The 224531-nt window shown below is 63.4% G+C and carries 218 protein-coding genes, 2 tRNA genes, 1 other RNA gene, 2 pseudogenes and 1 riboswitch (2 of these 224 only partly in view); of the genes and pseudogenes, 111 read left to right on the top strand and 112 right to left on the bottom strand.

What is annotated here, in order from left to right; all coding sequences use genetic code 11:
- Both BTN82_RS24855 and BTN82_RS24850 read left to right on the top strand, forming a co-directional pair.
- Positions 1 to 512 carry the 3' portion of a hypothetical protein gene (locus BTN82_RS24855; protein ID WP_261793019.1) on the top strand. Its footprint begins 10 nt before the window's first position, so 512 of the gene's 522 nt are visible here — the last part of the coding sequence; its start codon lies off the left edge, out of view; it ends in the stop codon at positions 510 to 512.
- A 116-nt stretch (positions 513 to 628) separates the two neighbouring features.
- Positions 629 to 1534, top strand: a complete 906-nt coding sequence (locus BTN82_RS24850; RefSeq protein ID WP_075121719.1) for a cation diffusion facilitator family transporter — start codon at positions 629 to 631, stop codon at positions 1532 to 1534.
- Between the two features lie 368 nt (positions 1535 to 1902).
- On the opposite strand, the gene BTN82_RS24845 is transcribed toward BTN82_RS24850, so the two are convergent.
- Positions 1903 to 2577, bottom strand: coding sequence for a heavy metal response regulator transcription factor (locus BTN82_RS24845; protein ID WP_075121718.1), 675 nt, complete (start codon positions 2575 to 2577; stop codon positions 1903 to 1905).
- A gap of 387 nt (positions 2578 to 2964) precedes the next feature.
- On the opposite strand from BTN82_RS24845, the gene BTN82_RS24840 reads away from it, so the two are divergent.
- From BTN82_RS24840 to BTN82_RS24830, 4 genes are read left to right on the top strand one after another with little or no spacing between them, the layout of a single operon-like run.
- Positions 2965 to 4230, top strand: a complete 1266-nt coding sequence (locus BTN82_RS24840) for a TolC family protein (RefSeq protein ID WP_075121717.1) — start codon at positions 2965 to 2967, stop codon at positions 4228 to 4230.
- Complete coding sequence (locus BTN82_RS31410) at positions 4227 to 4379, top strand: hypothetical protein (RefSeq protein WP_186828443.1); 153 nt, start codon at positions 4227 to 4229, stop codon at positions 4377 to 4379. Before BTN82_RS24840 ends, BTN82_RS31410 begins: the two co-directional genes overlap by 4 nt.
- Before the next feature lie 51 nt (positions 4380 to 4430).
- On the top strand, positions 4431 to 5669 hold the full coding sequence (locus BTN82_RS24835) for an efflux RND transporter periplasmic adaptor subunit (protein WP_075121716.1): 1239 nt from the start codon (positions 4431 to 4433) through the stop codon (positions 5667 to 5669).
- A 41-nt stretch (positions 5670 to 5710) separates the two neighbouring features.
- The gene (locus BTN82_RS24830) at positions 5711 to 8875 is read left to right on the top strand and encodes an efflux RND transporter permease subunit (RefSeq protein WP_075121715.1); all 3165 of its coding nucleotides are present in this window, start codon (positions 5711 to 5713) and stop codon (positions 8873 to 8875) included.
- A 287-nt stretch (positions 8876 to 9162) separates the two neighbouring features.
- Here the strand turns inward: BTN82_RS24830 and BTN82_RS24825 are convergent, their stop codons facing one another.
- Positions 9163 to 9360 carry a hypothetical protein gene (locus BTN82_RS24825; protein ID WP_075121714.1) on the bottom strand — a complete coding sequence of 66 codons (198 nt, stop codon included), beginning with the start codon at positions 9358 to 9360 and terminating at the stop codon, positions 9163 to 9165.
- A 177-nt stretch (positions 9361 to 9537) separates the two neighbouring features.
- On the bottom strand, positions 9538 to 10866 hold the full coding sequence (locus BTN82_RS24820; protein WP_075121713.1) for an OprD family porin: 1329 nt from the start codon (positions 10864 to 10866) through the stop codon (positions 9538 to 9540).
- 333 nt (positions 10867 to 11199) lie between these two features.
- Between BTN82_RS24820 and BTN82_RS24815 the strand changes: the two genes are divergently transcribed.
- The 6 genes and pseudogenes from BTN82_RS24815 to BTN82_RS24795 all read left to right on the top strand — a co-directional run bounded on the left by BTN82_RS24815 (position 11200) and on the right by BTN82_RS24795 (position 17192).
- Positions 11200 to 11532: a DUF2790 domain-containing protein gene (locus tag BTN82_RS24815; protein ID WP_075121712.1), complete on the top strand. Its 333-nt coding sequence runs from the start codon at positions 11200 to 11202 to the stop codon at positions 11530 to 11532.
- A 32-nt stretch (positions 11533 to 11564) separates the two neighbouring features.
- Entirely contained in the window at positions 11565 to 12467 is a 903-nt protein-coding gene (locus tag BTN82_RS24810; protein ID WP_186828442.1) for a LysR family transcriptional regulator, read from the top strand.
- A gap of 318 nt (positions 12468 to 12785) precedes the next feature.
- Positions 12786 to 14108 carry an OprO/OprP family phosphate-selective porin gene (locus BTN82_RS24805; RefSeq protein ID WP_075121710.1) on the top strand — a complete coding sequence of 441 codons (1323 nt, stop codon included), beginning with the start codon at positions 12786 to 12788 and terminating at the stop codon, positions 14106 to 14108.
- 213 nt (positions 14109 to 14321) lie between these two features.
- Positions 14322 to 15098: pseudogene (locus BTN82_RS31955) on the top strand (PAS domain-containing protein); the annotation flags it as partial.
- Positions 15099 to 15206: 108 nt separating this feature from the next.
- Positions 15207 to 15638 (top strand): methyl-accepting chemotaxis protein, encoded by a 432-nt coding sequence (locus tag BTN82_RS31950; protein ID WP_410002844.1) that lies wholly within the window; start codon positions 15207 to 15209, stop codon positions 15636 to 15638.
- A 237-nt stretch (positions 15639 to 15875) separates the two neighbouring features.
- Positions 15876 to 17192 (top strand): methyl-accepting chemotaxis protein, encoded by a 1317-nt coding sequence (locus BTN82_RS24795; protein WP_075121709.1) that lies wholly within the window; start codon positions 15876 to 15878, stop codon positions 17190 to 17192.
- A gap of 15 nt (positions 17193 to 17207) precedes the next feature.
- On the opposite strand, the gene BTN82_RS24790 is transcribed toward BTN82_RS24795, so the two are convergent.
- On the bottom strand, positions 17208 to 18125 hold the full coding sequence (locus BTN82_RS24790; RefSeq protein WP_075121708.1) for a LysR family transcriptional regulator: 918 nt from the start codon (positions 18123 to 18125) through the stop codon (positions 17208 to 17210).
- A 191-nt stretch (positions 18126 to 18316) separates the two neighbouring features.
- Positions 18317 to 19090 (bottom strand): SDR family oxidoreductase, encoded by a 774-nt coding sequence (locus tag BTN82_RS24785; protein WP_075121707.1) that lies wholly within the window; start codon positions 19088 to 19090, stop codon positions 18317 to 18319.
- A gap of 167 nt (positions 19091 to 19257) precedes the next feature.
- Between BTN82_RS24785 and BTN82_RS24780 the strand changes: the two genes are divergently transcribed.
- On the top strand, positions 19258 to 19857 hold the full coding sequence (locus tag BTN82_RS24780; RefSeq protein ID WP_075121706.1) for a flavin reductase family protein: 600 nt from the start codon (positions 19258 to 19260) through the stop codon (positions 19855 to 19857).
- Positions 19858 to 20044: 187 nt separating this feature from the next.
- On the opposite strand, the gene BTN82_RS24775 is transcribed toward BTN82_RS24780, so the two are convergent.
- Entirely contained in the window at positions 20045 to 20929 is an 885-nt protein-coding gene (locus BTN82_RS24775; protein WP_075121705.1) for a LysR family transcriptional regulator, read from the bottom strand.
- A 97-nt stretch (positions 20930 to 21026) separates the two neighbouring features.
- On the opposite strand from BTN82_RS24775, the gene BTN82_RS24770 reads away from it, so the two are divergent.
- Positions 21027 to 22436, top strand: a complete 1410-nt coding sequence (locus BTN82_RS24770) for an MFS transporter (protein WP_075121704.1) — start codon at positions 21027 to 21029, stop codon at positions 22434 to 22436.
- Between the two features lie 142 nt (positions 22437 to 22578).
- Here the strand turns inward: BTN82_RS24770 and BTN82_RS24765 are convergent, their stop codons facing one another.
- Both BTN82_RS24765 and BTN82_RS24760 read right to left on the bottom strand, forming a co-directional pair.
- Positions 22579 to 22968 carry a cupin domain-containing protein gene (locus BTN82_RS24765; RefSeq protein WP_075121703.1) on the bottom strand — a complete coding sequence of 130 codons (390 nt, stop codon included), beginning with the start codon at positions 22966 to 22968 and terminating at the stop codon, positions 22579 to 22581.
- 88 nt (positions 22969 to 23056) lie between these two features.
- On the bottom strand, positions 23057 to 23866 hold the full coding sequence (locus tag BTN82_RS24760; RefSeq protein ID WP_075121702.1) for an AraC family transcriptional regulator: 810 nt from the start codon (positions 23864 to 23866) through the stop codon (positions 23057 to 23059).
- 175 nt (positions 23867 to 24041) lie between these two features.
- Between BTN82_RS24760 and BTN82_RS24755 the strand changes: the two genes are divergently transcribed.
- Both BTN82_RS24755 and ddlA read left to right on the top strand, forming a co-directional pair.
- Entirely contained in the window at positions 24042 to 24683 is a 642-nt protein-coding gene (locus tag BTN82_RS24755; protein WP_075121701.1) for a LysE family translocator, read from the top strand.
- 142 nt (positions 24684 to 24825) lie between these two features.
- Complete coding sequence (gene ddlA, locus BTN82_RS24750) at positions 24826 to 25920, top strand: D-alanine--D-alanine ligase (RefSeq protein ID WP_075121700.1); 1095 nt, start codon at positions 24826 to 24828, stop codon at positions 25918 to 25920.
- A 25-nt stretch (positions 25921 to 25945) separates the two neighbouring features.
- Here ddlA and BTN82_RS24745 read toward each other — a convergent pair whose 3' ends face one another.
- The 4 genes from BTN82_RS24745 to BTN82_RS24730 all read right to left on the bottom strand — a co-directional run bounded on the left by BTN82_RS24745 (position 25946) and on the right by BTN82_RS24730 (position 29334).
- Positions 25946 to 26521 carry a hypothetical protein gene (locus BTN82_RS24745; RefSeq protein WP_075121699.1) on the bottom strand — a complete coding sequence of 192 codons (576 nt, stop codon included), beginning with the start codon at positions 26519 to 26521 and terminating at the stop codon, positions 25946 to 25948.
- A gap of 85 nt (positions 26522 to 26606) precedes the next feature.
- The gene (locus BTN82_RS24740; protein ID WP_075121698.1) at positions 26607 to 27323 is read right to left on the bottom strand and encodes a polyphenol oxidase family protein; all 717 of its coding nucleotides are present in this window, start codon (positions 27321 to 27323) and stop codon (positions 26607 to 26609) included.
- A gap of 109 nt (positions 27324 to 27432) precedes the next feature.
- The gene (locus BTN82_RS24735; protein ID WP_075121697.1) at positions 27433 to 28245 is read right to left on the bottom strand and encodes a MerR family transcriptional regulator; all 813 of its coding nucleotides are present in this window, start codon (positions 28243 to 28245) and stop codon (positions 27433 to 27435) included.
- An 84-nt stretch (positions 28246 to 28329) separates the two neighbouring features.
- On the bottom strand, positions 28330 to 29334 hold the full coding sequence (locus BTN82_RS24730; RefSeq protein ID WP_075121696.1) for a zinc-dependent alcohol dehydrogenase family protein: 1005 nt from the start codon (positions 29332 to 29334) through the stop codon (positions 28330 to 28332).
- 118 nt (positions 29335 to 29452) lie between these two features.
- On the opposite strand from BTN82_RS24730, the gene BTN82_RS24725 reads away from it, so the two are divergent.
- Complete coding sequence (locus BTN82_RS24725; RefSeq protein ID WP_075121695.1) at positions 29453 to 29866, top strand: winged helix-turn-helix transcriptional regulator; 414 nt, start codon at positions 29453 to 29455, stop codon at positions 29864 to 29866.
- A gap of 6 nt (positions 29867 to 29872) precedes the next feature.
- Here the strand turns inward: BTN82_RS24725 and BTN82_RS24720 are convergent, their stop codons facing one another.
- The 12 genes from BTN82_RS24720 to BTN82_RS24665 all read right to left on the bottom strand — a co-directional run bounded on the left by BTN82_RS24720 (position 29873) and on the right by BTN82_RS24665 (position 41747).
- Positions 29873 to 30244 (bottom strand): type II toxin-antitoxin system HigA family antitoxin, encoded by a 372-nt coding sequence (locus BTN82_RS24720; RefSeq protein ID WP_075121694.1) that lies wholly within the window; start codon positions 30242 to 30244, stop codon positions 29873 to 29875.
- A gap of 5 nt (positions 30245 to 30249) precedes the next feature.
- Positions 30250 to 30552, bottom strand: coding sequence for a type II toxin-antitoxin system HigB family toxin (locus BTN82_RS24715; protein ID WP_075121693.1), 303 nt, complete (start codon positions 30550 to 30552; stop codon positions 30250 to 30252).
- A 97-nt stretch (positions 30553 to 30649) separates the two neighbouring features.
- The gene (locus BTN82_RS24710; protein ID WP_075121692.1) at positions 30650 to 30937 is read right to left on the bottom strand and encodes a DUF3077 domain-containing protein; all 288 of its coding nucleotides are present in this window, start codon (positions 30935 to 30937) and stop codon (positions 30650 to 30652) included.
- Positions 30938 to 31426: 489 nt separating this feature from the next.
- Entirely contained in the window at positions 31427 to 33265 is a 1839-nt protein-coding gene (locus tag BTN82_RS24705; RefSeq protein WP_075121691.1) for a gamma-glutamyltransferase family protein, read from the bottom strand.
- A 310-nt stretch (positions 33266 to 33575) separates the two neighbouring features.
- Positions 33576 to 35408, bottom strand: coding sequence for an asparagine synthase (glutamine-hydrolyzing) (gene asnB / locus BTN82_RS24700; RefSeq protein WP_075121690.1), 1833 nt, complete (start codon positions 35406 to 35408; stop codon positions 33576 to 33578).
- A 50-nt stretch (positions 35409 to 35458) separates the two neighbouring features.
- The gene (gene phzG / locus BTN82_RS24695; protein ID WP_075121689.1) at positions 35459 to 36127 is read right to left on the bottom strand and encodes a phenazine biosynthesis FMN-dependent oxidase PhzG; all 669 of its coding nucleotides are present in this window, start codon (positions 36125 to 36127) and stop codon (positions 35459 to 35461) included.
- Complete coding sequence (locus BTN82_RS24690) at positions 36124 to 36960, bottom strand: PhzF family phenazine biosynthesis protein (protein ID WP_075121688.1); 837 nt, start codon at positions 36958 to 36960, stop codon at positions 36124 to 36126. Before BTN82_RS24690 ends, phzG begins: the two co-directional genes overlap by 4 nt.
- A 2-nt stretch (positions 36961 to 36962) precedes the next feature.
- Positions 36963 to 38852: an anthranilate synthase family protein gene (locus BTN82_RS24685; protein ID WP_410002843.1), complete on the bottom strand. Its 1890-nt coding sequence runs from the start codon at positions 38850 to 38852 to the stop codon at positions 36963 to 36965.
- 20 nt (positions 38853 to 38872) lie between these two features.
- Positions 38873 to 39496, bottom strand: coding sequence for an isochorismatase family protein (locus tag BTN82_RS24680; protein ID WP_075121686.1), 624 nt, complete (start codon positions 39494 to 39496; stop codon positions 38873 to 38875).
- 15 nt (positions 39497 to 39511) lie between these two features.
- Positions 39512 to 40714 (bottom strand): 3-deoxy-7-phosphoheptulonate synthase, encoded by a 1203-nt coding sequence (locus BTN82_RS24675; protein WP_075121685.1) that lies wholly within the window; start codon positions 40712 to 40714, stop codon positions 39512 to 39514.
- Positions 40715 to 40737: 23 nt separating this feature from the next.
- On the bottom strand, positions 40738 to 41229 hold the full coding sequence (locus tag BTN82_RS24670; protein ID WP_075121684.1) for a PhzA/PhzB family protein: 492 nt from the start codon (positions 41227 to 41229) through the stop codon (positions 40738 to 40740).
- Positions 41230 to 41255: 26 nt separating this feature from the next.
- Positions 41256 to 41747, bottom strand: a complete 492-nt coding sequence (locus tag BTN82_RS24665) for a PhzA/PhzB family protein (protein WP_075121683.1) — start codon at positions 41745 to 41747, stop codon at positions 41256 to 41258.
- Positions 41748 to 42232: 485 nt separating this feature from the next.
- Here BTN82_RS24665 and BTN82_RS24660 point away from each other — a divergent pair, with 485 nt between their 5' ends.
- Complete coding sequence (locus BTN82_RS24660) at positions 42233 to 42898, top strand: autoinducer binding domain-containing protein (protein WP_186828441.1); 666 nt, start codon at positions 42233 to 42235, stop codon at positions 42896 to 42898.
- A gap of 48 nt (positions 42899 to 42946) precedes the next feature.
- Here the strand turns inward: BTN82_RS24660 and BTN82_RS24655 are convergent, their stop codons facing one another.
- From BTN82_RS24655 to BTN82_RS24625, 7 genes are all read right to left on the bottom strand, one after another.
- Positions 42947 to 43534, bottom strand: coding sequence for an acyl-homoserine-lactone synthase (locus tag BTN82_RS24655; RefSeq protein ID WP_075121681.1), 588 nt, complete (start codon positions 43532 to 43534; stop codon positions 42947 to 42949).
- A 201-nt stretch (positions 43535 to 43735) separates the two neighbouring features.
- Positions 43736 to 43812 (bottom strand) — tRNA-Met (locus BTN82_RS24650).
- 78 nt (positions 43813 to 43890) lie between these two features.
- Positions 43891 to 45354 (bottom strand): amidase, encoded by a 1464-nt coding sequence (locus BTN82_RS24645; protein ID WP_075121680.1) that lies wholly within the window; start codon positions 45352 to 45354, stop codon positions 43891 to 43893.
- A 61-nt stretch (positions 45355 to 45415) separates the two neighbouring features.
- The gene (locus BTN82_RS24640) at positions 45416 to 46450 is read right to left on the bottom strand and encodes an extracellular solute-binding protein (protein WP_075121679.1); all 1035 of its coding nucleotides are present in this window, start codon (positions 46448 to 46450) and stop codon (positions 45416 to 45418) included.
- A 27-nt stretch (positions 46451 to 46477) separates the two neighbouring features.
- A complete protein-coding gene (locus tag BTN82_RS24635; RefSeq protein ID WP_186828440.1) occupies positions 46478 to 47287 on the bottom strand; it encodes an ABC transporter permease in 810 nt (269 codons plus the stop codon).
- Positions 47284 to 48204 carry an ABC transporter permease gene (locus BTN82_RS24630; protein ID WP_075121677.1) on the bottom strand — a complete coding sequence of 307 codons (921 nt, stop codon included), beginning with the start codon at positions 48202 to 48204 and terminating at the stop codon, positions 47284 to 47286. Before BTN82_RS24630 ends, BTN82_RS24635 begins: the two co-directional genes overlap by 4 nt.
- 15 nt (positions 48205 to 48219) lie before the next feature.
- Positions 48220 to 49338, bottom strand: coding sequence for an ABC transporter ATP-binding protein (locus BTN82_RS24625; RefSeq protein WP_075121676.1), 1119 nt, complete (start codon positions 49336 to 49338; stop codon positions 48220 to 48222).
- A 237-nt stretch (positions 49339 to 49575) separates the two neighbouring features.
- Here BTN82_RS24625 and BTN82_RS24620 point away from each other — a divergent pair, with 237 nt between their 5' ends.
- Positions 49576 to 50481, top strand: a complete 906-nt coding sequence (locus BTN82_RS24620; protein ID WP_075121675.1) for a LysR substrate-binding domain-containing protein — start codon at positions 49576 to 49578, stop codon at positions 50479 to 50481.
- A 181-nt stretch (positions 50482 to 50662) separates the two neighbouring features.
- Positions 50663 to 51880, top strand: coding sequence for an MFS transporter (locus BTN82_RS24615; RefSeq protein WP_075121674.1), 1218 nt, complete (start codon positions 50663 to 50665; stop codon positions 51878 to 51880).
- Positions 51881 to 51956: 76 nt separating this feature from the next.
- Here the strand turns inward: BTN82_RS24615 and BTN82_RS24610 are convergent, their stop codons facing one another.
- From BTN82_RS24610 to BTN82_RS24600, 3 genes are all read right to left on the bottom strand, one after another.
- The gene (locus BTN82_RS24610) at positions 51957 to 52235 is read right to left on the bottom strand and encodes a Rho-binding antiterminator (protein WP_075121673.1); all 279 of its coding nucleotides are present in this window, start codon (positions 52233 to 52235) and stop codon (positions 51957 to 51959) included.
- Between the two features lie 3 nt (positions 52236 to 52238).
- Positions 52239 to 52511 carry a DUF2024 family protein gene (locus BTN82_RS24605; protein WP_075121672.1) on the bottom strand — a complete coding sequence of 91 codons (273 nt, stop codon included), beginning with the start codon at positions 52509 to 52511 and terminating at the stop codon, positions 52239 to 52241.
- 72 nt (positions 52512 to 52583) lie between these two features.
- Positions 52584 to 52814: a thioredoxin family protein gene (locus BTN82_RS24600; RefSeq protein ID WP_075121671.1), complete on the bottom strand. Its 231-nt coding sequence runs from the start codon at positions 52812 to 52814 to the stop codon at positions 52584 to 52586.
- A 126-nt stretch (positions 52815 to 52940) separates the two neighbouring features.
- Between BTN82_RS24600 and BTN82_RS24595 the strand changes: the two genes are divergently transcribed.
- Positions 52941 to 53501 (top strand): MarR family winged helix-turn-helix transcriptional regulator, encoded by a 561-nt coding sequence (locus BTN82_RS24595; RefSeq protein ID WP_075121670.1) that lies wholly within the window; start codon positions 52941 to 52943, stop codon positions 53499 to 53501.
- Positions 53502 to 53505: 4 nt separating this feature from the next.
- Positions 53506 to 54222 carry an MOSC domain-containing protein gene (locus tag BTN82_RS24590; RefSeq protein ID WP_075121669.1) on the top strand — a complete coding sequence of 239 codons (717 nt, stop codon included), beginning with the start codon at positions 53506 to 53508 and terminating at the stop codon, positions 54220 to 54222.
- On the opposite strand, the gene gspM is transcribed toward BTN82_RS24590, so the two are convergent.
- From gspM to BTN82_RS24475, 23 genes are all read right to left on the bottom strand, one after another.
- Positions 54223 to 54693, bottom strand: a complete 471-nt coding sequence (gene gspM, locus BTN82_RS24585; RefSeq protein ID WP_075121668.1) for a type II secretion system protein GspM — start codon at positions 54691 to 54693, stop codon at positions 54223 to 54225.
- A gap of 3 nt (positions 54694 to 54696) precedes the next feature.
- Positions 54697 to 55779 carry a type II secretion system protein GspL gene (gene gspL / locus BTN82_RS24580; protein ID WP_075121667.1) on the bottom strand — a complete coding sequence of 361 codons (1083 nt, stop codon included), beginning with the start codon at positions 55777 to 55779 and terminating at the stop codon, positions 54697 to 54699.
- Between the two features lie 4 nt (positions 55780 to 55783).
- Complete coding sequence (locus BTN82_RS24575) at positions 55784 to 56656, bottom strand: type II secretion system protein GspK (protein WP_075121666.1); 873 nt, start codon at positions 56654 to 56656, stop codon at positions 55784 to 55786.
- On the bottom strand, positions 56649 to 57251 hold the full coding sequence (gspJ, locus tag BTN82_RS24570) for a type II secretion system minor pseudopilin GspJ (protein ID WP_075121665.1): 603 nt from the start codon (positions 57249 to 57251) through the stop codon (positions 56649 to 56651). Before gspJ ends, BTN82_RS24575 begins: the two co-directional genes overlap by 8 nt.
- A complete protein-coding gene (gene gspI, locus BTN82_RS24565) occupies positions 57248 to 57622 on the bottom strand; it encodes a type II secretion system minor pseudopilin GspI (protein WP_075122012.1) in 375 nt (124 codons plus the stop codon). The genes gspJ and gspI overlap by 4 nt, the downstream gene beginning before the upstream one ends.
- On the bottom strand, positions 57606 to 58070 hold the full coding sequence (gene gspH, locus BTN82_RS24560; protein ID WP_081375513.1) for a type II secretion system minor pseudopilin GspH: 465 nt from the start codon (positions 58068 to 58070) through the stop codon (positions 57606 to 57608). The genes gspI and gspH overlap by 17 nt, the downstream gene beginning before the upstream one ends.
- 2 nt (positions 58071 to 58072) lie before the next feature.
- A complete protein-coding gene (gene gspG / locus BTN82_RS24555) occupies positions 58073 to 58507 on the bottom strand; it encodes a type II secretion system major pseudopilin GspG (protein WP_075122011.1) in 435 nt (144 codons plus the stop codon).
- A gap of 15 nt (positions 58508 to 58522) precedes the next feature.
- Entirely contained in the window at positions 58523 to 59737 is a 1215-nt protein-coding gene (gspF, locus tag BTN82_RS24550; RefSeq protein ID WP_075121663.1) for a type II secretion system inner membrane protein GspF, read from the bottom strand.
- Between the two features lie 2 nt (positions 59738 to 59739).
- Positions 59740 to 61224, bottom strand: a complete 1485-nt coding sequence (gene gspE / locus BTN82_RS24545) for a type II secretion system ATPase GspE (protein ID WP_075121662.1) — start codon at positions 61222 to 61224, stop codon at positions 59740 to 59742.
- Entirely contained in the window at positions 61221 to 63122 is a 1902-nt protein-coding gene (gspD, locus tag BTN82_RS24540) for a type II secretion system secretin GspD (protein ID WP_075121661.1), read from the bottom strand. Before gspD ends, gspE begins: the two co-directional genes overlap by 4 nt.
- Complete coding sequence (locus tag BTN82_RS24535) at positions 63119 to 63670, bottom strand: type II secretion system protein N (RefSeq protein ID WP_075121660.1); 552 nt, start codon at positions 63668 to 63670, stop codon at positions 63119 to 63121. The genes gspD and BTN82_RS24535 overlap by 4 nt, the downstream gene beginning before the upstream one ends.
- A complete protein-coding gene (locus BTN82_RS24530; RefSeq protein ID WP_075121659.1) occupies positions 63667 to 64188 on the bottom strand; it encodes a cytochrome b in 522 nt (173 codons plus the stop codon). The genes BTN82_RS24535 and BTN82_RS24530 overlap by 4 nt, the downstream gene beginning before the upstream one ends.
- 63 nt (positions 64189 to 64251) lie before the next feature.
- Positions 64252 to 65748 (bottom strand): N-acetylglucosamine-binding protein GbpA, encoded by a 1497-nt coding sequence (gene gbpA, locus BTN82_RS24525; RefSeq protein WP_075121658.1) that lies wholly within the window; start codon positions 65746 to 65748, stop codon positions 64252 to 64254.
- A 223-nt stretch (positions 65749 to 65971) separates the two neighbouring features.
- Complete coding sequence (locus tag BTN82_RS24520; RefSeq protein ID WP_075121657.1) at positions 65972 to 69520, bottom strand: ATP-binding protein; 3549 nt, start codon at positions 69518 to 69520, stop codon at positions 65972 to 65974.
- Between the two features lie 15 nt (positions 69521 to 69535).
- Positions 69536 to 70162 (bottom strand): response regulator, encoded by a 627-nt coding sequence (locus tag BTN82_RS24515; RefSeq protein ID WP_075121656.1) that lies wholly within the window; start codon positions 70160 to 70162, stop codon positions 69536 to 69538.
- A gap of 325 nt (positions 70163 to 70487) precedes the next feature.
- Positions 70488 to 71588, bottom strand: coding sequence for a redox-regulated ATPase YchF (gene ychF, locus BTN82_RS24510; RefSeq protein WP_075121655.1), 1101 nt, complete (start codon positions 71586 to 71588; stop codon positions 70488 to 70490).
- 22 nt (positions 71589 to 71610) lie between these two features.
- The gene (gene pth / locus BTN82_RS24505) at positions 71611 to 72195 is read right to left on the bottom strand and encodes an aminoacyl-tRNA hydrolase (protein ID WP_075121654.1); all 585 of its coding nucleotides are present in this window, start codon (positions 72193 to 72195) and stop codon (positions 71611 to 71613) included.
- A 168-nt stretch (positions 72196 to 72363) separates the two neighbouring features.
- Positions 72364 to 72960, bottom strand: coding sequence for a 50S ribosomal protein L25/general stress protein Ctc (locus BTN82_RS24500; RefSeq protein ID WP_075121653.1), 597 nt, complete (start codon positions 72958 to 72960; stop codon positions 72364 to 72366).
- A 141-nt stretch (positions 72961 to 73101) separates the two neighbouring features.
- Positions 73102 to 74043: a ribose-phosphate pyrophosphokinase gene (locus BTN82_RS24495; RefSeq protein WP_003171603.1), complete on the bottom strand. Its 942-nt coding sequence runs from the start codon at positions 74041 to 74043 to the stop codon at positions 73102 to 73104.
- Between the two features lie 47 nt (positions 74044 to 74090).
- Positions 74091 to 74165, bottom strand: a tRNA-Gln gene (locus BTN82_RS24490).
- Between the two features lie 36 nt (positions 74166 to 74201).
- Positions 74202 to 75053, bottom strand: a complete 852-nt coding sequence (gene ispE, locus BTN82_RS24485; RefSeq protein ID WP_075122010.1) for a 4-(cytidine 5'-diphospho)-2-C-methyl-D-erythritol kinase — start codon at positions 75051 to 75053, stop codon at positions 74202 to 74204.
- Between the two features lie 2 nt (positions 75054 to 75055).
- On the bottom strand, positions 75056 to 75673 hold the full coding sequence (gene lolB, locus BTN82_RS24480) for a lipoprotein insertase outer membrane protein LolB (RefSeq protein ID WP_075121652.1): 618 nt from the start codon (positions 75671 to 75673) through the stop codon (positions 75056 to 75058).
- Positions 75674 to 75677: 4 nt separating this feature from the next.
- The gene (locus BTN82_RS24475) at positions 75678 to 77402 is read right to left on the bottom strand and encodes a tetratricopeptide repeat protein (protein ID WP_075121651.1); all 1725 of its coding nucleotides are present in this window, start codon (positions 77400 to 77402) and stop codon (positions 75678 to 75680) included.
- A gap of 271 nt (positions 77403 to 77673) precedes the next feature.
- Between BTN82_RS24475 and hemA the strand changes: the two genes are divergently transcribed.
- The 6 genes from hemA to BTN82_RS24445 all read left to right on the top strand — a co-directional run bounded on the left by hemA (position 77674) and on the right by BTN82_RS24445 (position 83041).
- Entirely contained in the window at positions 77674 to 78960 is a 1287-nt protein-coding gene (hemA, locus tag BTN82_RS24470) for a glutamyl-tRNA reductase (protein ID WP_075121650.1), read from the top strand.
- Positions 78957 to 80039: a peptide chain release factor 1 gene (gene prfA / locus BTN82_RS24465; RefSeq protein ID WP_075121649.1), complete on the top strand. Its 1083-nt coding sequence runs from the start codon at positions 78957 to 78959 to the stop codon at positions 80037 to 80039. Before hemA ends, prfA begins: the two co-directional genes overlap by 4 nt.
- 16 nt (positions 80040 to 80055) lie before the next feature.
- The gene (prmC, locus tag BTN82_RS24460; protein WP_075121648.1) at positions 80056 to 80886 is read left to right on the top strand and encodes a peptide chain release factor N(5)-glutamine methyltransferase; all 831 of its coding nucleotides are present in this window, start codon (positions 80056 to 80058) and stop codon (positions 80884 to 80886) included.
- Positions 80880 to 81635 carry a molybdopterin-synthase adenylyltransferase MoeB gene (locus BTN82_RS24455; protein ID WP_075121647.1) on the top strand — a complete coding sequence of 252 codons (756 nt, stop codon included), beginning with the start codon at positions 80880 to 80882 and terminating at the stop codon, positions 81633 to 81635. The genes prmC and BTN82_RS24455 overlap by 7 nt, the downstream gene beginning before the upstream one ends.
- On the top strand, positions 81628 to 82419 hold the full coding sequence (murI, locus tag BTN82_RS24450; RefSeq protein WP_075121646.1) for a glutamate racemase: 792 nt from the start codon (positions 81628 to 81630) through the stop codon (positions 82417 to 82419). The genes BTN82_RS24455 and murI overlap by 8 nt, the downstream gene beginning before the upstream one ends.
- Positions 82420 to 82522: 103 nt before the next feature.
- The gene (locus BTN82_RS24445; protein ID WP_075121645.1) at positions 82523 to 83041 is read left to right on the top strand and encodes an acyloxyacyl hydrolase; all 519 of its coding nucleotides are present in this window, start codon (positions 82523 to 82525) and stop codon (positions 83039 to 83041) included.
- Between the two features lie 7 nt (positions 83042 to 83048).
- Here BTN82_RS24445 and BTN82_RS24440 read toward each other — a convergent pair whose 3' ends face one another.
- From BTN82_RS24440 to BTN82_RS24425, 4 genes are all read right to left on the bottom strand, one after another.
- Positions 83049 to 83354 carry a YkgJ family cysteine cluster protein gene (locus tag BTN82_RS24440; RefSeq protein WP_075121644.1) on the bottom strand — a complete coding sequence of 102 codons (306 nt, stop codon included), beginning with the start codon at positions 83352 to 83354 and terminating at the stop codon, positions 83049 to 83051.
- Positions 83355 to 83419: 65 nt separating this feature from the next.
- Positions 83420 to 84865 (bottom strand): deoxyribodipyrimidine photo-lyase, encoded by a 1446-nt coding sequence (gene phrB / locus BTN82_RS24435; RefSeq protein ID WP_075121643.1) that lies wholly within the window; start codon positions 84863 to 84865, stop codon positions 83420 to 83422.
- Positions 84866 to 84910: 45 nt separating this feature from the next.
- Positions 84911 to 85879, bottom strand: a complete 969-nt coding sequence (locus BTN82_RS24430) for a YbgA family protein (protein WP_075121642.1) — start codon at positions 85877 to 85879, stop codon at positions 84911 to 84913.
- Positions 85880 to 86128: 249 nt separating this feature from the next.
- The gene (locus tag BTN82_RS24425) at positions 86129 to 87112 is read right to left on the bottom strand and encodes an NAD(P)/FAD-dependent oxidoreductase (protein WP_075121641.1); all 984 of its coding nucleotides are present in this window, start codon (positions 87110 to 87112) and stop codon (positions 86129 to 86131) included.
- Positions 87113 to 87310: 198 nt separating this feature from the next.
- On the opposite strand from BTN82_RS24425, the gene BTN82_RS24420 reads away from it, so the two are divergent.
- Both BTN82_RS24420 and hemH read left to right on the top strand, forming a co-directional pair.
- Positions 87311 to 88213, top strand: a complete 903-nt coding sequence (locus BTN82_RS24420) for a TIGR01777 family oxidoreductase (protein ID WP_075121640.1) — start codon at positions 87311 to 87313, stop codon at positions 88211 to 88213.
- Positions 88214 to 88226: 13 nt separating this feature from the next.
- Entirely contained in the window at positions 88227 to 89243 is a 1017-nt protein-coding gene (hemH, locus tag BTN82_RS24415; protein ID WP_075121639.1) for a ferrochelatase, read from the top strand.
- Between the two features lie 91 nt (positions 89244 to 89334).
- On the opposite strand, the gene BTN82_RS24410 is transcribed toward hemH, so the two are convergent.
- Entirely contained in the window at positions 89335 to 90609 is a 1275-nt protein-coding gene (locus BTN82_RS24410) for a uracil-xanthine permease family protein (protein ID WP_041984212.1), read from the bottom strand.
- 2 nt (positions 90610 to 90611) lie between these two features.
- The gene (gene upp, locus BTN82_RS24405) at positions 90612 to 91250 is read right to left on the bottom strand and encodes a uracil phosphoribosyltransferase (RefSeq protein WP_075121638.1); all 639 of its coding nucleotides are present in this window, start codon (positions 91248 to 91250) and stop codon (positions 90612 to 90614) included.
- A gap of 163 nt (positions 91251 to 91413) precedes the next feature.
- Between upp and BTN82_RS24400 the strand changes: the two genes are divergently transcribed.
- The 4 genes from BTN82_RS24400 to BTN82_RS24385 all read left to right on the top strand — a co-directional run bounded on the left by BTN82_RS24400 (position 91414) and on the right by BTN82_RS24385 (position 93450).
- Positions 91414 to 91971, top strand: a complete 558-nt coding sequence (locus BTN82_RS24400) for a hypoxanthine-guanine phosphoribosyltransferase (protein ID WP_075121637.1) — start codon at positions 91414 to 91416, stop codon at positions 91969 to 91971.
- A gap of 3 nt (positions 91972 to 91974) precedes the next feature.
- Positions 91975 to 92448, top strand: coding sequence for a WbuC family cupin fold metalloprotein (locus tag BTN82_RS24395; RefSeq protein WP_075121636.1), 474 nt, complete (start codon positions 91975 to 91977; stop codon positions 92446 to 92448).
- 165 nt (positions 92449 to 92613) lie between these two features.
- Positions 92614 to 93099, top strand: coding sequence for a hypothetical protein (locus BTN82_RS24390; protein ID WP_075121635.1), 486 nt, complete (start codon positions 92614 to 92616; stop codon positions 93097 to 93099).
- 63 nt (positions 93100 to 93162) lie between these two features.
- On the top strand, positions 93163 to 93450 hold the full coding sequence (locus tag BTN82_RS24385) for a PA4642 family protein (protein ID WP_075121634.1): 288 nt from the start codon (positions 93163 to 93165) through the stop codon (positions 93448 to 93450).
- 152 nt (positions 93451 to 93602) lie between these two features.
- Here BTN82_RS24385 and mqo read toward each other — a convergent pair whose 3' ends face one another.
- Together mqo and BTN82_RS24375 are read right to left on the bottom strand one after the other, a co-directional pair.
- Complete coding sequence (gene mqo / locus BTN82_RS24380) at positions 93603 to 95114, bottom strand: malate dehydrogenase (quinone) (protein WP_075121633.1); 1512 nt, start codon at positions 95112 to 95114, stop codon at positions 93603 to 93605.
- Between the two features lie 733 nt (positions 95115 to 95847).
- Entirely contained in the window at positions 95848 to 96081 is a 234-nt protein-coding gene (locus BTN82_RS24375; RefSeq protein WP_075121632.1) for a hypothetical protein, read from the bottom strand.
- Between the two features lie 206 nt (positions 96082 to 96287).
- Here BTN82_RS24375 and BTN82_RS24370 point away from each other — a divergent pair, with 206 nt between their 5' ends.
- Positions 96288 to 96872, top strand: a complete 585-nt coding sequence (locus BTN82_RS24370) for a YajG family lipoprotein (protein WP_075121631.1) — start codon at positions 96288 to 96290, stop codon at positions 96870 to 96872.
- Positions 96873 to 97015: 143 nt separating this feature from the next.
- Here the strand turns inward: BTN82_RS24370 and BTN82_RS24365 are convergent, their stop codons facing one another.
- Positions 97016 to 97222 (bottom strand): hypothetical protein, encoded by a 207-nt coding sequence (locus BTN82_RS24365; protein ID WP_075121630.1) that lies wholly within the window; start codon positions 97220 to 97222, stop codon positions 97016 to 97018.
- Between the two features lie 187 nt (positions 97223 to 97409).
- Between BTN82_RS24365 and BTN82_RS24360 the strand changes: the two genes are divergently transcribed.
- Entirely contained in the window at positions 97410 to 97697 is a 288-nt protein-coding gene (locus tag BTN82_RS24360) for a hypothetical protein (RefSeq protein WP_075121629.1), read from the top strand.
- A gap of 125 nt (positions 97698 to 97822) precedes the next feature.
- On the opposite strand, the gene BTN82_RS24355 is transcribed toward BTN82_RS24360, so the two are convergent.
- Positions 97823 to 98992 carry a 1-acyl-sn-glycerol-3-phosphate acyltransferase gene (locus tag BTN82_RS24355; protein WP_075121628.1) on the bottom strand — a complete coding sequence of 390 codons (1170 nt, stop codon included), beginning with the start codon at positions 98990 to 98992 and terminating at the stop codon, positions 97823 to 97825.
- A 140-nt stretch (positions 98993 to 99132) separates the two neighbouring features.
- On the opposite strand from BTN82_RS24355, the gene BTN82_RS24350 reads away from it, so the two are divergent.
- Genes BTN82_RS24350 through BTN82_RS24340 form a run of 3 tightly spaced genes read left to right on the top strand, consistent with a single transcriptional unit; the run spans position 99133 to position 100241 of the window.
- Complete coding sequence (locus BTN82_RS24350; protein WP_075121627.1) at positions 99133 to 99315, top strand: CPXCG motif-containing cysteine-rich protein; 183 nt, start codon at positions 99133 to 99135, stop codon at positions 99313 to 99315.
- Between the two features lie 10 nt (positions 99316 to 99325).
- A complete protein-coding gene (locus BTN82_RS24345) occupies positions 99326 to 99586 on the top strand; it encodes a putative signal transducing protein (RefSeq protein ID WP_075121626.1) in 261 nt (86 codons plus the stop codon).
- A gap of 34 nt (positions 99587 to 99620) precedes the next feature.
- Entirely contained in the window at positions 99621 to 100241 is a 621-nt protein-coding gene (locus BTN82_RS24340) for an SOS response-associated peptidase (protein ID WP_075121625.1), read from the top strand.
- Positions 100242 to 100369: 128 nt separating this feature from the next.
- Here BTN82_RS24340 and BTN82_RS31945 read toward each other — a convergent pair whose 3' ends face one another.
- Entirely contained in the window at positions 100370 to 101113 is a 744-nt protein-coding gene (locus BTN82_RS31945; RefSeq protein ID WP_410002841.1) for a methyl-accepting chemotaxis protein, read from the bottom strand.
- A 111-nt stretch (positions 101114 to 101224) separates the two neighbouring features.
- Positions 101225 to 101422, bottom strand: a pseudogene (locus BTN82_RS31940) (HAMP domain-containing protein); the annotation flags it as partial.
- A gap of 1354 nt (positions 101423 to 102776) precedes the next feature.
- Between BTN82_RS31940 and BTN82_RS24330 the strand changes: the two are divergent.
- Entirely contained in the window at positions 102777 to 103592 is an 816-nt protein-coding gene (locus tag BTN82_RS24330) for a M48 family metallopeptidase (RefSeq protein WP_075121623.1), read from the top strand.
- A 91-nt stretch (positions 103593 to 103683) separates the two neighbouring features.
- Here the strand turns inward: BTN82_RS24330 and BTN82_RS24325 are convergent, their stop codons facing one another.
- From BTN82_RS24325 to BTN82_RS24315, 3 genes are all read right to left on the bottom strand, one after another.
- A complete protein-coding gene (locus BTN82_RS24325) occupies positions 103684 to 104268 on the bottom strand; it encodes a TMEM165/GDT1 family protein (protein WP_075121622.1) in 585 nt (194 codons plus the stop codon).
- An 89-nt stretch (positions 104269 to 104357) separates the two neighbouring features.
- Positions 104358 to 104479: riboswitch (yybP-ykoY riboswitch) on the bottom strand.
- Positions 104480 to 104530: 51 nt separating this feature from the next.
- Positions 104531 to 105529: a class I SAM-dependent methyltransferase gene (locus BTN82_RS24320; protein ID WP_075121621.1), complete on the bottom strand. Its 999-nt coding sequence runs from the start codon at positions 105527 to 105529 to the stop codon at positions 104531 to 104533.
- A gap of 33 nt (positions 105530 to 105562) precedes the next feature.
- Positions 105563 to 106528 (bottom strand): 2-hydroxyacid dehydrogenase, encoded by a 966-nt coding sequence (locus tag BTN82_RS24315; protein WP_075121620.1) that lies wholly within the window; start codon positions 106526 to 106528, stop codon positions 105563 to 105565.
- Positions 106529 to 106611: 83 nt separating this feature from the next.
- On the opposite strand from BTN82_RS24315, the gene BTN82_RS24310 reads away from it, so the two are divergent.
- A complete protein-coding gene (locus BTN82_RS24310) occupies positions 106612 to 107241 on the top strand; it encodes a LysE family translocator (RefSeq protein ID WP_075121619.1) in 630 nt (209 codons plus the stop codon).
- Between the two features lie 135 nt (positions 107242 to 107376).
- Positions 107377 to 108477, top strand: coding sequence for a hypothetical protein (locus tag BTN82_RS24305; protein ID WP_075121618.1), 1101 nt, complete (start codon positions 107377 to 107379; stop codon positions 108475 to 108477).
- On the opposite strand, the gene BTN82_RS24300 is transcribed toward BTN82_RS24305, so the two are convergent.
- The gene (locus BTN82_RS24300) at positions 108470 to 109243 is read right to left on the bottom strand and encodes an AraC family transcriptional regulator (RefSeq protein WP_075121617.1); all 774 of its coding nucleotides are present in this window, start codon (positions 109241 to 109243) and stop codon (positions 108470 to 108472) included. The genes BTN82_RS24305 and BTN82_RS24300 overlap by 8 nt on opposite strands.
- A gap of 86 nt (positions 109244 to 109329) precedes the next feature.
- Here BTN82_RS24300 and BTN82_RS24295 point away from each other — a divergent pair, with 86 nt between their 5' ends.
- From BTN82_RS24295 to BTN82_RS24275, 5 genes are all read left to right on the top strand, one after another.
- Positions 109330 to 110514, top strand: coding sequence for an MFS transporter (locus BTN82_RS24295; RefSeq protein ID WP_075122009.1), 1185 nt, complete (start codon positions 109330 to 109332; stop codon positions 110512 to 110514).
- 190 nt (positions 110515 to 110704) lie between these two features.
- Positions 110705 to 112387: a fatty acid--CoA ligase gene (locus tag BTN82_RS24290; protein ID WP_075121616.1), complete on the top strand. Its 1683-nt coding sequence runs from the start codon at positions 110705 to 110707 to the stop codon at positions 112385 to 112387.
- A gap of 338 nt (positions 112388 to 112725) precedes the next feature.
- Positions 112726 to 114615, top strand: a complete 1890-nt coding sequence (locus BTN82_RS24285; RefSeq protein ID WP_075121615.1) for a DUF1302 domain-containing protein — start codon at positions 112726 to 112728, stop codon at positions 114613 to 114615.
- A 28-nt stretch (positions 114616 to 114643) separates the two neighbouring features.
- A complete protein-coding gene (locus tag BTN82_RS24280; protein WP_075121614.1) occupies positions 114644 to 116008 on the top strand; it encodes a DUF1329 domain-containing protein in 1365 nt (454 codons plus the stop codon).
- A 330-nt stretch (positions 116009 to 116338) separates the two neighbouring features.
- Positions 116339 to 119074, top strand: a complete 2736-nt coding sequence (locus BTN82_RS24275; protein ID WP_075121613.1) for a LuxR C-terminal-related transcriptional regulator — start codon at positions 116339 to 116341, stop codon at positions 119072 to 119074.
- Positions 119075 to 119109: 35 nt separating this feature from the next.
- Here BTN82_RS24275 and BTN82_RS24270 read toward each other — a convergent pair whose 3' ends face one another.
- Both BTN82_RS24270 and BTN82_RS24265 read right to left on the bottom strand, forming a co-directional pair.
- The gene (locus BTN82_RS24270; protein WP_075121612.1) at positions 119110 to 120393 is read right to left on the bottom strand and encodes a sensor histidine kinase; all 1284 of its coding nucleotides are present in this window, start codon (positions 120391 to 120393) and stop codon (positions 119110 to 119112) included.
- Positions 120386 to 121060, bottom strand: a complete 675-nt coding sequence (locus BTN82_RS24265) for a response regulator transcription factor (RefSeq protein WP_075121611.1) — start codon at positions 121058 to 121060, stop codon at positions 120386 to 120388. Before BTN82_RS24265 ends, BTN82_RS24270 begins: the two co-directional genes overlap by 8 nt.
- Positions 121061 to 121198: 138 nt before the next feature.
- Here BTN82_RS24265 and BTN82_RS24260 point away from each other — a divergent pair, with 138 nt between their 5' ends.
- The 5 genes from BTN82_RS24260 to BTN82_RS24240 all read left to right on the top strand — a co-directional run bounded on the left by BTN82_RS24260 (position 121199) and on the right by BTN82_RS24240 (position 123875).
- Positions 121199 to 121381, top strand: coding sequence for a hypothetical protein (locus BTN82_RS24260; RefSeq protein WP_075121610.1), 183 nt, complete (start codon positions 121199 to 121201; stop codon positions 121379 to 121381).
- Positions 121371 to 121616 (top strand): hypothetical protein, encoded by a 246-nt coding sequence (locus BTN82_RS24255; RefSeq protein ID WP_261793017.1) that lies wholly within the window; start codon positions 121371 to 121373, stop codon positions 121614 to 121616. Before BTN82_RS24260 ends, BTN82_RS24255 begins: the two co-directional genes overlap by 11 nt.
- A 165-nt stretch (positions 121617 to 121781) precedes the next feature.
- Positions 121782 to 122282 (top strand): methylated-DNA--[protein]-cysteine S-methyltransferase, encoded by a 501-nt coding sequence (locus BTN82_RS24250; protein ID WP_075121608.1) that lies wholly within the window; start codon positions 121782 to 121784, stop codon positions 122280 to 122282.
- 108 nt (positions 122283 to 122390) lie between these two features.
- Positions 122391 to 123035 (top strand): MBL fold metallo-hydrolase, encoded by a 645-nt coding sequence (locus tag BTN82_RS24245; protein ID WP_075121607.1) that lies wholly within the window; start codon positions 122391 to 122393, stop codon positions 123033 to 123035.
- A 114-nt stretch (positions 123036 to 123149) separates the two neighbouring features.
- Positions 123150 to 123875 carry an OmpA family protein gene (locus tag BTN82_RS24240; protein WP_075121606.1) on the top strand — a complete coding sequence of 242 codons (726 nt, stop codon included), beginning with the start codon at positions 123150 to 123152 and terminating at the stop codon, positions 123873 to 123875.
- An 81-nt stretch (positions 123876 to 123956) separates the two neighbouring features.
- Here BTN82_RS24240 and BTN82_RS24235 read toward each other — a convergent pair whose 3' ends face one another.
- A complete protein-coding gene (locus tag BTN82_RS24235; protein ID WP_075121605.1) occupies positions 123957 to 124391 on the bottom strand; it encodes a YhcB family protein in 435 nt (144 codons plus the stop codon).
- A gap of 144 nt (positions 124392 to 124535) precedes the next feature.
- Here BTN82_RS24235 and BTN82_RS24230 point away from each other — a divergent pair, with 144 nt between their 5' ends.
- From BTN82_RS24230 to zapE, 3 genes are all read left to right on the top strand, one after another.
- On the top strand, positions 124536 to 125165 hold the full coding sequence (locus tag BTN82_RS24230) for an alpha/beta hydrolase (RefSeq protein ID WP_075121604.1): 630 nt from the start codon (positions 124536 to 124538) through the stop codon (positions 125163 to 125165).
- Positions 125166 to 125189: 24 nt separating this feature from the next.
- Complete coding sequence (locus BTN82_RS24225) at positions 125190 to 126545, top strand: tryptophan--tRNA ligase (protein WP_075121603.1); 1356 nt, start codon at positions 125190 to 125192, stop codon at positions 126543 to 126545.
- Positions 126546 to 126632: 87 nt separating this feature from the next.
- The gene (gene zapE, locus BTN82_RS24220) at positions 126633 to 127727 is read left to right on the top strand and encodes a cell division protein ZapE (protein ID WP_075121602.1); all 1095 of its coding nucleotides are present in this window, start codon (positions 126633 to 126635) and stop codon (positions 127725 to 127727) included.
- Positions 127728 to 127775: 48 nt separating this feature from the next.
- On the opposite strand, the gene BTN82_RS24215 is transcribed toward zapE, so the two are convergent.
- Positions 127776 to 128675 carry a GlxA family transcriptional regulator gene (locus BTN82_RS24215; protein WP_186828455.1) on the bottom strand — a complete coding sequence of 300 codons (900 nt, stop codon included), beginning with the start codon at positions 128673 to 128675 and terminating at the stop codon, positions 127776 to 127778.
- A 244-nt stretch (positions 128676 to 128919) separates the two neighbouring features.
- Between BTN82_RS24215 and BTN82_RS24210 the strand changes: the two genes are divergently transcribed.
- Positions 128920 to 130056 carry an acyl-CoA dehydrogenase family protein gene (locus tag BTN82_RS24210; RefSeq protein WP_075121600.1) on the top strand — a complete coding sequence of 379 codons (1137 nt, stop codon included), beginning with the start codon at positions 128920 to 128922 and terminating at the stop codon, positions 130054 to 130056.
- 93 nt (positions 130057 to 130149) lie between these two features.
- Here the strand turns inward: BTN82_RS24210 and BTN82_RS24205 are convergent, their stop codons facing one another.
- The gene (locus BTN82_RS24205; RefSeq protein ID WP_075121599.1) at positions 130150 to 131187 is read right to left on the bottom strand and encodes an NADP(H)-dependent aldo-keto reductase; all 1038 of its coding nucleotides are present in this window, start codon (positions 131185 to 131187) and stop codon (positions 130150 to 130152) included.
- 245 nt (positions 131188 to 131432) lie between these two features.
- On the opposite strand from BTN82_RS24205, the gene rplM reads away from it, so the two are divergent.
- The 7 genes from rplM to BTN82_RS24170 all read left to right on the top strand — a co-directional run bounded on the left by rplM (position 131433) and on the right by BTN82_RS24170 (position 136314).
- A complete protein-coding gene (gene rplM / locus BTN82_RS24200; protein WP_007928449.1) occupies positions 131433 to 131861 on the top strand; it encodes a 50S ribosomal protein L13 in 429 nt (142 codons plus the stop codon).
- A 14-nt stretch (positions 131862 to 131875) separates the two neighbouring features.
- Positions 131876 to 132268, top strand: coding sequence for a 30S ribosomal protein S9 (gene rpsI, locus BTN82_RS24195; protein ID WP_003228056.1), 393 nt, complete (start codon positions 131876 to 131878; stop codon positions 132266 to 132268).
- 257 nt (positions 132269 to 132525) lie between these two features.
- On the top strand, positions 132526 to 133119 hold the full coding sequence (petA, locus tag BTN82_RS24190) for a ubiquinol-cytochrome c reductase iron-sulfur subunit (RefSeq protein ID WP_007928454.1): 594 nt from the start codon (positions 132526 to 132528) through the stop codon (positions 133117 to 133119).
- Positions 133119 to 134330 (top strand): cytochrome b, encoded by a 1212-nt coding sequence (locus BTN82_RS24185; RefSeq protein WP_038635006.1) that lies wholly within the window; start codon positions 133119 to 133121, stop codon positions 134328 to 134330. The genes petA and BTN82_RS24185 overlap by 1 nt, the downstream gene beginning before the upstream one ends.
- Entirely contained in the window at positions 134330 to 135112 is a 783-nt protein-coding gene (locus tag BTN82_RS24180) for a cytochrome c1 (RefSeq protein WP_075121598.1), read from the top strand. Before BTN82_RS24185 ends, BTN82_RS24180 begins: the two co-directional genes overlap by 1 nt.
- 151 nt (positions 135113 to 135263) lie before the next feature.
- A complete protein-coding gene (locus BTN82_RS24175; RefSeq protein ID WP_075121597.1) occupies positions 135264 to 135881 on the top strand; it encodes a glutathione S-transferase N-terminal domain-containing protein in 618 nt (205 codons plus the stop codon).
- A 16-nt stretch (positions 135882 to 135897) separates the two neighbouring features.
- Positions 135898 to 136314 carry a ClpXP protease specificity-enhancing factor gene (locus BTN82_RS24170; protein ID WP_075121596.1) on the top strand — a complete coding sequence of 139 codons (417 nt, stop codon included), beginning with the start codon at positions 135898 to 135900 and terminating at the stop codon, positions 136312 to 136314.
- A 54-nt stretch (positions 136315 to 136368) separates the two neighbouring features.
- Here the strand turns inward: BTN82_RS24170 and BTN82_RS24165 are convergent, their stop codons facing one another.
- The 4 genes from BTN82_RS24165 to BTN82_RS24150 form a co-directional block, all read right to left on the bottom strand.
- On the bottom strand, positions 136369 to 136950 hold the full coding sequence (locus BTN82_RS24165; protein ID WP_075121595.1) for a BON domain-containing protein: 582 nt from the start codon (positions 136948 to 136950) through the stop codon (positions 136369 to 136371).
- On the bottom strand, positions 136947 to 137540 hold the full coding sequence (locus BTN82_RS24160) for a phosphoheptose isomerase (protein ID WP_075121594.1): 594 nt from the start codon (positions 137538 to 137540) through the stop codon (positions 136947 to 136949). The genes BTN82_RS24165 and BTN82_RS24160 overlap by 4 nt, the downstream gene beginning before the upstream one ends.
- 107 nt (positions 137541 to 137647) lie before the next feature.
- Positions 137648 to 138019: a YraN family protein gene (locus BTN82_RS24155; RefSeq protein ID WP_075121593.1), complete on the bottom strand. Its 372-nt coding sequence runs from the start codon at positions 138017 to 138019 to the stop codon at positions 137648 to 137650.
- Positions 138019 to 139830: a penicillin-binding protein activator gene (locus BTN82_RS24150; protein ID WP_075121592.1), complete on the bottom strand. Its 1812-nt coding sequence runs from the start codon at positions 139828 to 139830 to the stop codon at positions 138019 to 138021. Before BTN82_RS24150 ends, BTN82_RS24155 begins: the two co-directional genes overlap by 1 nt.
- Before the next feature lie 237 nt (positions 139831 to 140067).
- On the opposite strand from BTN82_RS24150, the gene rsmI reads away from it, so the two are divergent.
- The 19 genes from rsmI (at position 140068) to BTN82_RS24055 (ending at position 160023) form a co-directional block, all read left to right on the top strand.
- Positions 140068 to 140922 carry a 16S rRNA (cytidine(1402)-2'-O)-methyltransferase gene (gene rsmI / locus BTN82_RS24145; protein WP_186828454.1) on the top strand — a complete coding sequence of 285 codons (855 nt, stop codon included), beginning with the start codon at positions 140068 to 140070 and terminating at the stop codon, positions 140920 to 140922.
- Positions 140923 to 140995: 73 nt separating this feature from the next.
- Positions 140996 to 141349, top strand: an RNA gene (rnpB, locus tag BTN82_RS24140) — RNase P RNA component class A.
- A 308-nt stretch (positions 141350 to 141657) separates the two neighbouring features.
- Positions 141658 to 142113, top strand: a complete 456-nt coding sequence (gene mraZ / locus BTN82_RS24135; protein WP_007917012.1) for a division/cell wall cluster transcriptional repressor MraZ — start codon at positions 141658 to 141660, stop codon at positions 142111 to 142113.
- The gene (rsmH, locus tag BTN82_RS24130; protein ID WP_075121590.1) at positions 142110 to 143057 is read left to right on the top strand and encodes a 16S rRNA (cytosine(1402)-N(4))-methyltransferase RsmH; all 948 of its coding nucleotides are present in this window, start codon (positions 142110 to 142112) and stop codon (positions 143055 to 143057) included. The genes mraZ and rsmH overlap by 4 nt, the downstream gene beginning before the upstream one ends.
- Positions 143054 to 143347, top strand: coding sequence for a cell division protein FtsL (ftsL, locus tag BTN82_RS24125; RefSeq protein ID WP_058437383.1), 294 nt, complete (start codon positions 143054 to 143056; stop codon positions 143345 to 143347). Before rsmH ends, ftsL begins: the two co-directional genes overlap by 4 nt.
- Complete coding sequence (locus tag BTN82_RS24120; RefSeq protein ID WP_186828453.1) at positions 143347 to 145071, top strand: peptidoglycan D,D-transpeptidase FtsI family protein; 1725 nt, start codon at positions 143347 to 143349, stop codon at positions 145069 to 145071. The genes ftsL and BTN82_RS24120 overlap by 1 nt, the downstream gene beginning before the upstream one ends.
- Positions 145071 to 146534: a UDP-N-acetylmuramoyl-L-alanyl-D-glutamate--2,6-diaminopimelate ligase gene (locus BTN82_RS24115; protein WP_075121588.1), complete on the top strand. Its 1464-nt coding sequence runs from the start codon at positions 145071 to 145073 to the stop codon at positions 146532 to 146534. Before BTN82_RS24120 ends, BTN82_RS24115 begins: the two co-directional genes overlap by 1 nt.
- On the top strand, positions 146527 to 147909 hold the full coding sequence (gene murF, locus BTN82_RS24110) for a UDP-N-acetylmuramoyl-tripeptide--D-alanyl-D-alanine ligase (protein ID WP_075121587.1): 1383 nt from the start codon (positions 146527 to 146529) through the stop codon (positions 147907 to 147909). Before BTN82_RS24115 ends, murF begins: the two co-directional genes overlap by 8 nt.
- The gene (gene mraY / locus BTN82_RS24105; RefSeq protein WP_075121586.1) at positions 147909 to 148991 is read left to right on the top strand and encodes a phospho-N-acetylmuramoyl-pentapeptide-transferase; all 1083 of its coding nucleotides are present in this window, start codon (positions 147909 to 147911) and stop codon (positions 148989 to 148991) included. The genes murF and mraY overlap by 1 nt, the downstream gene beginning before the upstream one ends.
- A 5-nt stretch (positions 148992 to 148996) precedes the next feature.
- Entirely contained in the window at positions 148997 to 150343 is a 1347-nt protein-coding gene (gene murD, locus BTN82_RS24100; RefSeq protein WP_075121585.1) for a UDP-N-acetylmuramoyl-L-alanine--D-glutamate ligase, read from the top strand.
- On the top strand, positions 150340 to 151557 hold the full coding sequence (gene ftsW / locus BTN82_RS24095; protein WP_075121584.1) for a putative lipid II flippase FtsW: 1218 nt from the start codon (positions 150340 to 150342) through the stop codon (positions 151555 to 151557). Before murD ends, ftsW begins: the two co-directional genes overlap by 4 nt.
- Positions 151547 to 152617, top strand: coding sequence for an undecaprenyldiphospho-muramoylpentapeptide beta-N-acetylglucosaminyltransferase (gene murG / locus BTN82_RS24090; protein ID WP_075121583.1), 1071 nt, complete (start codon positions 151547 to 151549; stop codon positions 152615 to 152617). Before ftsW ends, murG begins: the two co-directional genes overlap by 11 nt.
- Entirely contained in the window at positions 152610 to 154067 is a 1458-nt protein-coding gene (murC, locus tag BTN82_RS24085) for a UDP-N-acetylmuramate--L-alanine ligase (protein WP_075121582.1), read from the top strand. Before murG ends, murC begins: the two co-directional genes overlap by 8 nt.
- Complete coding sequence (locus tag BTN82_RS24080; protein WP_075121581.1) at positions 154064 to 155032, top strand: D-alanine--D-alanine ligase; 969 nt, start codon at positions 154064 to 154066, stop codon at positions 155030 to 155032. Before murC ends, BTN82_RS24080 begins: the two co-directional genes overlap by 4 nt.
- Positions 155033 to 155036: 4 nt before the next feature.
- On the top strand, positions 155037 to 155903 hold the full coding sequence (locus tag BTN82_RS24075) for a cell division protein FtsQ/DivIB (protein WP_075121580.1): 867 nt from the start codon (positions 155037 to 155039) through the stop codon (positions 155901 to 155903).
- Positions 155904 to 155918: 15 nt separating this feature from the next.
- On the top strand, positions 155919 to 157178 hold the full coding sequence (gene ftsA / locus BTN82_RS24070) for a cell division protein FtsA (protein WP_075121579.1): 1260 nt from the start codon (positions 155919 to 155921) through the stop codon (positions 157176 to 157178).
- 73 nt (positions 157179 to 157251) lie between these two features.
- Positions 157252 to 158448, top strand: a complete 1197-nt coding sequence (ftsZ, locus tag BTN82_RS24065; RefSeq protein ID WP_075121578.1) for a cell division protein FtsZ — start codon at positions 157252 to 157254, stop codon at positions 158446 to 158448.
- Positions 158449 to 158560: 112 nt separating this feature from the next.
- Complete coding sequence (lpxC, locus tag BTN82_RS24060; protein ID WP_009045509.1) at positions 158561 to 159472, top strand: UDP-3-O-acyl-N-acetylglucosamine deacetylase; 912 nt, start codon at positions 158561 to 158563, stop codon at positions 159470 to 159472.
- Between the two features lie 203 nt (positions 159473 to 159675).
- Positions 159676 to 160023 (top strand): MliC family protein, encoded by a 348-nt coding sequence (locus BTN82_RS24055; RefSeq protein WP_075121577.1) that lies wholly within the window; start codon positions 159676 to 159678, stop codon positions 160021 to 160023.
- A 67-nt stretch (positions 160024 to 160090) separates the two neighbouring features.
- On the opposite strand, the gene BTN82_RS24050 is transcribed toward BTN82_RS24055, so the two are convergent.
- The 7 genes from BTN82_RS24050 to BTN82_RS24020 form a co-directional block, all read right to left on the bottom strand.
- Entirely contained in the window at positions 160091 to 161581 is a 1491-nt protein-coding gene (locus tag BTN82_RS24050) for a sensor domain-containing diguanylate cyclase (RefSeq protein ID WP_075121576.1), read from the bottom strand.
- 150 nt (positions 161582 to 161731) lie between these two features.
- On the bottom strand, positions 161732 to 163012 hold the full coding sequence (locus tag BTN82_RS24045) for an OprD family porin (protein WP_075121575.1): 1281 nt from the start codon (positions 163010 to 163012) through the stop codon (positions 161732 to 161734).
- A 229-nt stretch (positions 163013 to 163241) separates the two neighbouring features.
- Positions 163242 to 163466 carry a hypothetical protein gene (locus BTN82_RS24040; RefSeq protein ID WP_075121574.1) on the bottom strand — a complete coding sequence of 75 codons (225 nt, stop codon included), beginning with the start codon at positions 163464 to 163466 and terminating at the stop codon, positions 163242 to 163244.
- Positions 163467 to 163605: 139 nt separating this feature from the next.
- Positions 163606 to 164970, bottom strand: coding sequence for a heavy metal sensor histidine kinase (locus BTN82_RS24035; RefSeq protein WP_075121573.1), 1365 nt, complete (start codon positions 164968 to 164970; stop codon positions 163606 to 163608).
- Positions 164960 to 165637 carry a heavy metal response regulator transcription factor gene (locus BTN82_RS24030; protein WP_075121572.1) on the bottom strand — a complete coding sequence of 226 codons (678 nt, stop codon included), beginning with the start codon at positions 165635 to 165637 and terminating at the stop codon, positions 164960 to 164962. Before BTN82_RS24030 ends, BTN82_RS24035 begins: the two co-directional genes overlap by 11 nt.
- 9 nt (positions 165638 to 165646) lie before the next feature.
- Complete coding sequence (locus tag BTN82_RS24025) at positions 165647 to 168742, bottom strand: multidrug efflux RND transporter permease subunit (RefSeq protein WP_075121571.1); 3096 nt, start codon at positions 168740 to 168742, stop codon at positions 165647 to 165649.
- Entirely contained in the window at positions 168739 to 169908 is a 1170-nt protein-coding gene (locus BTN82_RS24020; protein ID WP_075121570.1) for an efflux RND transporter periplasmic adaptor subunit, read from the bottom strand. The genes BTN82_RS24025 and BTN82_RS24020 overlap by 4 nt, the downstream gene beginning before the upstream one ends.
- Before the next feature lie 221 nt (positions 169909 to 170129).
- Between BTN82_RS24020 and BTN82_RS24015 the strand changes: the two genes are divergently transcribed.
- Complete coding sequence (locus tag BTN82_RS24015) at positions 170130 to 170372, top strand: hypothetical protein (RefSeq protein WP_075121569.1); 243 nt, start codon at positions 170130 to 170132, stop codon at positions 170370 to 170372.
- 116 nt (positions 170373 to 170488) lie between these two features.
- On the opposite strand, the gene BTN82_RS24010 is transcribed toward BTN82_RS24015, so the two are convergent.
- The 5 genes from BTN82_RS24010 to norR form a co-directional block, all read right to left on the bottom strand.
- On the bottom strand, positions 170489 to 171238 hold the full coding sequence (locus BTN82_RS24010) for a YkgJ family cysteine cluster protein (RefSeq protein WP_075122008.1): 750 nt from the start codon (positions 171236 to 171238) through the stop codon (positions 170489 to 170491).
- A gap of 92 nt (positions 171239 to 171330) precedes the next feature.
- On the bottom strand, positions 171331 to 171663 hold the full coding sequence (locus BTN82_RS24005; protein ID WP_075121568.1) for a hypothetical protein: 333 nt from the start codon (positions 171661 to 171663) through the stop codon (positions 171331 to 171333).
- 165 nt (positions 171664 to 171828) lie between these two features.
- Positions 171829 to 172326 carry a GNAT family N-acetyltransferase gene (locus BTN82_RS24000; protein WP_075121567.1) on the bottom strand — a complete coding sequence of 166 codons (498 nt, stop codon included), beginning with the start codon at positions 172324 to 172326 and terminating at the stop codon, positions 171829 to 171831.
- A 3-nt stretch (positions 172327 to 172329) separates the two neighbouring features.
- Positions 172330 to 173232 carry a chemotaxis protein CheV gene (locus BTN82_RS23995; protein ID WP_075121566.1) on the bottom strand — a complete coding sequence of 301 codons (903 nt, stop codon included), beginning with the start codon at positions 173230 to 173232 and terminating at the stop codon, positions 172330 to 172332.
- A 185-nt stretch (positions 173233 to 173417) separates the two neighbouring features.
- Positions 173418 to 174971, bottom strand: a complete 1554-nt coding sequence (gene norR / locus BTN82_RS23990) for a nitric oxide reductase transcriptional regulator NorR (RefSeq protein ID WP_075121565.1) — start codon at positions 174969 to 174971, stop codon at positions 173418 to 173420.
- A gap of 156 nt (positions 174972 to 175127) precedes the next feature.
- Here norR and hmpA point away from each other — a divergent pair, with 156 nt between their 5' ends.
- The 8 genes from hmpA (at position 175128) to cyoE (ending at position 183150) form a co-directional block, all read left to right on the top strand.
- A complete protein-coding gene (gene hmpA, locus BTN82_RS23985; RefSeq protein WP_075121564.1) occupies positions 175128 to 176309 on the top strand; it encodes an NO-inducible flavohemoprotein in 1182 nt (393 codons plus the stop codon).
- Positions 176310 to 176450: 141 nt separating this feature from the next.
- Complete coding sequence (locus BTN82_RS23980; protein WP_075121563.1) at positions 176451 to 176990, top strand: ester cyclase; 540 nt, start codon at positions 176451 to 176453, stop codon at positions 176988 to 176990.
- 25 nt (positions 176991 to 177015) lie between these two features.
- Positions 177016 to 177525: a disulfide bond formation protein B gene (locus tag BTN82_RS23975; protein WP_075121562.1), complete on the top strand. Its 510-nt coding sequence runs from the start codon at positions 177016 to 177018 to the stop codon at positions 177523 to 177525.
- 797 nt (positions 177526 to 178322) lie between these two features.
- Positions 178323 to 179264, top strand: coding sequence for a ubiquinol oxidase subunit II (gene cyoA, locus BTN82_RS23965; protein WP_075121561.1), 942 nt, complete (start codon positions 178323 to 178325; stop codon positions 179262 to 179264).
- A gap of 3 nt (positions 179265 to 179267) precedes the next feature.
- A complete protein-coding gene (gene cyoB, locus BTN82_RS23960; protein ID WP_075121560.1) occupies positions 179268 to 181286 on the top strand; it encodes a cytochrome o ubiquinol oxidase subunit I in 2019 nt (672 codons plus the stop codon).
- A 3-nt stretch (positions 181287 to 181289) separates the two neighbouring features.
- The gene (locus tag BTN82_RS23955; RefSeq protein WP_075121559.1) at positions 181290 to 181916 is read left to right on the top strand and encodes a cytochrome o ubiquinol oxidase subunit III; all 627 of its coding nucleotides are present in this window, start codon (positions 181290 to 181292) and stop codon (positions 181914 to 181916) included.
- Entirely contained in the window at positions 181916 to 182251 is a 336-nt protein-coding gene (gene cyoD / locus BTN82_RS23950; protein ID WP_075121558.1) for a cytochrome o ubiquinol oxidase subunit IV, read from the top strand. The genes BTN82_RS23955 and cyoD overlap by 1 nt, the downstream gene beginning before the upstream one ends.
- Before the next feature lie 11 nt (positions 182252 to 182262).
- On the top strand, positions 182263 to 183150 hold the full coding sequence (cyoE, locus tag BTN82_RS23945) for a heme o synthase (RefSeq protein WP_075121557.1): 888 nt from the start codon (positions 182263 to 182265) through the stop codon (positions 183148 to 183150).
- A 190-nt stretch (positions 183151 to 183340) separates the two neighbouring features.
- On the opposite strand, the gene BTN82_RS23940 is transcribed toward cyoE, so the two are convergent.
- The 3 genes from BTN82_RS23940 to BTN82_RS23930 form a co-directional block, all read right to left on the bottom strand.
- Complete coding sequence (locus BTN82_RS23940) at positions 183341 to 184042, bottom strand: hypothetical protein (RefSeq protein WP_075121556.1); 702 nt, start codon at positions 184040 to 184042, stop codon at positions 183341 to 183343.
- Between the two features lie 213 nt (positions 184043 to 184255).
- Complete coding sequence (locus tag BTN82_RS23935) at positions 184256 to 185389, bottom strand: fatty acid desaturase family protein (protein WP_075121555.1); 1134 nt, start codon at positions 185387 to 185389, stop codon at positions 184256 to 184258.
- 12 nt (positions 185390 to 185401) lie between these two features.
- Positions 185402 to 186871 carry an amidase gene (locus tag BTN82_RS23930; RefSeq protein WP_075121554.1) on the bottom strand — a complete coding sequence of 490 codons (1470 nt, stop codon included), beginning with the start codon at positions 186869 to 186871 and terminating at the stop codon, positions 185402 to 185404.
- A 350-nt stretch (positions 186872 to 187221) separates the two neighbouring features.
- On the opposite strand from BTN82_RS23930, the gene BTN82_RS23925 reads away from it, so the two are divergent.
- The 3 genes from BTN82_RS23925 (at position 187222) to BTN82_RS23915 (ending at position 191510) form a co-directional block, all read left to right on the top strand.
- Positions 187222 to 189063, top strand: coding sequence for a fatty acyl-AMP ligase (locus tag BTN82_RS23925; protein ID WP_075121553.1), 1842 nt, complete (start codon positions 187222 to 187224; stop codon positions 189061 to 189063).
- Positions 189060 to 189929: a LuxR C-terminal-related transcriptional regulator gene (locus BTN82_RS23920; RefSeq protein ID WP_075121552.1), complete on the top strand. Its 870-nt coding sequence runs from the start codon at positions 189060 to 189062 to the stop codon at positions 189927 to 189929. Before BTN82_RS23925 ends, BTN82_RS23920 begins: the two co-directional genes overlap by 4 nt.
- 1188 nt (positions 189930 to 191117) lie before the next feature.
- Positions 191118 to 191510: a DUF6124 family protein gene (locus BTN82_RS23915; RefSeq protein WP_075121551.1), complete on the top strand. Its 393-nt coding sequence runs from the start codon at positions 191118 to 191120 to the stop codon at positions 191508 to 191510.
- Between the two features lie 161 nt (positions 191511 to 191671).
- Here the strand turns inward: BTN82_RS23915 and BTN82_RS23910 are convergent, their stop codons facing one another.
- On the bottom strand, positions 191672 to 191938 hold the full coding sequence (locus BTN82_RS23910) for a bacteriocin immunity protein (RefSeq protein WP_075121550.1): 267 nt from the start codon (positions 191936 to 191938) through the stop codon (positions 191672 to 191674).
- Positions 191939 to 192410: 472 nt separating this feature from the next.
- Between BTN82_RS23910 and BTN82_RS23905 the strand changes: the two genes are divergently transcribed.
- The 12 genes from BTN82_RS23905 (at position 192411) to BTN82_RS23850 (ending at position 205526) form a co-directional block, all read left to right on the top strand.
- Complete coding sequence (locus tag BTN82_RS23905) at positions 192411 to 192686, top strand: acyl carrier protein (RefSeq protein WP_075121549.1); 276 nt, start codon at positions 192411 to 192413, stop codon at positions 192684 to 192686.
- Positions 192679 to 195291, top strand: a complete 2613-nt coding sequence (locus BTN82_RS23900; protein ID WP_075121548.1) for an aminotransferase class III-fold pyridoxal phosphate-dependent enzyme — start codon at positions 192679 to 192681, stop codon at positions 195289 to 195291. The genes BTN82_RS23905 and BTN82_RS23900 overlap by 8 nt, the downstream gene beginning before the upstream one ends.
- Before the next feature lie 28 nt (positions 195292 to 195319).
- Positions 195320 to 196456 carry an acyl-CoA dehydrogenase family protein gene (locus BTN82_RS23895; protein ID WP_075121547.1) on the top strand — a complete coding sequence of 379 codons (1137 nt, stop codon included), beginning with the start codon at positions 195320 to 195322 and terminating at the stop codon, positions 196454 to 196456.
- Between the two features lie 76 nt (positions 196457 to 196532).
- Positions 196533 to 197837, top strand: coding sequence for a fatty acid desaturase (locus tag BTN82_RS23890; RefSeq protein ID WP_075121546.1), 1305 nt, complete (start codon positions 196533 to 196535; stop codon positions 197835 to 197837).
- On the top strand, positions 197834 to 198865 hold the full coding sequence (locus BTN82_RS23885) for a ferredoxin--NADP reductase (RefSeq protein ID WP_075121545.1): 1032 nt from the start codon (positions 197834 to 197836) through the stop codon (positions 198863 to 198865). The genes BTN82_RS23890 and BTN82_RS23885 overlap by 4 nt, the downstream gene beginning before the upstream one ends.
- Positions 198866 to 198891: 26 nt before the next feature.
- Positions 198892 to 199848, top strand: a complete 957-nt coding sequence (locus BTN82_RS23880; protein ID WP_075121544.1) for a fatty acid desaturase family protein — start codon at positions 198892 to 198894, stop codon at positions 199846 to 199848.
- A 48-nt stretch (positions 199849 to 199896) separates the two neighbouring features.
- Positions 199897 to 200394: an HIT family protein gene (locus BTN82_RS23875; protein WP_075121543.1), complete on the top strand. Its 498-nt coding sequence runs from the start codon at positions 199897 to 199899 to the stop codon at positions 200392 to 200394.
- Positions 200395 to 200506: 112 nt separating this feature from the next.
- Entirely contained in the window at positions 200507 to 202021 is a 1515-nt protein-coding gene (locus BTN82_RS23870; RefSeq protein ID WP_075121542.1) for a flavin-containing monooxygenase, read from the top strand.
- Positions 202018 to 202398, top strand: a complete 381-nt coding sequence (locus BTN82_RS23865) for a hypothetical protein (protein ID WP_075121541.1) — start codon at positions 202018 to 202020, stop codon at positions 202396 to 202398. The genes BTN82_RS23870 and BTN82_RS23865 overlap by 4 nt, the downstream gene beginning before the upstream one ends.
- Before the next feature lie 166 nt (positions 202399 to 202564).
- Positions 202565 to 203380 (top strand): carbon-nitrogen hydrolase family protein, encoded by an 816-nt coding sequence (locus BTN82_RS23860; RefSeq protein ID WP_075121540.1) that lies wholly within the window; start codon positions 202565 to 202567, stop codon positions 203378 to 203380.
- A 128-nt stretch (positions 203381 to 203508) separates the two neighbouring features.
- Positions 203509 to 204603, top strand: a complete 1095-nt coding sequence (locus tag BTN82_RS23855) for a polyamine ABC transporter substrate-binding protein (RefSeq protein ID WP_075121539.1) — start codon at positions 203509 to 203511, stop codon at positions 204601 to 204603.
- 101 nt (positions 204604 to 204704) lie between these two features.
- Positions 204705 to 205526: an amidohydrolase family protein gene (locus tag BTN82_RS23850; protein ID WP_075121538.1), complete on the top strand. Its 822-nt coding sequence runs from the start codon at positions 204705 to 204707 to the stop codon at positions 205524 to 205526.
- Between the two features lie 4 nt (positions 205527 to 205530).
- Here the strand turns inward: BTN82_RS23850 and BTN82_RS23845 are convergent, their stop codons facing one another.
- From BTN82_RS23845 to BTN82_RS23830, 4 genes are all read right to left on the bottom strand, one after another.
- A complete protein-coding gene (locus BTN82_RS23845; RefSeq protein WP_075121537.1) occupies positions 205531 to 205770 on the bottom strand; it encodes a hypothetical protein in 240 nt (79 codons plus the stop codon).
- Between the two features lie 147 nt (positions 205771 to 205917).
- On the bottom strand, positions 205918 to 207168 hold the full coding sequence (locus BTN82_RS23840) for an aspartate aminotransferase family protein (protein WP_075121536.1): 1251 nt from the start codon (positions 207166 to 207168) through the stop codon (positions 205918 to 205920).
- 124 nt (positions 207169 to 207292) lie between these two features.
- Entirely contained in the window at positions 207293 to 209233 is a 1941-nt protein-coding gene (locus BTN82_RS23835) for an alkaline phosphatase D family protein (RefSeq protein WP_075121535.1), read from the bottom strand.
- A gap of 107 nt (positions 209234 to 209340) precedes the next feature.
- Positions 209341 to 209895: a hypothetical protein gene (locus BTN82_RS23830; RefSeq protein WP_075121534.1), complete on the bottom strand. Its 555-nt coding sequence runs from the start codon at positions 209893 to 209895 to the stop codon at positions 209341 to 209343.
- 197 nt (positions 209896 to 210092) lie between these two features.
- Here BTN82_RS23830 and BTN82_RS23825 point away from each other — a divergent pair, with 197 nt between their 5' ends.
- From BTN82_RS23825 to BTN82_RS31225, 3 genes are all read left to right on the top strand, one after another.
- Positions 210093 to 210920, top strand: coding sequence for an NYN domain-containing protein (locus BTN82_RS23825; protein WP_075121533.1), 828 nt, complete (start codon positions 210093 to 210095; stop codon positions 210918 to 210920).
- Between the two features lie 46 nt (positions 210921 to 210966).
- Positions 210967 to 211521 carry a hypothetical protein gene (locus tag BTN82_RS23820; RefSeq protein WP_075121532.1) on the top strand — a complete coding sequence of 185 codons (555 nt, stop codon included), beginning with the start codon at positions 210967 to 210969 and terminating at the stop codon, positions 211519 to 211521.
- Positions 211522 to 211629: 108 nt separating this feature from the next.
- Positions 211630 to 212208 carry a hypothetical protein gene (locus tag BTN82_RS31225; protein ID WP_186828439.1) on the top strand — a complete coding sequence of 193 codons (579 nt, stop codon included), beginning with the start codon at positions 211630 to 211632 and terminating at the stop codon, positions 212206 to 212208.
- A gap of 183 nt (positions 212209 to 212391) precedes the next feature.
- On the opposite strand, the gene BTN82_RS23815 is transcribed toward BTN82_RS31225, so the two are convergent.
- The 4 genes from BTN82_RS23815 to BTN82_RS23800 all read right to left on the bottom strand — a co-directional run bounded on the left by BTN82_RS23815 (position 212392) and on the right by BTN82_RS23800 (position 215412).
- Positions 212392 to 212787 (bottom strand): hypothetical protein, encoded by a 396-nt coding sequence (locus BTN82_RS23815; protein WP_075121531.1) that lies wholly within the window; start codon positions 212785 to 212787, stop codon positions 212392 to 212394.
- Positions 212784 to 214250: a PAAR domain-containing protein gene (locus BTN82_RS23810; RefSeq protein ID WP_075121530.1), complete on the bottom strand. Its 1467-nt coding sequence runs from the start codon at positions 214248 to 214250 to the stop codon at positions 212784 to 212786. The genes BTN82_RS23815 and BTN82_RS23810 overlap by 4 nt, the downstream gene beginning before the upstream one ends.
- Before the next feature lie 111 nt (positions 214251 to 214361).
- Entirely contained in the window at positions 214362 to 214637 is a 276-nt protein-coding gene (locus BTN82_RS23805; RefSeq protein ID WP_075121529.1) for a hypothetical protein, read from the bottom strand.
- A complete protein-coding gene (locus BTN82_RS23800; protein WP_075121528.1) occupies positions 214624 to 215412 on the bottom strand; it encodes a VacJ family lipoprotein in 789 nt (262 codons plus the stop codon). Before BTN82_RS23800 ends, BTN82_RS23805 begins: the two co-directional genes overlap by 14 nt.
- Positions 215413 to 215579: 167 nt before the next feature.
- Here BTN82_RS23800 and BTN82_RS23795 point away from each other — a divergent pair, with 167 nt between their 5' ends.
- Together BTN82_RS23795 and BTN82_RS23790 are read left to right on the top strand one after the other, a co-directional pair.
- The gene (locus tag BTN82_RS23795; protein ID WP_075121527.1) at positions 215580 to 216290 is read left to right on the top strand and encodes a response regulator; all 711 of its coding nucleotides are present in this window, start codon (positions 215580 to 215582) and stop codon (positions 216288 to 216290) included.
- A complete protein-coding gene (locus tag BTN82_RS23790) occupies positions 216287 to 217627 on the top strand; it encodes a sensor histidine kinase (RefSeq protein ID WP_075121526.1) in 1341 nt (446 codons plus the stop codon). The genes BTN82_RS23795 and BTN82_RS23790 overlap by 4 nt, the downstream gene beginning before the upstream one ends.
- A gap of 97 nt (positions 217628 to 217724) precedes the next feature.
- Here BTN82_RS23790 and ppk2 read toward each other — a convergent pair whose 3' ends face one another.
- The 6 genes from ppk2 to BTN82_RS23760 all read right to left on the bottom strand — a co-directional run.
- A complete protein-coding gene (gene ppk2 / locus BTN82_RS23785) occupies positions 217725 to 218591 on the bottom strand; it encodes a polyphosphate kinase 2 (RefSeq protein WP_186828451.1) in 867 nt (288 codons plus the stop codon).
- A gap of 427 nt (positions 218592 to 219018) precedes the next feature.
- Positions 219019 to 221010 carry an aconitase family protein gene (locus tag BTN82_RS23780; protein WP_075121524.1) on the bottom strand — a complete coding sequence of 664 codons (1992 nt, stop codon included), beginning with the start codon at positions 221008 to 221010 and terminating at the stop codon, positions 219019 to 219021.
- Positions 221011 to 221040: 30 nt separating this feature from the next.
- The gene (locus tag BTN82_RS23775) at positions 221041 to 221460 is read right to left on the bottom strand and encodes a cupin domain-containing protein (RefSeq protein WP_075121523.1); all 420 of its coding nucleotides are present in this window, start codon (positions 221458 to 221460) and stop codon (positions 221041 to 221043) included.
- A gap of 13 nt (positions 221461 to 221473) precedes the next feature.
- Positions 221474 to 222064, bottom strand: a complete 591-nt coding sequence (locus BTN82_RS23770; RefSeq protein ID WP_075121522.1) for a cysteine hydrolase family protein — start codon at positions 222062 to 222064, stop codon at positions 221474 to 221476.
- Between the two features lie 27 nt (positions 222065 to 222091).
- Positions 222092 to 223996, bottom strand: coding sequence for an FAD/NAD(P)-binding protein (locus BTN82_RS23765; RefSeq protein WP_075121521.1), 1905 nt, complete (start codon positions 223994 to 223996; stop codon positions 222092 to 222094).
- A 47-nt stretch (positions 223997 to 224043) separates the two neighbouring features.
- Positions 224044 to 224531, bottom strand: partial view of a pyridoxal phosphate-dependent aminotransferase gene (locus BTN82_RS23760; RefSeq protein ID WP_186828438.1) — the 3' end only. It continues 619 nt past the right edge of the window; only the last 488 of its 1107 coding nucleotides appear in the window; its start codon lies beyond the right edge, outside the window — the gene reads right to left on this strand; it ends in the stop codon at positions 224044 to 224046.

Below are 224531 nucleotides of genomic sequence, written 5' to 3'. Positions count from 1 at the left end.
CCGTCCTGTGTTCCCTGCGCGATTTCACCACGCTGGCGCCGCTGTTGCAGGCCGCGTGGTTGTCCGCCGCCCTTGGCCTGATGTTCGTCCTGCTGTACCTGTGGACCTTCAACCTTGTCGACTATGAGCTGGAAGGCGCCAGTGTCGAGTCCCTCACCGGCACAGTGCGCTATGTCGATAGCGGCGGGATGCTGGTGCAGGATGATGACAGCGGCGAATACACCCGGCTCCGGATGATTCGCGGCATCAGCTATTTCAAGAGCGACAAGGGGCGGCTCCAGGGCCGGACCCTCGAGTTCACTCGTTTGCGCGACGCGATACTGACCTGCGCCCTGGACGGCCAGGAACTGTGCGTGGCGCAATGTTCCAGTGCCGCGCAGTGCCTGGAGCGGCGCCGTGAGCGCGAGGCGCCGCTGGGCCTGCCGCTTGCGGCATTCGGCATCAGCCTGGTCTGCCTGGGCCTGCACCGGGGGCGCCGACGCCCATCCGCGTCGGGGGCGGACAGCCTTTGAGTCGTCCTGAATAACCGTTGGCTGTCGGTTGCATGACCATTACGTCATTTTATCGGGGGCGCGTGTGCGCTCCGGCTATCATCAGCCACGATGATTTCCACAGGCAGGGGGCTTTCATGGGCGCAGGACACAGTCACGGACAGGTTCGGGCCGGACACGAACGCAAGTTATGGATGGCCTTGGGGCTGACGGGCAGTTTCATGATCGCCGAGGTCATCGGCGCCTTTGTCACCGGCAGCCTGGCGCTGCTGTCCGACGCCGCGCACATGATGACCGACGCGCTGGCGCTGGCGATTTCCCTGGTGGCGATCCAGATCGGCAAGCGCGCCGCGGACCGCAAGCGCACCTTCGGTTATGCGCGTTTCGAGATTCTTGCCGCGGCGTTCAACGCCATCCTGTTGTTCGTGGTGGCCTTCTACATTCTGTTCGAGGCGTACCAGCGGCTGTCCGCGCCGGCGGAAATCCAGTCGACGGGGATGTTGGTGATCGCCGTGCTGGGGCTGATCGTCAACCTGATCTCCATGCGTCTTTTGGCCTCGGCGAGCGCCGAGAGCCTCAACGTCAAGGGCGCTTACCTTGAGGTGTGGAGCGACATGCTTGGCTCCGTCGGTGTGATCATCGCGGCGCTGGTGATCATGTTCACCGGCTGGGGCTGGGTCGACTCGGTGGTGGCGGCGGCCATCGGTTTCTGGGTCCTGCCGCGCACCTGGACGCTGCTCAAGGAGAGCATGAACGTACTGCTGCAAGGCGTGCCGGACGGCATCGATATCGACCAGGTCGAGCAGGGCATCCGCGCCATCGACGGGGTGACGGACGTCCACGACCTGCACCTGTGGGCGCTGACCAGCGGCAAGAACGTGATGAGCGCACACCTGGTGGCCGACCTGGGACGGCGCAGCGAGCAGCAGATCCTCGCCGACGTCACCGAGTTGATGCACGAGCGGTTCGACATCTCCCATGTGACGGTCCAGGTCGAACAGGCCGGCTTCCACGAACAGGGCCACGAAGAACACGTGCATTGACCTCGCGACCTCGGCAACGATTCGGCTACACCCGATTTCCCTGTAGCCGCTGCCGAGCCCGCGAGGCTGCGTACGACTGCGCAGCAGGCGCCGCTCTTGAGATCGCCAGAGGTCCTGCGGACCTTGCGCAGCCTGCGGCAGCGGCTACACCGCCGGCGTATCGCCAAACGCCCTGTAGCCGCTGCCGAGCAACGCGAGGCTGCGTACGACCGCGCAGCGGGCGCCGCTCTTGAGATCGCCAGAGGTCCTGCGGACCTTGCGCAGCCTGCGGCAGCGGCTACACCGGCGGCGTATCGCCAGACTCCCTGTAGCCGCTGCCGAGCAACGCGAGGCTGTGTACGGCTGCGCAGCAGGCGCCGCTCTTGTGTTCAATCGCGCTCTTCGAGCACGTAGCCGACGCCACGCAGGGTGTGGATCAGCTTGCTCTCGAACGGGTCGTCGATCTTGGCCCGCAGGCGGCGGATCGAGACTTCGACCACATTGGTGTCGCAGTCGAAATTCATGTCCCACACGAACGAGATGATCTGGGTGCGCGACAGTACCACGCCGCTCTGGCGCATCAGCAGGTGCAACAGGGCGAATTCCTTGGTGGTCAGGTCGATGCGCTGCTTGCCGCGAAATGCCCGGTGGCGGCCCTGGTCCAGCTCCAGGTCGGCCACCCGCAACACATCCGGGGTCGGCGACTGCTCGCTGCGGCGCAACAGGCTGCGCACCCGCGCCAGCAGTTCGGGGAACTCGAACGGCTTGACCAGGTAGTCGTCGGCGCCCAGGTCCAGGCCCTTGATCCGGTCGACCAGCCGCCCCTGGGCGGTGAGCATCATGATCCGCGTATTGCTGTCCTGGCGAATGCGCTGCAGCACGCCCCAGCCATCCAGTTCCGGCAGGTTGACGTCGAGAATCACCAGGTCGTAGGCGTGCTGGCGGGTCAGGTGCAGGCCGTCGGCGCCGTTGCTGGCGCAATCGACGACATAGCCGCTTTCGCTCAGTCCCTGATGCAAGTAGTCGGCGGTTTTCGGTTCGTCCTCGATCACCAGAATACGCATGCTGAATTAGCCTCGGTGTTTAGTACGGTGGCGAAGTTGAATAACCCGTTTAGAAGTAACGGGCGCGATCATTCAACTTTCAAAGTTTCGGAGTGCGTTGTTTCGAGAAGTTGTGTCTCTATATTTCGAGTTGTTGATTTATTGCGGTTGCACTTTGCTCGATTGCCCGGATGTTAATACGAAAGCCCGTGGCAGAGCGCTTGCTAACGGATTTGTAATCTTTGCGCCACCCTGTCGATAAGTACCGAACGCTACATTTGGCCAGCACTAAATACTCACCTGTTAGTTGTTTTATGGGTGGAGTGTGGATGCGTCGTGTCGGTCCAATTGCCTCGCGTCGTTCAGCCTCCGCCGTCACTCTGCACCGGTAAGGGGCCAGAACGCGTTATGCCAACCACCATTAAAAAACTTGCCTGGGTCGTCGGCGCCTTGTCCGGTGTCCTGTTGTTGGCCAGTGCCTCGTTGCAAGAGGCCGCCGCGGCCGAGCCCCGGACGCTGAGCCTCGACAACGCCCTGGCGGACGCCTTCGCCAACAACCCCGATCTTGCGGCCGCGCGCTGGGAAATCGACATCGCCCAGGGCGGTCGGCAGCAGGCCGGGCTGATTCCCAATCCGGTGTTGTCCTGGGATGCCGAGGACACCCGCCGCAGTTCGCGCACCACCACGGTCAAGCTCAGCCAGACCCTGGAACTGGGCGGCAAGCGCGGGGCGCGCATCGACGTCGCCGGCCGTGCCCAGGACGCCGCGGCCCTGGAACTCGAACGCCAGCGCAACCAGTTGCGCGCCGATGTGATCGCGGCCTTTTACGGCGCCTTGCGCGCCCAGGAACGCAGCCTCCTGGCCGGCCGTTCCCTGGCCCTGGCCGAGCGTGGCCTGACCGTGTCCAAGGGCCGAGTCAGCGCCGGCAAGGCTTCGCCGGTGGAGGCCACCCGCGCCCAGGTCCAGCTTTCGGAAGTGCGCCTGGAACTGAGCCGCGCCGAGATGGACCAGGCCAACGCCTATCGGCAACTGGCGACCGTGACCGGGGCCGCCACCACCGATTTCGCCGCCGTCGCGGAGCCGGCCAGCGCCTTGCCTGTGCTGCCGCCTCCGGCGCAGTTGTTGGCGCGGCTGCAAGAGACCACCGAGCTGCGCCTGGCCGAGATGCAGATCGTGCAGCGCGAAGCTGCCCTGGGGCTGGAAAAGACCCAGCGCATTCCCGACCTCGATATCAGCGTCGGCAGCCAGTACGACGCCAGCGTGCGCGAGCGGGTCAACCTGGTCGGTGTGTCGATGCCGTTGCCGCTGTTCAACCGCAACCAGGGCAACGTGTTGTCGGCCGCACGTCGCGCCGACCAGGCCCGTGATTTGCGCAATGCCACGGAGTTGCGCCTGCGCACCGAAACCCGCCAGGCCCTGGACCAATGGAGCACCGCCCGCAGCGAAGTGCAGTCGTTCAACCAAGTGATCCTGCCGGCCGCGCAAAACGCCGTGGACACCGCCACCCGCGGTTTCGAGATGGGCAAATTCAACTTCATCGAGGTGCTCGACGCCCAGCGCACGCTGATCAGCGCCCGTACCCAGTACATCGCCGCCGTGGCCCAGTCCACCGATGCCTGGGTACGCATTGAGCGGATCTACGGCGACCTCGCCGGCGCCGACCGCGCCCTGTGAAGACGGCGTGGTTCGTCCTGCTGTGCCTGGGCGCGTTGCTGGTCACCGATTGCAGCGTGCCGGCCCAGGTCGAGGAGACCTCGGCCCATTGGTGCCTGCATGACTTGCATCGGGCGCTCGGTGATTTCTTTTTTCCACAGACCTCATGACACGGCGGTCTTGCCGGAAGGCGTGTCGAGTCGATTTTTTCAGGAGCATGCATGGACAAGAAACGAAGCATTGCCGTGGCGTTGACCGTGACGGTCGCGCTCGGCGCAGCCGGGTTGATGTGGCAGGACCTGTTCCAGGGGGCGCCGGAGGCCGGGCAGACGCAGGCGGCGGACAAGGCGCAAGCGGCCGATACGCATAAGGACGGCGAGACGCATCAGGAAGGCGAACAGGCGCCGGCGGGCGAGGCCCATGCCGAGGAAGAGGGCAAGGTCGAACTCAGCGACGAGCAGATCAAGGCCGCCAACATCCAACTGGCCGAAGCCCAGCCGCGGGACCTCAGCAGCCTGCTGACGTTGCCGGGGGAAGTGCGTTTCGACGAGGACCGCACCTCGCACATCGTGCCGCGCGCGGCCGGGGTGGTGGAGTCGGTGGCGGTCAATCTCGGCCAGGCGGTGAAGAAGGGCGAGCTGCTGGCGGTGATCGCCAGCCAGCAGATATCCGACCTGCGCAGCGAACTGGCCGCCGCCGAGCGCCGGGTCGAGCTGGCGCGCACCACCTTCCAGCGCGAGCGCCAGTTGTGGGTCGACCAGATCTCCGCCGAGCAGGATTACTTGCTGGCCCGGCAGGTCCAGCAAGAGGCCGAGATCGCCCTGAACAACGCCCGGCAGAAAATGAATGCCCTGAGCGGCAGCGCGGTGCTGGCGGGCGGCAACCGCTACGAGATGCGTGCGCCGTTCGACGGCGTGGTGGTGGAAAAACACCTGAGCGTCGGCGAAGTGGTGGGCGAGACCAGCGCCGCCTTCACCCTGTCCGACCTGTCGCGGGTCTGGGTCACGTTCGGCGTGTTTCCCAAGGACCTGAACAAGGTCCGGGTGGGCAAGCCGGTGCGGGTGCAATCCACGGAGCTGGGCAGCCAGGTGCAGGGCACGGTGGCCTACGTCGGCAGCCTGCTGGGCGAGCAGACCCGGACCGCCACGGTGCGGGTCACGGTGCCCAACCCGGACGATACCTGGCGGCCCGGTTTGTTCGTCTCGGTGCAAGTGGCGACCGACACCTACCAGGCCGGCGTGACCGTACCGCAAAGCGCGATCCAGACCGTGGAGGACAAGCCTTCGGTGTTCGTGCGTATCGCCGACGGCTTCCAGGCCACGCCGGTGGTGCTGGGCGGCAGCGAAGACGGTTTCGTCGAAATCCGCGAAGGCCTGCCGGTCGGGGCGCAGGTGGCCACCGCCGGCAGCTTCATCCTCAAGTCCGAACTGGGCAAAGGCTCGGCCGAGCACGGCCATTGATCCGCCTTATCGGCGCGTGTTTTCCTGGAGAGTGACTTCCCATGTTTGAACGCATCATTCAATTCGCCATCGAGCAGCGCATCATCGTGCTGCTGGCGGTGCTGCTGATGGCCGCGGTGGGCGTCGGCAGTTACCAGAAGCTGCCGATCGACGCGGTGCCCGACATCACCAACGTCCAGGTCCAGGTCAACGCCAGCATGCCCGGCTATTCGCCGCTGGAAACCGAGCAGCGCATCACCTATCCGGTGGAAGTGGCCATGGCCGGCCTGCCGGGCCTGGAGCAGACCCGCTCGACCTCGCGCTCGGGCCTGTCCCAGGTGACGGTGATCTTCAAGGAAGGCACCGATTTGTACTTCGCCCGCCAACTGGTCAACGAGCGCCTGCAAGTGGCCCGCGAACAACTGCCCGAAGGCGTGGAGGCGAGCATGGGGCCGATCTCCACCGGCCTCGGCGAGATCTTCTTCTGGACCGTGGAAGCCGAACCGGACGCGCGCAAGGAAGACGGCACGGCCTACACCCCGACCGACCTGCGGGTGATCCAGGACTGGGTCATCGCCCCGCAGTTGCGCAACGTGCCGGGGGTGGCCGAGATCAACACCATCGGCGGCTTCGCCAAGCTCTATCAGATCGCCCCGGACCCCAAGCGCCTGGCGGCCTACAACCTGACCCTGGGCGACCTGATGACCGCCCTGGACCGTAACAACGCCAACGTCGGCGCCGGCTACATCGAGCGCAACGGCCAGCAGTTGCTGATCCGCGCGCCGGGCCAGGTGAAGTCCATCGAGGACATCGCCAACATCGTGATCAATACCGTGGACGGCACGCCGATCCGCATCAGCAACGTGGCCACCGTGGACATCGGCCGCGAACTGCGCACCGGCGCGGCCACCGAGAACGGTCGCGAAGTGGTGCTCGGCACAGTGTTCATGCTGGTGGGGGAAAACAGCCGCACGGTATCGCGGGTGGTGGCGGAGAAACTCGCCGAGATCAACCGTTCGCTACCCAAGGGGGTGACGGCGGTCACGGTCTACGACCGCACCAACCTGGTGGACAAGGCCGTGGCCACGGTGAAGAAAAACCTCATCGAAGGCGCGCTGCTGGTCATCGCCATCCTGTTCCTGTTCCTGGGCAATATCCGCGCCGCGCTGATCACCGCCATGGTGATCCCGCTGGCCATGCTGTTCACTTTCACCGGCATGTTCACCAACAAGGTCAGCGCCAACCTGATGAGCCTCGGCGCGCTGGACTTCGGCATCATCGTCGACGGCGCGGTGGTGATCGTCGAGAACGCCATCCGCCGCCTGGCCCACGCCCAGCAGCACCATGGGCGCATGCTGACCCGCTCGGAACGCCTGCACGAAGTCTTCGCCGCGGCCAAGGAAGCGCGACGGGCGCTGATCTACGGGCAGCTGATCATCATGGTGGTGTACCTGCCGATCTTCGCCCTGTCCGGGGTGGCCGGGAAGATGTTCCACCCGATGGCCTTCACCGTGGTGATTGCCCTGCTGGGGGCGATGATCCTGTCGGTGACCTTCGTGCCGGCGGCGATCGCGCTGTTCGTCACCGGCAAGGTCAAGGAAGAGGAAAACTTCGTCATGCGCGGTGCCCGCCGGGGTTACGAGCCGGTGTTGCGCTGGGTCATGAGCCATCGTTCGCTGGCCTTCGCCCTGGCGTTTCTCAGCGTGCTGCTTTCGGGCCTGGTGGCCAGCCGCATGGGCAGCGAATTCATCCCCAGCCTGAGCGAAGGCGACTTCGCCCAGCAGGCGATGCGCGTGCCCGACGCCAGCCTGACCCAGTCGGTGGAGATGCAGAAGGCCCTGGAGAAAACCCTGCTGGCCCAGATACCGGAAATCGAGCGGGTGTTCGCCCGTACCGGCACCGCCGAGATTGCCTCGGACGTGATGCCGCCGAACATTTCCGACGCTTACCTGATGCTCAAGCCCAAGGATCAATGGCCGGACCCGAAAAAGTCGCGCGAGGCGATCATTGCCGACATCGAGCGGGTCAGCAACAGCCTGCCGGGCAACGTCTACGAGTTGTCGCAACCGATCCAGCTGCGCTTCAACGAGCTGATTTCCGGGGTGCGCAGCGATGTCGCGGTGAAGGTCTTCGGCGACGACATGGACGTGCTGAACAAGACCGCGGAAGAGATCTCGCAGACCTTGCAGAAGATCGACGGCGCCGCCGAAGTGAAGGTGCAGCAGACCACCGGCCTGCCGGTGCTGACGGTGAATGTCGACCGCGACAAGGCCGCGCGTTTCGGCCTCAACGTCGGCGACGTGCAAGACGCCGTGGCGATCGCGGTGGGCGGGCGCAAGGCGGGCATCCTGTATGAGGGCGACCGGCGCTTCGACATGCTGGTGCGTATGTCCGACAACCTGCGCACCGATATCGACGGCCTGTCGCGGCTGCTGATTCCGGTGGCGGCCACCGCGAGCAGCGTCAACGGGCAACTGGGGTTCATCGCGCTGTCGGAAGTGGCCAGCGTCGACCTGGTGCTCGGCCCGGCGCAGGTCAGCCGCGAGAACGGCAAGCGCCTGGTGATCGTCAGCGCCAACGTGCGGGGGCGCGACATGGGCTCCTTCGTCGAAGAGGCGACGGCGGCGATTGGCAAGCAGGTGAAGATCCCGACCGGTTACTGGATCACCTGGGGCGGCCAGTTCGAGCAGTTGCAGGAAGCCTCCAAGCGCCTGGAAATCGTGGTGCCGGTGGCACTGCTGCTGGTGTTCGGCTTGCTGTTCATGATGTTCAACAACCTCAAGGACGGGCTGCTGGTTTTCACCGGGATTCCCTTCGCCCTGACCGGCGGGATCATGGCCCTGTGGCTGCGCGACATACCGTTGTCGATCTCGGCGGGGGTGGGTTTCATCGCGCTGTCGGGGGTGGCAGTGCTCAACGGCCTGGTGATGATCGCCTTCATCCGCAACCTGCGCGAAGAAGGACGGATGCTCGCGGCGGCCGTCAACGAAGGCGCGCTGACCCGCCTGCGGCCGGTGCTGATGACCGCCCTGGTGGCGTCGCTGGGGTTCATCCCCATGGCCCTGGCCACCGGCACCGGCGCCGAGGTGCAGCGCCCGCTGGCCACCGTGGTCATCGGCGGCATCATCTCTTCCACCGCCCTGACCCTGCTGGTACTGCCGGCGCTGTACCACTGGGCGCACCGCAAGGAGGAAGAACAGGAACTGCAAGACCTGCGCAACGACTGACTGTTTGAGTATCCCCTCTCAGACCCGTCTCCACCCGGAGGCGGGTTTTTTCATTCCCGATATCGCCGGAGGTCCTGCGGACCTTGCGCAGCCTTCGGTAGCGGCTACACCGACGGTGCCAATACATGACTCATGCGTCCACCTGTAGCCGTTGCTGCTGGCGCGGTTTTCGGGTGGGGGAAATAGCGGGCAAAAAAAAGCGCCCCGACTGGGGCGCTAAAAATTCATCTCTTTCCAAAGGAGCATTCAAAAAACGCTTCAAGAGATGAATGTGCTCGTGGCCGGCGTCAAAGGGCCTGGGTGGACGCTCGTGGCCGGTGGGTGGCGCTCTGCTCGGAGCTGGCCGCGGTGTCGTGGCGCTCGGCATCCGGGTTGCCTGGCTGGTTGAGCCAGAACTGTTGCAGCGCATGCCTGAAACGTTCGCTGTCGGCGACGGCCCGGGTCGCGCTGGACGGGGCTGGCGAGAACGCAGGGGAAGGCTTCAATACAGGGTCTCCCGGCAGGTGGTGAGGCAGCGTCGTGACGGGCGGCCTCAGGATGGGCCTGAGTATACGAAGGCCAACCTGACGGGAAGGTGAGGCCGATATTACAGTTCTGAAAGGCACGGGTCTGTGAAGAAGTTTTAACGTCGAGCGGACCTCCAGTCCGCTCGACGCGCGGACTTAGAGAATGGCCAGCGGGTATTCGACGATCAGGCGGAATTCGTCCAGGTCGGACTCGAAGCTGCTGGAGCGCACGGTCGCCTGGCGGATGCGCAGCGACAAGTCCTTGAGGGTGCCGCCCTGGAACACGTACTTGGCCTCGATATCGCGTTCCCAGCGGCGCTGGTCGGTCAGCGGATTGCCGTCCGCATCGCGGCGCATGTAGACCGAGTTGGCGTTGCTGTAGTCGGCGTCGCTGCCTTTGCCGTAGCGGGTCATGAACGACAGGCCGGGAATGCCGAAGGTCTCCATGTCGAGGTCGTAGCGGACCATCCACGAGCGTTCTTTCGGCGAGTTGAAGTCGCTGTACTGGATCGAGTTGTCGAGGAAGATCGAGTCGGACTGGCGCAGGTAGTCGAAGTCGTCGTCGCCGTTGTTGCGCTGGTGCGACAGGGAGACGGTGTGGGCGCCATAGGTGGCGCCAACCTTGGCGCTCCAGATGTTGTTGTCGAACTCGCCGAGCAGTTTCTTGCCTTCGTCCACGGCCTTGTAATAGTTGAACCCGGCGAACAGCGAGAAACCCTCCGCGACCGGCCAAGTGGCGGCGGTGCCGAAGTAGTACTGGTCCCAGGCGTCCTTCAGGCGGCTGCTGTAGAGGCTGAAGCTGAGGTTCTTGTCCAGGTTGTAGTCGCCGCCGAAATAGGCGATCCAGGGCGAATCGACCTTGCCCGCGTAAAAGGTCGCGAAGCCGTCGCGCATGCCGCTGCTGTCGGGCTGGCTCATGGCGTGCAGGCGGCCGCCTTGCAGGCTCAGGCCGTCGATGCTGGTGTTCTCCACGGTCACCCCGCGAAAGCTTTCCGGCAGCAGGCGCGAGTCGCCGTATTGCACCACCGGGGTTTTCGGGAAGACGTCGCCGACCTTGACCACGGTATCGAGCAGGCGCAGCTTGGCCGCGCCGCCGAACTTGCCGTAGTCGTCGGCCGGTCGGTTGTCGCTGTCCACCGGCAACATGCCGAACGATCCGCCACCGCCGCTGCGGCCGGTCCCGGAGTCGAGCTTGAGGGCGTACATGGCGAAGGCATCGAGGCCGAAACCGACGGTGCCCTGGGTGAAGCCGGACTCGAACCTGGCCATCAGGCCCTGGGCCCAGGCTTCCGAATAGCCGTTACCGGTGGGGCTGGACTGGCCCTTGCGGTCGTCGCGATTGAAATAGAAGTTGCGGGCGAGCACGTTGAGGCTGCTGCCTTCGATAAAACCTTCGGGTTTGTCTTGCGCCGCGTTCGCGGCCAAAGGGCTCAGCCCCAGTACCGCGTAAAACACGGACAGGGACAGGCGGGTTTGGGTACGCATGTTGTTTGCTCCTGGGTAAGGGCAGCTATCAGCTGTTATGTCGCCTGTGGCGTTCTTGTTAGTTGTACTCGCGAACCGTTTGGTTAACGGCTGGAGTCAAGGTCGATAGTTGCAAACAACAGATAACGCAGAGGTGACCCGGCTATTACAATTCTGCAAGGTTTAAAGTTTCAGGTTGTTTTGGGGGAAGACCGGGAGCCTTGGTTTATATGGGTTTTTAATGAAGTTGGAGGAGGGCTTGAAGAACATTACATATAAGTAATATAGGCGTGATCTTCCTGACAGGGTCGACTGGTTATTCTCGTCACAACTAAACCAAGCGAGGAAACAGTCATGAAACTATTTAAATTGAGTATGGGCGCCCTGGTACTTTCCCTGTCGTCGCTGGCCATGGCCGAAGGTGGCGGCGACCGCACCTTCGACCGGGCCATGCAGGCGAACGAGCGGGCCATGGCGGCCTACGCGGCCAAGCAGGGCAAGGAGGCGCCGGTCGTCGAGAACTACACCTACGAGACCCAGCTGGATATCAAGAAGGTGGTCAACGTCACTCCGCCGGTCAAGTCCTGCGACATCGTGCCGTCGCGCATGACCTATGAGGATTCGGCGGGCAAGCTCAACACCATCGAATACCAGGTCATGGGCCAGTGCCGTACCAACGGCAGCTGAATGGGCGGCCTATGTGCGATGAATCGCGAGCATTGGACCCTGGGGCGATCGAGCGAGAGGTCGCCGAGTATTTTCTGACCAGTGCTCGCTGCGCGTGCTTCAAACAGGCTGCGCGCAGCCTGAATACCCGAGTGGCGGTGTTGCGCAAGCAACTGCGGCTCTTGGAGGAACGCCTCGGTGGCCCGCTGTTTGTCTACCGGCAAAATATCTTGCGCCTGACCCTCAAGGGGCAGCGATTGCAGGCGCTGTTATCGGCGAACCTGCACACTCCCGTGTTACCCAAAACCGACCGCGCGGCGGCGCCCGTGGTGCGCCTGATGGCGGCCGACGCCCTGCTGCACGATCTTGTCTTGCGCGATCTGCTGGCCTTTGTGCGGCGCAATGCTGCGGTGCGCCTGGATCTGCAGGTCTCTTGCGAACCTCATGCCGGGCAGCGTCCGGCGGACATCATGCTCTGGCTCGCCGAACCGGGCAGCCCGCGGCCCGACCCCGGGTTCGCGACCACCACGCCCGTCGCCCTGGCGCGAATCGGCTATCAGGCCTGCGTCGCCAAGCGTTATTCGCGAGAGGCGGCATTGCCCAGCCAGGCCAGGCACCTGGATGACTACATGCTGGTGCAGGTGCACGAGTACCTGCAGGTGGCGGCGCTCGAACCCTGGAACCAGTTGGTCCGCCAGCGCCCCACCGGCGTGACGCAGGTGCACAGCCATGAGCTGGCGCTGGAGCTGATCAGGCGCGGCGCCTGCGTCGGCGTGTTGCCGGCCTACATTCCCACCCTGGACAACAACCTGGTGGCGCTGCCTGGACTGTTCCCGCAGAAGATGGAGCGCAACGCCTGGCTGAGCACCCATGCGCTGGCGGCTGGGCGCCCGGAGGTGCAGGCGCTGGTGGCGCTGATTCGCCAGGCATTCGACGAGCGCCAGGACTGGTTTTGACGTGCCTGGCCAGGGCGTTTTCCGGGCGCGAGTTCCAGTGTCCGGCTGCGGTGTTTATCCCCACTTTCCAATAACTGAAATGTTTCTGACATATCGCGAGCGACTTGCGTAAACCCCGGCTTTTTAGTCGAAGCCTGTGTTTTCAATGGGGGCGGCCAGAGCAAGGCGAGGGTCGGCTTGGTTGTCATTGAAATGTCTTTTAAATAAACCAGAAGTGTCATGTCGGATTCCCAGGATCGCCCACGGTCAACCTGATCCAGTCATTGGATGTCCTTGTCGCAGGTGGCCGCCACACTAAAAGTCAAATGGGAGTCTGGAATGTTGATCAAGAAACTCTATATAGGGTTGGGGAACGGTATTGCCTTGGGTTTGCTCGGTGCGTCGCTGTCGGCAACGGCGCAGGCCGGCACGGTGACCACTGATGGCGCCGACATCGTGGTCAAGACCAAGGGTGGCCTGGAGGTGGCAACGGTCGACAAGGAGTTCAGTTTCAAGTTGGGCGGTCGGGTGCAGGCGGACTATGGCCGCTTTGATAATTACTACACGAAGAACGGCAACTCCGCCGACGCGGCCTACTTTCGCCGGGCTTACCTGGAGTTTGGCGGCACCCTGTACCGGGATTGGAAATACCAGATCAACTACGACCTGTCGCGCAACGTGGGCAACGACAGCACCGGCTATTTCGACGAAGGCAGCCTGACCTATACCGGCTTCAACCCGCTGAACCTGAAAGTCGGGCGCTTCTATACCGACTTCGGCCTGGAAAAGGCCACCAGTTCCAAGTGGGTGACGGCGCTGGAGCGCAACCTGTCCTACGACGTGGCGGAGTGGATCAACGACAACAGCGGCATGGGTGTGCAAGCCAATGGCGTGGTAGGCGGCATGGCCTATCTGTCCGGCAGTGTGTTCAGCGAAAACAACAACGACACCGATGGCGACAGCGTCAAGCGCTACAACCTGAGGGGCGTGTTCGCCCCGCTGCACGAGTCCGGCAATGTGCTGCACATCGGTGCTCAGTACGCCTATCGCGATCTCAAGGACGCTGCCGTCGATACGCGCATCCGTTCGCGCATGGGCATGCGCGGGGTGGAGACCAACGGCGGCAACAGCGCCGGCAGCAACGGCAATCGCGCGGTGTTTGGCGGCAGCACGGCGCAGCAGGGGTTGTGGACGGATGACTCGGTCTGGGGCGTCGAAGGGGCTTGGGCCATGGACGCGTTTTCCCTCCAGGCCGAATACTTGCGCCGGACCCTCAAGGCCGATGCCGCACAAAGCGACATAAAGGCCTCGGGTTATTATGCGCAATTAGCCTATACCCTGACCGGCGAGCCGCGGATCTACAAACTCGACGGCGCCAAGTTCGACACCATCAAGCCGCAGAACAAGCAGTGGGGCGCCTGGGAGCTGTTCTACCGCTACGACTCCATCAGCGTCGAGGACGACAACGTGGTGGTCAGCACCGCCACGCGCCAGGTCGGCGACACCGAGGGCAAGACCCACACCCTCGGGGTCAACTGGTACGCCAACGAGGCAGTGAAAATCAGCGCCAATTACATCAAGGCCAGCACCGATAACGTCAGCAACGCAGTGGGCGACGACACCGGCAGCGGCATGGTGATGCGCCTGCAATACCAGTTCTAGAGCCTTTGCCTGAAAACCTTCGCTCAAGGGCAACGTCTTTGCGGGAGTATTCGCCAGGACGTTGCCCCAAGCGGCCCGGCCCCGTTGGTTTTTGCGGGCCGGTCCGGCGCCGAAAATATTTTTACTGGCGCAGACCGGTGGGCCTCCAGAAAAATTCGCCAATGCCGATGGAGAAGCTAAGTTGTTCTTATATCCCCCTCGGCGGTGCATTCCATGTTCAATAAAAGCTTGAAGCAGGAGCTGGCGGCTCTGCGTGAAGAACTCTCGAGCCTTCAACAAGTCAAGGACAGTCTCGACAGTGAGATGATGGTGCTGAGCCTCGATCCCGATGGACGCATCCTCGCGACCAATGACAACTTCAACCAGGAAATGCTCTACCGGAGCAGCGATCTGGTTGGCCGCCACATCGAAGATATCGTGCCGGCCCACGTCAAGGCCGACGAGTTCCACCACCGTTTCAAGGCCGCGTTGCACCGTGGCGAGCACTTTTCCGGCGCGGTGCGCCTGCTGCGCGGCAACGGCGCGGAAGCCTGGCTGCGTTCGATCTCCCAGCCGATCCTCGACTCCCAGGGCAAGGTCAAGCATTTCGCCATCTACTCCAGCGACCTGACCCGCACCATCGAGGCGTCCCGCGAGCACGAAAACCTGATCGGCGCGCTGGTTCGTTCCACCGCGGTGATCGAGTTCGACCTGAGCGGCAATGTGCTGTCGGCCAACGACCGTTTTCTCCACGGCATGGGCTACAGCCTGGCGCAGATCCAGGGCAAGCATCACCGTACCTTCTGCGAACCCGAGGAATACAACAGCGCGGAGTATCAAGCGTTCTGGAAGCGCCTGAACGCTGGCGAATTCGTGGCCGGCCGCTTCAAGCGCATCGACAGCCACGGGCGCGTGGTCTGGCTCGAGGCGTCCTATAACCCGGTGGTCGACGCCAACGACCGGCTCTACAAGGTGGTGAAGTTCGCCACCGTGATCACCGATCAGGTGAACCAGGAGCAGGCGGTCGCCGAGGCGGCGAACATCGCCTACAGCACCTCCCTGCAAACCGACAACAGCGCCCAGCGCGGCACCACCGTGGTGACCGAGGCGGTGAACGTGATGCGCGACCTGGCCAAGCACATGCAGCAGGCCGGCGAAGGGATCGAGGCGCTGAACGAGCAGTCGCTGGTGATCGGCACCATCGTCAAGACCATCAGCGGCATCGCCGAGCAGACCAACCTGCTGGCGCTCAACGCGGCCATCGAAGCCGCGCGGGCCGGCGAGCAGGGGCGAGGTTTTGCCGTGGTGGCCGACGAAGTCCGGCAACTGGCCTCGCGCACCAGCAAGGCCACCGACGAAATCGTCGGCGTGGTGCGGCAGAACCAGGACATGGCGCGCGAAGCCGTGTCGCTGATGACCGATGGCAAGGCGCAGGCCGAGCAGGGCCTGGCCCTGGCCGCCGAAGCCGGTACGGTGATCGTCGAGATCCAGGACGGCGCGCAGAAGGTGGTGGACGCCGTCGGCCAGTTCGCCAGCCAGTTGTCGAACTGACCCCGCCCCGACCCGGCGCCAGGATCGTTCAGGTCCTGACGCCGGGTATCGATTCGCTCGGCGGCACATGCCGCCGGCTTCCCTCGCAGTAGTGCCCGATAGCTTTTGTGCTTTTTTGGGATCTTTCCTATCTGTGCCCAGGAGAAATCCTAAAGCGCCTCACGTGCGTCAAGAATGTTTTTGCAACGCCGATGGGGAGGCTTCAGCAGTCTCCACTCACAGGCTATCGGTGTCCCCATGTTCAATAAACGTCTGAATCAGAAGCTCCTGGCGTTGAGCGAAGCGTTTCGCGCGCTGGAGCAGGTCAAGGAAGGTTTCGAGCGCACGCTGCTCAGCGTCGAGCTCGATCCGCAGCGCCGGGTGCTGACGGCGAACCGCAACTTCGCCCAGTGCATGCACTATTCCGCCGAGGCGCTGCTGGGGGGGCTTATCGACACGCTGCTGCCGGACGATGCCCGCCTCGAAGAGACGCACACCAGCTTCATGGGCGCGCTCGAACGTGGCGAGCCTTTCGCCGACACCCTGCGCCTGCGCCGCGGCAATGGCCACGACGCCTGGCTGCAGGTGATCTTGCAGCCGATCTTCGACGCCGAGCGGCAGCTCCAGTCGTTCTCGATGATCGGCACCGACCTGACCGAAACCGTGGAAACCGCGTGCGAGCACGACAACCTGATCGCGGCCCTGCTGCGTTCGACCGCGGTCATCGAGTTCGACCTCAAGGGCCGGGTGCTGACCGCCAACCCGCGCTTCCTGAGCTGCATGGGCTACAGCCTGGAACAGATCCAGGGGCAGAGCCACAGCCTGTTCTGCGAGCCGCAGGAGTACAACGGCCCGGCTTATCAAACCTTCTGGCAACGCCTGAATGCCGGCGAGTACATCGCCGACCGCTTCAAGCGCATCGACAGCCACGGCCATGTGGTCTGGCTCGATGCCTCGTACAACCCGGTGGTCGATGCCAACGGCAAACTCTACAAGGTGGTGAAATTCGCCACGGTGATCACCGAGCAGGTCAAGCAGGAACAGTCCGTCGCCGAGGCGGCCGACATCGCCTACACCATCTCGCAGCAGACCGACACCAGTGCCCAGCGCGGTTCCGCGGTGGTGACCGAAGCGGTCGGGGTGATGCGCGACCTGGCCACTCACATGCAGCAGGCCAGCGACGGCATCGAGGCGCTGAACGAGCAGTCGCGGGTGATCGGCAGCATCGTCAAGACCATCAGCGACATTGCCGAGCAGACCAACCTGTTGGCGCTCAACGCGGCCATCGAGGCGGCTCGCGCGGGCGACCAGGGGCGCGGTTTCGCGGTGGTGGCGGATGAGGTGCGGCAACTGGCTTCGCGCACCAGCAAGGCCACCGACGAGATCGTCGGCGTGGTCCGGCGCAACCAGGACATGGCCCGCGATGCGGTGGTGCTGATGGCCGACAGCAAGACCCAGGCCGAGCAGGGCCTGGCCCTGGCCGCCGAAGCCGGCACGGTGATCGTCGAGATCCAGGACGGCGCGCAGAAAGTGGTGAGCGCGGTGGGCCAGTTCGCCCATCAGTTGTCCAACTGACGCCAGGGCGGGGAATCAGTCCTGCCCGGAGTCTTCGAGGTGCGGGGCGATCAGGGCGGCGAACCATTCGATAAAGGCGTTCAGCCGGCGCGAGCGATGGTGTCGGTTGGGGTAGAGCGCGGAGATCGTCATGGACGCGGGGCGAAAGCCGGGCAGGACCTCCACCAGCTCGCCGCGCTCGAGCAGGTACTGCACGTCGAAGCGCGGTATCTGGATCAGGCCCAGCCCGGCCCGGCAGCTGGCGATGTAGTTTTCGGCGTTGTTGACGATCACCCGGCTGGGCAGGTTCAGCTCCTGCTCCCGGCCCTCGGCCAGGTATTCCCAGGGTTGTTCGCGGCCGGTGGTGGGCGAGGCATAGCCGACCATCCAGTGGCCGTCGTTCAGGTCGGCCGGGGCTTGCGGTCGGCCGTGTGTGGCCAGGTACTCGGGGCTGGCGCAGTTGATCAGCGCCAGCTGGCCCAGGCGCCGGACGATCAGGCTGCTGTCGCGCAGGATGCCGACGCGGATCGCGCAGTCCACGCCTTCCTGCACCAGGTCGATGGAGCGGTCGGTTGAGCCCAGCGCCAGTTTCAGGCCGGGGTGGCTGGCGAAGAGTTGGGGCAGGGCGGGGGCGATCAGGCGCCGGGCGATCCGGCTGGGTACGTCGACATTGAGCCGGCCGCAGACATCCAGCAGGCGGGTGTGAAACAGCTGCTCCAGCTCCACCGCGTCGCTCAGTAGCAGGCGCGCGCGTTCCAGCAGGATCGCGCCGTCGGCGGTCAGTTGCACCTGGCGCGTGGTGCGGTGCAGCAGGCGTGTGGCGAGGGCGGTTTCCAGTTGTTGCACCGCGGCCGACACCGTAGCCCGCGGCAGTTCGAGGGCGTGCGCGGCCTTGATGAAGCTGCCCATCTCGGCCACCTGGATAAACACACGGTATTGCTCGAGTTTGTCCATGGAGAGGGCGGGGTTCCGAAGCGTGCGGTATGTGTTTTGTAGGAGCGAGGCTTGCCCGCGATAGCGGTGTGTCAGGCAGGACCCCATCGCGGGCAAGCCTCGCTCCTACAGCGATTGGGGCACTCCGCAATTTACCGCGCCAACGGGCGGATTACCCGCGCCGATGGCAACCGTCGATCAGGACGCGTGCCTCACTTGGTGGTGTAGCCGCCGTTGATCAGCAGGGTCTGGCCGGTGATCCACCAGCCGTCGGTGACCAGGTGGCGGATGAAAGGCACCACGTCTTCGATGTCGGTCAGGCCGGTCTTGCTGACGCCGGACAAGGCCGCGGCCGTCTTGTGATAGGCCACCGCGTCGGCGCCTTCGGCCGGGTAGAAGAACGGCGTGTCCATCGGGCCCGGGCCCACGGCGGTCACCGAGATGCCCCGGGCGCCGAACTCCTTGGAGGCGGCGCGGGTGAAGTGTTCCACCGGTGCCTTGGCACCGCCGTAGGCGGCATAGAACGGCGTGTAGGCGCCGAGCAGCGAGGTCACCAGCGTCACCAGCTTGCCGTGGTCTTCCAGGTGTTTGCCGGCTTCCTTGATAAAGAAGAAGGCGCTCTTGGCGTTGACCGCGAACATGTCGTCGTACTCGGCTTCGCTGATCTCGACGATGGGCTTTTTCAGGACCTTGCCCACGGTGTTGATGGCGATGTCGATCTTGCCGAAACGCGCCTTGGCCTCGCGGAAGAGTTTTTCTACCGCGCCGGCGGTGGTCAGGTCGGCCTGCCAGGCGTGGGCGTCGACGCCGAGGTTCTTGATCGCCGCCACGGTGCGCTCGGCGTCGGCTTTGCTGGCATCGCTGTTGTAATGCACGGCGATGGCCTGGGCGCCATGGGCGGCCAGGTCGCGGGCGATCAGGCCGCCCAGGTTCTTGGCGCCGCCGGCGATCAGCGCGACTTTATTTTTCAGGGAATGGTCTGCCATGGAAAAACTCCTTCAGCCTGTGAGGTGAAGGCCCAGTCTAAGCAGGTTCGACCTGTGGAAAAGCCCGGTCAATCTGGATGGATTGTCCAGGAAAACCGCCCAATCCCCGTTGCCGCCGAGGTCCCGGATCTCGCTACAATCGGCTCCTTTTCCCTGGAGCCTTATCCATGAGCGCATCCCATCGTCGTCCGGTTCCCCTGGCCAAGGCCTATCGCCTGCTCAACCACGGGCCGACCGTATTGGTCAGCGCCGCCCATGGCGGCCAGCGCAACATCATGGCCGCGGCCTGGGCCATGCCGCTGGATTTCGAGCCGCCGAAAATCGCCGTGGTGCTCGACAAGGCCACCTGGACCCGCCAACTGCTGGAGGCCTCCGGTACTTTCGTGCTCAACGTGCCCTGCGCCGCCCAGGTCGATATCGTGCAGACCGTCGGTTCCACCTCCGGCCTGGAGCTGAGCCAGGAAAAGGGCCGCGACAAATTCGAACTGTACGGCCTGCCGACCTTCGCCGGGCAGTCGATCGACGCGCCGCTGCTCGACGGTTGCGTGGCCTGGCTGGAGTGCCGCCTGCTGCCGGAACCGCACAACCATGAGCGTTACGACCTGTTCCTCGGCGAGGTCATCGCCGCCCAGGCTGACGACCGGGTGTTCAGCGACGGCCGTTGGCACTTCGCCGGGCACGATGCCTTGCGTACCTTGCACCATGTGGCGGGCGGGCATTTCCTGACGATTGGCGAGGCGCTGGACGGCAAGCCTCTGGCGTTGTGACGCGCCTCAGGGGATCAGTCGCCGCTCGCGCAGGTTTGCAACTGCTCGAGGATGCGTACGGGGTGGGTGGCATTGCGACACAGTCCCCGTCAAACCTGGCCATCGGGGTTGTCTGAGACACCGCATTAGCCGATTTGCGGCCGCTATGCGCCCGTACGCAGCCTCGCAGGCTCGGCAGCGGCTACAGCTACCAACTGACGGTGCTCAGGGCGTCGGCGAAGACCTTGAGTTTGGGCGAGTACTGGCGCGATGGCGGGTAGACCAGCGACAGCGCCCGACTGCGTCCGGAAGAGGCTTGCAGGATCGGCACCAGGCGCCCGTCGGCGAGGGCGTCGTCGACGGCGAAGTTCATCAGTTGGGCGATGCCGAAACCGCCGAGCACGCCGTCCACCAGCGCGTCGCCGATGTCGAAGATCAACCGGCTGGGCACGCTGACATCGCGGACCTTGCCGTCGAGCATGAACTGCCAGTCCACCAGGCGTCCGCTGCGCAGGTTGCGCACGGTCAGGCAGTTGTGCCGTTGCAAATCCTCCACGGTCTGCGGCGTGCCATGGCGCGCCAGGTAGGCCGGCGATGCCACGGTGACCCAGCGCAGCGGCGCCAGCGGCCGGGCGATCAGGCGCTGGTCCTGGATCTCGCCGGTACGCAGGATGGCGTCGAAGCCCTCGTCGACGATGTCCACCAGGCGATCGGTCATCACCGCTTCGATGCTCAGGTCCGGGTATTGCTCGGTCAGGCGACCGATCAGCGGCATCACCACCTTGCGCCCGAACAGCGACGGCGTGCTGATCTTCAACAGCCCGGTGGGCGAGTCGCGGCGGTCCAGCAGCAGGCTTTCGGTCTGCGCCAGTTCGGCCAGCAAGGGCGCGGCGCGATCCACCAGCAGTTTGCCGTCCGGGGTCAGGCTGACGCTGCGGGTGTTGCGTTGCAGCAGGCGCACGCCGAGCTGTTGTTCCAGGCGCGAAATGGCCCGCGACAGGCCCGACTGGGTCAGCCGCAGGTCGCCGGCGGCTCGGGTGAAACTGCGGGTCTCGGCGACCCGGACGAGCAAACGAACGGCATTCAGATCCATGATTAAAGTCATCACTGAAAGAGCAATGACCGTATTTATCATCTAATCGGCATCAAAGAAACTGTGGGCTCTTTAATTCCCGCAAGGATTCGTACCGATGCCCGCCACCTCCTCGGCCAGTCCCTCGGGCTGGATGCTGCTTCTGCTGGCCAGCGCACAACTGATCATCGCCCTGGACGCGACCATTGTGTTCGTCGCCTTGCCGGAGATCGGCAGCCACCTGGGTTTTTCCGCGCAGCAGCTGCAATGGGTGGTCAGTGCCTACAGCGTGGCCTTCGGCGGTTTTCTGCTGCTGGGCGGGCGCGCCGCTGACCTTTTGGGCAAGCGCCGTTTCTACATCGTCGGGCAGAGCCTGTACGCCCTGGCGTCGCTGGCCGGGGGGCTGGGCGGCAGCGCCTTGCTGCTGGTGCTGGCGCGGGCGGTGCAGGGTGTCGGCGGGGCGATGTTGTTCCCGGCGACGCTGGCGCTGATCAACAGCCATTACCACGAAGGGCCGGCGCGCAACCGGGCGTTCGCGGTGTGGAGCGCGGCGTCGGCGGCGGGCCTGGCCCTGGGCGCGCTGCTGGGCGGGTTGCTGACCCAATGGTGGGGCTGGGAAGCGGTGTTCCTGGTCAACGTCCCCCTGGCTGGGGCCTGCGCCTTGCTGGCCCGGCGCTGGATTCCGGCCGACGGCCAGCGTGAGCGCGGCCGGCGTTTCGACCTTGGCGGCGCCTTGACCGTGACGGTGGGCGGCACGCTGCTGGTGTTCACCATCGTCCAGGGCCCGGAATGGGGCTGGGGCGCACCGGCGACCCTGGGCTGCGGCGCGCTGGCGCTGTTGCTGCTCGGGGTGTTCGCCTGGATCGAGCAGCGCGGCCGCGACCCGCTGATGCCGCTGCGCCTGCTGGCCCATCGCGAGCTGCGCCTGGCGATGTTTCTCACCGCTTTGTTCATGAGCAGCTTCGGCGTGCAGTACTACTTCCTGGCCTTGTACTTCCAGCAGGTCTACGGCTACAGCGTGTTGCAAAGCGGCGTGGCGTTTTTGCCGGCGACCCTGCTGTGCACCGTGGGCATCTGGCTGGCCGAGCGTTCGTTGCTGCGCCTGGGGCTGCGCGCGACCCTGGTCGGCGGCCTGCTGCTGGGGGCGCTGGGCATCGCCGCGGTGTATGTGGCGTTGCCCGGCGGGGTGGGGTTCTGGACGTTAGTGCCGGGCATCGTGGTACTGAGTATCGGCCAGGGCATGACCTGGACCGCCATGTGGATTTCGGCCGGCCAGGGCATCGCCCCGGGCGAGCAAGGCGTGGCGGCGGGCATCGCCTCCACCAGCCAGCAGATCGGCGGCGCGCTGGGGCTGGCCTTGCTGGTGTCCCTGGCCAACGCCGGGCTCGGCGGCTCGACGGCGGCGGGGATCGAGCAGGCGGTGGGCGCCAGTGCCTTGCTGGCCCTGCTGGGGGCGCTGCTGGCCTTGCGCTTGCGCGTGCCGGTGCCCGGTACGCCAAGCCTGGCGGCTCGCTGTCCGGACCTGTAGCCGCTGCCTGGTAGAGGCAGACCAATGGACTCCTTCAGGCCGATCGCGTGGGCAGGTTTGGCGGCGACTGCGTCGGAATGCCGCCCACCCCGGGCGCAGCCTCGCAAGCTCGACAGCGGCTACATCGGGCCAGTCAGCAAGGTCAGATCCAGACGTCGTTGGCGGCGGTACGTTCGCCGTCTTCATCGCCGGTGTTGCGTACGCCCTTGGGTTCGATCAGCAGCAACTTGACCTCTTGATCGGCGTACGGCTTGTGTTTCACGCCTTTGGGCACGACAAACATTTCGCCCTGGTTGATCGTCACCTGGCCGTCGGCAAAGTCGATGCGCAACTGGCCTTCGAGGACGATAAAGGTCTCGTCGGTGTGCTGGTGGTCGTGCCAGATGAAGTCGCCTTGCAGCTTCACCAGCTTGAACTGGTAGTCGTTCATTTCGGCAATGACACGGGCTTGCCAGTGGTCGTCGAACAGGCCGAGCTTATAGGCGAAATTCAGGCTCTGGTAGGTGCGGGGCTGGGTGTTGGCTTGGTTCATGGCGCGGCTCCGTAAAGAAGAGGATCGGGCCTTTACGGTAGGCATTGCGGCGGGCTGATTCTTGAACGATTGTGCGTGCCGGGCGCGCTCAGCGGCCGTGCATTTTCAGCCAGCGCGCCGGCGGCAGGCCGTAGGTCTTGCCGAACTGGCGGGTCATGTGGCTCTGGTCGGTGAAGCCGGCCAGCAGCGCCGCACTGACCAGCGGCTGGCCTTGCAACAGCAGGGCGCGGACCAGGTCTAGGCGGCGCATGGTCAGGTAGCGATAGGGGCTGGTGCCGAACAGCAGGCGAAAGTCCCGCGACAGGCTCCAGCGGTCGCGCCCGCTGTGGGCCGCCAGTTCGTCGAGGGTGATGCTCCGGTCCAGGGCGCTGTGCAGGTATTCGCGCGCACGCTCGGCGGCCTGGTAGTCGAAACGTTGCGTTGGCCGGGAAACCCCCGACACCGCATTCAGCGCGTGGGCCAGGTCGAACAGCGCGTCTTCCTGCTCCAGAGGGTCCAAGGGGCCTTGCAGGGTGCGCAACAAGGCACCCGTGGCGGCGAACAGCCGCGGATCGGTGGACAGCCCGTCCTGGATGAAGGGCAGCGGCTGGCCGCCGAGAATCTGCTGGATCAGCGCCGGTTCGATGTACAGCATGCGGTAGTGGAAACCGGCCTGGGTGCCGGCTTCGCCGTCGTGGACCTCATCTGGGTGCAGCACCATGGTCCCGCCCGGCAGGTTGTGGCGCCAGCCGCCGCGGTACTGGAAGCTCTGCACGCCGGCCAGGGTATGGCCGATGGCGTAGGTGTCGTGGCGATGCAGGTCGTAGCCATGCCCGGCGAAAAACGCCTCGATCCGCTCCAGCCCCCGGGCCGGCGGCGCGCGATGAACCCAGTCGGTGCGGGCTGCGGGCTTGCTCATGGAATTGTCCTCGTCAACGCCAGGCCAGCACGGTAACCCAGGTCGCCGCGGCTGTCTTCAGCGAGTGATTCGGCCTGCCCGGCCCCGGGTAAATGTTCCTCCGCGAGCGGTTGCTCCACGAGCCCGAGGTGGAGTAGCGTCATCTTCCCCGAATGCGCCAAAGGCGGTCTGTATCATGGAGCTTTCCCATCTGTCGTATGCCGGCCCCTTGCTGTCGCTGGCGTTGCTCTGGACCGTGGCGGTGGTGACGCCGGGCCCGAATTTCTTTACCACCGCGCAACTGGCGGCCAGCTGTTCGCGTCGCCATGGCCTGGCGGCCGCGCTGGGCGTGGCCACCGGCACGGTGCTCTGGGGGCTGGCCGGCGGCCTGGGGATCAAGTCGTTGTTCAGCGCGGCCCCGACGCTGTACCTGGTGTTCAAGATCGCCGGCGGCTGTTACCTGATCTACCTGGGCCTGAAACAATTCCGGCGCAAACCGGCGCTTTCCGACACCGGTGATCAACTGCCCGGCGAGCCGGGCCGCAGCCTGTTCTCGGCTTATCGCCTGGGCTTTCTTGGCAACATGACCAACCCCAAGTCGGCGCTGTTCGTCGCCACCGTCTTCGCCACCTCGATGCCGGCTTCGCCGCCGCCGTTGCTGCTGGCCCTGGCCGTGCTGACCATGGCCACGCTGTCGTTCAGTTGGTACTGCTGCGTCGCGCTGTTTTTCGCCAGCCGCCGGATGGCCGCGTTCTACGCTCGTTCGCGTCGCTGGCTGGAGCGTTTTGCCGGCAGCTGCTACCTGCTGTTCGGCGTCCACCTGGTGGCCAGCCGCTGAAGCGGGGGCCCGCCCTGCAAGCGCGGGATGGGCGAACGCAGGACTGGAGACTCTGCACAGAGGGTTTCTGATCCGCCCGTAACATCAGCCGGCTTGAGCGGTCGGATAACACCCTGAACTACTTTTCCAACGGGAACACAGCATGAGCAAGTTGCGGGTCGGGATTATTTTTGGCGGCCGTTCGGCCGAACACGAAGTGTCGCTGCAGTCGGCGCGCAGTATCGTCGACGCCCTGGATCGCGAGCGCTTCGAGCCGGTGCTGATCGGCATCGACAAAAGCGGCCATTGGCACCTCAACGACACCTCGGACTTTTTGCTCAACCAGGAGAACCCGGCGCTGATCGCCCTCAACCAGTCCAACCGCGAACTGGCGGTGGTGCCGGGCAAGGCCAGCCAGCAACTGGTGGAAACTTCCAGCCAGGAACTGCTGGGCCATGTCGATGTGATTTTCCCCATCGTCCACGGCACCCTCGGTGAAGACGGCTGCCTGCAAGGCCTGCTGCGCATGGCCGACCTGCCGTTCGTGGGCTCCGACGTGCTGGGTTCGGCGGTGTGCATGGACAAGGACATCAGCAAGCGCCTGCTGCGCGACGCCGGCCTGGCGGTGACACCCTTCATCACCCTGAACCGTGCCACTGCGGCGCGCACCGACTTTGCCCAGGCACAGAGCAAGCTGGGCCTGCCGATGTTCGTCAAGCCGGCGAACCAGGGCTCCTCCGTGGGCGTGAGCAAGGTCACCAGCGAGGCGGAATATCGCGCGGCCGTGGAGCTGGCGCTGGGCTTCGACGAGAAGGTGTTGGTGGAGTCGGCGGTCAGCGGGCGTGAGATCGAGTGCGCGGTGCTGGGCAACGACCAGCCGATCGCCAGCGGCTGCGGGGAGATCGTGGTCGGCAGCGGTTTCTATTCCTACGACAGCAAATACATCGACGAGCAGGCGGCCCGGGTGGTGGTGCCGGCGGACCTGGCCGAAGACGTCAGCGAGCGCATTCGCGCCCTGGCCGTCGAGGCGTTCCAGGTGTTGGGCTGCTCGGGGCTGGCGCGGGTCGATGTGTTCCTGACCCAGGGCGGCGAAGTGCTGATCAACGAGATCAATTCGTTGCCCGGCTTCACCCGCATCAGCATGTACCCGAAGCTGTGGCAGGCGGCGGGCATGACCTACAGCGAACTGGTCAGCCGCCTGATCGAGCTGGCGCTGGAGCGCCATGCCGCGCGCCAGGGGTTGAAGATCAGCCGCTGAGTCGGCGAGCGGCTGAGGCGCGGGGTCAGATCAGCGTCGTGGCCATGTGGTACAGCATCGTGCACCAGAGCGTTGCACCGATGGCCATGAACCCATAGTTGATCGGGGTAAACCGGGCGTTGCTGTCGCCCTGCGGGTCGCCGGCGGCTTCGTTGAGGCCGCGCTGGCCCTTGAAAGTCACCAGCGCCTGGATCAGCAACAGGACCAGGCTGAGGATATCCAGCAGCACGCTGTCGGGATTTCTTTTCGACATGCCATCCAGGCCGTAGCTGACCAGCAGTATCACCACGAACTGCGAGGCCACATCCCAGGGCAGCCACGGGTAGCGACGGCCGCTTTTCTTGATCTGGGCATCGGCCGCGCGGTACAGCGCGTGGGTGTAGAACAGCATGAATATTGCCCGGGCGATGGGCCACAGGGGCTGTCCGCTGGCCTGCTTGAACTGCTGCCAGTTCTTGTAGGCCCAGTACCACAGGTAGAGGCCGAAGGTCAGCATGAACAAGGTCATGAACTTGGTCTTGGACACGACGTAGAAAGGGCGCCGCACATCGCTGGCGGTGTTCAGCGCGGCCTGGGGCGAGGCCTGGAGGTTGTCAGACACGATCATTCCTTTGGGGTCTACAGGGCGCGCAAGGTTAACGCGCGCGCCCCCAAAGGCCTATGGCGATAAATCTGAAGATGCTGTTTCAGGCCCGGCCGATCCAGGAATACTGAAAGGATTTCTCTTCGCCCCGGTGGCCGCGGCGGCGATAGCTGGCCAGGGTCGGGCTCGAACAGTAGGTGCAGTGTTCGCAGTGTTCGATCTGCTCGTCGTCGATTCCCGCCGCGTGCAACAGGTGCAGGGCATGGCGGCTGAGGTCGAACCACAGCGAGTCCGGGCGGGTCGGGCTTGGCGGGGCGATCTCCGGTGGTCGTTGCGGGGTGGGGCGTTCCTGGCTCCAGGGCGTTTGCGCCTGTGGCCACAGGTGGCCTTGGGTGGCCGCCAGGGTGTCGACGAACTCTGGGCTGACTTCATAGCAGCAAGGCTTGATCGATGGGCCGAACGCCACGTGCAACTGATGCGCGGCAATGCCCTTGGTGGCGAAGTGCTGCAGCACATTGTCGATGATGCCGCCGTGCAGGCCTTTCCAACCGGCGTGGACCGCGGCGATCCAGGACGCGTCGTCGCTGCTGATCAGCAGCGGCAGGCAATCGGCGGTAATCACCGCGATCGGGCGGCCAGTGCGGGTAAACACCGCGTCGCCACGAATGATGCCGCTCGGCAGGGTGGTGCTGGCCTCGACCACCTCGCCGGTATGGGCCTGGGAGCAGAAGAACAGGTTGGCGGGCGGCGCTGCCCCGATCCGCGAAAACTCGTGGCGGATGCCCGGTATCTGCTTCAACACTGGCGCCTGGAAACTCATTGGACCTTCGCTCCGTTGCCATGGGTTAACTACAAGAGCATAGCGGCATCGTGCGACCTTTTGCTGACAGAGAGCTGTCAGCCCGTCGTTTGCAGGGGCGCGCGAGGCCTCAGTCTTTCAACGGAATATAGAGTTCGACCACGCTGTCCGGGTGCATCGGCCCGAAAAAACGTTCGCCGGTGTACTCGAATTCCACCCCTTCGGCGGCCTGCATCCCGGCGGCCGGCAACCATTCGCTGTAGGCGGCACGGAAAGTTTCCGGCAGGGTCTGCACCGTGCCTCGATGCTCGACCCGGGCGTACTGGCGCGCGGGAATCTCCACTTCCACCATGCCCGACACCAGCGTTGCCTCGGCGCTGACCGGCAGCCCGGCCACGTAACGCCACTGGCCGTCGCTCAACGGCTGGCAAATACCGTAGGTGCCCATCGGTTCCGCCAGGCGCTGGATCTCCTGCTCGCGCGGCTCGAAACGCTGCCACAGTTCGGCGATCGAACCCTCGTCGTCCTGCTGCCAGGCCATGCCAATGATGCGCTGCGCCGCCAGCGTCACCCGCACCGGTGTTTGCGGCACCGGCAGGCTGCGCTCGGGTTGCGCCAGGTAACGCTGCAACTGGCCGAGCAGGTTCTGGCCGCGGGCGATCTGCGCCTCCAGTTCACCGGCATGGGCCCACAATGCCTGGCGCAGGCTCAACACATCGTGCAGCGCGCCACTGTCCGCCAACCCGCGAATCTCCTCCAGGCCCAGGCCCAGTTGCCGCAACCAGACGATGCGCCCCAGGGTGCCAATCTGTTCCGGGGTGTAATAGCGATAACCGTTGTCGCGCCCGGTCAGCGCCGGAACGAACAGGCCGATGCTGTCGTAGTGGCGCAGGGTCTTGGTGGTGAGGCCATGGCAGCGGGCCATTTGTCCGATGGTGAGCATGCAAACGTCCTTTTTTGTGGTGAGGGTCGAGCGGCACTTTAGGGGTTTACCTAAGGGCAAGCTCAAGCCCTGCCATGCTGTCTTTCAGGCGATATCGATCACCACCTTGCCCACGGCGGTACCCTGCTGCACCGCATCGTGCGCGGCGTGAGCTTCGGCCAGGGTATAGCGTCGGGCATCCAGCAGCGGTTTGAAGGTGCCTTGTTCGACCATCCGGCTGGCGGCCTTGAGGATTTCGCCATGGTGGGCGCGGCCGTTGCCGCTGAGCATCGGCAGCAGCACGAAGACCCCGGACAGGGTCATGCAGCGCAGCGAACCGACGGCCAGGCTGTGCTGGCCGAAGGCGGCGCAGCTGGCGATATGGCCGTAGTGGCGGATGGCGGCGAAGGAGGCCTCCAGGCTGGCGCCGCCGACGGTGTCGTAGATCACATCGAAGCCTTCGCCGCCGGTGTGGGCGCCGACGTAGTCCTCGACGCTGAGGGTGCGGTAGTCGATAGGCGTGGCGCCGTAGCCTTCGACGATGGCCTGCTTGCCGGCCGAGACCGTGGCGAATACCTGGGCGCCGAACGAGCGGGCGATCTGCACCGCGGCATGGCCGACGCCGCCGGCGCCGCCGTGGACCAGCACCTTCTGCCCGGCGCCGACCTTGGCTCGATCCACCAGGCCTTCCCAGGCGGTGAGGAACACCAACGGCATCGCCGCCGCTTCGCGCAGGTTGATGTTGTGCGGTTTGAGGGCCAGCAGATTGGCGTCGACCGCGGCGTATTCGGCCAGCGAGCCCTGCAGGCCACGCACGCCGCCGGTCAGGCCGTAGACCTCGTCGCCCACGGCGAACTGCGTTACCCCGGGGCCGATGGCCTCGACCACGCCCGCCAGGTCGGTGCCGATGATCGCCGGCAGCTCGGGCATGGCGTAAGGCGCCTTGCCGGTACGGATCTTGTGGTCGATCGGGTTGACCCCGCTGGCGACGATCCGCACCAGCACTTCGCCGGCGCCGGCCTGGGGAACCGGAACCTGGCGTTCGCTGAACAGACCGGTGGCGTAATCGTTCAGCACCAGGGCACGCATGGTGGTGGGCACAGACATCATCAAACCTCGAAGCATTGACGGGGCGGTGATCGCCGCCGTGGATGGGTAGAATTATTCGCAGCCCACCCGGGCCTGTAAATCAGGCACCTTTTTGTTCCCTAGGCACTTGGACGTCACCATGAGCGATTCACTACCCCTGCCATCGGCCGGCCCGCTGGTCATCGAGGAAACCTGCCCGCCCCGGCGCATCCACTCGTTGCTCTCGACCAAATGGACCTCGATGGTGCTCTACGTCCTGAGCTTCGGCGCCGCCCGCACCGGGCAGATGCTGCGTTGCATGCCGGGGATTTCCCAGAAGATGCTCACCCAGACCTTGCGCGAGTTGGAACGCGACGGCTTGCTCGAACGCACGGTGCTGCAGGTCATGCCGCCGATGGTGGAGTACGCCCTGACACCGCTGGGCTGGCGTTTCGTCGAACCGCTGCGGGCGCTGTACGCCTGGGCCGATGAGAACGCGGATGCGCTGGATGAGCTGGTGGGGAACCGGCGGCGGGCCGAGCCGTTAACGGCAACGAGCCCGGGCCGAGGGTAGCGCCGCTCAGTTCGACTTGAGCGGCTTGATCAGGCTTTCGGCGGGAATGCCGAACAACCGGTGCAGTTTCCAGATCATCGGCAGGGTCAGGGCGCGTTTGCCGTTGAGCACTTCGTAGACCCGGTTGGTGCGGCCGATGGCCGGTGCCAGGTCGGCGGCCGAGAGGCCCGATTGCTCCATGCGGAACTTGATGGCTTCGATCGGGTTGGGCAGGTCGAGCGGAAACTGCCTGGCCTCATAGGCTTCGATCAGGGTGACCATCACGTCGAAGTAGTCGCCTTCCGGGGTGCCGGGTTCGGGCTCGTTGTCGAACAGCACGGACACTTGCTTGAGCGCCGCGCGGTAATCCTGGTCAGTGTGAAGGGGACGAATGTGCATGCTCGTTACTCCATTTCAACGCTGTCGGCGTCGATGGCATCGTATTGCTGGTGAGTGCCAACGAACTTGATGTAGAGGGCGCCAAAGCGATAAGCCACGGCCACGACCAAGCGGTAGTCATTGCCTTTGATGTTGAACACCACACGCCGGCTCTTGAGAATGCTGGCGCTGCGAAACTGTTCCTTGAGCTGTGTCGGGTTGGACCAGTTGGCATTGCGCGCTTCATCGAGCCAGGCCAGAAACGGTTGCTCGGCATCCGGGTGCTGCTTCCAGAACGTCTTCAAATGGCTGACGGCGATAATCCTCATGTCCCGATCCTAGTCCCGCGCTGGGACTTAAACAATAAGGCGAGGGAGGAAGACGATGAACGGACAGCACTCCTGGCTGCCCGTCCTGGCGTTCTCGCTAAACGCCGGCCGTCATCGCGGTGTGCACGTCATCCATCACCGCTTTACCCATCTCGCCCAGGTAATGTGCCGCCCAAGCATAGCGGTCCGCCTGGGGTTCCATGGCCGCGTCCAGGCTCAACTGTTTTGCCAGATGTAGCAGCAGCGAGGCGTGTTCCAGGGCATCGGCCAGGGGCACGTCGGCGTTGACCCGCAGCAGCGGGTGTTGGCCTTCGCCACAATGGGCAAAGGTTATTTCGCCGAGGGTGTGCAGGGATGCAGGGGATGGATCGAGGGTGTGTTTCATGGTGAACCTCCTTGATTCGAGGAACCATCACCGTCTGCCGCCAAACAGGGTGACGGGTTACGCAGGATTGGCGGACCGGGAATCAAGGCAACCGGCGAACCCGAAGGTTCTCCCACGCAACCCGTCATGACACAGGGATGCGGGCGCAAAAAAGCGCCCGCAAGGGTGGGGGGCGCTTTTGCGCCTCGATTCTATCAGGCCGCCAAGCCTGGTCGCCGATTTGCAGCGACGCCCGAACCATAGAGGGGAGGAAGGAGAGCCGCAACGACATTGCTGCGACATTGTGTGACCGCAGGTTCGAGCCGATCACCGTCCCCTGTAGCCGCTGCCGCAGGCTGCGTACGACCGGAACGGTCGCGGCGATCTCGCTGACGCTGAAGGTCCTGCGGCCCTTTACGCAGCCTTCGGCAGCGGCTACAGGGTTTGGCGGTGTTTCCAGAAAAAAGGGCCTGCCGCGCGGCAAGCCCTTTTTGCTGTGTTGCGTTGGCCTCAATCCCCCAGCGCCGCCCCTTCACGCCGCGGGTCGGCGCCGCCGGCCCACGAGGTTTTGCCCTGGGCATTGCGCACCCGGACGATGGCCTGGGTGCCGCTGGTCATGTCGATATCGGTCACCTCATGCCCCTTGGCTTGCAACGCCGCTTTCAAGCCCGGGGTGAACTGGCCTTGCTCCAGTTCGGTGGGGCCGTTGCGGCTGCCGAAGTTCGGCAGGCTGATGGCGGCCTGCGGGTCGAGGTTCCAGTCGAGCATGCCGATCACCGACTTGGCCACGTACTCGATGATCTGCGAGCCGCCGGGCGAGCCGACGCTGGCCAGCAATTCGCCGCTGGCTCGGTCGAAGATCAGGGTCGGCGCCATGGACGAACGCGGACGCTTGCCCGGCTGCACGCGGTTGGCCACCGGCTGGCCGTTCTCTTCGGGAGTGAAGGAGAAATCGGTCATCTGGTTGTTGAGCATGAAGCCCTGGACCATCAGGTGCGAACCGAAGGCTGCCTCCACCGTGGTGGTCATCGACACGGCGCCGCCCAGGTCATCCACCGCCACCACTTGCGAGGTGGAGATGCGCATCGGCGAGCGGTCCGGGGCGTAGGCCACCTGGATGCCTTGTGGTTTGCCCGGCTCGGCTTTGCCCATGCTGCGTTCGCCGATCAGCGCGGCGCGCTGAGCCAGGTATTTGGGCGCCACCAGGCCGGCAGTCGGCACCGGGGTGAAGTCCGAGTCCGCCACGTACAAAGCACGGTCGGCGTAGGCCAGGCGTTCGGCTTCGGCGATCAGGTGTACGGCTTCAGGGGCAGGCTCCAGGCCGGCGGGCAGATTGGTTTTTGCCGGTTTCAAGGGTGGCAGCGCATAACGCGGGTCGCGGGCTTCCAGCGCCTGCAAGGTGCCGAGGATCTGCGCCACGGCGATACCGCCCGACGACGGTGGCGGCATACCGCAGACCTGCCAGCGCTTGTAGTCGGTGCACAGTGGCTCGCGCTCCTTGGCGCGGTAGCCTTGCAGGTCGTTGAGCGACAGGCTGCCCGGGTTGGCGTGGCCCTGGACCTTGGCCACGATCTCGACGGCGACCGGGCCTTTGTACAGCGCGTCCGGACCTTCCTTGGCGATGCGTCGCAGCACGGCGGCCAGCGGTGGATTCTTCAGCAGGGTGCCGACCGCTTTCGGCGTACCGTCGGCATTCAGAAAATACGCGGCCATGTCCGGCGACTTGGCCATGTACGGGTCGGCGACGATCATGCCGTGCAGGCGCGGCGAAATCGCAAAGCCTTGTTCGGCCAGGCGAATCGCCGGCTCGAACAACTGGGCCCACGGCAGGCGTCCGTGTTGTTTATGGGCCATCTCCAGGGCGCGCAGCACCCCCGGCGTGCCCACCGAGCGCCCACCGATCTGCGCCTGGGGGAAGGGCATCGGTTTGCCGTCCGGTTGCAGGAACAGTTTCTCGGTCGCTGCGGCCGGCGCGGTTTCACGCCCGTCATAGGTGCGCACGGCCTTGCCGTCCCACAGCACGATCATCGCGCCGCCACCGATGCCGGAAGACTGCGGCTCCACCAGGGTCAACACGGCCTGCATGGCAATCGCCGCATCGATGGCCGAACCGCCTTTGCGCAACATTTCGCGCCCGGCTTCGGCGGCCAACGGGTTGGCCGCGGCCGCCATATGCTTGTCGGCGTGCTGCACTTGCAGGTCGGTGCGGTAACCCGAAGCGGCTTCGGGCGGCGGGGGCAGGGCGGTCTGGGAAGGGGCGGAAGCGTTGCAGGCGGCGAGGCTGAGGGCGACGGCTATCAGCGAGAAACTGGCAAGCCGGCGATGACGCGGATGGAGAGTCGAGAACACGCGTTGAACTCCGTTCACTGGGTAAATGATGTGTCGTTCGTGGGGAGGAATGTACAGCAGTGAGCGAGGTAGGGGGACCTGTTCGGTCGCGGGGTGACTGGCCAGCCGCCAAGAAGACGAGCTGAAGAGGGCTATGTTTGTGGCGCTTCGCTATGGGGTTGCATCGGGTAACGGCATTGGGCCGTGGGGCGGCTCCATGCCCTTGCCCCTACATTTGGCGGTGTCGTCCGGTGGTGCAAACGGGTATGCCGTTGCAGGTCTGCCAGCGTCAGCGGCATGGCAGACCTGCTGTGGCTGCCTCAGTCCCGGATCAGACCGAGATCCCGTGCAAGCGCAGCCAGGCATCCAGCGCCAGCGCCGTTTCCAGGTTGTGTCGGCTTATCTGCGTGTTGAAGCTGCCCTCGGGCCGGCGCAGTTCCTCGGCCACATGGGCGTGGGAGACGATGCCGAACACCGGGTTCGCCGTGTCCTGCAGAAGCTGGCGCGCGCTCTGGCGAAGGAAGCGTTCGTAGCCCAGGTCGGCCGAGGTCGGATAGGGGCTCTTCCGGCGCTTGAGCACCGCCTCCGGGACAAAGTCGGCGCAGGCCTGCTTGAGCAGCCACTTCTCTTCGCCATCCTTGCTCTTGATCGACCAGGGCACGTTATAGACGTACTCGACCAATTCGTGATCGGTGAACGGCACCCGTACCTCGAGGCTGTTGCACATGCTCAGGCGGTCCTTGCGATCGAGCAGCATCACCATCCAGCGCTTCAGGTGCAGGTGGCACAGCTCGCGCATCCGGCGCTCGTTCGGGCTGTCGTGCGGCAGGTGTTCGACTTGTCGCAGCGCATCGTCGTAGCTCGCCTGTTGGTACTGGGCGAGATCGCATTGGCGGTTGAAGTCGGCATTGATGAAACCGGGCGCCAACTTCACCCGCGACGACCAGGGAAAACTTGCGCTGGCCACGACCTGAGGGTCACGGAACCAGCCGTAGCCACCGAAGACCTCATCGGCGCCTTCCCCCGAAATGGCCACCGTGGAGTGCTTGCGAATTTCCCTGAACAGCAGGTTCAACGAGGTGTCCATGTCACCGAAGGTGAACGGCTGTTCCCTGGCGCGGAACACCTCTTCGCGCGCCAGATCGGAGATCAGTTCCTCGTTGTCGATGAGCACAGTCTGGTGCCGGCTGCCGATGAACTGCGCGGCCAGCAGGGCAAAGGGCTGGTCCTGGTCGGGACGCAGGTCGTCGCTCTTGAACTGCTCGGACTGGCCGGTGAAGTCCACCGAAAAAGAGTTGATATCCCCGCCGGTCTCGGCCTTGACGATGCGCTGCGCGATCGCGGTGAGGGTGGTGGAGTCGAGCCCGCCGGACAGCAGCGAGCACACGGGAACGTCGGCATGCAACTGCGAACCCAGGGCGTGAGTGACCCGCTCGCGGGTCTGTTGCACGGTCGTCTGCAGGTCGTGCGGGTGTTCCTGGCGGCGTACTTTCCAGTAGGCCTGGATCTTCATCGCCCCGTTGGGGCGCCAGGACAGGAAGTGGCCGGGGAGCAGCTCCATCAGGTTCCGGAACGGCGTCTGGGCGGTGCCCTTCGACAGCGTGAGCACGTCGACCAGGCCCGTCACATCCAGCCCCGTGGTGAACTCCGGGTGCGCCAGGATGGCCTTGATCTCCGAGCCGAAGAGCAGCCCTTCACGATGCCGGGCGTAGAACAGCGGCTTGATCCCAAGGCGATCGCGGACCAGCAGCAGGTGGCCATCGCGCCCGTCGAACAGGGCGAAGGCGAACATGCCGGTCAGGTGCTCGCAGCAGCGCTCGCCCCACTCCAGGTAGGCATGCAGCACGACCTCGGTATCGCTGCGCGTCTGGAACTCATGCCCCGCTTGCCGCAGCTGGTCGCGCAATGCGTCGTGGTTGTAGACCTCCCCGGTGTAGACCAGCGAGACTTCCTGGCCGTCCGAAAAGCGATAGACCATCGGCTGGGCACCGCCGCTCAGGTCGATGACCGCCAGCCGCCGATGCCCCAGAAGGGCGTGGCGATGTTTCCATATGCCCTGGGCATCGGGCCCGCGAAGGGCCAGCGTATCGGTCATGGCGGCAATCGCGGGGATTTCCCCCTCGAGCCTGCGCGTATAGTCGACCCATCCTGTGAGACCGCACATTGAGTAACTCCTGTAATTAATCGTTGAATCGCGCCAGGTCGGAAACTTTTTCAGGGCTGCAAGCGCCGCACCCGCCAGCCGCTATCGCTGCGGTCGTAGCGCAGGCGTTCATGCAGACGCTCCTGGCCGTTACCCCAGAACTCCAGCGATTCAAGGCGCAACTCGAACACGCAGTAACCCTCGGGACGCGGCAGCGGGCCCTGCACCTCGGCCAGTTCCCTGGCGGCGGCGCGCATGGCCTGGATATCCTCGAGCTCTTCGCTCTGGCGAGACACCGATGACATCGGGTGCGTGGCGTAAGGACGCTTCAGCCACGCCTCCTCGGCCTTGGCATCCGGCAAGCGCACGGCCTGACCGTTGAGGACGATCTGCTGACTGCTTTCGCGCCAATACAGCACCCCCGAGGCCCAGGGGTTGTGCGCCAGTTCGCGGCCTTTCTGGCTGCCGGCATGGGTGCTGAACAACACCCCGCGGTCGCTGAACTCGCTGATCACCACGATGCGCGTCGAAGGCCGGCCCTGATCGTCGACCGTGGCCAGCGCCAGCGCCCTGGGTTCGCGGATGCCCACGCGGCGTGCGCGCTCCAGCCAGTTGTGCAGCACGTCCATGGGGTTGGCGGGCGGCGCCTGGTACTCGGGGAACGGCGCCTCCAGGGTGCCAGTGAGGGATTCCGACATGCCTTTGCCCAGCAGCGGCTGGCCTTGCACTGAACTGTTCATAGCACGATGGTCCCCCTGCCGAACGTGGCGCCATGGCCCGAGACTTCGACCCGCGTCAGTTGCTCGGCCCGGCCCTCGGCCCTGGCGAACATCAGCGAAGGGCGACCGATTTCCACGCCTTGAAGAATCTCGATCTGCTGGCCGAACTCGATCTGGCCGTGCCGCGCCAGATGAATCGCCAGGGGCCCGGCAGCCGAGCCTGTGGCCGCGTCCTCGACCACCCCGTAGGCCGGCGAGAACATCCGGCTGCGCCAGCGCCGTCCCGCGCCGGCAAAACAGTTGATGGCCATGTCGTGGAAGCTGGACAGGGCACGGTGGTCGGGGTGCAGGGCCGACAACGCGGCGATGCTTGGCAGGCCGACGAACACATGGCGCGGGCCGTTGTGATAGATCTCGATGGGAAAGGTCGAGTCGCTGATGCCCAGGGCCTTGAGCAGTTCGACGTCGCGCCCCAGGGCCGTCCAGGTCGGTATCGGTTGGTCCATGCTGGCGGCGATGACGCTGCCGTTCTGGCGCTCCAGTTCAAAGGCGATGGTGCCCATCTGGGTTTCCAGATACAGCCGGTGGTTGTCGGTGTGCGCCCCCAGGGCGATGGCCGTGCCCAGCAACGGGTGCCCGGCGAAGGGCAGTTCGTTGACCGGGGTGAAGATCCGGATCAGTGCGTCGCCGCTGTTGCGTGGCTTGAGCACGAAGGTGGTTTCCGACAAGTTCATTTCCCGGGCGATGCGTTGCATTTGCGTGGCGGGCAGGTCGTCGGCGTCAAAGAACACCGCGACCGGGTTGCCTTCCAGCGGGACGCCGGCGAAGGCGTCGATGATCACGTATTGGTGCATGGTTATCTCCCGGCGGCCGAAGCGTTGTTCTCGGCGGGCGTGTGGACGAGGGCGTGCCGCAGCAGGTCGGCGATGATGCGCGGACCTTCCTGGGTCAGCAGCGACTCGGCATGGAACTGCATGGAGGCAAACGACGGTCCGCGCAGGGCATGCACCTCGCCGGTCTCGCTGTCGCGGCTGATTTCGACGGTGCCGATGCCGTTGATGTCCAGGCGGTCGCTCGCGCTCTGGGCGGCGAAGGTGTTGTAGAAACCCACCCGTTCGGCGTTGCCGAACAGGTCGATCTGTTTTTGCACGCCCTGGTTGGGAATGGCTTTGCGCTGCAGTTCCAGGCCCAGGCACAAGCTCAGCACCTGATGGCTCAGGCACACCGCGAGGAACGGCCGCTGCTGGCTGAGCAAGGAGCGGATGGCCACGTGCAGGTGATCGATCTTCGGCAGTTGGACGTCGCTCGGGTTGCCGGGGCCGGGGCCCATGATGACCAGGTCGTAGCCGTCGAAGCTGTATTCGTCGTTGAAACTGCGCACCGTCACCACCAGGCCCAGGGCCCGCAGTTGCTTGGCGATCATCGAGGTGAAGGTGTCTTCGGCGTCGACGATCAGCACTTGGCGTCCGCTGAAGTCGGCCTGGGTCTGCTGGCGCTGCTGGCTGTCCATCAACCAGAAGTCCGAGACGTAGGCATTGCGGCTGGCCAGGGCGGCGCGCACTTGCAGGTGGCTGCCGAAGCGCGAGGGCGCCTGGTCTTTCAACGCGGCAATCAGGCCCGCGGCCTTGGCCCGGCTTTCGGCGGCCTCGGCCAGCGGTTCGGAATGGCGCACGATGGTCGAGCCCACGCTGATCCGCACCTGGCCGCTGTCGTCGATGTCGGCGGTGCGAATCAGGATCGCCGAGTCCAGGGAACGTCCGCCCTTGCCGTCGCTGCCGATCAGCGCGGCCATGCCGCTGTAGTAGGCGCGGCCTTGCGGTTCATAGCGCTGGATGACCCGGCAGGCGCTTTCCAGCGGGCTGCCGGTGACCGTCGGTGCGAACAGGGTTTCGCGCAGGATTTCCCGCACGTCGCGACGGGTCCGGCCTTCGATGAAGTACTCGGTATGGGCCAGGTGCGCCATTTCCTTGAGGTAAGGGCCGAGGACGTGGCCGCCGTCTTCGCAAATGCGCGCCATCATTTTCAGCTCTTCGTCCACCACCATGTACAGCTCGTCGGCCTCCTTGCGATCCGCCAGGAAGTCCATGACTTCCGTCAGGTTGGGGCCGGCGGGCGGATAGCGGTACGTGCCGCTGATGGGGTTCATCACCGCGAGCCCGTCCTTGACGCTGATGTGGCGCTCGGGGGACGCACCGACGAAGGTGCGGCTGCCGGTGTGGATGATGAACGTCCAGTAGGCGCCTTTCTCTCGCTCCAGCAGATGGCGGAAAAACGACAGCGCGCTGTCCGTGCCGTACTCGCTGATCTCGGCCAGGAAGGTGCGCTTGATGACGAAGTTGGCGCCTTCCCCGGAGCCGATTTCGTTGGCGATCACCTGGCTGACGATCTCGGCGTAGCTCGCGTCGCTGAGGTCGAAGCGTTCGCTGTTCAACTGGATCGGCACGTTGGGCAGCAACCCCAGCACGCGTTCGATGCTGATGGAGTGTTGCTCGGTGATGTTCATCGCCAGCAGCGGCGACTGGTCGTCCACCGCCTCGAAGCCGCGCTCGGCGATCTGCCGGTAGGGGATCAGCGCGAGGACATCCAGGCGCGGCGCGCCGATCGAGGTGGCCGGCAAGTCGATATCGGCCAGGACCTGCGGTTCCGACATGTCGCCGATCAGTACATCCAATAGGCCGGGGCCGGTGGATTCCGGGCGGTACAACAGGGCGAAGGGACCGGGAGCCGGTTGCAGGATGCGCTCCATGAGGCGGGCGGCGGCTTGGTTCATAGCACCACCTCGTCGGTCGTGACGACCATGGCGCACCGGCTGGCGGCGTATTCGATGGCCATCCGGTGGTGCTCCTCGCTGAAGTCGGCGATAGCGTCGGCCACGAGGAAGGGCTGGATATCGTTGGAGTAGGCATCCACGGTGGAAATCAGTACCCCGACATGGGCGTACACCCCGCACAGGATCAACTGATCGCGGCCGTTGGCGCGCATGCGCTCCAGCAGGTCGGAGTTGAAGAAGGCGCTGTAGCGCCATTTGGTCAGCAGCCAGTCGTCGGGCATGGGCGCCAGGGCGTCGACCACTTCGCGGTCGGCGGGGCTGGCCTTCATGCCCGGGCCCCAGAAGTCCTTGAGCAGCCCGCGTTGCTCCTCGCTCATGCTGCCCGGCTGGGCGGTGTAGGCCACCGGAATGCCGCGGTCGGCAGCCCACTGGCGAACACGCGCGGCATTGCTCACGACTGCTTCGCGCAGGGCATCGGGCAAGGGCCGCAGGAAGTAGCGCTGCATGTCATGCACCAGCAGCACGGCGCGCTCGGGGTCGATGCTCCATTGCGCGAGGTTGACGGGCAGGTCGCGGGAAGTGGGCAGGGCGTAAGGGACGATCGATGGAATGCCGGTCATGGCGACAAACTCCAGTCAAAGGGAGGCAAGGGTTGAGGTGGGCAGGTTTTTCCAGGCCATCACCGCGGTAATGGCTTGCCAGGGGTTCAGGCGCGGGTCGCACAGGCTTTTGTAGTGGCTGGCGACCTGATTCAGGCCGGCGGCATCGGACGCGCACTCGCTGACCTCGTCGGGAGTGGTTTCCAGGTGCAGGCCGGCGGCCACGCCACCGGCCGAGGTCACGGCGAGCTTGAAGGCGGCGATTTCCTCAGCGATGGTCTGCACCATGCGGGTCTTGTTGCCGCAAGGCGCGACGATGGTGTTGCCGTGCATCGGGTCGCTCAGCCAGATGATCTTGTGCCCAGCCTGGCGCACCGCTTCAACCAGCGGCGGCAGGCGCTCGGCGACCTTGTGGGCGCCCATGCGGGCAATCAGGGTCAGCCGGCCGGGTTCGCGCTTGGGGTCCAGCCGTTCGCACAGGCTCAGCAACTGGTCCCGGGTGATGTCCGGGCCGACCTTGCACGCCACCGGGTTGAGCACTTCGCTGAGCAGCGCCACGTGAGCGCCCGTCAGTTGACGGGTGCGCTCGCCGATCCACGGCCAGTGGGTCGAGCCGAGAAAGACCCGGCCCTGTTGGTCCTCGCGCAGTTGTGGCAGTTCGTAGTCGAGTACCAGCATCTCGTGGCTGGTCCAGGCCGGCGAACCGCTGAGGGGCTCCTGGCCTGCCGAGGCTTTCCAGCCCAGGTGCTGCAGGATGTCCTGCGCCGCGCTGTAGCCGCGAATCAGGCGTTGCGCATCGTGCCGGCGATGGTCGCAGACGGCCTCGCGGCCGTTGACCATGTCGCCGCGATACACGGGCAGCTCGATGTCGCCAATGCGTTCGTTGTTGTTGGAGCGGGGCTTGGCGAACTGCCCGGCAATCCGCCCCACCCGGACCACCGGTTGTTGGGTCACCAGGCGGAACGCACCGGCCAGAAGGTCCAGCACCGCGGCTTTGCGGGCCACATGGCTGGGCGTGCTTTCATCCATGTCCTCGGCGCAGTCGCCAGACTGGATGATCATCGCTTCGCCGGCCGCTACCCGCGCCAGGGTGGCGCGCAGCACCAGGATGTCCTCGACTCGAACCAACGACGCGCTGTCCCTGAGGTAGGCCTGCGCGTCATGCAATTGTGAGGGCTCGCTCCATTGAGGCTGCTGGAACGCTTCACAACTCAGAACCCGTTTCAGTAAGTCTTCCATGATGCGATCACTCCCTCGAGGGATTAAGTAGGAATGCCTTCGCGCTTGATGTGCGGTACGGGAATACCCAGGGCGCGCAGTTGTTGAAAGACGTTCATGAACTCGCGGTTGCGTTTTACTTTGCCGTCTTGCAACTCGAAGGAGTGCAGGAAGTGGTTCTCGTAATAACCTTCCGGGTAACCGGGAAAGAGGATCTTGCCGTGGCCGTCGCACTCGACCCAGATATGGTTGGGGTCATCGGTTTCAAATACCTTGACGTTGTACCACTCCCAATCCGGGAAACACTTGAGCGACCAGACGGCATGTTCGGCCAACTTGGCTTTGCCGCTGATTACAATTGGCGCGCCGGTGTCGGTGGTCCACAGACCGCCTGAGCCATCTTCGGTAAAGAGTTCATGGCGGCGCAGGCGGTCCTGGCCTTTGGTCCGCATATATTGCTCGACCGTGGCGCGGTTCTTGCGGCGAAGTTCGGTTGTGTCATCAGCGGTTAGTTGTCGCGCTGCGCTATTAGGCATGTTCAATCTCCAATGAATGAGAGGACTTATGAGGCGGGGATACCTTCGCGCTTGATGCTGGGGACGGGGATGCCCAAGGCGCGAAGTTGTTGAAAGGGGTTCATGAACTCGCGGTTCTGGGTGATCTTGCCGTTGTCCAGTTCGAAAGAATGGATGTAATGGTTTTCGCAGTAACCTTCGGGGTAACCGGGGACCAGGGTCTTGCCGCGCCCGTCGCTTTCCACCCAGAAGTGGTTGGGGTTATCGGTTTCGAAGACCCGGACGTTGTGCCATTGCCAGTCTGGAAAGCACTTCTCCAGCCATACGCCGAGGGCGGCCAGCTTGGTGTGGCCTTTGAACGCCAGGGGCTCGCCGGTTTCGGTGTTCCAGGAGCCGCCGCTGCCATCCGGTGTGAACAGTTCATGACGACGCAGGCGATCTTTACCGTTAGTACGCATGTACTGTTCGACGGTGGCCCGATTCTTTTGGCGAAGTTCAAGATGGTCATTGAAGCTGCTAGGGGAAAGCGAAGCAGGCATGGGTGGCATCCTCCTTAGTTGGATGGGCGTTTTGAAAGCAAAGTAAATGTTTAGTTAATAGGGGCGGATGGGTATTTACAGTTTTTAACTATTGTCCGTTCGCGATGCTGCCGAATGGGTGTCGTTTATACACCCGCGTTTCTACGGCGTGGAACTACCAGATCTTGTAGTGATTAGGGCGTGAGCGGGTTGGCTGGATGAACTGTTGCAATAGTGTGAAGAGGCAGGTTCATTCGTCGGCTGACAGGCGCTAATGGCCAACTAATGTCGTCGTTTTGTAATGCCCTATGGCCATTTGTTTGAGTTAGACACAAGAAATAAAGTGCTAGTGCGAAGTAATCTATGGCATTGGTCGTGTTGCGTGTTGACAGGGTTTAGAGTTGGTCTACTCTCACGGCCTATTTTCAACTTTAGTGGTGTTCAAAATGGAACTAGGGCAGCCGTTTGGATGGGATGCGTATTTTTACAGTATCTTTGCGCGAACCATGAATATGCAGGAGTTTACGGCTGTCGGGTTAAGGGTCTTGAGCGAGTTGCGGTTCGATTTTTTTGCCTACGGCATGTGCAGCGCGACCCCGTTCATGCGCCCCAGGACTTATATGTACAGCAATTACCCCGAGGAGTGGGTACAGCGCTACCAGGCGGCCAACTACGCGGCGATCGATCCTACGGTCAAGCACAGCAAAATCTCGCCGGCCCCCATTTTGTGGAGCAATGAGTTGTTCCGGGGGTGCCCGGACCTGTGGTCCGAAGCCAATGATTCGAATTTATGCCACGGTCTGGCCCAACCCTCGTTCAACACCCAGGGGAGAGTCGGGGTGCTGAGCCTGGCGCGCAAGGACAAGCCCATCAGTCTCGAGGAGTTCGAGGCGTTGAAGCCGGTGACCAAAGCGTTTGCCGCCGCGGCCCACGAAAAAATTTCCGAGCTGGAGAGCGACGTGCGCGTCTTCAATACGGATGTGGCGTTCAGCGGCAGGGAATGCGATGTGCTGCGCTGGACGGCCGATGGCAAGACCTCGGAGGAAATCGGCGTGATCATGGGAGTGTGCACCGACACGGTGAATTACCATCACCGCAACATCCAGCGCAAAATCGGCGCCAGTAACCGCGTGCAGGCCGTGTCTTACGCCGTCGCGCTGGGCTACATCTGAAGGGCATTGGTCATCGGCGAGTCGACCGCCAGGACGACTCGGCGTGTATCAAGCGGTCTCTTTGAAAAATGTGCCGGACATCAGGGCGGACGGCGCGGCGCTGCGGTGGTGCTCGCGGTGGGCCGAGAGTTGGATGGCGAGGATTTTTTCATTCTGGTGCACCGTGACCGGGCCCAGTCGCTCGTAGCGCACGCCGTTGATTTTGTAATAGCGCTCCATGGTGCTGTTGACGATCCCGGCGATGGCGTCCGCGCCCGCCAGGCTGGCTGTCTTGAGGCTTCTCCAGAACAAGGGCATCGCCAACTGCGGTTCGCGGGTAGTGAAACGGGTCATTTCCCAGATGGCGGGATGCTTGGGCGGCGCCCCGGCGCAGGTATGGCTGAACACCCCTTCGAGCAGGTTGGGGCGGGTGGTGGGAATCAGCCGGGCGCAGCCCACGATGGTGCCGTTTTCGTTGAACGCCAGCAGGTAACGCGCGTGCTCGGTGTCGTATTGATCCCATTCACAACCTGCCGGGCCCGGATAGGCCGGCAGCCGCCACCCGAGTTTCTCGACGAATTGTTCGTAGCGAAAGCGGCCTAGCATGAGCTTCAGGTCGTCGCTCATGTCGTTCAGCGTATGCTCTTCCATGTGCATGGCTGGGGTTTCCTTGGGGATAGACGAAGTGCAGTTTTTTATAGAGGACTTGTACCGGCTTGGCACCTACAAGATCTGGTAGGGGGCGGGGCAGCGCGAGCCGTTGATCCCGCTGCGCGATCGCTTAGCGGCACGGGCGAGGGAGGCATAGAGAGAGAAGAAACAACAAAGCCCGCACAAGGCGGGCTTTGTTGAGGTACTTGGTGGCTACACAGGGACTTGAACCCCGGACCCCAGCATTATGAATGCTATGCTCTAACCAACTGAGCTATGTAGCCAAGTGGCGCGCATTATTCGCGTAGAACGGTAAGGCGTCAAGCGCTTTTTATAAAAAAATTATCTACGCTATCAACCGTTTATCCAATTCCCTCCTGTAGCAGCGGCGCAGGGCAGCGCTGGAACCAGCGGCTGGCCTGTTCGTAGGCGTGGGCCAGTTGCAGGACGGCGAAGTCGGCCTGGTGCTTGCCGATGATCTGCACGCCCATGGGCAGGCCGTTTTCATTGAAGCCGGCCTGGACGCTGGCCACCGGGCAGCCGGACAGGGTGCCGGGGATCACCACTTCCATCCAGCGGTGATAGGTGTCCATGGCCACGCCGTCGATGCTCCGGGGCCAGGCCAGGGTCTTGTCGAAAGGGAAGACCTGGGCGCTGGGCAGCAGCAGGTAGTCGAAATCCTCGAACAACCGGGAGATGGCCCGGTACCAGTCGCTGCGCAACACCGAGGCGGCGAACACCTCGGCGGCCGACAGCTTCAGGCCGTTTTCCACTTCCCAGCAGGCTTCCGGTTTCAACAGCGCGCGCTTGTGCGGATCGGCGTAGGCCGCGCCCAGGGAGCCAGCGACCATCCAGTGGCGCAGGGTGCGCCAACAGTTCCACAACTGCGGCATGGCGAAGTCGGGCTGCGCCGGCTCGACGCGACAGCCGAGGTTTTCGAAGTCGGCAAAGGTGCGTTCGCACAACGCGAGCACGCCCGGCTCCATGGGCAGGTAGCCGTTGAAGTCCCCCAGCCAGCCGATACGGGTGCCGTTGAAGTCACGCTCCAGGGGGGCGGCGAAGGCGGTGCCGGATTCGGTGATCGACAACGGCGCCCGCGCATCGGCGCCGGCTTGCACCGACAGCAGCAGCGCGGCGTCGCGCACGCTGCGGCCCATGGGGCCTTCGTAGCCCAGTTGGTCGAAGAACAGGTCGCTGCTGTCGTCGAAGGGCACGCGGCCCTGGGACGGGCGCAGGCCGATGATGTTGTTGAACGCCGCCGGATTGCGCAGCGAGCCCATCATGTCGCTGCCGTCGGCCACCGGCACCAGGTGCAAGGCCAGGGCCGCGGCGGCGCCACCGCTGCTGCCGCCGGCGGTCTTGCCGGCATCGAAGGCGCAGGCGGTGGCGCCGAACAGCGGGTTGTAGCTTTGCGAGCCGAGGCCGAATTCCGGGGTGTTGGTCTTGCCGATGAGGATCGCGCCGGCGGCCTTGATCCGCTCCACCATGATGCCGTCGCGGGCGGGCACGAAGTCCTGGTACAGCGGCGAGCCGAGGGTGGTGCGGATGCCCTGGGTCAGGGACAGGTCCTTGATCGCATGGGGCAGGCCGTGCATCCAGCCGCGGTAGTGCCCGCGGGCCAGTTCGGCGTCGCGGACGTCGGCCTGGGCCAGCAGTTGCTCGGCCGGTTGCAGGCTGATCAGGGCGTTGACCCTGGGGTTGAAGCGCTCGATATGCTCAAGATAGGTCCGCATCACCTCCCGGCACGAGACGTGGCGCAGGCGGATGCGTTCGGCGAGTTCATGGGCCTGGAGCAGGACCAGTTCGCTGATGGGGCTGGATGTCATGGCAGGGCGGCCTTTCAAACGGCTGGAGAAGCGCCCCGCCAGGCCGGCGGGGCGGCACGGGTCAACGCATCAGGTTGGTCCAGAGGCGGTCGGCGAGGCGGATCGCGCCTTCGCCGCAGGTCTGGCTGAACACCACTTTGGTGCCCTCGGGAATGTGCAGCTCGGGGGCGTCTTTCAGGCCGGCGTCGAGGAAGGGCTCAACGCCTTTGACCGGGCTCTGGTGCTTGAGGAAGTTCTGGGTCATCGCAGCGTTCTCAGGCTGGCTGAGGAAGGCGATGAAGGCCTTGGCGTTCGCCGGGTGCTGGCTGCCCTTGGGGATGACCATGTTGTCGACCCAGGCCAGCACGCCTTCCTTGGGGTAGAGGTATTTCAGGCTGGGTTTCATTTCGCGGGCGCGCATCGACGAGCCGCCCCAGAACATCGACATGTCGATCTCGCCCGAGGCCAGGTTCTCGCGGATCGAGCCGGCTTTGGAGCTGTAGGTCTTGACGAAGGGTTTCTGCGCCTTGAGCAGGGCCAGCACCTGTTGCATCTGCTTGGGGTCTTCGCTGCACAGCGGGATGCCCAGGTACAGGCTGGCCATGTCGATCACTTCGCTGACCGAGTCGAACATATTGATCCGCCCCTGCAATTCGGCCGGCGGCTGGTAGAGCACCTGGTAGCTGTCGGCCGGGCCCTGGTAGCGCTTGCTGTCGAGCACCACGCTGGTGGTGCCCCAGATAAAGGGCACGGAGTAGGCGCCTTCGGGGTCCCAGGTGGGTTTTTTCAGGTTGTCGACGAGGCCGGCGTAGTAGGGTTCCTTGACCGGGTCGAAGCGCTCCAGCAACTGTTCCTTGATCAGGATCGGGACGAACTGGTGTGAAGGGATCGCCACGTCGTAGCCGGTGCCGCCCTGCTTGAGCTTGGCCAGCAGGGTTTCGTTGGAGTCGTAGGCATCCACCGTGACTTCGATGCCGGTCTGCTTCTGGAACTTGGCCAGGATCTCTGGCGAGAAGTAGCCGCTCCAGCTCACCACATTGAGTTTCTCGGCGGCCTGCGCGGCCAGTGGCAGGCTCAGGAGCAACGAGGTGCCGAGGCTTGCGATCAACTTGCTCATGTCATTTCCCCAAGGTCGGTTGAAGGTTCACGCGGGCTTTTTGCCCAGCAGGAAGGAGAGGCTGACGAACAGCACCGAGACGCCCAGGATCAGGGTCGAAACGGCGTTGACGTCGGGTGTCACGCCCATGCGCAACAGGCCGAAGATGAAGATCGGCAAGGTGGTGGTGCCGGCCTGGGAGACCATCATCGAGATCACGAAGTTATCCAGCGAGACGATGAAGGCCAGCATCAGCCCGGAGACGATCCCCGGCATCAGCAGCGGCAGGGTGACCTTGCGGAACGTGCGCCAGGGGCCGGAGTAGAGGTCGGCCGCGGCCTGTTCCAGGGACAGGTCCATGTCGTTGAGCCGCGCGCGGATCGGCAGGTAGGCGAACGGAATGCAGAACACCGTGTGGGCGATGATCAGGTTGCCGTAGCCCAGGGACAGGCCGAGGGTCGAGAACAGCGCCAGGGTGGCCACGCCGACCACGATTTCCGGCAGTACCAGCGGCAGCATGATCGCGCCCATGGACAGTTGCAGGCCCTTGAACTTCGCCCCGCGGGACGTCCCCAACGCTGCCAGGGTGGCGATGGCGGTGGCGATCATGCTGGCGCACACGGCGATCAGCAGGCTGTTGCCGGCCGCCGAACGCAGCGCCTGGTTGGCGAACGCCGCGCGGTACCAATCGAGGCTGAAACCGCTCCAGACCGTGGCCGACTGGTTGGCGTTGAAGGAGAACACCACCAGCACCAGGATCGGCGCGTAGAGGTACAGGTAGAACAGAAAACTGAAGCCGCCGAAGCCCGGAAAATCCTGGACGCCGAGGCCGTTTCGCTTGAACAGGCGCACCATCACACACCTCCCCGGGCAACGCGCTGGCGCTGGGCGCGCAGGGCATACGCCGTCAAGACCAGCATTACCGCGGCCATCAGCACCAGCGACAGCGCGGCACCGAACGGCCAGTTACGCGCATCGCTGAACTGCCGGAAGATCAGGTTGCCGAGCATCATCTTGGTCCCACCACCGAGCAGTTCCGGGGCGATCATCGCCCCCAGGCAGGGCACGAAGGTGAGGATCGCGCCGGCGAGGATGCCGGGTTTGGCCAGGGGCAGCACCACCTTGCGCAGGGTGCGGATGCGCCCGGCGTAGAGGTCCTGGGCGGCCTCCAGCAGGCGGGTGTCCATCTTTTCCAGGGTCGCGTAGATCGGCAGCACCACGAAGGGCGCGTAGGTGTAGACCAGCCCCAGCAGCACCGCGCCGTCGGTGTAGAGCATCTGCAGCGGTTCGTGGATCAGCCCCAGGCTCATCAGGCTGTTGTTGATCACGCCGCTGCTGCGCAGCAACAAAATCCAGGCGTAGGTGCGGATCAGCAGGTTGGCCCAGAACGGCACGGTGATCAGGAAAATCAGCAGGCCGCGACGCTGCGGCGGTTGCATGGCCAGCCACACCGCCACCGGAAAACCGATCAGCAGGGTGATGACCGTGGTCAGCCCGGCGATGCCGATGGAGCGCAGGGCGATGATCAGGTAGGTGTCGGCGAAGGCCAGGCTGTCGTCCAGTTGCCGCTCGAACAGCAGGGAGGTATAGGCGTCGCTGCTGAAGATCGGGTCGACCCCGCCGTAGGGGTTGGCTTGCATCAGCGAGTAGCCGACGACGATCAGGATCGGCACCAGCAGGAACAGGGCGATCGCCAGCAGCGCCGGGCTGACGCCGAGGAAGCTGTGCAGGGCCTTGCGCCGTTCCAGGGTGTTGGAGAGCGATGATGTGTGCATGACGAACCCTCGTGCTCAATCCAGCAGGACGCTGGCGCTGCCGCGCTCGAACAGCAGCCCGGCCTGGCTGCCTACCGTGAAGCGCTGGCTTTGTTCGACGCTGTTGGGCGTGCGCACCGTAAGGCGCGAACCGTCGCCGAGGCTGACCTGGTATTGCAGGTCGGTACCCAGGTAGATCTGCGCTTCGATCCGGCACGGCAACGCGCCTTCGCTGCCGGGCGGCAGCAGGTGCAGGCGCTCGGGGCGGACCGACAAGGCCACGCTGGCGCCGACCCTGACGTCGCTGCAGGGCTGGGCGGGCAGCGGATGCCCGCTGGGGCCGGCGAACCAGGCGAGGCCGGCTTCGACCCGGGTCACGCTGGCCTCGATGAAGTTGGTTTCGCCGATGAAGTCGGCGACGAAGCGGTTGCGCGGGCGTTCGTAGATGTCTTCGGGGCGGCCGACCTGTTGCACCTCGCCTTCCGAGAGCACGGCGATGCGGTCGGACATGGTCAGGGCTTCTTCCTGGTCGTGGGTGACGAAGATGAAGGTGATGCCGGTGCGGGCCTGGATGCTTTTCAATTCTTCGCGCATGGCCTGGCGCAGCTTGAGGTCCAGCGCCGACAGCGGTTCGTCGAGCAGCAGCACCTTGGGGTGGGGCGCCAGCGCGCGGGCCAGGGCCACGCGCTGTTGCTGGCCGCCGGACAGCTGGCTCGGCTTGCGCGCGGCGAAGCGTTCCATCTGCACCAGGGCGAGCATTTCGCGCACCCGCTCGGCGATCTGCGCCTTGTTCAGCACCTGGCCCATGGGCCGCGATTCCAGGCCGAAGGCCAGGTTCTCGGCGATGCTCATGTGCGGGAACAGCGCGTAGTGCTGGAACACCGTGTTGACCGGGCGCTGGAAGGGCGGGCGTTCGGCGATGTTTTCGCCATAGAGCAGGATCTCGCCCTGGGTCGGGAATTCGAACCCGGCAATCATCCGCAGCAAGGTGGTCTTGCCGCAGCCAGAGGGGCCGAGCAGGGTGAAGAATTCGTTGTCGCAGATGTCCAGGTCGATGTTTTTCAGCGCCACCGGCCCGCTGTGCGGGTCGCCGTAGACCTTGCGTACGGCGCGGACGGACACAGCCAGCGTGTGCAGCGAATGCAGGGCATTCATGCGTAACCTCCGATTCCCCCATCGCCCTTGGTGCAGCGTTGTAAACGCGCGTGGCCAGGCCATGGATATTATTTTTCTGGGCAGGATCGAGATATGTTCGGGGTGTGCGGCGAGCCGGTTTCACGGGCTCTTTATTGTTTTGCCGAGGGCGATTATCAGCGAGGGGTTGCGGGGGCGAAACTTCAATTTTAACATAGCAGCTGTTAAATAATTTAATAGCTAAAGGCGTTCCCGACCATGCCTGAGCCCCGTTTGCCGCCGCTCAACGCGGTGCGTGCGTTCGACGCCGCCGCCCGTTTGGGCAGCTATGTCGAAGCCTCCAAAGCCCTGCACGTGACCCAGCCGGCCATCGGCCGCCATGTGAAGCTGCTGGAGGAATGGCTGGGCACGCCGCTGTTCGAGCGCACGTCGCGCGGCGTCACCCTGACCCCGGCCGGGGCGAAGTACCACCGCAAGATCGCCGCGGCGTTGCAGTTGATCGTCGAGGCCGGCCAGGAGGCGCAGCCCAAGGCCGCCGAACGCTGGCTGCGGATCATGGTGGTGCCGGGTTTCGCCAAGCGCTGGCTGACCCCGCGGCTGGAAGCCCTGCGCCATGTGCGCCCTGGCTTGAAGTTCGCCATCGAGCCCAACTCGACCTTCACTGAAGTGGACGCCAGGAGTGCCGACCTGGGCATCGCCTATGGCCTCGACGGGCAATACTCAGGCTCGCGCGCGACGCTGATCTGCCCGCGGGTGTTTCCGATCTGTACGCCGGCCTACCTGCAAGGCATCGAGCCGATCCGCAGCCCGCTCGACCTGGTGAAGCACGAGCTGATCCACTTCGACGACGGCGAGTGGTGGAACATGTGGTTCGCCGCCAACGGCCTGGATATCCACCTCACCTCCGACCTGATCTACGTGAACAACGACCACGCGCTGTCGGTGGCCGAAAGCGGCCAGGGCATTGCCCTGGCCAACGAGGTGCTGGTGCGCGAGGAACTCAAGGCCGGCCGGCTGGTGCGGGTGCTGGCGGATCAGGTGAAGCTGGAAAGCTATCGCGTGCTGACCCCTTCGGCGGAGCTGTCGGCGGACGTGCAGTGGTTTATCCAGTGGTTGCGCACCGAGTTGGAGGCGGACTTCCCCGAGGCGGTGATTGGCGAGTGAGCGAGCGTCACGGTTTACGAGTGCTTTGCCCTCGATCGCGAGCCCTGGCGTTATGTGGCGATGCGCCATTAATCCAATGGCTGAGGTCGTTAGCAAGCTAAGGGGATAGCCGGGACGCACCGAAAAATGGCACATTGGCCAACCTGCACCTGCGCACCCATCCGCTGTACGGAAATTCTTCATGGCTATCAGCAACGTTCAGACCGCCTCCGCGGCGACTTCCGCCCCCCCGCAAAGCAGCCCCCTGGTGCTGCGCATCATCGGCGCGGTGGCGCTGGCGCACTTGATCAACGACCTGATCCAGGCGGTACTGCCGGCGATCTACCCGATGCTCAAGGCCAACTACGGCCTGAGCTTCACCCAGGTCGGCCTGATCACCCTGACCTTCCAGCTCACGGCCTCGCTGTTGCAGCCGTGGGTCGGCTATTACACCGACCGCCATCCCAAGCCGTACCTGCTGCCGATGGGCATGGTCTGTACCCTGGTGGGCATTTTGCTGATGTCCCAGGCCGGCAACTTTGCCTTGATCCTGCTGGCGGCGGGGCTGATCGGCGTCGGCTCCTCGACCTTCCACCCGGAAGCCTCGCGGGTCGCGCGGCTGGCCTCCGGCGGGCGTTATGGCCTGGCGCAGTCGAGCTTCCAGGTCGGCGGCAATGCCGGCACCGCCTTCGGCCCGCTGCTGGCGGCGGCGATCATCGTCCCCTTCGGCCAGGGCAATGTGGCCTGGATGGGCCTGTTCGCGGTGTTCGCCCTGGTACTGCTCTACGCCATCAGCCGCTGGTACGCCAGCCACCTCAAGCTGTTCAAGCTCAAGCAGGGCCAGGCGGCGACCCACGGCCTGTCCAAGGGGCGGGTGACTAGCGCGTTGGTGGTGCTGGCGCTGCTGGTGTTCTCCAAGTATTTCTACATGGCCAGCCTGACCAGCTACTTCACTTTCTACCTGATCGAGAAGTTCGACCTGTCGGTGGCCAGCTCGCAGTTGCACCTGTTCCTGTTCCTTGGCGCGGTGGCGGCCGGGACCTTCTTCGGCGGGCCGATCGGCGACAAGATCGGGCGCAAGGCGGTGATCTGGTTCTCGATCCTCGGCGTGGCGCCGTTCACCTTGCTGCTGCCCCATGTCGACCTGTTCTGGACCAGCGTGCTCAGCGTGGTGATCGGCTTCATCCTGGCTTCGGCGTTCTCGGCCATCGTGGTCTACGCCCAGGAACTGGTGCCGGGCAACGTCGGCATGATCGCCGGGGTGTTCTTCGGCCTGATGTTCGGTTTCGGCGGCATCGGCGCGGCACTATTGGGCCATCTGGCGGACCTCCACGGCATCGAATACGTGTACTTCCTGTGCTCGTTCCTGCCGCTGTTCGGCCTGCTGGCGATCTTCCTGCCGCGCACCCAAAAAGCCTGACCGCCTGACGTGAACGCAAGAGCGCCGACAGCCATGTCGGCGCTTTTTTTTGCCCCTGGATCAGGCGCCCGGCGCGTCATGTCACGCAGTGTGGCCCATTGAGCACGATGCGCCCGAAGCTGCGCTGGGCGTCCAGCGGGGTGATGGCCAGCAACTGGTCGAGGCGCACGTCGATCGGGCCTTCGGCGCCCGCCAGGCAGAAGAACTCTTCGCCGCTGGCATCGGTGCGGGTGGTGCTGCCGACGGCCTCGAAGCGGCTGCCGTCGATGAGTTCCACCCGCAGTCGGTAACCGTGCATGCAGGCGATTTCCAGGTAGTCGTGCAGGTCGCAATCGAGCGGGCGGTAGGTGTTCATCGGTCACCTCGCCCCGGCGGTCTCGAAGCCTTGCAACGGCAGGATGAAATAGCCCTGGCGGGCGATATCCTGGGCGATCTGCGGGTCGCCGATGCGGCTGTGGCAGAAGCGGCATTCGTTCTGCGAGATGTCGCTTTCCTGGATGCCCAGGCTGCTCAGCCAGGCAAAGGCATATTGCCGGGCGCGGGCGGCGTCGCTGGTTTCGGTCAAGACGTCGAAGTGCAGGTAGTGGCCGGCGGTGGTGCGTACATGGGTGTCGAAGACTTTCACATTCATGGCGGTTTCATCCATTGGGAAAACAGGGAGGGCCGCGCCGCGCCCGAATGGCACGGCGCGGGTGCGGGGGGACTACTTGAGGTCGGCCAGGGCCGCGCCGAAATTCAGGTGCAGGACTTTGTCCGCGACCACCAGCGCCGGCACCGACTTGACGCCGCAGGCCTCGGCTTCGGCGAGCCGGCCGGGGGCCTGGCCGAGATGGACGATTTCCACCTGGACGTGCGGGTCCAGCAATTCCAGCAGGGTCTGTTCGGTCTCGATGCAAACCGGGCAACCAGCGTGGTAGTAACGAGTAAATGTCATGGGGTGAGCCTCCAGATAAAAAGTATCGATTCGATACTGTATTTAGACTTTCATCTTGAATCGCTCTTTGTCAAGGTAGTTTTTATCCGATACTATCTATCGCAGACATTGATCCGGAAATGACCTGTGCTGTTCGATCTGCTTGAAAGGCTCACCAGCCTGACCCGCGTCTGGTTTCGCGAGCACCCGCTGCTGGCGGATATCCAGCCGATCCAGTTGAGCGCGCTGCTGTACCTGGCGCGCTGCAACGGCTATTCCAATACACCGCTGGCGGTGGCCGATTACCTGGGGCTGACCAAGGGCACGGTGTCGCAGTCGCTCAAGGCGCTGGAGGCCAAGGGCCTGCTCAGCAAAAGCCAGGATTCCCGGGACAAGCGCAGCGTGCACTTGCTGCTGACCGAGCAGGCCAAGGCCTTGCTGGCGGCGGTGATGCCGCCGGCGTTTCTCGACGCCGCGACGCAGCGCATGGGCGGGCAGGCCGGGGAGCTGGAGCAGTTGCTCGGCGACTTGTTACGCAACGTGCAACGCACCGCCGACGTGCCGAGCTTCGGCCTGTGCAAGACCTGCCGCTTTCACCGGCAGGTCGCTGGCGGGCCTTTCTGCGGCCTGACCGAAGAACCGCTGGCGCGCACCGATATCGACTTGATCTGCCGCGAGCACCAGTTCGCCGCCGAACCCGTGGAGTGAGCCAATGACCCCTGAACGTCTATCCCTCGATGCCCTGTTGACCGGCCGCGCCGTGCCCTACAGCCGCCCCGGTTCCATGAGCGGGATCGCCAAGAGCCCGCGCACCGGCAGCCTGGAGGTTGGCCCGGTGGGGCTGTTGGAAGACGAGCAGGGCGACTTGCGCGTGCATGGCGGCCCGGAAAAAGCCATTCACCATTACCCCCGCGAGCATTACGCCAGTTGGGTCGCCGAGCTGGGACCGCACGCGTTGCTGGAGCGGCCGGGGGCGTTCGGCGAGAACTTCAGCACCACCGGCTGGACCGAGCAGAACGTCTGCCTGGGCGACCGGGTCCGGGTCGGCAGCGTGTTGCTGGAGGTCTCCCAGGGACGTATGCCGTGCTGGAAGCTCAACGACCGTTTCGCCGTGCCGGACATGGCGCTGCGGGTGCAGCAGAGCGGGCGCACCGGCTGGTATTACCGGGTGCTGGAAGCGGGCCGGGTGAGCGCCGACGATGCGTTGCAGCGGCTCGAGCGGCCGTTCGAGCACTGGCCTCTGGCGCGCTTGAGCGCGGTGCTGTTTTCCCGGACGGTGGAGCTGGAAGAGATTCGCCAGTGCCTGGCGTTGCCGCTGGTGCCGTCCTGGCGCCGGACCCTGGAACGGCGGCTCGAACAGGCGGTGGTCGAGGATTGGGGGCCGCGCCTGTTGGGCACGGTGCCCGCCGATCCGCAGAACGCTCGCTGATCAGTACGCCTCGAGGGTCAGGCGCGCCTGGATCATGGCTTGGGGGTTGACCTCCAGCTGCAGCGACACCAGGTTCACCCCCTGGTTTTCCACCTCGTCCAGCCACTTCAACAACTCCTCAAGCGTGCCGCCCAGGTTGAGGTTGAGACGCCCGGACTCTTCGCTGTCCATGCGCTCGATGGTCAGGTTGGCCGCCGCGGTGCTGTCGGTGATCAGGCCGGCCAGCGTCCGGCCGCTGGCCTGCGGGTTGTGAGTGTTGCCGGACGAGGGCAGTTTGAGCAGATCGGTTTGCAACTGTAGGGCCTCCTGGAACTGCCGTTCAGCGGTTTGCAGGGCCTGGCGCTGCGGACTCCAGAGCAGGGTCCAGAACAGCGTCGCGGCCAGGAACAGGCCGAGCAACAGCAGGGCCAGGCGATCGCGGGCCGGTAGCTGCAGCCAGCGGTTCGAGTAACGGGTGAAAAGAGCGTTCATGGTTTATTCCGTGATTTTCAGGCGGGCGCTGACCCCGTCGGGCGCGAGCACGGCCGAGTCGGCCTGGACGCTCGCGCCCTGCTGCGCGAGGTCTTCGCGCAGGCGTTCGAGGGTGGAGAAATCCGGCGCGCTGACTTGCAGGGTCCAGCCTTGCGCCTGTTGGTAATCCAACCGGCGAATCCGCGTGGCGCCGCCGTCGCTGCCGATCCATTGGCTGGCCAGGCCGTCGAGCCGGCGCGCCAGGCTTTGCTGCGACTGGCCGGCCTGGCGGGCCCGGGCTTCGACCTGGCGCGCCAGGTCGATCACTCGCGGCTCATCGGGAAAACGCTGCTGCCAGAGCGCCAGGCTGGCCTGGCTGACCTCGGCGGTCTTGTCTTGCAGCAACCAGCGATGGCCGATGTCCTGCGCTACCTGGGCGGAGCAGGCGACGACCAGCAGCGCGAGCAGCGCGCGCCACGGCAGGCGCGACGGACTGCGCAGGGCCAGCGCGCCCTGACGCAGGTCGATGGCCTGCGCGCTGCCCTGGCTCAACAGCGGCCAGGGCGCCTGCTCGCTGCGTTGCAGGTCTTCGGGGAGCAGCGGGGCCAGCTCGTCGAGGGCCTGGGTGTCGAGCGCCAGGCGCTGCTGGCAGCCCCCGCCGATCAGCCAGCGCTCGTGGCAGAGCAGGGCCAGTGGCCGCTCGTCCGCCAGGCAGTCGGCGTCGACGTGAATGCGCTCGGGCACCAGGCCATGGCTGGCCAGGCGTTCCAGCAGTTGCTCCAGCCATTGGCGTTGCAGGGCGAACAGGCGGCAATGCCGACGCCCCTGCAACGGCCCGCGGGCCAGATGCAGTTGCTCGGGATCGTCCAGCAAGCGTTCTTCGAGCACCGAATGGATGGCTTGCTGCAACCAGCGGCCACTGCGCGGCGGCAGGTCGAAGCGGTGATGGCTGGCGACTTCGGCCGGCAGCAGCAGGGTCAGCCGCTGGCCGGCCAGGACCGCCGCTTGTTGCAGCGTGCCGTGCAGCGGTTCGCCGCCGGTCTGCCACCAGGTGGCAGGCGCGTCGTCGTCCGCCGCCAGGGTGGTGAGGTAAAGCCAGGCTTGCATGGGGTTACTCCGAAAAACGGGAAGGGGCGGCGAGGGTGCGTTGCAAGACGCTGACCTGGCCGTCTGGCTCGATGCGCAACCGGCTGATCAGGCGCAACTGGCGGTCGCCCAGCTCGACATCCAGCACTGCCTGGAAATACCGGCTGCTGACATCCAGCCCCTGGGTGTTGATTTCGTGCTGTTTCAGGGTCGGGCTGTCGAGAAATTCCTGGACCGTCTTGTAGCCCTCGGCGGGGCGTGCCTGGACCAGGGCGACGGCCTGGGCCAGGTCCAATTCACCGAGGCTGGCCAGGACTTCGGCCGGGGCGGTATTGAGGTTCAGCGCCCCCGGGGTGGTCCTGACCCATGGCCGCAGCCGTTGCATGGTGGCGGCGTCGACGCCCTCCAGGCGCATCAGCTCGCTGCTGTCGTTCCACGCCAGCGGCTTGCCGTCATAGCCACGGACCGGAGGCAGGCGCCCGGGGTCGTGGGGCGGTACGCCGAGTTCCTTGAGCAGGCGCAGGTAGCGAGTGCGGCTGATCCGGTCGTTGGGCGTGCGCAGGGTGCCGAGGTTGAAGCGCCCGCTGAGGTCCTGGACCTGGATGCGGATGCGCCCGCCGTCGATGTCGAAGGTCGGCGTGGCGTGGGCCCAGCGCTGGCCCAGGTGCACGCGCTTGGGTTCCGGTTCGTCGCGCCAATCGTCGCGCAACTGGCCGCGGGCCCAGGCTTCGCCGCTGAGCGCCAGTTGCCACAGTTGCTGCTGCGACAGCTGGTTGGCGGCGCCGATCAGGCTCAGGCGCTGGCGAGCGAGCATATCGCTGACGATCAGGGTCGCCAGGGAGGTGATCAGCAGCACGCTGATCAGCGCAATGCCGCGTTGCCGGCGGGCCTTAATCATGGTCCTGGCCCTTGAAGCCCGGCAGCAGGATCACCCGCCGCAGGCCGGGGTAGCCGGGGGCGTCGAACTCCACCTCGATGGCCTGGGGCAGGCTCAGCGGCGCCTGGCCGACCGGCCAGTTGGCGTGGGCCTGGCCTTTGGCGTCGATGTAGCGCAGGCGTTCGAGCCTGACCCCGTCGAGCAGCAACTGTTGCGCGGCGCCGCCGGCCTGCGCGGGATCGTTCACCGGGCTGCGGTACTCGCGCAGCCACTGGCCGTCGCTCCAGCGATGGCTGACCAATTGCAGATCGCTGCGTGCCTGCTGTTGCGGGTTGCTCCAGCCGCTGCGCACCAGTTGGATGCGCTCGGCTTCGCCGATCAGTGCCTGGCGCGCCGAGCTGGCGTCGACCGGGTAGGCGACGGCCTGGGTCAGGTCGCGCTCGAAAATTCCGACGGCCCGTTGCAGGCGACGCAGTTGCAGTTCGTGCTGATGAATCCGCCGGTCGGTGTGCATCATGCGTTCCAGCAACTGATAACAGGCCAGGCCCAGCAGGCTGAACAGGGCCATGGCGATCAGCACTTCGAGCAAGGTGAAGCCCTGCTGGCGACGTTTCATCGGCGTGCCTCAATGTAGCCGGCCAGGCGCGCGCGTTGCCGCGGGGTGGCGCCGTCGGTGGCGACTTCCAGGGTGACCTTGAGCAGGCGCGGGTCGGGGGCGCTGGCGGTTTCGCTGGTCAGCAGCCAGTCGCGGCCGGCGAAGCGAATCGGCTCCTGGCGCTGGCTCTGGGCCTGGCGCATGCCGGCGCGCAGCTCGTTCAGTCGGTTGTCCGCCAGCCATTGCGCCAGGGTGCGTTCGCTCAAGCCGCCGTTGTTGCCGATCAGGTGTTCGGTGGCGCTGTAGAGCGACAGCGAGAGCACGGCGAAAATCGCCAGGGCGACCATCACTTCCAGCAGGGTGAAACCCGCCTGTTCATTGCACCGGCGCAACATGCACCTCCTCGACGCCGTCGCTGGACAGCGACAGCACCGGCTGTTGGCGGTATTCGAGTTGCAGGCGGAAGGGCGAGACCTGGTCGTCGCTCATGATCCACAACTGCGGTTCCTTGCCCGACGCCCGCGGTTCCTGCAAGTGCAGGCGCAGTTCGCCGGGCAGGCGGTGTTCGGTGAAGCGTTTGTCCGCTTGCCACTGGCCGTCGCGGTCGAGGTTCTGCACCGCATAGCGATCGGGCTCCAGGCGCAGGCCGTGGCTGAGGTTGTTCAGCACGGCGTCTTCGCGCAGCAGGCCGATCAGGTTCTGCAGGCGCTCGGCCTCGCGGCGGGCCTGCTGCCCGCCGGAGTCGCTCTGCACCAGCCCGACCAGGCCGGCGAGCAAACCGATGATCACCATGACCACCAGCAGCTCGAGCAGGGTGAAGCCGGCCATTGGCTTGCGCACCCTCAAGGTTCCCAGTTACCGACATCGGCGTTGGTCCCTTCGCCGCCGCTGCGGCCGTCGGCGCCGAACGAGTACAGGTCGTACGGCGAGCCTTCGCGCCCCGGCGCGAGGAACTGATAAGGGTTGCCCCAAGGGTCCTTGGGCAGGCGCTTGAGGTAACCGTCGGGGTTCCAGTTGAGCGCGGCCGGCAGGCCCGCCGGTTTTTTCACCAGGGCTTCCAGGCCCTGCTGGGTCGAGGGGTAGTGGTGGTTGTCGAGCTTGTAGATTTCCAGGGCGGTGGCCACGGCCTTGATGTCGCTGCGGGCGGCGGTGACCTTGGCCTGGTCCGGACGGCTCATGATCTGCGGGACGACCAGGGCGGCGAGGACCCCGAGGATCACCACGACCACCATGATCTCGATCAGGGTGAAGCCGCGTTGGCGGGAAGGGTTGCGCATCATGTTGGGTGCTCTTCAGGTGATGAGTTGGTTGAGGTTGAGGATGGGCATCAGGATCGCCAGGACGATCACCAGCACGCTGGCGCCCATGAACACCAGCATCGCCGGCTCGAACAGCCCGACCAGCATGGCGATGCCGTTGGACAGCTGGCTCTGCTGCTGGTGGGCGGCGCGCTCGAGCATGTTGTCCAGCTCCCCCGAGCGTTCGCCGCTGGCGATCATGTAGAGCATCATCGGCGGGAAGTCGCCGCTCTGTTCCAGGGCCCGGGTCAGCCCGCTACCTTCGCGCACGGCGCGCGCCACGTCTTTCATACGAGTACGAATCTGCTGGTTGGCGACCACCTCTGCGGAGATCTCCAGGGCGTCCACCAGCGGCACGCCGCTGCGGCCGAGAATCGCCAGGGTGCTGACGAAGCGCGTGCTGTTGCTGGCCTGGATGACTCGCCCGATCACCGGCAAGCGCAGTTGCAGCTGGTGCCAGCGCAGGGCCAGCGCCGGTTTGCGCAAGGCCAGGCGCAGGCCGCCGGCGAGGCTGCCCAGGGCCAGCAGCAGGAGCAGGCCGAAGTCGCGGGCGAAATCGCTGGTGGCGATCAGGCCGCGGGTCAGCAGCGGCAGTTGCTGGCCGCTGTCGATGAACACCTTGACCACGTCCGGGACCACGAAGCTGAGCAGGAAGCCGACGATGCCGAAGGCCGCCAGCATCAGGATGCTCGGGTACAGCATGGCCAGTTGCAGCTGCTGGCGCGCGGCGTGCCGGGCCTCGGTGTAGTCGGCCAGTTGCATCAGTACCTGGGCCAGGTGGCCGGCGCGTTCGCCGGCGGCCACCGTGGCCCGGTAGAGGGCGCTGAACGCCCGCGGATATTCGCCCATGGCCCGCGCCAGGTCGTGCCCTTCCAGCACCCGCGCGCGGATCGCCAGCATCATGCTTTGCTGCGCGCGCTTGCTGCATTGGGCGGCGACCGCGGCCAGCACTTCTTCCAGCGGCAGGGAGGCCTGGACCAGGGTCGCCAGCTGGCGGGTGAGCAGCGCCAACTGCGCCGGGCTCAGGCGTTGCCCGCTGGACAGCGTGCTGCCGGCGCGGTCTTTCTGGCCGCGGGCCGGCTTGACCTGCAAGGCGATCAGGTTGCGTTCGCGCAGCAGCTGGCGGACCTGCCGCTCGCTGTCGGCTTCCTGCACGCCACGGGTCTTGCGCCCGGCGTTGCACATGGCGAGGTATTCGTAGGCGGCCACGGTCAGTGCTCCCGGGTGACGCGTAGCAGTTCTTCGACGCTGGTGACGCCTTGCAGGACCTTTTCCCGGCCGTCGGCGAACAGGCTGTGGGCGTGTTGGCGCGCGTACTGGGTCAGGGCGGATTCGCCCGCCCCTTCGTGAATCAGCTGGCGCAGCGGTTCGTCGAACAGCACCAACTCGTAGATGCCCTGGCGCCCGCGATAGCCGGTGTGCTGGCAGGCCGGGCAGCCGACCGGGTGATGGATCGGCGGCGCCTGCTGCGGGTCGAGGTTGAGTTGCTGGCAGGCCGCGGCATCGGCCGGCGCGCTGGTTTTGCAATTGGGGCAGAGCACCCGTACCAGGCGCTGGGCGACCACGCCGAGCAGCGAGGTGCAGAGCAGGAAGGGCTCGATGCCCATGTCCAGCAGGCGGGTGACGGCGCCGATGGCGCTGTTGGTGTGCAGGGTGGACAGCACCAGGTGGCCGGTGAGGGAGGCCTGCACGGCGATGTCGGCGGTCTCGCGGTCGCGGATCTCGCCGACCATGACCACGTCCGGGTCCTGGCGCAGGATGGCGCGCAGGCCGCGGGCGAAGGTCATGTCGACCTTGGTGTTGACCTGGGTCTGGCCGATGCCGGCCAGGTGGTATTCCACCGGGTCCTCGATGGTGAGGATATTGCGCGTCTGGTTGTTCAGGCTGCTGAGCCCGGCGTACAGCGTGGTGGTCTTGCCCGAGCCGGTGGGGCCGGTGACCAGCAGGATGCCGTGGGGGCGCAACAGGGCGTCCTCGAGCTTGTCGCGGATTGTCTCGGCCATGCCCAGGCGCCCCAGGTTCAGGCGCCCGGCCTGTTTGTCGAGCAGGCGCATCACTACCCGTTCGCCATAGGCCGAAGGCAGGGTCGAGACCCGCACATCGACTTCGTGGCCGCCGATGCGCAGGGCGATGCGGCCGTCCTGGGGAATGCGCTTTTCGGCGATATCGAGCTTGGACATGACCTTGATCCGCGACACCAGCAGGCCCGCCAGTTCCCGGCGCGGGCGCAGCACTTCGCGCAGCAGGCCGTCGACCCGCAGGCGCACGGACAGGTGCTGCTCGAAGGTTTCCAGGTGAATGTCCGAGGCCTTGACCTTGACCGCCTCGCCGAGGATCGCGTTGATCAGGCGAATGATCGGCGCGTCGTCTTCCTGCTCCAGCAGGTCGGTGATTTGCGGCAGTTGCTCGGCCAGGCTGGCCAGGTCGTCCTGGCCGGCGATCTGGTCGCCCAGGCCCTCGGCCACTTGCATGGCGTCGTCGCGACCGTCGCGATACTGCTCGGCCAGAAGCTCGGCGAACGCCGCCGCCTCGAGGATCCGATGCCCCCGCAGGGGGCCATGGCAGCGGCGGATCTCGGCGAGGATTTCCACGGGCGTGTCGACCCGGCAATAGAGGCGCAGGCCGTATTCCAGCGACTCCAGCAGGACCCCGTGGCGCTTGGCGAAACTGAAGGGCAGGCGCGCGGGCAGGGTCATCGGCGTGGCTCTTTGGCGCGCATGTCGACGGTCTGGCCGTCGCGCGCGGCGTCGAACAGCCGGCGCGAATCGTCCGGCAGGGCCAGGCCTTTGCGGCTGTCGCCGGGTGCGCGCAGCTGACGCAGGTCGTTGTATTTGCGCTCGCTGACAGAGGCCGCGTCGGCGCTGCCGCGGACCAGGGTCGGCCGCAGGAAGACCATCAGGTTGGTCTTTTCGGTGACGTCCTTGGTGCTGGTGAACAGCCGGCCGAGGAGGGGGATGTCGCCCAGTAACGGAACCTTGCTGACCTGGGTCTTGACGTTGTCCTTGATCAGGCCGCCGAGCACGATGATCTGCCCGTCGTCGGCGAGGATGGTGCTTTTCACCGAACGCTTGTTGGTGATCACGTCGCTGGTGGAGATGCCCGGCGGGGCGCTGGCCAGTTCCGAGCTTTCCTGTTCGACCTTCAGGCGCAGGGTGTTGCCCTCGTTGATGTGCGGCGTCACCTTGAGGGTCACGCCGACGTCCTGGCGCTCGACGGTGGTGAAGGGGTTGCTGGCCCCGGCGGTGTCGGTGGTGTAGGAGCCGGTCTGGAAGGGCACGTTCTGGCCGACGAGGATTTCCGCCGCTTCGTTGTCCAGGGTCAGCAGGCTCGGGGTGGACAGCAGGTTGTTCTTCGAGTCGCTGGACAGCGCCGTAACCAGCGCGCCGAAATTGCTCGAACCGAGGCCGATGATGGCGCCGTCCGGCAGGGTGATGCTCTTGTCCTTGGCCTGGCTCAGCAGGGTGCCGATCGACAGGCCGGTGCCGCTGAAGTTGGTGCCGCCGGCGACGTTGCCGGCCCGCGCGGCCCATTGCACGCCGAGGGCTTCGTTGATGTCGCCGCTGACTTCGACGATGGCCGCCTCGACCAGCACCTGGGCCCGCGGCTGGTCGAGCTGGGTGATGACCTTGTCGAGCATGCTCAGTTGCGCCGGGTCGGCCATCAGCACCAGGGCGTTCTGGCTTTCGTCGGCGCTGACCAGTACCGAGCTGCCGCTGCCCTTGCTTTCGTTGCCGCCGCGGTTGCCGTCGTCCAGGCGCTTGCCGATGCCGTTGAGCAGCTTGGACAATTGCTTGGCGTCGCTGTGATGCAGGCGTACCACGCGTGCGCTGTCGTTGGCGTTGCTCGGCACATCGATGGCCTTGACCAGTTCGGCCATGCGCTGGCGGGCCTGCGCCGTGCCGGCCAGGATCACCCGGTTGCTGCGGGTGTCGCCCACCGCCTTGGCATCGCTGGGGCCGTTGCCGGTCTGGCTGACGCTCTCGTTCAGGGTACGGGCCACGTCGCTGGCCCAGGCGTGCTTGAGGGCCACGGTGCTGAATGAGCGGTTGCCGGCCTGGTCCAGTTCGTTGACCACCCGGCGGATGCGCTCGACGTTGCTGGCGCTGTCGGAAACCACCAGCGCGTTGGAGCTGGCCGAGGGCGCGACATAGGCGTCGTCGCCTACCAGCGGGCGTACCACGCCGGAGATTTCGGCAGCGCTGGCGTTGCGCAGGTCGAGGACGCGGGTGACGAATTCGTCTCCCGATTGCTCGCCGGATTTGGTCTTGGCTTCCACCGCCGGCATGATCATCACCCGGTCGCCCTGGTCAAGGGCGACGAAACCCTGGCTGCGCAACACGCTGACAAACAGCGAATAGATCCCGTCCTTGTCCAGGGCGCTGGACGATTGCACGCTGACCTTGCCTTGCAGGCGGTTGTCGACCACCAGGGTCTTGCCGGTGATTTCCCCGACTTCGCTGGCCAGGTCGCGCAGCTCGGCGTCCTTCATGTTCAGGGTCCACAGGCGCTGGGTGGTGAGGGCCGCGGTACTGGGCATGGCGTTCAACAGAAGGCCGAGACTGAGCACGGCGCCTGCAATCTGAGGCAGTTTCATGGAGTGTTCTCTATCGCTTGCAGAAGGGCCGTGGTTTTAGGGTCGGCGACCTCCGTCGGGGTTGTCTGGGGGCTGAGCAGGCGCATCTGGCGCCCGGGCAGCTGCAGGTTCTGTTCACGCCCGTTGCGCAGCACCACCACCTGATCGGCGCTGACGCTCTTGAGCAGCGAACCGTCGGGCAGGTGTACGCCCGGGGAGTAGAAGGCGCGGCTGCCGGCGTGCTCGATCAGCGCCCTGGATTGTTCGGGCTGGCTGCCTTGCAGGCTGGCGAGCAGGGTCAGCGGCAGGCTGGCCTGTACATTGTCGAGTTCGATCGGCACGGCGCCGAAGGCCAGGGCCAGGTTGCGGTCGTCCAGGGGCGCGGGCCGCAGCTTTTCGGCGCTGGCGCTCGGTACCGCGCTCGGCACCGGCTGGCCTGCCACCACCTGTTGGTAGGTCCAGCTGTCGAGGCTCAACCAGGTCAGCCAGAGGCCGAGGGCGACCAGGCCGGCGGGCAGCAGGCAGCGTTGCCCAAGCCAGCGTGGGCGCCACGAAAAAAGGGCGCTCATGGGCGTTTGGGCAGCATGCGCCGGAGCACACCGTGCCCGCGCAGTTGGTGAAGGATCACCGCGCCGATATGGCCGGCCACCAGCAGGGCCAGGGCGATACAGCTGTAGTGGTGCAGTGCTTCGAAAAAGGCGATGGCCGCCGGGTCCTGCAAGGGTTGCGGGAGTTGCAGGCCGAACAGGTCGATGGGGCGCGACATCATCAGCACGCCGCTGAACAGCACGGTGCCCAGGGTGGTCAACAACAGGGCGTGCCCGGCATGCACCAGCCGGCGCTCGACGGCGCTCTGATGCGCGGGCGCGGGCGGCGCGGGGTGGCGCACGAGGTACAACAGGCGCAGGACGAACAGCGGCACCAGCACCGTGGTCAGCGAGACGTTGATAAAGGCCAGGGTCTGCTTGACCTCCGGCGGCGGTTGCAGCAGGGCGCTGGCGTAACCGCTGATGGTTGCCCACAGGACAACGGCGGCGAACAGCCAGTGCAGCAGCCTGCGCGGTTTTGAGTAGTGTGAGTGGCTCATGGCGATTCCCGGAGTCCGCAACGCGCTGCCGAGGCATCGCGTTGCGGTTGGTCAGGTTATGGATTACTTGCGAATCCAGGCGTCCTTCCAGTTGCTGCCGGTGCCAGGCTCATAGTGAGTCGCACCTGCGTTCCACTGGATGCAGTAGCCGCTGTACGGGAACGGCTTGCACTCATAGACCTTGCCGTCTTTGCCCAGGACCTTGGTCCCGGCCTTGTAGCTGCTCAGGCCTTTAGGGAAGACGAAGTCGTAGTCGCCGTTACCGCCGCCCACTTCTTCGGCTTTCAGGGTGATGCGCTGGCTTTGTTGCAGTTGCTCGCCTTTCTCCGGCTTGGCCACGACCACTACGTCGTACTCACCTTCGCTGACATTGCGCAGCGGGATGGAGAAGTGCGGTGCGTTGTTGCCAGGCTCGGCTTGCACGTGGGCGATGCTTTCGTTCTTGCCGTTGAACACGGTCGAGCTGACGGTGTACTTGCCGCCCTGGGCGATCGCGTTGAAGTGCAGGTCGGTTGCGCCGTCCTTCAGGGTGTACTCGGCTTGCAGGCCGGAAATCTTCAGCTCGCCCGGGATGCTCGGCTGGTCTTTCTGGATTTCCACGTTCACCACGTCGCTGCCCTTCTTGGCGTACATGGTGTTCTTGCCGTAGTTAGGCACGATTTCGTTATTGGCGTTGAGCTCGCCCATGAGGTAGCCGGCATTGGCCTTGTTGACTTTCTGCGCCAGCAGGAACGGCCAGTTGTTGGCTTTGGCCTGGTCCGCGGTCTCGATGTTCAGCACGGTCTGGCGGTTCTGCTGCTCGCCGGCGTTGGTGAACACACGGGTCTTGACCTTGTCGCCGACACGCAGCTCTTCAGGCTGTACCGCGCCGAGGATTTTCCAGTCGGGAACCGGCGCGCCATCGTTGTCGATGTTCACGTCGATGGCCTGGTAGAAGGTCGCCGCGGTGTCGGCGATTTTCCAGGTTGCCAGGATCACGTGGTAACCGCTGCGGTCGGCCGGGATGTTGACCTTGTGCTTGGTCCTGCCGCCAGAACCTGGGTTCACGCCGTTGGCCTTTTCATCGAGCAGTGGCTTGAGCTCGAAGGAGTCGCGGGTCAGCGGCTGGTTCGGGTTCCAGTCTTTCTTGGTGATGTAGAACTGGTAGTAGGCGCTGGAGTGGCCGGCCTTGTAGTGCCAGGTGAATTCATTCATGCCCGGCTTGATGGTGGTTTTCTGCCAGCGGGTAGCGGTCTGCTCGTTGAGCTGGGAGAAGCTGGTGATACCGCCGGCCGGGATGGTGCCGTTGGCCGGGCCGCACTGGGTGAAGTCACCCGCGCAGTAGTCCTTCGGGTAGTGGTGGGCGACCGAAGGCGAGTACTCGACACTTTGTGGCTCGTACGTGACGGCGCCGCAATTGGCGTTGAGGCTGCCACCGGCGGAGTTGCACATGTAGGCACGGGACTTCGGACTTTCGACGTAACCGTGGGCGAAGGCTTGTTGGGTGGCCAGGGAGGCCAGGCCGAGGGTAATGGCCAGCGGCAGCTTGCGCATGGCGTTGGCGCGGATGTTATGAAGCATCGAATCACCTTTTTTAAGAGTTATTGAAGACTTCGATGCCGGGTGTTCCAAGCATATCCAGGGCGCCCGGTACCGAAGGGCGCTTAGGATGCCGAGCAGGGTCATGGGCTTGTATGGGACGAGTACGAAAGGGGCGGAGGGGGAATGACACAAGATGTTGCAGGGCGTTGCGAGGGGGCGTTGAGGCTGTTACGGGGAGGAGGGTAGAGCCACCGGAGGCGGCTCAGGCGTGGCGTTCGATTTCGCGCAGCATCCGTTCGATGACGTTTTGCAACTCTGCGCGCTGGGCTTCCAGCTGGTGGATGTCCTGGTGGGCGGCGCGTTCCAGATTGACGCAGGCGCGCATCAGTGGCGGGGAGTCGATGATGCAGGCCAGACCGCTGACGCGGTGGACCCACTGGTCGATGGCTTGCGCGTCGGCCGGCAGCGGCGTGCGCAGCAGGTCGAGTTCCTGCTCCAGGTTCGAGCGCAGCTCCTGGAACAGGCGGGCCTTGAGGTGCGGGTCATGCTGCGCGCCGGCCAGCCGCGAGAGATCGAATACCGGGGCATCCGAGGATTCTGGTCGCGGTGCGCGAGCGGGCAGGCCGGCGAGGATCTCCCGCAGGCGGTCGAGGACGATGGGCTTGATCATCAAGTCGTCCATGCCGGCCGCCAGGCAGCGTTGTCTTTCGTCGGCCAGTGCCCGGGCGGTGTAGCCAATGATCGGCAGGCGCTGCAAGCCGCGCGTCTGTTCCGTGGCCCGTACCTGGCGCACCAGGGTGTAGCCGTCCATGCCCGGCATGTTGCAGTCGGTGATCAACACGTCGAAACGGCCCTGTTCCCAGGCCTGCAAGGCCGCCTCGCCGCTGCAGACGTAGGTGCCGCGATGGCCGAGCCTGAGCAACTGCTGTTCGAGCACCAGGCCGTTGGTGGAGACGTCGTCGACGATCAGCACGTTCAGCGCGGCGCTGCCGGCTTCGTTTTCAGACGCCGGCGGCGGTTGCTCCCCGGCCGGTTGCCAGGGCAGGAGCAGCTCGAAGCTGACCTGGCAACCCAGGCCCGGGGTACTGGCCAGGCGGATGCTGCCGCCCATGAGTTCCACCAGTTGCTTGCAGATGCTCAGGCCCAGGCCCGAGCCGCCATGCAGATGGGCGACCCCGGCATGGGCTTGCTGGTAGGGCGCGAAGATCTGCGGCTGGAGGTCTTCGGCGATGCCGACGCCGGTGTCGCTGACGTGGAACATCAGCCGGCTCAGATGGGGGGCCGAGTCCAGCTCCTGGACTTTGACTTCGACCTGCCCCTGTGCGGTGAATTTCAGGGCGTTGGACAGCAGGTTGTGGAGGATCTGCGTCAGGCGCATGGCATCCACCCGGTAGCGCCGCTGCGGGTCCAGGCGGTGTTCCAGTTTCAGCTGCAGGTGCTTTTCCCGGGCTTGCACGGCGAACAGTTCGAGGCAGTTTTCCAGGAGCTGGTCGAGTGCGGTGGGGCTGGGCACCAGTTCCATCTGGCCGGTTTCGGCCTTGTCCAGATCGAGGATATTGCCGATCAGGTCGATCATCGATTTCGCCGACTGCTGGGCGATGCGCAGGTTCTGCGATGGCGACAGGGCGCCGCTGGTTTCCAGCTCCAGCAGGCCGACCATGGCGTTGAGCGGCGTGCGCAGCTCGTGGCTCATGGTCGCGAGAAACTGGCTCTTCGCGGCGCTGGCATCCAGGGCCTGTTGCTGGGCCTCGAGCAGTTTGAGTTCCAGGTGCTTGCGCACGCTGATGTCGATCCAGCCGCCCAGCAGGCCCTGCTGTTTGCCCAGCGCGGTATAGAAAGGCACCAGCCATTGGTAGATATGGTGGTCTTGGCCGTCGACCTCGATCACGCTGTCGAGGAACTGCGACTGACGCTTGTCCAGCAGGCGCTGGTGTTGCTCCTCCAGCTCCAGGGCCAGGGTGAGCGGGGCGATGCCTTGCTCCTGTGGCGTGGTGCCGCGGATGTCGTCGAGGGTCCGCCCGAAGAACTGCTCATAGGCATGGTTGCAGGTGCTCAGCCGGCCTTGCAGGTCGCGCACATACAGGGGAATGGGCAAGCCGTTGAGCAGGGCGAACTGGAAGGCCAGCTGGTCCTTGAGTTGGTTCTGCGCGGCGCGGCGTTTGCGCACCTGGATGCGCAGGCGCCAGTTCCAGTGCAGGGACAGCATCACCAGCACCAGGACCAGTGCCGCGGTCTGCCATACCCAGCTCGGCAGATAGTCCCAGAACGAGCCTTTATCGGTCGGCCGCGCCAGGATACTGATGCGATCCTGGTTGCCGCCGGAGTCTTTCAGTGAGTACAGGAGTTTGTTGAGGATGCTCAGGAGCTCGGGGTGCTGGGTCGAGACGGCGAACACCAGGGGTTCGGGCTGGGCCTGGAACTGTTTGCCGGCCCGCAGCCCCGGGGTATCCAGTAGCTGGGCATCGGCGGCGCTGTTCAGGGTGGCGTCGACCAGGCCCTGTTCGACCAGTTGCACGGCCTGGTTGTAGTGGTCGGTGAGGACCAGTTCGATGCTCGGGTAGCGGCTCTCCAGCAACGATTGCAAAGGGTGCCTGGCCGGTAGCGCCAGGCGCCGGCCGCTCAGGGCCGCCAGCGAACTGGGAGAGCTGGCATCGTCGCGGGTGATGAACGCCCAGTACTCGGTACCGAAGCCGTCGCTGAACAGCAGGCCCTTGTCCAGGGCCGGGGTGGCGCTCTGCGACAGGGCGATTTGCGCTTCGCCATCGTTCAGGCGTTGCTGGTCGATGTCCGGCGACTGGCTATCGAGGATGTTCAACTGCAACTGATAGTCGTCGGCCAGGCTGCGCAGCACGTTGAACACCAGCCCGGCCCATTGGCCGTCGGCTTTGCGATACAGGTAATTGGGGATTTCGCGGGCGATCAGGTTCAGCGATGGGAGGTGCTTCAGCCAACTGTCTTCAGCGTTGTTCAGGGCATAGGAATCGGTTGGCGCGAACAGCCAGGGCGAGTGCTCCCAGTGTTGCAGGATCTCCTGCCGGCGCTCCCGGGAAACGCTCTTGAGCGCGACGTTGATCAGCGTCGTCAGGTTTTCCTCATGGGCGCGCGCGACGAAGCTGAAACCCATGGCCGGCAGGTTGGCCACGTATTTGTTCTGCAGCTTGAGGTTGGACAGGCTGCGCATATAGAAGTTGGTGCGCAACTGATCGCCGACCAGGGCGTCGGCCTTGCCTTCGGACAACTGCTGCAAGCCCTCGACGATGCTTTTGATCTCGATCAGTTGCGCTTTGGGATAAGCCTGGCTGAACGTGGTCTTTTGCACATAGAAGGCCGGCACCAGCACGCGACTGCCCGCCAGGTCCGGAGGCAGGTCCTTGTCGGCGATACGGCCGACGATGATCGGCTCGTTGTCCAGGTAGGGGGCGCTGTAGACGAACCCCGGTTGCTGGCTTTCGTACTCGGTGGCGCGGGGCATCAGGTCGATCTCGCCGGCGCTCAGGGCGGCGATGGCGCTGTCCACCGTCGGGTAGGGTACGCGCTGGATCGGTAGTTCGAGAAACTGGCTGATGTGTTCCAGGTATTCGTTGGTGATCTGGTTCATCACGTCGTTGCCGCGGGGCTGCGACTGCTCGTTGGAAGCGCTCACCTGGGCCACGCGCAGCGGGCGCGCAGGCAGTGTCTGGCGCATGGCCGCCAGCGTGGCCAGCGACAGGGTCCTGGGGGCGGGTTCCGGTTCGGCGCTGGCCAGGGGCGCGATGCCGGCCAGCAAGAGCGCGACCCAGAGAACCAGCCGCGGCAGGTTCGTGTTAGGCATGGTGGTTTGGCGTTCTCAAGTCAGGCCGACTTCCTGGATATACAGATAGAGGCTGGCGTTGTTATCCAGGCCCAGCTTGCGCATGGCGCTGCTTTTCTGGCTGCTGATGGTCTGTTTGGAGCGATTGAGGTTCAGGGCAATTTCATTCACCGACAGCCCCGCGCCGTACAGGCGCAACACCTCGACTTCGCGCGGAGACAACTGTTCGGCCTGGACCATGGGTTGCTCGGGGTTGAGCAGGTGATGGATGGACGGCGAGACAAAGGGTTTGGTCCGGCTCGCGCGAATCGCCAGTTGCAGGTCGCCTTGTACCCCGCGCTTGCTGATCAGCCCCTGGACGCCCAGTTTGAGGATCGAGGCGAGCAGTGCCGGGTTGTTGAGCATGGTCACCACGATGACCGCAACGCGCGGATAACGCCGGCGCAATTGCTCGACCAGGCGGATGCCATCGGCCTGTTGGCTGTGGGGCATCATCAGGTCGGTGATGACCAGGTCGCAGGGTTGTTCGGCCAGAAGCTGGAACAGTCCTTCGACATCCTGGGCCTCGCCAACCACTTGCAACGAAGGGTCGGCGCCGAGCGTGGTGCGGATACCGATCAGCGTCAGCAGGTGGTCGTCGGCGAGGATGATTTTCTTGTGCATCGGTGGCGTTTCCCTGTCCGTAGGCTGCATGTAGCGAGAGCATAGAGCTAAGCGCAACGGTTGCAAATGTCTGTCGGCGTTGGCGGTTTGGCGGGCCATCCTGATGTCTGCGATGGGCTGTCCGAGGCTCTCGGCGTCAGCGTTGCAAGGGAGGAAGCTGCCCGATAACGGACATGGGACGCCGCCGGTGGACGCCGGTAGGCAAGCGAGTGGGGCTTTGAATCAGGAGTTGGCTGCCGGGGCCAGGAGCTCCATCGACGAATCCGCTGGCTTGAGGACCGAAAGGTCGCCTCACGCCAGCGGGAGTCGGTTGTGCCGGGGCGGGTCAGACGTTGAAGCGGAAGTGCATCACGTCGCCGTCCTTGACGACGTAGTCCTTGCCTTCCAGGCGCCATTTGCCGGCTTCCTTGGCACCGGCCTCACCCTTGAACTGGATGAAGTCGCTGTAGGCGATCACTTCGGCGCGGATGAAGCCTTTTTCGAAGTCGGTGTGGATAACGCCAGCGGCTTGTGGTGCGGTGGCACCGACGCGGACGGTCCAGGCGCGGACTTCTTCGACGCCGGCGGTGAAGTAGGTCTGCAGGTGCAGCATTTCGTAGCCGGCGCGGATCACGCGGTTCAGGCCAGGCTCTTCGAGGCCCAGGGCTTCGAGGAACATGTCTTTCTCTTCGCCGTCTTCCAGTTCGGCGATTTCCGCTTCGATCTTGTTGCAGACCGGCACGACCACGGCGCCTTCTTCTTCGGCGATGGCCTTGACCACGTCCAGGTGCGGGTTGTTTTCGAAACCGTCTTCAGCGACGTTGGCGATGTACATCACCGGCTTGGTGGTCAGCAGGTGGAAGCCCTTGATCACCGCTTTTTCGTCGGCGCTCATGTTCTTCATCAGGCTGCGCGCAGGCTTGCCTTCGGTGAAGTGTGCGATCAACTGTTCCAGCAGGCCTTTCTGGACCACTGCGTCCTTGTCGCCGCCCTTGGCGTTGCGCGCGACTTTCTGCAGTTGTTTCTCGCAGCTGTCGAGGTCGGCGAAGATCAGTTCCAGGTCGATGATTTCGATGTCGCGTTTCGGGTCGACGCTGTTGGAGACGTGAATCACGTTCTCGTCTTCGAAGCAGCGGACCACGTGGGCGATGGCATCGGTTTCGCGGATGTTGGCCAGGAACTTGTTGCCCAGACCTTCACCTTTCGAGGCACCGGCTACCAGGCCGGCGATGTCGACGAACTCCATGGTGGTCGGCAGGATCCGCTTCGGGTTGACGATGGCGGCCAGGGCATCCAGGCGCGTATCCGGCATCGGCACGATCCCGCTGTTCGGCTCGATGGTGCAGAAGGGGAAGTTCTCGGCCGCGATACCGGATTTGGTCAGGGCGTTGAACAGGGTGGACTTGCCGACGTTAGGCAGGCCGACGATGCCGCAGTTGAATCCCATGGTGTTTCCCCTCGGGTAAGAGTCAGGCCTTCTGGCTGTGCAGGTTTTTCATCGCGCGGTTCCATTCCCCGGCGAAGATATCCGGCAGCACGCCGAGGGCAAAATCGATGCTGGCATCGAGTTTTTCCTGTTCGGCGCGTGGCGCGCGGCCCAGGACAAAGTTCGACACCATACTGGCGACGCCTGGGTGGCCGATGCCAAGCCGCAAGCGGTGAAAGGTATTCTGGTTGCCCAGTTGCGCGATGATGTCGCGCAACCCGTTATGACCGCCATGCCCGCCGCCGGTCTTGAGCTTGGCGACGCCGGGTGGCAGGTCGAGTTCGTCGTGCGCCACCAGGATTTCTTCGGGCTTGATGCGGAAGAAACCGGCCAATGCCGCCACGGCCTGGCCGCTGCGGTTCATGTAGGTGGTGGGGATCAGCAGACGAATGTCCTGACCCTGGTGCGAGAAGCGCCCGGTCAGGCCGAAATACTTGCGATCGGCGACAAGGCTGACGCCTTGTTTGTCGGCGACGCGCTCAACAAAAAGGGCCCCTGCGTTATGCCGGGTCTGTTCGTATTCGGCGCCTGGATTACCCAGGCCAACGATCAGTTTGATGGCAGTCACGATAGGGGCCCTTCCTTGGAGTTGTGGATAACATCGCCGCGGCTGGAATGTGCGGCGAAAGTGGACGACAAGTGCTCATTTACCATGATGTAAACTCCGCGTTCCCGCCCGCTTTCTCGCTACGTTCCAGTCCGCGATGTTTCCGTCAACTCCGGCAAGCAGAGTGAATTACTCTGCAGCGCCTTCAGCAGCTTCTGGAGCAACACGTGGAGCGTGAACGTTGGCGACAGCCAGGTCGTTACCGTGAGCCAGAGCAACGAACTCAACGCCTTTAGGGGCCTTGATGTTCGACAGGTGAACGATGGTGCCGATTTCAGCGTCGCCCAGGTCGACTTCGATGAACTCAGGCAGGTCTTTCGGCAGGCAGGAAACTTCGATTTCCGAGATCACGTGGGAGATCTCGCCGCCTTTCTTGACTGCGGCTTCTTCGTTGATGAAGTGAACCGGTACCTTGGCGGTCAGTTTCTGGCCAGCGACAACGCGCACGAAGTCAGCGTGCATGATGAACTGCTTGGCTGGGTGACGTTGCATGGCTTTAACGATGACGTTCTGCTTGGTGCCGTCGACGTTCAGCTCGATAACGTGGCTGTAGGCCGCTTCGTTTTCGAACAGCTTGGCGATTTCCTTGGCCAGGATGGTCACGGATTCGGCAGGCTTGTTACCACCGTAGACAACGGCAGGGATGTTCAGCGCGTGACGCAGGCGGCGGCTCGCACCTTTCCCCAGGTCAGTACGCGCTTGAGCGTTCAGAGTAAATTCAGTCATTTTGCATCTCCAAAATAGCCATTACCGCGTGGCGTTTGCGACCAGCGCCAAACACGGCATGGGCAAAAAAGCCCCGCCCCGACAGGAATGCCGGGGCGGGGCGCTTTTCGTCAACGAGACATTTCGAGAAGGGCAGGGCCCTTAACGGAACATCGCGCTGATCGATTCTTCGTTGCTGATGCGGCGAACCGCTTCGGCAACAACCGGTGCGATATCCAGTTGACGGATACGCGCACAGGCTTGTGCTGCAGCGGACAGCGGGATGGTGTTGGTCACCACCAGCTCGTCCAGCACGGAATTTTCAATGTTCTCGATGGCCCGACCCGACAGCACAGGGTGTGTGCAGTAGGCGAAGACCTTGGCTGCGCCATGCTCTTTCAGGGCCTTGGCCGCGTGGCACAGGGTGCCGGCGGTATCGACCATGTCATCGACCAGAATGCAGGTGCGGCCTTCAACGTCACCGATGATATGCATCACTTCGGAGTGATTGGCTTTCTCACGGCGCTTGTCGATGATCCCGAGGTCCACGCCCAGGGACTTGGCCACGGCACGTGCACGCACGACGCCGCCAATGTCCGGGGACACGATCATCAGGTTTTCGAAACGTTGGTCTTCGATGTCATCCACCAGAACCGGGGAGCCGTAGATGTTATCTACCGGAATATCGAAGAAGCCCTGAATCTGGTCAGCATGCAGATCAACCGTGAGAACACGGTCGATGCCGACTACGGTAAGCATGTCAGCCACGACTTTCGCGCTGATAGCCACACGTGCGGAACGCGGACGGCGATCCTGACGGGCATAACCAAAATAAGGAATTACAGCAGTGATTCGAGTCGCTGAGGAGCGGCGGAAGGCATCAGCCATCACGACGAGTTCCATCAGGTTATCGTTGGTCGGAGCGCAAGTCGGCTGAATAATGAAGACGTCTTTACCGCGGACATTTTCATTGATCTCAGCGGTAATCTCGCCGTCGGAAAATTTTCCGACAGAAATGTCACCGAGAGGGATATGCAGCTGACGTACGACACGCCGAGCCAGATCGGGGTTAGCGTTCCCCGTAAAGACCATCATCTTGGACACGCGCAGTACCTGAAGGCTGAGGGTATACCTGGATGAGTATAGGAAAATGGCAGGGGCGGCTGGATTCGAACCAACGCATGGCAGGATCAAAACCTGCTGCCTTACCGCTTGGCGACGCCCCTGTATCTGTTGCATCAAGTGCCTGGCACTTGGTTCCTTTAGAGCAGACTTTGCAGCTTGCGATGCAACATCGAAACGTTGCTTCCTTTTGCTACAAACCCTGTAAGGGTCTCTGTAAGAAGGGCCGAGACTTTATCAGCTTCAGCTTTGCTTGGGAAGCCCCCAAACACACAACTTCCAGTTCCAGTCAGTTTTGCTTCGGTAAAATTACCTAGCAAATTCAATGCGTTACGTACTTCTGGATAACGCCTTGCGACTACCGGAAGGCAGTCGTTTCTGCTGTTTCCCTTGGGAACGGGGCGCACTTTAATGGGCGCGGTGTCACGTGTCAACAGCGGATCCGAAAAAATTTCTGCTGTACTTACAGAGACTTGCGGCACCAGCACGAGATACCAGGGCTCCTCGGGGTCTACCGGGGTGAGTTTCTCTCCCACGCCCTCGGCGAAAGCCGCATGCCCGCGCACGAAAACCGGGACGTCGGCGCCCAGCGACAAGCCCAGCGCGGCCAGTTGGTCTTCGTCCCAGCCCAGTTGCCAGAGGTGGTTCAGGCCCAGCAGGGTAGTGGCCGCGTTCGAGCTGCCGCCGCCAATACCGCCCCCCATGGGCAGGACCTTGTCGATCCAGATGTCGATGCCCAGCGGGCAGGCTGATTGTTCCTGGAGTTTTTTCGCCGCGCGCACGATCAGGTTGCTGTCGTGAGGAACACCAGGGAATTCCGTGTGCAGGCGAACAATGCCGTCGTCGCGAACGGCGAAAGTGATTTCATCGCCGTAATCGAGAAACTGAAACAGTGTCTGCAGTTCGTGGTAGCCGTCTTCGCGGCGACCGAGGATATGCAGCATCAGGTTGAGTTTGGCCGGGGAGGGCAGGGTCAGGCGTGGCGCGCTCATGGTCATTGCCCCAGCTTGCGTGGTTGCCATTCCTTGATCACCAGCGTGACGTCAAGGTCGCGGCCATGCAGCTTGATCCGCTCGGGCAGCCAATAGCCGTTCTGCTGGGCATAACTCAGGTACTCCACCTGCCAATTGTCCTGTTCCAGGCTGGACAGGCGGCTATCGCTGTCCAGGGTCAGGCGGCTCTTGCTGTCCGGGGCGGGCAGCCCGCGAACCCACCAGGCCAGATGGGAGACCGGCAGATTCCAGCCCAATTGTTCTTCGAGCAAGGCTTCCGGGGTCGGCGCTTCGTAACGGCCCTGGTTGGCGACTTCCAGCGCGACCTGTCCGGGGCGGCCGGTCAGGCGGGCGGCGCCGCGACCCAGCGGGCCGGACAGACGGATGTCGTAATAGTCCTGGCGTTGCAGCCAGAACAGCGTGCCGCTGCCGGAGTCCTTGGGCGCGCGGATGCCGATCTTGCCGTTGATCTGCCAGCCGTCGAGGCTGGTCAATTGCTGTTTGTGTTCGCGCCATAGCGCGGGGCTGCCGTGGCCCTCGACGGATTCGCGGGTACCGAAACCCGAGCAGCCGGCGAGCAGGGCGATAAAGCTGAAAACGATAAGGTGGCGCAAAAACATGGTCTTAAAGAGTCTCTGATCCGGTCAGGCGCTTGATGGTGCTGCGCAGGATGGGGCTGTCGGGCTGGTCCTTGAGGAACTTGCTCCAGATCTGTTTGGCTTCGCGTTGCTTGCCGCTGGCCCAGAGTACTTCGCCCAGGTGCGCGGCGACTTCCTGGTCGGGGAAGCGTTCCAGGGCCTGGCGCAGCAGGCGTTCGGCTTCCGCAAGGTTGCCCAGGCGATAGTTCACCCAGCCGAGGCTGTCGAGGACCGCCGGATCGTCCGGGGTCAACTGGTGGGCCTGTTCGATCAGGGCCTTGGCTTCGGCATAGCGTGTGGTGCGGTCCGACAGGGTGTAGCCGAGGGCGTTCAGCGCCATGGCGTTGTCCGGCTCACGCTTGATGATCAGGCGCAGGTCCTTCTCCATCTGGGCCAGGTCGTTGCGCTTCTCGGCCTGCATGGCACGGGTGTAGAGCAGGTTCACCTCGTCCGGATACTGCTGCAGGGCTTGCTGGAGAATCTTCCAGGCCCTGTCGCCCTGCTTGTTGGCGGACAGGGTTTCGGCTTCGATCAGGTACAGCTGGATGGCGTAGTCCGGCTGGGCGTCGCGGGCCGCGGCCAGGCGTTTTTCGGCTTCGCCGGTACGCCCGTTGTTCATCAGGATGTCGGCCTGGCGCAGCTGTGCCGGCAGGTAGTCGTTGCCCGGGCCGACCTGGCCGTACTCGACCAGAGCGCCTTGCGGGTCATTGAGCTCTTCGGCGATGCGGCCCAGGTTCAGGTGCGCCGAGTCGACGTGGCTTTCCCGGGCGATCAGGTCTTCCAGGTAGCCCTTGGCCTCTTCCCAGTCCTTGGCTTCCAGGCAGACCAACGCCAGGGAGTAACGCAGTTCGTCGTCTTCCGGATACTGCTGCACCAGGCTGGAGAACTGGGCCTTGGCATCGTCCATGCGGTCCTGTTCGACCAGCATGCGCGCGTAGGTCAGGCGCAGGCGTTTGTCGTCCGGGTATTTGCGAATGCTCTTTTCCAGCAGCGGCAGGGCTTCGTCGGCGCGGTTGAGGCTTTGCAGCAGGCGCGCGCGCAGCAGGATCGGCGCGATCTCGCCTTCTTCCGGTGGGTTCTGCTCCAGCAGTTTCAACGCTTCGCGGCTGTCGCCGTCCTGTTGCAGCAACAGCGCCTTGCCGAAGATCAGCTGGCCGTTGTTCGGGTGCTTTTGCAGCAGGCGGTCGAAACCCTTCATCAGCCCGTTGCGGGTGTCCTGGTCAGTGTCGGCGGCCGACAGAGCGAGGAAGTCGAAATGGGTATCGCCCTTGCCCTGCAGGACTTTCTCCATGTAGACCATGGAGTCGTCATAACGCCCGGAGCGCGCCAGCTGGATGGCCGCTGCGCGCTGGGCCTCCAGGTCGTCCGGGGCGTTTTTCGCCCAGATCAGCGCGGTATCCAGGGCGGCCTGGTCGGCGCCCAGGTACTCGGCGATACGGAAGGCCCGTTCGGAGATGCCCGGGTCCTGGGTGTTGATGGCCTGGGTGACGTAGTTATCCAGGGCAATGTCGAAACGATTGCGTTGGCCGGCCAGTTCCGCGCTCAGCAGGCTGAAGACCGTGTCTTCGCTGAACGAGGAGTAAACCTTGGGCTTTTCAGGCGCCGGAGTGCTGTCTTCGACCGGCGGCGAACCGTCCGGGGAAACGGGCGCCAAGGCCTGGCAGCCGCTGAGGAAGACAAAAGCGAGGAGCAACGCGGAAGATCTATTCATATAGGAAGAGGACGACTAACCTGCGGTCGGATCATCATGACACAAGCCTTCGACCAAACATAACCGTGTAGGAGCGAGCGTGCTCGCGAAGAACCTGAGAGCAATGCGTTTATGCAGGATGAGCGCATCATCGTTAACGACCATCGCTAGCAAGCCAGCTCCAACAGAGGCCGTTAAGAGGCAGTCTATTGGGACAATAGTCGGCAGTAGTTGTTCTGAATCTTTCGAAGTAGGACAATTGTCGGCTTCTCGACATCATCAGCGACCTTGAATGGCCTTCCTCGCACTCGGTATTAACCACAAGACTGCTTCAGTAGACGTCCGCGAGCGCGTGGCCTTTACCCCTGAGCAGTTGGTTGAGGCCTTGCAGCAGCTCTGCCGCCTGACCGACAGCCGCGAAGCTGCGATCCTCTCCACCTGCAATCGCAGCGAGCTCTATATAGAACAGGATCATCTTTCGGCGGATGTCGTGCTGCGCTGGCTGGCCGAGTACCACCATCTGAACCTTGAAGACCTGCGCGCCAGTGCCTATGTGCACGAAGACGATGCGGCCGTTCGTCACATGATGCGGGTCGCCTCCGGCCTGGATTCGCTGGTGCTGGGCGAACCGCAGATTCTCGGGCAGATGAAATCCGCTTACGCCGTGGCGCGCGAGGCCGGCACCGTCGGGCCGTTGCTCGGGCGGCTGTTCCAGGCCACCTTCAGCGCCGCCAAGCAGGTGCGCACCGACACCGCCATCGGCGAGAACCCGGTTTCCGTGGCCTTTGCCGCGGTGAGCCTGGCGAAACAGATTTTCAGCGATCTGCAACGCAGCCAGGCGCTGCTGATCGGCGCCGGCGAGACCATCACCCTGGTCGCCCGCCACCTGCATGACCTGGGGGTCAAGCGCATCGTGGTCGCCAACCGTACCCTGGAGCGCGCCAGCACCCTGGCCGAACAGTTTGGAGCCCATGCCGTGCTGCTGTCGGATATCCCGCAGGAGTTGGTTCATAGCGACATCGTCATCAGCTCCACCGCCAGCCAGTTGCCGATCCTCGGCAAGGGCGCGGTGGAAAGCGCGCTGAAGCTGCGCAAGCACAAGCCGATTTTCATGGTGGATATCGCCGTTCCTCGAGATATCGAACCGGAAGTCGGCGAGTTGGACGACGTTTACCTCTATACCGTCGACGATCTCCACGAAGTGGTCGCCGAAAACCTCAAGAGCCGCCAGGGCGCGGCGCAGGCGGCGGAAGAGCTGGTGAATATCGGCGCCGAGGATTTCATGGTGCGCCTGCGCGAGCTGGCTGCGGTGGATGTGCTCAAGGCGTATCGTCAGCAGAGCGAGCGCCTGCGCGATGAAGAGCTGCAAAAGGCCCAGCGCATGCTGGCCAACGGTAGCAGCGCCGAAGATGTCTTGATGCAACTGGCTCGCGGCCTGACCAACAAATTGCTGCATGCGCCCAGCGTCCAGTTGAAAAAACTGACCGCTGAAGGCCGCCTGGATGCGCTGGCCATGGCCCAGGAACTCTTTGCCCTCGGTGAGGGCGCTACAGACTCTTCGGATAAAAAAACGCAATGAAAGCGTCACTGCTCAATAAGCTGGATGTCCTCCAGGATCGTTTCGAGGAACTGACCGCGTTGCTAGGCGACGGCGAAGTCATTTCCGATCAGGCCAAGTTCCGTGCCTATTCCAAGGAGTACGCGGAAGTCGAGCCGATCGTCGCGGCCTATAAACAGGTGCTCAAGGTCCAGGCCGACCTCGAGGGCGCCCAGGCGCTGCTCAAGGACAGCGACCCGGACCTGCGGGAAATGGCTGTGGAAGAAGTCCGCGAAGCCAAGGAGCAACTGGTTGAGCTGGAAGGCACCCTGCAACGCATGCTGTTGCCCAAGGACCCGAACGACGGGCGCAACGTGTTCCTGGAAATTCGCGCCGGCACTGGTGGCGACGAGGCGGCGATCTTCTCTGGCGACCTGTTCCGCATGTATTCGCGCTACGCCGAACGGCGCGGCTGGCGGCTGGAGATTCTCTCGGAAAACGAGGGCGAGCACGGCGGCTATAAAGAAGTCATCGCCCGGGTCGAAGGCGAGAATGTCTACGGCAAGCTGAAGTTCGAATCCGGTGCCCATCGCGTACAGCGGGTGCCGGCCACCGAGTCCCAGGGGCGCATCCATACCTCGGCTTGCACCGTGGCCGTGTTGCCCGAGCCGGACGAGCAGGAAGCCATCGAGATCAACCCGGCGGACCTGCGCATCGATACCTACCGCTCCTCCGGGGCTGGCGGCCAGCACGTCAACAAGACCGACTCGGCGATCCGCATCACTCACATTCCGTCGGGGATCGTGGTCGAGTGCCAGGAAGAGCGTTCCCAGCACAAGAACCGCGCGCGCGCGATGTCCTGGCTATCGGCCAAGCTCAACGACCAGCAGACCAGCGCCGCGGCCAACGCGATCGCCAGCGAGCGCAAGCTGCTGGTGGGGTCGGGCGACCGTTCCGAGCGTATCCGCACCTACAACTTTCCCCAGGGCCGAGTGACCGATCACCGCGTCAACCTGACCCTTTACTCCCTTGATGAGATCCTCGCCGGTGGCGTCGAAGCGGTGATCGAGCCGTTGCTGGCCGAATATCAGGCCGATCAACTTGCCGCACTGGGCGAATAAAGGAAGAGTCGAGCACATGACCATCATCGCCAGCCTGCTGCGCGCCGCCCAACTGCCCGATTCGCCGACGCCCCGCCTGGATGCCGAATTGCTCCTCGCCGCAGCCCTGGGCAAGCCGCGCAGTTTCCTGCACACCTGGCCCGAGCGGATCGTGCCCAGCGAGGCGGCATTGACCTTTGCCGAGTATTTACTGCGCCGCCGCTCCGGTGAGCCGGTGGCCTATATCCTCGGCCAGCAGGGTTTCTGGAAGCTCGACCTGGAAGTCGCGCCACATACCCTGATTCCACGCCCGGACACCGAATTGCTGGTGGAAGCCGCGCTGGAGTTGCTGCCGGCCACGCCGGCCAAGGTGCTCGACCTGGGCACCGGCAGCGGCGCCATTGCCCTGGCCCTGGCCAGCGAGCGCCCGGCGTGGCGGGTCACCGCGGTCGACCGGGTGCTGGAAGCCGTGGCCCTGGCCGAACGCAACCGCCAGCGCCTGCAACTGGACACGGTCACGGTGCTGAACAGCCATTGGTTCAGCGCCCTGCAAGGCCAGCGTTTCCAACTGATTGTCAGCAACCCGCCGTACATCGCCGCCGCCGACCCGCACTTGGCGGCCGGCGATGTGCGTTTCGAGCCGGAAAGCGCGCTGGTGGCGGGCAAGGACGGGCTGGATGACCTGCGGCTGATCATCGCCCAGGCGCCGCAGCACCTTGAGGCTGGCGGCTGGCTGATGCTGGAGCATGGTTACGACCAGGCGCCGGCCGTGCGCGATCTGTTGCTGAGCCAGGGGTTCGGCGACGTTCACAGTCGCGTCGACTTGGGCGGCCACGAGCGCATCAGCCTGGGGCGCCTGCCGTGCTGAACGATCAGGAACTGTTGCGCTATAGCCGGCAGATCCTTCTGCAGCATGTCGACATCGACGGCCAGTTGCGGCTCAAAGCCAGCCGTGTGCTGATCGTCGGGCTGGGCGGGCTGGGCGCACCGGTGGCCTTGTACCTGGCCGCCGCCGGAGTGGGCGAGCTGCACCTGGCCGACTTCGATACGGTCGACCTGACCAACCTGCAACGCCAGATCATCCATGACACCGACAGCGTCGGCGCGAGCAAGGTCGACTCGGCCATGCGCCGGCTGTCCTCGATCAATCCCGAGATCCAGCTGGTGGCCCATCGCGCCGCGCTGGATGCCGACTCCCTGGCTGCCGCGGTCGCGGCGGTGGACCTGGTGCTCGACTGCACCGACAACTTCTCGACCCGCGAGGCGGTGAACGTCGCCTGCGTTGTCGCCGGCAAACCGCTGGTCAGCGGTGCGGCGATTCGTCTGGAGGGGCAGCTGTCGGTGTTCGACCCGCGTCGCCCCGAGAGCCCGTGTTACCACTGTTTATACGGGCACGGCAGCGAAGCCGAACTGACGTGCAGCGAGGCTGGCGTGCTCGGCCCGCTGGTGGGGCTGGTGGGCAGCCTGCAGGCCCTCGAGGCCTTGAAACTGCTGGTGGGGTTTGGCGAGCCGCTGGTGGGTCGCCTGTTGTTGATCGATGCCCTGGGCACGCGTTTTCGCGAGCTGCGAGTCAAGCGCGACCCGGGTTGCAGCGTCTGCGGTGGCCGGCATGCGTGAAGCGCCGATCGGCGTTTTCGACTCCGGCGTCGGCGGTTTGTCGGTGCTGGCGGAAATCCAGCAGCGCCTGCCCCATGAGTCGCTGTTGTATGTGGCCGATTGCGGCAATATTCCCTACGGCGAGAAAAGCCCCGAATTCATTCGCCAGCGTTGCGGCCTGATCGCCGGGTTCTTTCGCGAGCAGGGCGCCAAGGCGTTGGTCCTGGCCTGCAACACCGCGACCGTGGCGGGCGTCGCCGAACTGCGGCGGGATTATCCGGACTGGCCCATTGTCGGCATGGAGCCTGCGGTCAAGCCGGCGGCTGCCGCCACTCGCAGCGGCGTGGTCGGCGTGCTGGCCACCACCGGGACCTTGCAGAGCGCCAAGTTCGCCGCCTTGCTCGACCGTTTCGCCACCGATGTCCACGTCATTACCCAGCCTTGCCCGGGCCTGGTGGAGCTGATCGAAGCCGGCGACCTGCACAGCCCCGCATTGCGCGAACTGCTGCTGGGCTACGTCGAACCGCTGTTGGCGGCTGGTTGCGACACCATCATCCTGGGCTGTACCCACTATCCGTTTCTCAAGCCTTTGCTCAAGCCGATGCTCCCCGCGGACATCAGCTTGATCGACACCGGCGCCGCGGTGGCCCGTCAGCTGGAGCGGCTGCTTGGCGAGCGTGAACTGTTGGCTGCCGGGCCTGCGCAACAGACCCGATTCTGGACGAGTGGCAATCTGTGTCACTTCAGACATATCCTGCCGTTGCTTTGGAACAAAGCGGGGGCGGTACAAAGCTTCACCCTATAAAAAACTGCAGAAATGCTGAACTTCCGCTTAAACGCGGATTTCTACTAACGTGTCTGCGGAATCTGTACAACACCATACGAATCGTTAAAAAAGGATGTTCCTGATGAGACGAGTGTTTTGTTTGGCCGCGCTTGCGGCCGCGCTGGTGGGGCAAAGTTTTTCGGCACAGGCGGCTGGCGTCGAGTTCTCGGTGGGGCAGACCGGCGACTCGACCCAGACCTATCGCCTGGGCATGCAGTTCGACTGGGACAAGAGCTGGCTGCAAAGTGATGTCGGGCGCCTGACCGGCTACTGGAGTGGCGCCTATACCTTCTGGGACGGCGACAAGAAATCGAGCAACCACAGCCTGTCGTTCTCGCCGGTGCTGGTGTACGAATTCGCCGGGCAGAACGTCAAGCCTTATATCGAGGCGGGGATCGGCGTGGCGCTGTTCGCCAACACCGAGGTGGAGGACAACAAGCTCGGTTCGGCCTTCCAGTTCGAGGACCGTATCGGTTTCGGGCTGCGGTTCAATGGCGGGCACGAAGTCGGTATCCGCGCGACGCACTATTCCAACGCCGGTATCGCCACCCCCAACGACGGTATCGAGAGCTACGCCCTGCACTACACCATGCCGTTGTAAGGCACCTTCAGCGATACGCCGTGGCGATGCCCCGGCGTTCGCTGAGGCAGTCCGCTTCTCCCATCTCGAATTCCCGGCAGATCAGCGGACGTTGTTCGTAGATGCTGCACAGCATGCTGTCGCGATCCAGCGCGGCGCACCAGCCGTCGTCCAGGCGCCGCATGACTTCGCCGCCCCAATCGTCGGTGTCGATAAAGCGCTCGGGCACACCGGTTTCAGTGATCAGCATCACTTCCAACTGGCAGCAGCAGGCGGCGCAACTTGAGCAGGTGACCGCCGTTTCGGCGATCTGGGTGACGGGGATAGTGGTCATAGGCGCGCAGTGTAAGGCAGCGAGCGCCGGCTGTGTAAAGCCGCTGACGGACGCTGCCCCGCGGCCTATTCCGGGTAGCCCTGGGCAGCCTCCCGCGACGGCAGGTTCTTGAAGGCCATCAGGGCGCGTTCGCGCGACAGCGCCAGGTCGACCATCGGCGGCGGGTAGCCGGCAACGCCGAACAGGCCGCCCATGGCCGCGGGGTTGTGGATGTCCTTTTCGCCGAGCTCCGCCAGCTCCGGCAACCAGTGCTTGATGAAGGTTCCCTGGCTGTCGAACCTTTGCGACTGGCTCAGCGGGTTGAAGATGCGAAAGTAGGGCGCCGCGTCGGTGCCGGTGGACGAACTCCATTGCCAGCCGCCGTTGTTCGCCGCCAGGTCGCCGTCGATCAGGTGGCGCATGAAGAAGCGCTCGCCCTGGCGCCAGTCGATCAGCAGGTTCTTGGTCAGGAACATCGCCACGATCATCCGCAGGCGGTTGTGCATCCAGCCGGTTTCCAGCAATTGGCGCATGGCCGCATCGATGATCGGCAGACCGGTACGGGCCTGCTGCCAGGCCGCCAGTTCGTCGGGGGCGTCGCGCCAGGGCACGGCTTCGGTTTCCGGGCGGAACGCGCGGTGCCGGGATACCCGTGGGTAGCCCACCAGGATGTGTTTGTAGAACTCGCGCCAGAGCAGTTCGTTGATCCAGGTGACGGCGCCCGGGCTGCCGCTTTCGAACTCGCCGCGATTGCTTTGCAGGGCTGCGTGCAAGCACTGGCGCGGCGACAACACCCCGGCGGCGAGGTAGGGCGACAACTGGCTGGTGCCGGGCCTGGCCGGCAAGTCGCGCTCGGCCTGGTAGTAGTCGAGCTGCGCCTCGGCAAAATACGCCAGGCGTTGTTGCGCCGCATGTTCGCCGGCCGGCCAGAGCGCTTGCAGCGCCGGGCTCGGGGTTGGGAACCCCTCGACCTGGCGCGGCACGGCATCGGCCTGGAGCTGGATGGCGGCTTGCGCCCTGGGCGCCGCGAGCCGCGACGGCAGGGCCGTGTGCAGCCGGCTGTAGCAGACCTTGCGAAACTGGCTGAAGACCTGGAAGTAAGCGCCGCTTTTGGTCAGTACGCTGCCGGGTTGGAACAGCAACTGGTCGAGATGGCTGTGAAAGGTCACGCCCTGGGTTTGCAACAGGCTGGCCACCGCTGCGTCGCGGCGACTTTCGTGAATGCCATATTCCTCATTGACGTGCAGCGCCTCGACGGCCAGTTGCCGGCAGAGCTGGAGCAGGACCTGCGGTGCTTGATCCCAGCTCGGCGCCTCGCGGATCAGCAGCGGGATGTTCAGCCGGGCCAGGTCGCCGCTCAGCTGTTGCAGGTTACGCAGCCAGAAGTCGACTTTGCACGCAGCATCGTCATGCGCTTGCCACTGTAACGGGCTCAACAGGTACACGGCCGCGGTCGGTCCGCGTTGGGTCGCGGCGCAGAGCGCGGTGTTGTCGTGCAGGCGCAGGTCGCTGCGCAGCCAGATCAATTGCATGGGGATTCCCGTGTTGAAGAAAATGTCGCCGAGCCGCTTTGCGTTTCAGAGTGCATTACGCAGGCTGAGACTCTCGGGATGCGGCTGCAGGTACACCTGCTGGGCGATGTAGGGATCGGGGTGCTGGCGCAGGTGATGCTTGAGCAGGGTCAGCGGCACCACCAGCGGTACTACGCCGTGGCGGTATTGGCTGATGAGGTGCTGCATTTCCTGTTTGTCGTCGGCGCTGATGGCTTGCTTGAGGTAACCGCTGATGTGCTGCAGCACATTGGTATGGGTGCGGCGGGTGGCGCACTTTTTAAGCGCCGCCATCAACTGGCTGAAATAACGCGGGCCGACGTGCGCCGGATCGCTCTTGCCCATGCTGCCCAAGAGGTTGCCGAGGGCCTTGTATTGCACCGGGTTGTGGGCCATCAGCAGGTATTTGTAGCGCGCGTGGAAGTCGGTCAGGCGCCGCCGGGTCAAGCCTTGTTCGAGCACGTGCTGCCAGGCGCTGTAGGCGAAAACCCGGGTCAGGAAATTTTCCCGCAGCACCGGGTCGTTGAGCCGGCCGTCTTCTTCCACCGGCAGGTCCGGATGGCGGCTGCAGAAGGCCTGGGCATGAATGCCGCGACCGCTGAGCTCCGCGGGGCGGCCGTGGTCCTGATAGACCTTGACCCGCTCCAGGCCGCAGGACGGCGATTTTTGCATGAAAATGTAGCCGCACAGGCTGTCCAGCTCGCAGGCCATGCGCTGGCCGTAATCCGCCAGGGCCTGGGTGACGTCCATGGCCTGGTCGACGCTGCCGACGGCTCGCGGTTGCCGCGGATCGCCCACCAGGCGAATGGGCTCGCGGGGCGTGCCCAGGCCGATGGCGACTTCGGGGCACAGCGGGACAAACTCGAAGAACTCACTGAGTACCTGGCTGCACAGGTGCGATTCCTTGTGCCCGCCGTTGTAGCGCACAGACGCGCCCAGCAGGCAGGCGCTGATGGCGATTTTCGGTTTGTCGGCCTGGCGCGGGCAGTCAGGCATAGAGAGGCTCCGAGCTTTTTATGTACAAAAAATAATATTTGTACAACTTTGTCCCATCATAGGATCGAGAGTCTGCAAGTACAAATATTTTGTACAGGTTGTTCCACATGAGCTGGCGTTGCTTTTCCCAGGGCATGGTGCTTCATCGCGGAGCGTGGCGAGGAGTGGCGGACAACGCAGTGCTTGAACGGAAGGCAGGCTGCTGTCCAGGCGACAGCAGCAAGGTACGCGGCAGGGTGATGCGCTTCGCTACAGGTTTTCGTGCAACCGGCGGGCGGCTTCCTGCCCGCTGAGCCAGGCGCCTTCGACTCGGCCGGACAGGCACCAGTCGCCGCACGCATACAGCCCCAGGTCGACATCGGCCAGGGCTCCCCATTCATGGCTGCTGGCCGGGCGGGCATAGAGCCAGCGGTGGGCGAGGCTGAAGGTCGGGGCGGGCATGGCGCTGTGCAGCAGTTCGGCGAACGCGCCGTGCAGTTGTTCGATCACCGCCTCTTTCGACAGGTCGATGTGCTGGCGGCTCCAGGCGCTGCTGGCGTGCAGGACCCAGGTGTCGAGGCTGCTGTCGCGCCCCGGCTTGCTGCGATTGCGGGCCAGCCAGTCCAGCGGGCTGTCCTGTACGAAGCAGCCTTCCATTGGGGTTTCCAGTGCTGTCTCGAAAGCCAGGGCGACAGCCCAGGTCGGGTCCATTTTGACCCCGGCGGCGGCCCCTGCGAGTTTTGGCGCGGCGGCCAGCAGGGCAGTCGCCTGGGGCGCGGGGGTGGCAATGATCACGTGGCTGAACGGGCCGTGGGTAAAGCCCTCGGCGTCCTGCAGGTGCCAATGCTGTTCGCCGCGGTAGACCTCGGTGATACGGCAGGCAAAGTGCACTTCGGTTTCGCCGAGCAGGCCGCGGGTGATCGCGCTCATGCGCGGCGCGCCGACCCAGCGGGTCTGCTCGTCCGGCGAAGGGGTGAGTTGGCCGCCGTGGAAGTTGTACAACTGCGGCGCCCATTCGGCGGCCCAGCCATTGGCCTGCCAACGCTGGACTTCAGTGACGAAGCGTCGGTCGCGGGCGGTGAAATATTGAGCGCCCATGTCCAGCGCGCCAGCGTCGCTGCGCTTGCTGGACATGCGTCCGCCGCTGCCGCGGCTTTTATCGAAGAGTTGCACGACATGTCCGGCGTCTCGCAGCGCCTGGGCAGCCGAGAGTCCGGCGATGCCGGTACCGATGATTGCGATGGGTACGGTCATTAGGGGCCTCGTTTATCTTTTCTGTGCAGACTACGCCGTCGTTAAAATCTGTACGATTTTATTTTTTGGTATAACTTCTGGCGCTATCGGATTTACAGGGTGTCCTATTGTTAAGCACAGAGCCTGTCCGATTGAAAAGATCCCTGCTTATAAAAATAGACTAGGGAAGCGGGTAAAACGCCACGGGAGGAAGATGTCATGCACATATTGCTGACCGGCGGTACTGGTTTGATAGGACGCCAGCTCTGCAGTCACTGGTTGACCCAGGGCCATCGGCTGACCGTGTGGAGTCGTCGGCCTGCCCAGGTACCTGCTTTGTGTGGCGCTCAAGTGCGCGGCATCGCCCGCCTGAACGAGCTGGGCGAGGAGCGGGTGGATGCGGTTATCAACCTGGCGGGGGCTCCGATCGCCGACCGACCCTGGACCCACAGGCGCAAGGCGCTGCTCTGGAGCAGCCGTGTCACCTTGACCGAAAACCTGCTGGCCTGGCTGGAAGACCGTGCCCAAAAACCGGGGGTGCTGATTTCCGGGTCGGCGGTGGGCTGGTACGGCGATGGCGGCGAGCGTGAGCTGGACGAGGAGTCGCCGCCGGTGAGCGAAGACTTCGCCAGTCAGCTGTGCATTGCCTGGGAGGAAACGGCGCAGCGTGCCGAAGCGATGGGTATCCGGGTGGTGCTGGTGCGGACCGGCCTGGTGCTGGCGGCCGAGGGCGGCTTTTTGTCGCGCCTGTTGCTGCCCTTCAAGCTGGCGCTGGGCGGACCGATCGGCAACGGTCGGCAGTGGATGCCCTGGATTCATATCAAGGATCAAATCGCCCTGATTGATTTTCTTCTGCACCGCAACGACGCCAGCGGTCCTTATAATGCCTGCGCGCCCAAGCCGGTGCGCAATCGCGAGTTCGCCAAGACCCTGGGTAGCGTCTTGCGCCGGCCCGCCATCGTGCCGATGCCGGCCTTTGCCTTGCGCCTGGGCCTGGGAGAATTGTCGCTGCTGCTGCTTGGAGGGCAGCGCGCGGTGCCAGCGCGTTTGCTGGCCGCCGGATTCACTTTCCAGTTCACTGATTTGCGCGCGGCCCTGGACGACCTGTCCGGCCGCCTTTGAAATAGGATGTTGCATGACCGATCACGCGTTGCTCCTGGTCAACCTGGGTTCGCCGGCCTCCACCTCGGTGGCGGACGTGCGCAGCTACCTCAATCAATTCCTGATGGACCCCTACGTGATCGACCTGCCGTGGCCGGTGCGGCGCTTGCTGGTGTCGCTGATTCTGATCAAGCGCCCGGAGCAGTCGGCCCATGCCTATGCCTCGATCTGGTGGGATGAAGGTTCGCCGCTGGTGGTGCTCAGCCGGCGCTTGCAGCACGTGATGAGCCGCGAGTGGAAGCACGGTCCGGTAGAGCTGGCGATGCGTTACGGCGAGCCGTCCATCGAGTCGGCGTTGCTGCGCCTTGTTGCCCAGGGGCAAAAGCGGATCACCCTGGCGCCGCTGTACCCGCAGTTCGCCGACAGCACCGTGACCACGGTGGTGGAAGAGGCCCGGCGGGTGATTCGCGACAAGAAGCTGGATGTGCAGCTTTCTGTGTTGCAGCCGTTCTACGACCAGCCGGAATACCTCGACGCACTGGTCGCCAGTGCCGCTCCCCATTTGCAGCAGGACTTCGATCACCTGCTGCTGAGCTTCCATGGCCTGCCCGAGCGGCATCTGCAGAAATTGAACCCTGGCCACCGCCTGGAAGGCGACTGCTGTCGCGATGCGGCCCCGGAAGTGGCGGCCACCTGTTATCGCGGCCAGTGCCTGAGTAGCGCCCGCGCCTTTGCCGAGCGCATGGGCTTGTCGGACGGCAAGTGGTCGGTGTCGTTCCAGTCGCGGCTGGGACGCGCCAAGTGGATCGAACCCTACACCGAGGCGCGTCTGGACGAGTTGGCCAGGCAAGGGGTGAAGAAGATCCTGGTGATGTGCCCGGCATTCGTCGCCGACTGCATCGAGACCCTGGAAGAGATCGGTGATCGCGGTCGCGAGCAATTTCGCGAGGCAGGGGGCGAGGAGTTGGTGCTGGTGCCGTGCCTGAACGACGACCCGCAATGGGCCAGGGCCTTGAGCACCTTGTGCGAGCGCGCGCCTTTGGCGCTGTAAAAAGCATCGCGGGCAAGCCTCGCTCCTACGGTCGATACCGTCTGTAGGAGCGAGGCTTGCCCGCGATAGATTTTCCGGCTGACGCGGATCCTCAGATCAGCGGCTCGTCAGCCTTTTTGTTCTTCCAGCCATCGTTGCCCGGCAGGATCAGGTTCAGCGCGATGGCGACGATGGCGCACAGGGCGATGCCCTTGAGGCCGAAGTCGTCCGGACCGGTGCCGGTGCCGATCAAGACCCCGCCGATCCCGAACACCAGGGTCACCGAGACGATCACCAGGTTGCGCGCTTCGCCCAGGTCGATCTTGTGGCGGATCAGGGTGTTCATGCCCACCGCCGCGATCGAGCCGAACAACAGGCAGAGAATCCCGCCCATCACCGGTACCGGGATGCTTTGCAGCAGCGCGCCGAACTTGCCGATAAACGCCAGGCTGATGGCGAAGATCGCCGCCCAGGTCATGATTTTCGGGTTGTAGTTCTTGGTCAGCATCACCGCGCCGGTCACCTCGGCATAGGTGGTGTTGGGCGGGCCGCCGAACAAGCCGGCGGCGGTAGTGGCGATGCCGTCACCGAACAGGGTGCGATGCAGGCCCGGCTTCTTCAGGTAGTCGCGACCGGTCACGCTGCCGACCGCGATCACCCCGCCGATGTGCTCGATGGCGGGAGCCAGGGCCACCGGGACGATGAACAGGATCGCCTGCCAGTTGAACTCCGGCGCGGTGAAGTGCGGCAGGGCCAGCCAGGGCGCCGCGGCGATCTTCGCGGTATCGACCACGCCGAAGTAGAACGACAGGGCAAAGCCCACCAGGACGCCGGAGATGATCGGCACCAGGCGGAAGATGCCTTTGCCGAACACGGCGACGATCAGGGTGGTCAGCAGCGCCGGCATCGAGATCATCATCGCGGTCTGGTAATGGATCAGTTCGCTACCGTCTCCGGCCTTGCCCATCGCCATGTTGGCGGCGATCGGCGCCATGGCCAGGCCGATGGAAATGATCACCGGGCCGATCACCACCGGCGGCAACAGCCGGTCGATGAAACCGGTGCCTTTGATCTTCACCGCCAGGCCCAGGAAGGTGTAGACGAAACCGGCCGCCATCACCCCGCCCATGGTCGCGGCCAGGCCGAACTGGCCCTTGGCGAGAATGATCGGGGTAATGAAGGCAAAGCTGGAGGCCAGGAACACCGGGACCTGGCGGCCAGTGACGAGCTGGAACAACAGAGTCCCGAGACCCGCCGTGAACAGTGCCACGTTGGGGTCGAGCCCGGTAATCAGCGGCATCAACACCAACGCGCCAAAGGCCACGAAGAGCATCTGCGCGCCAGACAGTACCTGGCGCCAGAGCGGATCGTTGAACTCGTCCTGCATGCTCAGGCGTCCTTCTGCTTGGTGCCGAAGATCTTGTCGCCGGCATCGCCCAGGCCCGGAATGATGTAGCCGTGTTCGTTGAGTTTCTGATCGATGGACGCGGTGTAGATGGTCACGTCCGGGTGCGCTTTCTCGACGGCGTCGATGCCTTCGGGAGCGGCCACCAGCACCATGGCGCGGATGTCCTTGCAGCCGGCTTTCTTCAGCAGGTCGATGGTCGCGACCATGGAGCTGCCGGTGGCGAGCATCGGGTCGATGATCATGGCCAGGCGCTCGTCGATTTCCGGAACCAGTTTTTCCAGATAGGTGTGCGCCTGCAGGGTTTCTTCGTTGCGGGCCACGCCCACGGCGCTGACCTTGGCGCCCGGAATCAGGCTGAGCACGCCTTCGAGCATGCCGATACCGGCGCGCAGGATAGGCACCACGGTAATCTTCTTGCCGGCGATCTTCTCGACCTGGACAGGGCCGCACCAGCCCGGAATCTCATAGGATTCGAGCGGCAGGTCCTTGGTGGCTTCGTACGTCAGCAGGGCACCGACTTCCTGAGCGAGCTCGCGAAAGTTCTTCGTGCTAATGTCGGCGCGGCGCATAAGGCCAAGTTTGTGTCGGATCAGCGGATGGCGGATCTCACGGATGGGCATAGGAAAAGCTCCGGCGGCGGGCAAAAAAACCGGCCTAGATTAATCTATCCGAGGGTGTTGTCCTATAGACATCTAAGTACGTTAGTCCAGAAACGCTTGATCTGACCGGGCCGGATGCGTACCTTTGCCCGCTTTTCCGAAACTGCCCCCCCTGGAGAGCGCCATGTCCGCTGATCTCGAGCATATCCGTCAAATCATGCGCGAGGCTGACTGCCTGTACACCGAAGCTGAAGTCGAGGCGGCCATCGCCCGGGTCGGTGCACAAATCAATGAACAACTGGCGGAGCGCAATCCGGTGGTGTTCTGCGTGATGAACGGCGGCCTGATCTTCTCCGGCAAATTGCTGACCCACCTGCAGTTCCCGCTGGAAGCGTCCTACTTGCACGCTACCCGTTATCGCAACGAAACCAGCGGCGGCGAGCTGTTCTGGAAGTCCAAGCCGGAAGTCTCGTTCATCGACCGCGACGTGCTGATCATCGACGACATCCTCGACGAGGGGCATACCCTGGGCGCGATCATCGACTTCTGCAAACACGCCGGTGCTCGCGCGGTACACACCGCCGTGCTGATCGACAAGGACCACGACCGCAAGGCCCGTCCGGACCTGAAAGCCGATTTCGTCGGCCTGCCGTGCATTGATCGCTACATCTTCGGCTACGGCATGGACTACAAGGGTTACTGGCGTAATGCTGCCGGCATCTTTGCCGTCAAAGGGATGTAAATCATGAATGGGCCGAGCTTTCTCGATCAGTCGCTGTTTGCCGACCTCGCCGAGAAAGCATCGGCCAATCCACGTGGTCGCCAGAACCACAACTTTCACGCCATGGAAGAGCCCTGCCACCGCATGGCCGTCGGCTTGCAACCGTCCACCTATGTTCCGCCGCACCGCCACTTGAGCGCCGACAAAGCGGAAACCCTGCTGGTGCTCAAGGGGCGCCTGGGGGTGCTGATCTTCGATGAGGCGGGCAAGGTCCTGAGCAAGCGGATCTTGCAGGCCGGCGGCGATTGCGTCGGCGTGGATCTGCCAGTCGGGGTCTTTCATGGCCTGGTGGTGCTGGAAGCCGACAGCCTGATGTTCGAGTGCAAGGCCGGGCCCTACCGCCCGGTGGGCGATGGCGAACTGGCCGCTTGGGCGCCCCGCGAGGGCGAGCCGGCGGCGCTTGAGTACCTGGCCTGGATGCGCGCGCAGTTCGACTGACGGCCCCCTGCTTGTTGTCGCTGTTGTGGGCTGCGATAGGTCCGCAGGATCTGCGGCGTCGGCGAGATCGCCGCCTTCGGCTGCAGCGTCAACGGCCTGCAAAACGGGCGAGATTTGCAGCAAAAACCCATGCTAGAGTGCTCGGCCATCTGCATGGAGCCTCTCATGAGCCTGTTGATTCGCAGTAGCGCGGCCCTTCTCCTGACCCTGAGCCTTCCCCTGGCGGCCGCCCCGGCGCCCATGCATGCGCAGTTCCTGCCACCGGACGACTCGACCTTGCGCGATGCCGCTCCGGAGCAGCAACAGCTGTTGCAGGTCACCGAGTATTCGGTGGTCGTCGGCAGCCAGCGCCAGTCCAATCAGCAGCCGATCCCGGTGACCTCGCCGCTGCTGGTTCGCCTCAAGGGCAAGCCGCTGAACAAGGGCGCGACCATCAGCCAGGTGCTGGTGAATTTCGACGGCGAGAGCAAAAGCCTGAAAAAGCCGCAGTTCGACGACAAGAGCAAGACCCTCACGCTGTACTACCCGCTGGCCCAGTATCGGGTGGTGATGGATCTGCTGCGCAACGACACGGTGTATTGCCAGTTCCTCAGTTATGCCAACGGCCACATCTGGGCCGATCTGCACACGGGGGCGGTACGCTCGCGTTGAGGCTTGAGGTGGCCTGGGAGTAAACTGCGTGCCCCGTGAAATGTCTGCGAGCTGGAGTCGGCAATGCGTAAAGATAAGAAACAAGTGATTGGTGACGAGATCGGCGATGCGCAGATCAAACTGTTCCTCGATTTCGAGCCGGTCGACGCCACTTCGCCGTCGTTGCACAAGCTGATCAAGGCTTACCGTGGCCTGCGTATCGACGATTTCGAGCGCTTCCTGGGGTTCTTCATCGAGGCCGGCTACGACCTGGACGGCCAGGACGAGCACGGCAAGAACTTCGTGGCCCTGATCCAGGACCAGCGCAACGCCGCCGACTACATCGAACTGATCGAAAACGCCCGCGGCTGAACACAAGGGCTTTTCTGTAGGAGCGAGCTTGCTCGCGATAGCGCCCTTGCTGATGCCCGCGTTGTCTAGATCGCGAGCAAGCTCGCTCCTACAGGGGGCAATAAAAAAGCCGCGTGGCCTTTCGGTCACGCGGCTTTTTTCATGCGGGTCGCTTAGGCGTAGCTTTCGGCTTCGCTGCTTTGCTCCACCAGTTCCAGGCTGACGTTGTTCTCGCTGTTGATCTTGCGATACAGCGCCGCGTCGGTTTCCAGGGTCTTTTCACGGGCCGGGAAAATTTCCTTGAGCTTGGCGGCCCACTCGCCAGCCGCCTGGGTCGGGAAGCAGCGTTCGATCAGTTCCAGCATGATCGACACGGTGACCGAAGCACCTGGCGAAGCGCCGAGCAGGGCGGCGAGAGAGCCGTCCTTGGCCGCGACCAGTTCGGTGCCGAATTGCAGGATGCCGCCTTTTTTCGGGTCTTTCTTGATGATCTGTACCCGCTGGCCGGCCACTTCCAGGCGCCAGTCTTCGGCTTTCGCCTCCGGGTAGAAGCGCCGCAGGGATTCCAGGCGCTGCTCCATGGACTGCATGACTTCGCTGACCAGGTATTTGGTCAGGTCCATGTTGTTCTTGGCCACGGCCAGCATCGGGCCGATGTTGCCGGCGCGTACCGACATCGGCAGGTCCATGAATGAACCGTGCTTGAGGAACTTGGTGGTGAAACCGGCGTAAGGCCCGAATAGCAGGGATTTCTTGCCGTCGACCACGCGGGTGTCCAGGTGCGGCACGGACATCGGCGGCGAGCCTACCGCGGCCTGGCTGTAGACCTTGGCCTGGTGATGCTTGACCACTTCCGGGTTGTCGCAACGCAGCCACTGGCCGCTGATCGGGAAGCCGCCGAAGCCTTTGCTTTCTTCAATGCCGGAGGCCTGTAGCAGCGGCAGCGCCGCGCCACCGGCGCCGAGGAACACGAACTTGGCGTCGACTTCGCGGCTGTTGCCGCTGTTGACGTCCTTGATGCTCACGGTCCAGCCGTTGTCCTTGTTGCGCTTGAGACCGGTCACACGCTTGCAGTACTTGACCTGGGCATCGGGCGCGCTGGTCAGGTGCTTGAGCAGTTGATTGGTCAGGGCGCCGAAGTTGACGTCGGTGCCGTTGAGCACGCGGGTGGCGGCGATGGTTTCGTCGGCCGGGCGGCCCGGCATCATCAGTGGCATCCACTCGGCCATCTTGGCCCTGTCCTCGGTGTACTCCATGTCCGCGAAAGCGTGATGCTGGCTGAGCGTCTCGAAGCGCTTTTTCAGGAAGGACACACCGCTGTCGCCCTGCACGAAGCTCAGGTGCGGCACCGGGCTGATGAAGGACTTGGACGAGCCGAACGTGCCTTTCTTGGTCAGGTAGGACCAGAACTGCTTCGACACCTCGAACTGGGTATTGATGTGCACGGCTTTCTTGATATCGACGGAGCCGTCGGCAGCCTGTGGCGTGTAGTTCAGCTCACAGAGGCCGGCATGGCCGGTACCGGCGTTGTTCCACGGGTTGGAACTCTCCGCGGCACCCGAATCCATCAGCTCGACGACTTCCAGCTTGATCGCGGGGTCGAGTTCTTTGAGCAGTACAGCGAGGGTGGCACTCATGATGCCGGCCCCAACCAATACGACGTCTACTGCTTCGTTATGCGCCATTAACGCGTCTCCAAAATCTGCAGCACCAAATTGACGGCATAGCTGCCAGGAGTTACGGGGCGGTTCACGTTATGCCCCAAGTCACTCATGGCCAGGATCGCCATGTCCGAATCTTCGCAATTTTTCGCAACTTCGACGGACGCTACCAACCGGGCCTGATCCGCGTATGAACGCATTTCAGTGCGGGGTGGGCAATTCGACTTATGGCCGAGAGTCCGTTTGTGCAACCAAATCCGTAGCGGACAGGCGTCAAGCGCAAGTATCTGAGGCGTGCTCGGTCCTGTGTAATCGGGCTGTTGTAGACGCTAATGGTGCTTGTTCAGACGCAAAACTATTCATTTGCTCGCCACACTCTTGTGAAGTTGTGAAAACCCGTTTTTTCACGCTCTTTTGAAGACGTGAACCTCAAAAAAGGGCTGCCCCAGCCTGGCACCGGCCCGAGGGGTGAACGCCGACATGGAGCATGTGGCATTAACGGGCGAACAACTCAGTGGCCGAGCAATGGCAGCTCTGCAGATGCGCGAAAAGCGGTGGTTTGCACGATGAACAGCAAGCACGCCGGCTTCACTCGATCTGTGTGGGCGGCTCTCTGTGGGCAATGCGGGGGAGCTGACAGCGATGCATCAGCGATGCTGCGAGGCCCGATCAGGAGACGTCCTTATAATCGGGGGGAGATTGTAACGAAGAAATGCGCAGAAATGATCCTGTTTAATGACTTTTATTAGGCTTTTGGTCAGGTGGCCATCATCGGTTGCACCCGCGCGCGGGCAATGCGTGGGCTGATGCGCGCGTTGGCGGGGAGGGGCTGGTGCAACCAGTTGAGACGAATTTCCTCGATTTCCACCCAGCCGTCGCCCATCGGCGGCACCTTGCAGTGCTTGAAAGCCTGGCAGCGGCCCTGGGGGTCGAGCATGGCGAAGCTGCGGTATTGCTGGCGCGGGGCGAACAAGGACCAGAGAAAATGCATGGCGATGTACCTGTTGGGCAGTTGCGAGGAAGAATGCCGCTCGGGAGTTACATGGTCGTGTAAAGCCGGTTACGGGGAGGTTACAGGAACCGGCTTGTATGGAACCTGTCTGAGAGCTGACTGACTCGCACCGGGCCGCTGGTTAGCCGGCGTGGACCACCGCTATACTGCGCGCCTGTTTGTGCCTGATTTCTGGAGAAATGCGCATGTTGCAACGCCTGTTGTTCGGTTTGATCACTGTGGCCGGTTTGATGCTGGCTGGCTGCGCCCATAGCCCGCAACAACTCAGCCCGGAACCGAAGCTCACTGCTCAGCTCGCGCCGGTCGGTCGTGGCCAGCCGGTGGTGGTGAGAGTGGTCGATGGCCGTCCGTCGCCAACCCTGGGCACCCGTGGCGGGCTCTACCCGGAAACCAGTTCGATCACTGTCCAGGGCGCCCAGATCCTGCCGAAGTTGCAGGCCCAGGCCGAAGCCGCAGTGCGTCTGCTGGGCTTTACCCCAACCGCCAACGCGCTGAATGCCCCGCAATTGACCGTGACCCTGGCCGAGCTGAAGTATCAGTCGCCCAAGGAAGGCCTGTACGTGACCGAGGCCACCATCGGCGCGACCTTCCGTTCCGACGTGCAGAACGCCAACCGCCGTTACAGCGGTCGTTACGGTGCGTCCCTGGACCAGCGTTTCGGCATGGCGCCGAACCAGGAAACCAACACCAAGCTGGTCAGCGATGTGCTCAGTGATGCGTTGACCCGCCTGTTCAAGGACCCAAGCATCGGACAGATCCTTGGCGAATGATGTGAGCCTGTAGCCGCTGCCGAAGGCTGCGATAAGGCCCGAAGGGCCTTGCTTGACGTCGTAGGCTCTGTGCAATAAAAAAATCCCGGCCTCCATCGAAGCCGGGATTTTTTATTGTCTATCGATTCTTTTCGCCTAAGGGCTCACGCCGCCTCGACATAAAAATCCAGCACGCTCACCCCGGTCAGCAGATCGGTTTCCGGCAGGTCCGCATGCTGGTGCCCGCCGAGGGCGCAATACACCAGCCAGTGGCGGTCTTGAACGTTGAAGGCCAGGCCGCCGACCAAGGCTTCCTGCTCGTCGTTGGGGGCGATCAGGTAGAGGCGATCCTGGTTTTCTGCGTGCAGCATGGCAAGTTCCGTGTCGGTTTCGAGGGGCGCAAGACTGGCCTGTTTAGATGACGAACGTATGACAGGGCAAATTAACCGGCCAGCGGTTCGTTACCGGTCGGAAAGCCCGGGCAGAACGTGGGCCTTTCGGTAAAATCCGCGCCGCGAGCCGAGAGGGTTCGCGGTCCGGTTTTCTTCGAGGTTCATGATGTCGCTGCAACTGATCTGGTCGCTGTTCAGCGCCCACCCCGCCAAGCTGATCAATATTCTGGCCTTGCTGTTCGCCTTTCCCGGCAGTTGGCTGCTGCACGCGACCCGCCGTCGCGAGCAGCGCGCCCTGGCCAACCTGGCGACCCAGGGCGAATCCCACCCCCAAGCATTGCCAGCGCAGGCGTTGGACGATGCGACCTTGCGCATGAACCGCTTCTTCTACCGTTTCGGTTTTGCCTGCCTGGGGTTGGCCCTGGTGGTGTCCTGGATCAGCACGCGGTTCTAAGAGCGCTATCGCGAGCAAGCTCGCTCCTACAGGTGACGCCGCTCTATGTAGGAGCGAGCTTGCTCGCGATCAGCCAGAAACGACAACGGCGCCCTTGGGCGCCGTTGTCGTTCATGCGGCGGGCATCATGGCAATGCCAGTCCCGCCTTGACCCGATACTGATTACGCACGGGCGTCGCGTATTGCAGGATCAGGTACGGGCGATGCTCCGCCGGGCAGGCGTCCAGGCGCCGTTGCCACTCTTCCTCGGCCTTGGCCAGCTCCTCGGCCGGGAACACCTGGGCCGCGCTCGGCACTTGCAAGGCCGGATCGGCATCGCCCCACTGGGCATAGGCCAGGTAATGCACCGGGAACAGGCGGTAACCGCCGAGGATCTGCCGGTCCATTTCCACCGCCAATTGCTTGGTGTCCTCGAAGAACTCGCTGATCGGCGCGGCGAAGTTGACGTGGACCCGGCCTTTATAGCCGGTGATGCCCTTGGCAATGCTGATGTCGTCCTCGCCGGGCGCCTTGGTGTAGCTGCCGGTGGTGGCGCGGATGTACAGCTCGCGGGCCTTGGCCTGGTCGCAAGGATCGTATTCGTAGCTGATCGACACCGGGGTCAGGTTCAACGACTGGATGACCTCGCCGAACGGCTCGTCCTTGCGGCTCATGTGGAACATCTTGAGGATCGCCGACTCGGTACGGTCGTCGCCGTCCTTGGCCCGGCCTTCGGCCTGGGCGATCCAGATCGAGGCGCAGTCGTTGCGGATCGAGTGGTTGATGTAGGCCGACAGTAACTGGTAGGCGGCCATCTTTTCCCGCCGCCCGGTGATCGAACGGTGCACGATGAAGCTCTTGTTCAAGCGCATCAGGTCGCTGACGAAGGGCTTTTGCAGCAGGTTGTCGCCGATGGCGATGCGCGGCGTCGGCAGCCCGGCGTGGTACACGGCATAGTTGACGAAGGCCGGGTCCATCACGATGTCGCGGTGGTTGGCGATGAACAGGTAGGCGCTGCCGGACTTGAACTGCTCGACCCCGGTGTAGGTCACGCCGTCGGTGGCCCGTTCGATGGTGTGGTCGACGTAGAACTCGACTTTGTCCTGCAGGGTCGCCACCGAAGTGACCGCGGCGAACTCACGGCGCAGCCGATGGGCTATAAGGGGTTTCAGCAGCCAGCCGAAAGCGCCGGCAAAGCGCGGAAAGCGGAAGTGGGTGAGGATATCTAGAAACGCCTTGTCGCCGAGCAGCCGAGCCAGCACCGCTGGTACTTCGCTGTCGTCGTAAGGTCGGATGGCATCGAATTCGCCCATCATGCTCTCTTGTTGGAAACGGCTAGGGTAAGAAAAGGTTTGGATCGAAAAATAGCCGGGCGCGGTCTGAAAAGTAAGCTCAGATCTCAATAGCCCTGCAAATAGACCGGCGATTATACGCACAAGTCACTCCGGAGGCCGCGATGCTGGAAACCGAGCGCTATCAATGTCCCTACTGCGGCGAAGAGGCCGAGGCGGTGCTGGACCTGTCCGGGGGCGACCAGCAGTACATCGAGGATTGTCCGGTCTGTTGTCGACCCATTGTGTTCATCCTGCAGACCAACGGTGAGGAATGGATGCTCGACGTGCACAGCGAAAACGACTGACGGGGGTGGTATGCAGCGAATCTATGAGCCGGAAAACCTGCTGGAAGGGGAGCTGCTCCAGGGCATGCTGGCCAGCGAGGGGGTGGTGGCGCATCTGGTCGGCCGGGATCTGCTCGGCGGTAGCGGCGAGCTGCCGGTGTTCGGCCTGCTCGGGCTGGCGGTGGAAAACGATCAGGCGCAATACGCCCGGGAGTTGATCACCGCGTACAATGCCGCGCTGCCGCTGCCCGGCGATGAGCCGGACCATTATGCCGGCGTGCTGATCTGTTAGGCTGGCCGCCGATTTTTCGAGAGTTGTTTGCCCCATGTGTGGACGTTATGCCCTGTTTCGTTGGAACCCCGCGTTTGCGGCCTTGCCCGGGTTCCCGGCGGACCAGCAGGCGCAGTGGAACATTTCGCCCAACGATTCGGTGCTGATCCTGCGCAGCGAGGAGGGCCAGCGTCACCTCGCCCGCGCTCGCTGGGGGCTGACGCCGCCGTGGCTGACCGACCTGTCGCGCACCCCCGCCCATGCCCGCGCCGAAACCCTGGCCGAACAGCCGATGTTTCGCGAGCCGTTTCGCCAGCGCCGCTGCCTGCTGCCGGCCAACGGTTTTTACGAGTGGCGCGGCGGTACGCGCAAGCGCCCGTACTGGTTGACGCCAGGGGAGGGGTCGTCGCTGTTCTTCGCGGCGATCTGGGAAGCCTTTCCTGTGCAGGAGCAAGTCTGGCTGAGTACCGCGGTGGTGACCCAACCCGCGGCCAGCCAGCGTCGGCCCCTGATCCTCGACGCCCAGGGGCAGGACGCCTGGCTCGACCCGGCGACGCCGTTGCCGGTGCTGCAAGCGCTGCTGGCCAGCCCTCCGGCTGCGTTGCGCGAGCGGGTGCTGGCCAATCTGGTGAACGATCCGAAACTCAATGCCCCGGAGTGCCTGACGCCGGGTTGAGGCTGGCTTGATCTGGTGAGCGCTTGCGCTCGAACGCAGCCTGCGACAGCGGCTACAGCAGGCTGCGCAAGGTCTGCAGGACCTTCAGCGATCCCGCAGGCTACGCCTGCGGCAGCGACGACCAAGCTCTACACCTTGAACTGATTGATCAACCGCCGCTGCTGCTCGGCCAGCTTGGTCAGGCCGGCGCTGGCTGCGCTCGACTCGTCGGCCCCGCCGGCGACTTCGTTGGCCACCTGGCCGATGTTGATCACGTTGCGGTTGATGTCTTCGGCGACGGCGCTCTGTTCCTCGGCGGCGCTGGCGATCTGGGTGTTCATGTCGTTGATCACCGACACTGCCTGGGTAATGGTCTCCAGGGCCTCGGCGGCCTTCGCCGCGTGCTGCACGCTTTCGTCGGTGCGGCTCTGGCTGTCCTCCATGACCCGCACCACGTCGCGGGTGCCTTGTTGCAACTGCTGGATCATCGACTGGATTTCTTCGGTGGCCTGCTGGGTCTTCTGCGCCAGGTTGCGCACTTCGTCGGCCACCACGGCAAAGCCGCGGCCCTGTTCGCCGGCGCGGGCGGCCTCGATGGCGGCGTTGAGCGCCAACAGGTTGGTCTGCTCGGCGATGCCGCGAATGGCGATCAGGATTGCATTGATGTTCTCGCTGTCCTTGGCCAGGGTCTGCACCACGCCTACCGCCCTGCCGATTTCCACGGCCAGGGCGCCAATGGCGGTCGAGGTGTCGCGCACGATCTGCATGCCCTGGCTGGCGGCGCGGTCGGCATGGTTGGCGGCTTGCGCGGCTTGGGTGGCATTGCGGGCCACGTCCTGGGCGGTGGCGGTCATCTCATGCACCGCCGTGGCCACCTGGTCGATCTCGGCCATTTGCTTGTGCACGCCCTGGTTGGTGCGAATGGCGATATCGGCCGTGTGTTCGGAGGAGTCACTGACGCTCTGCACCGAGGTCACCACCTGGCTGATCATCGCCTGCAACTTGGCCAGGAAGGTGTTGAACCCTTTGGCGATCGAGCCCAGTTCGTCGGCGCGGTCGCTGCTCAGGCGACGGGTCAGGTCGCCTTCGCCCTGGGCGATATCGTCGAGCATGGTCACCATTTGCTTGAGCGGGCGGGCGATGCCGTGGCCCACCAGCCAGATCACCAGCAGGCCGAGGCCGGCGATGACCAGGCCGACCATGGCCATGCCGAAGGTGTCGGCCTTGCGCTGTCCGGCCAGGTCGTTCTGCAGTTTCTGCAGGTCGGCCATGACCGCGTCCAGCGGCAGTTGCAGCATCAGGGTCCAGTGGGCGTCGGTCTGGCCGATGCCGAACGGCAGGTACAGCTTGATCCGGCCTTGGGCCTGATCGACGTGGTAATCCACTTCGCCGCGCTTGAGGTTGCCGAGCTTGGCGACTTCTTCGCTGTCGAGAATGTCGCTGACCTTCTCGCCGAATTTGCTCGGGTCCTTGGTGTAGGCCACCAGCCGGCCGTTGCCGCCGATCAGGGCCATCTCGCCCACGCCGTCATAGAGCTTCTGGTTGGCACCCACGAGCATGTCCTGGATGAAGTTCACCGACAGGTCGGCCCCGACTATGCCCTGGAAGGCGCCGTCGAGCATGATCGGTTCTATAAAGGATGCGAGCATGACGATCTTGTCGCCGACCTTGTAGGGTGCAGGGTCGATCACGCAGGCCTTCTTGCTTTCCTTGGAGCACAGGTAGTACTCGCTGGCGCGCACGCCGGTGGACAAGACTTTCTGGTCGTCCACGTCCACCAGCTTGTCCAGGCCCAGGCTGCCGTCTTCGTTACGGAACCACCACGGCAGGAAACGCCCGTTGCTGGCATCGATACCCACCACCTTGGTGTCGACATAGGCGCTGTCGTTGTGGTCGATGGCATTCTTTTCCCAGCCTATATAGGCGCCGAGAATCTTCGGGTTACGGGTGACGTTTTCCTTGATCAGGTTGATCAACTGTTCGCGGCTGACGGTCAGCTGCGGGTTGCCGTCCGCGCCCTTGCTGCCGATCAGCGCGTTGACCCGTACCAGCCCGCTGGCGATCAGCAGCGGGGCCTCGAGTTCGCGCTGGATCTGGCTGGCCTGGGTCTGTGCCAGCCCGCTCAGCCGTTGCTCGATGACCTGCTCGAACTGGGCCTGGGTCTGCTGTTGCACCATTTCCTGGGTCCGGGCGCCGGCGAACAGGGCGTACAGCACCAGGGCAACGACCACGCTGAGGACGATGGCGCCGGCCAGCGCGGCCACGGAAAACTGGATCGACTTGAATTTCATAAGGGCTCCGGACGCGGGAATGACGTCTGCCTCGCTGTATCGGCAAGGCCCGCGCCGACCATGAGCGATGATCGGAAAAATGCCTGTTTTGCCGGGCAGCATGTCGCAAATGGATAGCTGCCGGCCGCTGTCGGCCACGGTGGGGTAGGTTTTGTGAATTTTTTCCTACGGTGTATCTGAAAAGCCTGTGCTGCGCGTCCGTTGTATCTGGCGTCGATACACAACTGCGCCTAGGATACGCGCCAGGTTTTCAGGGAGCGTTTTCATGAGCAAGAAACAGGTTTTGGGTGCCCTGGCTGCCGCGTTGCTGCTGTCGGGTTGCCAGTCGGTCAACACCACCAGCGGCGGTGCGGTCGGTGTCGATCGCAAGCAGTACATGTTCAGCATGCTGTCGACCGATGAAGTCAATCAGTCTTACGCGCAGTCGTACCAGAAGACGATCGGCGAGGCGGGTAGCAAGAACGTCCTGGACAAGTCCAGCGCCAATGCCAAGCGCCTCCAGGTGATCGCCAATCGGCTGATTGCCCAGGCCCCGGTCTTCCGCCCGGATTCCGCGCAATGGAATTGGGAAGTCAACCTGATCAAGAGCGACGAGCTCAATGCCAACTGCGGTCCTGGCGGCAAGATCATTTTCTACACCGGGATCATCGACAAGCTGCAACTCACCGACGATGAAATCGCCGCGGTCATGGGCCATGAAATTGCCCACGCCCTGCGCGAACACGGTCGTGAAGCCATGTCCAAGGCCTATGGTGTCAACGCGCTGAAACAGGTGGCGCTGATGGCCGGCGCGCCGCAGGAAGCCGTCGCGCTGGGGGACAACGGGGTGAATCTGTTGATGACCCTGCCGAACAGTCGCGGCAACGAAAACGAAGCCGACCTGATCGGCCTGGAGTTGGCGGCCCGCGCCGGCTACAACCCGAATGCGGCCATCTCGCTGTGGAATAAGATGAGCAAGGCCTCGGAAGGCGCGCCACCTGAGTTCCTCAGTACTCACCCGGCGTCCAGCAATCGTATCGCCTCCCTGGAAGCGGCGATTCCCAAGGTCATGCCGCTGTACCAGCAGGCCGGGAAGTCCTGACCTTCCGGCGGCATCGCTGACGACGCCACCTCTCTAGGAGCGAGCTTGCTCGCGATCCAGGCGCCACGGCGCAACACCGTGGCGCGCACATTTACACCCAGCCGCTGCTCTGCATGGCCTTGTACACCGCGACAATGGCCAGGATGAAGAACGCCGAAGCCGCGAGGCGGCGGATCAGGGTCAGGGGCAGTTTCTCCGCCGCGAAGTTGCCGGCCAGTACCACCGGGACGTTGGCGATCAGCATGCCGGCGGTGGTGCCGATGATCACCAGCCACAGTTCCGGGTATTGCGCCGCGAGCATGACGGTGGCGATCTGGGTCTTGTCGCCGATTTCCGCGAGGAAGAACGCGATCAGCGTGGTCAGGAAAGGGCCGAACTTGCGCGCGGTGCTGGCTTCGTCTTCGTCCATCTTGTCGGGCACCAGGGTCCACAGCGCCGTGGCGGCAAAGCTCGCGGCGAGGATCCAGTGCAGGGTCGCATCCGAGAAGAAGCTGCCGAACCAGGCACCTACCGCACCGGCGGCGGCATGGTTGGCCAGGGTCGCGGCGACGATACCGGCGATGATCGGCCAGGGTTTGCGAAAGCGCGCAGCGAGAATGAGGGCAAGCAGTTGCGTCTTGTCGCCGATTTCGGCCAAGGCAACGATCGCGGTGGGAACCAGTAGAGAATCCAGCATCAGGGCATTCCTAAGGGGCGGGTCGACACGGCTATGACACGTACAGCCTTCCCGCCCCGGGTAAGGTGTGCGTGTCATAGGTCTTGTCAAACCCTGCGGTCCGTCTGTGCGGACTCTTGGGTCGCATGCGCCATGATCTGAGGATCAAGTATGTTGACGCATGCCGGGCGAGCACGGCGCTCGCGGGAGACTACTCCCCTAGGACGGAGCGGATTCTGCCTAGGCAAAATCCATTCGGCAAGCGTTCTTTTGCAAAAAAATCTCAGCCGCGCCTGGCGCTGTAGATACGAAAACCTTGCCCTTCGGCCTTGATCGAACAGGCGCCCAGGTGCTCTTCGATCAGCGGTTGATAACGCAGGAAACTGTTGGCGACAAGTCGCAGTTCGCCACCATGTTTCAGGTGTTTTGCCGCTTTTCGCAGCAAGGTTTCGGTCGCCTGGTAATCCGTGTGCACCCCGGTATGGAACGGCGGATTGGTCAGGATGACGTTCAAGCCCAGGGGCGCCGCGTCGATGCCGTCGCCGGTCAGGACTTCGGCTTCCAGGCCGTTGGCGGCCAGGGTCAGGCGGCTGCTGGCGGCGGCGAAGGCATCGACGTCAAGCAGGGTGACGCTGTTATGCGGATAGCGACGTTTGACCGCCGCGCCGAGCACCCCCGCGCCGCAGCCGAAGTCCAGCAGATGGCCGCTGGGCAGTTGGTCCAGGTGTTCCAGCAGCAGGGCGCTGCCGCGATCCAGGCGGCCATGGCTGAAGACCCCCGGCAGGCTGACCACTTTCAGCGGTCCTTCGGCCAGCGGCAATTCGTATTCCTGGGCCAGGCTTTCTAGGGCGACGGCTGGCGGCGCGTTGTCCACCGTCACCTGCCAGAGCTGGCAATGCCGCGCGCTGTCGAGCTTGCGCGGTTTGCCGAACGGCGTGAGCTGCTTGGCGGCGCGTTCGATACCGCTGCGTTTTTCTCCGACCAGGTACAGCTCGCGTCCTGCCAGGCGCGAGGCGAGGGCGTTGAGCAGATAGTCGGTGAGCTCGCGGGACTTGGGCAGGAACAGGACCGCGCTGGCGAACCCCTGTTCGGGAGCCTTCACGCCAAACTGGCTGCGCCCGGCGAAACGGGCGTCCAGCGCGGCCTGGTCGCCGGCATGCCAGCACCAGCCATGGGCGGCTGGCAGGCGGCCAAGCAGGTCGTCGGCGGGCAAGCCGGCAAGCAGCAAGGAGCCTTGAAACAAGTCGGCCTGACGAAGCAGTACTTCACTGCGCGGATCCATAATCTGCTCCTGGAAAAAAAGTGGCGCAGTTTATCAACTGACGACCCGCAGCGCTGTACCGCTGAAAAACGCTTGGGCGTTTTCTGCCAGTTGGCCAACGATGCGCTGGCGGGCTTCGCGGCTGCCCCAGGCGTTGTGCGGGGTCACGATCAGGCGCGGGATATCGTCGGCCAGCAGCGGATTGCCGGCGGTGGGCGGCTCGACGCTCAGCACGTCGGTCGCCGCGCCGCCCAGGTGCCCGCTGCGCAGCGCATCGGCCAGGGCCTGTTCGTCGATCAGGCCGCCACGGGCGGTGTTGACCACAAAGGCGGAGGGTTTGAGCAGGGCCAATTCGCGGGCACCGATAAAGTGCCGGGTGTGTTCGTTGAGCGGGCAGTGCAGGGTCAGCGCGTCGATTTGCGGCAGCAACTCATCCAGCGGCAAACGGTCGGCCCGGGCCGGACGGCCGGGGATTTGCCCCAGCAACACGCGCATGCCGAACGCTTCGGCCAGGCGGGCGACGGCGCCGCCCAGTTCGCCGTGGCCGAGCAGGCCCAGGGTCTTGCCTTGCAGTTCGACGATCGGGAAGTCCAGCAGGCAGAACTGCCGGGCCTGCTGCCAGCGGCCGTCGCTGACCGCCTGGCGGTAGTCGCTGAGGCGGGTGGCGAGGTTGAGCAGCAGCATGAGGGTGTGCTGGGCCACCGAGGGCGTGCCATAGCCCTGGCAGTTGGCGACGACGATACCGTGGGTGCGGGCGGCGGCCAGGTCGACGTTATTGGTGCCGGTGGCCGCGACCAGGATCAGTTTCAGATCGGGGCAGGCGGCCAGGGTTTCGGCGTCGAGCAGCACTTTGTTGCTGATGGCGACCTGGGCCCCGCGCAGGCGCTCGACCACCTGTTCGGTGCCGGTGCGGTCGTGCAGTTGCAGTTCGCCGACGCTGTGGCGCAGTACGTCGAGGTCGAGATCGCCGAGGTCCAGGGAGCTGTGGTCGAGGAAGACGGCGCGGCGATTGTTAGTCATCAACTGTACCTTTTGCACTAAGGGTCTGAAGGCGTAATCTGCCGAGCCTATCAGATGAAATAATTAGATACACAGGAGTGTCCATGTACCTCGCCGAGTTCTTGACCGTTGCCCTTATTCACCTGCTCGCGGTGGCCAGCCCGGGCCCGGATTTCGCCGTCGTGGTGCGCGAAAGCGTGACCCACGGCCGCCGCGCCGGCACCTGGACGGCGCTGGGCGTTGGTACGGCGATCTTCCTGCACGTGGGGTATTCGTTGCTGGGCATCGGCTTGATCGTGTCGCAGTCGATCGTGCTGTTCAACGCGCTGAAGTGGGCCGCTGCCGCCTACCTGCTGTACATCGGTTACAAGGCCTTGCGCGCGCAGCCGGCTAAACCAGCGGCCGACAACCTGCACCTGGAGGCCGGCGAGCGCACCGCTCGCGGCGCCTTTACCTCGGGTTTCGTGACCAACGGCCTGAATCCGAAGGCGACGCTGTTCTTCCTGTCGCTGTTCACTGTGGTCATCAACCCGCACACCCCGCTGGCCATCCAGGCCGGTTATGGCGTGTACCTGGCGGTGGCGACGGCTATCTGGTTCTGCCTGGTGGCAATGCTGTTCAGCCAACAGAAAGTGCGCGCCGGTTTCGCCCGCATGGGCCACTGGTTCGACCGCACCATGGGCGCGGTGCTGATTGCCATCGGGGTGAAGCTGGCCTTCACCGAAATGCATTGAACCCTTGGTGCTATCGCTCAGCGTTCGGATTTTTCTGAGCGCCAACCAAGATTAATCGTACAATCGTCCGCTTTTATGCTGCTTCGGAAGGTCGAGCCCCTTGGCCGTCCGGAGGGGCGCGAGACCGGACGCTTGATGACGATGCAAAAAGTACCGCAGCAGCTGCTCTATCTGGTGTATGGCGATAAAGAGGTTTATCGCCATGAAGCCAAGTTCAGCATTCTGACGGCCCTTGACCAGAGCAAGAGCGCCGAGCCGCTGGTGATTCGGGTCATGACCGACCGCCCCGAGGACTATCGCGGCTGGCCGGTGCAGGTGGTGCCGTTGAGCCCGCAGACGCTGATCGAGTGGCAGGGCGACCAGGGTTACTACCACCGGCGCAAGGCCTGTGCCTTTGCCGCGGGCCTTGAGCTGGCGGACAAGACCCTGTTCGTCGATACCGACACCCTGATCGAGGTCGACCCGCAACGTTTGTTCGAACGTATTGCGCCCGGTCAGTACCTGGTCGACGAAGACGAATTTCTCTGGTCCGAAGTCCGTACCCGCCCCGAGTTCGCCAAGCTCGAACGCTACCTACGGGCCAGCGGCCAATCGGTGCCCGACGAGCAGCGCCTGTTCAACAGCGGCGTCTGTGGCCTGACGGCCGGCGACGGTCCGTTGATGCAGACCTCGATTGCCTTGATCGATGAGTGGAGCACCCACATCAAGGATTTGCACACCCTGGAACAGATCGCCCTGTCGTTTGCCCTGGGCGACCGGCCGGTGGCCGAGAGCAAGAACTGCATCTATCACTATTTTTCCGACAAGGCGTTCTTCCACGCCATGCAGGCGCTGTTCTTCCAGCGTCACGGCGAAGCCTTCCGGCCGGAGCTGCTGCGCCTGCAGCGTGAGGTGCCGCGTCGCAAGCCGGTGCCTTCGTTGTTCCAGCGCTCGCGGATCAAGTTCTATTTGAAGCGGCAGGACAAGGACATGCAGAAGGTCGGGCGCGACCTCCTGTATGGCGGCAGTTGTGCGGTCTCGCCCTATATCGACGCATGTCGCCATGTCTGGTGGGACCAGGGGCTGCGGCAGATCCAGCGTCGAGGCATGAGCCAGGAGGCGTCGATTCGTGCGCTGGCGCACGGCGAATGGCCATCCGGCTGGCCCAGGCCGCGCAATCGCGAGGTGGAGAAACGCATGCGTCGCTACCTGCAGCAGCATTTGCAGGCGCACGAGACTGCCCCTGGTGCTAAGTGATGGGCCCTAGCGCCTTGAGCTGATTCAGGGTGCCGAGATATTCCCGTACTGAGGTGCCGAACAGGCGGCAGAACATCGCGCTGAAGGCCCGGGCGCTGCCGTACCCCAGGGCCGTCGCCACTTGCTGCACGCTCTGCCCGGCAATCAGCCGCGGCAGGGCTTCCATCAGGCGCAATTGCTGACGCCAGGCATTGAAACTCATCTGTAATTCCTGCTGAAACAGCCGCGCCAGGGTTCGCGAACTGGCGCCGACCTGTTGCGCCCAGTCCTCCAGGGTGTTGGCGTGATCCGGCGCTTGCAGCAGTGCCTGGCAGATGGCTTGCAAGCGCCGGTCGCGGGGCATGGGAATGTGCAGCGGTAGGTTTTCCAGGCTGGCCAGTTCTTCCAGCATCAACTGCTGGATCAGCGGGTTCTGCGCATGCTCGCGGCCCTGCACGGCCCGCAGGATCAACTCGCGCAGCAGCGGCGTGACCGCCAGTACACAGCATTGCCGCAACGTGGACGGCGACAGTTCGGGGGCGATGAACAGCGAGCGCATCTGCACGTCGCCGGCCATGAAGATCTCATGTTCCACCAGGGGCGGGATCCACACCGCACGGGTCGGCGGCAGCACCCACGCGCCCTGGGCCGTGACCACGCGCATGGTGCCGCGCACCGCATAGAGCAGCTGCGCCTCGCGATGCTGGTGCAATTCCTGGTGCGCGCCGTCGAGGTAGTCCCGTGGGTAGGCGCTGACCGGACCGTGCTGGAAGTGGCTGATTAACATGTCTGCTTCGATGACTTTATTGTCGCAAGTGCGTTTTATGGTCAACCTAGCATAACGGCACCCCTCCCATGAAACAGCGTGCCGCCATGAACCAATCTCGAAACGTTATCCGCTACATCAACGCCGCCCATGTGATCGATCACATGTTCATGCTGATCTTTCCCGCTGCCGTGCTTGGCATGACCCAGGTCTTCGGCCTCGACTATGGGGCGCTGATCGGCCTGTCCCTCGGCGGCTTCATTGCCTTCGGCGCCTGTTCGCTACCGGCCGGCTGGCTGGGCGATCGTTGGAGCCGGCGGCAGATGATGCTGCTGTTCTTCTTCGGCATCGGCGCCTCGGCGATTGTCACCGGCCTGAGCAACAGCCCGGCGATGCTGGTGGTCGGCTTGACGTTGATGGGCGTGTTTGCCGCGATCTATCACCCGGTGGGGACGGCGATGCTGGTGGCCTATGCGCAAAACCGCGGGCGGGAAATCGGTATCAACGGCATGTGGGGCAACCTTGGCGTGGCGTTTTCAGCGCTGGTCACCGGCTTGTTGGTGGCGCATTTCGGTTGGCGTTCGGCATTTATCCTGCCAGGCGCGGTGGCGATCGTCCTGGGGCTGGGCTTTGCCTGGCAGGTGCGCGAGGAACCGGTTCCTGTACGGCCCCATGTCCAGCTCAAGGGCGCAGGCGGCCAGCGGATCTCCATGGCCCTGGTGTTTGGCGCCCTGGCCCTGGCCACCGCGACCGGCGGCGTGGTGTTCAACGCGACAACCATGACCTACCCGAAGCTGTTCCAGGAACGCCTGCATGACCTGTTCGCCTCGCCGCAGACCCTGGGCCTGGTGGTCAGCCTGGCGTATGCCTTCGGTGCTGTGGCGCAACTAAGCATTGGCCGGGTGTTGCACCGTTTCAGCCTGAAATGGCCGTTTATCCTGTTGACCCTGTGCCAGGCGCCGCTGTTGTTCGGCCTGGCCCAGGTCGAGGGCTGGCCGCTGATCGTCCTGGGGGCAGCCTTTATGTTCGTGGTGTTCGGGCAGGTCACGGTGAACGATGCGATGGTCGCCAACTTCGTCGCGCCGCAGTGGCAGTCTCGGGTGTTTGCCCTGCGTTATTGCTTGTCGTTCGGCGCCAGCGCCACGGCGATTCCGTTGATTGCCCTGGTCGAACCGCGCCAGGGGCTGGCCGGGTTGTATCTGGTCCTGGGCGGTTTTGCCGCGCTGACCTTTGCTGCCGCGGTGATCTTTCCGCGTACGCCTTCGGAGGTTGCGGCAGGGCAGGCGGCGTGAAGCGAGATAGCGTCCGTGCGCTCGCCTGTGCAAGGGGCGCAGAGGCAATGCTCGGTCGTGCCGATAATGGCCTTGGGCTAGTATCGACGCGACTCTGCAAATCATCCCTTTGGCTGATTTGGCAGAGTCGGCGGCGCTCTAGAGTGAGCGCTCTTCAGCCACGACCGTGCAGTCAGAAAAAGGGATGCTTATGTTGCAGACTCGCGTTATTCCGCCAGCCGAAGGCGCCTACCAATACCCGCTGCTGATCAAGCGGCTGCTGATGTCCGGCACCCGTTACGAGAAAACCCGTGAAATCGTCTACCGGGACAAACTGCGTTACAGCTACCCAACCCTGATCGAGCGCGTGGCCAGGCTGGCGAACGTGTTGACGGCTGCCGGGGTCAAGGCCGGGGATACCGTGGCGGTGATGGACTGGGACAGCCATCGCTACCTGGAGTGCATGTTTGCCATCCCGATGATCGGCGCGGTGATCCACACCATCAACGTGCGCCTGTCGCCGGAACAGATTCTCTACACGATGAACCACGCCGAGGACCGCTTCGTGCTGGTCAACAGCGAGTTCGTCGGGCTCTACCAGGCCATCGCCGGGCAACTGACCACGGTCGAGAAAACCCTGCTGCTGACCGACGGCCCGGACCACAGTGCCGACCTGCCGAACCTGGTGGGCGAGTACGAGCAACTGCTGGCGGCGGCCAGTACCCAGTATGCTTTCGAGGACTTCGACGAAAACTCGGTGGCCACCACCTTCTATACCACCGGCACCACCGGCAACCCGAAGGGCGTGTACTTCACCCATCGGCAACTGGTGCTGCACACCATGGGCGTGTCGGTGATCATGGGCAGCATCGACAGTGTGCGCCTGCTGGGCACCGACGATGTGTACATGCCCATTACCCCGATGTTCCACGTGCATGCCTGGGGCCTGCCTTACGTGGCCACCATGCTGGGCCTCAAGCAGGTCTACCCCGGGCGCTACGATCCGGAGTTCCTGGTGGAGCTGTGGCGCAAGGAGAAGGTCACCTTCTCCCATTGCGTGCCGACCATCCTGCAAATGCTGCTCAACGCCAAGGGCGCCCTGGGCACCGATTTCGGTGGCTGGAAGATCGTCATCGGTGGCAGTGCGCTCAACCGTGCGCTGTATGAGCTGGCCAAGGCCAAGGGCATCCAGCTGACGGCGGCCTACGGCATGTCGGAAACCGGGCCGTTGGTGTCCTGCGCGCACCTCAACGAAGAGCTGCTGGCGGGGACCGAGGACGAGCGTACGTCCTACCGGATCAAGGCCGGCGTGCCCGGGCCGCTGGTGGAGGCGGCGATCGTCGATGGCGACGGCAACTTCCTGCCGGCCGATGGCGAGACCCAGGGCGAGTTGGTGCTGCGCGCGCCGTGGCTCAGCGAAGGCTACTTCAACGAGCCGCAGAAGGGCGCCGAGCTGTGGGAAGGCGGCTGGTTGCACACCGGTGACGTGGCGACCCTCGACAGCATGGGCGTGATCGACATCCGCGACCGGATCAAGGATGTGATCAAGACCGGCGGCGAGTGGGTGTCGTCCCTGGCCCTGGAAGACCTGATCAGCCGGCACACGGCGGTACGCGAAGTAGCAGTGGTGGGTATCCCCGATCCGCAGTGGGGCGAGCGCCCGTTCGCCTTGCTGGTGGTGCGCGAGGGGCAGGCGATTGGGGCGAAGGAGCTCAAGGAGCACCTCAAGCCGTTCGTCGAACTGGGGCACTTGAGCAAGTGGGCGATTCCCAGTCAAATCGCCCTTGTTACTGAAATTCCCAAGACCAGTGTCGGCAAGCTCGACAAGAAGCGCATCCGCCTCGACATCACCGAATGGCAGGCCAACAACAGCACCTTCCTTTCGACCTTGTAGACCCCTCCCGCCGTGCCCGAAAGGGCACGGTAGAGCCCACCAAGCAAGCGCTTGCCTTGTCAAATCGGAAAATTCAGCCATCCTTGCCCTGCCCGCATTTGGCGGGTTGGCGAAAGGACCGTTCCAGAGTGGTTGGTGGCTGCAAATCACACTTTAGAGGGATCAAGCCGTACCACCTGCTGGCTATAGTCCGCCCAAGGATTTTTAAGAACGGGGCAACCGCACGACATTGGGGCGATGCAACTGTGAACGACTTCGGGGCTGACTGGGCTCCGCTCGTTCAGAGCGTTTTTAAAAGTGCTCACTGCCATAACAATAAAGCACATGGAGTAGCGTCGATGACATCAGTAAACCAGTTCTGGCGCCGGGCGAAACTGCCTCTGGCTGTCAGTCTCGCCTCTACGCTCGCCGGGCCTGCCTTCGGCGTCAGTTTCAACATCGGTGAAATCGAAGGTCAGTTCGACTCTTCTCTATCGCTGGGTGCGAGTTGGTCTACCCAGAGCCCCAACAAGAATCTGATTGGTGTCAACAACGGTGGTCACGGCCTGTCCCAGACGTCCGACGATGGCCACGCTAACTTCAAGAGCGGCGAAACCTTTTCCAAGATCTTCAAGGGTATCCATGACCTTGAACTGAAATACGGCGATACCGGGGTCTTTGTCCGTGGCAAGTACTGGTATGACTTCGAACTCAAGGACGAAAGCCGCGAGTTCAAGGACATCAGCGACAGTAACCGCAAGGAAGGCGCCAAGTCCTCCGGTGGGCAGATCCTCGACGCCTTCGTCTACCACAACTACTCGATCGCCGAACAGCCAGGCTCCGTGCGCCTGGGCAAGCAGGTGGTGAGCTGGGGTGAAAGTACCTTCATCGGCGGCGGCATCAACTCGATCAACCCGATCGACGTTTCCGCTTTCCGCCGCCCTGGCGCGGAGATCAAGGAAGGCCTGATCCCGGTCAACATGTTCTACGTGTCCCAGAGCCTGACCGAGAACCTCTCGGCCGAAGCCTTCTACCAGTTGGAATGGGACCAGACCGTCGTCGATAACTGCGGCACCTTCTTCTCCCAGCCGGACATCATCGCCGACGGTTGCACCGACAACCTTCGGGTACTGAACAAGCGTTCGACCATTCCGTCCATCGCCCTGGGGCCATTGGCCGGCGCGGGCGTCGACGTCAACGAAGAGGGCGTGCTGGTACGCCGCGGTCCGGACCGCGATGCGCGGGACAGCGGGCAGTGGGGCGTGTCCTTCAAGTACATGTACGAGCCGCTCGATACCGAGTTCGGGGCGTACTTCATGAACTACCACAGCCGCGCGCCGATCTTCAGCGCCACGGGCGCACCGCAGTCGGTCTACAACCAGGTGGCGGCATTGCCTGGGCCATTCCGCGCCCTGGGCCCATTGGTGGTGGCGGGCAACTCCCAGTACTTCGTCGAGTACCCCGAGGATATCCGTCTCTATGGCCTGAGCTTCTCCACCACCCTGCCTACCGGTACCGCGTGGAGCGGTGAGATCAGCTATCGCCCGAACGCTCCGGTGCAGTTGAACTCCACCGATATCCTGTTCGCCGGCGTCCGTCCGCTGGGCGGCACCCTGGCCAATGCCTCGCTGCTCAACGGCGTGCCGGGCGAAGACCTGCATGGCTACCGCCGTAAGGAAATCACCCAGATCCAGACCACCTTCACTCACTTCTTCGACCAGGTCATGGGCGCCAGCCGCCTGACCCTGGTGGGCGAAGTCGGCCTGACCTATGTCGGCGGCCTGGAATCCAAGTCCGACGTGCGCTACGGCCGCGACCCGGTCTACGGCCCGGGCGAACTGCCGGCCACTGGTGGCCTGGACACCTGTTCGCAGATCCTCAACACCAGCACCATCAACGGTGCCGGCGCGGGAGCCGCGACCAACAACCGTAGCCGCAATTGCACCAACGAAGGGTTCACCACACCGACTTCCTGGGGTTATCGCGGTCGTGCCATCTGGGAATACAACGACGTGTTCGCCGGTGTGAACCTGAAGCCGAACGTGGCCTGGTCCCATGACGTCAGCGGTTATTCGCCGGGCCCTGGCGGCAACTTCGAGGAAGGCCGCAAGGCCATCAGCCTGGGCGTGGATGCCGAGTACCAGAACACCTACACCGCGAGCCTGGCGTACACCAACTTCTTCGATGGCAAGTACACCACCGTGGATGACCGTGACTTCGTGGCCCTCAGTTTCGGCGTGAACTTCTAAGCACTGCATTTTCAGGAAGAACCAGAATATGAAAGTAACCAAGAGTCTGTTGCAGGTCGGTGTCCTCGGGCTGTCGCTGCTGGCGACCGGGGTCATGGCCGCGGTCTCGGCTGATGAAGCGGCCAAGCTGGGGACCTCCCTGACGCCGATGGGTGCGGAAATGGCCGGTAACGCTGCCGGTACCATTCCGGCCTGGAAAGCCTTGCCGACCAACGCCGGTAGCGTGGACAGCAAGGGCTTCCTGGCTAACCCGTATGCCAGCGAGCAGCCGCAGTTCACCATCACCGCGCAGAACGTCGAGCAGTACAAGGACAAGCTGGCGCCGGGGCAGTACGCGATGTTCAAGCGCTACCCGGAATCCTTCAAGATGCCGGTCTACCCGTCCCATCGCGGTGCCACCGTGCCGGCTGACGTGTTTGCCGCGATCAAGGAAAACGCCACCAAGACCAACCTGGTCAGCGGCGGCAACGGCCTGGAAAACTTCAAGACCGCCATACCCTTCCCGATTCCGAAGAGCGGCGTGGAAGTCATCTGGAACCACATCACCCGCTATCGCGGCGGCAGCGTGACCCGCCTGGTGACCCAGGCCACGCCACAGGCCAACGGTTCGTTCAGCCTGGTGTACTTCCAGGACCAGTTCGTGTTCCGCGACAAGATGAAGGACTACGATCCGGCGAACCCGGGCAACATCCTGTTCTACTTCAAGCAGAAAGTGACCGCGCCGGCACGCCTGGCCGGTGGCGTGCTGCTGGTGCACGAAACCCTGGACCAGGTGAAGGAGCCGCGTTCGGCGTGGGTCTACAACGCCGGCCAGCGTCGTGTGCGTCGCGCCCCGCAAGTGTCCTATGACGGTCCGGGCACCGCGGCCGACGGCCTGCGTACCTCCGATAACCTCGACATGTACAACGGCGCGCCGGATCGCTACGACTGGAAGCTCGAAGGCAAGAAGGAGATGTACATCGCCTCCAACAGCTACAAGCTCGACTCGCCGCAACTGAAGTACGCCGACATCATCAAGGCCGGCCACATCAACCAGGATCTGGCGCGTTACGAGCTGCGTCGTGTCTGGCATGTGGTGGCGACCCTGAAGGAAGGTCAGCGCCACATCTACGCCAAGCGTGACTTCTACATCGACGAAGACACCTGGCAGGCTGCCGTGATCGACCACTACGACGGTCGTGGCCAGCTGTGGCGCGTGGCCGAGGCCCATGCCGAGAACTACTACGACAAGCAAGTGCCGTGGTACGCCCTGGAAACCCTCTACGACCTGCAGTCCGGCCGTTACCTGGCGCTGGGCATGAAGAACGAAGAGAAGTCGGCCTATGATTTCGGTTTCACCGCCACCACCAGCGACTTCACCCCGGCGGCCCTGCGCCAGGACGGCGTTCGGTAACCTGCAATAAAATCGAGGCGCATCCTCGATCGACGCCCCGACTGGTTCGGGGCGTTTTTTTGTCTGCGTTTTTTCTACACGACGGGCGGATGGCCCCTCTGCAGGAGCGAGCGTGCTCGCGAAAAAATCGCCCAGATAACATCGGCCGGCGATCAGTCCCGGCTGTTCCCATCGCGAGCAAGCTCGCTCCTACAGGGACGTTGGGAGGGCTGAAAAATCCGGTTGTAGTCTTTTTCTATCCATCTGTAGCAAAAATCTTCAACCGATGGCCTTTTACCGCTAGTCTGCCGACATCTGTGTTGCCGACAAGCATTTCAACAAGAGTTGGCCATGACTGATCTGTCCCGTATCCAGGGGCCTGCCGGTGCCGCCATTGCCGCACCGGAAGGGCGCTTCTACCGACCACCCTTGCCCGACGCCTACGTACTGCGGCCGCGTCTGTGCGAGCGTTTGAGTGCGGGCCTCAATGGCCGGCTACTGCTGGTCAGCGCACCGGCCGGCTTTGGCAAGAGCTCGCTGGCGGTGGAGTTTTGCCAGGGCCTGCCTGAGCATTGGCGTAGCCTGTGGCTGGGGCTCAGTCGGCGGGACAACGATCCGGGGCGTTTTCTCGAACGCCTGCTTGACGGGTTGCAACAGTACTTCCCGTCATTGGGCGGCCAGTCCCTCGGGCTGCTGAAAATGCGCCAGCGCCACCAGCCCTTTGCCTTCGAAGAATGGCTGGACGGCCTGCTCGACGAATTGGCGATCCACCTTTCCAGCGCGTCCCCATTGTTACTGGTGCTGGACGATTACCACCTGGCCCAGGGCCCGGTGCTCGACCGTTGCCTGCAGTTCTTCCTCAACCATTTGCCCGACGGCCTGTTGGTGCTGGTGACCAGCCGCCAGCGCCCGGACTGGCACCTGGCGCGCTTGCGGCTGTCTCGGCAATTGCTGGAACTGCACGAGCAGGACTTGCGCCTGACCCACGACGAATCCATGGCCCTGCTCGACCGCCACAGCAGTTCGCTGCGCGGCGAGGCGCTGGAAAGCCTGATCCTGCGCAGCGAAGGCTGGGTGGCCGGTTTGCGCTTCTGGCTGTTGGCGGCCTCGGAGGCGGGCAGCGGCGGAATCCTGCCGCAGTCGCTGAATGGCGGCGAGGGGCTGATTCGCGATTATCTGCTGGAAGAAGTCATCGATTGCCTGCCGCCCGAGGTGCAGTCGTTCCTCTACGACACAGCGCCGCAGGAGCGTTTCTGCAGCGAACTGTGCGATGCGCTGCGCGAGTCCCACGACAGCGCGGAGATCCTGCGCTACTTGCTGGCCCACCAGGTGTTCCTGGTGCCGCTGGACGAACAGGGACGCTGGTACCGTTATCACCATCTGTTTTCCGACCTGCTGCGCACCCGTCCCACGGCCAATGCGGTACTGCCGTCGGCCAGCCTGCATCTGCGGGCCTGTCGCTGGTTCAACGCCCAGGGCCTGCTGGACGAAGCGGTGGAGCAGGCATTGCGCGCCGGGCATCTGGATGTGGCGGCGAACCTGGTGCAGAACCTGTCCGAGGAGCAACTGCTGGCCGAGCAGAACGTCGGTATGTTACTGCGCTGGAAAATGGACTTGCCCGACAGCCTGCTGATCAGCACCCCGCGGCTGATCGTGCTGTACAGCTGGGCGTTGGGGCTGGCTTGCCAGCTGGATGCCGCGGAGGAGCTGGCCAGCCATCTGAGCCGTTTCCTGCCGGCGCCTTCGGCCACCGCGCAGAAGTCCATGCTGGCGCAATGGCTGGCCTTGAGCGGCATCATCGCCCGTGGGCGCGGGCATCGCGAACTGACCCTGCTGTATTGCACCGAAGCCTTGGAAACCTTGCCGCAGAAGCGTTACGGGCAGCGCTTGGTGTGCCTGTCGACCCTGTCCAACCTGGCCATCGCCGATGCCGACTTGTGGCGTGCCCGCGGGCTCAACCGCGAGTCCCTGGAACTGGCGCAGCGGGTCGGCAATCCGCTGTTCGAGGCCCTGGCCCACTACGATCGGGCCCGGGTGCTGCAAGCCCGCGGGGAGATCCTGCGGGCGCTGGACGAAGTGCGCCAGGGCTTGCAGCGCTTGTACGGGCTTTCCACGCAGCGCCTGTACGCGGTGCGCGCCCGGCTGACGCTGTATGAAGGTTATCTGCTGGTGCTGCGCAGCCAGCCGGAAGCCGGGCTGGCTCGCTTGCAGGCCGGGCTGGTCGAGGCCCGGGCCTGTCGCGATATCAGCGTGCTGATCGGCCATTGCGTGATCGCCAACCTGGAAGGGTACAGGGGGCAGTTCGCCAAGGCCTTTGCCGAACTGGCCGAGGCCGAACGCCTGATGCACATCTGGGACGTACCGCCGATCTACTACCTGGCGATGATCACCCTGGTCAAATGCGAACTCTGGCTGGCCCAGGGCCGCACCGACCTGGCGCAAGCCTGGTTGGCCCGCCTGGGGCAGACCTATACCGGCGAGCAGGCCGCCGCCGCGCCGGAATTTCATCCGCAGTTGCCGTTGCACATCGAGTTGCAACAGGCCTTGCTCGACAGCCGTCAGGGCGAGCCGGCCCTGGCCGAGCAGCGGTTGGACAAGCTGGTGGAGCACGGACGGCAGACCGGGCGCCAGATGCTCAGCGTGATGGCGTTGAATCAGAAGGTCGCATTGCTGTTGGTCCAGGGCCTCGATAGCGAAGCACGCCAGGCCTTCGCCCAGGCGTTGGAAGCCGCTGCGGGTGGGGCGGTACAGCCGTTCGAGTGGGCGCTGCGGACCCATCCGGAGTGGCTGCGCGAGCAACTTCACCACAGCCCGGCGACACCCTTGCGCCAGACCCTGCTCGAACGCCTGCCGGCTGCGGCGGTACGCGAACCGCTGGAGCAGAATTCCGGCGAGACCCTCAGTTCCCGTGAGCTGGCGGTGTTGCAGTTGATCGCCCAAGGCTGCTCCAACCAGGAAATCAGCGATCAGTTGTTCATCTCGCTGCACACCGTGAAAACCCACGCCAGCCACATCAACAGCAAGCTGGGAGTCGAGCGTCGTACCCAGGCCGTGGCCCGGGCCCAGGAATTGGGCCTGCTGGGCTAGGCGTCCTGCCGGCGAGAGTCAACGCAAGATGGCTTCTAGAGATCCGGAGCGGCGAACTCCAGGGTGACGCAGAAGTGCTGCTGTTCGGCAACGACGTCGATCTGCCAGCCCAGCCGGGCACACAGCTGGCGCATCAGCTCCAGGCCCAGGCCATAGCCGAAATCGCCGGAAGGCTCGACTTGCCGGGTGTCCCGGATGCGGTTGACGATGCGCAGTTGCGGATACTGGAAATGGATTTCGATGCTGCCGTCGTCGGCGTATTGCAGGGCATTGCGCAGGAAGTTGCCGACCACGATGCGGCACGCGGTGAGGGGCAGTCGGCAGGGATCGCTGCTGATATCGAGCAGCAGCTCGATGTCCCGGCTGCCGATCAGGTAGCGGTGTTCTTCGATCAGCTCGTTGAGCAGCCCGTTCATGTCGATGGCTTCGTCGGGCAAGGCCTCGGGGAGCTCGCGGCTCATCCACAGCAAGGTCTCGGCGATGCGCTGCATGTTCAGCACCGAGCGTTCGATACGCTGCAGGGGCAGGGGCAGGGCGCCGCCGGATTGCAGGGTCAGCAGCTCGATATTGGCCTTCAGCACCGCCAGCGGGGTGCGCAGTTCATGGCTGGTGTAGCGCAGCAAGCGGCCTTCGCGCAGGCTGGCGGCCTGTACCTGCTGCACGCTCTGGGCCAAGGCGTCGGCCAGCATGTTGAACTCCTTGAAGCTGAAGTTCGGACGCTCGCCGGACATGGCGTCCGGGTCTTTCAGGGTGGTGGACCACTGGGCGAGCCGCCCCAGCGGCCGGACCAGCCACCAGACCAGCAGGGCAATGATGATCAGCGCCGGAACGAACACCGCGAGGCTGATGAAGTTGACGCTGCGTAGCTCGCGGTCGATGTAGGCGTCGGACAGCGGCGTTTCGACCTCACCGCCTTCCTCCTGGTCATGGTCGACGTCGTACATGTACAGCGTCTTGCCGTCTGCCAGGGGCTGGGCCAGGACGGCACGGCTTTCATCGTCGTCGGCGTCACCGAACACCCGGACCGCGCCGAAAGACAGGCTGGGCGGCGTATCCAGCCGCTGGCGGATCAGCTCCGGCAGCGCTTCCTTGCCGATGACGCTGGTGTAGAAATAGTTGTGCGGTGGGGGCGTGCTCGGGTCCTTCTGGTAGTGCCTGGCGAAGTACTGGGCCTCTTCTTCCATCATGGCGCTGGCGGTATAAAGCAGGCCACGCACGCTGTATTCCGGCAGTAGCAGGCTGTAGATCACCAGCACCACGGCGATCAGCAACAGGAAGCTGCCGCTGATCACCCATTTCAGACCCAGGCCCTTACGCATAGGGCCTCAGCTGTACGCCAACGCCGGGAAGGGTGTGGATCAGCGGTTGGCTGAAGGCTTTGTCCACGGTCTTGCGCAAGCGATGCATGTGCACCTTGAGGGTGTTGCTGTCCGGCGGCTCGTCGCCCCAGATGCTGGCTTCCAGGCGTTCACGGGTGACCGGTTCGGGGCCCGCGCGCATCAGGCATTCCAGCAGGGTCCAGCAGGTGGGCGAGAGGTGTAGCTCCTGGCCGGCGCGGCTGATCTTGCGCGTGGACAGTTCCATGACCAGGTCGGCCACTTGGAGGCGGTTGGTCTGGCCGCTGCGGCGCATGCTCAAGGCACGGATCCTGGCCACCAGCTCGGCCAGCTCGAAAGGCTTGACCAGGTAGTCGTCGGCCCCGGCGGAAAAACTGGCGAGCTTGTCCGACAGGGCATCCAGCGACGTCAGCATCAGGATGGGCGTCTGGCTGCCTTGTTGGCGCAATTGTTCGCACAGCTGCTGGCCGTTGAGCCGCGGCAGCATGATGTCCAGGAGAATGACGTCGTAGTGTTGGCTCAGCGCCAGGTTGAGGCCGGTTTGACCGTTGCTCGCGTGGTCGCAGACGATGCCGCCGATCTCCAGGTATTCAATGACGGTATTGGCCAGGTCGAGGTTGTCCTCGACCAGCAGCAAATGAATATGCATGGAAACGTGCCCTCGAACCTCTGTCGCTCAGTGGGCCGAAGGATAGCGGAGTCTGGCGCTTTTCTGTCGATGTTTACCCGGCGTTAACCCGCTGCTTTCTAAGCTGGCGCTCTTGTTAATCCAGAGCGCGACACTGCTATGAACCTGTCTTCGGTGATCAAGGGAATCCTGCTGGTCCTGATTCTTTTCGGTTTGATGGCCTGCGTCCTGCCTGCCAGGACATCGTTGGTACGCCTGGGGGATGGCGGGGCCTGGGGCTGGTTTCTGATTGGGCAAAACGCCGCGCCGGCAGGGTCGGATTATGTCGCCCATGCATTCTGAGGGCACCAGCGCCGGCTATGTCGATCAACTGGTGCTGTGTCTGGTGCTGATTCTTTGCGTGTCGATTGCGCTGGGGGTCTATATCGTCCGCTTCAACGCCCGCATCGACCAGCAGCGGGAGCTTTCGCCGGTGCCTTTGCTCGAGTGCGGCAAAGGTCGCGGGGCATTGATCGTGGCCCCTCATGGCCAGCACAGCAGCAGTGACAATTGCTACCTGATCGAAGAGGATGACTAGCCTTGGTGCCCTGCCTGCGCCCGGAATGGACCGTGGGGGTTCAAGCGCAAGAAACGAAGTTCTTGCGCTTGAACCCCGGTTTACAGTGAAGGCGTACTGAGGAAAGGGCGACAAACCGCAAGGTTCCGGGCCCGGCTTCCTTGGCGGACTGAAAGGAGACCCAGCATGTCCTGCGTATTCAAATTGATGCACTCGCCCGTCGGCCAGCTGACCCTGGTTGCCCGAGGCACGAAACTCGCCGCGATTCTCTGGGAATGCGAGCGGGAAAACCGCGTGCGTCTCGGCCCCTTGCAGCAAGCCGAGGATCACCCGGTGCTGCTGGAAACCGAGCGGCAACTCAACGAGTACTTTGCCGGCCGGCGCGAACGTTTCGAGCTGGAGCTGGACTTTGTCGGCACCGAGTTCCAGCGCAAGGTCTGGCAGGCGCTGTTGACCATTCCCTTTGGCGAAACCCGCAGCTACAGCCAGATCGCCGTGCAGGTGGGCAGCCCCAAGGCGGTGCGTGCGGTGGGCGCGGCCAACGGCCGGAATCCGATCTCGATCATTGCCCCCTGCCATCGGGTGATCGGCGCCTCGGGCAGCCTCACTGGCTTTGCCGGGGGCTTGCAGGCCAAGCAGTTCCTGCTGGCGCTGGAAGGTGAGGAAACCTTGCAGTTGGCGTTCTGACAGCGAGCGGCTGTCGCTTCGGGAGGGGCGGCAGCCATCGTGGCCTGTGGATAAAGTCCTGGCGGCAAGCTGTGCGAGAATGGCCCATCGATTTTTCAGGAACACCCCATGGAAACCGCCAAGCCACGTCTTATCCGCGAAACCTTCCCCGTCGGCCCCTTGCAGTGCAACTGCACGATCATCGGCGACCCCGTCACGAAAAAAGCGATTGTCGTCGACCCGGGCGGCAATCCCGAGCTGATCATGGCGCGCCTGGAGGCCCTGGGTCTGAAGGTGGTGAGCATCATTCACACCCACGCTCACCTGGATCATTTCCTGGCCTCGGGGCAGATGAAGGAAAAGACCGGCGCGACCCTGCATCTGCACAAGGAGGATCAGTTCCTCTGGGACAACCTGGAAATGCAGTGCGGCATGTTCGGCGTGCCTTACACGCCCGTGCCGGCACCGGACCGCTGGCTGGCGGACGACGAAGAGCTGGCCTGCGGCTGCGGTGTGGCCCTGCATACGCCGGGGCATACACCGGGTTCCATGAGCTTCTGGTTCGCAGAGGCTAAGCTGCTGATTGCCGGTGACACCCTGTTCAAACGAGGGGTAGGGCGCACGGACCTGTGGGGTGGCGACCAGGCCACTATCGTGCGTTCGATCAAGCAACGCCTGTACACCCTCGACGAGGACGCTATCGTGGTGGCCGGGCATGGTCCGGACACCCGTCTGGGCGATGAAATGCGTGAGAATCCTTTCGTCAGGGCCTGACCTTTGCTGTCAGAAGTTTCACGGAATTTTTGTCATTGGCCGTGTTCCAACGCCAGCAAAGGTCTGTTGCCAACGTCCGCTGCATCACAGAATGTAAAAAGTAGGAGCTTCTCCATGTTCACCTCGCGTCGTTTGATCGTTGTCGCTACCGCTGTGGCCTTGTTGTCCGGCTGTGCTTCGCCTAACCCTTATGACAATCAGGGGCAGGCCGACGGCTCCACGGGCATGAGCAAAACTGCGAAATACGGTGGCCTGGGGGCCTTGGCCGGTGCGCTGGCCGGTGCCGCCATCGACCACAACAACCGTGGCAAGGGCGCGCTGATTGGCGCTGCGGTGGTGGGCGCTTCCGCCGCCGGCTACGGCTACTACGCCGACCAGCAGGAAAAGAAACTGCGTGCCAGCATGGCCAATACCGGGGTCGAAGTTCAGCGCCAGGGCGATCAGATCAAGCTGATCATGCCGGGCAACATCACCTTCGCCACCGACTCGGCGAACATCGCCCCAAGCTTCTATCAGCCGCTGAACAACCTGGCCAACTCCCTCAAGGAGTTCAACCAGAACCAGATCGAGATCGTCGGCTACACCGACAGCACCGGCAGCCGCCAGCACAACATGGACCTGTCCCAGCGTCGGGCCCAGAGCGTGGCGACCTACCTGACCTCGCAAGGGGTCAGCGGCGCCAACCTGTCGGCCCGTGGCGCCGGTCCGGATAACCCGATCGCCAGCAACGGCGACGTCAATGGCCGCGCGCAGAACCGTCGCGTGGAAGTGAACCTCAAGGCGATCCCCGGCCAGCAGTACCAGCAGCCTCAGGGCCAGACCTACCAGCAGTACCCGTAACCCGCCCGGCTGAACCCCAGGCATGAAAAAGCCCGCCCGATCAGTGATCGGGCGGGCTTTTTTACGGCGTCTGGAACGTGCTTACTTCTTCAGGCCGTAGTGCTCGTCGAGCATGCCAGGCGCGTTCGGCGACTTGGGCGCGTAGTCCCGTGGCGGTTCCTGGTCGCGTGGCGGCGTCAGGCGTTCCCGTGGAGCCTGCACCGAGTCGGAGTGCAGCGCGGCCAGCAGGCGTTGGCGGGTCTGCTCGTCCAGGGCCAGGCGGTTGGCGCCCTCGGCGAGATGGTCCTGCACTTCCTGATAGCTTTGAGTGAGTTTTTTCACCAGCGTAGCGGTGCTGTTGAAGTGGGTGACCACTTCGTTCTGATAGCTGTCAAAACGTTCCTGAATATCATCCAGCTGACGTTGCGTGCTGTTAGGCGCGGCATTCGGCAGCAGGCGAGCGACCAGAAATCCAATGGCGACACCCGCGATCAGGGCAAGAGTCGGCAACAACCAAACTAAGAGCGAGTGTTCCACGAGTCCTTCCTCTATAAACGGCTTTGCTTTACGTTAACGGCTCGAACCTGCGCTGTATACCGCGATTCACTCGCAATAGATTGGCACAGACAATTGGCTAGACGAGTCGACCCGATTCGAGGTCACGGAGTTCCTTCCTTGCTTATGCGTGAAACCCCCGTAGTGATTGCCGGCCCGGTCGGCCAACTGGAAGCCCTTTACCTGGAGGTCGCCGACGCCCGCGGCGTGGCGCTGATCTGCCATCCGAACCCGGTGCAGGGCGGCACCATGCTCAACAAGGTGGTCTCGACCCTGCAACGCACGGCGCGCGATGCCGGTCTGATCACGTTGCGTTTCAACTACCGTGGCGTCGGCGCCAGCGAAGGCAGCCATGACATGGGCAGCGGTGAAGTCGACGATGCCCAGGCGGCGGCCGAATGGCTGCGGGCCAAACATCCGGAACTGCCGATGACCTTGCTGGGTTTCTCTTTCGGCGGTTTCGTCGCCGCCAGCCTCGGCGGGCGCCTGGAAGCCCAGGGTGAACAGCTCAAGCACCTGTTCATGGTCGCCGCGGCCGTGATGCGTTTGCGCGATACCGACCTGCTGCCGCAGAACTGCCCGCTGACCCTGATCCAGCCGGAAACCGACGAAGTGGTCGACCCACAGTTGGTCTACGACTGGTCCGACGCGCTTGAACGCCCCCATGAGCTGCTGAAAGTGGCAGAATGCGGGCACTTTTTTCATGGCAAGCTCACCGATCTCAAGGATCTGCTGCTGCCGCGACTCTCGAATTGATTGCAGTCTGATAAGCGATTACCCATGACTACTCGTACGCGCATCCTCACCGGCATCACCACCACCGGCACACCGCACCTGGGCAACTACGCCGGCGCCATCCGCCCGGCGATCCTCGCTAGCCGCGACAGCAATGCCGACTCGTTCTACTTTCTGGCCGACTATCACGCCCTGATCAAGTGCGACGATCCGCTGCGTATCCAGCGCTCGCGCCTGGAAATCGCTGCGACCTGGCTGGCCGGTGGCCTGGATGTGGAGCGCGTGACGTTCTATCGCCAGTCGGACATCCCGGAAATCCCCGAGCTGACCTGGCTGCTGACCTGCGTGGCCGCCAAGGGCCTGCTCAACCGCGCCCACGCCTATAAGGCGTCGGTGGATAAAAACGTCGAGGCCGGCGAAGACCCGGACGCCGGTATCACCATGGGCCTGTACAGCTACCCGGTACTGATGGCCGCGGACATCCTGATGTTCAACGCGCACCAGGTGCCGGTCGGTCGCGATCAGATCCAGCACGTGGAAATGGCTCGCGACATCGGTCAGCGTTTCAACCACCTGTTCGGCCAGGGCAAGGAGTTCTTCACCCTGCCCGAAGCGCTGATCGAAGAGAGCGTCGCCACCTTGCCGGGCCTCGATGGCCGCAAGATGTCCAAGAGCTATGACAACACCATCCCGTTGTTCAGCAGCGCCAAGGACATGAAGGACGCGATCTCGCGCATCGTCACCGACTCGCGCGCGCCTGGCGAAGCCAAGGACCCGGACAGCGCCCACCTGTTCACCCTGTACCAGGCGTTCGCAACGCCGGCCCAGGCTGCCGAATTCCGCAGCGAATTGTTGCAGGGCCTGGGTTGGGGCGAGGCGAAGAACCGTCTCTTCACGCTGCTGGACAACGAACTGGGCGAGGCGCGCGAGCGTTATCACCAATTGATCGAGCGTCCTTCGGACCTGGAAGACATCCTCCAGGCCGGCGCCAAGAAAGCCCGTGCCGTGGCCACCCCGTTCCTCAATGAGTTGCGCGAAGCCGTGGGCCTGCGCTCATTCGTCAACCAGGTACAAGTGGCGGCGACCACCAAGAAGAAAGCAACCAAGGCGGCGCGTTTCGTCAGCTTCCGCGAAGACGACGGCAGCTTCCGTTTCCGCTTGCTGGCCGCCGATGGCGAGCAATTGCTGCTGTCGCGTCACTTCGCCGATGGCAAGGCCGCCGGCGTCGTGACCAAGCAGCTACAAGCCGGCCAGGCACTGGATCTGCGCAGCGAGGCCCTGAGTTTCAGCGTCTGGCTGGAAGGCGAGTGCGTGGCCGACAGCCCGGCCTTTGCCGACGCCGCCAGTCGCGACGCGGCGATCGATGCGCTGCGCCTTGCCCTGGCGCCCGCGCAGGACTAACCGCAATCTCCCGACCAAGGGCTGATTGCCATTCTCAAGGGCCGTCGCTACAGTGACGGCCCGTTTTTGTTGCCTTGCTAACGAATTATGACGCCCCTAGAACGATACCAAGCTGATCTGAAACGCCCGGAGTTCTTCCACGACGCCGCGCAGGAAACCGCCGTGCGTCATTTGCAGCGCCTGTACGACGACCTGATCGCAGCGTCGAACAACAAGCCGGGCCTGCTGGGCAAGCTGTTTGGCAAGAAAGACCAGGCGCCGGTCAAGGGCCTGTATTTCTGGGGTGGCGTGGGGCGTGGCAAGACGTATCTGGTCGATACCTTCTTTGAAGCCCTGCCGTTCAAGCAGAAGGTCCGGACTCACTTCCACCGCTTCATGAAGCGCGTGCACGAAGAGATGAAGACCCTGGGCGGCGAGAAGAACCCGCTGACCATCATCGCCAAGCGCTTCGCCGACGAGGCCCGGGTGATCTGCTTCGACGAGTTCTTCGTGTCCGATATCACCGATGCCATGATCCTCGGCACGCTGATGGAAGAGTTGTTCAAGAACGGCGTGACCCTGGTGGCCACCTCGAACATCGTGCCGGACGGTCTGTACAAGGACGGCCTGCAACGCGCGCGTTTCCTGCCGGCCATCGCGCTGATCAAGCAGCACACCGAGATCGTCAACGTCGACAGCGGCGTCGACTACCGCCTGCGTCACCTGGAGCAGGCCGAGCTGTTCCACTTCCCACTGGATGAAGTGGCTCACGAAAGCCTGCGCAAGAGCTTTCGCGCGCTGACGCCGGAATGCACCCAGGCCGTGGAAAACGATGTGCTGATCGTCGAAAACCGCGAAATCCGTGCCCTGCGCACCTGCGACGACGTGGCCTGGTTCGACTTCCGCGAACTGTGCGACGGCCCGCGCAGCCAGAACGACTACATCGAACTGGGCAAGATCTTCCATGCCGTGCTGGTCAGTGGTGTCGAGCAGATGAGCGTCGCCACCGACGACATCGCCCGGCGCTTCATCAACATGGTCGACGAGTTCTACGACCGTAACGTCAAGCTGATCATTTCCGCCGAGGTCGAACTCAAGGACTTGTACACCGGCGGCCGCCTGACGTTCGAGTTCCAGCGTACCCTCAGCCGCCTGTTGGAAATGCAGTCCCACGAGTTTCTTTCGCGGGCGCACAAGCCTTAAGGGGCAGCCAGATAAAAAGAAGGGCCTGCATTGCAGGCCCTTTTTCATTTACGCGGCTTGTTGGTGAAACTGCTGCCGGTACTGGTTCGGCGACAGTTCGGTGTGCTGGCGGAACAGGCGGGCGAAGAAGCTCGCATCGTCGTAGCCGACCTCGTAGCTGATGGTCTTGATGCTTTTGCGCGACCCGGAGAGCAGGCCCTTGGCGGTTTCGATGCGCAGGCGTTGCAGGTAGTGCAGCGGCTTGTCGCCAGTGGCGGTCTGGAAGCGGCGCATGAAATTGCGGATGCTCATGCCGTGTTCGCGGGCCACGTCCTCGAAGCGGAACTTGTCGGCGAAGTGCTCTTCGAGCCAATGCTGGATCTGCAGGATGATCACGTCCTGATGCAGCTTCTGGCCGCCGAAGCCGATACGGCCCGGAGAATAGCTGCGCTGCACTTCATAGAGGATGTCGCGGGCCACGGCCTGGGCAACGTTGGCGCCGCAGAAGCGTTCGATCAGGTAGATATACAGGTCGCAGGCCGAGGTGGTGCCGCCGGCGCAATACAGGTTGTCGGCGTCGGTCAGGTGCTTGTCCTGGTTGAGCTGGACCTTGGGGAACCGCTCGCTGAAGGCATTGAAGAAACGCCAGTAGGTGGTGGCTTCCTTACCGTCGAGCAGCCCGGCTTCGGCGAGCCAGAACACCCCAGTGGCTTCGCCGCAGAGCACGGCGCCACGGGCATGCTGTTGGCGCAGCCAGGGCAGGATCTGCGGATAACGCTGGCAGAGCGTTTCGAAATCGTCCCAGAACGCCGGGAGGATGATCACGTCGGTATCGCCCAGGGCGCCGTCCACCGGCAGGATCACGTCGCTGAAACTGCACACTGGCTTTGCGTCGGGACTGACGAGGCGGGTTTCGAAGGCCGGGGTCAGGCCATGGCCCAGCTGCTTGCCGTAGCGCAGGCTGGCCAGGTGGAAGAAGTCCTTGGCTTGCATGAGGGTGGAGGCGAAAACGCGGTCGATCGCCAGGATGCTGACGCGCCGCAAGGGCGTGGAGGTTTGGTTAGACATAATTCAATTGTTCTTATAGGGGAAAGTGGTCACCAGACGGCTGGATCGTCTTATTTTTTGTCGGATGTGTCCAGTGTCCTGTGTTGCATGCGTGGGCTTAGGCTCTGTGGGCCAATCCCGGCCGCCAACAACGACAGGTAGTCCAATGATTCCCAGAACCTTGTTCAGCTCCGAGCACGAACTCTTTCGTGACAGCGTGCGTACCTTCCTGGAAAAGGAGGCCGTACCGTTCCATGGGCAATGGGAAAAACAGGGTTACATCGACCGTGCCCTGTGGAACAAGGCAGGCGAGGCGGGGATGCTCTGCTCCCATCTTCCCGAGGAGTACGGTGGCCTGGGAGCCGACTTTCTCTACAGTGCGGTGGTGATCGAGGAGGTGGGGCGGCTGGGCCTGACCGGTATCGGTTTTTCCCTGCATTCCGACATTGTCGCGCCCTACATCCTGCATTACGGCAGCGAGCAGTTGAAACACAAATACCTGCCGAAACTGGTGTCCGGCGAGATGGTGACGGCCATTGCCATGACCGAACCGGGCGCCGGTTCCGACCTGCAAGGGGTCAAGACCACCGCGGTGCTGGACGGTGACGAATATGTGATCAATGGCTCCAAGACCTTTATCACCAACGGCTACCTGGCCGATCTGGTGATCGTCGTGGCCAAGACCGACCCCAAGGCCGGCGCCAAGGGCACCAGCCTGTTCCTGGTGGAGGCTGGTACACCAGGCTTTTCCAAGGGCAAGCGCCTGGAAAAGGTCGGCATGAAGGCCCAGGACACGTCCGAGCTGTTTTTCCAGGATGTCCGTGTGCCCAAGGAGAACCTGCTAGGGCAGGCCGGGATGGGGTTTGCCTACCTGATGCAGGAGTTGCCGCAGGAGCGCCTGACTGTGGCGGTGGGAGGGCTGGCGTCGGCCGAGGCAGCGCTGCAGTGGACCCTGGAGTACACCCGCGAGCGCAAGGCCTTCGGTAAGTCGATCGCGGACTTCCAGAACACCCGTTTCAAGCTGGCGGAGATGGCCACCGAGATCCAGATTGGCCGGGTTTTCGTCGATCGCTGCCTGGAGCTGCATCTGCAGGGCAAGCTCGACGTACCGACCGCCGCGATGGCCAAGTATTGGGGTACCGACTTGCAGTGCAAGGTGCTCGACGAGTGCGTGCAGTTGCACGGCGGCTACGGCTATATGTGGGAATACCCGGTGGCCCGGGCCTGGGCGGATGCGCGGGTGCAGCGCATCTATGCCGGGACCAACGAGATCATGAAGGAAATCATCGCGCGGTCTCTCTAGCGCATGGCTGCTTCCTGTAGGAGCGAGCTTGTTCGCGATCAGCGCCCGCGACGCGGACATCGCGAGCAAGTTCGCTCCTACCAATGAAGTACCTTACGGCGCTGGGTTCGGGTGGTCCTTGTGAATCGCCTCGATCCCTGCCAGCACTTCGTCTGACAACTTCAGCTCGAAACTGGCGATGTTGCTGTCCAGTTGCTCGAGGGTGGTCGCGCCGATGATATTGCTGGTGACGAATGGCTGCCGGGTGACGAACGCCAACGCCATTTGCGCCGGGTCCAGGCCATGTTCGCGGGCTAGGGCCACATAACGGCTACAGGCTGCTTCCGATTGCGGGTTGAAGTAACGGCTGAAGCGGCTGTACAGGCTCAGACGACCTTTGGCCGGACGTGCGCCGCCTTCGTACTTGCCGGAGAGAAAGCCGAAGGCCAGGGGCGAGTAGGCCAGCAGTCCGCATTGTTCGCGAATGGCGATTTCCGCCAGGCCCACCTCGAAACTGCGGTTGAGCAGGTTGTAGGGGTTCTGGATCGATACTGCCCGTGGCCAGCCGCGGCTTTCGGCCAGGGCCAGGAACTTCATGGTGCCCCATGGGGTTTCGTTGGACAGGCCGATATGGCGGATCTTGCCGGCCTTGACCTGCTCGTCCAGGGCTTCGAGGGTTTCCTCCAGTGGGGTGAAGTCCTCTTCCTTGTGCTTGTAGCCCAGTTGACCGAAGAAGTTGGTGCTGCGCTCCGGCCAATGCAACTGGTAGAGGTCGATCCAGTCGGTCTGCAGGCGCTTGAGGCTGGCGTCCACGGCTTCGACTATGTGCTTGCGGTTGTGCTTGAGCTGTTTGTCGCGAATGTAGTCGATGGTGTTGCCGGGGCCGGCGATCTTGCTCGCCAGGATCCAGTCGGCGCGATCACCGCGGGCCTTGAACCAATTACCGATGTAGCGCTCGGTGGTGGCATAGGTTTCGGCTTTTGGCGGCACAGGATACATCTCGGCGGTGTCGATGAAATTGATCCCGGCCGCCTTGGCTCGTTCGATCTGGGCGAAGGCCTCGGACTCGCTGTTCTGCTCGCCCCAGGTCATGGTTCCCAGGCAGATTGCACTCACGTTCAGGTCGGTCCGGCCTAGCTGGCGATAGTCCATCGGGTGCTCCTTCGGCAAAACAATCATAAAAGCAGGTTGAATTTTTTTTCGCAATCTGCATAATTCCGCAGCTCTTTCTGCAGTGGAAGTGATGCGCCGCCTGCCGAAGAATCTTGCCGTATAACGGACGCGCTGACCCGAGCCCCCGATAGCGTCTGTATCCGGCTGCCTTTGACTTGTCAAAGTACGCACTATTCAGTAAGATCCGCCGTCTAATTTACAGGCGGCCCCTGAGGCTATAAAGAATGAAAACTTTTACTGCTAAACCGGAAACAGTTAAGCGCGACTGGTTTGTCGTCGACGCTGCTGGTCAGACCCTGGGTCGTCTGGCCACCGAAATCGCGAGCCGTCTGCGTGGCAAGCACAAGCCTGAGTACACACCTCACGTCGACACCGGCGACTACATCGTCGTGATCAACGCTGAGCAAGTACGTGTTACTGGCGCTAAGACCACTGACAAAATGTACTACTCCCACTCCGGTTTCCCGGGCGGCATCAAGTCGATCAACTTTGAAAAGCTGATCGCCAAGGCCCCTGAGCGCGTGATCGAGACCGCGGTAAAAGGCATGCTGCCTAAGAACCCGCTGGGTCGCGACATGTACCGTAAGCTGAAAGTCTATGCGGGCGCTGCTCACCCTCATACTGCTCAGCAGCCCCAAGAACTGAAGATTTAACGGAATAGTTCATTATGTCGGCGACTCAAAATTACGGCACTGGCCGTCGCAAGACTGCAACCGCACGCGTTTTCCTGCGTCCGGGCACTGGCAACATCTCCATCAACAATCGCTCCCTGGATAACTTCTTCGGCCGCGAAACTGCCCGCATGGTAGTTCGTCAGCCGCTGGAACTGACCGAGACCGTCGAGAAGTTCGACATCTACGTCACCGTTATCGGTGGTGGTGTGAGTGGCCAGGCTGGCGCAATCCGCCACGGCATCACTCGTGCTCTGATGGACTACGACGAAACTCTGCGCAGCGCTCTGCGTAAAGCTGGCTTCGTAACCCGCGACGCCCGTGAAGTTGAACGTAAGAAAGTCGGTCTGCGTAAAGCGCGTAAGCGTCCGCAGTACTCGAAGCGTTAATTCGCTTTCGCGTTCAAAAGAACGCCCAGCCTCCTTATGGAGCTGGGCGTTTTTTTATGGGCGACTATTTTGTAGTGTGACAACTTGCCACATCCGCAGAGCCCCTATACTACAGGGCCTGGAGCCGGGCCAGGTTGGTAATTACCTTGTCAGAGTAGGGGCTTTTCATTACCATTCGGCAAAATTTTTATAAGTTCAGATTTTTACTTAGTAGATGCCTGATTTAACAGGCCACAAAGCTGATGGGAGAGGACTGAATGAGCAATGACGGCGTGAATGCAGGCCGGCGTCGCTTCCTTGTAGCAGCTACATCCGTGGTGGGTGCTGCAGGAGCGGTGGGGGCTGCGGTCCCGTTCGTGGGGTCATGGTTTCCCAGTGCCAAGGCGAAAGCCGCAGGTGCACCGGTGAAAGTGAATATCAGCAAGATCGACCCAGGCCAGCAGATGATTGCTGAGTGGCGCGGTCAGCCGGTATTTATCGTCCGCCGCACGCAGGAGATCCTGGGGAATCTCAAGAAAATCGAGGGTCAGCTGTCCGACCCAGACTCCAAGAACTCTGTTCAACCAACCTACGTCGACCCGGAAGTGCGTTCGATCAAGCCAGAGATCCTGCTGCTGATCGGTATCTGCACCCACCTGGGTTGTTCGCCGACCTTCCGCCCTGAAGTGGCGCCTGCGGATCTGGGCAAGGATTGGGTAGGTGGCTATTTCTGCCCTTGCCACGGTTCCCACTACGATCTGGCTGGCCGCGTCTACAAGTCGCAACCCGCGCCTTTGAACCTGCCAGTACCCCCGCATTCCTATGAGTCGGACGACCTTATTGTCATCGGCGTCGATACGGAGAAAGCGTGATGAGCAAGTTCATGGATTGGGTCGATGCGCGCTTCCCCGCGACCAAGATGTGGGAAGACCATCTCAGCAAGTATTACGCCCCGAAGAACTTCAACTTCTTCTACTTCTTTGGTTCCCTGGCTCTGCTGGTTCTGGTTAACCAGATCGTCACCGGTGTCTGGCTGACCATGAGCTACACCCCGTCGGCGGAGGAGGCTTTTGCTTCCGTCGAATACATCATGCGCGACGTTGAGTACGGCTCGATCCTGCGTCTGCTGCACTCCACCGGCGCTTCTGCGTTCTTCATCGTGGTCTACCTGCATATGTTCCGTGGCCTGCTCTACGGTTCGTACCAGAAGCCGCGTGAGCTGGTATGGCTGTTCGGCATGCTGATCTACCTGGCGCTGATGGCCGAAGCGTTCATGGGGTACCTGCTGCCTTGGGGGCAAATGTCCTACTGGGGCGCGCAGGTGATCATCTCGCTGTTCGGTGCGATCCCTGTCATCGGTAACGACCTGACCCAGTGGATTCGCGGCGACTACCTGATTTCCGGGATCACCCTGAACCGCTTCTTCGCCTTGCACGTAGTGGCCCTGCCGATTGTGATTCTCGGCCTGGTGGTGCTGCACATTCTGGCGCTGCACGAAGTCGGTTCGAACAACCCGGACGGCGTGGACATCAAGAAGCACAAGGATGAAAACGGCATACCGCTGGATGGCATTGCTTTCCATCCGTATTACACCGTGAAGGATATCGTCGGTGTGGTGGTGTTCCTGTTCATCTTCTGTTCGATCGTGTTCTTCTTCCCGGAAATGGGTGGTTATTTCCTCGAGAAACCGAACTTTGAACAAGCCAACCCGTTCAAGACGCCTGAGCATATTGCCCCGGTCTGGTACTTCACTCCGTTCTACGCGATTTTGCGCGCGGTTCCGGACAAGCTGCTGGGTGTGATCGCGATGGGCGCGGCAATCGCCGTGCTGTTCGTGCTGCCATGGCTGGACCGCAGCCCGGTTAAATCCATGCGCTACAAGGGCTGGCTGAGCAAGATCTGGCTGGTGGTGTTCTGCATCTCGTTCGTGATCCTGGGGATCCTGGGCGTGCTGGCACCGACTCCGGGCCGTACATTGCTGTCGCAGGTATGTACCTTCCTGTACTTCGCCTACTTCATTCTGATGCCGTTCTACACCAGGCTCGAGAAGACCAAACCGGTTCCGGAAAGGGTGACTGGCTGATGAAAAAGCTATTTGCTGTACTGATTCTTGCTGCTATGCCTGTACTGTCCTTTGCGGCCGAACACGGTGGCCCCGAGCTGGAAAAAGTCGACATCGACGTCTCCGACAAGGCCGCCATGCAAGATGGTGCGCGGACATTCGCCAACTACTGCATGGGTTGCCACAGTGCCAAGTTCCAGCGTTACGAGCGTGTCGCCGACGATCTGGGGATCCCTCACGATCTGATGCTGAGCAAGCTGGTATTCACTGGCGCGAAGATCGGCGACCACATGAACATCGGCATGCAGCCGGCTGACGCCAAGGCCTGGTTCGGCGCGGCTCCGCCCGACCTGACCCTGGTCGCCCGTGTGCGTGGCACCGACTGGCTCTATGGCTATCTGCACTCCTTCTATGAAGATCCGGCGCGCCCTTGGGGCGTGAACAACAAGGTCTTCCCGAACGTCGGCATGCCTAACGTTCTGGTTGGCCTGCAGGGTCGCCAGGTGGTGGGCTGCAAGCAGGTGCAGATCGTCGAGGACGGCAAGAAGCAATACGATCCGTTGACCGGAACTCCTCTGACTCACGAAGCCTGCGATCAGTTGACCGTGCTGCCAAAAACCGGTGCGCTCAACGAAGAGCAGTTCGATGAGAAGGTCAAGAACCTGGTGACTTTCCTGGCTTACTCGGCCAACCCGGTCAAGCTGGAGCATCAACGGATCGGCACCTATGTGTTACTGTATCTGGCCTTCTTCTTCGTGTTCGCCTATCTGCTCAAGCGCGAATACTGGAAAGACGTTCATTGATAAAGCTGTAATTCATTGCTGTTAATCGTGCGCGCCCAAGGGCGTCTCTGAAGGTGTAACGAGTCCGGTTCATCCGGGCGTTACGAGAGGCGCCCTCTGGGCGCGCTCGTTTTTCTGCTTCCGATAATTTCAACAAGCGAGGAGGACCGCCATGGGCGTGACCAATCGGTTGGCCTGTTACTCCGACCCCGCCGACCACTATTCCCACCGGGTACGTATCGTGCTCGCAGAGAAGGGTGTCAGCGCCGAGATCATCAGTGTGGAGGCGGGGCGTCAACCGCCGAAGCTGATCGAAGTGAACCCTTACGGCAGTTTGCCCACCCTGGTCGATCGCGACCTGGCGTTGTGGGAGTCGACTGTGGTGATGGAATACCTGGATGAGCGTTACCCGCACCCGCCCTTACTGCCGGTTTATCCTGTGGCGCGTGCCAACAGCCGTCTGCTGATCCATCGGATTCAGCGCGACTGGTGTGGGCTGGTGGACCAGATCCTGGATTCCCGGACCAAGGAGGCCGCTCGTGCCCAGGCTCGAAAAGAGTTGCGCGAGAGCCTGACCGGGGTTTCGCCGCTGTTCGCGGAGAAGCCGTTTTTCCTCAGTGAGGAACAAAGTCTGGTGGATTGCTGCCTATTGCCAATACTCTGGAGATTACCGATTCTGGGTATTGAATTGCCACGGCAAGCCAAGCCGTTGCTTGATTATATGGAGCGCCAGTTCGCCCGTGAGACGTTCCAGGCAAGCCTGTCTGGCGTCGAACGCGACATGCGCTAAGGCTTAAGGAGCCGCTATGAACTCCAGTCGACCTTATCTGGTCCGCGCGCTCTATGAGTGGATTGTGGACAACGATTGCACCCCGCATATGCTGGTTAATTCCGAATATCCGGCGGTACAGGTGCCTCAGGGTTTTGCCAGTGATGGGCAGATCGTCCTGAATATTTCGCCGAGTGCCGTGCGCCACCTGCACATGGACAATGAAGTGGTGACCTTCGAGGGGCGCTTCGGTGGCGTTCCCCATAGCCTGTACGTTCCTGTGCCGGCCATTCTGGGCATTTACGCTCGGGAGAATGGCCAAGGCATGGTGTTCGATCTGGAGTCGCCCGTGGATGACGAGGACGATGCGATCGAGGTGGACGATGATGTTCCGCCGCCGGACAGCGAGCCGCCGCGTCCAAGTGGCCGACCCAGCCTCAAAGTCGTGAAGTAATAAAAAAGGCGATCCATCCGGATCGCCTTTTTCATGTCTGGCTATCGGCCGGGATCAGTCGATGTATTCGAATACCTTGACGATTTTCTGTACCCCGGAAACGCTCTGTACCACATCGCTGGCGCGGGTGGCTTCCTGTCGGGTTACCAGGCCCATCAGATAGACGATACCGTTCTCGGTAATGATCTTGATACGCGAGTCCGGGACGTTGCTGTTGGTCAGCATCTGGGTCTTGATCTTGGTCGTCAGCAAGGCATCGTTGCTGATTGCCAGCAAAGTGATGGGTTGCATGATTTGCAGTTCATTATGCACTTTCTTTACGCGCTGTACGTTGCTGGCAGCTTGTTCGGCTGCGGCCTTGAGGTCTTCGCGCGGGGTTTGCCCAACGAGCAATACCACGCCGTTGAAGCTGGTCACGCCCACGCGCGAAGAGCCGTTGTCCAGGTCCGGGCTGGCTTTGGCAACGTTGACTTCAACCTTGGTCTTGATCAGCGAGTCATCGATCTTGCTGCCGAAGGTACGGGTGCCGCGGTCGTCTTCGATCGGGCTTTCGCGGGTGGCGGTAATCACCGAGCTGCAACCGCTGATGCTCAAGACTAGGGTCAGGGCCAGTAGGCCAAGGCGATTAGGGGTCATTCTTCACTCCCGAACAGTTGGCTGTCGATCAAGTCGCAGAGGCAGTGGATCGCCAGCAGGTGGACTTCTTGAATGCGTGCGGTGACGTGGGCGGGGACGCGAATCTCGACGTCTTCCGGCAAGAGCAGCGAAGCCATGCCGCCGCCGTCGCGCCCGGTCAAGGCTACGACAATCATTTCGCGATCATGTGCGGCCTGGATCGCTTGAATGATGTTCGCCGAATTGCCGCTGGTGGAAATGGCCAGCAAGACATCGCCGGGCTGGCCCAGGGCGCGAATCTGTTTGGAAAAGACTTCGTTGTAGCTGTAATCGTTGGCGATCGAGGTGATCGTCGAGCTGTCGGTGGTCAGTGCGATGGCTGGCAGGCTCGGGCGCTCACGTTCGAAGCGGTTGAGCAGCTCGGAAGAGAAGTGCTGGGCGTCGCCGGCCGAGCCGCCGTTGCCGCAGGACAACATTTTCCCTTCGTTGAGCAGTGCGTTGACCATGACTTGGCTGGCTTGCTCGATGTGCGGTGCAAGTACGTCCATCGCCTGCTGCTTGGTGTCGATACTGGCCTGAAAAAGCTGGCGAATTCGGGATTGCATGTCCATCTGTGTGACCTTAAGTAGCGCGGCTTTCTGGCACGTGAGAGTGCTGCCCGCAAAGCAAAGAGCAAAAATGTTGAGTGAAAATGTCCGGCTCGGCCCGAGAGCGTCGATCAGCTGTCAAAGGCATTCCGTAGCCAGTTCAAATGAGTTGTCGTGCCTGGGGCGCCGTCTATGGCGACCACATCGAAGCGGCAGGGGTGGTTGGACCAGCGCGATTCGCGCTGCAGGAAAAGCTGTGCGGCGAGTATCAGTTTCTGACGCTTGCGTGCGTCGATGCTGCCCAGTGCGCCACCCCATTGCGTGTGTTGTCTGTAGCGGACTTCGACGAATACTACTGTATCGCCGTCAAGCATGACCAGATCAAGCTCGCCGCCTTTGCACAACCAGTTCTGCGCCAGCAGGCGCAACCCCTGTTGTTCAAGATGCCGAAGCGCGTGGGCTTCGGCATCCTGGCCGCTTTGCTGGCGAGATCTCTGTGGCATTAACGCGGCGTGTCGGGCAGGCGAGTGACCTGGCCGCTGACGAACTCGGCCCACGGCAGCTGGCGTTGTACGCGTTGGCTGGGGCTCATGCTCAGGCTGCCCGACAGACCTTCGATACGGCTATCCGGCAGGGCCTTGAGTTGTCCCAGGCTCGGTGCCAGGCGGTAGGCATCGGCGCCCATTGCATACAGTCGGCCCAGGCTGCCGCCGGCTTGTGGCCATTGTGCCGCGACCTGTTTGCGCAGTGGGTCGTTGGCGTCCAGTAGCCAGGGTGTTTCGCAGAAGCGTACGCCGTTCATATCGTTGTACTGATTCTGGTCGCCGCTGGCGCTGAATACGTGGGAGGTGGCGTAGACCGGTACATCGCCGGCGTATTGGAAATTCAGGGTCGGCTTGATCTGTTGCGCCTGTTGCGGAGTGGAGGCCAGGAAGATGAATTCGATGTCCTGGCGACGCGAAGGCTGTGCGGCTACTTGAGTTCCGGCGGCATTTTGCAGGCTCTTGGCGCGGGCCTCGCTCTGGCGCAGTTGGAACAGATCGGCGATCTGCTGGGCCAGGGCGACCGGCTGATCGACGCGTTCGATACCGACCACGCTGCCACCGTTGGTTTCCCAGTCCTGACGGAACGCCTTGAGCACGCGGTCGCCCCATTCGCCGCGGGGTACCAGGACGGCGGCGCGGTGCAGGCCATCGGCACGGGCGCGGCGCGAGACTTCGCGCGCTTCGTCTTCGGCGGCCAAGCCGAACTGGAACAGTTGTGCGGGGCCTTGTTCGCCTTCGCTGTAGTTCAGGGCCAGGGTGGTGATGGGCAGTTGCGGGCGAGCGGCGAGCTGTTTGACCAGCGGCTTTTCCAACGGCCCGACGACCAGTTGCACGCCATCGGCCTGGGCCTTGCGATAGAAGTCGTCCAGCGAGGTCAGGCGCGAGCTGTCGTAGAACTCGATGCTTGGTGCTTTCTGTCCGGCTTGCTGGGCCTGGTAGTGCGCGGCCATGAAGCCGTCGCGCAGTGCCTTGGAAACCGCGGCCAGCGGGCCGTCTTGCGGCAGCAACAGGGCAATCTTCGACAACGGCTGGCTGGCCAGCTCCTTGAGCTTGGTCAGCGGCAGCGGCAATTGAATGGCGGCCGGATGTTTAGGGTTTTGCGCGCGCCAGTTGTCGATCGCGGCCTGCTGCTGTTCCAGGGTGCCGGCCGTCTTTACCGCCAAGGCCAGGCTCATCCAGCCGCCCAAGTCATCGTTGCTGACAGCCTGCAGTTGGTCAGTGGGCAAGCTGGCAATCAATGCCCAGATGGCTTCGTGGTTCTTGCTGGCGGCATCGCCCTTGAGCAGCGGGGCAATGAAAATGCGTTCCCGCGCTGCGGCAAGCGCCTGGCCGTCAGCCTCAAGTGCGCGAGCATGAACGGTGCCGGTGCGAATCTGCTGGTCTTCCGGCAGTTCGCTCAGGCGTTGCAGGCTCGGGTGGCTCAGGGCTGTGAGGGCGGCCTTGGGCTGGTTGCGGCTCATGGCCAGTTCCGCTGCCAGGGTGCTGGCGAAGACCTGTTGGCCGGGCTTGAGTTGTTCCATCGGCACTTGTTGCAGGATTTGTGCGGCCTGGCCGGGGTTGCCCTGGCGATAGGCCAAGTCGGCGGCGCTCAAGCGCAGCAGCGCGGCCTTGTCGGGCGTTTTGCTGTTAGCGGCCTGCTCGAGCAGTTGCTCGATACTGGCATCCGGGGTCCGTGGAAGTTCGCCAAGGCTGGAGGAGGGCGAGCTGGCGCAGGCCGCCAGAAGGACGGCGAGGCAGAGGGCAGAGAACAGCCGCAGGCAAGCGATCATGTAAGTGTTCCTGATACTCGATCAAATTAACGTGGAATTGTACCCAAGCACTGGCCGGGGCGCGATGTTACTGGCAATAAAGCCTCTATTTTAGGTCGTGCAAATGTTGCGGCGCTTCGCAGCGGCAGGCGATGTCATGGGCGCAAAGGGCCTGCGACACGCATTCCCAAGGCTTCTACGCGCTACAATGTGGCTTTTACCGATCAAGAGGTGTGCGCTTTGACTGCTCCAGGTCCTTTGAATTCCGCTGCTGGCTCGCTTTATGTGGTGGCGACGCCCATCGGCAACCTGGACGACATCAGCGCCCGGGCCTTGAAGATTTTGCGAGAGGTGGCCCTGGTCGCGGCCGAAGACACGCGCCACTCGCAGCGCCTGATGCAACACTTCGGGATTTCCACGCCGCTGGCCGCCTGCCATGAACATAACGAACGGGATGAAGGTAGTCGCTTTCTGACGCGCTTGTTGGCGGGGGACGATGTGGCGCTGATTTCCGATGCGGGCACGCCGCTGATCTCTGATCCGGGTTACCACTTGGTGCGTCAGGCTCGGGCTGCGGGCATCAGTGTCGTTCCGGTTCCGGGGGCTTGTGCATTGATCGCTGCCTTGTCGGCGGCGGGACTGCCTTCCGACCGTTTCATTTTCGAAGGGTTTCTGCCAGCCAAGACAGTGGGGCGCCGCGGGCGTCTTGAGCTGTTGAGGGAAGAGCCGCGTACGCTGATTTTCTATGAGGCCCCGCATCGGATTCTTGAGTGTCTGCAGGATATGGAACAGGTGTTCGGTGGAGAGCGTCCGGCATTGCTGGCCCGGGAGTTGACCAAGACCTTTGAAACCCTCAAGGGGCTGCCGCTTGCCGAGTTGCGAGCTTTCGTCGAGGCGGACAGCAATCAGCAGCGTGGCGAATGCGTGGTGTTGGTGGCCGGTTGGTCGGCGCTGGAAAGCGACGAGGCGGTGAGTGGCGAGGCGATACGAGTTCTCGATCTGCTGCTCAAGGAGATGCCGCTCAAGCGGGCCGCGGCGTTGGCGGCGGAAATTACCGGCGTGCGCAAGAATGTTCTCTATCAGGTGGCGCTGGATAAACAGAAAGGTGAGTAAAGCTGTTTGGTGGAGTGGCAAAAGGCTTTTAGCGCTTGTTCTTCCGCCGCTCTGCCGTTAACCTGCGCGGCGGAGAGTCGATTGGACAGTCGCTGCCCTCTATGAAAATTAGAGGGGGGAGGAAAGTCCGGGCTCCATAGGGCGGAGTGCCAGGTAATGCCTGGGAGGCGTGAGCCTACGGAAAGTGCCACAGAAAATAACCGCCTAAGCACTTCGGTGCCGGTAAGGGTGAAAAGGTGCGGTAAGAGCGCACCGCACGTCTGGCAACAGTTCGTGGCTAGGTAAACCCCACTCGGAGCAAGACCAAATAGGGTTCCAAGGCGTGGCCCGCGCTGGAACCGGGTAGGTTGCTAAAGACGTCCAGCGATGGCCGTCGTAGAGGAATGACTGTCCTCGACAGAACCCGGCTTACAGATCGACTCTCCACCTTTTCCCTCCCTGCTTGAATCAATAGCAGAAGCGCATTTGTAATACCGAAAAGATCTTACTCTTAACAAATTACTTTAACTTCACGATACAGCTTCTTGAGCTGATTGAAGTTATTGCGTCAAATCCTTTGCCAAATTCCCGTTGCCCCTCCTTTTAGTCTCCTAAATCTCCGTTCTATAAGGCTTTTCCGTCGATCCGTGCCTTGACGGTGTGGTGGGCGCATTCCTATAGTGTGCGCAAGTGGCGGAAAGTGGCATGAAGTGGGTTTTTTTGACGTAAAACGCTAGAATTTGGAGAAACGCTGACGTGTTTCGCGGAGCTAACGCTATCAGTCTCGACGCAAAGGGCCGTCTCGCTATGCCGAGCCGGTACCGTGACGAGCTCGATTCGCGTAGTTCCGGGCAACTTATCGTCACCATCGATGCCGTTGATCCATGTTTGTGCGTTTACCCCCTCGACGAGTGGGAGATTATTGAAACCAAACTGCGTGCCCTGCCTTCGCTGCGTGAAGAAAACCGTCGCTTGCAGCGTTTGCTCATTGGTAATGCTGTCGACCTCGAACTCGATGGCAGTGGCCGTTTTCTGGTTCCGCCGCGTTTGCGCGAATACGCCAAGTTGGATAAGCGCGCAATGCTGGTAGGCCAACTGAACAAGTTCCAATTGTGGGACGAGGATGCCTGGAATGCAGTTTCTGCAGCGGACCTGGCAGCTATTCAACAACCGGGCGCCATGCCCGATGAACTGCGTGATTTGATCCTGTGACTATTGATAGCGGCTTTAACCACATCACCGTACTGCTTGACGAAGCCGTCGAGGCTCTCGCCGTACGTCCTGATGGCTGCTATCTGGATGGCACCTTCGGTCGCGGCGGTCATAGTCGTCTGATCCTCAGCAAGCTTGGGCCGGACGGTCGGCTGCTCGGATTCGACAAAGATCCTCAAGCGATTGCCACCGGGCAAGCGCTAGCGGCCGAAGACGGCCGCTTTGTCGTTGTGCAGCGCAGTTTTGCCGAGCTGGGTTCGGAAGTGGCCGAGCGTGCTCTGGACGGCAAGGTCAGCGGCGTACTCCTCGACCTCGGCGTGTCGTCCCCGCAGCTCGACGACCCTGAGCGCGGCTTCAGCTTTCTCAACGACGGCCCCCTGGATATGCGTATGGACCCGTCCCGCGGTATCAGCGCGGCGGAGTTCGTCAATACTGCGCCGGTGGAAGAAATCGCCCGGGTATTCAAGGAATATGGCGAAGAGCGTTTTTCCGGCCGCATGGCCCGCGCCGTTGCCGAGCGTCGCGACATCAAGCCGTTCGAGCGCACCGCCGATCTGGCTGAAGTCCTGAAAGTCGCCAACCCAGCATGGGAAAAAGGTAAGAACCCGGCTACCCGTGCCTTCCAGGGTTTGCGCATTCACGTCAACAACGAACTGGGCGATCTGGAAGCGGGCCTGGACGCCGCGTTGGAAAGCCTGGAAATCGGCGGTCGCTTGGTGGTCATCAGCTTCCACTCCCTGGAAGACCGCATCGTCAAGCTGTTCATGCGCAAGCTGGTGAAGGGCGAGGCGGATAACCTGCCTCGCAACCTGCCTGTGCGCCACGTGGCCTTCGAGCCGAAAATCAAAGTCCATGGCAAAGCGCAGACGGCCTCCGATGCCGAACTCAAAGCCAACCCACGTGCCCGCAGTGCTGTCATGCGTGTTGCGGAGAAGTTGCGGTGAGCAAGCTTTTCGCCAAGCCACTTCCAGGCGGAAGCTTTTTCATGCTTCTGCTGTTTATAGGCGTCCTGGTGTCCGCGATTGCGGTGTCCTATAGCGCCCACTGGAACCGTCAGCTGCTCAATACGCTGTACGGTGAGCTGAGTGTGCGCGACAAGGCTCAGGCTGAATGGGGGCGGTTGATTCTCGAGCAGAGTACCTGGACCGCCCATAGCCGAATCGAAGTGCTGGCCACCGAGCAGCTGAAAATGCGTATTCCCGGCGCGGCGGAAGTCCGGATGGTGGCGCCATGATGAAGCTTGAAGGCGCACTCTTTCCCTGGCGGTTCCGCCTGGTGCTGGGGCTGCTCGGCGTCATGGTGGCGGCTATTGCCTGGCGTATCATCGATCTGCAAGTAGTCGATCGCGACTTCCTCAAGGGGCAGGGCGATGCGCGCAGCGTTCGGCATATACCGATCCCGGCACACCGTGGCTTGATTACCGACCGTAATGGCGAGCCGCTGGCGGTCAGTACGCCAGTGACCACCTTGTGGGCCAACGCCAAGGAAATGCAGCTGGCCAAGGACAAGTGGCCGGCGTTGGCTGCTGCCCTGGGGCAAGACCCCAAGGCGCTGGCCGAGCGCCTCGAAGCGCAAGCCAATAAAGAGTTCATCTATCTGGTGCGTGGCTTGACGCCGGAGCAAGGGCAGCAGGTTCTCGATCTCAAGGTGCCGGGCGTTTATGGCATCGAAGAGTTCCGGCGTTTTTACCCGGCCGGTGAAGTGACCGCGCACATGGTCGGTTTTACCGACATCGACGACCGCGGCCGCGAAGGTGTCGAGTTGGCCTATGACGAGTGGTTGGCCGGGGTCGCCGGCAAGCGCCAGGTCATCAAGGACCGGCGCGGCAGACTGATCAAGGATGTCCAGGTGACCAAGAACGCCAAGGCCGGCAAGCCCTTGGCGTTGTCGATTGACCTGCGCCTGCAATATCTGGCCAACCGCGAGTTGCGTAACGCCATTGTCGAGAACGGCGCCAAGGCCGGCAGCCTGGTCATCATGGACGTGAAGACTGGCGAGATCCTGGCGATGGTCAACCAGCCGACCTACAACCCGAACAACCGTCGCAACCTGCAACCGGCGATGATGCGCAACCGCGCCATGATCGACGTATTCGAGCCGGGTTCGACCATGAAAGCCATCTCCATGAGCGCGGCGCTGGAAACCGGTCGCTGGAAACCGAGCGATACCGTCGAGGTTTATCCGGGCACGTTGCAGATCGGCAAATACACCATTCGCGACGTATCCAAGAGCGAAGGCGCAGTACTCGACCTGACCGGAATTCTGATCAATTCCAGTAACGTCGGCATGAGCAAGATCGCCTTCGATATCGGCGGCGAAGCCATCTTCCGCCTGGCCCAGAAGATCGGTCTTGGCCAGGACACCGGCCTGGGCTTCCCGGGCGAGCGGGTCGGCAACCTGCCGAACTATCGCGAGTGGCGCAAGGCTGAAACGGCCACGCTGTCTTACGGCTATGGCATTTCGGTAACGGCGATCCAGTTGGTTCACGCGTTCTCGGCGCTGGCCAATAACGGTCGTATCGCGCCGCTGACACTGATCAAAACCGACAAGACGCCGGAGACCACCCAGGTGATTCCGGAAAAGGTCGCCAAGACCATGCAAGGCATGCTGCAGCAGGTGATCGAGGCTCCGCGCGGCGTATTCCGTGCCCAGGTGCCGGCTTATCACGTGGCCGGCAAGAGTGGTACCGCGCGCAAGACGTCGGTGGGTACCAAGGGTTATGCCGAAAACTCCTACCGTTCGCTGTTCGCCGGTTTCGGGCCGATGAGCGATCCGCGCTACGCCATCGTCGTGGTGATCGACGAGCCGAGCAAGGCCGGTTATTTCGGTGGCCTGGTCTCGGCTCCGGTGTTCAGCAAAGTGATGTCCGGCACCCTGCGACTGATGAATATCTCGCCGGACAACCTGCCGCCGACCCAACAAGCCAACGCGGCGCCAGCTAAAGGAGGGCGCGGCTGATGTCTCTTAGCCTGAACAAGATTTTCGCCCACGCTGGCCGCGATCTGCTGATTCGCGAGTTGGCCCTGGACAGCCGCAATGTGCGTGCGGGCGATCTGTTTCTCGCGGTTCCCGGCGGCAAGTTCGACGGGCGTGCGCACATCGCCGATGCCTTGCAGCGCGGGGCGGCCGCCGTGGCTTATGAAGTCGAGGGCGCTACCGTCCTGCCGATCACCGATGTGCCGCTGATTCCGGTCAAAGGCCTGGCGGCGCAGTTGTCGGATATCGCCGGGCGTTTTTATGGCGACCCTAGCCGCAGCCTCAATCTGATTGGCGTGACCGGTACCAACGGCAAGACCAGCGTGACCCAGTTGGTGGCGCAGGCGCTGGATCTGTTGGGCCAGCGTTGCGGCATTGTCGGCACCCTCGGCAGCGGCTTCTATGGCGCGCTGCAAAGCGGGATGCACACCACGCCGAACCCGATCGCCGTGCAGGCGACCCTGGCCGACCTGAAAAAGGCCGGCGCCAAGGCCGCGGCGATGGAAGTCTCGTCCCATGGTCTCGATCAGGGGCGTGTCAGCGCGCTGGCCTTCGATGTGGCGGTGCTGACCAACTTGTCTCGCGACCATCTGGACTACCACGGCACCATGGAGGCCTACGGCGCCGCCAAGGCCAAGCTGTTCGGCTGGACTGACTTGGCTTGCCGGGTCATCAACCTCGACGACGAGTTCGGTCGGCAATTGGCCGGGGAAGAACAGGAATCGCGGCTTATTACCTATAGCCTCGAGGATCCTTGCGCCTATCTGTATTGCCGCGAAGCGCAGTTCGGCGACGAAGGCGTGCGCGCGACCCTGGTGACCCCGCAGGGCGAGCATCATCTGCGCAGCACCCTGCTGGGCCGTTTCAACCTGAGCAACGTACTGGCGGCAGTCGGCGCCTTGCTCGGCCTGGACTATGCCCTCGACGAAATCCTTCACGTGCTGCCGAAGCTGGAAGGTCCGGCCGGCCGCATGCAACGCCTGGGAGGCGGTTCGCAGCCGCTGGTGGTGGTCGATTACGCCCACACCCCGGATGCCTTGGAAAAAGTATTGCTGGCCCTGCGTCCTCACGCCAAGGGCCGCTTGCTGTGCCTGTTCGGTTGTGGCGGCGATCGCGACCGCGGCAAGCGTCCGTTGATGGCCGAGGTGGTCGAGCGCCTGGCCGACGGCGTGCTGGTCACCGACGACAACCCGCGTACGGAAGATCCGGCACAGATCTTCGACGACATTCGCGCCGGCTTCAGTGCCGTGGACAAGGTCGACTTCGTTGCCGGTCGCGGGCTGGCCATCGCCCAACTGGTTGCCAGTGCGGCGGCGGACGACGTTATCGTCCTGGCGGGTAAAGGCCATGAGGACTATCAGGAAATCAACGGCGTGCGGCTGGACTTCTCCGATCTGGTGGAAGCCGACCGGGCGCTGACCGCATGGGAGGTGGCCCATGCTTAAGGCCTTGAAACTCAGCGAACTCATCGGGCCATTGGCTGGCCGCCTGCTGGCTGGCGATTGCAGCTTCGACGGCGTGAGCATCGACAGCCGGGCGATCAAGCCGGGCCAGCTCTTTATTGCGCTGGCCGGCCCGCGCTTCGACGGCCATGACTATTTGAATGAAGTCGCGGCCAAGGGCGCGGTGGGTGCTCTGGTCGAGCGCGAAGTGCCCGATAGCACGCTGCCGCAATTGCTGGTCAGCGATACCCGGCAGGCTCTCGGCCAACTGGGGGCGTTGAATCGTGCCGCGTTCACCCGGCCGGTCGCGGCGATTACCGGTTCCAGCGGCAAGACCACGGTCAAGGAGATGCTCGCCAGCATCCTGCGGACCCGCGGCCCGGTGCTGGCCACTCGCGGCAACCTGAACAACGACCTGGGTGCGCCACTGACCCTGCTGGAACTGGCCCCGAAGCACACCGCGGCAGTGATCGAGCTGGGCGCCTCGCGCATCGGCGAAATTGCCTACACCGTGGCGATGACCAAACCGCAGGTCGCCGTCATTAATAATGCCGGTACCGCCCATGTCGGCGAATTTGGTGGGCCAGAAAAAATCGTCGAAGCCAAGGGCGAGATCCTCGAGGGGCTGGATACTTCCGGTATCGCCGTGCTCAACCTCGACGACAAGGCCTTCCCGATCTGGAAAGCCCGCGCCAACGGCCGTCAGGTGCTGAGTTTCGCCCTGAGCAATACGGCTGCCGATTTCTATGCCTCGGCTATCGAACGCGATGTCCGTGGCTGCCCGAATTTCACGCTGCACGCCGGTAACGGCGCCGAGCGGGTCCAATTGAACCTGTTGGGCACTCATAACGTCGCCAATGCCTTGGCTGCTGCCGCTGCTGCCCATGCCTTGGGCGTGTCGTTGTTCGGCATCGCCACCGGCCTCAATGCGGTACAGCCGGTCAAGGGTCGTACCGTCGCACAACTGACGAAAAACGGCATGCGGGTGATCGACGACACCTACAACGCGAACCCCACCTCAATGTGCGCCGCCGTTGATATACTCGCCGGCTTTTCCGGCCGCACCGTCCTGGTGCTCGGAGATATCGGCGAGTTGGGCGATTGGGCGGAGCAGGGGCACCGCGATGTGGGTGCTTATGCCGCTGGCAAGGTGTCGGCGCTCTACGCCGTGGGCCCGATGATGGCCCATGCGGTCGCGGCCTTCGGTGAGCACGGCCAACACTTCGCCAGCCAGGCCGAGCTGATCGCAGCCCTGGGCGCCGAGCAAGATACAAACACCACTATTTTGATCAAGGGATCGCGCAGCGCGGTGATGGAAAACATCGTCGCGGCTTTGTGTGGTTCCCATCTTCAAGAAAAAAACGGAGAGAAACATTAATGCTGCTGCTGCTAGCGGAGTACCTGCAACAGTTCTACAAAGGCTTCGCGGTCTTTCAGTACCTGACCCTGCGCGGGATTCTCGGAGTACTGACTGCACTGGTGCTGTCCTTGTGGCTGGGGCCGTGGATGATCCGCACCTTGCAGAACCGCCAGATTGGCCAGGCTGTGCGTAACGATGGGCCGCAATCGCACTTGTCCAAGTCGGGTACCCCGACCATGGGCGGCGCGTTGATCCTTTCGGCCATCGGTGTCAGCACCCTGCTGTGGGCGGACCTGAGCAACCGTTATGTGTGGGTGGTGCTGCTGGTCACCCTGCTGTTCGGCGCCATTGGCTGGGTCGACGACTATCGCAAGGTCATCGAGAAAAACTCCCGTGGCCTGCCTAGCCGCTGGAAGTATTTCTGGCAGTCGGTGTTTGGCCTGGGCGCGGCGATCTTCCTGTATGTCACCGCGCAAACCCCGGTCGAAACCACCTTGCTGATCCCGATGCTCAAGGATTTCAGCATTCCGCTGGGTATTGGTTTCGTGGTCCTGACCTACTTCGTGATTGTCGGCTCCAGCAACGCGGTCAACCTGACCGACGGCCTCGACGGCCTGGCGATCATGCCGACCGTGATGGTGGGCGGCGCCCTGGGCATCTTCTGCTACCTGTCGGGTAACGTGAAGTTCGCCGAATACCTGCTGATTCCTTATGTGCCGGGCGCGGGCGAGCTGATTGTGTTCTGCGGCGCGCTGATCGGTGCCGGCCTGGGCTTCCTGTGGTTCAACACCTATCCGGCTCAAGTCTTCATGGGTGACGTCGGCGCGCTGGCCCTGGGCGCGGCCCTGGGCACCATCGCGGTGATCGTCCGTCAGGAAATCGTCCTGTTCATCATGGGCGGCGTATTCGTGATGGAAACCCTGTCGGTGGTCATCCAGGTTGCCTCCTTCAAGCTGACCGGCCGTCGCGTATTCCGTATGGCGCCGATTCACCACCACTTTGAACTCAAGGGCTGGCCCGAGCCGCGTGTGATCGTCCGTTTCTGGATCATCACCGTGATTCTCGTGCTGATCGGCCTTGCCACCCTGAAGCTGAGGTAGAACGAGTGTCTCTGATCGCTTCTGACCACTTCCGCATCGTTGTCGGCCTCGGCAAGAGCGGCATGTCCCTGGTTCGCTTCCTGGCGAACCGGGGCGTGGCGTTTGCCGTGGCCGATACGCGGGAAAATCCACCGGAACTGGCCACGCTGCGGCGTGACTTTCCGCAGGTGGAAGTGCGTTGTGGCGAGCTGGACGTCGAGTTCCTGTGCCGTGCCGACGAGCTCTACGTGAGCCCCGGCCTGGCCCTGGCGACCCCGGCCCTGCAAGCCGCCGCCGCCCGTGGGGTGAAACTTTCCGGTGATATCGAGCTGTTCGCGCGTAACGCGAAGGCGCCGATTGTCGCCATTAGCGGTTCCAATGCGAAAAGCACCGTCACCACCCTGGTTGGGGAAATGGCGGCGGCTGCCGGCAAGCGTGTCGCCGTGGGCGGCAACCTCGGTACCCCGGCGCTGGACCTGCTCAGCGACGACGTCGAGCTGTACGTCATGGAACTGTCCAGCTTCCAGCTGGAAACCACCGATCAGCTGGGCGCCGAAGTGGCCACCGTGTTGAACATCAGCGAAGACCACATGGACCGCTACAGCGGCCTGCCGGCGTATCACCTGGCCAAGCACCGGATCTTCCGCGGCGCCCGGCAAGTGGTGTTCAACCGTCAGGACGCGTTGACCCGGCCGCTGATCGGCGAAGGCCTGCCGTGCTGGACCTTCGGCCTGAGCCAACCCGATTTCAAGGCGTTCGGCCTGCGCGAAGAAGAGGGCGAGAAGTACCTGGCCTTCGAGTTCCGCAACCTGATGCCGGTGCGCGAGTTGAAGGTCCGTGGCGCCCATAACCAGTCCAACGCCCTGGCGGCGCTGGCCCTGGGGCATGCGGTCGGCCTGCCGTTCGACGCCATGCTTTCGGCGCTGCGTACCTTCGCCGGCCTCGAACACCGCTGCCAGTGGGTCCGCGACCTCGACGGCGTGGGTTATTACAACGATTCCAAGGCCACCAACGTGGGCGCCGCTCTGGCGGCCATCGAAGGGTTGGGCGCGGACATCGAAGGCAAGATCGTGCTGATCGCCGGTGGCGACGGCAAGGGCGCCGAGTTCAAGGATCTGCGCGATCCGGTGGCGGCCAACTGCCGCGCCGTGATCCTTATGGGCCGGGATTCCGACAAGATCGGCGAGGCCATCGGCGAAGCCGTGCCGCTGCTTCGCGTTGGCTCGCTGGCAGAAGCCGTGGCGCAATGCCGTGCCGCCGCCCAGGCCGGCGACGTGGTGCTGCTGTCGCCAGCCTGCGCCAGTTTCGACATGTTCAAGAATTACGAAGACCGTGGTCACCAGTTCGTCCGCGCCGTGGAGGAATTGGCATGAACCTGAGAAGTATCATCAAGCCTTACCCGTCGCCGCTCATCACTGGGCGCGGTATCGATCTCGACTTCCCGATGCTCGCCGGTTGCCTGACGTTGCTGGGCCTTGGCCTGATCATGATCGCCTCGGCGTCCACCGAAGTGGCGGCGGCGCAGTCGGGCAGCGCCCTGTACTACATGATTCGCCACCTGATCTATATCGTGATCGGCCTGGGCGCCTGCATCGTCACCATGATGATCCCGATCGCCACCTGGCAACGCCTGGGCTGGATGATGCTGATCGGCGCGTTCGGCCTGCTGGTGATGGTGATCATCCCGGGGATCGGCCGCGAAGTGAACGGTTCGATGCGCTGGATCGGCTTCAGCTTCTTCAACGTCCAGCCTTCCGAGATCGCCAAGGTGTTCGTGGTGATCTACCTCGCCGGTTATCTGGTGCGTCGCCAGAAAGAAGTACGCGAAAGCTGGATGGGCTTCTTCAAGCCGTTCATCGTGCTGTTGCCGATGGCGGGCCTGCTGCTGATGGAACCGGACTTCGGTGCCACCGTGGTGATGATGGGGGCCGCCGCGGCGATGCTGTTCCTCGGCGGGGTCGGGCTGTTCCGATTCTCCCTGATGGTGGTCCTGGCGGTCGCGGCGGTGGTCCTGTTGATCCAGATGCAGCCGTATCGGATGGCGCGCCTGACCAACTTTGCCGACCCCTGGGCCGACCAGTTCGGCGCCGGCTACCAGCTGTCCCAGGCCCTGATCGCTTTCGGTCGCGGCGAATGGCTGGGCGTGGGCCTGGGCAACAGCGTGCAGAAACAGTTCTACCTGCCGGAAGCCCACACCGACTTCGTGTTCTCGGTCCTGGCCGAAGAGCTGGGTGCCGTGGGCTCGCTGTGCACGGTGGCGTTGTTCGTCTTTGTCTGTATCCGCGGCATGTACATCGGCCTGTGGGCCGAGAAAGCCAAGCAGTTCTTTGCCGCCTACGTCGCGTATGGCCTGTCGTTCCTGTGGATCGGCCAGTTCCTGATCAACATCGGGGTGAACGTCGGCCTGCTGCCGACCAAGGGCCTGACTTTGCCGTTCCTCAGTTATGGCGGCAGCTCGCTGGTGATCTGCTGTGCCTGTCTTGGCTTGTTGCTGCGCATCGAGTGGGAGAGTCGGACCCACCTGGGCAGCGAAGAGATGGAGTTCAGCGAGAGCGACTTCGCCGAGGAGCCAAGCCATGGGCGCTAACGTGCTGATCATGGCCGGAGGCACCGGCGGCCACGTGTTCCCGGCGCTGGCTTGTGCCCGCGAGTTCCAGGCGCGCGGTTATACCGTGCACTGGCTCGGCACGCCGCGCGGCATCGAAAACGAACTGGTGCCGAGCGCCGGTCTGCAACTGCACCTGATCAACGTCAGCGGCCTGCGCGGCAAAAGCAAACTGTCCTTGCTCAAGGCGCCTTTCGTGCTGATCAAGGCGGTGTTGCAGGCGCGCCGGATCATTCGCCAGCTCAAGCCGGTCTGTGTGCTGGGCTTTGGCGGTTATGTGACTGGCCCTGGCGGTGTCGCGGCAAAACTGTCTGGCGTGCCGGTCATCGTTCATGAACAGAACGCGGTCGCGGGTACCGCCAATCGGCTGCTGGTGCCGTTGTCGGCCCGAGTCTGCGAAGCTTTCCCGGACACCTTCGGTGCCTCCAGCAGCCGGCGTACTACTGGCAATCCGGTACGCACCGAGCTGTTCCTCGATACACCGCGCGAGGCCCTGGCCGGACGCAAGGCGCGTTTGCTGATCCTGGGCGGAAGCCTGGGAGCGGAGCCGTTGAACAAGTTGCTGCCTGAAGCCCTGGCGCTGGTCTCCCCCGAGCTGCGCCCGGAAGTGTTCCATCAGGCCGGTAAAAACCACGATGAAGTGACTGCAGAGCGCTATCGCGCCGCTGGCGTCGAGGCGCAAGTGCAGCCGTTCATCAAAGACATGGCCCACGCCTATGGCTGGGCTGACCTGGTGGTCTGTCGCGCAGGCGCGTTGACCGTCAGTGAACTGGCTGCCGCCGGTCTGCCTTCGTTGCTCGTGCCCTTGCCCCACGCCATCGACGATCACCAGACCCGCAATGCCGATTATTTGGCTCGTGAAGGCGCCGCCTTCCTGATGCCGCAAAGAACGACTGGCGCAGCGGACCTTGCCGCTCGCCTGACAGAGGTTTTGATGCAACCGGAACGACTCGACAACATGGCCGGCGCAGCTCGTCGCCTGGCCAAACCCGATGCCACCCGTAGCGTGGTCGATATCTGTCTGGAGGTGGCCCATGGTTGAGAATCAGAAAGCCATGCCACAACCGGAAATGCGCCGCATCCGCCGCATCCACTTCGTCGGCATCGGCGGCGTGGGCATGTGCGGGATCGCCGAGGTCTTGCTCAACCTGGGTTACCAGGTCTCGGGCTCCGACCTCAAGGCCTCGCCGGTGACCGAGCGCCTCGAGTCCTTTGGCGCGCAGATTTTCATCGGCCACCGCGCCGAGAACGCCGCCAACGCCGATGTGCTGGTGGTGTCCAGCGCCGTGAACACCTCCAACCCGGAAGTGGCCACCGCCCTGGAACGCCGGATTCCAGTGGTGCCGCGCGCGGAAATGCTCGCCGAACTGATGCGTTACCGTCATGGCGTCGCCGTGGCCGGTACTCACGGCAAGACCACCACCACCAGCCTGCTCGCGTCGGTGTTCGCCGCCGGCGGCCTGGACCCGACCTTCGTCATCGGTGGCCGGCTGAATGCAGCGGGTACCAATGCCCAGTTGGGGACCAGCCGCTACCTGATCGCCGAAGCCGATGAAAGCGACGCCAGCTTCCTGCACTTGCAGCCGCTGGTAGCGGTAGTGACCAACATCGACGCCGACCACATGGCGACCTACGATGGCGACTTCAACAAGTTGAAGAAAACCTTCGTCGAGTTCCTGCACAACCTGCCGTTTTATGGCCTGGCCGTGCTGTGCCTGGACGATCTGGTGGTGCGCGAGATCCTGCCGCAGGTCAAGCGTCCGACGGTCACCTACGGTTTCAACGAAGACGCCGACGTACGGGCGATCAATGTTCGCCAGCAGGGCATGCAGACCTTCTTCACCGTGCTGCGCCCCGATCGCGAGCCGCTGGATGTCTCGGTGAACATGCCGGGCAACCACAATGTGCTGAACGCCCTGGCAACCATCTGCATCGCCAGCGACGAAGGCATCAGCGACGAAGCCATCGTCCAGGGCCTGTCCGGCTTCCAGGGCGTGGGTCGACGCTTCCAGGTCTACGGCGAACTGCCGGTGGAAGGCGGCAACGTGATGCTGGTGGACGACTACGGCCACCACCCGACCGAAGTGGCCGCGGTGATCAAGGCCGTGCGCGGCGGTTGGCCTGAGCGCCGCCTGGTGATGGTCTACCAGCCGCACCGTTTCAGTCGTACCCGCGACCTGTACGACGATTTCGTCCAGGTGCTGGCGGATGCCAACGTCTTGCTGCTGATGGAAGTCTATCCGGCGGGCGAAGAGCCGATCCCGGGGGCGGACAGCCGCCAGCTGTGCCACAGCATTCGCCAGCGCGGCCAGCTGGACCCGATCTACATCGAGCGTGGGGTCGACCTCGCGCCGCTGGTCAAGCCGTTGCTGCGCGCCGGCGACATCCTGCTGTGCCAGGGTGCCGGCGATATCGGTGGTCTTGCGCCGAAACTGTTGAACAGCCCGTTGTTTGCGGGCGCCGTGCCTGCCGGTCAGGGGAAGTCGAAATGACCGCCGCTTACGCCACGCTGTTTTCGACCCTCGCGCCGAAGGATTTCGGGCGGGTCGCCGTGCTGTTCGGCGGCAAGAGCGCCGAGCGCGAAGTCTCGCTGAAGTCCGGCAACGCCGTGCTTGAAGCCTTGCAGAGCGCCGGCGTGGATGCGTTCGGCATCGACGTCGGCGACGACTTCCTGCAGCGCCTGCTGAACGAGAAGATCGACCGCGCCTTCATCATCCTCCACGGCCGTGGCGGTGAAGATGGCAGCATGCAGGGCCTGTTGGAGTGCCTGGGCATTCCTTACACCGGCAGCGGCATCCTGGCGTCGGCGCTGGCGATGGACAAACTGCGCACCAAGCAGGTCTGGCACAGCCTCGGCATTCCGACGCCACGCCACGCCGTGCTTGGCTCCGAGGCCGATTGTATTTCCGCGGTTGCGGAACTGGGCCTGCCTTTGATCGTCAAACCGGCGCATGAAGGTTCCAGTATCGGCATGGCCAAAGTGACTTCCGCGTCCGAGCTGATCGACGCCTGGAAAGCGGCCAGCACCTACGATTCGCAAGTCCTGGTCGAGCAATGGATTCAAGGTCCGGAGTTCACCATCGCCACGCTGCGTGGCCAGGTGTTGCCACCGATCGCCCTGGGGACGCCCCACACATTTTACGACTACGACGCCAAGTACCTGGCTTCCGATACCCAGTACCGGATTCCGTGCGGCCTCGATAGCGACAAGGAGCAGGAGCTGATGGACCTGACGGCGAAAGCCTGCGGGGCGCTCGGTATCGCCGGTTGGGCGCGTGCCGACGTGATGCAGGACGCCGCTGGCCAGTTCTGGTTCCTGGAAGTGAACACCGCTCCCGGCATGACCGATCACAGCCTGGTTCCGATGGCGGCCCGTGCCGCCGGTCTGGATTTCCAGCAGTTGGTCCTGGCCATCCTGGCAGAGAGTGTCGTCAGTCACGCAGAGCCGCGAGGTTAAGGCCATGCAAGGCGCCCAGCTACGTCATCAGCAACCCGCCCCCGGCCGCAAGCCGGTGCCGCGCGGTGCCAGCCGGATGGTGGCCAAGGAACCGATGTCGGTGCGCCTGCCGAAAGCCAACTTTGGCGTGCTGAAAAGCCTGATGTGGCCGGTGTTGCTGGTCGCCCTGGGGTTTGGCACTTACGAAGGCGCGCAACGCCTGTTGCCTTATGCCGACCGGCCGATCACCAAGATCGCGGTGCAGGGCGACCTGAGTTACATCAGCCAGCAGGCGGTGCAGCAGCGGATCGCGCCTTACGTCGCGTCGAGCTTCTTCACCATCGACCTGGCGAGCATGCGCACCGAGCTGGAACAGATGCCATGGATCGCGCACGCCGAGGTCAGGCGCGTGTGGCCGGACCAGGTGGTGATCCGCCTGGAAGAACAATTGCCGGTGGCCCGTTGGGGCGACGAGGCGCTGTTGAACAACCAGGGCCAGGCCTTCACCCCGCGTGAACTGGCGAATTACGAGCACTTGCCGCAGTTGTTCGGCCCGCAGCGGGCCCAGCAACAGGTGATGCAGCAGTACCAGGTGTTGAGCCAGATGCTTCGGCCGTTGGGATTCTCCATCGCCCGTCTGGAATTGCGCGAACGCGGCAGCTGGTTCCTGACCACGGGCGCCGGCAGCGCCGGTCCGGGTATCGAGCTGTTGCTCGGTCGCGATCATCTGGTGGAGAAGATGCGCCGCTTCATTGCCATTTATGAAAAAACGCTGAAAGAACAGATTACGAACATCGCGCGCATCGATCTGCGTTATGCCAACGGCCTGGCCGTCGGCTGGCGGGAACCAGCAGCGCCCACGACGGCCCAACCCGCCGTCGCGAAGAATTAAGAAGAGGCAGTACCCATGGCAAACGTGCAAAGCGGCAAAATGATCGTCGGTCTGGATATCGGCACCTCCAAGGTGGTGGCGCTGGTAGGCGAGGTCGCGGCCGATGGCACGCTGGAAATCGTCGGTATCGGCACCCATCCATCGCGTGGCCTGAAGAAGGGCGTGGTGGTGAATATCGAGTCCACCGTCCAGTCGATCCAGCGCGCGGTAGAAGAGGCGCAACTGATGGCCGGTTGCCGTATCCACTCGGCGTTCGTCGGCGTGGCAGGCAATCACATCCGCAGCCTGAACTCCCACGGCATCGTGGCGATCCGCGATCGCGAAGTGAGCTCGGCGGACCTGGAGCGAGTGCTCGACGCGGCGCAGGCCGTGGCGATCCCGGCCGACCAGCGGGTGCTGCACACCTTGCCGCAGGATTACGTGATCGATAACCAGGAAGGCGTGCGCGAGCCCCTGGGCATGTCCGGGGTGCGCCTGGAAGCCAAGGTGCACGTGGTGACCTGCGCGGTGAATGCCGCCCAGAACATCGAGAAGTGCGTGCGTCGCTGTGGCCTGGAAATCGACGACATCATTCTCGAGCAATTGGCCTCGGCCTATTCGGTGCTGACCGACGACGAGAAAGAGCTGGGCGTGTGCCTGGTGGACATCGGCGGCGGCACCACCGACATCGCGATCTTCACCGAAGGCGCGATCCGCCATACCGCGGTGATCCCGATCGCCGGCGATCAAGTGACCAACGACATCGCCATGGCCCTGCGTACGCCGACCCAGTACGCCGAGGAAATCAAGATCCGCTACGCCTGCGCCCTGGCCAAGCTGGCCGGTGCCGGCGAGACCATCAAGGTGCCGAGCGTCGGCGACCGTCCGCCGCGCGAGCTGTCCCGCCAGGCCCTGGCCGAAGTGGTCGAGCCGCGTTACGACGAGCTGTTCACCCTGATCCAGGCCGAGCTGCGTCGCAGTGGCTACGAAGACCTGATCCCGGCCGGCATCGTGCTGACCGGCGGTACTTCGAAAATGGAAGGCGCGGTCGAACTGGCCGAAGAAATTTTCCACATGCCGGTCCGCCTGGGCGTGCCGCACACCGTCAAGGGCCTGTCCGACGTGGTGCGCAACCCAATCTATTCCACCGGCGTGGGCTTGCTGCTGTACGGGCTGCAGAAACAGTCCGACGGTATCTCGTTCTCCGGCATCGGCAGCCGGGACAACTACAGCAGCGACGAACCGAAGGCCGCCTTGCTCGATCGCATCAAGAGCTGGGTGCAGGGCAACTTCTGAAGATTTACCGCAACACCGTTACACCGTTGTAGGCAGTAGGCGAAAAAACTAGAGAAATGAAAGGAGAGGGAAAATGTTCGAACTCGTAGACAACGTCCCCGCAAGCCCGGTGATCAAGGTTATCGGTGTGGGCGGTGGTGGCGGCAACGCCGTCAATCACATGGTCAAGAGCAATATCGAAGGCGTCGAGTTCATCTGCGCCAACACCGATGCTCAAGCGCTGAAAAACATCGGCGCGCGGACCATCCTGCAACTGGGTACCGGCGTGACCAAGGGGCTGGGTGCCGGTGCCAATCCTGAAGTCGGCCGCCAAGCCGCCCTGGAAGACCGCGAGCGCATCGCTGAAGTGCTGGCGGGCACCAACATGGTGTTCATCACCACTGGCATGGGCGGTGGTACCGGTACCGGTGCTGCGCCGATCATCGCCGAAGTGGCCAAGGAAATGGGCATCCTCACCGTTGCGGTGGTGACCCGTCCGTTCCCGTTCGAAGGCCGCAAGCGCATGCAGATCGCCGATGAAGGCATCCGCGCGCTGAGCGAAAGCGTCGATTCGTTGATCACCATTCCCAACGAAAAGCTGCTGACCATCCTCGGCAAGGACGCAAGCCTCTTGTCGGCTTTCGCCAAGGCCGACGACGTTCTGGCCGGTGCCGTTCGCGGTATCTCCGACATCATCAAGCGTCCGGGCATGATCAACGTCGACTTCGCCGACGTGCGTACCGTGATGAGCGAAATGGGCATGGCGATGATGGGCACTGGCTGCGCCAGCGGTCCTAACCGTGCACGTGAAGCCACCGAGGCGGCGATCCGCAACCCGCTGCTGGAAGACGTGAACCTGCAAGGCGCACGCGGCATCCTGGTGAACATCACCGCCGGTCCCGACTTGTCCCTGGGCGAGTACTCCGACGTGGGTAGCATCATCGAAGCCTTCGCTTCCGAGCACGCGATGGTCAAGGTCGGTACCGTTATTGATCCGGACATGCGCGACGAGCTGCACGTGACTGTGGTTGCCACCGGTCTGGGCGCGAAAATCGAGAAGCCTGTGAAGGTCATCGACAACACCGTGCAAACCACCATGGCCTCGTCCCAGGCTCAAGCGCCAGCGCCTGCCCGTCAGGAACTGCCGTCGGTGAACTACCGCGACCTGGACCGTCCAACCGTCATGCGCAACCAGGCCCAGGCCAGCGCTGCGACCGCGGCGAAGCTGAATCCGCAAGATGATCTGGACTATCTGGACATCCCGGCTTTCCTGCGTCGCCAGGCCGATTGATGGAATGTATCAGGGGTATTAGGGTGATTGGTGTTCAGCAAAGGTCTGGTCTGCTATTATCGCCAGCCTTTGTTGATACCAGTTCGCAATTTGCGCTGAAGCGGCCCAAGCCATGATTAAACAACGCACCCTGAAGAATATTATCCGTGCCACAGGTGTAGGCCTGCACTCTGGGGAAAAGGTTTACCTGACCCTCAAGCCTGCGCCTGTCGACACCGGCATTGTGTTTTGTCGTGCCGACCTGGACCCTGTGGTGCAGATTCCTGCTCGCGCGGAAAACGTTGGTGAAACCACTATGTCGACCACGCTGGTCAACGGTGACACCAAAGTGGACACGGTGGAGCACTTGCTCTCGGCCATGGCTGGCCTGGGCATCGATAACGCCTACGTCGAGCTCTCCGCGTCCGAAGTCCCGATCATGGATGGCAGCGCTGGACCCTTCGTATTCCTGATTCAATCTGCCGGCCTGGAAGAACAGGACGCAGCCAAGAAGTTCATCCGCATCCTGCGTGAGGTGACGGTGGAAGACGGCGACAAGCGCGCCACTTTCGTGCCTTTCGACGGTTTTAAAGTGAGCTTCGAGATCGATTTCGATCACCCGGTTTTCCGTGACCGCACCCAGAGTGCAAGCGTGGACTTTTCCAGCACTTCGTTCGTAAAAGAAGTCAGCCGCGCCCGTACCTTTGGTTTCATGAGTGACATCGAGTACCTGCGCAAGCACAACCTCGCACTCGGCGGCAGCGTGGAAAATGCCATCGTGGTCGACGCGGATGGCGTACTGAACGAAGACGGTCTTCGCTACGAAGACGAATTCGTGAAGCACAAGATCCTCGATGCAATTGGTGACCTCTACCTGCTGGGCAACAGCCTGATAGGTGAGTTCAAAGGCTTCAAGTCGGGCCATGCACTGAACAACCAGCTTCTGCGCAAGCTCATTGAGCAGAAAGACGCTTGGGAAGTCGTGACCTTCGAAGATGCCAGCACCGCACCGATCTCTTACATGCGTCCGGTTGCGGCCGTGTAAGTAACACTCTCTTTTCTTTAGTTTTTAAAGGCTGCCTTCGGGTGGCCTTTTTTTATGCCTGTACCGTACATCGCGGGGTCAAACGGGGGGCTTTTGCCCGGGCGACAAACGGCGTAGGCGAGTGCTTGAATTTCGTTTTTGTTACTATATAACATTTGATGCGTGACATATGACCGTGATTGTTATTGATAAGGATGAGCAAAATGAAAGAAGTGCTGAGCGTAGTTTTCCTGTCTTCACTGTTCGGCGTGGTGGGCGTGGCCAATGCCGCTGCTGACGCAGTGCCGCTTCCTGGAAAAGGGGAGTTGAAAGTGACAGACCGTACCTATGTCTGCGGTGACAAGCAGATCGGCGTCAAGTACTTCGACAAGGGCAGTAACCAGCTGGCGATCGTTCCAGTGGAGGGGGAGGGCGAACTGGTCTTCGTCAGAACCGTATCGGCCAGCGGCGCCATCTATGCCTCGGGGCAATACCTGTGGTCCGGCAAGATTGACTGGATGGACCTGAAAGACACAATCCAGGGTAAAACCCTTTCCTGCAAAGTGAAGTGACAGGTCTTGCCTGGGTGTCGGCAGTGCTAGCCACTGACCGCCACCGGGCTGTTCCTGCCTGACTTTCTCAGCCCGTCACCACCCTGTTCCGCCCCTCGGTCTTGGCCTGGTACAGCGCTTTGTCTGCTGTCGAGCACAGTTCTTCCAGGCTGGACTTCGACGGGCCGGAACAGGTAGCGAGGCCGATGCTGATGGTGATCGGCGAAGCGCCTTCCCGGATCGGCGGCAAACCTTCCACCGCCAGGCGGATCTGTTCGGCGATGCGCCGGGCGCCTTCGTTGCCGGTTTCGGGCAGGACCACGGCGAACTCTTCGCCGCCGTAGCGCGCGCCCAGATCGCCGGGGCGGCGAATGGTGTCGCTGATCACCCGGGCGACGAGACGCAGGGCTTCGTCGCCCCGCGGATGGCCGTAGCGGTCGTTGAAAGCCTTGAAGTGATCCACATCCAGCATCAGGAGCGACAGCGGGTTGTGGGTGCGCTGCGCGCGCGCCCATTCGCGGGTCAGGGTCTGATCCAGGCTGCGGCGGTTGTCCAGGCCGGTCAGGGCATCGGTGGCGGCCAGTTGCGCGAGTTCCTGTTCGGCGCTCTGGCGGCGCCGCAGTTCCCGGCAAAGCAGCCAGGTCAACCACAACAGGCTCAGGCACAGCGCACCGGTGGCGCCGCCGACCACCAGCGCGGTACGTTCCCAGGAGGCGAAGACCTCGTTGCTGGAGAGCGCCACGATCACGATCAGCGGCAGGTTGCCGACCTGGGAGAAGGTATACAGGCGTGGTTGCTGGGTGCTGGAAACGCTTTTGAAGCTGCCGTTGCCTTCCTCCAGGATGCGGATGAAATTGGGGCGCTGGCTGAAGTCCTGGCCGATCAGGTTCTCGGGCCGCGGCGGCTCCTGGGCCAGCAGGATGCCGTCGCGACTGATCAGGTTGATCGAGCTGTCGCGGCCGATGTTCAGGCTCTTGAACAGTTGGTTGAAGTAATCCAGGCGCATGGCCGCCTCGGCCACGCCGAGAAACTCGCCGTGCTCGCCGGAAACCCGTCGGCTGAAACTGATGCGCCAATCCAGTTCGGGAGGGCGAGCGTGAAAGGGCCGGCTGATCATCATGCTCGGATCGGGATCGCTTACATGAGCCTTGAAGTACTCCCGATCGGAGAAGTTGCCCTGGCGCGGTTCGACCGAGGCGGAGTCGGCGAGCACATCGCCGCGGGCGTCGAGTAGCAGGATATTGCCCTTGTAGGGCGCAGCGCTGGCCCGATCGAACAGCGCCATATGGCGGATGGTCGGCGAGACCTGTTTCAAGTCCTCGCGTTGCGCGGCGCTGATCAGGCCGAGCAGGGACACATCGTACAGCTCGACGTTGCGCAGCACGTCGGCGTCGATCAATTGCACGATATTGGATGCCGCGCGGGTGGCTGCCATTTCGGCGCTGCCACGTTCGCGAATCAGCAAGAAGGTCACGATGCTCAGGATGGAGATGACCATCAATGAGCTACCAAGAATCAGTATCCTTTCCGACCCTGTCAAAGTGGTCGTGTTGCGGGGTGTCGCACTACTCACACTCATGGTTCTGGCTTCTGCGGTAGGTACGTTGTAAGGCTGTTTCCGGGTGAAGCGAGCAGAGTTGCAGAGGCCGATCGCGCCTACGGGCGCATGTATAAATCCCAGGCAAAAAAAAGGCCAGCAAAATGATGCTGGCCTTTTGCTTATGCGCGCTTAGAACACATCGAGCGGGTAATCGACGATCACCCGGTACTCGTCGGTGTCGTTGTCCAGTGCCCCATAGCCGTTGCCGCCGCGGTTGGTGGCCCACTGCAGGCGGACCGCCAGATTCTTGGCCTTGCCGCCCTGGACCACGTACTTGAGGTCCAGGTCGCGCTCCCAGTGCTTGGCATGCTCGCCGTCGGCGCTGTACCAGTTGGCATAGCCACGGCTGTGCGGATCGACCTGGGTCAGGTCCAGCTCGCCGCGCGAGTAGGACAGCGCCGAGGTCAGGCCCGGCAGGCCGAGGCCGGCGAAGTCGTAGGCGTACTTGAGCTTCCACGAGCGCTCGTTGGGGCCGTTGAAGTCCGAGTACTGCTGGGAGTTGTCCAGGTAGATGCTGTCGCCCTGGTTGATGTAGTCGAACGGGGTATTGCCGTTCACCCGCTGGTAGGCAGCGGTGACGCTGTGGTTGCCGACCCCCAGGGTGAAATGCAGGCTGTAGGTGTTGTTGTCGATGTCGCCCAGCAGGGCGTCGCCGGTGTCCTGGGTGTGGTAGACGTGCAGGCCCGGGTTCAGGGTTATCAGCTCGTTGACCGCGTAGGTGTAGTCCAGGTCGTAGTAGTACTGGTTCCAGATGTCCTTGAGCTCGGAAGCGTACAGGCTGCTGGTCAACCCGCTGATGCCGCTCCAGGCGACGCCGGCCCAGTTCAGGTGTCGGCTCTCATCGCCGTCCGCCAGCTTGCCGTAGGCGGTGCCGATGCGCTGGTGGCCGCTCTGGTTATAGAGCTTGGTGAAGCTGGCCTGGCCGCCCTCGAGCAGCCAGCCGTCGAAGCTGTGATTGGTCAGGCTGACGCCGCGGAAGGTCTGCGGCAGCATGCGGCTCTGGCCGCCGGCGATCACCGGGTTGTTGAGGAACAGGTCGCCGGCCTTGAGCTCGGTGTCGAAGGCGCGCATTTTCAGGGTCGCGCCGGCCGTGGAGAACGCTGTCGGCGCTTTGCCGTTGCCGTCGCTGATCGGCAGGATGCTCGAACCGTCGGTGCCGCCCCCGCCGTCGAGTTTCAGGCCGAGCATGGCGTTGGCGTCGATGCCGAAACCGACCGTGCCCTGGGTGTAACCCGACTCGAAGATCCCCAGGAAGCCCTGGCCCCATTCAATGTTGTCGTCGGCCTGCTGATGGCGGTTGCGGTTCATGTAGTAGTTGCGGGCGTTGAGCTTGAGGCTGGCGCCTTCGACGAAGCCTTCGGGGCTGGCCGGTTCGGCGGCCTGGACGCAGGGGACGATCGTTGCAGCCATTGCAACGAACAGCGGGCTGAGTGTGGATGAAACCTTCACCGGTAAAGCGCTCCTTGGATGAATGATGATCGTTGTTATTGTTGAATCGGGTGTTTCTTGTTGTGGATGAAACGAATGAAACAGTCGGTTCTACATGGCAAAAAAAAGCCGCTGTAGCAGCGGCTTTAAGACAACTTACTCCAGGGTTAGAGCAGAGAAGTTGTCGAGGGAAACGAGTCGGTAGTGGCGATCAACTGTCTTTCTGATCGTCGGGCTGACCTTGTTCAGCGGTAATCTTCTGCGCCTGTTCGCGGTTCTGTCGTTGGGCGGCCAGCGCTTCCTGGGCGTCCTGGAAGGCAGCGGCGCGTGCGGCGTTGTGCGCAACGAAAGACTGCGATTCTTCGGCCATGGCCAGAGGGGCCAAGAACAGGGAGGACAAAACAAACGCGCTGGCAATACCCATGCTGGTGGACATTTTCTGAAGACCTTCTTGCAGAGCAAGTTCAAATTAGGTGCGACAAAAATATAGTTTCAAGGCCACCGGAAAAAGCGCCGAACAGGATAAGGACTGTTACTGCAAAAGCAATAGTTGACGTGCACTTGTTGTGGGAGCGTCAGGTGGGCAGGTAGAGGCCGAAGGTGTTCACGCCGGCGTTGCTGCGCACGAACACGTCGCCGCCGTGCATCAGGGCGATGGCCTTGACGATCGCCAGGCCCAGGCCATGGTTGGCGCCGCTGTTGCTGCGGGACGCGTCGACCCGGTAGAAGCGCTCGAACAACCGCGGCAGGTGCTCGCTGGCGATGGCCTGGCCGGGGTTGCTCACAGCGATGGCCACCTGGTGTTCCTGGGCCTCGATCTGCACCCGGATCACCTGCCCGGGCGCGGTGTGCTGCACGGCGTTGCTCAGCAGGTTGATCAGCGCCCGGCGCAGGTGGGCGATCTCGATCCGCACCTGGGCATCGCCGCGCACTTCGACCTGGACCTGGGCGTCTTCGAGAATGAAATCCAGGTAGTCCAGGGTGGTCGCCACTTCGCCGGCCAGGGAGGTGCTGGTGAGTTTGGTGGCCTTGCTGCCCTGGTCGGCGCTGGCCAGGAACAGCATGTCGTTGATGATCGAGCGCAGCCGTTCCAACTCCTCGAGGTTGGATTGCAGCACCTCGAAATAATGCTCGGCGGAGCGGCCACGGGTCAGCGCCACCTGGGTCTGGCCGATCAGGTTGGTCAGCGGCGAGCGCAGTTCATGGGCGACATCGGCATTGAAGGATTCCAGGCGCGAATAGGCCTGCTCCACTCGCTCCAGGGTCGAGTTGAACGAGTTGGCGAACTGCGTCAGCTCCGGCGGCAGCGACGACAGTTGCAGGCGCCCGGACAGCCTCGGCGGGGCCAGGCGCTGGGCCTCGTCGGAAAGTCCGATCAAGGGCTTGAGGCCGATGCGCGCCACCCAGTAACCCAGCGCCGAGGCCAGCAGCACGCCGACGATGGCCAGGCTGATCAGGGCAATCAACAGCTGGTGCTGGGTCTCGTAGAAGGTCTCGGTATCGATGGCGATCAGGAACCGTAGCGACGGGCGCAGCTCCTTGGCCGGCAACTGGCTGACCAGCACTTTCAGCGGGTAAGGGTGTTCGGGCAGGGTCAGGTCGCGCATGCCCAGCGGGCCCTGGGCGAAGCGGCGGATCTGCTCGTCGGGGTTGCCGTATTCGTATCTGGGGTCGCCGCTGACCACCCAGAAGCTGATGCGTTTGTCTTCCTCGCTGAGCAACTTGAGCTTGTTGTTGATCTTGGCCCAGTGCTCCGGGTTGCCGAAGCGCGTCAGGGCCGACTCCAGCACGCTGTAGCGCGCGTCCAGCTCGGCCTCGGGCAACAGGCCCAGGCCCTTGTCCACCTGCTGGTAGAGCGCGCCGCCGATCAGCAGGAACACCAGCAGGGCGACCAGGGTGAACAGCCCGCTCAAGCGCAGGGCAATCGAGTTACGCGCCACTGCGATTCTCCAGCACATACCCCATGCCGCGGATGGTGTGCAGCAGTTTTTGCTCGAACGGCCCGTCGAGCTTGGCCCGCAGGCGCTTGATCGCCACTTCGACGACATTGGCGTCGCTGTCGAAATTGATGTCCCAGACCATCTCGGCAATCGCGGTTTTCGACAGGATCTCGCCCTGGCGCCGGGCGAGCACGCTGAGCAGCGAGAACTCCTTGGCGGTCAGGTCCAGGCGCGTGCCGGCGCGGCTGGCCTTGCGGCTGATCAGGTCGATCCACAGGTCGGCGATGCCGATCTGCACCGGCTCGTGGCCACCGCTGCGGCGGGTCAACGCTTGCAGGCGCGCCACCAGTTCGAGGAAGGAAAAGGGCTTGCCCAGGTAGTCGTCGGCGCCGTCGCGCAGGCCCTTGATGCGGTCTTCGACGCGCTCGCGGGCGGTGAGCATGATCACCGGCGTCTGTTTGCGCGCGCGCAGGGCCCGCAGCACGCCGAAGCCGTCGATGCCGGGCAGCATCACGTCCAGCACGATCACCGCGTAGTCGCCCTCCAGCGCCAGGTGCAGGCCCTCGACGCCGTCGCGCGCCAGGTCCACGGTGTAGCCTTGTTCGGTCAGGCCGCGGTGCAGGTAGTCCGCGGTTTTTTCTTCGTCTTCGATAATCAGAACGCGCATGACCCCGCCTCAGGATGTAGTCGCCAGCGTCGGCGCTGGTGTGGGCCGATGGAATAGCCGCTCGAGCCACAAGTATATGACCGGAGTGGTGAACAGCGTCAGCGCCTGGCTCACCAGCAGGCCGCCGACCACGGCGATCCCCAGCGGCTGGCGCAGCTCGGCGCCGGCGCCGTAGCCGAGCATCAGCGGCAGGGCGCCGAGCAAGGCGGCGAGGGTGGTCATGATGATCGGTCGGAACCGGGTGATGCAGGCCTGATAGATCGCCTCCTGCGGCGCCAGCCCGCCCTTGCGCTGGGCTTCGAGGGCGAAGTCGATCATCAGGATGCCGTTTTTCTTGACGATGCCGATCAACAGCACCAGGCCGATCAGCGCCATGATCGAGAAGTCCTGGCCCAGCAGCCAGAGCATGATCAGCGCGCCGAGGCCGGCCGAGGGCAGGGTGGAGATGATGGTCAGCGGGTGGACGAAGCTCTCGTAGAGCACGCCGAGAATGATGTACACCGCCACCAGCGCCGCGAGGATCAGCCACGGCTGGCTGGCCAGGGAGCTTTGGAAGGCCTGGGCCGCGCCCTGGAAGTTGCCGGCGATGGAGGCGGGCATGCCGATCTCGTTTTTCGCCTGGTCGAGCATGATCACCGCGTCGCCCAGGGCCACGCCGGGCGCCAGGTTGAACGACAGGTTGGCGGCCGGGAACATGCCGTCGTGGGCGATGGACAGCGGGCCGACGGTGGGCGGATCGACCTTGGCCAGGGCCGACAGCGGCACCATCTCGCCGCTCAGGGGCGAGCGCAGGTAGAAGTAGTTCAGGCTCTCGGCTTTGCCGCGCTGCTTGGCGTCCAGTTCGAGGATCACGTTGTACTGGTTGGTCTCGGTCTGGAATTCGTTCACCTGGCGCTGGCCGAAGGCGTCGTAGAGGGCTTCGTCGACATCGGTGGCGGTCAGGCCGAAACGCGCCGCGGCGCTGCGGTCGATGCTGATGTGGGTGATGCTGCCGCCCAGTTGCAGGTCGTTGGACAGGTCGCGAAAGGCCGGGTTGGCCCGCAGTTTTTCCGTCAGGCGCTGGGTCCAGGTGTTGAGGGTCGGCCCGTCGTTGCTCTTGAGCACGTACTGGTACTGGCTGCGGCTGGGGCCGGAGCTCAAGTTGATGTCCTGGCCGGCCCGCAGGTACAGGACGATGCCCGGGACCGCGGCCAGTTGCGGGCGGATGCGGTCGATGAACTGGCTGGCGGAGACGTCGCGCTGGCCCCGGTCCTTGAGGGCGATCCAGAAGCGGCCGTTGGCGATGGTCTGGTTGCTGCCGGTGACGCCCACCGAGTGGGAGTAGGTTTCCACCGCCGGGTCGGCGTCGAGGATCTTCGCCAGGGCCAGGTGTTTTTCCACCATGTCCGGGTAGGAAATATCGGCCGCCGCCTCGCTGGTGCCGAGCACGAAACCGGTGTCCTGGACCGGGAAGAACCCCTTGGGAATGAACACATAACCGGCGACGGCCAGGCCCAGGGTCAAGCCGAACAGGCCGAGCATCAGGCGCTGATGGGCCAGCGCCCGGCGCAGCCCGCGCTCGTAGGTCGCCAGCAGGCGTTCGCCGAAGCCCGGACGGTCGTGGGGTTGATGCACCGGGGCGCGCATGAACAGCGCCGCCAGGGTCGGCGCCAGGGTCAGCGACACCACCACCGAAATCAGGATGGTCGAGGTGGCGGTCAGGGCGAATTCCTTGAACAGCCGCCCGACCACGCCACCCATGAACAGCAGGGGAATGAACGCGGCGATCAGCGAGAAGCTGATGGAGACCACAGTGAAGCCGATTTCCCCGGCGCCCTTGATCGCCGCTTCGCGCATGCCGTCGCCGGCTTCCAGGTGACGGTGGATGTTCTCGACCACGACGATCGCGTCGTCGACCACGAAGCCCACCGAGATCACGATCGCCACCAGGGTCAGGTTGTTCAGGCTGAAGCCCATCACGTACATCAGCGCGAAACTGGCCACCAGCGACACGCCGAGCACGCTGGAGACGATTAGCGTCGCCGACAACTGGCGCAGGAACAGCGCCATTACCGCCACCACCAGCAGCACGGCGATCAGCAAGGTGATTTCCACTTCGTGCAAGGAGGCGCGGATGGTCTTGGTGCGGTCCGAGAGCACGGTGACGTCCACCGAGGCCGGGAGCATGGCTTCCAGCCGTGGCAGTTCGTTCTGAATGCGGTCCACGGTGTCGACGATGTTGGCCCCCGGCTGGCGGAAGATCACCAGGTTGAGCCCCGGCTGGTCGTTGGACCAGGCCTGCACATAGGCGTTTTCCGGGCCGCTGACGACCCGGGCGACGTCCTTGAGTTGCACCGGCGCGCCGTTCTTGTAGGAAACGATCAGCTGGCCGTATTCGTCGGGGTGGAACAGCTGGTCGTTGGTCGACAGGGTCGAGATGCTCGACTCGCCGTACAGCGCGCCCTTGGCCAGGTTGAGGCTGGCTTGTTGCAGGACGACGCGGATATCGGCCAGGGTCAGGCCGATGGCCGCCAGGCGGTCGGGCGAAGCCTGGACGCGGATCGCCGGGCGCTGTTGGCCGGTGATGCTGACCTGGCCGACGCCGTCGATCTGGCTGATCTGCCGGGACAGCAGGGTTTCCACGTAGTCGCTCAGTTCGGTGCCGGGCATCTGCGTGGAGCTGATGCTGAGAATCAGCACCGGGCTGTCCGCCGGGTTGACCTTGCGCCAGGTGGGCAGGCTCGGCATGTCGTTGGGCAGCTTGCCCGAGGCGGTGTTGATCGCCGCCTGCACTTCCTGGGCGGCGGTATCGATGCTCTTGTCGAGGGTGAATTGCAGGGTCAGCAGGCTCGAACCCAGGGCGCTGCTGGAGGTCATCTGGGTCATGCCGGGGATGGCACTGAACTGCACTTCCAGCGGCGTGGCCACCGAGGAGGCCATGGTTTCCGGGCTGGCGCCGGGCAGTTGGGCGGTGACCTGGATGGTCGGGAATTCCGCCTCGGGCAGGGGCGCCACGGGCAGGCGCGGAAAAGCGATGGCGCCGAGCAGCACCAGGGCGAAGGTCAGCAGCAGCGTGGCGACTGGGTGGTCGACGCACCAGGCCGAGATCGAGCCGTGGCCTTTCATGGTTGCGGCTCCGTGTTCGCGGTCTGGATCGTTTGCGGCGGCTCGCTGAGCACCTCGATACGCGAGCCGGCCTTGAGCCGCGACTGGCCGTCACTGACCAGCAGGTCGCCGGCCTGCACGCCGGTAATGATGTTCTGGCCGCTGTCCTGATAGACCATCTGCACCGGGACGATTTCCACGGTGTCGTCCTTGACCCGGTACACGAAGTGCTTGTCCAGGCCGCGTTGCACCACGCTGGGCGGCACCACCAGGGCGGCCTTTTCCACGGCGGTGCGGATCTTGATGGTCACCAACTGGCCGGGCCAGAGCTTTTGCCCGGGATTGTCGAATTCGGCCTTGGCGCGGATGGTCCCGGTATTGGCGTCGATCTGGTTGTCGATCAGGCTCAGGTGGCCTTCGCCCAGGCGGTCGCCGGTCACCGCATCGGTGTCGGCGCCCAGGTAGGCGTCCACCGCGGCCGGCTGTGCGGCCAGTAACAGCCCTTGCAGGGTCGGCAGCATCTGTTGCGGCAGGGAAAACTCCACCGCGATCGGGTCGATCTGGGTCACCGAGAACAGCCCTTGGGTGTCGCTGGTGCGCAGGAAATTGCCTTCGTCGACGGTGCGGATACCGACGCGGCCGGACACCGGGGAGCGGATCTGGGTATAGGACAACTGCACCTGGGCCGCATCGATGGCGGCCTGGTTGCCCAGGGCGCTGGCCTTGAGCTGGTTGACCAGCGCCTGTTGCTGGTCGTAGGTCTGCTTGGAGACGCCGTCATCCACCGACAGCAGCTTGTAGCGCTGGAGGTTGACCTGGGCCACTTGCAACTGCGCCTGGTTTTCCGCCAGTTGCGCCCGGGCCTGATCGAGGCTGGCGCGGATCGCGCGGTCGTCGATGGTCGCCAGCAGGTCGCCGGTCTTGACCCGTTGCCCTTCCTTGACCAGCAGGCGGGTAAGGATGCCGTCCACCTGGGGCCGGATCACCACGCTGTGCAGCGACAGGACCGAGCCGATGCCGCTGACATGCCGCGGTACGTCCTGTTGGGCGACGCTGATCACCCGCACCGGCACGGCGCTCGGGGCTGCCAGCTTGGCGCTGGGCGGCTTGAGCAGGAACCACAGGCCAGCGGCGATAAGAATGGCGAGTACGCCTGCGATCACAACGGTTGTTTTTCGATTACGCATGGACGCCAGCGCCGGGGGGCAAGGGAAACGGAAGGGTGGCCAGTATCAGTGGCTCATTTATAGCCGGGCAACCGGGTCAGCAACGTGACGCCAGCCTGTCAGCGCTGTCAGCAAAGGCCGACCGGGGGTGGCTGGCGGCAGGTCAAAGATCGGCGGCGCGCAGGTATACTGCCGGCCTTCGCGGCCCGGTCCTTCGGGTCGTTCCTTATTCCGGAGCTGCCATGACCCACCCCGCCCAACCGCCTGTGTCCGATGCTCCTGGCGTCGATCAGGCCGACGACGCCAGCGCGCCCGCCGAAGGCAAGCCGGCGATCGCGCCGTTCAAGTTCCCGTTCAAGCCGTCCGAGTTCGCCCAGGCCAAGAACGCCGGGCTGCCCTGGTACAAGAACGGGGTCGGCGACGGCCATGCCAAGACCCCGGGCGCGGCGCCACCTGGTACCCGTCGCTCGATGGGCAAGCGTTAAGGGCTGGTCCGCCTTGTACGTGTAGGAGAGAGCGTGCTCGCGATGGCGTCGATCTGGCACACCGCGTTGTCTGGATCGCCAGCAAGCGGGCTCCTACAGGGAGACAGGTAGCGGCATCAAGCCACCTGTAGCGCAATGAAAGCGTAATTGACCGGTGCCTCGGTCACCACCTGGGCACCGGCGTCCTGCACCTGCCCGGCAATGTCGGCGCCGGACACATGGAACAGCCACTCGCCGGCCGGCGCTGCCTGCGGTTGCGCCTGGACCCGCTCGATGGCTTCGACCAGGGCGGCCATGTCCGGCAGGTACGCGGTAAAACCGTCGCCCTTGAGCGCGGTGGTGTGAATGCCGAGCCATTGGCAGATGGCTTGTTTGCCGCGGATATCGTCGCGGTCGGCCTGGCGCGAGCGCTGGATCAGTTCGGCCAGTTCGCGGTCTGCCAGTGTGCCGCCGACGATCAGTTGCGGGCCTTGTTCCCAGGACTCGGGCGGGCATTCCTTGACCGCCGGGTTGAGCGGGATGTGCGGGTTGATTTCCATCGGGTAGATGCGGCACACCAGCGGCCGGCGCTCATAGATCCGGCACAGTTGGCGTTCGTCAAGATTCCGGCAGGGGCCGACGTTGTAGGCGGCAAAGGTGATCGCCACATGGGCCCGGGCATGGCCGCTGGGCACCTCGCAGGAACGTCGCTCGGCGTGTTCGCGCTGCTCGGCCGGCAGGCCCAGGCCGTTACTCAGGAAGGCCTCCACTAGCACGATCACCTGGCCGCCATCCCGTGCCCACTGGTGGGCTTCGTCCAGGGTCAGGGGAACGTGGTGATCGTTGCAGCACTTGCCGCAACCGACGCAGGAAAAACGAATATTCATGGAACGCACAGCCATCGTCAAAAGGTGGAAGCGGCGACGCAATACCTTGCGTCGCCCGGTAAAGACCATTCTCGAAGCAAGTTATACGCCACTCAGCGGGACTTGGTTTCGAGGGCCGGGCGGATCGAATCCCACTCGCTGACCTGGGCGCTCCGGTGCTGTTTGTCGTACAGGCACAGTTCGATGCCGGTCTGGCCCTTCATGTGTTTTTGCGGGTACTGCCCCTGAAGCAGCAAGGCGGTGTAGCCGACCCGGTCGTCGAACTGCGCGGCGTTACCCACGGCCTTGGAGTTCTTCAACTGGCTGGCCTTGATGCAACTGGCCAGTACCTGCTTGTCGAAGGTCGCCCAGGCGTCCGGGCTGGAGGCCCGGGCCGGGCTGGCGAGGGCGGCGGTCAGGCAGAGCAGGGGCAGGGCGGCTTTCATGGCAAGGCATTCCTTTGGCGCAGAGGTGGGCAGGAGTATGCCTGAGGCGTGTGCGTTGGAAATCGCGGCCAACTGCTATGTAGGCGCTGCCGCAGGCTGCGTTCGTGCCCGAAGGGCGCGCAGGTCTCAATATCGTCGTAGGCCTTGCGCAGCCTGCCGCAGCGGCTACAAGGCGAGCGGTGATTGCGGTACTTGTTCGCGGCGGATGACGCGCATGCCGGCGCTTTCGTACAGCTGCCGGGCAGGCTGGTTGTGTTCCAGCACCCGCAGGTCGACAAAGGCTTCGCGGCGCTGGCGAAAGACCTCGAACGCCTGCAACAGTAGGGCCCGTCCCAGGCCCTGGCCGCGGGCTCGCGGATGCACCACCAGGTCCTTGATATAAGCGCTGGTCCAGCACTGGGCCACACCGACGACGCCGTCGGCGTCCAGCGCCAGCAGGCACAGTTGCGGGTCGTATTCGGCGTCGCTTTCAAAGCGTTCGCGCCAGTGGTCCAGCGTCGGCACATGGCCGCCGCCGTCCTGGTAGCCGAGGTGCATCAGCGTGTGCACCGCTTCAGCCAGTTCCGGGCGGTAGCTGTCGAGGCTGAACGCGGCGGGCCAGTTGGCGGGCGGTAGCGCCTCGACCAGGTCGCGGCGCATCAGCAGGCAGTAGTCGTCGGCCAAGGCTCAGGCGCCCTGGGTCGCGACGTGACGGGCCGCTTCGATCAGGCAGCGGGTCAGGTCCGGCGAGGAGAACTTGGTCAGCACCGCGTTGGCCCCGGCCAGGCGGGCTTTTTCGGCGTTCATCGCGCTGTCCAGGGAGGTGTGCAGCAGCACATAAAGATGGGCGAAGTCCGGGGTCTCGCGCAGGGTGCGGGTCAGGGCGTAGCCGTCCATCTCCGACATCTCGATGTCCGAGACGATCAGGTTGATTTCCTCGGCGGTGCCTTGCAGGTCCAGCAGGCAGTCGATGGCTTCCTTGGCGCTGCGCGCGGTGTGGCATTGCAGGCCGAGGTTGCGCAGGGTGTGCACCGACTGCTGCAGGGCGACCTGGCTGTCGTCGACCACCAGGATCCGCGCGTTACCCAGCAGCTCGGCGTCTTCCATGCTCAGTTCGGTCGGCGCGGCTACGATCTGCGCCGGGGCGATGCCGTGGATGACTTTCTCGATGTCCAGCACCTGTACCAGGGTGCCGTCGACCTGGGTCACCCCGGTGATATAGGCCTTGACCCCGCCGGAGCCATAGGGCGGCGGACGGATGTCGGTGGTCAGGCAATGCACGATCTTGCTCACCGCCTGCACGTGCAGGCCCTGCTTGGAACGGCTGACGTCGGTGACGATCAGGCAGCCGCCGTCCGGGTCTTCCAGCGGCCGTTCGCCGATGGCCCGGCTGAGGTCGATGACCGACAGCGAATTGCCGCGCAGGGTGGCGATGCCTTTCACGTGAGGGTGGGATTCCGGCAGCTTGGTCAGCGGTGGGCAGGGGATGATTTCACTGACTTTGAGCAGGTTGATCGCCATCAGCTTGCCGCTGCGCAAGGTGAACAGCAGAAGCGAGAGGGAATCTGCGCGGGCTTTGTTGGAAGACATAAAAACCTTCTGTGGAAAAAGGTGGTTCGCGCAACGAGGTCGCGAACAGCTAGCGATAACGGGTTATCGACGCCTGGGGGGCTGGCTTTAGCCGCATTCGCGGTTTCCGGATCAGCGTAGGCGCTTTTGTCTCCTGTAGGAGCGAGCTCGCTCCTACAGGTATAGGTGAAGACCGGCGACGCGGCTTATTTCAAGCCCAGGCGCTTTGCCATCCGGCCGAGGTTGGCGCGGTCCAGGCCCAGCTCGCGGGCGGCGCCGGCCCAGTTGTGCTGGTGGCGTTCGAGGCAGGCGCCGATCAGGTGGCGCTGGTAGTTTTCGGTGGCCTGGCGCAGATCGCCGCTGGCGGGGCTGTCGGCTTGCGCCGTCGGGGCAGGCGGCTCGAGCGTCGGTGGGGCAGAGGCGTCCGGCAAATCCAGGTCGGCGGCGCTGAGGCTGAGAATCTTCGGCCGTTCGCGGCAGTTGCCCAGGGCCTTGAGGGCGCTGCGGCCGATCAGGTGCTCCAGCTCGCGGACATTGCCCGGCCAGGCGTAGGCCAGCAGCGCCGCCTGGGCATCGCTGGTCAGGCGCAGGCTGCCCAGGCCCATGCGCGAGCGGTTCTGTTCGAGGAAGTAGCCGCTGAGCAGCAACACGTCGCGACCGCGGTCGCGCAGGGCCGGCACCAGCAGCGGGTAAACGCTGAGGCGGTGATAGAAGTCCGCGCGATAACGGCCGCAGCGCACTTCTTCGGCCAGGTCGCGGTTGGTCGCGGCAATCAGCCTCACGTCGACCTGATGTTCCTTGTCCGAGCCCAGGCGTTGCAGCTGGCCGCTTTGCAGCACGCGCAGGAGCTTGGCCTGCACGGTCAGCGACAGCTCGCCCACCTCGTCGAGAAACAGCGTGCCGCCGTTGGCCAGCTCGAACTTGCCGCGCCGGTCGTTGGTGGCGCCGGTGAAGGCGCCGCGCACATGGCCGAACAGTTCGCTCTCCACCAGGGTATCGGGCAGGGCCGCGCAGTTCAGACTGATGAGCGGTCGATCGGCCCGCGGCGAAGCAGCGTGGATGGCCTGGGCCACCAGTTCCTTGCCGACCCCGGTCTCGCCGGTGATCAGCACCGTCAGGTCGCTGCCGCCGACCAGGCCGATTTCCTCCAGCAGGCGTTTATGGGCCTTGCTCTGGCCGATCATCTCGCGGTCCTGGCCGCTGGCCTGGCGATAGACCTCGGCGCGCTGGTGCTCGTCTTCGGCGCGCAGGGCCAGGCGTTCGATGCGCTCGGCGGCGTTGACGGTGGCCGCCGCCAGGCTGGCGAAGGCTTGCAGGGCATCCAGTTCGATCGGCTCGAAACGCTGCGGGTCGAGGGCGTCGAGGGTCAGCAGGCCCCAGGGGCGTTCGTCGATGAACAGCGGGCAACCCATGCAATCGTGGACTTCCAGGTGCTCGTGCAAACCGTCCACCAGGCCGTCGTAAGGGTCGGGCAGGTCGCTGTCGCTGGCGAACCGGGTGGGGCCGGGATGGCTGAGCAGGGCGGCGAAGCGCGGATGCTCGCTGACCTTGAAGCGCCGGCCCAGGGTGTCGGTGCTCAGGCCGTCCACCGCCAGCGGCACCAGCCATTCGCCATCCAGGCGCAGCAGCGCGGCGGCGTCGCAGGGCAGCAGGGCGCGCATGGCTTCGAGCAGCCGGCGGTAGCGCTCGCCTTCCGGCAGTTCGCGGGACAGGTCGGACACCAGGGGCAGCAACGCGGTGAGCAGGGATTTTGCGGTCATAATGACTCCATATGGTCTAAATGACTATAAATGCCTTAGGGTCTAAATGACTATTTTTATTTTAACTATATGATTTTTATGGTTTTTATTTTTGGCATGAAATCTGATTGGTAAAGAGCAACCTGCAAGAAACCAGAAAGCTCAGGAGTTGTTCTTATGCTTAGCGTCGAAGACCGTGCCATCATCAAGTCCACCGTGCCGTTGCTGGAAAGCGGCGGCGAAGCCCTGATCACTCACTTCTACCGGATGATGCTTTCCGAGTATCCGCAAGTGCGTCCGCTGTTCAACCAGGCGCACCAGGCCAGCGGCGACCAGCCTCGGGCCCTGGCCAACGGCGTATTGATGTACGCCCGGCACATCGACCAGCTCGACCAACTGGGCGACCTGGTGGCGAAGATCATCAACAAGCACGTGGCCCTGCAGATTTTGCCGGAGCATTACCCGATCGTCGGCAGCTGCCTGCTGCGCGCCATCTCCGAAGTCTTGGGCGACGAGATCGCCACCCCGGCGGTGATGAGTGCCTGGGGCGCGGCCTATAACCAGTTGGCGGACATCCTGATCGGCGCCGAGGGCGCGATCTACGACCAGAAGGCCCAGGCCCCCGGCGGCTGGCGCGGCGCGCGGGAATTCAAGCTGGTGCGACGGGTGGAGGAGAGCGCCGAGATCACCTCGTTCTATTTCGAGCCGGCGGACAAGGGGCCGATCCTGGCCGCCGAGCCGGGCCAGTACATCGGCATGAAGCTGTTCCTCGATGGCGAGGAGATCCGCCGCAATTACTCGCTGTCGGCCCTGTCCGATGCGGGCCAGTACCGCATCAGCGTCAAGCGCGAAAAGGGTGGCCGGGCGTCCAACTACCTGCACGACGAGCTTCAGGTTGGCGCCGGCATCCAGATGTTCCCGCCGGCGGGCGAATTCACCCTGGCGGCCAGCGACAAGCCGCTGGTGCTGATCAGCGGCGGCGTCGGCATCACGCCGACCCTGCCGATGCTCGAAGCCGCGCTGGCCAGCGAGCGTGCGGTGCACTTCATTCACTGCGCACGTAACGGTGGGGTGCATGCGTTCCGCGACTGGGTCGACGACCTGGCCGCGCGCCATCCGCAGCTCAAGCGCTTCTACTGCTATGCCGAAGACGACGGCGTCAGCCCGGCGGCGGACAAGATCGGCCTGCTGAGCCAGGAACAACTGGCCGAATGGTTGCCGCAGGAGCGCGACCTGGACGCCTACTTCCTTGGGCCGAAAGCCTTCATGGCGGCGATCAAGCGCCACCTCAAGGCCCTCGGCGTGCCGGAACAGCAAAGCCGCTACGAGTTCTTCGGCCCCGCCGCGGCGCTGGAGTAAGCCCCGCCCCGGCCAGCCTCAGCCCTTGAGGCTGGCCGCATTGGTAAAAATCCTTTAAAGGTTAATCCGTTCTTAACCTGTTTATCGTTAATTCCCCGATGCTGATGATAGGCGCTCGTTCGCACTGATCAGGATCATCCCATGCCGTTCCCCGTCATTTCCCGCATCACCCTGACCGCCACCTTGCTCGCCAGCCCCGTGGTTTTCGCCGAGCCGGCGCTGCTTCAAGCGCAGAGCCTGAGCGTCGACCGCAGCTTGCCCAAGGCCCAGCGCGAAGCGATGGAACTGGCTGCGCGGCGTTACGGCAGCTTCTGGAACAGCGGCGACGAGCGCCTGGCCAAGGCCGCGCTGGCGGAGAATTTCGTCGATATGACACCGCCGCCGGGGCGGGTCCAGGGCCCGACCGGACCGTTGCTGGCCTCGCGTGCGTTTCGCGCAGCGGTGCCGGACCTGAGCGCCGAAATCGAGCAGATGATCGTGGCCGGGGATCGCGTGGTGGTGCACCTGCATTTTCGCGGGCATTTCAGCGGGACGTTCAATGCACTCAAAGGTCATGGTCAGCGTGTAGACTTCCGGGCAACCGACATCTATCAGGTCGACAATGGCCGGATCGCCGCCAATTGGCATATAGAAGACAACCTCGGTCTGATGCAGCAGTTGCAAGCGCTGCCGTCGGGCTGAACCACAGACAGGAAAGGAATTGAGGATGACTGACGACATACTGCGTTTGGGGCGTGAGCGACGCTTCCTGGTGTTACTGGGAGTGATCTGCCTGGCGCTGATCGGCGGCGCCCTGTACATGCAGGTGGTGCTGGGCGAGGCGCCTTGCCCGCTGTGCATCCTGCAGCGCTACGCGTTGCTGCTGATCGCCATTTTCGCCTTTATCGGCGCGGCCATGCGCAGCCGTCGCAGCCTCACGATCCTGGAGGTGCTGGTGGTGCTCAGCGCGCTGTTCGGCGCCGCCGTGGCGGGGCATCACGTCTATACCCAGGCCCACCCCGCGGTCAGCTGCGGCATCGATGTGCTGCAGCCGATCGTCGACAGCCTGCCGCTGGCGACGATCTTCCCGCTGGGTTTCCAGGTCGATGGTTTCTGCTCCACGCCGTACCCGCCGGTACTGGGCCTGTCCCTGGCGCAATGGGCGCTGGTGGCCTTCGTCCTGACCCTGGTGCTGGTGCCGCTGGGCATCATTCGCAACCGCAAGCAAAGCGCCTGACCTAGCGTCAAAAAGCCCCGGTCCCGATGTTCGGGGCCGGGGCTTTTTTGCGTGTAGGACAAGATGGGAAAGGCAACTTGATAGGGGGCAATCGGCGGTGCGACGAGAGTGCGACATGTTGTCACACGGTCGGTGTCGCAGCGCTGTTTCGGCGAAGGGCCGCGAGGCGGTTTTTCTCCGGCCGTCGGGCACAAATGCCTGTCAGTTCGGGATGGCCAGGGTGGTGCCAGGGCTACCCCGGTCGGCGCTCCGGGGAAATCGGTTCAGCCCTCGTAGTACAAGGGATAGCGCCTTGCCATCGGTGGTTTTTCGATCCGCCAAGGGGCTGTTTTACGGCCTTGGAGGAAGGCGTTTTCGGGGCTTTTTATTGCGAATGAAAATCGATATGATCGCGACGCTCTGCAATAATCTTCCGGCATTATTACGTAAACCGATAGAAATTATTTCGGGATAAGACATGGTTTATAAAACCCTAACTACCTACAATCGCCCGCACTGAATTTCCGGCGCTGCTCACCCCTGAGCATACGGTGGCGGTCGAGGGGCGTAGGACGCTCCGTGCGACGCCAGGTGTCGGCACCTTCCAAATATCCGCACCAAATGGAATTGGTCTGTAACAAGGCCTTTGACCACGTATTCGAATAAGAACTCACTGCTAGCCCAGGATTTGTCAAACAGCGCGTAATGCGCCGGGCAGGCCCTTATTCAATCGAAGAAAAATTGCCAACCCTTGGCATGGTGAAGTGTTGGCCATCAAAACCCAACTGCATTGCGCAAGCTGCTTTAGAGGTCGTGAGATGAGTAAAAACAGGTACCCCCGATTACTAGGCTTTTTGCCGCTGCTTGGCATGATGTTAATGCTGGGAGGCTGCAAGTGGACCTTGATGGACCCGAAAGGACAGATCGGTCTGGATCAACGAAACCTGATCATCACCGCAACGCTGCTGATGCTGTTGGTCGTAGTGCCGGTCATCATCATGACCTTCGCTTTCGCCTGGAAATATCGCGCGTCGAACACCGCAGCGACCTACGCGCCGAAGTGGTCGCACTCCACCAAGATCGAAGTCGCGGTGTGGCTGGTCCCGATCCTCATCATCATCGCCCTGGGTTACATCACCTATAAGTCGACCCACGAGCTGGACCCGTACCGTCCGTTGGAGTCCGACGTCAAGCCGATCAACATCCAAGTGGTCGCGCTGGACTGGAAGTGGTTGTTCATTTACCCGGACCTGGGTATCGCCACGGTTAACCAGATCCGTTTCCCGGAAAACACCCCGCTTAACTTCCGGATTACCTCCGACGCGGTGATGAACTCGTTCTTCATCCCAGCCCTGGGCGGCCAGATTTACGCGATGGCAGGCATGCAGACCCGACTGCACCTGATCGCCAACGAAAAAGCTGAAATGGAAGGCATCTCCGCGAACTACAGCGGCGCTGGCTTCACCGGCATGAAATTCAAAGCGATCTCGACGAGCCAGGAGGATTTCAACGCCTGGGTAGCCGAAGTCAAGGCCGCACCTAAACAGCTGGATCAAGCTGAATACGACGCCCTGACCAAACCAAGCCAGAACAACCCAGTCGCCCTGTACTCCGCGTATGAGCCAGACCTGTTTCAGAAAATCGTCGACAAGTACGAAGGCATGAAACCAGGCAAGCCGGTCAAGCACGAGAAGAAAGAAGTGGCCGCGGTTGAAGGGACTGACATGGGCTCGAATTCAGCTGCTGGGGCAGAGGAGTAAACGATGTTTGGTAAATTAAGTCTGGAAGCGATTCCGTTCCACGAGCCGATTGTCATGGTGACCGTTGCCATGATCATCCTCGGTGGTCTGGCGCTTGTCGCGGGTATCACCTATTTCAAGAAGTGGTCCTACCTGTGGACCGAATGGCTGACTTCGGTCGACCACAAGAAAATCGGCGTGATGTACATCATCGTCGCCATGGTCATGCTGCTGCGCGGTTTTGCCGACGCGATCATGATGCGTACCCAGCTGGCCATGGCCACCGAGGGTTCGCCTGGCTACCTGCCGCCTGAACACTATGACCAGATCTTCACCGCCCACGGTGTGATCATGATCATCTTCATGGCGATGCCATTCTTCACCGGCCTGATGAACCTCGCAGTGCCGCTGCAGATCGGCGCGCGCGACGTGGCCTTCCCGTTCCTCAACTCGCTGAGCTTCTGGCTGCTGGTTTCCGGCGTCGTGCTGATCAACCTGTCCCTGGGCGTCGGCGAATTCGCCAAGACCGGCTGGGTTGCGTATCCGCCGCTGTCGGGCCTGCAATACAGTCCGGGCGTGGGTGTGGACTACTACATCTGGGCGCTACAGCTATCCGGGCTAGGTACGACATTAACCGGGGTCAACTTCCTGGCCACCGTGCTGAAAATGCGTGCCCCGGGCATGAAGATGATGGACATGCCGATCTTCACCTGGACCTGCACCTGGGCCAACGTGCTGATCGTCGCTTCGTTCCCGATCCTCACCGCCACCCTGGCGCTGCTGACCCTCGACCGCTACATGGATTTCCACATTTTCACCAATGAACTTGGTGGCAATCCGATGATGTACGTGAACCTGTTCTGGGCTTGGGGCCACCCCGAGGTGTACATCCTGATCCTGCCGGCGTTCGGTATCTTTTCCGAAGTCATCTCGACCTTCTCGGGCAAGCGCCTGTTCGGCCATCACTCGATGATCTATGCGTCCGGCGCGATCTCGGTACTGGGCTTCATGGTCTGGCTGCACCACTTCTTCACCATGGGTTCGGGGGCCAGCGTCAACGCCTTCTTCGGCCTGGCGACCATGCTGATTTCCATCCCGACGGGGGTGAAGCTATTCAACTGGCTGTTCACCATCTACCACGGCCGCCTGCGCATCACCAGCCAGGTTCTGTGGACCCTGGGCTTCATGGTGACCTTCGCCATCGGCGGCATGACCGGCGTACTGCTGGCCATCCCGGGTGCCGACTTCGTCCTGCACAACAGCCTGTTCGTGATCGCGCACTTCCATAACGTGATCATCGGCGGCGCGGTATTCGGCTACATCGCCGGTTTCAGCTTCTACTTCCCGAAAGCGTTCGGCTTCAAGCTGCACGAAGGCTGGGGCAAGGCGGCGTTCTGGTTCTGGATCTCCGGCTTCTTCGTCGCATTCATGCCGCTCTACGCCCTGGGCTTCATGGGCATGACCCGTCGTCTGAACGCCACGACCAACCCTGAGTGGGTGCCGTACCTGTACGTCGCCATGTTCGGTGCGGTAATGATCGCCATCGGTATCGCCTGCCAGCTGATCCAGCTGTACGTCAGCGTGCGTGACCGCAAGCAGAACCAGTGCGTGTCCGGCGACCCATGGAATGCCCACACCCTGGAATGGTCGACTTCGTCGCCACCGCCGTTCTACAACTTCGCCGTACTGCCGAAGGCCGATAGCATCGATCCGTTCACCGAAGCCAAGGAAAACGGTACCGCGTACCAGAAGCCTGCTCGCTACGAACCGATCCACATGCCGAACAACACCGCCACCGGCCTGGTGATGGGTGCTCTGTTGACCGTCTTCGGTTTCGCGATGATCTGGCACATCTGGTGGCTGGCGATCGCTAGCCTGGCCGGTACCGTGATCTATTTCGTGATCCATGCGGCTCGTGATGATCAAGGCTACATGGTGCCGGTCGACGTGATCGAACGCATCGAAGCCGAGCAGCACGCTCGCCTGGTAGCCGAGAAGAAGATCCCGGCCAACCGTGTAGAAACCTCGTTGGAACAGGCTTAAACCATGTCGAACTTAGTGACCAATGCTGGACACACCCATGTCGATGACCATGGGCACGATGACCATCACCACGACTCGGGCGAGATGACCGTATACGGTTTCTGGCTCTACCTGATGACCGACTGCATTCTGTTCGCGTCGATCTTCGCGGTGTACGCGGTACTGGTAAACAACGTAGCGGGTGGCCCGTCGGGCCACGACATCTTCGAACTGCCTTACGTGCTCGGCGAAACCGCCTTGCTGTTGTTCAGTTCGATCACCTACGGCTTCGCCATGCTGGCGTTCTTCCGTGGCAACAAGAAGGGCGTGCTGAGCTGGCTGGCGCTGACCTTCCTGTTCGGCCTGGGCTTCATCGGCATGGAGATCAACGAGTTCCACCTGCTGATCTCCGAGGGCTACGGCCCTAGCCGTTCGGGCTTCCTGTCCGCCTTCTTCACCCTGGTCGGCACCCACGGCCTGCACGTGACCGCCGGCCTGATCTGGATGGCGATCATGATGTATCAGGTCAACAAGCATGGCCTGACCGCGACCAACAAGACCCGCCTGAGCTGCCTGAGCCTGTTCTGGCACTTCCTGGACGTGGTCTGGATCTGCGTCTTCACCGTTGTCTACCTGATGGGGACCCTGTAATGGCTAATGCACACTCCCATGACAGCCATGATGCGAGCCACGGCAGCGTAAAGTCGTACGCCATCGGCTTCATCCTGTCGGTGATCCTGACGCTCATCCCGTTCGGCCTGGTGATGTACCCGACCCTGCCGAAATCCATCACCTTGATGATCGTCCTGGCGTTCGCGGTGATCCAGGTCCTGGTTCACCTGGTGTACTTCCTGCACCTGGACCGCTCCGAGGCCCAGCGTAACAACGTGATCGCGTTCGTCTTCGCTGCTCTGGTGATCGTCCTGCTGGTTGGCCTGTCGCTGTGGATCATGTTCAGCATCCACACCTACATGATGGCGAAGTGAGGTAAGACCCGATGTCGCTGAAGCACTTTATCCAAATCACCAAACCGGGGATCATTTTCGGTAACGTGCTTTCTGTGGCGGGCGGCTTCTTCCTGGCCTCCAAGGGACATGTCGATCTGGCCATCTTCCTGGCCGCGATGATCGGCACGTCCCTGGTGGTGGCTTCCGGTTGCGTGTTCAACAACTGCATCGACCGCGACATCGACCTGAAGATGGAGCGCACCAAGAATCGCGTGCTGGTCCAGGGCCTCATCTCCCTGAAGCTGGCACTGATCTACGCGACCGTCCTGGGTGTCGCCGGCGTGGTGTTGTTGTACAAGGTGGCCAATCCGCTGGCGGCGCTGTTTGCCGTGATCGGCTTTGTCATCTACGTCGGCTTCTACAGCCTGTACCTCAAGCGCAAGTCGGTGCACGGCACGCTGGTGGGCAGTCTGTCGGGGGCGATGCCGCCGGTGATCGGCTACGTCGCCGTGAGCAACAGCTTCGACATGGCGGCGCTGACCCTGCTGGTGATGTTCAGCCTGTGGCAGATGCCGCATTCCTACGCCATCGCGATCTTCCGCTTCAACGATTACCTGGCCGCATCGATTCCGGTGCTGCCAGTGAAGCGCGGCATCCTGGTGGCCAAGCGGCACATCCTGCTCTATATCCTGGCGTTCCTGGTGGCGACCCTGATGCTGACGTTCAGCGGGTACGCCGGCATGAGCTACCTGGCCGTTGCGGCCGCGATGGGCATGTACTGGCTGTACATGGCCTGGACCGGCTACAAGGCGGTGGACGACACCGTCTGGGCGCGCAAGCTGTTCGTGTTCTCGATCTTCACCATCACCGCGCTGAGCGTGATGATGTCCCTGGATTTCAAGGTACCCGGCGAGCTGCTGCTGACCTACGCGCCATAAGCGTGAACGCCACGAAAAAGCCCCGCCTTCGAGAGAAGCGCGGGGCTTTTTTTGGCCTGTCCGCCGGGGTGTCCCGAAGGTCCCCATCGCGAGCAAGCTCGCTCCTACAGGGGGGAAAGGGCAGTACCTGTAGGAGCGAGCTTGCTCGCGATGGCGGCGTATCAGGTAGAGCCCGATCGAGAGGCAGGGATTACTGCTGCAGGGCGCTGTAGCCCTCGAACGCGGTCTGCTGCTGGATCGCGGTGACGATGTTCTTGCGGGTGGCCGGCTGTTCGTTGCCGTCCTTGTCGAGGAACACTTCGCTTTCCAGCTCCGCCTCTTCGCCTTCGCCGACAAAGGCGAAACCGAGGAACTCGAAGACTTCGCGGTCGACGTTGGCCTTGGAGCGCGGGCGGATCGGCAGGGTGACGCTGATGCCGTCCTTGCTGATGGCGAACACTTCCATTTCCTTCTTCGCCCGCGATGCCTTGCTCTTGCCGCCGCCAGGGCTGCTGATGGCCTGGTGGGTCTGGTTCAACACTTTCAGCGCCAGGCCGTAGACCAGCTCCTGGAAGCTCGGGTCGTCCTTGTAGCTGGACAGGATGCGGCTGATCGGGAACTTGCTGGCCAGGTCTTCCAGGGCCGCGCTGTCGGCGGTCTCGGCGTCCTTGAGCTGCTTGAGCTGGCCCATGAGGTCATAGGCGCGATCGTCGTCGAAGCGGTCGTGAGCCTGACGGATTTCTGTGCGCAGTTCGCGGATCTGGTCGCTTTCCTTGTTCGATTGGAACGCGTCGAGGACCATCTCGCTGATGGTCTTGGCCTGGGAGACGTGCTGTGAAAGATTGATGGCGTTTTCGTATTCGGCTTTGGACGACAAGGCGTTTACGGATTCTTCTGTATTGGAATCGGACATTGATATTTCACTACTTCGTTTAACTGGAAATGAGGCTAGAAAAGCACCGGGCCTTTTCAGGGCGCCTAATTTATGGGACCGCCGCGCCATTGTCACGGGCCAATGGGCCGGAGCGAAAAGGCGTGGCTCTACTGACCCGCAATCGCCGGGAAAATTCCGGCGTCGAGGGCCCCGGCCAGCACCCGCCCGACGGCGGCGCTGGCCTCATTTCCTTCAGCGTTGCAACTGCCGGTGGAACTCGGCGAACGACACCATGCGCTGGCGCGCCGGGTCCCACAGCTTGAGCCGCAGGCAGCGGTAGATATCCCGCGGGTGCAGCGAGGTGGTGATCGGCGCCTGCAACGCCGGGATCGCCGCCATGGCCTCCGGCAAGCGATAGAACGGAATGCCCGAATTGGCGTGATGCACATGGTGGTAGCCGATATTGGCGGTGAACCAGGCCATGAGCGGGCCGGTACGCATGTAGCTGGATGAATACACCGCGGTGGCGGCGTAGTCCCAGTCGGCACGTGCGGGATAACGCACGCCGGGGAAGTTGTGCTGGCAGTAGAACATGTAGGCGCCCAGCGCCGAGCCGGACAGGCTGGGGATCAGCACCCCGTACAACAGGATGTCCGGCGCCAGCAGCGCCAGGGCGACGGCGCTCGCCAGGTTCAGCGCCAGGGCCAGCAGCGACCAGAGGCGATGCCGCGGCTGGGTGACCAGCGACACCATGCAGATGCTGAAAATAAAGATGCTGAATGATGCCAGCAGGATCATCAGCGGGTGCCTGGCGAGGCGGTAGCGCAAGCGCTTGAAGCGCCCGGCGCGGGCATATTCCTCGGTGGACAGCAGGGGAAAGGTGCCAAGGTCGGTGTGGGTGGACAGCAGCGGCAGGCGCCGCTGCTCCGCGCCGACGTACTGGCAGCTATGGCCGTGGTGGTAGTCGTGGGACTGCTTCCACAGCGTCGGCGGGGCCATCAGCAGCAGGCCGAAGGTCTTGAAGAACGCCGCGGCGAAGCGCGAACCCTTGAGGATCGCGCCGTGCATGTAGTCGTGGTAGAGCACGAACATGCGCACCAGGGACAAGCCCAGCAGCACGCTGCACGCCAGGCGCAGCGGCCACCACAGCGGCATGGCCACGGCCGTGCCGAACAGCCCGATCACCAGCAGCGTCGAATAGAAATGCCACCAGCTCAGGCGACGGTTTTCCACGGTGAAGGGCAGGGTCTGGCGAATCAGCTCCTTGCCGTGGCGCGCCAGTTCCTCGCGGCTCAAGCCATCGGTGGGCCAGGGGATGGCGCCCGGGGGGTGCTGCCCCGGGGCCTGAGAGGTATCGCGATAGGCGGTGCTGTCCAGCGTGGGCATCTGCTGCGCTCCTTAGCCGGCAACCGTTGCGAGGGGGCGGTGTTGCAGGAACAGCGGCGGCCGCCGGTCCCGCCACGGCCGCGCCTGCTCCAGCTGGGCGGCGAGGCACAGGAGCAAGGCTTCCTCGCCGAAGGCGGTGCTGAACATCAGGCCGATCGGCAGGCCCTCGGCGTTCCAGTGCAGCGGCAGGGAAATCGCCGGCTGCCCCGAAGCGTTGTGGATGGCGGTGAAGGGGCTGTAGTCGATCAGCGGGCCGTAGGTGTTTTCCAGGTCGCTGGAATGGACGTCCACCACCCCGTTGCGCAGCGGCGGCCGGGCCAGGGTCGGGGTCAGCCAGCAATCGTAGGTCTGGTGGAAACGCGCCATTTCCCGGCCGACCTGCTGCAACACCAGCTCGGACATCTGGTACTCCACGGCGCTCACGCCGAGGCCCCGTTGGTGCACGGCCTGGGTCAGGTTTTCCAGCTCGTCCGGCAGCGGGCCGCGCCCCAGTTGCAGGCTCATCAGCTCCACGGCGAAGGCGATGCCGGAGAACCACAGGGCGCTGAAGGCTTCGGCGAAGCTCGGCAGATCCAGTTGCGGCGCGGCTTCTTCTACGTGGTGGCCGAGGGATTCGAGCAGGCGCGCGGTGCTTTCCACCGCGGCCAGGCAGTCGGGGTGCAACGGCCTGCCGGCCGGGTCGGTGCTGGAAAAGGCGATGCGCAGGCGCTCGGGTGCGTGGCCGAGTTGGTCGAGGAAACGCCCCTGCACCGGCGGCGCGCGGTACGGGTCGCCTGGCACCACGCCGTGGGTCGCGTCCAGCAGGGCGGCGCTGTCGCGCACGCTGCGGGTCAGCACATGTTCGTCGAGCAGGCCGCTGAGCAGCTCGCCGAAGTCCGGGGCCAGGGAATTGCGCGCCCGGGTCGGCTTGAGGCCGACCAGGCCGCAGCACGAGGCGGGGATGCGGATCGAGCCGCCGCCGTCGTTGCCGTGGGCCGCCGGCACCATGCCGGTGGCCACCGCGGCGGCCGCGCCACCGCTGGAGCCGCCGGTGGAGTACTCCAGGTTCCACGGGTTGCGCGCCGGGCCGTAAAAGGCGCCTTCGGTGGTCGGCAGGATGCCGAACTCCGGGGCGTTGGTCTTGCCGACGAACACCAGCCCGGCCTGGCGAAAGCGCTTCACCAGCTCGCAGTCCTGGGGCATGACCCGCGTTTGCAGCATGCGCGAGGCCAGGGTCGACGGCAGGTCCTGGCAGTCGCCGAGGATGTCCTTGAGCAAAAACGGCACGCCGTGTAGCGCGCCGGTGGCGGGGGCCTTGTCCTGTGCGGCGGCCTGCGCCCGGGCCTTGTCGTAGGCCTTGTAGACCACGGCGTTGACCGCCGGGTTGAAGGCTTCGATGCGGCGTATGGCTTCCTCCAGCAACTCGGAGGGCAGCACTTGCTTGCTTCTGACCAGGTCGGCCAGGCCGACGGCGTCGAACGTTGCGTACTCGCTGAAAGACATCCTGTTCTCCCCAGGGTTGTGCTCGATTCAATGAAGGCCTGCGCGTTGGCGTCGCGGCAGGCGGGTGTGTGACATGGCTGGTTACACATGCGCAGCTTGCGAACGTCCTTTCCATGAGCTTCACATGCCTTGGAAACGTCCGAGGACAGGGGCGGCCAAGCCTTGGCCGAACCTGCGGTGAAACTGTGCTTTGACTATGCCTTGGGGGCGAAAATTGCGGGTATACGCCGTTCGGAGTATTAACTTCGACTGCGCGCTCCCAGAGGATGATCAAGCGTAATGGATGCGCAAGGCCGCCAGTTTCGGGCCTTGCGGGAGATGGCTAAGTACGGCTGCCTGGACACAAAATAATGACTACGAACGACCACGATAGCGACGTTCCGTATGCGAATTTTTCGGAATGTCTGCAGCTTCACGCCCACACGATCCCGGACCGATTGGCCTATCGTTTTCTACACAACGGGCGAGACGAAGCAACCCTGATCACTTTCTCTGAACTGGACCGCGCGGCGAAAGCGACCGCTGCCCGGTTGCAGGAGCATTGCCCGGCAGGAGACCGAGTGCTGATCCTGCTCAAGCCTGGCCTGGACTACGTGATTGCCTTCATGGGCTGTCTGTATGCCGGGCTGGTGGCGGTGCCGGCGTATCCGCCGGGGGCGACCAAGACCCTGGACCGGCTGGACGGCATCCTCGACGACTGCCAACCGACGGCGGCCCTGGCCAGCGGCGAGGATGTCCTGACCATCCAGGCCCGGCTGGGGCAGGCCGGCAGCCCGCTGGTCATGGACATGGCGACTCTGGACCTGGCGCTGGCCAGCCAATGGCTGGCGCCCCGGGTGACCCGCGACGATATTGCCTTCCTGCAATACACCTCGGGTTCCACCGGCGTGCCCAAGGGCGTCGCGGTGACCCACGGCAACCTGATCCACAACTCGCGCAGCATCAGCCGCGGCTTCCTGACCCACAAGGACAGCCACCTGGTCAGCTGGCTGCCGCCGTATCACGACATGGGCCTGATCGGCGGCATCCTGCAATCCTTGTTCGTCGGCTTCGGCTCGACCCTGCTGGCGCCGATCCACTTCCTGCAACGGCCGCTGCGCTGGTTGCAGGCCATCAGCACCTACCGCGGCACCGTCAGCGGCGGGCCGAACTTCGCCTATGAATTGTGCCTGCGCAAGATCAAGGACGAAGAGTTGGCCGGCCTCGACCTGAGCAGTTGGGAGGTGGCCTTCAACGGCGCCGAGCATGTGCGGGCGCAGACCATCGCGGCGTTCCATGAGCGCTTCGCCCGCGCCGGTTTTGCCAGCACCTCGGCCTTTCCCTGTTACGGGCTGGCCGAAGGCACGCTGATGGTCAGCGCCGGCGGCAGCAAGCGCGAGCCGGTGGTCCGTCAGTTCCACGCCGGCCTGCTGGAAGACAACGTGGCGCGCCTGCACGACGGCCCGGGCGCCAGCGCCGAGTTGCGCCTGCGCACCTTGGTCAGCAGCGGGCGCGGCATCCCGGGGCAGGCTCCGTTCATTTGCGATCCGCACACTGAACAGCCACTGGAAGACGGCCGGGTCGGCGAGATCTGCATCCTCGGCGACAGCGTCGCCAGCGGTTACTGGCAGCGCCCGGACAGCACCGCCGCGGCCTTTCGCCCGGCACCGCCGACCCTGGGTTGGTCGCGCTACTTTCGCACCGGCGATTTGGGGTTCCTGCTCGACGGCGAACTGTTCGTCACCGGACGGCTCAAGGACCTGATCATCGTCAATGGCGTCAACCATCACCCTGGCGATATCGAGAACACCGTGCTGCGCACCCACGACAGCTTTCGCCCGGACGGCACGGCGGCCTTCAGCATCGAGGCCGGCGACAGCGAGCAGGTGGTCGTGGCCCAGGAAATCGAGCGGCGGGCCTTGCGCAGCCTCGACATCGGCCAGTTGTTCGGCGACCTCAAGGCACGGTTGTGGCAACACCACCAACTGGCCCGACCGGTGCTGTTGCTGGTGTTCGGCGGCTCGTTGCCGCGCACCTCCAGCGGCAAGATCAAGCGCCAGGAATGCCGCAAGCAGTTCGAGCCCTGGCTGGCGGCGCAGGGCGGCATGGCGCCGGCCGAAGCCCACCCGCTGGACAAGTCGGTGGTCGCGCTGGAGAGCAATGGCCGGGTATTGCGCGACATCACCCTCGACAGTCAGGCTGTGGAAGTATGACTAGCCTATCGATCGGTGCGGTGCACGCGCACAAACCCGCGGCGTTGCTGTTCGCCCAGCCGTCGTTCTGCGAACCGCGGCTGGAACTGGCCAGCCGCCCGCGGTCGGTGCTGGCGCTGCCGCCCACCGACAGCCAGCAACGCCTGCAACTGACCAGCGTGCTCAACTCCATTACCTCGGCGCGGACCATCGCCGAACTCAAGCAGCAGACCCAACTGGCGCTGCCGCAGATCCTGCCGTGCGAGAACTTTGTGTTCGCCAGCGGCCGGGTCCGCGCGCACCGGGTGTTTTTTTCCCACCTGATCCACCCGGACAGCGTCTCCGACAGCCTGATCAAGGCCATTGTCGGTCGTGACGGGATGATTCCGCCGCTGGGTATCGACCCGATCGAGCATTGCGGGCGCCCCAAATACACCACCGTGGAGCGCCTGGGCAACTCGTCGGACCAGGTGTGGGCGAAGATCTTTCGCGAACACGGGATCCGCAACCTGGGCTGGACCCTGTTGCCCGGCCTGCACCGCAATACCTTCACCGGCTATTTCTTTCACAACATCTCGGCCACCGTGGCCCATGAAAGCAAAATGCGCATGATGGTGTTCGCCCCGTACCTGCACATTGCCCTGAACCGGGCGTTGGGCAGCAAGCTGCTGCGGCACAACCCGGGGCCGAACCATCAACTGTTATCCGTGCTGTCCAGCCGCGAAGCGGAGATTTCGCGCTGGGTGGCCCGAGGCAAGACCAACTGGGAGATTGGTCAGATCCTCGGCATCAGCGACAAGACCGTGAAAACTCACCTGCAGAACATTTTCTCCAAACTCCAGGCGTCGAGTCGGGCGCAGATCGCGGCGCTGTTCTGCGACGAGTGAGTGGGGGCTTCTTTCTTCGGTAATTATCTGGCAGGGCTGACGGGGTCGGTGCCTCTGTAGGAGCGAGGCTTGCCCGCGATGGCGTCTGTTCTGGCGCTGCATCTTTTTCGATGGGGTACATATCCATTTCTGCGGTAACGGCGGCTTAGGGTTCCGCCCTTACGACGGCGGGTCACTTTTGGCAAACACCTGTAGGAGCGAGCTTGCTCGCGATGACGTCCGTTCTGGCGCTGCATCTTTTTCGATGGGGTACATATCCATTGCTGCGGTAACGGCGGCTTAGGGTTCCGCCCTTACGACGGCGGGTCACTTTTGGCAAACACCTGTAGGAGCGAGCTTGCTCGCGATGACGTCCGTTCTGGCGCTGCATCTTTTTCGATGGGGTACATATCCGTTGCTGCGGTCACGGCGGCTTATGGTTTCGCCCTTACGGCGAGTCACTTTTATCAAACGCCATAAAAGTAACCAAAAGGGCTTGCCCCCGCGTACGGCCCTCGCTGCGCTCGGGTTCCCTCCCTCCGGCGTCCCTCAGGGGGCATCGCCGCCGGCGATGTCCTCGACTGCGTCGAGGGGCGCTGCGCGCCTTCCCCCTGATGAACACCTCCACTCGGCCTGCCGAAGGGGCAGGTAGATCAAGATCAAAAGCCAAACGCGACCTACCGGTCGGCGCAGATCCCTGTAGCCGCTGCCGAGCTTGCGAGGCTGCGTACGACCGCGAAGCGGGCGTAGGGTCTAGAGGTCGCCGGAGGACCTGCGGTCCTTGCGCAGCCTTCGGCAGCGGCTACAGGGGGCGATGCGTAGGGGCAGCCGGTTGGCGCTCGATTGCTTGCGATTGGATTGTGCGGATGACAGGTTTTGCCGTGTAGGACGCTGTCTGAAAGTGAGGCTCTTCGCTTTCTTTCGTAGGGCTTTTCCGAGAAACTCCGGGCCGCTTGTGTCTGGGAAGGGCGCTGTCTAGCCTCGGGCTTGTCACTGAATGTTCGGTGATCGGGTTTAGCAGCTCGCTTCCAAGTCACGCAAGTATCGCTGTCAGTTCAAGCAACTTTTTCGGTTGCTGTCATGGCGGCTGTGCGTGGGGCGCCCTTGGGTGCGCCGGGATTCTTGGACCGGTCTGCTAACCCGCGTACAGCCGCCACCCTCATTCGTTTAGCAGCGGTCGGTGGTGGCTCCATTCCAAGAGGATCCACCATGAAAAAGCTCGTCCCCGATCCACCGGTTTCTCTCTCCTCTGCTTGTCGCAATCCAGAGCATGACCTGACGAACAAGACGATCCTGCATGCCTTGGCCAATGGCTCAGGGGCGGTGGTTCTGTTGCAGTCGTTGGGCCCCACGGCAGGTGGCGCCGTGAGCCGCGATTCGCTGTTTTCCGTACGCGAAGGCATCAGCGCCGAGGAGGCGTTGGTGCATGTGTCGATCCTGCTCAAGGCGGCGGAAGAGGTGTCCGACGAAATCACCGAGCGGGCCAGCGGCGTCGAGCGCGGCCTGATCTGGTCGATGATCCATTCGGTAGAGATGGCCCGGGCGGTGGTGGACGCGTTGCTCGATGGATCGGCCAGGCGGGGAGACGGGGCGGTGGTTTGAATCCGGACCCAACGGCCGACGCTAAACCTGTAGCCGCTGCCGAGCCTGCGAGGCTGCGTACGACCCCGTAGGGGGCGCAGAAATCTTGAATCCGCCGGAGGACCTTCGTGTCGAACACGACCCCGGCCGATCGCAGGCTCGGTAGCGGCTACTGTTGTGGCTTATTTGCTTTGGTGAGTCTCCTTGAAACCTGGAAGACCATTGGCTGCTCGCCACGCCTTCACGGTTTGGGTAATGCCTTCTGGTGAGTCATCAGATCCTGGCTCGGGGTAGTACAGCAGATCAGTGCCTGCTGGGTGTGGGGCAAGTTGATCCCAGCGATCAAGCAGTTCATCCCGTTCTTGCTCTGTCTTGCAGCTTCCAATCGCCTGTATTAGCTCGATGAATTCCGCCTCGGTGTATTCCGATAGGCTGCTTTTCTTCTGCATTTAATTCCCTTCCTTTCTAGCGGCTTGTTGAGTGGTGCCGGTCGGCAGGGCTGCGGATAGCGTGTGGGCATACAAATCATCCTTGCTTATGTAACAGGCCATCCTGGCCATCGCCGAAGCATGGGGAGAATAGGAATTTCCTTAAAAAGGGACGCAGAGCGCCGGAGGACCTTCGGTCCTTTCGCAGCCTCGCCAAGGCTTGGCAGCGGCTACAGAAGGTGCGTCGCGATCAAGTACGCAGGTGCTCTCCCATGACACCGAGCCGGCCGCCGCTACTCCTTACGGAGTATTGAGCGCGGGGCCCATCGCGCCGAGCATTTGGGTGTAGCAAATGGCCCGCTCAGGTGGGGCATCCACACTCAAAACGCGTTTGCATCAAGACGCCTGTCCACGCGCTCATCTCGCGGTTTCAGCTCGCGGTGACGCCGGCCAACGGCCATGCAAAGGAAGCGGAATACGCTGGGAGGCGACTGTGCACATAGACGAAATAACCTTTGCCGTGACCGAAACCCTGGCCAGCCTGCTGGAGATCGATTCCGGGTCGCTGGACGTCGAGCGTTCGTTCCATGAAATGGGCGTCGACTCGGTATTGATCGTCGGCCTGTCCGCCGAATTCGAGGACCGTTTCGGCGTCTCCCTGGACCCTGAGCTGGCCTACTTGCACGACACCGTGAGCAAGGTCAGCCAGCACCTGTACGGGGTCATCAACCAGGGCGCGCTTGGCGCGGGGGCGGCTCGCCATGGCTGATTCGTTGCTCAATATCACCCGCCAGGAACTGCTGGAGTTCGTCGGCCTCAACGAGACCGTGGTCCGCGCCCAGGGCACCCGCATCGAAACCGCCAGCGGCCAGACCCTGATCGACTTCGTCGGCCAGTTCGGCGCGGTGCCTTTCGGTTATGGCGCGGCGCCGGTCACCGAGGCGATCCAGCGGTTTCTCGCCAGCGGCCAGGCCTCGCTGATCCAGCCGCTGATCAACCCCGGTGCCGAAGAGCTGGCGCGGCGCTTGATCGAGCTGGCGCCGGGCAGCCACTCGAAAGTGACCTTCACCACCAGCGGCGCCGAGAGCGTCGAGGCGGCGATCAAGCTGTGCCGCGCCGCGACCCAGCGCGAGCTGGTGATCGGCACCCTGACCGGTTTCCACGGCAAGACCCAGGGCGCGGTCGGGGTCACCGGCAAGGCGACGTACCGCGAGCCGTTCCAGATCCGCGCCGACGGTTTCAGCCATGTGCCCTATGGCGACCTGGAGGCCCTCGAAGAGCTGCTGAAAACTCGGCGCGCCGCGGCCTTTTTCGTCGAGGCGGTGCAGGGCGAGGCGGGCATGGTCACGCCGCCGCCGGGTTACCTGCTGGCAGCGCAGAGCCTCTGCCGTCGCTACGGCACGCTGTTCGTCCTCGATGAAATCCAGACCGGCCTGGGCCGCACCGGTGAGTTGTTCGCCGCCAGCGCCCACGGCCTGACGCCGGACGTGGTGCTGCTGGCCAAGGCCCTGGGCGGCGGCGTGGCGGCCATCGGCGCATGCATCTACGGCGAGCAGTGCTGGAGCCGCGATTTCGATCGCCACCACAGCTCGACCTTCGCCGTGAACGGCTTCAGCGCCGCCATCGGCCTGGCCGTGCTCGAGCAACTGACGGCCAACGACGGCGCCCAGCTCAAGCACGCGGCGGAGCAGGGCGCCTACCTGTACGCCGGGCTGGAGCGCCTGGTGCGGGACTACCCGGCGGTGTTCGAGAGCCTCGACGGCCGCGGTCTGATGCTTGGCCTGAAGTTCCGTCGCTGGAGCGGCGAGCGCCTGTATACCCTGTCCCTGGCCAGCGCCTTCGGGGCCCTGGTGCCGATCGTCTGCGGCTACCTGAAAACCCGCCACGGGGTGTACTGCCTGCCGACCCTGACCGAGGGCAACGTGCTGCGCATCCAGCCGCCGCTGTGCATCGAGCGCGCCGACATCGACGTGCTGCTCGAAGGCCTGAAGGCGGTGGCCGAGCTGGTGGTCAACGACCAGCAACACCGCCTGATCCTCGAAGCCCACGGTTACGCCGGCCCGCGCGGCGCCCTGAGCCCCTGGATCGCGTCCGGCAAGCCGCGCAACGGCGGCCGCTGCCTGGGGCGCTTCGCTTTCCTGCTGCACCCGACCACCGCCGAGAGCGTCAACGGCGACAGCGTGGTGGACGGCCTGGGGCTGTCGGCGGCGGAAAAAACCTTCATGCAGGGCTGGCTCGACGACTTCTCCGAATGGGCCAAGCCTGACCTCGACGCCGGCGTGTCCTATCACGCGCGGCGGATCTACAACGATGCCGGCGACTACGTCGAAGGCTGGCTGGTCGGCAGCCTGCTGCAACCGCGCGACCTGATGCGCCTGAGCCTGGGCAAGCGGCGCAAGCTGCTGGCCAACTACCTGGACAGCGTCGCCGGGCTGGAGGTGGATTTCGTCGGCCTGGGGGCCTACACCTCGGTGATTTCCAGCGCCGGCGCGGATGTCGTCAACGAGCGTTTCCACACCACCACCGGCAACAGCCTGACGGCCATGGTCGGCGTCGATGCGCTGCTGACCACCTGCGCCAACCGCGGCGCGCCGCTGGCCAAGCGCCTGACCGGGGTGATCGGCGCCTACGGTTCGGTGGGGCGCCTGGCCAGCCTGCGCCTGGGGCGCTTCTGCGAACACCTGGTATTGCTCGGCAACGCGGCCAATCGCGGGGCCATGGACGAGTTGCGGCTGGTGGCCGGCGAGCTGTACCGCGACGCCTTGCTGCAGATCCAGGGCGGCCACAGCAGCGGCATCGCCAAGAGCCTGGTGCTGCTGTTGCCGAGCCTGGCCAGCGTCGAGCAGTTGCTGGACCGCGACCTGGCCGACGAGGGGCAATTGCGCGCGCTGTTCGACAGCGTCGACGCCCTGGCCCAGGGCAAGCCGCAGGTACAGCCGCCGCTGGTGATCACCGCGGACCTGGGCCACTGGCTGCCGCGCCTGGAAACCGTGCTCTCGGCCACCTCCAACGGCTCGGCGTTCATCGACCCGCTGGCCCTGCACCACAACGCGATCATCTGCGACTGCGCGCAACCGCCGGACATCGGCCACGCCACCCTGGAACTGCGCCCGGACGTCACGGTGATCGAAGGCGGGCTGATCCACTTGCCCGACCGCAGCCAGCGCTTCGGCCAGCAGAACCTTACCGGCCTGCCCGTCGGCGTGACCTTCAGTTGCCTGGCCGAAACCATGGTCCTGACCATGGCCGGCCTGCGGCGCGACTACAGCATCGGCAAGCGTCCGCCGCTGGCCGATGCCGAAGCGATCTTCGACCTGGCCCGAGCCTTCGGTTTCGCCCCCGCGGCGGAGCAGTTGATCGAGAAAGCCGGTTAACCCCGACCACGAGAAAGGAGTCCACAGCATGTCGATGCACAACGCCCGCAACGCCACCGAGAAATACCTGCCAGGCTTGCTCGAAGCCCTGCGCGAGCGCGGCCTGATGGCCCTGGAGCAAGCCGACCCGGCGCTGCTCTGCGGGTTGTTTCGCGACTACCGCGCCGCCGGCCTGATCATCCCCGAGAGCTACGGCGGCCTCGGCGCCTCGCCGGAGGAAACCGTGGAGATCCTGCGCGCCATCGGCTCGCTGTGCCCGTCCCTGGCGGTGATGATGACCATGCACCACCACACCATCGCCACCATCGTGCAGTTGGGCGGGTTGATCCCGGCGGCGGAAGAACTGCTGTGGGGCATCACCCAGAACCAGCTGCTGATCGCCTCGGCGTTCGCCGAGGGCAAGCCGGGTTCGGAGATTTTCAACGCCAGCGTCAAGGCGCGGCCGGTGGAGGGCGGGTTCGTCCTCGACGGCAGCAAGAAGCCCTGCACCATGAGCCACCACATGGACGTGATCGTGGTCGGCGTCGCTTGCGAGCAGACCGACGGCAGCGTCAGCCAGGGCTTTGCCGTGGTCTTCGCCGACGGCAGCGAGATCGTCCGCGAGCCGTTCTGGAGCGCCACGGTACTGCGCGCCACCGACAGCAACGCGCTGGTGTTCAACGGTGTGTTCGTGCCCAGCGAGCGCATGCTCCTGGCCGACGGCGCGGACAGCGAAGAGGTGGCCGCCACCGCCATGGAAACCTCGCTCAACGGCCTGAGCTGGTTCCAGCTGATGGTCGGCGGCAGCTACCTGGGCGTGGCCTCGGCCCTGGTCGAGCGGCTGCTGCGCAAACCCTTCGCCGATCCGGCGCAAGTGGCCCAGCTGTGCATCGAGCTGGAAGGCGCTCATCAGGCGCTGCTCGGCACCGCCGGCGAGTTGCAGGCGCAGCAGGATGCGCCGATGAACACCTACAACAAGGCGCTGTGCACGCGCTTCCTGGTGCAGGCAGCGGTGGAGCGTTCGACCAACCTTTGCGTCGAGTTGTTGGGCGGCATGGCCTTCATTGCTTCCGACGAAGTGGCCTATCTGTTGGCGGCCTCCCGGGCGATCTGCTTCCACCCGATCTCCCGCAGCGCCGCCACGCCGTTGCTGGCGCAGTTCCTGCGCGAGTCCTACGGCGCCTGATTCGCCTGCTACCGCGACCGGAGCCGGCGCCTGCGCGTCGCTCCGACCTCGGCAACATGCCTAATGGAGTAGAAGCATGAGTAGCGATTTTCTGTATCCGCAGCGGCCGGCCAATGTCGGTCGCGGGTTTCACTGTCTCGCCGTTCCTCTGTTCAGTCTGCTGCTGGTGTTCAACACCCTGGCCATCGCGGTGATCCTGGCCCTGTCGTGCACCTTGCAGGCCGGGCGCTGGCTGCTGTCGCGGCTGCCGGGGATGCGCGCCCTGGGCGGCTGGCTGGTGGCGAGTTATCACCGCCTGCTGCAACCGCTGGCCGACCGGCTGCTCAAGGACCCGCGGGACGAGCCGATCCTTGCCGCCGCCATCAGCCTGGGGCTGACCGCCGGGCCGGTGTTCATCGCCCAACTGTGGCTCAAGGAAATTTCCTGGCTGCTGGTGCTGCTGTTCTATGCCTTCGTCTACGGGCCGAACATTCGCGGTTTCGTCCGTTCCTTCAGCGCCATGCATCAGGAGGGGCATGTGCCCGGCGGCATCTTCAAGCGTTCCAGCCTGCTCGATCGCTGGGTCGGCAACTCCTTCCTGTACATGTTTTTCGCTATCCCCATGGGCCTGATCCCCCACGCGGCGGCGCACCTGCAACAGCATCACCGGGAGAATGCCGGGCCGCTGGACGTCTACGCCACCGCGCGCTACGACCATGCCAGTGCCTGGGATTTCGCCGTGTACATGGTGCGCGAGGTGATGTACCAGCAGTTCATGGTCTCGCCCTGGCTGTACTTCAAGAGCAAGAGCAAACGCCGCCAGGCCCGGGCCATGGTCATGGGCAACCTGGTGCACGTCGGGCTGTTCGTCGCGCTGGCGTTCTACAGCCTGCCGATCGCCGTGCTGTACATGCTGGTGCCCTGGTGCGCGAGCAACTTCCTGATGGGCGTGATCCACTGGAGCCAGCATGCCTTCTACGGCGGCCAGGAAGACCCCAGGGACTGGATGTACAACACCGTCACCCTGCTGGAAACCCCGGTCAATATCTTCAACGAGGGTTACCACGCCTGCCACCATCACTGGGCCATCGGCCACTGGTCGGAGAGCCCGGCGCTGTTCGAGCGGCTCAAGCCGGAGCTGGCGGCCGCGGGCTCCATGGTGTTTCGCGACCTCAGCGTGTTCGACCTGTTCGTGCTGCTGATGCTGCGCCGCTTCGACACCCTGGCGGACAAGCTGGACTGGTGGCAGCCCTTGAGCCACGCGGAGAAAGTCCGCCTGCTGCAATACCGGGTGCTGCCGGCGCCCATCGCCGCCCATGAGCGCGCGCACCAGGGCCGCCACGCCACCCCGCACCACGCCCACGAACCACAACCTGCGCGCAGCGCCCTGGGCCAGCCATGAACCGACCCCTGACCTTGAAAGTCGCCGCCATCGAACGGGAAACCGACGACGCGGTGACCATTCACCTCAAGCAGCCGCTGCTGCGCAAAGTCCGCTACAGCGCCGGCCAGTACCTGACGCTGGAGGTCGACGTCGACGGCGCCAAGGGCTGCCGAGCCTACTCCATCAGCAGCACGCCAGGGCTGGACAAGACCCTGTCGATCACCGTCAAGCGCGTGGCCGGGGGCAAGGTTTCCAACCGCCTGGTGCAGGAACTCAGCGCCGGCGACGCGGTGCAGACCCTGGGCACCCACGGCCGCTTCACCTTCGCCCCGCAGCCGGGTGGAGGGCGGCATCTGGTGCTGCTGGCGGCGGGCAGCGGGATCACGCCGATCTTCTCGATCCTCAAGTCGGCGCTGCACTTCGAGCCGGACGCGCAGGTGTCGCTGATCTACGGCAACCGCAACCGCCAGTCGGTGATCTTCGGCGACAAGCTGGAGCAACTGCGGCGGACCTTCGGCGAGCGCTTGCAGCTGGTGCATGTGCTGTCGCGGCCGGACACCCCGGGCGCCGGCGAAGGGCGCCTGACCCGCGAGCGGCTGCTGGAGATTCTCGGCGCGCTGCCCGGGCCCCAGGCCCGCGAGTACTACAGCTGCGGCCCCAGCGGAATGATGGACGAGGTCAGCGCCGCGCTGGAGGCCCTGGGCATCGCCCCGGAGCGCGTGCATCAGGAGCGGTTCACCCCGGCCAAGGCACCGACGGCCAGCGGCGATACGGCCAAACGCGTGGAGCTGGTGATGCAGGGCCAGGCCTATACCTTCAGCGTCGCGCCGGGGCAGAGCCTGCTCGACGCGGCGCTGGCCAGCGGCATCCAGCCGCCGTTTTCCTGCCGCAGCGGTTTCTGCACCGCTTGCGTCTGCACCCGGCTGGCCGGGCAGGTCCGCATGCGTGAAGACCATGGCCTGTCGGCGGACGAGCTGAGCCGGGGCCAGGCCTTGTTATGCGTGGGTTATCCGGTGACGGACGACGTGCGCCTGCAAGTCGATTAGCGATACAGACAGAGGAAGGTCCATTCATGAGTCATTCAACCCATCACGCCGCCGAAGACGAGCTGCGGCTGGCCAAGCGCGCCGAACTGCGGGTCGACCCCGAGCGCCAGGCCCAGTTGCAGGCCCTGATGCAGCCGCAACCGCTGAAGTTCGTGCTCTGGTCGGCGCTGCACGTGCTGGTCTGGTGCGCGGCGGCGCTGTACATCCTGCTGGGCGACAACCCCTGGGGTCAGGCGCTGGCGGTGCTGGTGCTGGGCAATCAGCTGCACGCCTTCACCGTGCTGCAACACGATTGCGGGCATGCCAACGGCTTTCGTTCGGCGGCGCTGAACCTGTGGGTCGGGCGCTTCATGGCCTGGTTCATCGTGTTCCCGTTTTCCTCCTTCACCGAGTGCCACAAATACCATCACCGCTACCTGGGCGACCCGGAGAAGGACCCCGACGACTGGAACTACACCGCCGGGGTGAAGTGGATGTTCCCGCGCATCGCCGTGTTCGTGCCGCGCTTCATCTACTTCTCCCTGGTGCGCTACGGCAAGGCGGTGCGCAACCGGGTGCTGCGCGAGCTGGGGTTCAACCTGCTGTCGATGGCGGCGATCGGCGCCTGGTGCTACAGCCAAGGCCTGATGTTGCCATTCGTGCTGATCTTCATCGTGCCGCTGCTGTTGCTGGCACTGGTGATCAACCCGATTTCCCGCGGCTATGAGCACTTTCCCATGGCCACCCTGGGGGTCGACGACCCGCAGCGCCTGGACCTGGCGAAAAACACCGTGACCGTCACCGGCCGGTTGATCGGCCTGCTGTGGGCCAATATCAACTACCACGTCGAGCATCACATCTACCCCGGGGTGCCCTTCGTCAACCTGCCGCGGCTGGCGGCGCTGCTGGCCAACAAGCCTTACCTGCGCGACCGCTGGCTGCTGGCGCGGATGTTCGCGCGACGTCCGGTAACAACTTGCGCCGAACCTCGGCGGGCGACGTGAGCTACATTTACAGCGCACGACGGCCAGACACCTATCGAGGACTCACGGATGACCTGTATTTTCTGCCAGATCGCGGCCGGCGACTTGCCCAGCGCCCTGGTCTATCGCGACACCCATTGCATGGCTTTCATGGACGTACATCCGCTGGGGCAGGGCCATGTGCTGCTGATCCCGCTGACCCATGTGGAGAAACTCGAACAACTGTCCGCGCCGGTGCGCCAGCACCTGTACCAGGTGTTCGACACCCTGCTGGCCGCCCAGCGGCGCGCCGGTTTCGGCGTCGAGGGCACGCACCTGATCGTCAACGACGGCAAGGCCACCAACCAGCACATTCCCCATGCCCACCTGCACCTGGTGCCGCGGCACCGGGGCGATGCGCTGGGCTTCGGGGTTCGCATGTTCATGCACTTCACCGGTTTGTTCGGCCGCCGCACGGCGTTGCAGACCCTGCGCCGGCAAGCCCTGGTGATTGCCGCCGAACTCGACCCGCAGGCCCTGGAAAATCTCGCCCGGCGGACCTCCGCCCAGCACGCCGAATCGGTCTAGCCGCCAGGGCCGACTCGCGGCCCGCCCTCGATCCACAGGGGTTTAAAATAAACAGCCGGGCATGCGCTGCGGACAGTCGCGCCCGGCGTTCTTGCCGTCAGGAGTCAGGAACATGAGTGCGCTACTTCAGGAGCAGGCCGATCCGGCGCGGGTCTATCGGGTGTTGATCATCGGCGCCGGGTTCTCCGGCATCGGCATGGCGATCAACCTGCGCCAGCGCGGCGAGCGGGACTTCCTGATCCTCGAACAGGAAGCCGGCGTCGGCGGCACCTGGTGGGTCAACCAGTACCCCGGCTGCGCCTGCGACATTCCCTCCCACCTCTATTCGTTTTCCTTCGAGCCCAACCCCGACTGGTCGCGGCGCTACTCGCCGCAGCCGGAGATCCGCGACTACTTGAAGCACTGCGCCGACAAGTACCAGGTGCTGCAACATTGCTGTTTCGACACCCGGGTCAGCGGTTTGCGCTGGCTCGAAGAACGCGCCCTGTGGCAGGTCACGGACGCCCGCGGCGGGGTGCGCCTGGCCCAGGTGGTGGTGGCCGGCACCGGGGCCCTGTCGACCCCGGATTACCCCCAACTGCCGGGGCTGGAACGCTTCAAGGGCCGGGTCTTCCACTCCCAGCGCTGGGATCATGAGTACGAGCTGGCCGGCAAGCGGGTCGGGGTGATCGGCACGGGGGCCTCGGCGATCCAGTTCGTGCCGCAGATCCAGCCGCGAGTGGCCAGCCTGGCGGTGTTCCAGCGCACCGCGCCGTGGATCATTCCCAAGCCGGATCGGGCCTTTTCCGCCGCTTCCAAGGGCCTGCTGCGGCGTTTCCCCCTGGTGCAGCGGCTGTTGCGCGGGCTGATCTACAGCGCCCATGAAACCCGGGTGTTCGGTTTTGTGTTCAACCCGCGGCTGATGACCTTGCACAAATGGCTGGCGCTCAATCTGCTGCGGCGCCAGGTCAAGGACCCGGAACTGCGCCGGCGCCTGACCCCGGGCTACAGCATCGGCTGCAAGCGCATCCTGCTGTCCAACGATTACTTTCCGGCCCTGGTCCAGGCCAATACGCGGCTGGTCACCAGCGGCATCCGGGAAATCACCGAAGACGCGCTGATCACCGTCGACGGCCAGCGCCATGCCCTGGATGCGCTGATCTTCGGCACCGGGTTCAAGGCGCGCATGCCGTTCCCGGCGGGGATGATCCTGGGCCGCGGCGGGGTGGATATCGTCGACGCCTGGCAGCAAGGCAGCGAAGCCTACAAGGGCACCACGGTCAGCGGGTTTCCCAACCTGTTCCTGCTGATGGGCCCCAACACCGGGCTGGGCCACAACTCCATCGTCTACATGATCGAATCGCAGATCGCCTACATCCTCGGCGCGCTGGACACCCTGCAACGCCTGGGCGTGACCAGCCTCGACGTCGACCCCGCGGCCCAGGCGCAATTCAACCAGCGCCTGGGCCGCCAGTTGAGCGGCGCGGTGTGGAGCGTCGGCAGTTGCCGCAGCTGGTACACCGACCCCGACAGCGGGCGCAACGTCGCCTTGTGGCCGGGGTTCAGCTGGCAATTCCGCCGGCAGACCCGTTACTTCGACACCGAGGCCTATCGCCTGACCCCACCCACACAAGGAGTGAAACCATGAGCCCCGCGGGCAAGAGCGTATTTGTGTTTGGCCTGTACATGTTGCTGCTGGGCGCCGCGCTGGTGCTGGCGCCGAACCTGCTGCTGCCGTTGTTCGGCTTTGCCCTGACCGACGAGGTGTGGATCCGCGTGATGGGCCAGCTGGCGCTGTACCTGGGCGTCTATTACGTGTGGGCCGGCTACACCGAGCGGCGCGAGTTCATGGCCCTGACCGTGGCCATCCGCTTGTCGGTGCCGCTGTTCTTCGCCGCCTTCGTCGTCGCCGGTCTGGTGCCGCCGGTGCTGTTGCTGCTGGCCCTGCCGGACCTGTGCAGCGCGCTCTGGACCTGGCGCGCGCTGAAGGCCGCAACTGTACGCTCCGCCCTGGGCAACGCCTGAGCCCTTCGCCCCTGTCGATGCTGCATCGCCCCGCCGGCTAACCCCGACGGGGTACTCCATTGAAGTGATTACCGTGCGCGCCGGCCTTCTCCATACTCGCCTCCAGGGCCGGTGGGCGCCGTGCGTGCGACGTTCGGCAAGCGGCCGACACTTCCAAGGACATGTGATGAAGATCGAACTGATGCAACTGGCGGGCCGCGACGGCGACACGGCCTACAACCTCGACCGGGTCCTGCGGGCCATCGCCGATTGCGGCGACGACGTCGACCTGTTGGTGTTTCCGGAAACCCAGATCAGCGGTTTCGCCTCTCTGCAGCAACTGGCCACGGTCGCCGAACCCGTGGATGGGCCGAGTATCCAGGCGGTGCTGCGGGCGGTGCGCGCGAAGAACGTCGCGGCGGTGGTCGGCATCGCCGAACGCGCCCCCGACGGCTACTACAACACCTCGTTGCTGGTGACCCCCGAAGGGGTGGCGAGCCGCTACCGCAAGACCCACCTGTGGCCCGACGAGCGCGGCGTGTTCCAGCCCGGCGACCGCTATGCCACCGTGCTGTGGCGGGGCATCCGGATCGGCCTGCTGATCTGCTACGACATCGAGCTGCCGGAGAGCGCCCGCGCCCTCGGCCAGCTGGGCGCCGAGCTGATCCTGGTGAGCAACGGCAACATGGACCCCTACGGTCCGGTGCACCGCACCGCGATCATGGCCCGGGCCCAGGAGAACCAGGCCTTCGCGGTGATGGTGAACCGCGTCGGCAACGGCTCCGACGACCTGGTGTTCGCCGGCGCCAGCGCGGCGGTCGACCCCTTCGGACGGCTGCTGTTCGAGGCCGGCCGCGACGAATGCCGGAAGGTGGTGGAACTCGACCTGGCCCAGCTTCAGGCCGCGCGCCGCGATTACGACTACCTGCGCGACCGGCGCCTGCAACTGCCCGGCGAGCAAGTGGAATACCCCGACGGGCGTCGCGAGTTGTTGATTCCCTGAGCCCTTGAAACCCAGAAACCTTGAATCCCACGCTGTCTATCCGCCGCTTTCGGCCCTGCCATAACAATCCATAATCAGCAGGCGAGGTGTGCGCCCCCAGGGTGCGCGCCAACGCTCGGAGTCTTCAGATGAACGCTATCCGCCGTTTCCCCCTGGCCCTGGCCTTGCTCTTGTCGTGCGCCCTGGCCCAGGCCGCCGAGTCGAGCGTGCACTTCTACAACTGGTACGACTACATCGCCCCGGACACGCCCGGGCAGTTCCACAAGGAAACCGGTATCGGTGTGTTGCAAGACACCTTCGACAACAGCGACGTGATGCAAAGCAAGCTGATGGCCGGGCGTAGCGGCTATGACGTGGTGGTGGCCAGCAGCGACCTGTTGCCGAACCTGATCAAGGCCGGGGTGCTCCAGGAACTGGACCGCGGCCAGTTGGGCAACTGGTCGCACCTGGACCCCGAAATGCTGGCCAAGGTGCAGAGCAACGACCCCGGCAACCGCTTCGCCGCGCCTTACTTGTGGGGCACCACGGGCATTGGCTACGACGCCGACAAGGTCAAGGCGCTGCTCGGCGACCAGGCCGCGGTGGACTCCTGGGACCTGATCTTCAAGGAAGAAAACCTGGCCAAGCTCAGCCAGTGCGGCGTGGCCATGCTCGATGCGCCGGGGGAAATCATCCCCATCGCCCTGCATTACCTGGGCCTGCCCTACAACAGCCAGGACCCCGAGGACTACAAGAAGGCCGAGGCCTTGCTGCTCAAGGTCCGGCCGTACATCCGCTACTTCGATTCGTCGAAATTCATCACCGACCTGGCCAATGGCAACATCTGCGTGGTGGTGGGTTGGAGCGGCGGGGTGTTCGACGCCCAGGTCGCCTCGCAGAAGGCCGGCAACGGGCGCCGGTTGATCTACAGCATTCCCCGCGAAGGCGGGCCGGTCTGGGTGGAAAACCTGGTGCTGCTCAAGGACGCGCCGCACCCGCAGGACGGCCTGAAATTCATCGACTACCTGCTGCGTCCGGAAGTGATCGCCCAGTCGTCCGATTACCTGGGTTATCCCAACGCCAACAAGGACGCCACGGCGCTGGTGGAGCAGAAGATCCGCGACAACCGCGGGGTCTATCCGTCCAGGGAGGTGCTGGCCACGCTGTTCCCGCTGGAACCGCTGCCGCTGAAGATGGAACGGATCCGCACCCGGGCCTGGAGCAAGGTCAAGACCGGGAGCTGATCGGTCAATGCCGGTGAGCGCTGCGAACATTGTCGGGTGGCGGGGCAGGGCGTAGCGTGAACCCTCGTTTCCCGAGCCGGGATCACTGGGAGGAGCCGCCAATGAACGGTGCGATCGACGCATGGGCACAACCGGCCAACGGCCGCGCGCGGCAGCTGTTGCCGGAGGTGGTGCGGTTGTTCGAGAAATCCGGTTCCGCGCATTTACTGGACCGGCCGCTGAGCATCGAGCAGACCGTCGAGCTGATGGACCAGGCTGGGGTGGAAAAGCTCATGCTCGCCGCCTGGTGCCGGCCGGAACGCTGGGTGTTCAGCAACGATGAGATCGCCGCGTTTACCCGCGCCTATCCCGAGCGTTTCGTCGGCGTGGCCACGGTGGACCTGAGCCGGCCGATGGCGGCGCTGGCCGAGCTGGAGCGGGCGGTCGGCGAGCTGGGCTGCAAGGCCCTGCGCATTGTGCCCTGGCTGTGGAAGTTGCCGCCCAACCACCGGCTGTATTACCCGCTGTACGCCAAGTGCGTGGAGCTGGGCATTGCCTTCTGCACCCAGGTTGGCCATACCGGGCCGCTGATGCCGTCGGAAACCGGGCGGCCGGTGCCGTATCTGGATGAGGTGGCGCTGGATTTCCCGGAACTGCGCATCGTCGCCGGGCATATCGGCCACCCCTGGACCGACGAGATGATCGGCCTGGCCTGGAAACACGACAACGTCTACATCGACACCTCGGCCTACCTGCCGGCCTATTACCCGCCGCAACTGCTGCACTTCATGCGCACTTACGGCCAGGACAAGGTGCTGTTCGGCAGCAACTTCCCGCAGTTGCCGCTCGATAAATGCCTACGGCAGGTCAAGGCCCTGGAATTGCCGGAGCCGGTGCAGGACAAGTTCCTGCACGGCAACGCGCGGCGGGTGTTCGGCCTGTAGCGCCTCAGGCGCGGCCCTGGTAGCGGCGCCGGCTGAAAAACAGCGCGCTGCCCATGGCCACTGGCGCTACGGCGGCCAGCCCGGTATCGATATCGCCCAGCATGGGGGGCAAGAACAGGATCCACAGCAGCCCGGCGAGGCCCAGGGCCAGGCCCGTCCACTTCCTCAGCGGGTAAGGTTTCATCCCGTAGTACAGCGGCATCAGCAGCAGGTACACCAGCACAAAGGGAATGTACTGCTTCATGAGTCTTGCTCGTCGTGGCCGAAGTTCGCTGAGCGGGCGGCCGTGGGCCGCTCGGTGTCGCGGGGGGACTGCATGTCGCGCTTCCTTGTCGATGGCATGAGGCGCGCCAGTGTCCATCGAGAACGGCCTGTGTGCAAACGCGCGGCGTTATGCCAGCCGCGCCAGGCAGCCCTCGAGAATATCCAGCCCTTCTTCCAGCACCCGCGGCTCGATGGTCAGCGGCGCCAGCAAACGAATGATGTGCCGCGACTTGCCGCTGGGCATCAGCAGCAGGCCGGCATTGCGCGCGGCGCTGAGCAAGGCGCCGAGCTGCTCCGGGGCCGGCGAGCCGTCGGCCTTGACCAGCTCGATGCCGCGCATGGCGCCGACGCCGGTCAGGCGCCCGAGGTAAGGCGTCAGGCGCTCCTCCCGCCAGCGCTGGTAGCGGCTGACGATGGCCTGCTCCTGGCGTTCGCCCCAGGTCTGCAGGTTGTGGTCGCTCATCTCGTCCAGGGTCGCCATGGCCGCGGCGCAGGCAATGGGGTTGCCCGAGTAGGTGCCGCCCAGGCCGCCCTTGGGCAGGTTGTCCAGCAGCGCCTTGCGCCCGAGCACCGCGCCCAGCGGCACCCCGCCGCCGATGCTCTTGCCCAGCAGGATCAGGTCTGGCTCGATCCCCAGGCGCGAGAAGGCGAAGCGCTGGCCGGTACGGCCGAAACCGGACTGGATCTCGTCGGCGATCAGCAAGATGCCCTTGTCGTCGCAGAAGCGTCGCAGGGCCTGGGCGAAGGCCGTATCCAGGGCCAGGAAACCGGCCTCGCCCTGCACCGGCTCGACGATGAAACAAGCCACTTCCGCCACATCGATCTCGACGCTGAACAAGCGCTCCATGGCCTTCAGCGCGTCCTCGCAGGTCACCCCGTTGTCCGCGCTCGGGTAGGGCAGGTGATACACCGGGCCGGGCAACACGCCGACTTTCTGCTTGTAGGGGGCGACCTTGCCATTGAGGTTGAGGGTGGCCAGGGTGCGCCCGTGGAAGCCGCCGTCGAACGCGATCACCGCCGTGCGCCCGGTAGCGCCGCGAACGATCTTCAAGGCATTCTCCGCGGCCTCCGCGCCGCTGTTGGTGAGCATGCCGCTGACCGGGTAACTCAAGGGCATGAAGCGCGCCAGCCGCTCCATGAACTCGATATAAGGCCCATGGGGCGCGGCATTGAAGGCGTAATGGGTCAGCCGCGCGGCCTGCTGCTGGATCGCCGCCACCACCCGCGGGTGGCAGTGCCCCAGGTTGAGCACGCCGATCCCCCCGACGAAATCGATGTAACGCGTACCGTCCTCGTCCCACACCTCGGCATTCACGCCATGGCTCAGGCGCACGGGATGAACGATGGAAATCGACTGGCTGATGCTTTCGCTGCTCATGGACTAAGGGCTCTGTGTGCCTGGAACATGCGGGCCATCTAAGCCGGGAGCGGGGTAGGGGCGCAAACGAAATAAAGTGCGTGGGTCAGTATGAAAATTCCGGTTGGCGGTGCGGGTATAGGGATCAGTCCTTATCCGGCGCCAGCATCCGGGTTTTCTCCCTGCCGTTGGCGTTGTGCTGGTAGATCGCCTGCGGTTGCCCTTGGTCGTTGAAGAACACCTGGCCGATGCCGGCCGAGTTCCATAGCCGTTCGCCGGCTTCGCGGTGTTCGGGGCTGTAGGGCACCACGCGCATCAGGCGGCGGCGGGTGAACCAGTTGAGCGGCGAGCGCGGCGAGTAGAGCCAGCGGTTGAGGCGGTCGAACCATTCCAGCAGGGTCGGCGGGAATTCGTTCTTGATCCCGCTGCTGGTGATCTGCCAGATCTTCGGCCCGCCTGTGCGATGGCGGATCAGCACTTCGTAGACAAAGGAGTAATGCACGTCGCCGGAGAGGATCACGTAGTTACCCGGGGTGCGCGAGTGGCGGAAGATATTCAGGATCACCTGGGCCGCGCCGCGGTGGGCCATCCAGTTTTCCGCGTCCACCAGCAACGGGTAGCCGCACCAGCTGAAGACCTTCTGTACCGTCTCGATCAGCTTGACGCCGAACACCGGCGCCGGTGAAACGATGATTGCCGAGGGGTGGTCTAGCAGTTCGTGTTGCAGCTCGCTCAGGGCTTCCCAGTCCAGCAGGCCGGAAGGCTGGCCGAGGTCGAATTCGCTGCGCCAGCGCCGGGTGCGGGTGTCCAGTACCACCAGCGCCGGGGTGGTGGGCAGCGTGTATTGCCATTGCTGGAAGCGCAGCAGTTCGTCGATCAGGGTGTCCTGGGCGGTCTTGTCCAGGTTGAGCGCATCGCCCTGGGCTTCGGCGCTCAAGGCGCGGGTGTGTTGCAGGGGCGCGGCGAAGGCATCGGGGTTGTTGCCCCAGCCCTGGCAGAGCAGGTAGGCGATCAGTGCGTTGCCGATGATGCGCTTGGAAAACGGATGACCGTAGGCGGTTTCTTCCCACTGGGCGCTGAGGTTCCAGTCGTCGGTGATGTCGTGGTCGTCGAAGATCATCAGGCTCGACAGGTGGGCAAAGACCCGTGCCACGCCGTCCAGGCCGCCCACGAACGCGTCGATGCGCTGCTGTTCCTTGGCGTAGCGCGCTTGCTGCTCGGGCGTCAGTTGCGGCGGCTGCAGATCGATCAGCGTCCAGGGCACGGGCGACCAGACCAACAGATACATGGCCAGCACTTCGGCGAACGTCACCAGGTGGTTGTCGGCGCTGCTGCTGGTGAAAATCGGTTTTTTCACCCCACCGAAGAAGCGCTCGCGCAGGGTTTCGTTGCTCTTGAGCGCCGGCAGCAGTTCCGCGCGCCGGTAGTAGCTGGCGGGGTGGCGATAGAGCGCCTCGCTGTCGGCCACCACGGCACCGTCCAACTGTTCGCCGAACAGCCCCAGGCGCTCGATCAAGGCATGAATCGCCCGCAACATCGGCCCGGCGACGTCGTCGGCGTACACCTGGTCGCCGCTCATCATCAACAGCGCCGGGCGCTGCCCGGGCTCGGGCGTTTGCGCCAGCAGGCGGTCGACACAGAGCAAACCGTCATTGGCGGGGTGATGAGGCTTGCGGCAGGAGCCATGGAGCAGGCTGTCGATGCGGCTGTGCAGGACGAAATCCGGCTGGCGCTTTTGCCCATAGAGCAAGTGCGGCGCCCAGTCGGCGATGCCCGAGCAAGAGCCGTCGGCATTCTCCAATAGCAGGTCGTAGTCGATACGCACATCGTAGGGTAGGGCGCTGTCCAGCGGCAGGTCGATCAGGTGGATAACGGCCTGTTGCCCTACCGGGATCACCTGGCATTGCTCGGCCGTGAGTGGGTAGTCGCGGATTGGCGCGTTGCTCCCTGCTTGCACACGCAGCGTCAGCTTCAACGCCCGCGAGCCTACCAGCCACAGCACCAGCCGCGTGGGTTCCAGGCGGCGCAGTAGCGGGCCGGCCAATACGGGGGGAAGTATGAGTGTCGCTGGAGGCGCTGGTTGCATGCGTTAAGGTTTCGGAAAAATTGAGCCGGATCATATCGCAGAGGATGTAGAAGTTTTGTCAGTACGAGACGAAAGAGGCGCACTCATCCTCGCGCGGGGTTTCAGGGCTACTTCTTTTTGGCGGGCGACTGGCTGGAGCCTTTGAACAAGGTGAATTCATGTGGGTTCCTGTAGCGCTTAGCATAAGAAACAAATGCCTTTCGTACGGTCTTCTTGGTCTTGAAAAGCTTGTGATAGTAGATGTGCGCAAACAAGGCGGCGCTATGGAAGCTGGGCGAGCCTGTTGGGGCTATATAGTTTTTGCAGCCAAGCTCTTGGGTGAGGAGCCTGGCAAACGTTCGTGAGCCTGATTGACAGGCAGTGCTGACGACAGTGGTGCCTTTGAGCGATATGGCGTTCTCTCGCAGCTTCGCATGCGAACCTTCACCGTCATGCGTCCACCAACCTACGAAGCGCTTGTTCTTCGTCACCGCGCCATGGGTCGCTATATGCACATGGGTCATTTCAGTCTGGGCCAGGGCTTTGAGAAGCTGTTTAATCGATCTCACGCGGATCAATTTGGATTTGACCTGCATCAGATTGAATATTTCCTTGAGGACCTTTCCTTCTGATCCGGGATCGTCTTCACAGACGCACTCGATGATGCAAACGCCTTTGGTCATCTTCAGGGCTCGTTCAAATGGGCAATGGGCGAGTGTAAGGGAATGCCGGCTAGCCGGCGGTGGACGATAGGATGGCAAAATAGTAGCTTTCCCCCGCAGTCCAATGCTAACGGCGCTTCCAGTCCGTTGCAGCCCAGGCTTTCATGCTCGTTAAGGAAGACGTTCTACCCCCAGCCGCCAGCCCTCAAGGATGAACCATGGCCACCAAGTCCACGCACTCGAACCAGCAAAAACACCTCGCCGTGCTGATCGACGCCGACAACGCGCAGGCGTCGATTGTCGAAGCGCTGTTCGAGGAGATCGCCAAGTACGGCATCGCCAGTGTGAAGCGCATGTACGGCGACTGGACCGGGCCGCAACTGAGCGGATGGAAGAAGCTGATGCTGGAGCATTCGATCCAGCCCATCCAGCAGTTCGCCTACACCAAGGGCAAGAACGCCACCGATAGCTCGTTGATCATCGACGCCATGGACCTGCTTTACACCCGGCGCTTCGACGGTTTCTGCCTGGTGTCCAGCGACAGCGACTTCACGCGCCTGGCCGGGCGCTTGCGCGAGGAAGGGATGACGGTGTACGGCTTCGGCGAAGCGAAAACGCCCGAACCTTTCGTCAAGGCCTGTGACAAGTTTATCTACACCGAGATTCTCCGAGCCCAGGAGGTCGCTGAGCCCGCTGCCCAGGGCGACAAGGCCCCGGCAACCGCCGAGCCTGCCGAAGAGGCGGGTAAACAGCCCGCTGCGTCATCCTCCAATCGCTCGGCAAAGGTGCCGGTGGAGTTCATCGCCAAGATTCTCGATGACATCGCCGAAGAAGATGGCTGGGCACCGCTGGCCATGTTGGGCACCACCATCAGCAAGCTGCGCCCCGCGTTCGACTCCCGGCTTTACGGCCACACCAAGCTCAGTGGCCTGATTCGCAGCCAGAGCAAATGGTTTGATCTGGAAACCCGTGGCGCATCGCCCACTGGCGGGGCGGTGTTGTACGTGCGCAACAAGAATAGAACCCCTGACCACCAGGCCCGCTGAGTTGGCCGGCCACAACCGAATCGATAGACCTTCCCTGGAGTGATCCATGCGTAACCTTTGTGCCAGCCTGTTGATCGGTGCGACCGTTCTGCTGTCAGGCTGCAACACCACGCCCTATGACAGGGCCACCATTTATTACGACCGCGCGCAGTTCGCGACTCAAGTCAGCAAAGACTTCCCGGACATCAAGGGACCGATCCTGCAACACGGTCGCTGCTCGCTGCTGATCTCCACCCCAGGCTCTACCACCGGAACCTACCACTTCTGCACTTTCGCCCTGACCCGGGACGAGCTCTACGTCCAGGGCTGGGACGCCACGGCGCTGAAGTACACCGACATCTTGCGGGTCGACTTGTCGACCCTGAGCAAGGTCGCCCTGGATTCGTACTTCCGGACCAATCAAGTGCAACTGATCGAACCACGCCGCCAGAGCGCGCTGAGCGTGATGATCGATGACGGCGGCTATCACGATACGGCGGCGACGGAGCGGGTGTACGAGACCATCAAGCAGCGCGGAGTGACGGTGGTGAAGAGCGAGGGAATGATGATGCCGCCGGCGGGGCCGACACCGTTGGTGATACCGATTGTTGTTCCAAGGTGAGTGAGTTTGTAAGAAAGGGAAGCTCCTTTCCGATGGTGGGAATTAAAAAGAAAATGTCACAGATGGATTATCTTGTGTGAGATAAACCATTTTTATGGTTGGATGGATATGTTATCAAAGTCTTTACTTGGTTTTTTAAAAGAGTCTGGGCAGCAAGAGTACTTTGAGAAGGTTTTTATCAAGCTGATACCGTCGTCAGATCTGACAATTTATGTCTTGAATGCGCATCTTATAATTGAGGAAATAGTTTATAAGCTTATACAGGTTGAGTTGCGGGATCCTGCTGCATTAGCATCGGCCAATTTGAGCTATCGTACAAAGTGTTTGCTGTTGAAAGGGATGTATGGCGACACTTTTCCAGCCTGGATCTATGAGGTGTTAGCCTCGTTAGGTGAACTGAGAAATAAATGTGCTCATGTTCTTGAACATCCAAAGCTCGATCATGCAGTTCTAGCTGTGGTCAGGGCCGGTTATGAGAAGTCTGTTCGGAATGAGGCGGAGTTAAATAAAAAAGGAAAGGGGTATGTCCTTCCAGATTCCGCGCCGATCGAGCAAAAAGATATTTTTGAACAGTTGGCTCAACAGCAGAATAATATTTCTTTTCGATTGCCAATGGCTTGTGAACGGACGATAGAGGCACTGTTAAGGCGATGGTGTAGTAAGGTGGAACACTTCAAAGATTCCTGAAGTTGGTGTGTTTGTTTGGTTGTTAACTCGGTAATACCAACTCTATTCGCAGGTTTCCTTCAAATATAGATGGACGCTTCATGAGAGGCACGACAATGCTATGAATATATGGAAGGGAATGCTGGCTGTTATATGAGAAGGAAGGCAGGATTCAGAAGAAGGCCCTTAAAGGGCCTTTTTCACTCAGGCGAAAAGCTCGATTGCTTTCATAGCGCTAACCGATAACAGCATGCTTCCCCCCAGTCCCCATACAATATAGTGCGATAGGGTTAGCCTTTTTTTAAACGGCTGTGGAAAAGTATCTATTTCGTTGGCGTCCAGTATGCCTTTTTTAATATAGGAAGTCGGGCGGGCTAAAAAGCCTGCCACCATGCCGACCATTACGAGCCTTCCCCAAGGGCCCATATGAAGATAGAACCTGCTCTCGGTTATTGCCTTGCAATTTTTAACGTGGCCAAGTATTTCCTCCAAGCGGGTGTATCCCCAATAGAGATAAATACCGGCCATGCTGAATATCCCCAGAAAAGTCAGGGCGCATAAAACAACAAAAAAATCATGTGGAGAGCTAATCAGGTTCATTTTCCTTTCTCATATATAAACTCTCCTATTCTTTCGCCCCCGGCTTCACCCAGTTTTCCTGCTGTATAAGAGCCCCCTCCGACGACGACTAGGCCGCACACTACGCTACCGACACCACCTGTAGGAACTCCGATGGCCACACAAACAGCTCCAGTCGCGGCAGTACCTAATGCCATTCCTGCGAGCATTCCACCCGCTACCCCGCCCGTAAAGCTTCCAGCTTCCGTAAGTCGTACCTTCTCACAAACCTTCTTATTTCCTGCTGAGCAAACGTCCTGAACCTTCACATAAGATGCTCCACCACCCAATGCTGTCCCAAGCCAACCTCCCCACTTAAGTATCTTGGAGGCTGCTGCAACACTTTCAATTTGCGTAGCGTACCCAGGTATTTGTCCCACCGCGCCCGCCTGAGTCCAGCGATGCACCAAGCTGCGGCTTGAAATATTCAAGGCACTCTTGAGTTTGGGATGATCAGGGAACGCAATACTCATTTTCGTGACGGTTGTCAGGTTAGCGTCCAATTGCTTGAATAGTTTCTTTCTTTCACTGAAAAACTCGACGCTACGAAGGTGTCCGTCTCGCAGGAAGAACTCCTGATGGAGGTTTTCAATGGCCAACAGCGTTCTTTTCAAGCTGTCCATATGGTTGCCCGCTGCCGCAGTACTAACGCCCAACGCCGTCGAACCATACGAAAGTATCGATTCAACCTGCGCCCGATACTTGAGCATAAAGGCCGCTTCTTCATTGCTCATGGACGCCAAGGCCGCGCTGACCTTCTCCGCAGCGTCCATCAGCAGCGCTTCTTCGCGAGTGCATAAGTTGTTGTCGGGATGACTGAGGACGACGAGTTGCCCCGGTTTGGCATCGCTTGAGAGTTGAGGATTGAGCCGGCGGAATTTCTCCAGCACCGCTTCATCGGCCTGGCCGAACAGCAGCGTCTCCAGCGCCGCCCGACTCATGGGCGATTGCACGATATGAAAGCCGGGTTCTATAAGGTGTTGTGTGTCTTGCACGGACAGCGGCGGTGAAACGATATCGCCGTGGGCAACGGTCAGGCCGCGCACCTGATCCCGTGGCACCGCATCGGCAAACTCGTTTTGCGGGTAGCCCTTATGAATGGCGTCGGCCCAGCGCTGGGTATTGATCACCGCCGGCCCGACCGAATCGCTATCGAGCGCAATAGTTGGCTGGTTTCCGGAAATGACCGAATGCTGGGTGGCAATCAGGCGATTGGCCCCGCTCGGACAGCCGCATTGCACAAGGCTGCCTTCCACCGCTGTGGCTTGCTGGCTATCCAGCAAGGTGTGGTGCCCTTCGGCTATGTAACCCACCGCCTGGCACACCGGGCACCACACAGGGTCGGCAATGCGAGCGACCCGTTGGTTCACGACGAAGGCGTTGGCTGATCCGGCGATGACCTTGCCACCGGTGGTGGGATCGCCTTCCCTGATGACAAAGGCCATGGCGTACGTTCTTGTTGAGGAATGGGCCTCGAACGTAACGATGAATATCAAGCTGCTGAATCAGGCGATTCTGAAACGCTTTCCCCCTTGGCAGGCATCAACTCTTTCGGGTCAAAGTGATGCAAAAGCGCAGTCCGGCCCCCGCACCAACACCTGCGGCTCCCCCTGCCTGATCACCCAACGAATCAACTCCGTCACGCTGATGCGGTGCTGGCGTTCGACCCATTCCAGGCCGTCGGGGCTGTAGTGTTCGCTGTAGCGGCTGAGGGTCAGGTGTTGCTGGTCGGCCGAGAGGCGCAGGCTGACTTCGCGGCATTGCAGGGAGGCGTCGCCGTGCTTGGCGACGCGTTGCAGCAGGACCAGGGCGTCGGCGTCAGAAATCGTCATGAGTCGCTCCTTCGCAGCGGTATTTGGCGGGCTCGGTATAGCCTTGCTTGCCTTCCTGGACGAAGGCGGCGCGGTGTTCGGCGTTCACGTCGCGCAGGGCGCTGTAGTAGTCGGGCATGTGTTTCAGGCTGTCGGTGAGTGGCAGCAGTTCGGCGCGGCCGTCCACTACGCCACCGACCAGGGCAACGGTGCCGAGGGTTTGCACGGTGTCGCTGTTGTCGCCGAACGGATCGACGAAGAAGCTCAGGACCTTGCCCGCGGCGTCGCGGCTGTTGCTGGTGCCCAGCAGCGGCAGTTCGACGATCGGGCCGTTGCCGATGCCCCATACGCCGAAGGTCTGGCCGAAGTCGGCGGTGTGGCGCGGGATGCCCAGCGGGTCGGAGACGTCGAACAGGCCGAGGATGCCCACGGTGGTGTTGACGGCGAAACGCCCCAGGGTGTTGACCGAGCGCTGCCCGTTGCCTTGCAGCAGGTCGTTGATGAAGACCTTGGGCTCGCCGAAGTTGCTGGCGAAGTTATGCACACCCTGCTGCATGAAATCCGGCAGGTGGCGATAACCGCGGGCGACCGGCGCCAGGGCGTAGTCGTCGACGGCCTTGTTGAAGGCGAAGATGCCGCGGTTCATCGATTCGGCCGGGTCGTGGATCGGCCGCTCGACCTGAGCGCAGGGTAGCTGGGTGGTCGGCGCCGGGCTGGTACAGCCCGCCAGGTAGGACAGGGACAGCAGCAAGGCGGTATGACGCGGTAGGCGGACGGAACACAGGAAAGAGCGCATGGGCGGTGGACCTGGGGGGAGGGAGGCCGATGCTGGCATGGCTATTTTGCGCAAAGATGTCTGCTTTATTGCGTGGTTGTCGGTTTGTTGCCGAGCTGAAATAAATGACGGGCCGGGCCTAATGGTTTTGAATGACGGTTCTTTCCGAGCTTGAGTGATACGCACTGGTGAGCAGTCTGTTGATCGTGGACGACGACCTCGAGGTCCTCGCGCTGCTGAAGAAGTTTTTTGTGCAACACGGCTATTCGGTGGACGTCGCGACCGAAGGCGCTTCGCTGTGGGCGGCGTTGGAGCGGCAGGTGCCGGACTTGATCATCCTCGACCTGATGCTGCCGGGGGAAAACGGCCTGACCCTGTGCCAGCGCCTGCGTCAGCAGCACGCGGTGCCGGTGATCATGCTGACCGCCATGGGCGAGTTGAGCGACCGGGTGGTGGGCCTGGAGATGGGCGCCGACGATTACCTGAGCAAACCCTTCGATGCCCGCGAGCTGCTGGCCCGGGTGCGGGCGGTGTTGCGCCGGGCCGGGGAGAGCCGGCCGCAGACCGGCGAAGTGCCGCGGCCGCTGATCAAGTTCGCCGACTGGCAACTGGACCTCACGCGCCGCGAACTGCGCTCGCCCGACCAGGTGATGATCCCGCTGTCGGCGGGGGAGTTCGACCTGCTGCTGGTGTTCGCCGAGCATCCGCAACGCATTCTCAGCCGCGAGCAGTTGCTCGACCTCGCGCGCGGGCAGGCCTACGAGGCCTTCGATCGCAGCATCGATGTGCAGGTCAGCCGCCTGCGGCGCAAGCTGGAGTTCGATACCAAGCGCCCGGCGATGATCCGCACGGTGCGCAACGGCGGCTACCTGTTTACCCCCACCGTGACCCGCCAATGAGCGCCGCAAGGTTGGCGCGCTCCAGGGACACCATCGCCCGCTGGATCGCCCTGACCACCCTGATGGCGATGCTCACGGCACTGGCGTTCAATGCCTTGTTCGTACAGCTGGCCGGGGTCTGGGCCTATCCGCCGCTGAGCGAGTCGGGCCTGGTGGAGAGGGTCGCGTCTATCAGCAATATGATCGATGCCTCGGAACCGGTGCAGCGCCCGCGCCTGGCCGAGGCGGTCAGCGATCGTGGCTTGAGCGTGACCTGGCACGCTACACGGCAAGAGATCGAGATGCCCACGGTCGACGACCCTGAGTACGGCACCGACTCCCAGGGGCTGCGTCAGTTGCTCAAGCCCCAGGGCAAGCATATCGAGGCCTACCAGCCCAGCGACTGGCCGGGCCAGGGTGGGCGTTATGCGTTATTGATCCAGTTGAGCGACGGCAGCTGGCTGGCGTTTTCGGCGGCCTTGCGCAGTTGGGGGTTGGAGGAAGGGCCGCGCAACCTGATCGTGATCGCCCTGGTGCTGTTGTCCACGGTCCTGGTGGCGCTGATCGCCACCCGCCGCCTGGCCCGGCCCCTGCAGCAGTTCGCCCTGGGCGCGCGGCGCTTTGGCGTGGACTTTCGCGCACCGCCCATCGAACCGGTCGGGCCCCACGAAATCCGCCAGGCGATCCTCGCGTTCAACGCCATGCAGGCGCAGCTGCAGCACTTCATCAAGGACCGCACGCAGATGCTCGCGGCGATTTCCCATGACCTGCGGACCCCGCTGACCCGCATGCGCTTGCGCGGCGAGTTCATCGAAGACCCCGAGCAGCAGCAACGGCTGTTCCACGACGTCGACGAAATGCAGGCGATGATCAACTCGGCCCTGGACTTCTTCCGCGACGACGCGCGGCTGGAGGAGGCGACTTCGTTCGATCTGGCGGAGCTGTTGCAAACCCTGGCCGACGACTACCGCGACCAGTCCATCGACATCACCTTCAACGGTCCGCCGCGCCTGGTGTATGTCGGCCGCCCGCTGGGGCTCAAGCGGGTCATGAGCAACCTGTTGGAGAACGCCATCAAATATGGTCGCAAGCCGGCGATCGAGCTGACAGCGGACGCCGAGCAGGTACGGGTCGGCGTGCTGGATCGCGGGCCGGGTATTCCCGACAGCTACCACGAACAGGTGTTCGAGCCGTTCTTTCGCATGGAGAACTCACGCAACCGCAACACCGGCGGCGTTGGCCTGGGCCTTTCCGCCGCGCGGGCGATCGTGCTGGAGCATGGCGGCGAATTGCGCCTGCGCAACCGCGACGGTGGTGGGCTGGAGGCCTGGGTGGTCTTGCCAGTGACGTGCCTGTAGGAGCGAGCTTGCTCGCGATCCGCGTAGCGGCCAGTGGCGGTACTGTCTGGTCGGACGCTATCGTGAGCAAGCTCGCTCCTACAGGGGGGGGCGCGGATCAAGGTGCGACGAGGCTGCCCTGCACCTGCTCGTCTTCCTCCATGACGCGGGAGGCCCGGCCGACCAGCAGCGGGTCGGGTTGGTGGGCCACCCGCAGGTTCTTGCCCGGGTAGTCGAGGGAGTGCAGGAAGTGGCGGATGCAACTGATCCGCGCGCGCTTCTTGTCGTCCGACTTGATCACCGTCCAGGGCGCGTCGGCGGTGTCGGTGTGGAAGAACATCGCCTGCTTGGCGGCGGTGTATTCGTCCCACTTGTCCAGCGACTTGATGTCGATGGGCGAGAGTTTCCAGTGCTTGAGCGGGTCGTCGCGGCGCGAGATGAAGCGCCGCAGTTGCTCCTCGCGGTTGACCGAGAACCAGTACTTGAACAGCAGGATGCCGCTGTTGCACAGCATGCGTTCCAGGTCGGGCGCCTGGCGCATGAACTCCAGGTATTGCAGGGGCGAGCAGAAATCCATGACCCGCTCGACGCCGGCGCGGTTGTACCAGGAGCGGTCGAAGAAGACCATTTCCCCGGCAGTGGGCAGGTGCTGGATGTAGCGCTGGAAATACCACTGGCCCTGTTCCTGCTCGCTGGGTTTTTCCAGGGCGACGATCCGCGCGCCGCGCGGGTTCAGGTGCTCCATGAAGCGCTTGATGGTGCCGCCCTTGCCCGCGGCGTCGCGGCCCTCGAACAGCACCACCACTCGCTGCCCGGTTTCCTTGACCCAGCTTTGCACCTTGAGCAGTTCGATCTGCAATTCCTGCTTGGCCTTTTCGTACTCGGCGCGGCGCATGCGGCTGCGGTAGGGATAGCCGTTGGGCAGCCTGGCCGTCACGCTGTCCTCGTTGGAGCCATGGGGGGCGCTGGCCACTTGCAGGGCCATGGGCTGCTGGCTGATGGCGCTGATTTCGGCCTCGGCGGTTTTCACGGGCGCGGCCTTGGTCGCGCTGCGTGGGCGACGGGGGCGTGGGACGGCGGCTTTGCGCGGCGCGGCCTTGGCGGCAGGACCGGGGCTGGCGGGCGCTTTTTTCGCGGGGGCGGATGGCAGGGGCAGGGCGGTGGATTCTTCACTCATGGGGGGCCTGTGCTTCTGTTCAGTTTCGTTGAATGTCCTGCGGTCATTTTTAGGGCTGGGCAATGAGTGCCTGTTGATCTCGATCATGTTTGCGAGAGGGAAAAGCCGGTAATCAGTTGAGATTTTTTCAAGCGCTGGCCGGGGAGCTGTCCTGCCTGGTTCGGGGGTGCCAGGCAGGCGCTCAAGAAGCGCAGAGGGGAGAAGGCGGCGCGGGTGGCTGCGCCGCCTTTCGATGTCAGCGAGCCAGGGCCGGTCTTCTGTCCGGATGGCGACGCTTGCGGGGGGTGTGCTGGGTTTGCAGCGCGGCGAACGAGGTGATGTAACCGGCGATGGCGCTGGCCACCACGGTCGGCGGGCTGGCCAGCCAGACCTGGCCCGGGCCGGAGCGCCCTGGGAAGTTGCGGTTGATGGCGCTGACGGTGACTTGTTCCTGGCGGGTCGATGAGCCGGGGCCGCAATTCGCGCAAGCGCCGCAAGCCGGCTGCAGCAGTTCCGCGCCAAAGGCCTCGAATGCTGGCAGGTAACCCTTGCGCTCGCAGTAGTCGCGCACATCCACGGTGCCGAACTGCAAGTAGAGCTTGACCTCGGGGTGCAGGGTCAGCCCGTTGTCGAGCGCCCAGTTGATCACCTCGAAATAATGGTCGAAGTCATCCCGCTTGCCCGCCGTGCAGGAGCCGCCATAGGCGATATCGACAGTGACCCGGTCGCTCAGGTCGGTGAGGCGTTGCCCGTTGCCGGGGTCGCCCGGGGCGGCAATCATCGGCAGGAGCTGGTCGCAATCGAGCACTAGCGTATCGGCGTAGGAGGCCTGCGGATCGCTGGTCATCCAGGGTTCAAGCACGAAGTCGAGGTTGCGGCGCTCCTTGAGAAAACGCACGGTCTCCTGATCGGGCACGACGATGCCGGTGAAGCCGCCCAGTTCCGCGGTCATGTTGGTCAGCGTCGTGCGTTCGTCGGTCGACAGGAACGCCAGCGCCGGGCCGCTGAACTCGAAGATCTTGCCGACGCCGTGACCCGCCTTGATCCGGCTGTCGGCCAACAGCGCGAGTACCAGATCCTTGGCGGTCACGCCGGCGGCGAGGCGGCCGACCAGGGAGATGCGCAATACCTGTGGGTACACGGTCCTCACCGAACCGGTCATGAACGCATTGGCCATGTCGGTGGTGCCCACGCCAAACGCCAGGCAACCGAGCGCGCCGCTGTGGGGGGTATGGGAGTCGGTGCCGACCACGACTTGCCCGGGCAGGGCGTATTGCTCGGCCATCATCGCGTGGGAGATCCCCTCGCTGCCTTCTGCCGCCAGATAGCCGTGGGCGCTGAGCCGATGCCGCTCGACGAAGTCGCGATGGGCCTGGGACAAGCCATCGAGTTCGCCCACCAGGCTGTTTTGCAGGTGCGCGGGGCTGCGGTGCTTGTACGACAGGTGGTCCTCGAACGCCAGGATCGATTCCGCCTGGTGCAGGGCAATGTCTTCGCCGAATGCATCGTGCAACAAGTGCGCGCAGAGCCCGGTGTAGTACTCGTGGATAAAGCGCCAGTCGGCCTTCAGCAGGATGCCCGCGCCGTGTTCGACGCGTTCGGCCCCGCGAGCCTTGATCAGATGCCGGTGAATGATCTTTTCGGCAAAACTCAGCGGCCCCGTCGGCAGGGCGGGCGCTTGCTCCACAGGCGCAGCAGGCTCGTGGCGCAAGTGCTCACGGCCGTAGTTCAGCAGCCCGCCGCTGTGCAGGATCGCTGTCGACAGCGAGTCCCGGTTGCCGATCAGCTCCTCCATCGTCAGCTCTTCGCCTGCCAGCAGGCGCGGCACCAACGACAGGTCGGTCGAAGTCAGCAGCCCGATGTTGTCGGCATTCTGTCGGTAAATGCGCTCGAAGCTTTCGGCAATGACCAGGCGGATACCGGCCTTTTTCTCGGCCAGCGGGCTGTGCTCGCGGGAAGAACCTTTGCCGTAGCGGGTGCCTGCCACCGTCACTTCAAACCCTCGGGAGGCTACGGCGTCCTTGCCGATCGGCAGTACCGGGCCTGTCTTGAGGCCGACGTAAGGGTACGAACCGAGCCGCTGGTCAAAAAAAGCCAACACGGGGATCGGTGTTATTTCGTCCGTTGAAATGTCGTCGCGCAGCGGCCGTGCGTCGTCCAGGGTCAGTGTGTGCCCGCCCAGCTGCCGTGACATCTTCAAAGGATCGCTGCTGAGAAACAGCAGCTTTCCATCAAGCTTGAAACCCATGATTCACCCCAAAAGAAATAGCCGACGGTTTCAGATCAAGTGCCGGCCGTCATAGACGCTGTTGTCGTAGGCGGCATGGTTGGCCGCGGGCGGCGCTTGTATCGAGGTCACCGCGCCGCCCCAGATGGCGTAGATCAACGCGCCCGTGGAGGACTTCCAGGCATGGCTGCTGCCCGGCGGGTAAATCACCAGGTCGCCCTTGTGGTAAATGCCGTTTTCGTCTTCGAAGTCGCCGTCGAGGATCAAGAAGGTTTCATGGCCCAGGTGGTGGTGAGACTGGGCGCTGGCGCCCGCTTCGCAGCGGATCAGGGCGATACGCTGGGCGCTTTCCTTGCACTCGAAAAGCGTGTGGATACTGGCGCCGCTGCGGCCCAGTTGCTGGTGAGCCGACCATTGGATCGAGTCCGGCTCGCAGGAAAGATTCAGCAGATTGAGAACTGTCGGGTTCATGGAGGAGCGCCTGTCAGAGGGAAGAGGTGATGAAGTCGAGGGTCGAGCTGATGTTCGCCGTGCGGGATATGCGTTCCATCGCCGCCAGGTGACGCTCCTGGGTGACCGCCGCGCAGGCGTCTTCCAGCACGGTAATCTCGAAGTCCCGGTCATGCCCGTCGAGGGTCGTGGCGAGGACCACGTGCTCGGTCGACACCCCGGTCAGGACCAACTCTTCGATACCCTGGGACCTGAGGATCAATTCCAGGTTGGTTTGATAGAACGGGCTGACCCGGCTCTTGGCGATGACGATTTCGTCTTCGCGAGGGCGCAGGTCTTCATGCACCTGGGTGGACCAGGTATTCAACTTCAAGACCCCGTGCTCCTTCGCCGGTGCGAACACCCTGGAGCGTTTGGGGAAACCTTCATAGTGGGCATTGAAGCCGACGACGATAAAGATGATCGGCAGGCGATGGTTGCGGGCGTAGTTCAGCGCCGCCTCGGCTTTTTCCACGACCCGGCGTTCCTGAGTCTGCTGGTAATAGCCTTCACGGGCATACACCCCTTCGGGATGGACGATTTCATTGATGAAGTCCATGACCAGCAGTGCTTTCTTTGCAGACATCATGCATTCCTTTAAATGAGAGGGCGGTCAGGCAACTTCAGTGATTTCGACAGGCGCCTGCGCGTAGGCCGGCTTCAAGGCGTCGGATGCGACGAAGTGGGCATCCTGGGCGAAGTCGGTCCAGAAGCCCGGTCGGCTGCTGCCGGCCTGCATGAACCAGCGGGTGTGCTCCGAAGGCAGGCCCAGCACGTAGAGCCCCTCGATGGGCTGGCCCGCGCGGTCGATCGGGTGATAAGGGCCGGGGGTGACGGCCACGCCGCCGGTGACGAAGCGGTCGCGGGGGCCCTGATTGACGTAGTTGGTCCAGTACCCGCGACGGACCAGGTTGCGGGTCAGTGGCGACGGGTCCCGCAGCAAGTCCGGCGAAGGGATGCGGCCGTCGATCACCACCTCGAGCAACTGCCGGGACTGGCGGACCCTGGGTGATTCGATGCTGAACTTCTGCTGTGGCCGATCGATGCCATACACCGTTTCCGGCCCGACCAGGGTCAGTACCCCCGCGGCGATCAGCGCGCGGATCTGCTCGGTCCGGTAAAGGGGTGGGCCCGCGGTGAGGAACAGGCTGGTGGGGGCGTAATACTGCAAGAAGTCTTCTTGGTGGGAGCGGGGCGCCAGCCGGCCGAAATCCGCCACGCTCCTGATCAGCGCGCGGGTATCGCGAATCGTGTCCAGGGCGGCTTTCATCGGGTTGTCGACGTTGCCCTCGCGGGCGCAGCGCAGGTCTTCTTCCAGGACCTGGTCGAGGGCGTCGGTAAAGTCCGCCGGGCTGTGGAATTCCTTTGCCCGGAACGGTCGGGCCAGGCGGTCGATGTCCAGCAGGGGCAGGTCCGCTACGCCAAAGCGGGCGGCCTCGGCGACCAGCGCTTGCACGGTGAACAGCTGCTGTTGCGCCACGCGATCCTTGAACTGTTGCTCGGCTTCCAGCCCCGCCTCGGCACGTATGGCCGTGGCGAAGTAGACGATGTTGATTTCAGCCAACAGCAGCGGCAGCACTTCGGCGGCAAAATCGATCTGACCGCGTTTTTGCAGCGCGTCGATTTTGTCTCGGGTGATGCACAGCGGTTGGTACTGAAAGTTCGGCCCCTTCTGGTTGCGGCCCCTGGCGGGGATCAGCATGCCGCTGCGGGACCCGGCGAACAGCTTGGGTTCGCGGTTCGACGGGGTATAGGTGGTGATACCGTCGACCACGTTGAAACGGCCTCCGCGACCCACGGTCAGGGCCGCGACTATGTCGTGGAACGCCAGCCCCAGCCCGACGATGCCCACCTGCTGCTGAGGCTCGATGTGCTCCAATGGCATGTCCGCGGCGGAGTCTCCGCGAAAGAACGCCAGCCCTGGCGTCTGCTGGGCGAACTGCTGCAACTCCTTTTCCCAGCCGACCAATTCGGGGGTGGGATGGCCGGTGGCGATGACCACTTTGTCGGCCTGGAGAAAGGCGCCGTTATCCAGTTCCAGGGTCTGGATGTTGTCGTCGTTGACCAGGTCGACGACCACCGCGGCTATGCGCTGCAGCGAGATGTTCGGTGTGAAGCTGGCCTCGATGGTCGACAGCACGAATTGCATGTACTCGCCATGGACCGCGCGAGGCGCATAGGCATTCGGCCCCGGGTAGGCCGGGTCCACGGAACGCCACCACTGCGCCAGCGACGGTCCGGCGCCGGGCCGGATGGGGCCGTCGTCCAACGGCCCGGAGAAGGAAGAGACCTCTTCGGCGACGGTGTTCATCACGTAATGGCGTGGCTGGTCGGTGCGCCATACCCGACCGGAACCCATCTGGGCGCTGTCGATCAGGTAGACGATGACGGGCGTGGCGGGGGCGTCCATGAGCATGAGCGCGGCCAGGCGCTCCAGCACGGACAGGCCGCGGGGGCCGCTGCCGATGATGGCGATGCGGTGTGCGGGCGACGAAGGCGCGATGTGTCGCAGAGACATACAGACTCCTGTTTGTATGGGGGTGACGGATCGAGAAGGACGGGCGGTTATTGGAAGGCGTGGTGAAAACGCTTGACGGCCTCGTCTATGGCCTCGTCGCTACCGGCAAAAGACAGTCGGATATAGCCTTCGCCGCCTTCGCCAAACGCGGTGCCGGGGGTGACGGCGACCTTGGCGGTGCTGAGCAACCAGCGGGTGAAGGACAGGGAGTTTTCAAACCCCAGGTCGGCGATGGAGGCGAAGATGTACAGCGCGCCCTCGGGGGCTATGCACTGGATGCCGGGAATTTTTTCCAGGCCGTCGATCAGCCTGTCGCGGCGCCTTTGATAGGCCGTCACCATGTCGGCGATCCGCTGCTGGCAACCCTTGAGCGCGGCAATGCCGCCGCGTTGAATGAAGGAGCCCGCGCAGCCGACCGTATGCTGGTGGACCTTGAGCATTTCGTTGGCGATAGGTTCGGCGGCGACGACGTAGCCCAGTCGCCATCCGGTCATCGCGTAGGCCTTGGAAAAGCCGCTGATGGTGACGGTGATGT

This window comes from Pseudomonas chlororaphis (assembly GCF_001921865.1).
In the GTDB taxonomy this organism is placed as follows: Bacteria; Pseudomonadota; Gammaproteobacteria; order Pseudomonadales; family Pseudomonadaceae; genus Aquipseudomonas; species Aquipseudomonas chlororaphis_D.
The sequence above is the reverse complement of the archived record's forward strand: the minus strand, read 5'-3'. Positions and strand labels throughout refer to the sequence as shown.

Coding starts and splice junctions, on each gene's coding strand:
- mraY (WP_075121586.1), top strand. CDS start 147,909: ATGCTGCTGCTGCTAGCGGAGTACCTGCAACAGTTCTACAAAGGCTTC.
- BTN82_RS24355 (WP_075121628.1), bottom strand. CDS start 98,992: ATGATGGGCGAATTCGATGCCATCCGACCTTACGACGACAGCGAAGTA.
- BTN82_RS24655 (WP_075121681.1), bottom strand. CDS start 43,534: ATGCACATGGAAGAGCATACGCTGAACGACATGAGCGACGACCTGAAG.
- BTN82_RS24760 (WP_075121702.1), bottom strand. CDS start 23,866: ATGAGCAAGCCCGCAGCCCGCACCGACTGGGTTCATCGCGCGCCGCCG.
- BTN82_RS23870 (WP_075121542.1), top strand. CDS start 200,507: ATGAGTGCGCTACTTCAGGAGCAGGCCGATCCGGCGCGGGTCTATCGG.
- gspM (WP_075121668.1), bottom strand. CDS start 54,693: ATGAACGCTCTTTTCACCCGTTACTCGAACCGCTGGCTGCAGCTACCG.
- BTN82_RS24295 (WP_075122009.1), top strand. CDS start 109,330: ATGAACCAATCTCGAAACGTTATCCGCTACATCAACGCCGCCCATGTG.
- BTN82_RS24250 (WP_075121608.1), top strand. CDS start 121,782: ATGTCCTGCGTATTCAAATTGATGCACTCGCCCGTCGGCCAGCTGACC.
- BTN82_RS24400 (WP_075121637.1), top strand. CDS start 91,414: ATGTCCGCTGATCTCGAGCATATCCGTCAAATCATGCGCGAGGCTGAC.
- BTN82_RS23900 (WP_075121548.1), top strand. CDS start 192,679: ATGGCTGATTCGTTGCTCAATATCACCCGCCAGGAACTGCTGGAGTTC.
- BTN82_RS24365 (WP_075121630.1), bottom strand. CDS start 97,222: ATGCTGCACGCAGAAAACCAGGATCGCCTCTACCTGATCGCCCCCAAC.
- BTN82_RS23775 (WP_075121523.1), bottom strand. CDS start 221,460: ATGAACCCGACAGTTCTCAATCTGCTGAATCTTTCCTGCGAGCCGGAC.
- BTN82_RS23980 (WP_075121563.1), top strand. CDS start 176,451: ATGCCGTTCCCCGTCATTTCCCGCATCACCCTGACCGCCACCTTGCTC.
- BTN82_RS24670 (WP_075121684.1), bottom strand. CDS start 41,229: ATGCCTAATAGCGCAGCGCGACAACTAACCGCTGATGACACAACCGAA.
- BTN82_RS24015 (WP_075121569.1), top strand. CDS start 170,130: ATGACCCACCCCGCCCAACCGCCTGTGTCCGATGCTCCTGGCGTCGAT.
- BTN82_RS23890 (WP_075121546.1), top strand. CDS start 196,533: ATGAGTAGCGATTTTCTGTATCCGCAGCGGCCGGCCAATGTCGGTCGC.
- BTN82_RS24280 (WP_075121614.1), top strand. CDS start 114,644: ATGAAAGTAACCAAGAGTCTGTTGCAGGTCGGTGTCCTCGGGCTGTCG.
- BTN82_RS24185 (WP_038635006.1), top strand. CDS start 133,119: ATGAGCAAGTTCATGGATTGGGTCGATGCGCGCTTCCCCGCGACCAAG.
- BTN82_RS24305 (WP_075121618.1), top strand. CDS start 107,377: ATGACGATGCAAAAAGTACCGCAGCAGCTGCTCTATCTGGTGTATGGC.
- BTN82_RS24180 (WP_075121598.1), top strand. CDS start 134,330: ATGAAAAAGCTATTTGCTGTACTGATTCTTGCTGCTATGCCTGTACTG.
- BTN82_RS24005 (WP_075121568.1), bottom strand. CDS start 171,663: ATGAAAGCCGCCCTGCCCCTGCTCTGCCTGACCGCCGCCCTCGCCAGC.
- BTN82_RS24350 (WP_075121627.1), top strand. CDS start 99,133: ATGCTGGAAACCGAGCGCTATCAATGTCCCTACTGCGGCGAAGAGGCC.
- BTN82_RS24255 (WP_261793017.1), top strand. CDS start 121,371: ATGCATTCTGAGGGCACCAGCGCCGGCTATGTCGATCAACTGGTGCTG.
- BTN82_RS23825 (WP_075121533.1), top strand. CDS start 210,093: ATGGCCACCAAGTCCACGCACTCGAACCAGCAAAAACACCTCGCCGTG.
- BTN82_RS24155 (WP_075121593.1), bottom strand. CDS start 138,019: ATGCCACAGAGATCTCGCCAGCAAAGCGGCCAGGATGCCGAAGCCCAC.
- BTN82_RS23895 (WP_075121547.1), top strand. CDS start 195,320: ATGTCGATGCACAACGCCCGCAACGCCACCGAGAAATACCTGCCAGGC.
- BTN82_RS24730 (WP_075121696.1), bottom strand. CDS start 29,334: ATGATGTCTGTGCCCACCACCATGCGTGCCCTGGTGCTGAACGATTAC.
- prmC (WP_075121648.1), top strand. CDS start 80,056: ATGACCATCATCGCCAGCCTGCTGCGCGCCGCCCAACTGCCCGATTCG.
- BTN82_RS24160 (WP_075121594.1), bottom strand. CDS start 137,540: ATGGACATGCAATCCCGAATTCGCCAGCTTTTTCAGGCCAGTATCGAC.
- BTN82_RS23910 (WP_075121550.1), bottom strand. CDS start 191,938: ATGCAGAAGAAAAGCAGCCTATCGGAATACACCGAGGCGGAATTCATC.
- prfA (WP_075121649.1), top strand. CDS start 78,957: ATGAAAGCGTCACTGCTCAATAAGCTGGATGTCCTCCAGGATCGTTTC.
- BTN82_RS23930 (WP_075121554.1), bottom strand. CDS start 186,871: ATGTCTTTCAGCGAGTACGCAACGTTCGACGCCGTCGGCCTGGCCGAC.
- BTN82_RS23830 (WP_075121534.1), bottom strand. CDS start 209,895: ATGACCAAAGGCGTTTGCATCATCGAGTGCGTCTGTGAAGACGATCCC.
- BTN82_RS24805 (WP_075121710.1), top strand. CDS start 12,786: ATGTTGATCAAGAAACTCTATATAGGGTTGGGGAACGGTATTGCCTTG.
- ppk2 (WP_186828451.1), bottom strand. CDS start 218,591: ATGGCCCTGCAAGTGGCCAGCGCCCCCCATGGCTCCAACGAGGACAGC.
- BTN82_RS24025 (WP_075121571.1), bottom strand. CDS start 168,742: ATGAAAGGCCACGGCTCGATCTCGGCCTGGTGCGTCGACCACCCAGTC.
- cyoD (WP_075121558.1), top strand. CDS start 181,916: ATGGCTAATGCACACTCCCATGACAGCCATGATGCGAGCCACGGCAGC.
- phzG (WP_075121689.1), bottom strand. CDS start 36,127: ATGAACAGTTCAGTGCAAGGCCAGCCGCTGCTGGGCAAAGGCATGTCG.
- BTN82_RS24315 (WP_075121620.1), bottom strand. CDS start 106,528: ATGACTAACAATCGCCGCGCCGTCTTCCTCGACCACAGCTCCCTGGAC.
- BTN82_RS24835 (WP_075121716.1), top strand. CDS start 4,431: ATGGACAAGAAACGAAGCATTGCCGTGGCGTTGACCGTGACGGTCGCG.
- hemA (WP_075121650.1), top strand. CDS start 77,674: ATGGCCTTCCTCGCACTCGGTATTAACCACAAGACTGCTTCAGTAGAC.
- BTN82_RS23880 (WP_075121544.1), top strand. CDS start 198,892: ATGAGTCATTCAACCCATCACGCCGCCGAAGACGAGCTGCGGCTGGCC.
- mqo (WP_075121633.1), bottom strand. CDS start 95,114: ATGGCGCATAACGAAGCAGTAGACGTCGTATTGGTTGGGGCCGGCATC.
- BTN82_RS24330 (WP_075121623.1), top strand. CDS start 102,777: ATGAGCAAGAAACAGGTTTTGGGTGCCCTGGCTGCCGCGTTGCTGCTG.
- BTN82_RS24770 (WP_075121704.1), top strand. CDS start 21,027: ATGCCCGCCACCTCCTCGGCCAGTCCCTCGGGCTGGATGCTGCTTCTG.
- BTN82_RS24165 (WP_075121595.1), bottom strand. CDS start 136,950: ATGACCCCTAATCGCCTTGGCCTACTGGCCCTGACCCTAGTCTTGAGC.
- BTN82_RS24535 (WP_075121660.1), bottom strand. CDS start 63,670: ATGAGCGCCCTTTTTTCGTGGCGCCCACGCTGGCTTGGGCAACGCTGC.
- BTN82_RS24625 (WP_075121676.1), bottom strand. CDS start 49,338: ATGAATGCCCTGCATTCGCTGCACACGCTGGCTGTGTCCGTCCGCGCC.
- BTN82_RS24610 (WP_075121673.1), bottom strand. CDS start 52,235: ATGAACACCTACCGCCCGCTCGATTGCGACCTGCACGACTACCTGGAA.
- BTN82_RS24735 (WP_075121697.1), bottom strand. CDS start 28,245: ATGCTCACCATCGGACAAATGGCCCGCTGCCATGGCCTCACCACCAAG.
- BTN82_RS24260 (WP_075121610.1), top strand. CDS start 121,199: ATGAACCTGTCTTCGGTGATCAAGGGAATCCTGCTGGTCCTGATTCTT.
- BTN82_RS24755 (WP_075121701.1), top strand. CDS start 24,042: ATGGAGCTTTCCCATCTGTCGTATGCCGGCCCCTTGCTGTCGCTGGCG.
- asnB (WP_075121690.1), bottom strand. CDS start 35,408: ATGTGCGGTCTCACAGGATGGGTCGACTATACGCGCAGGCTCGAGGGG.
- BTN82_RS24265 (WP_075121611.1), bottom strand. CDS start 121,060: ATGCATATTCATTTGCTGCTGGTCGAGGACAACCTCGACCTGGCCAAT.
- hemH (WP_075121639.1), top strand. CDS start 88,227: ATGACCGATCACGCGTTGCTCCTGGTCAACCTGGGTTCGCCGGCCTCC.
- BTN82_RS24815 (WP_075121712.1), top strand. CDS start 11,200: ATGAAACTATTTAAATTGAGTATGGGCGCCCTGGTACTTTCCCTGTCG.
- BTN82_RS24420 (WP_075121640.1), top strand. CDS start 87,311: ATGCACATATTGCTGACCGGCGGTACTGGTTTGATAGGACGCCAGCTC.
- BTN82_RS24530 (WP_075121659.1), bottom strand. CDS start 64,188: ATGAGCCACTCACACTACTCAAAACCGCGCAGGCTGCTGCACTGGCTG.
- BTN82_RS24175 (WP_075121597.1), top strand. CDS start 135,264: ATGGGCGTGACCAATCGGTTGGCCTGTTACTCCGACCCCGCCGACCAC.
- zapE (WP_075121602.1), top strand. CDS start 126,633: ATGACGCCCCTAGAACGATACCAAGCTGATCTGAAACGCCCGGAGTTC.
- BTN82_RS24050 (WP_075121576.1), bottom strand. CDS start 161,581: ATGAGTGTGAGTAGTGCGACACCCCGCAACACGACCACTTTGACAGGG.
- BTN82_RS23925 (WP_075121553.1), top strand. CDS start 187,222: ATGACTACGAACGACCACGATAGCGACGTTCCGTATGCGAATTTTTCG.
- hmpA (WP_075121564.1), top strand. CDS start 175,128: ATGCTTAGCGTCGAAGACCGTGCCATCATCAAGTCCACCGTGCCGTTG.
- BTN82_RS24440 (WP_075121644.1), bottom strand. CDS start 83,354: ATGACCACTATCCCCGTCACCCAGATCGCCGAAACGGCGGTCACCTGC.
- ftsZ (WP_075121578.1), top strand. CDS start 157,252: ATGTTCGAACTCGTAGACAACGTCCCCGCAAGCCCGGTGATCAAGGTT.
- BTN82_RS24055 (WP_075121577.1), top strand. CDS start 159,676: ATGAAAGAAGTGCTGAGCGTAGTTTTCCTGTCTTCACTGTTCGGCGTG.
- BTN82_RS23805 (WP_075121529.1), bottom strand. CDS start 214,637: ATGACGATTTCTGACGCCGACGCCCTGGTCCTGCTGCAACGCGTCGCC.
- BTN82_RS24710 (WP_075121692.1), bottom strand. CDS start 30,937: ATGAAACACACCCTCGATCCATCCCCTGCATCCCTGCACACCCTCGGC.
- BTN82_RS24500 (WP_075121653.1), bottom strand. CDS start 72,960: ATGACTGAATTTACTCTGAACGCTCAAGCGCGTACTGACCTGGGGAAA.
- BTN82_RS24290 (WP_075121616.1), top strand. CDS start 110,705: ATGTTGCAGACTCGCGTTATTCCGCCAGCCGAAGGCGCCTACCAATAC.
- BTN82_RS24795 (WP_075121709.1), top strand. CDS start 15,876: ATGTTCAATAAACGTCTGAATCAGAAGCTCCTGGCGTTGAGCGAAGCG.
- BTN82_RS23920 (WP_075121552.1), top strand. CDS start 189,060: ATGACTAGCCTATCGATCGGTGCGGTGCACGCGCACAAACCCGCGGCG.
- BTN82_RS24740 (WP_075121698.1), bottom strand. CDS start 27,323: ATGAGTTTCCAGGCGCCAGTGTTGAAGCAGATACCGGGCATCCGCCAC.
- BTN82_RS23855 (WP_075121539.1), top strand. CDS start 203,509: ATGAACGCTATCCGCCGTTTCCCCCTGGCCCTGGCCTTGCTCTTGTCG.
- BTN82_RS24410 (WP_041984212.1), bottom strand. CDS start 90,609: ATGCAGGACGAGTTCAACGATCCGCTCTGGCGCCAGGTACTGTCTGGC.
- BTN82_RS24690 (WP_075121688.1), bottom strand. CDS start 36,960: ATGCACCAATACGTGATCATCGACGCCTTCGCCGGCGTCCCGCTGGAA.
- BTN82_RS23845 (WP_075121537.1), bottom strand. CDS start 205,770: ATGAAGCAGTACATTCCCTTTGTGCTGGTGTACCTGCTGCTGATGCCG.
- BTN82_RS24675 (WP_075121685.1), bottom strand. CDS start 40,714: ATGGAAGACTTACTGAAACGGGTTCTGAGTTGTGAAGCGTTCCAGCAG.
- BTN82_RS24475 (WP_075121651.1), bottom strand. CDS start 77,402: ATGAATAGATCTTCCGCGTTGCTCCTCGCTTTTGTCTTCCTCAGCGGC.
- BTN82_RS24590 (WP_075121669.1), top strand. CDS start 53,506: ATGACCCCTGAACGTCTATCCCTCGATGCCCTGTTGACCGGCCGCGCC.
- cyoE (WP_075121557.1), top strand. CDS start 182,263: ATGTCGCTGAAGCACTTTATCCAAATCACCAAACCGGGGATCATTTTC.
- BTN82_RS24020 (WP_075121570.1), bottom strand. CDS start 169,908: ATGCGTAATCGAAAAACAACCGTTGTGATCGCAGGCGTACTCGCCATT.
- gbpA (WP_075121658.1), bottom strand. CDS start 65,748: ATGCTTCATAACATCCGCGCCAACGCCATGCGCAAGCTGCCGCTGGCC.
- BTN82_RS24075 (WP_075121580.1), top strand. CDS start 155,037: ATGCAAGGCGCCCAGCTACGTCATCAGCAACCCGCCCCCGGCCGCAAG.
- BTN82_RS31950 (WP_410002844.1), top strand. CDS start 15,207: ATGCGCGACCTGGCCAAGCACATGCAGCAGGCCGGCGAAGGGATCGAG.
- murF (WP_075121587.1), top strand. CDS start 146,527: ATGCTTAAGGCCTTGAAACTCAGCGAACTCATCGGGCCATTGGCTGGC.
- BTN82_RS24120 (WP_186828453.1), top strand. CDS start 143,347: ATGAAGCTTGAAGGCGCACTCTTTCCCTGGCGGTTCCGCCTGGTGCTG.
- BTN82_RS23810 (WP_075121530.1), bottom strand. CDS start 214,250: ATGGCCTTTGTCATCAGGGAAGGCGATCCCACCACCGGTGGCAAGGTC.
- ddlA (WP_075121700.1), top strand. CDS start 24,826: ATGAGCAAGTTGCGGGTCGGGATTATTTTTGGCGGCCGTTCGGCCGAA.
- BTN82_RS23940 (WP_075121556.1), bottom strand. CDS start 184,042: ATGTCCGATTCCAATACAGAAGAATCCGTAAACGCCTTGTCGTCCAAA.
- BTN82_RS24665 (WP_075121683.1), bottom strand. CDS start 41,747: ATGCCTGCTTCGCTTTCCCCTAGCAGCTTCAATGACCATCTTGAACTT.
- BTN82_RS24600 (WP_075121671.1), bottom strand. CDS start 52,814: ATGACATTTACTCGTTACTACCACGCTGGTTGCCCGGTTTGCATCGAG.
- BTN82_RS24385 (WP_075121634.1), top strand. CDS start 93,163: ATGCGTAAAGATAAGAAACAAGTGATTGGTGACGAGATCGGCGATGCG.
- lolB (WP_075121652.1), bottom strand. CDS start 75,673: ATGTTTTTGCGCCACCTTATCGTTTTCAGCTTTATCGCCCTGCTCGCC.
- BTN82_RS23955 (WP_075121559.1), top strand. CDS start 181,290: ATGTCGAACTTAGTGACCAATGCTGGACACACCCATGTCGATGACCAT.
- BTN82_RS23860 (WP_075121540.1), top strand. CDS start 202,565: ATGAAGATCGAACTGATGCAACTGGCGGGCCGCGACGGCGACACGGCC.
- murI (WP_075121646.1), top strand. CDS start 81,628: ATGCGTGAAGCGCCGATCGGCGTTTTCGACTCCGGCGTCGGCGGTTTG.
- norR (WP_075121565.1), bottom strand. CDS start 174,971: ATGACCGCAAAATCCCTGCTCACCGCGTTGCTGCCCCTGGTGTCCGAC.
- BTN82_RS24765 (WP_075121703.1), bottom strand. CDS start 22,968: ATGAACCAAGCCAACACCCAGCCCCGCACCTACCAGAGCCTGAATTTC.
- ftsA (WP_075121579.1), top strand. CDS start 155,919: ATGGCAAACGTGCAAAGCGGCAAAATGATCGTCGGTCTGGATATCGGC.
- BTN82_RS23790 (WP_075121526.1), top strand. CDS start 216,287: ATGAGCGCCGCAAGGTTGGCGCGCTCCAGGGACACCATCGCCCGCTGG.
- BTN82_RS23800 (WP_075121528.1), bottom strand. CDS start 215,412: ATGCGCTCTTTCCTGTGTTCCGTCCGCCTACCGCGTCATACCGCCTTG.
- BTN82_RS24225 (WP_075121603.1), top strand. CDS start 125,190: ATGACTACTCGTACGCGCATCCTCACCGGCATCACCACCACCGGCACA.
- ispE (WP_075122010.1), bottom strand. CDS start 75,053: ATGAGCGCGCCACGCCTGACCCTGCCCTCCCCGGCCAAACTCAACCTG.
- BTN82_RS24375 (WP_075121632.1), bottom strand. CDS start 96,081: ATGCATTTTCTCTGGTCCTTGTTCGCCCCGCGCCAGCAATACCGCAGC.
- BTN82_RS23995 (WP_075121566.1), bottom strand. CDS start 173,232: ATGTCTTCCAACAAAGCCCGCGCAGATTCCCTCTCGCTTCTGCTGTTC.
- BTN82_RS24785 (WP_075121707.1), bottom strand. CDS start 19,090: ATGGCAGACCATTCCCTGAAAAATAAAGTCGCGCTGATCGCCGGCGGC.
- BTN82_RS24715 (WP_075121693.1), bottom strand. CDS start 30,552: ATGAGGATTATCGCCGTCAGCCATTTGAAGACGTTCTGGAAGCAGCAC.
- BTN82_RS24275 (WP_075121613.1), top strand. CDS start 116,339: ATGACTGATCTGTCCCGTATCCAGGGGCCTGCCGGTGCCGCCATTGCC.
- BTN82_RS24680 (WP_075121686.1), bottom strand. CDS start 39,496: ATGACCGGCATTCCATCGATCGTCCCTTACGCCCTGCCCACTTCCCGC.
- BTN82_RS24390 (WP_075121635.1), top strand. CDS start 92,614: ATGAGCCTGTTGATTCGCAGTAGCGCGGCCCTTCTCCTGACCCTGAGC.
- BTN82_RS23770 (WP_075121522.1), bottom strand. CDS start 222,064: ATGTCTGCAAAGAAAGCACTGCTGGTCATGGACTTCATCAATGAAATC.
- BTN82_RS23815 (WP_075121531.1), bottom strand. CDS start 212,787: ATGAACCTGATTAGCTCTCCACATGATTTTTTTGTTGTTTTATGCGCC.
- BTN82_RS24325 (WP_075121622.1), bottom strand. CDS start 104,268: ATGCTGGATTCTCTACTGGTTCCCACCGCGATCGTTGCCTTGGCCGAA.
- cyoB (WP_075121560.1), top strand. CDS start 179,268: ATGTTTGGTAAATTAAGTCTGGAAGCGATTCCGTTCCACGAGCCGATT.
- BTN82_RS24270 (WP_075121612.1), bottom strand. CDS start 120,393: ATGCGTAAGGGCCTGGGTCTGAAATGGGTGATCAGCGGCAGCTTCCTG.
- BTN82_RS24300 (WP_075121617.1), bottom strand. CDS start 109,243: ATGTTAATCAGCCACTTCCAGCACGGTCCGGTCAGCGCCTACCCACGG.
- upp (WP_075121638.1), bottom strand. CDS start 91,250: ATGCCCATCCGTGAGATCCGCCATCCGCTGATCCGACACAAACTTGGC.
- BTN82_RS31945 (WP_410002841.1), bottom strand. CDS start 101,113: ATGGCCGAGATCGACCAGGTGGCCACGGCGGTGCATGAGATGACCGCC.
- BTN82_RS24310 (WP_075121619.1), top strand. CDS start 106,612: ATGTACCTCGCCGAGTTCTTGACCGTTGCCCTTATTCACCTGCTCGCG.
- BTN82_RS24395 (WP_075121636.1), top strand. CDS start 91,975: ATGAATGGGCCGAGCTTTCTCGATCAGTCGCTGTTTGCCGACCTCGCC.
- BTN82_RS24515 (WP_075121656.1), bottom strand. CDS start 70,162: ATGCACAAGAAAATCATCCTCGCCGACGACCACCTGCTGACGCTGATC.
- BTN82_RS23765 (WP_075121521.1), bottom strand. CDS start 223,996: ATGTCTCTGCGACACATCGCGCCTTCGTCGCCCGCACACCGCATCGCC.
- BTN82_RS24820 (WP_075121713.1), bottom strand. CDS start 10,866: ATGCGTACCCAAACCCGCCTGTCCCTGTCCGTGTTTTACGCGGTACTG.
- BTN82_RS23850 (WP_075121538.1), top strand. CDS start 204,705: ATGAACGGTGCGATCGACGCATGGGCACAACCGGCCAACGGCCGCGCG.
- BTN82_RS24230 (WP_075121604.1), top strand. CDS start 124,536: ATGCGTGAAACCCCCGTAGTGATTGCCGGCCCGGTCGGCCAACTGGAA.
- BTN82_RS23975 (WP_075121562.1), top strand. CDS start 177,016: ATGACTGACGACATACTGCGTTTGGGGCGTGAGCGACGCTTCCTGGTG.
- BTN82_RS24780 (WP_075121706.1), top strand. CDS start 19,258: ATGAGCGCATCCCATCGTCGTCCGGTTCCCCTGGCCAAGGCCTATCGC.
- BTN82_RS24630 (WP_075121677.1), bottom strand. CDS start 48,204: ATGCACACATCATCGCTCTCCAACACCCTGGAACGGCGCAAGGCCCTG.
- BTN82_RS23820 (WP_075121532.1), top strand. CDS start 210,967: ATGCGTAACCTTTGTGCCAGCCTGTTGATCGGTGCGACCGTTCTGCTG.
- BTN82_RS24345 (WP_075121626.1), top strand. CDS start 99,326: ATGCAGCGAATCTATGAGCCGGAAAACCTGCTGGAAGGGGAGCTGCTC.
- BTN82_RS24370 (WP_075121631.1), top strand. CDS start 96,288: ATGTTGCAACGCCTGTTGTTCGGTTTGATCACTGTGGCCGGTTTGATG.
- gspD (WP_075121661.1), bottom strand. CDS start 63,122: ATGAAACTGCCTCAGATTGCAGGCGCCGTGCTCAGTCTCGGCCTTCTG.
- BTN82_RS24360 (WP_075121629.1), top strand. CDS start 97,410: ATGTCGCTGCAACTGATCTGGTCGCTGTTCAGCGCCCACCCCGCCAAG.
- BTN82_RS31225 (WP_186828439.1), top strand. CDS start 211,630: ATGTTATCAAAGTCTTTACTTGGTTTTTTAAAAGAGTCTGGGCAGCAA.
- gspG (WP_075122011.1), bottom strand. CDS start 58,507: ATGCGCAACCCTTCCCGCCAACGCGGCTTCACCCTGATCGAGATCATG.
- BTN82_RS24640 (WP_075121679.1), bottom strand. CDS start 46,450: ATGAGCAAGTTGATCGCAAGCCTCGGCACCTCGTTGCTCCTGAGCCTG.
- BTN82_RS24845 (WP_075121718.1), bottom strand. CDS start 2,577: ATGCGTATTCTGGTGATCGAGGACGAACCGAAAACCGCCGACTACTTG.
- BTN82_RS24045 (WP_075121575.1), bottom strand. CDS start 163,012: ATGGCTGCAACGATCGTCCCCTGCGTCCAGGCCGCCGAACCGGCCAGC.
- gspJ (WP_075121665.1), bottom strand. CDS start 57,251: ATGAAACGTCGCCAGCAGGGCTTCACCTTGCTCGAAGTGCTGATCGCC.
- murG (WP_075121583.1), top strand. CDS start 151,547: ATGGGCGCTAACGTGCTGATCATGGCCGGAGGCACCGGCGGCCACGTG.
- petA (WP_007928454.1), top strand. CDS start 132,526: ATGAGCAATGACGGCGTGAATGCAGGCCGGCGTCGCTTCCTTGTAGCA.
- ychF (WP_075121655.1), bottom strand. CDS start 71,588: ATGGGATTCAACTGCGGCATCGTCGGCCTGCCTAACGTCGGCAAGTCC.
- BTN82_RS24205 (WP_075121599.1), bottom strand. CDS start 131,187: ATGGACTATCGCCAGCTAGGCCGGACCGACCTGAACGTGAGTGCAATC.
- BTN82_RS24790 (WP_075121708.1), bottom strand. CDS start 18,125: ATGGACAAACTCGAGCAATACCGTGTGTTTATCCAGGTGGCCGAGATG.
- BTN82_RS24210 (WP_075121600.1), top strand. CDS start 128,920: ATGATTCCCAGAACCTTGTTCAGCTCCGAGCACGAACTCTTTCGTGAC.
- BTN82_RS24150 (WP_075121592.1), bottom strand. CDS start 139,830: ATGATCGCTTGCCTGCGGCTGTTCTCTGCCCTCTGCCTCGCCGTCCTT.
- BTN82_RS24320 (WP_075121621.1), bottom strand. CDS start 105,529: ATGGATCCGCGCAGTGAAGTACTGCTTCGTCAGGCCGACTTGTTTCAA.
- BTN82_RS24240 (WP_075121606.1), top strand. CDS start 123,150: ATGTTCACCTCGCGTCGTTTGATCGTTGTCGCTACCGCTGTGGCCTTG.
- BTN82_RS24080 (WP_075121581.1), top strand. CDS start 154,064: ATGACCGCCGCTTACGCCACGCTGTTTTCGACCCTCGCGCCGAAGGAT.
- gspE (WP_075121662.1), bottom strand. CDS start 61,224: ATGACCCTGCCCGCGCGCCTGCCCTTCAGTTTCGCCAAGCGCCACGGG.
- BTN82_RS23885 (WP_075121545.1), top strand. CDS start 197,834: ATGAACCGACCCCTGACCTTGAAAGTCGCCGCCATCGAACGGGAAACC.
- gspL (WP_075121667.1), bottom strand. CDS start 55,779: ATGCAAGCCTGGCTTTACCTCACCACCCTGGCGGCGGACGACGACGCG.
- rplM (WP_007928449.1), top strand. CDS start 131,433: ATGAAAACTTTTACTGCTAAACCGGAAACAGTTAAGCGCGACTGGTTT.
- BTN82_RS24775 (WP_075121705.1), bottom strand. CDS start 20,929: ATGGATCTGAATGCCGTTCGTTTGCTCGTCCGGGTCGCCGAGACCCGC.
- cyoA (WP_075121561.1), top strand. CDS start 178,323: ATGAGTAAAAACAGGTACCCCCGATTACTAGGCTTTTTGCCGCTGCTT.
- BTN82_RS24030 (WP_075121572.1), bottom strand. CDS start 165,637: ATGCGCGTTCTGATTATCGAAGACGAAGAAAAAACCGCGGACTACCTG.
- BTN82_RS23865 (WP_075121541.1), top strand. CDS start 202,018: ATGAGCCCCGCGGGCAAGAGCGTATTTGTGTTTGGCCTGTACATGTTG.
- lpxC (WP_009045509.1), top strand. CDS start 158,561: ATGATTAAACAACGCACCCTGAAGAATATTATCCGTGCCACAGGTGTA.
- BTN82_RS24445 (WP_075121645.1), top strand. CDS start 82,523: ATGAGACGAGTGTTTTGTTTGGCCGCGCTTGCGGCCGCGCTGGTGGGG.
- BTN82_RS23935 (WP_075121555.1), bottom strand. CDS start 185,389: ATGCCCACGCTGGACAGCACCGCCTATCGCGATACCTCTCAGGCCCCG.
- BTN82_RS24660 (WP_186828441.1), top strand. CDS start 42,233: ATGAATATGCAGGAGTTTACGGCTGTCGGGTTAAGGGTCTTGAGCGAG.
- BTN82_RS23875 (WP_075121543.1), top strand. CDS start 199,897: ATGACCTGTATTTTCTGCCAGATCGCGGCCGGCGACTTGCCCAGCGCC.
- rpsI (WP_003228056.1), top strand. CDS start 131,876: ATGTCGGCGACTCAAAATTACGGCACTGGCCGTCGCAAGACTGCAACC.
- BTN82_RS23915 (WP_075121551.1), top strand. CDS start 191,118: ATGAAAAAGCTCGTCCCCGATCCACCGGTTTCTCTCTCCTCTGCTTGT.
- BTN82_RS24425 (WP_075121641.1), bottom strand. CDS start 87,112: ATGACCGTACCCATCGCAATCATCGGTACCGGCATCGCCGGACTCTCG.
- BTN82_RS24725 (WP_075121695.1), top strand. CDS start 29,453: ATGAGCGATTCACTACCCCTGCCATCGGCCGGCCCGCTGGTCATCGAG.
- BTN82_RS24645 (WP_075121680.1), bottom strand. CDS start 45,354: ATGACATCCAGCCCCATCAGCGAACTGGTCCTGCTCCAGGCCCATGAA.
- BTN82_RS23835 (WP_075121535.1), bottom strand. CDS start 209,233: ATGCAACCAGCGCCTCCAGCGACACTCATACTTCCCCCCGTATTGGCC.
- BTN82_RS24430 (WP_075121642.1), bottom strand. CDS start 85,879: ATGCCTGACTGCCCGCGCCAGGCCGACAAACCGAAAATCGCCATCAGC.
- BTN82_RS24520 (WP_075121657.1), bottom strand. CDS start 69,520: ATGCCTAACACGAACCTGCCGCGGCTGGTTCTCTGGGTCGCGCTCTTG.
- BTN82_RS24685 (WP_410002843.1), bottom strand. CDS start 38,852: ATGGAGCGCATCCTGCAACCGGCTCCCGGTCCCTTCGCCCTGTTGTAC.
- BTN82_RS24040 (WP_075121574.1), bottom strand. CDS start 163,466: ATGTCCACCAGCATGGGTATTGCCAGCGCGTTTGTTTTGTCCTCCCTG.
- phrB (WP_075121643.1), bottom strand. CDS start 84,865: ATGCAATTGATCTGGCTGCGCAGCGACCTGCGCCTGCACGACAACACC.
- BTN82_RS24850 (WP_075121719.1), top strand. CDS start 629: ATGGGCGCAGGACACAGTCACGGACAGGTTCGGGCCGGACACGAACGC.
- BTN82_RS23840 (WP_075121536.1), bottom strand. CDS start 207,168: ATGAGCAGCGAAAGCATCAGCCAGTCGATTTCCATCGTTCATCCCGTG.
- BTN82_RS24115 (WP_075121588.1), top strand. CDS start 145,071: ATGTCTCTTAGCCTGAACAAGATTTTCGCCCACGCTGGCCGCGATCTG.
- BTN82_RS24840 (WP_075121717.1), top strand. CDS start 2,965: ATGCCAACCACCATTAAAAAACTTGCCTGGGTCGTCGGCGCCTTGTCC.
- BTN82_RS24340 (WP_075121625.1), top strand. CDS start 99,621: ATGTGTGGACGTTATGCCCTGTTTCGTTGGAACCCCGCGTTTGCGGCC.
- BTN82_RS24615 (WP_075121674.1), top strand. CDS start 50,663: ATGGCTATCAGCAACGTTCAGACCGCCTCCGCGGCGACTTCCGCCCCC.
- BTN82_RS24245 (WP_075121607.1), top strand. CDS start 122,391: ATGGAAACCGCCAAGCCACGTCTTATCCGCGAAACCTTCCCCGTCGGC.
- BTN82_RS24605 (WP_075121672.1), bottom strand. CDS start 52,511: ATGAATGTGAAAGTCTTCGACACCCATGTACGCACCACCGCCGGCCAC.
- BTN82_RS24720 (WP_075121694.1), bottom strand. CDS start 30,244: ATGCACATTCGTCCCCTTCACACTGACCAGGATTACCGCGCGGCGCTC.
- BTN82_RS24010 (WP_075122008.1), bottom strand. CDS start 171,238: ATGAATATTCGTTTTTCCTGCGTCGGTTGCGGCAAGTGCTGCAACGAT.
- BTN82_RS24285 (WP_075121615.1), top strand. CDS start 112,726: ATGACATCAGTAAACCAGTTCTGGCGCCGGGCGAAACTGCCTCTGGCT.
- BTN82_RS23780 (WP_075121524.1), bottom strand. CDS start 221,010: ATGGGTTTCAAGCTTGATGGAAAGCTGCTGTTTCTCAGCAGCGATCCT.
- BTN82_RS24170 (WP_075121596.1), top strand. CDS start 135,898: ATGAACTCCAGTCGACCTTATCTGGTCCGCGCGCTCTATGAGTGGATT.
- BTN82_RS24575 (WP_075121666.1), bottom strand. CDS start 56,656: ATGATTAAGGCCCGCCGGCAACGCGGCATTGCGCTGATCAGCGTGCTG.
- BTN82_RS24830 (WP_075121715.1), top strand. CDS start 5,711: ATGTTTGAACGCATCATTCAATTCGCCATCGAGCAGCGCATCATCGTG.
- BTN82_RS24620 (WP_075121675.1), top strand. CDS start 49,576: ATGCCTGAGCCCCGTTTGCCGCCGCTCAACGCGGTGCGTGCGTTCGAC.
- murC (WP_075121582.1), top strand. CDS start 152,610: ATGGTTGAGAATCAGAAAGCCATGCCACAACCGGAAATGCGCCGCATC.
- ftsW (WP_075121584.1), top strand. CDS start 150,340: ATGAACCTGAGAAGTATCATCAAGCCTTACCCGTCGCCGCTCATCACT.